The 230,686-nt window shown below is 43.6% G+C and carries 198 protein-coding genes (2 of these 198 only partly in view); 135 read left to right on the forward strand and 63 right to left on the reverse strand.

The window, feature by feature from the left end; all coding sequences use genetic code 11:
- The 8 genes from CLV51_RS10465 to CLV51_RS10500 form a co-directional block, all read left to right on the forward strand.
- Nucleotides 1-443, forward strand: partial view of a PKD domain-containing protein gene (locus CLV51_RS10465; RefSeq protein WP_106527979.1) — the final stretch only. It extends 3,691 nt beyond the left edge of the window; only the last 443 of its 4,134 coding nucleotides appear in the window; the start codon falls outside the window, past its left edge; it ends in the stop codon at nucleotides 441-443.
- Nucleotides 444-474: 31 nt separating this feature from the next.
- Nucleotides 475-1,479 carry a PorP/SprF family type IX secretion system membrane protein gene (locus CLV51_RS10470; RefSeq protein WP_106527980.1) on the forward strand — a complete coding sequence of 335 codons (1,005 nt, stop codon included), beginning with the start codon at nucleotides 475-477 and terminating at the stop codon, nucleotides 1,477-1,479.
- A 27-nt stretch (nucleotides 1,480-1,506) separates the two neighbouring features.
- On the forward strand, nucleotides 1,507-3,504 hold the full coding sequence (locus CLV51_RS10475; RefSeq protein ID WP_106527981.1) for an OmpA family protein: 1,998 nt from the start codon (nucleotides 1,507-1,509) through the stop codon (nucleotides 3,502-3,504).
- A gap of 32 nt (nucleotides 3,505-3,536) precedes the next feature.
- On the forward strand, nucleotides 3,537-4,565 hold the full coding sequence (locus CLV51_RS10480) for a PorP/SprF family type IX secretion system membrane protein (RefSeq protein WP_106527982.1): 1,029 nt from the start codon (nucleotides 3,537-3,539) through the stop codon (nucleotides 4,563-4,565).
- 72 nt (nucleotides 4,566-4,637) lie between these two features.
- Complete coding sequence (locus CLV51_RS10485; RefSeq protein WP_106527983.1) at nucleotides 4,638-5,225, forward strand: hypothetical protein; 588 nt, start codon at nucleotides 4,638-4,640, stop codon at nucleotides 5,223-5,225.
- A gap of 103 nt (nucleotides 5,226-5,328) precedes the next feature.
- Nucleotides 5,329-5,907, forward strand: coding sequence for an RNA polymerase sigma factor (locus CLV51_RS10490; protein WP_106527984.1), 579 nt, complete (start codon nucleotides 5,329-5,331; stop codon nucleotides 5,905-5,907).
- Nucleotides 5,908-5,990: 83 nt separating this feature from the next.
- Nucleotides 5,991-6,947: a Fic family protein gene (locus CLV51_RS10495; RefSeq protein WP_106527985.1), complete on the forward strand. Its 957-nt coding sequence runs from the start codon at nucleotides 5,991-5,993 to the stop codon at nucleotides 6,945-6,947.
- A 21-nt stretch (nucleotides 6,948-6,968) separates the two neighbouring features.
- Nucleotides 6,969-7,547, forward strand: a complete 579-nt coding sequence (locus tag CLV51_RS10500; RefSeq protein ID WP_106527986.1) for a Crp/Fnr family transcriptional regulator — start codon at nucleotides 6,969-6,971, stop codon at nucleotides 7,545-7,547.
- Nucleotides 7,548-7,651: 104 nt separating this feature from the next.
- On the opposite strand, the gene CLV51_RS10505 is transcribed toward CLV51_RS10500, so the two are convergent.
- The 9 genes from CLV51_RS10505 to CLV51_RS10545 form a co-directional block, all read right to left on the reverse strand.
- A complete protein-coding gene (locus CLV51_RS10505; protein WP_106527987.1) occupies nucleotides 7,652-7,975 on the reverse strand; it encodes an RNA polymerase sigma factor in 324 nt (107 codons plus the stop codon).
- Between the two features lie 159 nt (nucleotides 7,976-8,134).
- A complete protein-coding gene (locus CLV51_RS10510) occupies nucleotides 8,135-8,986 on the reverse strand; it encodes a leucine-rich repeat domain-containing protein (RefSeq protein ID WP_106527988.1) in 852 nt (283 codons plus the stop codon).
- 3 nt (nucleotides 8,987-8,989) lie between these two features.
- Nucleotides 8,990-9,838, reverse strand: a complete 849-nt coding sequence (locus CLV51_RS10515; protein ID WP_106527989.1) for a hypothetical protein — start codon at nucleotides 9,836-9,838, stop codon at nucleotides 8,990-8,992.
- A gap of 19 nt (nucleotides 9,839-9,857) precedes the next feature.
- Nucleotides 9,858-13,988 carry an RHS repeat-associated core domain-containing protein gene (locus CLV51_RS10520; RefSeq protein WP_106527990.1) on the reverse strand — a complete coding sequence of 1,377 codons (4,131 nt, stop codon included), beginning with the start codon at nucleotides 13,986-13,988 and terminating at the stop codon, nucleotides 9,858-9,860.
- Nucleotides 13,989-14,116: 128 nt separating this feature from the next.
- A complete protein-coding gene (locus CLV51_RS10525) occupies nucleotides 14,117-14,452 on the reverse strand; it encodes a hypothetical protein (protein ID WP_106527991.1) in 336 nt (111 codons plus the stop codon).
- A complete protein-coding gene (locus tag CLV51_RS10530; protein WP_106527992.1) occupies nucleotides 14,440-18,489 on the reverse strand; it encodes an RHS repeat-associated core domain-containing protein in 4,050 nt (1,349 codons plus the stop codon). Before CLV51_RS10530 ends, CLV51_RS10525 begins: the two co-directional genes overlap by 13 nt.
- Before the next feature lie 188 nt (nucleotides 18,490-18,677).
- Entirely contained in the window at nucleotides 18,678-19,625 is a 948-nt protein-coding gene (locus CLV51_RS10535) for a hypothetical protein (RefSeq protein ID WP_106527993.1), read from the reverse strand.
- Between the two features lie 6 nt (nucleotides 19,626-19,631).
- Complete coding sequence (locus CLV51_RS10540) at nucleotides 19,632-20,276, reverse strand: hypothetical protein (protein WP_106527994.1); 645 nt, start codon at nucleotides 20,274-20,276, stop codon at nucleotides 19,632-19,634.
- 210 nt (nucleotides 20,277-20,486) lie between these two features.
- Nucleotides 20,487-20,843 carry a hypothetical protein gene (locus CLV51_RS10545; RefSeq protein WP_106527995.1) on the reverse strand — a complete coding sequence of 119 codons (357 nt, stop codon included), beginning with the start codon at nucleotides 20,841-20,843 and terminating at the stop codon, nucleotides 20,487-20,489.
- Nucleotides 20,844-21,188: 345 nt separating this feature from the next.
- Between CLV51_RS10545 and CLV51_RS10550 the strand changes: the two genes are divergently transcribed.
- Nucleotides 21,189-21,527 (forward strand): helix-turn-helix domain-containing protein, encoded by a 339-nt coding sequence (locus tag CLV51_RS10550; protein WP_106527996.1) that lies wholly within the window; start codon nucleotides 21,189-21,191, stop codon nucleotides 21,525-21,527.
- 17 nt (nucleotides 21,528-21,544) lie between these two features.
- Here the strand turns inward: CLV51_RS10550 and CLV51_RS10555 are convergent, their stop codons facing one another.
- From CLV51_RS10555 to CLV51_RS10565, 3 genes are read right to left on the reverse strand one after another with little or no spacing between them, the layout of a single operon-like run.
- Nucleotides 21,545-22,297 carry an SOS response-associated peptidase gene (locus CLV51_RS10555; RefSeq protein ID WP_106527997.1) on the reverse strand — a complete coding sequence of 251 codons (753 nt, stop codon included), beginning with the start codon at nucleotides 22,295-22,297 and terminating at the stop codon, nucleotides 21,545-21,547.
- A gap of 6 nt (nucleotides 22,298-22,303) precedes the next feature.
- Entirely contained in the window at nucleotides 22,304-22,798 is a 495-nt protein-coding gene (locus tag CLV51_RS10560; RefSeq protein ID WP_106527998.1) for a hypothetical protein, read from the reverse strand.
- Nucleotides 22,799-22,812: 14 nt separating this feature from the next.
- Nucleotides 22,813-23,232: a LexA family protein gene (locus CLV51_RS10565; RefSeq protein ID WP_245898677.1), complete on the reverse strand. Its 420-nt coding sequence runs from the start codon at nucleotides 23,230-23,232 to the stop codon at nucleotides 22,813-22,815.
- 577 nt (nucleotides 23,233-23,809) lie between these two features.
- On the opposite strand from CLV51_RS10565, the gene CLV51_RS10570 reads away from it, so the two are divergent.
- The 21 genes from CLV51_RS10570 (at nucleotide 23,810) to CLV51_RS10670 (ending at nucleotide 44,071) form a co-directional block, all read left to right on the forward strand.
- Complete coding sequence (locus CLV51_RS10570; protein ID WP_106527999.1) at nucleotides 23,810-24,136, forward strand: hypothetical protein; 327 nt, start codon at nucleotides 23,810-23,812, stop codon at nucleotides 24,134-24,136.
- Nucleotides 24,137-24,396: 260 nt separating this feature from the next.
- Nucleotides 24,397-25,251, forward strand: a complete 855-nt coding sequence (gene hisG / locus CLV51_RS10575; protein ID WP_106528000.1) for an ATP phosphoribosyltransferase — start codon at nucleotides 24,397-24,399, stop codon at nucleotides 25,249-25,251.
- A 14-nt stretch (nucleotides 25,252-25,265) separates the two neighbouring features.
- Nucleotides 25,266-26,543 (forward strand): histidinol dehydrogenase, encoded by a 1,278-nt coding sequence (gene hisD / locus CLV51_RS10580; protein WP_106528001.1) that lies wholly within the window; start codon nucleotides 25,266-25,268, stop codon nucleotides 26,541-26,543.
- A 20-nt stretch (nucleotides 26,544-26,563) separates the two neighbouring features.
- A complete protein-coding gene (gene hisC, locus CLV51_RS10585) occupies nucleotides 26,564-27,637 on the forward strand; it encodes a histidinol-phosphate transaminase (RefSeq protein WP_106528002.1) in 1,074 nt (357 codons plus the stop codon).
- Nucleotides 27,634-28,770: a bifunctional histidinol-phosphatase/imidazoleglycerol-phosphate dehydratase HisB gene (gene hisB / locus CLV51_RS10590; protein WP_106528003.1), complete on the forward strand. Its 1,137-nt coding sequence runs from the start codon at nucleotides 27,634-27,636 to the stop codon at nucleotides 28,768-28,770. Before hisC ends, hisB begins: the two co-directional genes overlap by 4 nt.
- 243 nt (nucleotides 28,771-29,013) lie before the next feature.
- Entirely contained in the window at nucleotides 29,014-30,423 is a 1,410-nt protein-coding gene (locus tag CLV51_RS10595; protein ID WP_106528004.1) for an anthranilate synthase component I family protein, read from the forward strand.
- A gap of 1 nt (nucleotide 30,424) precedes the next feature.
- The gene (locus CLV51_RS10600) at nucleotides 30,425-30,994 is read left to right on the forward strand and encodes an anthranilate synthase component II (RefSeq protein WP_106528005.1); all 570 of its coding nucleotides are present in this window, start codon (nucleotides 30,425-30,427) and stop codon (nucleotides 30,992-30,994) included.
- Nucleotides 30,995-31,089: 95 nt separating this feature from the next.
- The gene (gene trpD, locus CLV51_RS10605) at nucleotides 31,090-32,085 is read left to right on the forward strand and encodes an anthranilate phosphoribosyltransferase (RefSeq protein ID WP_106528006.1); all 996 of its coding nucleotides are present in this window, start codon (nucleotides 31,090-31,092) and stop codon (nucleotides 32,083-32,085) included.
- Nucleotides 32,086-32,101: 16 nt separating this feature from the next.
- A complete protein-coding gene (gene trpC / locus CLV51_RS10610; protein WP_106528007.1) occupies nucleotides 32,102-32,905 on the forward strand; it encodes an indole-3-glycerol phosphate synthase TrpC in 804 nt (267 codons plus the stop codon).
- 5 nt (nucleotides 32,906-32,910) lie between these two features.
- The gene (locus tag CLV51_RS10615; protein ID WP_106528008.1) at nucleotides 32,911-33,546 is read left to right on the forward strand and encodes a phosphoribosylanthranilate isomerase; all 636 of its coding nucleotides are present in this window, start codon (nucleotides 32,911-32,913) and stop codon (nucleotides 33,544-33,546) included.
- A gap of 6 nt (nucleotides 33,547-33,552) precedes the next feature.
- Nucleotides 33,553-34,761: a tryptophan synthase subunit beta gene (gene trpB / locus CLV51_RS10620; protein ID WP_106528009.1), complete on the forward strand. Its 1,209-nt coding sequence runs from the start codon at nucleotides 33,553-33,555 to the stop codon at nucleotides 34,759-34,761.
- 8 nt (nucleotides 34,762-34,769) lie between these two features.
- Nucleotides 34,770-35,546: a tryptophan synthase subunit alpha gene (trpA, locus tag CLV51_RS10625; RefSeq protein ID WP_106528010.1), complete on the forward strand. Its 777-nt coding sequence runs from the start codon at nucleotides 34,770-34,772 to the stop codon at nucleotides 35,544-35,546.
- 1 nt (nucleotide 35,547) lies between these two features.
- A complete protein-coding gene (gene hisH / locus CLV51_RS10630) occupies nucleotides 35,548-36,141 on the forward strand; it encodes an imidazole glycerol phosphate synthase subunit HisH (protein WP_106528011.1) in 594 nt (197 codons plus the stop codon).
- A gap of 1 nt (nucleotide 36,142) precedes the next feature.
- Nucleotides 36,143-37,288 (forward strand): 1-(5-phosphoribosyl)-5-[(5-phosphoribosylamino)methylideneamino]imidazole-4-carboxamide isomerase, encoded by a 1,146-nt coding sequence (hisA, locus tag CLV51_RS10635; protein ID WP_106528012.1) that lies wholly within the window; start codon nucleotides 36,143-36,145, stop codon nucleotides 37,286-37,288.
- An 11-nt stretch (nucleotides 37,289-37,299) separates the two neighbouring features.
- Complete coding sequence (gene hisF / locus CLV51_RS10640) at nucleotides 37,300-38,055, forward strand: imidazole glycerol phosphate synthase subunit HisF (protein WP_106528013.1); 756 nt, start codon at nucleotides 37,300-37,302, stop codon at nucleotides 38,053-38,055.
- Nucleotides 38,056-38,076: 21 nt separating this feature from the next.
- Complete coding sequence (gene hisIE / locus CLV51_RS10645) at nucleotides 38,077-38,670, forward strand: bifunctional phosphoribosyl-AMP cyclohydrolase/phosphoribosyl-ATP diphosphatase HisIE (protein ID WP_106528014.1); 594 nt, start codon at nucleotides 38,077-38,079, stop codon at nucleotides 38,668-38,670.
- Between the two features lie 269 nt (nucleotides 38,671-38,939).
- Nucleotides 38,940-40,022 carry a TlpA disulfide reductase family protein gene (locus CLV51_RS10650; RefSeq protein WP_106528015.1) on the forward strand — a complete coding sequence of 361 codons (1,083 nt, stop codon included), beginning with the start codon at nucleotides 38,940-38,942 and terminating at the stop codon, nucleotides 40,020-40,022.
- A 72-nt stretch (nucleotides 40,023-40,094) separates the two neighbouring features.
- On the forward strand, nucleotides 40,095-41,234 hold the full coding sequence (locus CLV51_RS10655) for an AhpC/TSA family protein (RefSeq protein WP_106528016.1): 1,140 nt from the start codon (nucleotides 40,095-40,097) through the stop codon (nucleotides 41,232-41,234).
- A 166-nt stretch (nucleotides 41,235-41,400) separates the two neighbouring features.
- On the forward strand, nucleotides 41,401-41,760 hold the full coding sequence (locus CLV51_RS10660) for a BlaI/MecI/CopY family transcriptional regulator (RefSeq protein WP_106528017.1): 360 nt from the start codon (nucleotides 41,401-41,403) through the stop codon (nucleotides 41,758-41,760).
- A 14-nt stretch (nucleotides 41,761-41,774) separates the two neighbouring features.
- Nucleotides 41,775-43,436 carry a M56 family metallopeptidase gene (locus tag CLV51_RS29785; protein WP_146151266.1) on the forward strand — a complete coding sequence of 554 codons (1,662 nt, stop codon included), beginning with the start codon at nucleotides 41,775-41,777 and terminating at the stop codon, nucleotides 43,434-43,436.
- Between the two features lie 125 nt (nucleotides 43,437-43,561).
- Complete coding sequence (locus CLV51_RS10670; RefSeq protein WP_106528018.1) at nucleotides 43,562-44,071, forward strand: DsbA family protein; 510 nt, start codon at nucleotides 43,562-43,564, stop codon at nucleotides 44,069-44,071.
- Here CLV51_RS10670 and CLV51_RS10675 read toward each other — a convergent pair.
- Complete coding sequence (locus CLV51_RS10675; protein ID WP_106528019.1) at nucleotides 44,054-45,127, reverse strand: formylglycine-generating enzyme family protein; 1,074 nt, start codon at nucleotides 45,125-45,127, stop codon at nucleotides 44,054-44,056. The genes CLV51_RS10670 and CLV51_RS10675 overlap by 18 nt on opposite strands.
- 220 nt (nucleotides 45,128-45,347) lie before the next feature.
- Between CLV51_RS10675 and CLV51_RS10680 the strand changes: the two genes are divergently transcribed.
- Entirely contained in the window at nucleotides 45,348-46,712 is a 1,365-nt protein-coding gene (locus CLV51_RS10680) for a GH1 family beta-glucosidase (RefSeq protein WP_106528798.1), read from the forward strand.
- Nucleotides 46,713-46,883: 171 nt separating this feature from the next.
- Here the strand turns inward: CLV51_RS10680 and bamG are convergent, their stop codons facing one another.
- Together bamG and CLV51_RS10690 are read right to left on the reverse strand one after the other, a co-directional pair.
- Nucleotides 46,884-48,113: a BamG family beta-barrel-assembly machinery protein gene (bamG, locus tag CLV51_RS10685; RefSeq protein WP_106528020.1), complete on the reverse strand. Its 1,230-nt coding sequence runs from the start codon at nucleotides 48,111-48,113 to the stop codon at nucleotides 46,884-46,886.
- A 9-nt stretch (nucleotides 48,114-48,122) separates the two neighbouring features.
- Complete coding sequence (locus tag CLV51_RS10690) at nucleotides 48,123-49,454, reverse strand: DUF4270 family protein (RefSeq protein ID WP_106528021.1); 1,332 nt, start codon at nucleotides 49,452-49,454, stop codon at nucleotides 48,123-48,125.
- Between the two features lie 247 nt (nucleotides 49,455-49,701).
- Here CLV51_RS10690 and CLV51_RS10695 point away from each other — a divergent pair, with 247 nt between their 5' ends.
- The 5 genes from CLV51_RS10695 to CLV51_RS10715 all read left to right on the forward strand — a co-directional run bounded on the left by CLV51_RS10695 (nucleotide 49,702) and on the right by CLV51_RS10715 (nucleotide 54,563).
- Complete coding sequence (locus CLV51_RS10695; protein ID WP_158266971.1) at nucleotides 49,702-50,703, forward strand: Kelch repeat-containing protein; 1,002 nt, start codon at nucleotides 49,702-49,704, stop codon at nucleotides 50,701-50,703.
- Nucleotides 50,696-51,043, forward strand: coding sequence for a DUF4907 domain-containing protein (locus tag CLV51_RS10700; RefSeq protein ID WP_158266972.1), 348 nt, complete (start codon nucleotides 50,696-50,698; stop codon nucleotides 51,041-51,043). The genes CLV51_RS10695 and CLV51_RS10700 overlap by 8 nt, the downstream gene beginning before the upstream one ends.
- 429 nt (nucleotides 51,044-51,472) lie before the next feature.
- Nucleotides 51,473-52,522, forward strand: a complete 1,050-nt coding sequence (locus tag CLV51_RS10705) for a sensor histidine kinase (protein ID WP_158266973.1) — start codon at nucleotides 51,473-51,475, stop codon at nucleotides 52,520-52,522.
- Nucleotides 52,519-53,250, forward strand: coding sequence for a LytR/AlgR family response regulator transcription factor (locus CLV51_RS10710; RefSeq protein ID WP_106528025.1), 732 nt, complete (start codon nucleotides 52,519-52,521; stop codon nucleotides 53,248-53,250). The genes CLV51_RS10705 and CLV51_RS10710 overlap by 4 nt, the downstream gene beginning before the upstream one ends.
- 185 nt (nucleotides 53,251-53,435) lie before the next feature.
- Nucleotides 53,436-54,563: a cysteine desulfurase family protein gene (locus tag CLV51_RS10715; RefSeq protein ID WP_106528026.1), complete on the forward strand. Its 1,128-nt coding sequence runs from the start codon at nucleotides 53,436-53,438 to the stop codon at nucleotides 54,561-54,563.
- A 130-nt stretch (nucleotides 54,564-54,693) separates the two neighbouring features.
- Here the strand turns inward: CLV51_RS10715 and glmM are convergent, their stop codons facing one another.
- Nucleotides 54,694-56,076 (reverse strand): phosphoglucosamine mutase, encoded by a 1,383-nt coding sequence (glmM, locus tag CLV51_RS10720; RefSeq protein ID WP_106528027.1) that lies wholly within the window; start codon nucleotides 56,074-56,076, stop codon nucleotides 54,694-54,696.
- A 177-nt stretch (nucleotides 56,077-56,253) separates the two neighbouring features.
- Between glmM and CLV51_RS10725 the strand changes: the two genes are divergently transcribed.
- The 30 genes from CLV51_RS10725 (at nucleotide 56,254) to flxY (ending at nucleotide 87,888) form a co-directional block, all read left to right on the forward strand.
- Nucleotides 56,254-58,272, forward strand: a complete 2,019-nt coding sequence (locus CLV51_RS10725) for an LTA synthase family protein (protein ID WP_106528028.1) — start codon at nucleotides 56,254-56,256, stop codon at nucleotides 58,270-58,272.
- Nucleotides 58,273-58,382: 110 nt separating this feature from the next.
- Nucleotides 58,383-59,126 (forward strand): class I SAM-dependent methyltransferase, encoded by a 744-nt coding sequence (locus CLV51_RS10730; RefSeq protein WP_106528029.1) that lies wholly within the window; start codon nucleotides 58,383-58,385, stop codon nucleotides 59,124-59,126.
- A gap of 2 nt (nucleotides 59,127-59,128) precedes the next feature.
- The gene (locus CLV51_RS10735; RefSeq protein ID WP_106528030.1) at nucleotides 59,129-59,707 is read left to right on the forward strand and encodes a phosphatase PAP2 family protein; all 579 of its coding nucleotides are present in this window, start codon (nucleotides 59,129-59,131) and stop codon (nucleotides 59,705-59,707) included.
- A complete protein-coding gene (locus CLV51_RS10740; RefSeq protein WP_106528031.1) occupies nucleotides 59,704-60,435 on the forward strand; it encodes a ZIP family metal transporter in 732 nt (243 codons plus the stop codon). Before CLV51_RS10735 ends, CLV51_RS10740 begins: the two co-directional genes overlap by 4 nt.
- Before the next feature lie 23 nt (nucleotides 60,436-60,458).
- Nucleotides 60,459-61,748 carry a hemolysin family protein gene (locus tag CLV51_RS10745; protein WP_106528032.1) on the forward strand — a complete coding sequence of 430 codons (1,290 nt, stop codon included), beginning with the start codon at nucleotides 60,459-60,461 and terminating at the stop codon, nucleotides 61,746-61,748.
- Between the two features lie 147 nt (nucleotides 61,749-61,895).
- Nucleotides 61,896-63,431 (forward strand): flexirubin biosynthesis tyrosine ammonia-lyase FlxA, encoded by a 1,536-nt coding sequence (gene flxA, locus CLV51_RS10750; RefSeq protein ID WP_106528033.1) that lies wholly within the window; start codon nucleotides 61,896-61,898, stop codon nucleotides 63,429-63,431.
- Nucleotides 63,432-63,467: 36 nt separating this feature from the next.
- Entirely contained in the window at nucleotides 63,468-64,196 is a 729-nt protein-coding gene (flxB, locus tag CLV51_RS10755) for a flexirubin biosynthesis SDR family reductase FlxB (RefSeq protein ID WP_106528034.1), read from the forward strand.
- A gap of 23 nt (nucleotides 64,197-64,219) precedes the next feature.
- Nucleotides 64,220-65,446 carry a beta-ketoacyl-[acyl-carrier-protein] synthase family protein gene (locus tag CLV51_RS10760; protein ID WP_106528035.1) on the forward strand — a complete coding sequence of 409 codons (1,227 nt, stop codon included), beginning with the start codon at nucleotides 64,220-64,222 and terminating at the stop codon, nucleotides 65,444-65,446.
- A gap of 189 nt (nucleotides 65,447-65,635) precedes the next feature.
- Nucleotides 65,636-65,893, forward strand: coding sequence for an acyl carrier protein (locus tag CLV51_RS10765; protein WP_106528036.1), 258 nt, complete (start codon nucleotides 65,636-65,638; stop codon nucleotides 65,891-65,893).
- Entirely contained in the window at nucleotides 65,893-66,768 is an 876-nt protein-coding gene (locus CLV51_RS10770; protein ID WP_106528037.1) for a lysophospholipid acyltransferase family protein, read from the forward strand. The genes CLV51_RS10765 and CLV51_RS10770 overlap by 1 nt, the downstream gene beginning before the upstream one ends.
- Nucleotides 66,769-66,844: 76 nt before the next feature.
- Entirely contained in the window at nucleotides 66,845-67,270 is a 426-nt protein-coding gene (locus CLV51_RS10775) for a hotdog family protein (RefSeq protein WP_106528038.1), read from the forward strand.
- Between the two features lie 4 nt (nucleotides 67,271-67,274).
- Nucleotides 67,275-68,027: a hypothetical protein gene (locus CLV51_RS10780; RefSeq protein WP_106528039.1), complete on the forward strand. Its 753-nt coding sequence runs from the start codon at nucleotides 67,275-67,277 to the stop codon at nucleotides 68,025-68,027.
- 19 nt (nucleotides 68,028-68,046) lie between these two features.
- Complete coding sequence (locus CLV51_RS10785; protein WP_106528040.1) at nucleotides 68,047-68,466, forward strand: acyl-CoA thioesterase; 420 nt, start codon at nucleotides 68,047-68,049, stop codon at nucleotides 68,464-68,466.
- A gap of 11 nt (nucleotides 68,467-68,477) precedes the next feature.
- Nucleotides 68,478-69,626, forward strand: a complete 1,149-nt coding sequence (locus CLV51_RS10790) for a beta-ketoacyl-[acyl-carrier-protein] synthase family protein (protein ID WP_106528041.1) — start codon at nucleotides 68,478-68,480, stop codon at nucleotides 69,624-69,626.
- A gap of 121 nt (nucleotides 69,627-69,747) precedes the next feature.
- A complete protein-coding gene (locus tag CLV51_RS10795) occupies nucleotides 69,748-70,809 on the forward strand; it encodes a methyltransferase (RefSeq protein WP_245898678.1) in 1,062 nt (353 codons plus the stop codon).
- Nucleotides 70,810-70,896: 87 nt separating this feature from the next.
- Entirely contained in the window at nucleotides 70,897-72,153 is a 1,257-nt protein-coding gene (locus CLV51_RS10800; protein WP_106528043.1) for an NAD(P)/FAD-dependent oxidoreductase, read from the forward strand.
- Entirely contained in the window at nucleotides 72,146-72,769 is a 624-nt protein-coding gene (locus tag CLV51_RS10805) for a beta-ketoacyl-[acyl-carrier-protein] synthase family protein (RefSeq protein WP_106528044.1), read from the forward strand. The genes CLV51_RS10800 and CLV51_RS10805 overlap by 8 nt, the downstream gene beginning before the upstream one ends.
- A 33-nt stretch (nucleotides 72,770-72,802) precedes the next feature.
- Nucleotides 72,803-73,069 carry a phosphopantetheine-binding protein gene (locus tag CLV51_RS10810; RefSeq protein ID WP_211301983.1) on the forward strand — a complete coding sequence of 89 codons (267 nt, stop codon included), beginning with the start codon at nucleotides 72,803-72,805 and terminating at the stop codon, nucleotides 73,067-73,069.
- Nucleotides 73,066-74,259 carry a beta-ketoacyl-[acyl-carrier-protein] synthase family protein gene (locus CLV51_RS10815; RefSeq protein WP_106528046.1) on the forward strand — a complete coding sequence of 398 codons (1,194 nt, stop codon included), beginning with the start codon at nucleotides 73,066-73,068 and terminating at the stop codon, nucleotides 74,257-74,259. Before CLV51_RS10810 ends, CLV51_RS10815 begins: the two co-directional genes overlap by 4 nt.
- 10 nt (nucleotides 74,260-74,269) lie before the next feature.
- Nucleotides 74,270-75,334: a beta-ketoacyl synthase N-terminal-like domain-containing protein gene (locus CLV51_RS10820; RefSeq protein WP_106528047.1), complete on the forward strand. Its 1,065-nt coding sequence runs from the start codon at nucleotides 74,270-74,272 to the stop codon at nucleotides 75,332-75,334.
- A complete protein-coding gene (locus tag CLV51_RS10825) occupies nucleotides 75,328-76,107 on the forward strand; it encodes a polysaccharide deacetylase family protein (RefSeq protein ID WP_106528048.1) in 780 nt (259 codons plus the stop codon). The genes CLV51_RS10820 and CLV51_RS10825 overlap by 7 nt, the downstream gene beginning before the upstream one ends.
- Nucleotides 76,100-76,732, forward strand: a complete 633-nt coding sequence (gene lolA2 / locus CLV51_RS10830) for a flexirubin biosynthesis/transport protein LolA2 (protein WP_106528049.1) — start codon at nucleotides 76,100-76,102, stop codon at nucleotides 76,730-76,732. Before CLV51_RS10825 ends, lolA2 begins: the two co-directional genes overlap by 8 nt.
- On the forward strand, nucleotides 76,710-77,336 hold the full coding sequence (gene lolB2 / locus CLV51_RS10835; RefSeq protein ID WP_483862460.1) for a flexirubin biosynthesis protein LolB2: 627 nt from the start codon (nucleotides 76,710-76,712) through the stop codon (nucleotides 77,334-77,336). Before lolA2 ends, lolB2 begins: the two co-directional genes overlap by 23 nt.
- A 16-nt stretch (nucleotides 77,337-77,352) precedes the next feature.
- Nucleotides 77,353-77,712: an ApeI family dehydratase gene (locus tag CLV51_RS10840; RefSeq protein WP_106528051.1), complete on the forward strand. Its 360-nt coding sequence runs from the start codon at nucleotides 77,353-77,355 to the stop codon at nucleotides 77,710-77,712.
- The gene (locus CLV51_RS10845) at nucleotides 77,713-78,900 is read left to right on the forward strand and encodes a DUF2062 domain-containing protein (protein WP_106528052.1); all 1,188 of its coding nucleotides are present in this window, start codon (nucleotides 77,713-77,715) and stop codon (nucleotides 78,898-78,900) included. It abuts the gene before it with no gap.
- Nucleotides 78,901-79,004: 104 nt separating this feature from the next.
- Nucleotides 79,005-82,880 carry a trifunctional MMPL family transporter/lysophospholipid acyltransferase/class I SAM-dependent methyltransferase gene (locus tag CLV51_RS10850; protein WP_106528053.1) on the forward strand — a complete coding sequence of 1,292 codons (3,876 nt, stop codon included), beginning with the start codon at nucleotides 79,005-79,007 and terminating at the stop codon, nucleotides 82,878-82,880.
- Nucleotides 82,867-84,384, forward strand: coding sequence for a phytoene desaturase family protein (locus tag CLV51_RS10855; RefSeq protein WP_106528054.1), 1,518 nt, complete (start codon nucleotides 82,867-82,869; stop codon nucleotides 84,382-84,384). Before CLV51_RS10850 ends, CLV51_RS10855 begins: the two co-directional genes overlap by 14 nt.
- 2 nt (nucleotides 84,385-84,386) lie before the next feature.
- Nucleotides 84,387-86,072: a C45 family autoproteolytic acyltransferase/hydrolase gene (locus CLV51_RS10860; RefSeq protein ID WP_245898679.1), complete on the forward strand. Its 1,686-nt coding sequence runs from the start codon at nucleotides 84,387-84,389 to the stop codon at nucleotides 86,070-86,072.
- An 18-nt stretch (nucleotides 86,073-86,090) separates the two neighbouring features.
- Nucleotides 86,091-86,468 (forward strand): holo-ACP synthase, encoded by a 378-nt coding sequence (locus tag CLV51_RS10865; RefSeq protein WP_106528056.1) that lies wholly within the window; start codon nucleotides 86,091-86,093, stop codon nucleotides 86,466-86,468.
- Nucleotides 86,469-86,595: 127 nt separating this feature from the next.
- Complete coding sequence (gene flxY / locus CLV51_RS10870) at nucleotides 86,596-87,888, forward strand: flexirubin biosynthesis putative acyl-CoA ligase FlxY (protein ID WP_106528057.1); 1,293 nt, start codon at nucleotides 86,596-86,598, stop codon at nucleotides 87,886-87,888.
- A gap of 109 nt (nucleotides 87,889-87,997) precedes the next feature.
- Here the strand turns inward: flxY and CLV51_RS10875 are convergent, their stop codons facing one another.
- From CLV51_RS10875 to CLV51_RS10885, 3 genes are all read right to left on the reverse strand, one after another.
- Nucleotides 87,998-88,366: a helix-turn-helix domain-containing protein gene (locus CLV51_RS10875; RefSeq protein ID WP_158266974.1), complete on the reverse strand. Its 369-nt coding sequence runs from the start codon at nucleotides 88,364-88,366 to the stop codon at nucleotides 87,998-88,000.
- A 69-nt stretch (nucleotides 88,367-88,435) separates the two neighbouring features.
- The gene (locus tag CLV51_RS10880; RefSeq protein ID WP_106528059.1) at nucleotides 88,436-88,729 is read right to left on the reverse strand and encodes a type II toxin-antitoxin system HigB family toxin; all 294 of its coding nucleotides are present in this window, start codon (nucleotides 88,727-88,729) and stop codon (nucleotides 88,436-88,438) included.
- A 148-nt stretch (nucleotides 88,730-88,877) separates the two neighbouring features.
- Nucleotides 88,878-89,366, reverse strand: a complete 489-nt coding sequence (locus tag CLV51_RS10885) for a DUF6702 family protein (RefSeq protein ID WP_106528060.1) — start codon at nucleotides 89,364-89,366, stop codon at nucleotides 88,878-88,880.
- A 68-nt stretch (nucleotides 89,367-89,434) separates the two neighbouring features.
- Between CLV51_RS10885 and CLV51_RS10890 the strand changes: the two genes are divergently transcribed.
- From CLV51_RS10890 to CLV51_RS10900, 3 genes are all read left to right on the forward strand, one after another.
- Complete coding sequence (locus CLV51_RS10890) at nucleotides 89,435-90,013, forward strand: HupE/UreJ family protein (protein WP_106528061.1); 579 nt, start codon at nucleotides 89,435-89,437, stop codon at nucleotides 90,011-90,013.
- Nucleotides 90,014-90,119: 106 nt separating this feature from the next.
- Nucleotides 90,120-92,444: a M1 family metallopeptidase gene (locus CLV51_RS10895; RefSeq protein WP_106528062.1), complete on the forward strand. Its 2,325-nt coding sequence runs from the start codon at nucleotides 90,120-90,122 to the stop codon at nucleotides 92,442-92,444.
- A 73-nt stretch (nucleotides 92,445-92,517) separates the two neighbouring features.
- Nucleotides 92,518-93,327, forward strand: coding sequence for an alpha/beta hydrolase (locus tag CLV51_RS10900; protein WP_106528799.1), 810 nt, complete (start codon nucleotides 92,518-92,520; stop codon nucleotides 93,325-93,327).
- 169 nt (nucleotides 93,328-93,496) lie between these two features.
- Here CLV51_RS10900 and CLV51_RS10905 read toward each other — a convergent pair whose 3' ends face one another.
- The 9 genes from CLV51_RS10905 to CLV51_RS10945 form a co-directional block, all read right to left on the reverse strand.
- Nucleotides 93,497-95,050 carry a SusD/RagB family nutrient-binding outer membrane lipoprotein gene (locus CLV51_RS10905; protein WP_106528063.1) on the reverse strand — a complete coding sequence of 518 codons (1,554 nt, stop codon included), beginning with the start codon at nucleotides 95,048-95,050 and terminating at the stop codon, nucleotides 93,497-93,499.
- A 31-nt stretch (nucleotides 95,051-95,081) separates the two neighbouring features.
- Nucleotides 95,082-98,207 (reverse strand): SusC/RagA family TonB-linked outer membrane protein, encoded by a 3,126-nt coding sequence (locus CLV51_RS10910; protein WP_106528064.1) that lies wholly within the window; start codon nucleotides 98,205-98,207, stop codon nucleotides 95,082-95,084.
- Nucleotides 98,208-98,574: 367 nt separating this feature from the next.
- Complete coding sequence (locus tag CLV51_RS10915) at nucleotides 98,575-100,179, reverse strand: SusD/RagB family nutrient-binding outer membrane lipoprotein (RefSeq protein ID WP_106528065.1); 1,605 nt, start codon at nucleotides 100,177-100,179, stop codon at nucleotides 98,575-98,577.
- Between the two features lie 30 nt (nucleotides 100,180-100,209).
- Nucleotides 100,210-103,362, reverse strand: a complete 3,153-nt coding sequence (locus tag CLV51_RS10920; protein ID WP_106528066.1) for a SusC/RagA family TonB-linked outer membrane protein — start codon at nucleotides 103,360-103,362, stop codon at nucleotides 100,210-100,212.
- Nucleotides 103,363-103,802: 440 nt separating this feature from the next.
- Nucleotides 103,803-105,380: a SusD/RagB family nutrient-binding outer membrane lipoprotein gene (locus CLV51_RS10925; protein WP_106528067.1), complete on the reverse strand. Its 1,578-nt coding sequence runs from the start codon at nucleotides 105,378-105,380 to the stop codon at nucleotides 103,803-103,805.
- Between the two features lie 11 nt (nucleotides 105,381-105,391).
- Entirely contained in the window at nucleotides 105,392-108,877 is a 3,486-nt protein-coding gene (locus CLV51_RS10930) for a SusC/RagA family TonB-linked outer membrane protein (protein ID WP_106528068.1), read from the reverse strand.
- A gap of 5 nt (nucleotides 108,878-108,882) precedes the next feature.
- Nucleotides 108,883-109,914, reverse strand: a complete 1,032-nt coding sequence (locus CLV51_RS10935) for a FecR family protein (RefSeq protein WP_106528069.1) — start codon at nucleotides 109,912-109,914, stop codon at nucleotides 108,883-108,885.
- Nucleotides 109,915-109,985: 71 nt separating this feature from the next.
- Entirely contained in the window at nucleotides 109,986-110,582 is a 597-nt protein-coding gene (locus tag CLV51_RS10940; RefSeq protein ID WP_106528070.1) for an RNA polymerase sigma factor, read from the reverse strand.
- A gap of 232 nt (nucleotides 110,583-110,814) precedes the next feature.
- Nucleotides 110,815-111,690, reverse strand: coding sequence for an AraC family transcriptional regulator (locus CLV51_RS10945; protein ID WP_106528071.1), 876 nt, complete (start codon nucleotides 111,688-111,690; stop codon nucleotides 110,815-110,817).
- Between the two features lie 314 nt (nucleotides 111,691-112,004).
- On the opposite strand from CLV51_RS10945, the gene CLV51_RS10950 reads away from it, so the two are divergent.
- The 4 genes from CLV51_RS10950 (at nucleotide 112,005) to CLV51_RS10965 (ending at nucleotide 119,173) form a co-directional block, all read left to right on the forward strand.
- A complete protein-coding gene (locus CLV51_RS10950; RefSeq protein ID WP_106528072.1) occupies nucleotides 112,005-113,024 on the forward strand; it encodes a LacI family DNA-binding transcriptional regulator in 1,020 nt (339 codons plus the stop codon).
- A gap of 114 nt (nucleotides 113,025-113,138) precedes the next feature.
- On the forward strand, nucleotides 113,139-113,864 hold the full coding sequence (locus tag CLV51_RS10955; RefSeq protein ID WP_106528073.1) for a hypothetical protein: 726 nt from the start codon (nucleotides 113,139-113,141) through the stop codon (nucleotides 113,862-113,864).
- A gap of 409 nt (nucleotides 113,865-114,273) precedes the next feature.
- Nucleotides 114,274-117,555, forward strand: coding sequence for a SusC/RagA family TonB-linked outer membrane protein (locus tag CLV51_RS10960; protein WP_106528074.1), 3,282 nt, complete (start codon nucleotides 114,274-114,276; stop codon nucleotides 117,553-117,555).
- A gap of 37 nt (nucleotides 117,556-117,592) precedes the next feature.
- Entirely contained in the window at nucleotides 117,593-119,173 is a 1,581-nt protein-coding gene (locus CLV51_RS10965; protein WP_106528075.1) for a SusD/RagB family nutrient-binding outer membrane lipoprotein, read from the forward strand.
- Nucleotides 119,174-119,253: 80 nt separating this feature from the next.
- Here the strand turns inward: CLV51_RS10965 and mutS are convergent, their stop codons facing one another.
- On the reverse strand, nucleotides 119,254-121,863 hold the full coding sequence (gene mutS / locus CLV51_RS10970) for a DNA mismatch repair protein MutS (protein ID WP_106528076.1): 2,610 nt from the start codon (nucleotides 121,861-121,863) through the stop codon (nucleotides 119,254-119,256).
- Between the two features lie 46 nt (nucleotides 121,864-121,909).
- On the opposite strand from mutS, the gene CLV51_RS10975 reads away from it, so the two are divergent.
- From CLV51_RS10975 to CLV51_RS11015, 9 genes are all read left to right on the forward strand, one after another.
- On the forward strand, nucleotides 121,910-122,452 hold the full coding sequence (locus CLV51_RS10975; RefSeq protein WP_342748465.1) for an RNA methyltransferase: 543 nt from the start codon (nucleotides 121,910-121,912) through the stop codon (nucleotides 122,450-122,452).
- Nucleotides 122,453-122,520: 68 nt separating this feature from the next.
- Complete coding sequence (locus tag CLV51_RS10980; protein WP_106528077.1) at nucleotides 122,521-123,387, forward strand: UbiA-like polyprenyltransferase; 867 nt, start codon at nucleotides 122,521-122,523, stop codon at nucleotides 123,385-123,387.
- Nucleotides 123,388-123,405: 18 nt separating this feature from the next.
- Nucleotides 123,406-123,819 carry a Holliday junction resolvase RuvX gene (ruvX, locus tag CLV51_RS10985; protein WP_106528078.1) on the forward strand — a complete coding sequence of 138 codons (414 nt, stop codon included), beginning with the start codon at nucleotides 123,406-123,408 and terminating at the stop codon, nucleotides 123,817-123,819.
- A gap of 102 nt (nucleotides 123,820-123,921) precedes the next feature.
- Nucleotides 123,922-124,500, forward strand: coding sequence for a peptide deformylase (gene def / locus CLV51_RS10990; protein ID WP_106528079.1), 579 nt, complete (start codon nucleotides 123,922-123,924; stop codon nucleotides 124,498-124,500).
- 72 nt (nucleotides 124,501-124,572) lie between these two features.
- Complete coding sequence (locus tag CLV51_RS10995) at nucleotides 124,573-125,124, forward strand: RNA polymerase sigma factor (protein WP_106528080.1); 552 nt, start codon at nucleotides 124,573-124,575, stop codon at nucleotides 125,122-125,124.
- Between the two features lie 60 nt (nucleotides 125,125-125,184).
- Entirely contained in the window at nucleotides 125,185-126,006 is an 822-nt protein-coding gene (locus tag CLV51_RS11000; RefSeq protein ID WP_146151268.1) for an anti-sigma factor, read from the forward strand.
- A gap of 200 nt (nucleotides 126,007-126,206) precedes the next feature.
- On the forward strand, nucleotides 126,207-126,755 hold the full coding sequence (locus tag CLV51_RS11005) for an RNA polymerase sigma factor (protein ID WP_106528082.1): 549 nt from the start codon (nucleotides 126,207-126,209) through the stop codon (nucleotides 126,753-126,755).
- A 60-nt stretch (nucleotides 126,756-126,815) separates the two neighbouring features.
- Nucleotides 126,816-127,625: an anti-sigma factor gene (locus CLV51_RS11010; RefSeq protein WP_146151269.1), complete on the forward strand. Its 810-nt coding sequence runs from the start codon at nucleotides 126,816-126,818 to the stop codon at nucleotides 127,623-127,625.
- A gap of 158 nt (nucleotides 127,626-127,783) precedes the next feature.
- A complete protein-coding gene (locus tag CLV51_RS11015) occupies nucleotides 127,784-128,734 on the forward strand; it encodes a LolA-like protein (RefSeq protein ID WP_106528084.1) in 951 nt (316 codons plus the stop codon).
- Here the strand turns inward: CLV51_RS11015 and CLV51_RS11020 are convergent, their stop codons facing one another.
- Nucleotides 128,735-130,414 (reverse strand): T9SS type B sorting domain-containing protein, encoded by a 1,680-nt coding sequence (locus tag CLV51_RS11020; protein ID WP_106528085.1) that lies wholly within the window; start codon nucleotides 130,412-130,414, stop codon nucleotides 128,735-128,737. It abuts the gene before it with no gap.
- 138 nt (nucleotides 130,415-130,552) lie between these two features.
- On the reverse strand, nucleotides 130,553-131,623 hold the full coding sequence (locus CLV51_RS11025) for an RluA family pseudouridine synthase (protein ID WP_106528086.1): 1,071 nt from the start codon (nucleotides 131,621-131,623) through the stop codon (nucleotides 130,553-130,555).
- A gap of 151 nt (nucleotides 131,624-131,774) precedes the next feature.
- Between CLV51_RS11025 and lipB the strand changes: the two genes are divergently transcribed.
- The gene (gene lipB, locus CLV51_RS11030) at nucleotides 131,775-132,500 is read left to right on the forward strand and encodes a lipoyl(octanoyl) transferase LipB (RefSeq protein WP_106528087.1); all 726 of its coding nucleotides are present in this window, start codon (nucleotides 131,775-131,777) and stop codon (nucleotides 132,498-132,500) included.
- Here lipB and CLV51_RS11035 read toward each other — a convergent pair.
- The 3 genes from CLV51_RS11035 to CLV51_RS11045 form a co-directional block, all read right to left on the reverse strand.
- Nucleotides 132,475-133,200 (reverse strand): hypothetical protein, encoded by a 726-nt coding sequence (locus CLV51_RS11035; protein WP_146151270.1) that lies wholly within the window; start codon nucleotides 133,198-133,200, stop codon nucleotides 132,475-132,477. The genes lipB and CLV51_RS11035 overlap by 26 nt on opposite strands.
- A gap of 67 nt (nucleotides 133,201-133,267) precedes the next feature.
- A complete protein-coding gene (locus CLV51_RS11040) occupies nucleotides 133,268-134,161 on the reverse strand; it encodes a 1-aminocyclopropane-1-carboxylate deaminase/D-cysteine desulfhydrase (protein WP_106528089.1) in 894 nt (297 codons plus the stop codon).
- Between the two features lie 64 nt (nucleotides 134,162-134,225).
- Nucleotides 134,226-135,569, reverse strand: coding sequence for an alpha-L-fucosidase (locus CLV51_RS11045; RefSeq protein WP_245898680.1), 1,344 nt, complete (start codon nucleotides 135,567-135,569; stop codon nucleotides 134,226-134,228).
- A gap of 127 nt (nucleotides 135,570-135,696) precedes the next feature.
- Between CLV51_RS11045 and CLV51_RS11050 the strand changes: the two genes are divergently transcribed.
- The 8 genes from CLV51_RS11050 to ilvA all read left to right on the forward strand — a co-directional run bounded on the left by CLV51_RS11050 (nucleotide 135,697) and on the right by ilvA (nucleotide 146,103).
- A complete protein-coding gene (locus CLV51_RS11050; protein ID WP_106528091.1) occupies nucleotides 135,697-136,599 on the forward strand; it encodes a nucleotidyltransferase family protein in 903 nt (300 codons plus the stop codon).
- Entirely contained in the window at nucleotides 136,590-137,681 is a 1,092-nt protein-coding gene (locus CLV51_RS11055) for a phosphotransferase enzyme family protein (RefSeq protein WP_106528092.1), read from the forward strand. Before CLV51_RS11050 ends, CLV51_RS11055 begins: the two co-directional genes overlap by 10 nt.
- 710 nt (nucleotides 137,682-138,391) lie before the next feature.
- Entirely contained in the window at nucleotides 138,392-139,294 is a 903-nt protein-coding gene (locus CLV51_RS11065) for a branched-chain amino acid transaminase (RefSeq protein ID WP_106528094.1), read from the forward strand.
- A 257-nt stretch (nucleotides 139,295-139,551) separates the two neighbouring features.
- Nucleotides 139,552-141,231 (forward strand): dihydroxy-acid dehydratase, encoded by a 1,680-nt coding sequence (ilvD, locus tag CLV51_RS11070; RefSeq protein WP_106528095.1) that lies wholly within the window; start codon nucleotides 139,552-139,554, stop codon nucleotides 141,229-141,231.
- Complete coding sequence (gene ilvB / locus CLV51_RS11075; protein WP_106528096.1) at nucleotides 141,197-142,945, forward strand: biosynthetic-type acetolactate synthase large subunit; 1,749 nt, start codon at nucleotides 141,197-141,199, stop codon at nucleotides 142,943-142,945. The genes ilvD and ilvB overlap by 35 nt, the downstream gene beginning before the upstream one ends.
- 51 nt (nucleotides 142,946-142,996) lie before the next feature.
- Entirely contained in the window at nucleotides 142,997-143,533 is a 537-nt protein-coding gene (gene ilvN / locus CLV51_RS11080; RefSeq protein ID WP_106528097.1) for an acetolactate synthase small subunit, read from the forward strand.
- Between the two features lie 103 nt (nucleotides 143,534-143,636).
- Nucleotides 143,637-144,683: a ketol-acid reductoisomerase gene (gene ilvC, locus CLV51_RS11085; protein ID WP_106528098.1), complete on the forward strand. Its 1,047-nt coding sequence runs from the start codon at nucleotides 143,637-143,639 to the stop codon at nucleotides 144,681-144,683.
- A 163-nt stretch (nucleotides 144,684-144,846) separates the two neighbouring features.
- A complete protein-coding gene (gene ilvA / locus CLV51_RS11090; RefSeq protein ID WP_106528099.1) occupies nucleotides 144,847-146,103 on the forward strand; it encodes a threonine ammonia-lyase IlvA in 1,257 nt (418 codons plus the stop codon).
- Nucleotides 146,104-146,558: 455 nt separating this feature from the next.
- Here the strand turns inward: ilvA and CLV51_RS11095 are convergent, their stop codons facing one another.
- Complete coding sequence (locus tag CLV51_RS11095) at nucleotides 146,559-147,611, reverse strand: NAD(P)-dependent alcohol dehydrogenase (protein WP_106528801.1); 1,053 nt, start codon at nucleotides 147,609-147,611, stop codon at nucleotides 146,559-146,561.
- A gap of 166 nt (nucleotides 147,612-147,777) precedes the next feature.
- Between CLV51_RS11095 and CLV51_RS11100 the strand changes: the two genes are divergently transcribed.
- Nucleotides 147,778-148,917, forward strand: coding sequence for an NAD(P)/FAD-dependent oxidoreductase (locus CLV51_RS11100; protein ID WP_106528100.1), 1,140 nt, complete (start codon nucleotides 147,778-147,780; stop codon nucleotides 148,915-148,917).
- On the opposite strand, the gene CLV51_RS11105 is transcribed toward CLV51_RS11100, so the two are convergent.
- Nucleotides 148,914-149,963, reverse strand: coding sequence for a DUF481 domain-containing protein (locus tag CLV51_RS11105; protein ID WP_106528101.1), 1,050 nt, complete (start codon nucleotides 149,961-149,963; stop codon nucleotides 148,914-148,916). The two genes, CLV51_RS11100 and CLV51_RS11105, sit on opposite strands and share 4 nt — an antisense overlap.
- Nucleotides 149,964-150,081: 118 nt before the next feature.
- On the opposite strand from CLV51_RS11105, the gene CLV51_RS11110 reads away from it, so the two are divergent.
- From CLV51_RS11110 to CLV51_RS11135, 6 genes are all read left to right on the forward strand, one after another.
- On the forward strand, nucleotides 150,082-152,466 hold the full coding sequence (locus tag CLV51_RS11110) for a glycoside hydrolase family 95 protein (protein WP_106528102.1): 2,385 nt from the start codon (nucleotides 150,082-150,084) through the stop codon (nucleotides 152,464-152,466).
- 222 nt (nucleotides 152,467-152,688) lie between these two features.
- Nucleotides 152,689-154,374 (forward strand): sodium/sugar symporter, encoded by a 1,686-nt coding sequence (locus tag CLV51_RS11115; protein WP_106528103.1) that lies wholly within the window; start codon nucleotides 152,689-152,691, stop codon nucleotides 154,372-154,374.
- 112 nt (nucleotides 154,375-154,486) lie between these two features.
- Nucleotides 154,487-155,965: a xylulokinase gene (locus CLV51_RS11120; protein WP_106528104.1), complete on the forward strand. Its 1,479-nt coding sequence runs from the start codon at nucleotides 154,487-154,489 to the stop codon at nucleotides 155,963-155,965.
- 39 nt (nucleotides 155,966-156,004) lie between these two features.
- Nucleotides 156,005-157,333 carry a xylose isomerase gene (xylA, locus tag CLV51_RS11125; protein ID WP_106528105.1) on the forward strand — a complete coding sequence of 443 codons (1,329 nt, stop codon included), beginning with the start codon at nucleotides 156,005-156,007 and terminating at the stop codon, nucleotides 157,331-157,333.
- Nucleotides 157,334-157,596: 263 nt separating this feature from the next.
- The gene (locus tag CLV51_RS11130) at nucleotides 157,597-158,547 is read left to right on the forward strand and encodes an aldose 1-epimerase (protein ID WP_106528106.1); all 951 of its coding nucleotides are present in this window, start codon (nucleotides 157,597-157,599) and stop codon (nucleotides 158,545-158,547) included.
- 188 nt (nucleotides 158,548-158,735) lie between these two features.
- Nucleotides 158,736-159,455 carry a carboxypeptidase-like regulatory domain-containing protein gene (locus tag CLV51_RS11135; protein WP_106528107.1) on the forward strand — a complete coding sequence of 240 codons (720 nt, stop codon included), beginning with the start codon at nucleotides 158,736-158,738 and terminating at the stop codon, nucleotides 159,453-159,455.
- A 202-nt stretch (nucleotides 159,456-159,657) separates the two neighbouring features.
- Here CLV51_RS11135 and CLV51_RS11140 read toward each other — a convergent pair whose 3' ends face one another.
- A complete protein-coding gene (locus CLV51_RS11140) occupies nucleotides 159,658-160,752 on the reverse strand; it encodes a S1C family serine protease (RefSeq protein ID WP_106528108.1) in 1,095 nt (364 codons plus the stop codon).
- Nucleotides 160,753-160,765: 13 nt separating this feature from the next.
- Entirely contained in the window at nucleotides 160,766-161,341 is a 576-nt protein-coding gene (locus CLV51_RS11145; RefSeq protein ID WP_106528109.1) for an RNA polymerase sigma factor, read from the reverse strand.
- Between the two features lie 130 nt (nucleotides 161,342-161,471).
- Between CLV51_RS11145 and CLV51_RS11150 the strand changes: the two genes are divergently transcribed.
- From CLV51_RS11150 to CLV51_RS11185, 8 genes are all read left to right on the forward strand, one after another.
- Entirely contained in the window at nucleotides 161,472-161,726 is a 255-nt protein-coding gene (locus tag CLV51_RS11150; RefSeq protein WP_106528110.1) for a hypothetical protein, read from the forward strand.
- 598 nt (nucleotides 161,727-162,324) lie between these two features.
- Nucleotides 162,325-163,149: a prephenate dehydratase gene (locus CLV51_RS11155; RefSeq protein WP_106528111.1), complete on the forward strand. Its 825-nt coding sequence runs from the start codon at nucleotides 162,325-162,327 to the stop codon at nucleotides 163,147-163,149.
- Between the two features lie 8 nt (nucleotides 163,150-163,157).
- Nucleotides 163,158-164,321, forward strand: a complete 1,164-nt coding sequence (locus tag CLV51_RS11160) for a pyridoxal phosphate-dependent aminotransferase (protein ID WP_106528112.1) — start codon at nucleotides 163,158-163,160, stop codon at nucleotides 164,319-164,321.
- Nucleotides 164,318-165,160, forward strand: coding sequence for a prephenate dehydrogenase (locus tag CLV51_RS11165; protein ID WP_106528113.1), 843 nt, complete (start codon nucleotides 164,318-164,320; stop codon nucleotides 165,158-165,160). Before CLV51_RS11160 ends, CLV51_RS11165 begins: the two co-directional genes overlap by 4 nt.
- Before the next feature lie 35 nt (nucleotides 165,161-165,195).
- A complete protein-coding gene (locus CLV51_RS11170; protein WP_245898681.1) occupies nucleotides 165,196-166,299 on the forward strand; it encodes a chorismate mutase in 1,104 nt (367 codons plus the stop codon).
- 110 nt (nucleotides 166,300-166,409) lie between these two features.
- Nucleotides 166,410-167,435 carry a 3-dehydroquinate synthase gene (gene aroB / locus CLV51_RS11175; protein WP_106528114.1) on the forward strand — a complete coding sequence of 342 codons (1,026 nt, stop codon included), beginning with the start codon at nucleotides 166,410-166,412 and terminating at the stop codon, nucleotides 167,433-167,435.
- 40 nt (nucleotides 167,436-167,475) lie between these two features.
- Nucleotides 167,476-168,741, forward strand: coding sequence for a 3-phosphoshikimate 1-carboxyvinyltransferase (aroA, locus tag CLV51_RS11180; RefSeq protein ID WP_106528115.1), 1,266 nt, complete (start codon nucleotides 167,476-167,478; stop codon nucleotides 168,739-168,741).
- 92 nt (nucleotides 168,742-168,833) lie between these two features.
- Nucleotides 168,834-169,835 (forward strand): chorismate synthase, encoded by a 1,002-nt coding sequence (locus CLV51_RS11185; RefSeq protein WP_106528116.1) that lies wholly within the window; start codon nucleotides 168,834-168,836, stop codon nucleotides 169,833-169,835.
- Between the two features lie 217 nt (nucleotides 169,836-170,052).
- Here CLV51_RS11185 and bamJ read toward each other — a convergent pair whose 3' ends face one another.
- The 4 genes from bamJ to CLV51_RS11205 all read right to left on the reverse strand — a co-directional run bounded on the left by bamJ (nucleotide 170,053) and on the right by CLV51_RS11205 (nucleotide 173,909).
- Nucleotides 170,053-170,769, reverse strand: a complete 717-nt coding sequence (bamJ, locus tag CLV51_RS11190) for a BamJ family beta-barrel-assembly machinery protein (RefSeq protein ID WP_106528117.1) — start codon at nucleotides 170,767-170,769, stop codon at nucleotides 170,053-170,055.
- A 148-nt stretch (nucleotides 170,770-170,917) separates the two neighbouring features.
- Complete coding sequence (locus tag CLV51_RS11195) at nucleotides 170,918-172,810, reverse strand: CocE/NonD family hydrolase (RefSeq protein WP_106528118.1); 1,893 nt, start codon at nucleotides 172,808-172,810, stop codon at nucleotides 170,918-170,920.
- Nucleotides 172,811-172,888: 78 nt separating this feature from the next.
- The gene (locus CLV51_RS11200) at nucleotides 172,889-173,239 is read right to left on the reverse strand and encodes an MmcQ/YjbR family DNA-binding protein (RefSeq protein WP_106528119.1); all 351 of its coding nucleotides are present in this window, start codon (nucleotides 173,237-173,239) and stop codon (nucleotides 172,889-172,891) included.
- 157 nt (nucleotides 173,240-173,396) lie between these two features.
- On the reverse strand, nucleotides 173,397-173,909 hold the full coding sequence (locus CLV51_RS11205) for a hypothetical protein (protein WP_106528120.1): 513 nt from the start codon (nucleotides 173,907-173,909) through the stop codon (nucleotides 173,397-173,399).
- Between the two features lie 327 nt (nucleotides 173,910-174,236).
- Here CLV51_RS11205 and CLV51_RS11210 point away from each other — a divergent pair, with 327 nt between their 5' ends.
- Nucleotides 174,237-175,490 carry an alkaline phosphatase family protein gene (locus CLV51_RS11210; protein ID WP_106528121.1) on the forward strand — a complete coding sequence of 418 codons (1,254 nt, stop codon included), beginning with the start codon at nucleotides 174,237-174,239 and terminating at the stop codon, nucleotides 175,488-175,490.
- Nucleotides 175,491-175,612: 122 nt separating this feature from the next.
- Here the strand turns inward: CLV51_RS11210 and gcvP are convergent, their stop codons facing one another.
- The gene (gene gcvP / locus CLV51_RS11215; RefSeq protein WP_106528122.1) at nucleotides 175,613-178,480 is read right to left on the reverse strand and encodes an aminomethyl-transferring glycine dehydrogenase; all 2,868 of its coding nucleotides are present in this window, start codon (nucleotides 178,478-178,480) and stop codon (nucleotides 175,613-175,615) included.
- Nucleotides 178,481-178,643: 163 nt separating this feature from the next.
- Here gcvP and CLV51_RS11220 point away from each other — a divergent pair, with 163 nt between their 5' ends.
- Entirely contained in the window at nucleotides 178,644-179,138 is a 495-nt protein-coding gene (locus CLV51_RS11220) for a YkgJ family cysteine cluster protein (protein ID WP_106528123.1), read from the forward strand.
- Between the two features lie 78 nt (nucleotides 179,139-179,216).
- Here CLV51_RS11220 and CLV51_RS11225 read toward each other — a convergent pair whose 3' ends face one another.
- Nucleotides 179,217-180,473 carry an MFS transporter gene (locus CLV51_RS11225; RefSeq protein ID WP_106528803.1) on the reverse strand — a complete coding sequence of 419 codons (1,257 nt, stop codon included), beginning with the start codon at nucleotides 180,471-180,473 and terminating at the stop codon, nucleotides 179,217-179,219.
- A 130-nt stretch (nucleotides 180,474-180,603) separates the two neighbouring features.
- Between CLV51_RS11225 and CLV51_RS11230 the strand changes: the two genes are divergently transcribed.
- Together CLV51_RS11230 and CLV51_RS11235 are read left to right on the forward strand one after the other, a co-directional pair.
- Nucleotides 180,604-181,827, forward strand: coding sequence for a PQQ-dependent sugar dehydrogenase (locus CLV51_RS11230; protein ID WP_106528124.1), 1,224 nt, complete (start codon nucleotides 180,604-180,606; stop codon nucleotides 181,825-181,827).
- Between the two features lie 239 nt (nucleotides 181,828-182,066).
- Nucleotides 182,067-184,187: a carboxy terminal-processing peptidase gene (locus CLV51_RS11235; protein WP_106528125.1), complete on the forward strand. Its 2,121-nt coding sequence runs from the start codon at nucleotides 182,067-182,069 to the stop codon at nucleotides 184,185-184,187.
- 459 nt (nucleotides 184,188-184,646) lie between these two features.
- On the opposite strand, the gene CLV51_RS11240 is transcribed toward CLV51_RS11235, so the two are convergent.
- Nucleotides 184,647-186,260 (reverse strand): S41 family peptidase, encoded by a 1,614-nt coding sequence (locus CLV51_RS11240; protein WP_106528126.1) that lies wholly within the window; start codon nucleotides 186,258-186,260, stop codon nucleotides 184,647-184,649.
- A 215-nt stretch (nucleotides 186,261-186,475) separates the two neighbouring features.
- On the opposite strand from CLV51_RS11240, the gene CLV51_RS11245 reads away from it, so the two are divergent.
- The 8 genes from CLV51_RS11245 to CLV51_RS11280 all read left to right on the forward strand — a co-directional run bounded on the left by CLV51_RS11245 (nucleotide 186,476) and on the right by CLV51_RS11280 (nucleotide 196,290).
- Nucleotides 186,476-187,324, forward strand: coding sequence for an N-acetylglucosamine kinase (locus tag CLV51_RS11245; protein WP_106528127.1), 849 nt, complete (start codon nucleotides 186,476-186,478; stop codon nucleotides 187,322-187,324).
- A 19-nt stretch (nucleotides 187,325-187,343) separates the two neighbouring features.
- Nucleotides 187,344-188,162: an N-acetylmuramic acid 6-phosphate etherase gene (murQ, locus tag CLV51_RS11250; protein WP_106528128.1), complete on the forward strand. Its 819-nt coding sequence runs from the start codon at nucleotides 187,344-187,346 to the stop codon at nucleotides 188,160-188,162.
- A gap of 31 nt (nucleotides 188,163-188,193) precedes the next feature.
- A complete protein-coding gene (locus tag CLV51_RS11255) occupies nucleotides 188,194-188,757 on the forward strand; it encodes a hypothetical protein (RefSeq protein WP_106528129.1) in 564 nt (187 codons plus the stop codon).
- A gap of 190 nt (nucleotides 188,758-188,947) precedes the next feature.
- On the forward strand, nucleotides 188,948-189,631 hold the full coding sequence (locus CLV51_RS11260) for a succinate dehydrogenase cytochrome b subunit (protein WP_106528130.1): 684 nt from the start codon (nucleotides 188,948-188,950) through the stop codon (nucleotides 189,629-189,631).
- 19 nt (nucleotides 189,632-189,650) lie between these two features.
- Nucleotides 189,651-191,624: a fumarate reductase/succinate dehydrogenase flavoprotein subunit gene (locus tag CLV51_RS11265; protein ID WP_106528131.1), complete on the forward strand. Its 1,974-nt coding sequence runs from the start codon at nucleotides 189,651-189,653 to the stop codon at nucleotides 191,622-191,624.
- A gap of 66 nt (nucleotides 191,625-191,690) precedes the next feature.
- Nucleotides 191,691-192,455, forward strand: coding sequence for a succinate dehydrogenase/fumarate reductase iron-sulfur subunit (locus CLV51_RS11270; RefSeq protein WP_106528132.1), 765 nt, complete (start codon nucleotides 191,691-191,693; stop codon nucleotides 192,453-192,455).
- A 240-nt stretch (nucleotides 192,456-192,695) separates the two neighbouring features.
- Nucleotides 192,696-194,081, forward strand: coding sequence for a Gfo/Idh/MocA family protein (locus tag CLV51_RS11275; protein WP_106528133.1), 1,386 nt, complete (start codon nucleotides 192,696-192,698; stop codon nucleotides 194,079-194,081).
- Nucleotides 194,082-194,166: 85 nt separating this feature from the next.
- Nucleotides 194,167-196,290, forward strand: a complete 2,124-nt coding sequence (locus CLV51_RS11280) for a S9 family peptidase (RefSeq protein ID WP_106528134.1) — start codon at nucleotides 194,167-194,169, stop codon at nucleotides 196,288-196,290.
- A gap of 217 nt (nucleotides 196,291-196,507) precedes the next feature.
- On the opposite strand, the gene murI is transcribed toward CLV51_RS11280, so the two are convergent.
- Both murI and CLV51_RS11290 read right to left on the reverse strand, forming a co-directional pair.
- Nucleotides 196,508-197,326: a glutamate racemase gene (gene murI, locus CLV51_RS11285; protein WP_106528135.1), complete on the reverse strand. Its 819-nt coding sequence runs from the start codon at nucleotides 197,324-197,326 to the stop codon at nucleotides 196,508-196,510.
- A 2-nt stretch (nucleotides 197,327-197,328) separates the two neighbouring features.
- Nucleotides 197,329-197,991, reverse strand: coding sequence for a carbonic anhydrase (locus tag CLV51_RS11290; RefSeq protein ID WP_106528136.1), 663 nt, complete (start codon nucleotides 197,989-197,991; stop codon nucleotides 197,329-197,331).
- Between the two features lie 213 nt (nucleotides 197,992-198,204).
- Here CLV51_RS11290 and CLV51_RS11295 point away from each other — a divergent pair, with 213 nt between their 5' ends.
- Complete coding sequence (locus CLV51_RS11295) at nucleotides 198,205-199,848, forward strand: ABC-F family ATP-binding cassette domain-containing protein (RefSeq protein WP_106528137.1); 1,644 nt, start codon at nucleotides 198,205-198,207, stop codon at nucleotides 199,846-199,848.
- A gap of 102 nt (nucleotides 199,849-199,950) precedes the next feature.
- On the opposite strand, the gene CLV51_RS11300 is transcribed toward CLV51_RS11295, so the two are convergent.
- Nucleotides 199,951-200,346 carry a response regulator gene (locus CLV51_RS11300; protein ID WP_106528138.1) on the reverse strand — a complete coding sequence of 132 codons (396 nt, stop codon included), beginning with the start codon at nucleotides 200,344-200,346 and terminating at the stop codon, nucleotides 199,951-199,953.
- A gap of 326 nt (nucleotides 200,347-200,672) precedes the next feature.
- Nucleotides 200,673-201,635: a hypothetical protein gene (locus CLV51_RS11305; RefSeq protein ID WP_106528139.1), complete on the reverse strand. Its 963-nt coding sequence runs from the start codon at nucleotides 201,633-201,635 to the stop codon at nucleotides 200,673-200,675.
- Between the two features lie 101 nt (nucleotides 201,636-201,736).
- Between CLV51_RS11305 and CLV51_RS11310 the strand changes: the two genes are divergently transcribed.
- The 3 genes from CLV51_RS11310 (at nucleotide 201,737) to CLV51_RS11320 (ending at nucleotide 203,840) form a co-directional block, all read left to right on the forward strand.
- Complete coding sequence (locus CLV51_RS11310) at nucleotides 201,737-202,462, forward strand: ribonuclease H-like domain-containing protein (RefSeq protein ID WP_106528140.1); 726 nt, start codon at nucleotides 201,737-201,739, stop codon at nucleotides 202,460-202,462.
- A gap of 66 nt (nucleotides 202,463-202,528) precedes the next feature.
- A complete protein-coding gene (gene holA, locus CLV51_RS11315; protein WP_106528141.1) occupies nucleotides 202,529-203,524 on the forward strand; it encodes a DNA polymerase III subunit delta in 996 nt (331 codons plus the stop codon).
- A 28-nt stretch (nucleotides 203,525-203,552) separates the two neighbouring features.
- Nucleotides 203,553-203,840 carry a hypothetical protein gene (locus CLV51_RS11320; protein WP_106528142.1) on the forward strand — a complete coding sequence of 96 codons (288 nt, stop codon included), beginning with the start codon at nucleotides 203,553-203,555 and terminating at the stop codon, nucleotides 203,838-203,840.
- Between the two features lie 3 nt (nucleotides 203,841-203,843).
- On the opposite strand, the gene CLV51_RS11325 is transcribed toward CLV51_RS11320, so the two are convergent.
- Complete coding sequence (locus CLV51_RS11325; protein ID WP_106528143.1) at nucleotides 203,844-204,779, reverse strand: bifunctional riboflavin kinase/FAD synthetase; 936 nt, start codon at nucleotides 204,777-204,779, stop codon at nucleotides 203,844-203,846.
- A 137-nt stretch (nucleotides 204,780-204,916) separates the two neighbouring features.
- Here CLV51_RS11325 and CLV51_RS11330 point away from each other — a divergent pair, with 137 nt between their 5' ends.
- The gene (locus CLV51_RS11330; protein WP_106528144.1) at nucleotides 204,917-206,092 is read left to right on the forward strand and encodes an AIR synthase related protein; all 1,176 of its coding nucleotides are present in this window, start codon (nucleotides 204,917-204,919) and stop codon (nucleotides 206,090-206,092) included.
- 167 nt (nucleotides 206,093-206,259) lie between these two features.
- On the opposite strand, the gene CLV51_RS11335 is transcribed toward CLV51_RS11330, so the two are convergent.
- Together CLV51_RS11335 and CLV51_RS11340 are read right to left on the reverse strand one after the other, a co-directional pair.
- On the reverse strand, nucleotides 206,260-207,558 hold the full coding sequence (locus CLV51_RS11335) for a M56 family metallopeptidase (RefSeq protein ID WP_106528145.1): 1,299 nt from the start codon (nucleotides 207,556-207,558) through the stop codon (nucleotides 206,260-206,262).
- Nucleotides 207,555-207,926: a BlaI/MecI/CopY family transcriptional regulator gene (locus tag CLV51_RS11340; RefSeq protein ID WP_106528146.1), complete on the reverse strand. Its 372-nt coding sequence runs from the start codon at nucleotides 207,924-207,926 to the stop codon at nucleotides 207,555-207,557. Before CLV51_RS11340 ends, CLV51_RS11335 begins: the two co-directional genes overlap by 4 nt.
- Before the next feature lie 170 nt (nucleotides 207,927-208,096).
- Here CLV51_RS11340 and CLV51_RS11345 point away from each other — a divergent pair, with 170 nt between their 5' ends.
- The 3 genes from CLV51_RS11345 to CLV51_RS11355 all read left to right on the forward strand — a co-directional run bounded on the left by CLV51_RS11345 (nucleotide 208,097) and on the right by CLV51_RS11355 (nucleotide 211,725).
- A complete protein-coding gene (locus CLV51_RS11345; protein ID WP_106528147.1) occupies nucleotides 208,097-208,792 on the forward strand; it encodes a cell division ATP-binding protein FtsE in 696 nt (231 codons plus the stop codon).
- Nucleotides 208,793-208,940: 148 nt separating this feature from the next.
- A complete protein-coding gene (gene rpsO / locus CLV51_RS11350; RefSeq protein ID WP_106528148.1) occupies nucleotides 208,941-209,213 on the forward strand; it encodes a 30S ribosomal protein S15 in 273 nt (90 codons plus the stop codon).
- Nucleotides 209,214-209,337: 124 nt separating this feature from the next.
- Nucleotides 209,338-211,725: a polyribonucleotide nucleotidyltransferase gene (locus tag CLV51_RS11355; RefSeq protein ID WP_106528149.1), complete on the forward strand. Its 2,388-nt coding sequence runs from the start codon at nucleotides 209,338-209,340 to the stop codon at nucleotides 211,723-211,725.
- A gap of 103 nt (nucleotides 211,726-211,828) precedes the next feature.
- Here the strand turns inward: CLV51_RS11355 and CLV51_RS11360 are convergent, their stop codons facing one another.
- Both CLV51_RS11360 and CLV51_RS29090 read right to left on the reverse strand, forming a co-directional pair.
- Nucleotides 211,829-212,398 (reverse strand): hypothetical protein, encoded by a 570-nt coding sequence (locus CLV51_RS11360; protein ID WP_106528150.1) that lies wholly within the window; start codon nucleotides 212,396-212,398, stop codon nucleotides 211,829-211,831.
- Between the two features lie 60 nt (nucleotides 212,399-212,458).
- Nucleotides 212,459-212,629, reverse strand: coding sequence for a hypothetical protein (locus tag CLV51_RS29090; RefSeq protein ID WP_158266975.1), 171 nt, complete (start codon nucleotides 212,627-212,629; stop codon nucleotides 212,459-212,461).
- A 107-nt stretch (nucleotides 212,630-212,736) separates the two neighbouring features.
- Between CLV51_RS29090 and prmA the strand changes: the two genes are divergently transcribed.
- The 3 genes from prmA (at nucleotide 212,737) to CLV51_RS11375 (ending at nucleotide 215,234) form a co-directional block, all read left to right on the forward strand.
- On the forward strand, nucleotides 212,737-213,561 hold the full coding sequence (gene prmA, locus CLV51_RS11365) for a 50S ribosomal protein L11 methyltransferase (RefSeq protein WP_106528151.1): 825 nt from the start codon (nucleotides 212,737-212,739) through the stop codon (nucleotides 213,559-213,561).
- Between the two features lie 118 nt (nucleotides 213,562-213,679).
- Entirely contained in the window at nucleotides 213,680-214,321 is a 642-nt protein-coding gene (plsY, locus tag CLV51_RS11370; protein WP_106528152.1) for a glycerol-3-phosphate 1-O-acyltransferase PlsY, read from the forward strand.
- Nucleotides 214,322-214,427: 106 nt separating this feature from the next.
- Nucleotides 214,428-215,234 carry a M48 family metallopeptidase gene (locus CLV51_RS11375; protein WP_106528153.1) on the forward strand — a complete coding sequence of 269 codons (807 nt, stop codon included), beginning with the start codon at nucleotides 214,428-214,430 and terminating at the stop codon, nucleotides 215,232-215,234.
- A gap of 70 nt (nucleotides 215,235-215,304) precedes the next feature.
- On the opposite strand, the gene CLV51_RS11380 is transcribed toward CLV51_RS11375, so the two are convergent.
- A complete protein-coding gene (locus tag CLV51_RS11380) occupies nucleotides 215,305-216,249 on the reverse strand; it encodes a hydrogen peroxide-inducible genes activator (RefSeq protein ID WP_106528154.1) in 945 nt (314 codons plus the stop codon).
- A gap of 118 nt (nucleotides 216,250-216,367) precedes the next feature.
- A complete protein-coding gene (locus CLV51_RS11385) occupies nucleotides 216,368-217,696 on the reverse strand; it encodes a hypothetical protein (protein WP_158266976.1) in 1,329 nt (442 codons plus the stop codon).
- Nucleotides 217,697-217,882: 186 nt separating this feature from the next.
- On the opposite strand from CLV51_RS11385, the gene CLV51_RS11390 reads away from it, so the two are divergent.
- Genes CLV51_RS11390 through CLV51_RS11400 form a run of 3 tightly spaced genes read left to right on the forward strand, consistent with a single transcriptional unit; the run spans nucleotide 217,883 to nucleotide 220,264 of the window.
- Complete coding sequence (locus tag CLV51_RS11390) at nucleotides 217,883-218,620, forward strand: glycosyltransferase family 2 protein (protein WP_106528156.1); 738 nt, start codon at nucleotides 217,883-217,885, stop codon at nucleotides 218,618-218,620.
- Between the two features lie 14 nt (nucleotides 218,621-218,634).
- Entirely contained in the window at nucleotides 218,635-219,432 is a 798-nt protein-coding gene (locus tag CLV51_RS11395; RefSeq protein ID WP_106528157.1) for an O-methyltransferase, read from the forward strand.
- A gap of 37 nt (nucleotides 219,433-219,469) precedes the next feature.
- Nucleotides 219,470-220,264, forward strand: a complete 795-nt coding sequence (locus tag CLV51_RS11400; protein WP_106528158.1) for a carboxylesterase family protein — start codon at nucleotides 219,470-219,472, stop codon at nucleotides 220,262-220,264.
- A 302-nt stretch (nucleotides 220,265-220,566) separates the two neighbouring features.
- On the opposite strand, the gene hemL is transcribed toward CLV51_RS11400, so the two are convergent.
- From hemL to hemA, 7 genes are all read right to left on the reverse strand, one after another.
- Complete coding sequence (gene hemL, locus CLV51_RS11405; RefSeq protein WP_106528159.1) at nucleotides 220,567-221,853, reverse strand: glutamate-1-semialdehyde 2,1-aminomutase; 1,287 nt, start codon at nucleotides 221,851-221,853, stop codon at nucleotides 220,567-220,569.
- Nucleotides 221,854-221,890: 37 nt separating this feature from the next.
- Nucleotides 221,891-222,862 (reverse strand): porphobilinogen synthase, encoded by a 972-nt coding sequence (gene hemB, locus CLV51_RS11410; RefSeq protein ID WP_281261526.1) that lies wholly within the window; start codon nucleotides 222,860-222,862, stop codon nucleotides 221,891-221,893.
- A gap of 67 nt (nucleotides 222,863-222,929) precedes the next feature.
- Nucleotides 222,930-223,841, reverse strand: a complete 912-nt coding sequence (gene hemF, locus CLV51_RS11415) for an oxygen-dependent coproporphyrinogen oxidase (protein WP_106528161.1) — start codon at nucleotides 223,839-223,841, stop codon at nucleotides 222,930-222,932.
- A gap of 87 nt (nucleotides 223,842-223,928) precedes the next feature.
- The gene (gene hemE, locus CLV51_RS11420; protein WP_106528162.1) at nucleotides 223,929-224,957 is read right to left on the reverse strand and encodes a uroporphyrinogen decarboxylase; all 1,029 of its coding nucleotides are present in this window, start codon (nucleotides 224,955-224,957) and stop codon (nucleotides 223,929-223,931) included.
- Entirely contained in the window at nucleotides 224,954-225,673 is a 720-nt protein-coding gene (locus CLV51_RS11425; protein WP_106528163.1) for a uroporphyrinogen-III synthase, read from the reverse strand. Before CLV51_RS11425 ends, hemE begins: the two co-directional genes overlap by 4 nt.
- A complete protein-coding gene (gene hemC / locus CLV51_RS11430; RefSeq protein WP_106528164.1) occupies nucleotides 225,663-226,583 on the reverse strand; it encodes a hydroxymethylbilane synthase in 921 nt (306 codons plus the stop codon). Before hemC ends, CLV51_RS11425 begins: the two co-directional genes overlap by 11 nt.
- 4 nt (nucleotides 226,584-226,587) lie before the next feature.
- Entirely contained in the window at nucleotides 226,588-227,841 is a 1,254-nt protein-coding gene (hemA, locus tag CLV51_RS11435) for a glutamyl-tRNA reductase (protein WP_106528804.1), read from the reverse strand.
- A gap of 315 nt (nucleotides 227,842-228,156) precedes the next feature.
- Here hemA and hemH point away from each other — a divergent pair, with 315 nt between their 5' ends.
- The 3 genes in view from hemH to CLV51_RS11450 are tightly spaced (at most 60 nt apart) and all read left to right on the forward strand, a layout consistent with a single transcriptional unit that may run on beyond the window.
- Nucleotides 228,157-229,191 (forward strand): ferrochelatase, encoded by a 1,035-nt coding sequence (gene hemH / locus CLV51_RS11440; protein WP_106528165.1) that lies wholly within the window; start codon nucleotides 228,157-228,159, stop codon nucleotides 229,189-229,191.
- 17 nt (nucleotides 229,192-229,208) lie between these two features.
- The gene (gene hemG / locus CLV51_RS11445; RefSeq protein WP_106528166.1) at nucleotides 229,209-230,555 is read left to right on the forward strand and encodes a protoporphyrinogen oxidase; all 1,347 of its coding nucleotides are present in this window, start codon (nucleotides 229,209-229,211) and stop codon (nucleotides 230,553-230,555) included.
- Nucleotides 230,556-230,615: 60 nt separating this feature from the next.
- Nucleotides 230,616-230,686, forward strand: the start of a protein-coding gene (locus CLV51_RS11450) for a Re/Si-specific NAD(P)(+) transhydrogenase subunit alpha (RefSeq protein WP_106528167.1). The gene runs 1,063 nt beyond the window's last position; the window shows 71 of its 1,134 coding nt (coding positions 1-71); its start codon is at nucleotides 230,616-230,618; its stop codon lies beyond the right edge, outside the window.

Genomic DNA, 230,686 nt, shown 5'->3' on the forward strand with positions numbered 1-230,686 from the left:
CACCGGTAGCAAATGATTCCGTTAACCTCACTTTCAGGTGGGAACCTGCAGCAGATTTTCCTAATCCATCTCTGCTATCGCCGGTAATAGCGGCTATGCATGATGGCACCTATACGCTTACTGCTACCGGTAAACATAACTGTACCGCCAGTGATTTTATGACGGTGAAAGTGTTGAAACCGGTATTACCACCAAATGCTTTCTCTCCCAACGGAGATAATATCAACGATACCTGGGTCCTCAAAAATCTGAGTGACTATGCAGGTTGTACGGTGGAAGTATTTAACCGCTACGGAGAAAGAGTATTTCATTCAGTGGGCTATGATGTGCCGTGGGACGGTACTTTCAAGGGTAACCGGTTGCCCATGGCCACTTACTATTATGTCATCAGGCTCAGGAGCGGATTTGAGCCGATCACCGGTTATGTAACTATTATCAGGTAAAGTAAATCATTCACATAAAACAGGATTGTAAATGAGAACTAACATTGTAACATTATTAATATTTGTAGCCGCTACCCTGGCTGGTACCCGGCTGGTGGCACAGAGTGATCCCCATTTCTCCCAGTATTACGCATATCCGTCGTGGTTAAACCCGGCGCTCACCGGTGTATTTGATGGTGACTACCGGATAGCTGCGATCTATCGTACACAATGGGGAAATATCAGTCCATTTAAAACGTATGGGATCAGCGCAGAAATACCTACTGCCAAAAATATAAACCTCGGTGCCAGTGTACTGAATCAAACCGCTGGAGATGGTGGTTATAACTATACCACAGGTTATATAAGCGCTGCTTATACAGGTGTAAAACTGGATGCATCGCATTTTCATCAGCTGAATTTTGGATTGCAGCTGGGTTTTATTCAGCGCCGGTTTGATCCCTCCAAGCTCACTTATGGTGAGCAATGGAACCCGGTTACCGGTTATAACCCCGGTAATCCTGTGTCTGATGCGTTAACACGCACTTCTGCCGCATCTTTTGATGCAGGGGCCGGTGTTTTATATTATGATGCCACACCAGGCAAAAACTACAATATCTATGGTGGTTTTTCTGTCATGCATCTCACCAAACCACAGGATCAGTTCAGTGCAAAAGGTGATGCCCGTTTTCCAATGCGTTTCAACGTACATGGTGGCGTTAAACTAACGTTGTCGGATATACTGAGTATTACCCCCAACTTCCTGTTTATGCAGCAGGGACCTGCACAGGAAAAAATGATCGGCGCTTATGGGCAGCTGAATGCCGCTCCCGGTACAGATTTCCTGCTGGGTCTTAATTACAGGTATAAAGATGCGGTGACCACACACGCGGGATTTATCTACAAAAACATGATGCTGGGCGCCAGTTATGATATCAATACCTCTGATCTGAGTAAGATGGCACGTGGCTCCAACAGCTTCGAAATATCGCTCACATTCATAGGCCGCAGAACAGTAAGGACACCGGAAGTAGAATTTGTTTGTCCAAGATTGTAATCAACTTTTTAAAGCAACAGGTATCTCATGAAAAAAATATTTTTTACAACGGCGGTGCTGTTATCGGGCATGCTATCATACGCACAGTTTACCTATAACTACCTGAAAGCGGCCGATCAGTACTATAGCAAAGAAGACTATAATTCTGCGGCGCAGTATTATGAAAAATATCTGGGCACACGTAATAAAACAGTGAAGCCCGATACTTATAAGCCCTATGCGGCCGTATCAGTGGTAAAGAACAAGACTGTAAAAGTAAGCAGCGAACAACTGGCAGTGTACAAGCTGGCAGAGAGTTATCGCAATCTGCATAATTATCAGAAGGCAGCACCTTACTATGAAACGGTGCTGGAGATGGATAAAGCAGGCTTTCCAATGGCCGCTTATTATTATGCTGTTTCCCTGCGTGCCCTGGGTAAATACGAAGATGCTGCCAAAGCCTTCCACAATTTTGTGGAGAGCTATACCGGCAATGATCGTTTTACAGCCGCGGCCAACAGGGAGTTGCAGAACCTGGAATTTATTACGGGACAATTGAGCAGAAGGGATTTGCAGTTGTATGAAGTGCGTAAAGCCCCGGCAGCATTGAATACTACCGGTGCCAGTTATGCCCCGCTGTGGAGTAATGGTGGCACTTTAATTTTTACATCTACAAGGCCGGACAGTTCTTTTCAAAAAAATCATACGTACATCAATCGTTTGTATACAGCAGATTATGCAGATGGACAAACATCCAACATCAGACTGTTTAACCTGGATCAGCCGGAAGCCCTGCACCAGGGCGCCGCGAGCTTATCGCCGGATGGACAGCTGTTATTCCTTACACGTTGGCATATAGATCATGGTAGAAAAATATCTGCTATCTACCTGGCGCGTAAAAATGGGGATAACTGGAGTCAGCCTGTGCTGATGGATACATTAGTAAATACAGTGGGTAGTAATACACAGCAACCTTACGTGCTGCCGGATGGTCGGACATTGTTATACGCCAGCGATGGGGCCGGTGGCTATGGCGGGTTTGACCTCTGGTACGCTACGTTGGATGAAACGGGTAAACCATTGCAAAAGGCTAACCTGGGTAATGTAATTAATACAGCCGGTAATGAACAGGCACCCTTTTATCACGCTGCTACCGGCACATTGGTATTTTCTAACGATAGCAGAACGGGCATGGGCGGATATGATTTCTTTTCCAGCAAAGGAAGTATCGGCAACTGGAAAACCCCTGTGAATATGGGTTATCCGGTGAACTCTGTGAAAGATGATATCTATTTTGCCAGCAGAAGTAATAATAAAAATATCCTGGATGAAGTATTACTTGGCACAGATCGCGCTGCTGAATGTTGCCTGGAATTATTTTTTGTGCATAAGAACAGGCCTGCCAAACAACTGAGTGGTATGGTAGTATCCTGTGATAATAACACCCCGCTGGCCGATGCAGAAGTGAATATTATTGATACCGTTAATAACAAAATAGTATTCACCCACCGCACAGCAGCAGATGGTACATATGCTTTTACCGTAGATGAATTTTCTCCATTAAAGGCAGTAGCTAACGCCAACGGATACACGACCAATACACAACGTATAGACGTTCCCCTGAATGAAGATACGGCTGCTATTACAGCACCGGTGCTTTGCCTGGTGAAGGATGTTATTCCACCGGCACCTGTGATACTTGAAAACGTGTATTACGATTTCAACAAAGCTACGCTGCGGGAAGGTTCATTTGCAGCGCTCGACAAGCTGGCGCAATTGCTGACGGAGCATCCGGATATGGCCATAGAGCTGAGTGCGCATACCGATAGCAAAGGTAAGGCAGCTTTGAACCAGCGTCTTTCGGAAGCCCGTGCCAAGAGTTGTGTGGAGTACCTGGTTAGCAAAGGTATTGACCGGTCCAGGCTTACTTACATAGGGTATGGTGCAACACAGCCGGTGGCCCCGAATACGCTGGAAGATGGCAGTGATAATCCGGAAGGCAGACAGAAAAACAGGAGGACTGCATTTACTATTCTTAAAAAGTAACGGCAGTGATGTTTAACTCAAAATAGCGAGTCATGAAAAACTTTGTGCTTACAGGACTGCTTATGTTGATGGCGCATGTTGTGCATGCGCAGCAGCAACCACATTATACGCAGTATATCATGAATCCTTTTATTATCAATCCTGCACTGGCGGGTATTGAAAACTACTGGGACCTGCGGCTGAGTCACCGGCATCAGTGGGTGGGAATGAAGGGTGCGCCGGTAACTACTTACCTGACCTTACAAGGGCCATTGCGGAAATCTGATTATGCCACTGCCTCGCCAACGGGATTTGATATTCCGGGTGAGAACCCCAGGGGCAAAGCCTATTGGCAGGATTATACCACGCCGGCACCACATCCGGGTGTGGGGTTAACTATCCTGAACGACAGAACTGGGCCATTGAATCGTTTTTCCGTTACGGGCGCTTATGCACATCACATAAACCTTACGCCGAGAACGAGCATCAGCGCAGGCATTTCCGTAGGGATGCAACAGCTCACGCTGGACGCCAGCAAGGTAGAATTCTATGATCCTGCGGACCCCGTGATCAGCAATACCGGCTTGTTAAATAAATGGCGCCCCGAAGTAAATGCTGGTCTGTGGCTGTATTCCGCTGATTATTTTGTGGGGGTATCTACACTTAATATTATCCCGCAACAAATAGGTTTTGATAACGGCAAAGTAGTAGGCGACTCTGTATACCGCGGTAAGCTGATCCCGCATTTGTTTTTCACCACGGGCTACCGGTTATGGCTAAACGATGATTTGAATGTAATGCCATCTGTGATGCTGAAATTCATCACTGCCATGCCATTAAGTGTGGATGTAAATGCCAAATTCATGTACCGCGATCTCCTTTGGATGGGGGCTTCTTACCGGCTACATGATGGAGTAGCAGCCATGTTTGGTGTTAACATTAATTCCCAGATCAACATAGGTTATTCTTATGATTATACGGCATCATCGCTGAATGTTGTGAGCAAAGGATCGCACGAAATCATGATTGGTTTTTTGTTAGGCAACAAGTATAGAGATACTTGTCCACGGAACGTCTGGTAGCTTATAAATTATTCATTCTATCAATCAGTTAATAAACAAATTAAACAAACACTTAAAATCCAAATTGTCATTATGAAACAGTTTACACGTTGTATGCCCTATGTATTAATTATTGCTGTTGTTGTATTATTTGCTGCCTGCTCTAAAGATGGCGCTACAGGCCCTGCCGGAGCTGCGGGTCCTGATGGAAAACCAGGTACCACCGGTCCTAAAGGCGATTCAGGTGTACCCGGTAGTGCAAATGTTATTTATTCTGCCTGGCTGGATGTAAAGTATGCACCGGCGCAAACACGAACCAATCCAAACGGGACTATTGACACGGTATTGTATATCGCTACACTTCCTGCATTAAAACTGGATTCTGTTTTGTTGGGTAATGCAGTGGTAAATGTATTCTTCAATCTTGGAACGGCCACCGCTCCAAATGTAGTGCCATTGACCTATACAGATGAAAATGGTTTCCTCATCAGGTTTGTGGCATCACCTAAATTAATTACCCTGTTGGCAAATGCGCCTATCAATACGGTAAATACGACTGCAGGAAAACGTTACCAATACAGATATGTGATTATCCCAGGTGGTGTAACTGCCCGTTCTGCAAACAGCATTAACTGGAAAGACTACACGCAGGTAAAAACATACCTGAACTTACAAGACTAAGTTGGCTTTACACAAAGCCACCAGCATAGGAAATGCAGGGCTGCCTTATTCAGGGCGGCCCCCTTAAAAAATATTCATTGACCCAAATATACTATTGCAGTGTATGAACAAGTATAGTGATCTCACGGATCAGGAGTTGATCCGCTTGTATATTTCAGGTAATAACCCTGCTTTTACCACATTGGTACATCGCCATAAGAGAAGACTTTTTACAACAATAGTTTTGCTTGTAAGAGATCGCGCGTTGGCGGAAGACATTTTTCAGGAAGTCTTTATTAAGATTGTAAATGCCCTGCACTCCGGACGGTATACGGATAACAGCCGTTTTCTGGCATGGGCAGTACGCATTGCACACAATTCCTGTATCAGTCATTTCAGAAAAGCAAATGGCTGGTCAAAAACAGTGGTGGAGTACCATGATGAAATTGGTGATAGTATGGAAATGATGGAACATAGCGCAGAACATCACATGATCACTGCTGAAATCAACCATAAGATCGGCGATATGCTGGATCGGTTGCCCAAACTTCAGCGGGAGGCACTTATACTCCGGTATTATGCAGATTTGAGTTATAAGGAAATGGCGCAAATAGTGGGGATAAGCATAAATACAGCGTTGGGGCGGGTAAGATATGCATTAATGAATTTGAGGAAGCAGGTGGGTACGGAAACCCTGGTATAAGGCAGCCCTGCAAATAGGTAGTAATTTACTACCTTTGATAGTATCATATTATAGTATCATGATACTATCAAAATTATTGAAACATGCAGCCACCGTACAATATAACTAACAGTATTTTGGAATTAGTAGCTTCCATATCTGAAAAAACGGGCAAAATAAACGCCTCGGATCTGTATAAACCTACGGCAGCCTTAAGGAAAACAAACAGGATTAAAACAATACACTCTTCTCTTGAAATAGAGGGAAATACACTTTCTTTTGAACAGGTAACGGATATCATCAACAATAAAAGAGTGCTGGCACCACAAAAAGACATTCTTGAAGTGAAGAATGCTATAGCACTTTATGCCCGCCTGAGTGAGTTTAAGCCCAACAATCTAACATCTTTATTGAAAGCACATAAAATATTGATGGATGGTTTGGTGAATTCGCCCGGGAATATACGTACCAAAGCAGTAGGTGTGGTAAAAGGGTCAAAAGTGGCCCATTTGGCTCCTCCCGGGCAAATGGTGAAGCCTCTCATGAATAATTTGTTTGCATATCTAAAAACGTCAAAAGATCTTGCCCTGATCAAAAGTTGTGTATTCCATTATGAGCTGGAATTTATCCATCCTTTTACTGATGGGAATGGTAGAATGGGTCGGTTTTGGCAAACAGTAATATTAATGTCACAATACCCTGTGTTTGAGTTTTTACCGGTGGAAACAATTATAAAGAAGAAACAGAAGGAGTATTATAACGCATTGGGTATTTCGGATAAATCCGGTCACTCTACTGTATTTATTGAGTTTATGTTACAGGTTATTAGCGAGGGACTGGATGAATTATTGCTAAGCCAGTTAACCCCATTATCTGGTAAAGACAGGATTGAGTTGTTCAGGCGGTTTGTTAATAAAAATGCATTTACAAGAAAAGATTATCTCACAAGTTTTAATGATATTTCTTCTGCAACAGCCAGCCGTGATTTGAAAGAGGCTGTGGATAATTATATATTGAAGAAAGATGGAGATAAACGGGCAACAAGTTATAAGTTTATCTAAAAAAATAACAGTATTATCCACATGAGCCAACAACTACTTAATTCCATACAATACCTGATTAAGCTCTCAGAGCAGGAAGCAGACTTCCTGGTATCTTTATTTAAGCGGGTAACCCTTAAAAAAGGAGAGTACTTCCTGCGGGAAGGGAAAGTGTCTACGGAAGTAGCATTTATAGAAAAAGGATTGATAAGATATTTAATGAACCATAACGGAGAGGAAATCAACTATTACTTTTCAAAAGAAGATGAATGGACCGGGAATTATGAAAGCATGCTTTCCCGTAAACCTTCCACCAAAAGTATTGTGGCGTTGGAAACGACCGTTCTCTGGATTCTCTCAGCTGAAAATCTTCAAAAAATATATACTTCCATCAGGGAGGGTGACCGAATGGGAAGATTGATTATTGAAGATGTTTTTGTAAAGACAGCGCAACAACTTACTTCTTTGTATACAGGTACGCCGGAGGAAAGATACCAGGAGTTTTTTACCATATTTCAGGGTATCGAACATCGTATCCCACAGTATATGATTGCTTCTTTCATTGGAGTAAAACCGCAATCACTAAGCAGGATCAGGAGCAGATTAGCTCACAAACATTAGTTAACCCGGATGAACGAAATAGTACCCGGTAGTGCTTATTCAAATAAGTGAAGGCTGACCAGATGGCCAGCCTTCACTTATTTGAATGCGTGTATGCTTATCTGCTATTGATAATTGTAATTATCCCAATAAGGATTTTTTGCCCTTTGGTCAGCTGGCACCCAGAATATTGGTGTGGTAGTATTATTCTCTGGTGCTACTTTTTTGAAGTTATCCGGATTGTTGGTGAGTTCTATCGTAGGAGGGTGAAAATGAGCCACCTGGCTGAGTTTTTCCCGTTTCTCCCATATTCTGATAAAAATTTCCTGTACAATTTCTTCTGCAAGCGGTAATGATCCCGTAAGCCGCATCACAAAGGCACCCAGCCTGTTATGCCAGGTATAAAATAATTGGGCAAACACAGCCTCATCGCCCCGCGATACCCTCAATAGTAAATCTTGTTCACTATTTAACTGCACGGTATTTAAAATATAAAGTAAGGTGCTCCTCTCGAAGCTAATTGGTTGATGCAGCGTAAATATATGGAATGTTATCTTGATAAAAAAGAGAGAAATGCCGGACGGTTATGGCAAAGGAACAGCATTCACCTATTTTTTCAATAACTGTTTTATTTCTTCTTTCGTGTGAGAATAGTGTTTTTTACTGGGATAGAAATCTACTTCTTTTAATGATTTAGATTTTAATACAGGAGAAATATCACCATCCTTCAGATCCCAGAACTTTAATTTTTCTAATTTTTTCATAGATGGGACAAAGGAAAGCGTATGTAACTCAGAAATAAAAAGTTCTTTTATAACATCATTGTTGGCCAGAAAAGGGAAGTCCGTCAGATTTTTACACTTTTCTATCTGTAATTTATTTAATTGCGCCAATTTCCTGATAGCAGTGATATCAGTTAGTTTCGTACAGTAATTTAAGTTAACATCCTGTAAGTCGGGAGCACCTTCAATACCCGACAGACTGGTAAAACTGCCGCCACTCAGCCTGAGTTCCTTTAAGTGGGTCAACCCTGTTAATATGCTACAATCATCCTGGGATAATGCCTTGATCAAAAGATGATGCAGATGTTTCAGGGCTGCGATGTTTTGAAGATCATCGTTATAGGTGAAATACAAGGTTTCCAGTTGTGGTAATTGCGCAAAATCTATCTTAAATTTTTTGTCGTCAAAGGATAATTTTTTTAAGTGCTTTAAATTATACAGTGCGTCAAAGTCCAGTTTCTTTATTTTGAAACTATCAGATACAGATAAAGAGGTGACGAAATCTTTTCCTGAAAACGGCGACAGGTCAAGATCATAGGTCTTGCCGGCATTTGCATTCAATGTATAAATGCGGATGGCCGTATACCCTTTTTTCTGTGCATGATTAAGTCCTTCTGTGATGGATTGCGGATCTATTTCCAGTTCCTGAATATTTTCATTAAAATTATATGCCTTCATTTATCACTTAAAAAATTTCTTTAAATCCGGATAATCGCCGAACCAGAATTTTAAAGATTCCCGGTTAATGCCGTCTTTTCCTTCCCACCAATCTACAGGATAGTGCCAGTCAGAACTCCTGCTCTTGCGGGGAGTAACTCCCAGGTTAGTATATTTGTGCAAAAAACCTTTGTGCGCTGCAGTCTCTAAAATGCTACAATAGCCCAGGGTATCTATAAAAACACGTCTTTGTTCCTCCGTAGATTTAAAGTCTTTAACTGAGCGCAGGCTCTTTAGCATTTTGGTTGGAGTATCCGTATCTGCTGCATTTACAAATAATTCCAATATGGCTGAAAAGATGTCAAAATCTTTTTGTATTGGTTTTATATCGGGTAACAAATTATGTTGCTTCATGATGAAGGCATAGTCATATACATCCGTTCCAATTATCCCACCGCATAAAAACCTTACTACGTTAATCCAGCTTAGATCCACCTTTTTTTTAGCGGGGCCTGTACAAATGGCACATTGATTTAAGAGCTCGGGACTGGCAGGTGTAAAAGAATGCTCAGGCATTGTTTGCATAATAGCAAAAACTGGCAGGCCGGCGCGCCACTCCAAATGATTACTGCTTAAACTTGCTAAAAATAGGTCTGTCGCTTTTTTTTTGAAGGATGCCTTAAATTCTTTAAATAACTGTTTTACTGCCTCATCATGTGTTTGAGCTATTGGATCAAACATCAAACCGGTTTTTTGTGCATACTCAAAATCTTCCGGACTTGTTTCATTAGGCTTCAAAAGATTGTAAGACAATAATATTTTTAAAGCTTTTTTATCTATCTCAGCATTGCTGTCAATGGTTTGTTTAGTCATGCTTATTTTTTAATGATCTTTAGTGACATCCTATTTTACTATGTTCCAGTTTTTCTAAACTTGGCATTTCACTTGCTTTTTTCCCATCAAGCATTGCATCCCCTTTAGCTAAACGTTGTATGCCAAGGGCTGTTGCTTGTTTTTCTTCTGACATGCCATTAATTAAGTTACCTCTTCTTTTTTCACTACCTCTTCCTAAAAGCGTATTTTCTTCTATACCTCTTTGTTCTACACCACGAACGGCATCATAGTCTGTATTTACGGGTGTTATACGATGTAGCTCATCACCATCACCAAATCTTGCTCCATCAGTACCTTTATTATTGGAATGTCGATAGGCAACATTCGCCATTGTTTGATTATCTGATGCCCTTCCATGATAGTAAGTATTTCCATCTGAATCCTTTAAGAAATAATTCCAATCTAATCCAAAAAAGTCAATGCTAACGTTGGTATCTTTTACATAACTGTATAAATTATATACACCACTATTTAATCCAATAGGATCCTGACTGATAAATATCCCTTCCTGCGGACTATAATACCTGAACCGGTTATAATATAACCCTGTCTCCACATCTTCATATTGTCCCTGGTATCGGAATGGTACAAAATCCTTACTGCCATCCAACTTACGTACATTCCCATAAATATCCAGCTCTACACTCCATATCTTGTTGCCGCTTTCATCATAAGCTTCAGAGGGTGTTCCGAGATGATCTGTGATCACAGTATACTGTTGCTGGTTGGTTATTTTAGCTGTTAGTTTAAAAGTGTTATCCTCAAATACCCAGGTAATAAAACGCTGTGCTGGTACAGGTTCGGGATGACTTTGCTGTATTTCCCCTGACTCATTTATAAGAAATTTAGGTCTTTCTTTTTCAGGATAAGTCCATTCATGCAGGGGGGTATTACCATCCCATACAAAACGGGTTAGCTGGCTGTTGATACACTTTTCTGTTCTGCGTCCCAGGGCATCGTACTGAAATGTGATCGTTTTCTGATCCGGACGCCGTACTTCTTTTAGTAAACCATTGCTGAACCATTCGTATTCCCAGGTTTCGGGGAAAGATGACTGTGTTATTATTTTTTTAGTGAGATTTCCTTCTTCATCATAGATGAACCTTGCCTGATCTGTTTCCTGTAAACGACTACCTGCACTGTATTTACGATCCTTACGTGTTTGTGTTTTATAGAGATTACCAACTTTATCCGGTAATCTGTAATCATATTGACCATCCTCGTACTGTGCCCAGGCGAGGTTGCTAAAATCATCATGTCCGAATTTTACCATACCGCCATTAAGGCCATTTATCATTTGTTTGAGGCGGGAATTAACATCCCAGTGATATTGACGGCTACGGGTGGTTTTGCCATTGCTGGTAACAGTATGTGCGTCAGGAGTACCATTGGCTGATGAACCTGGATGGTAAGTCCAGCTGCTTTTTACGCCGTTAGATAACGTACGCTCTATTTCCAATCCTAACAGGTTGCGTTGAATGTATACTGTCCATGGATTCTCTGATCCGGCTATACTGGCTTTGATGCCAGTCAGATCGCCCATTTCATTCCACTGGGAATGAATATCGGCGCCGAGACTGCTTTGCAGTAATTTCCTGTGGCCTTCCTTATTGAACTGGCTGGTAACGGTATAGCCGTTCTGGGATTCAGTTATCACACGGCCCAATGCATCCCGTTCAATCTTAACAGTGCTGTTAAGATTGGATGCTTCCAATACTGCACCATTGCGATTATAACTGTACATTTCCCAATTGCCGTCATGATGTTCAATACGGGTTACCAGTCCATTGTTGTTATACTCAAAGCTGGTCCACTTACCGGCAGGGCGATGTACTTTTATCACCTTGCCGGCGCTATCGCGTTCGTAGTGTAGTGTGAGATTGTCAAATCGGGTTTCAGTGATGATATCGCCGTTAGCATTGCGGCTGAAGCGATACATTTCCCCATGTTCATTTACCAGGGTAGTGAGTTTTTCATCATTGTTATAGATGAAATGTGTTTTAGCGCCATTTTCCTCCCGCATTTTCATATTGCCTAGCGGAGTATAATTAAAACGTACCTGATGATGTTTATCCGTTGCTTCTACAACATCATTATAGGCATTATATTGTAGTTTTACGTGATTGCCATCAGGATGCCGTACATCTGTAACGCGTCCCAATGCATCATAACGAAAGGTCTGTTCTTCTTTCAGCGGATTGCTCAAATAGAGACACTGCCCCCAGGTATCATATTTCCAGGTAGTTTTGCCACCATCAGGGAGCGTTAGACTATTTAAATTGAAATCTTCGTCGTAGGTGAGCAGCGTTTCATTTTCCTGCTCATCTTCTATTTTGCTCAACAGATGTTGTTCATTGTAGCGGAAGATGCGTATGCTACCATCTGCTCCTGTCATTGTGTGTAAAAGTCCACTGTCTGCATGGTGAATATAAGTACGACTGTTTCCTTCTGCATCCGCAGACCTTACCAGTTTTCCGGCATCGTTATAAGAGGCACTGTTTTCTGAGCCATCTGGTAATACTACACTGGTTTGGTTTCCCATTTCATCATACGTATAGCCGGTAGCGTTACCTTCCGGATCTACCACCCGATACACTTCCATTTCTTCTGTATAGGTGAAGAACGTGGAGTTGCCCAATGGATCTTTGATTTGCGATACCACAAAATCAGGGGTATAGTAATAGGTGGTGGTATGTCCCTGTGAGTTGGTGATGCTGTTGAAACCCGCTTCCAGATGATATTCCAGGAAGCCTTCCAGCAAACCGCCGTCGCCCCGGGTGTGTGTGCATCTGTTTTTTTTGTCATATTCCCAATAGAAAGCCTGACCGTTGCGGTCTGTTTTCTTTACCATGAGATGATCACGGTATTGGATATACGTAGTTTGTTCCAGTGCATCTGTTATTTCACATAGGTCCCCTGCATCATTATAAGTGTAGCTTACCAGCAAACGTTGCTCGCCGCGATGCTGTGCGGTAACACGGGTAATCTTGCCGACAGGATCGCTGTTGATAAGCAGATGCCTGCCGGCACTATCAATGATCCGAAGCAAGTGCCCGGCTGCATTGTAGTGCAAACTGATCATAAAGCCTGCTTCATCATTGATGTTGATGAGCCGGTATTGTTCGTCCTGCGGATGTTGCTTACGGAAGGTGTGGGTTAGTCTGCTGTCGTAATTAAACAGCGTGTATTCGTCGGCGTGAGTGCGGGTCAGCGACAGTTTTTCATGGCGGTTGTAGTCACTGTTACCATTGTAAGGTAATGATTCAAATACGGCGCTGCGGCCATCTCCTAATAACACAACGGTGGCATCTTCCGCAGAAAATTCCTGTACGCGCATATCAAAACTCAGGTGGGTGCCATGTCCCAGCAGTCCTTTAAACGAACTATCACTATTCCAGGAGCGCTCCCATTTCAGGGGAATAGGACTAGGAAGCTCGAAGTCGATACCATCATAAATAACAATTCCCTGTATAAGATCTACCGGCTCAAATCCTTTCTTACAAAGGTATTTGCTGAGTTTATTGCTACCTAATTTTCCTTGCAGCGCGTGATTAAATTTGGTGGCCAGTTTCTTTCCCAACTTACCGAGTCCTTTCATGGCGGCACCAAAGCCGTATGACATCAGCAGATTGAGTAAAACACCTGCCCAGTCGGGAACAAAGGGGCCGCCCACCATTACCGGCCGGCCAAAGGAAAGCGGGATGGAATAAGAGGTAGGCAGATACAGACTAGGAATAGGAATGAATTTCTTGCCTGGGGTGAGTGATAAGGGCAGTCCAATATCATTACACGTCATCAGCATATGCCCGGCAGGACTCATCAGGTTGCCTTCTACTTTTACTTTCTTACTGCCAAAAAAATTAACAGAATCATGACCTATCATAGGAGCCATCAAAAAAGGGCCGCCCATCGGTATATGGAACAGGAATACCAGTTTCCCGCTGGTATCGCTCTTACCGCGCGGTACATGATTTATCTTGGTGGTGGCGCCTATAAACGGAACATAATCCATAGGATCTACTACCAGTCCAATGTACGGATGGGGTAAGGGCACGGGAAAACCTAACAGGATAACTATATGTATATCCAGACCTATTACTGGGGTGAAATGTTTGTTACTGACTAGCATCAGATATGGTTTGGGAGCCTAACGGCCGGGTACTAACAATTACTGGAAATTATACTGTGTATAAATATAAGCATTCCTTTTAAGTGATGGAATAGTAGAAAAAATGTATGTGATAGGATGCTGTTTTTTTAGCTGCCAGCTCCTGAATCATGAGTTGAAAGAAGGGCCGCTTCACTATTTAGTATTTCGATAAGTTCATTTAGTTTTTTAGTTTTTTTAAGCCTCAAAGGAGACTCCCAATCAAAGTTTTGCACAATCGTTATTCTAAAACTTCCTTTTAAAGAGAAGGAGGGAAACCAACCTACATCAAGAAGAATATTGTTTTTGTATTCCACTTGAAGCATATCTTCTTTCAGAAGATCAATTTGTTCTTTTAACGTTTTCTCTAAATCCAATTCACTTAATTCATTATAGGTAATAACCCCGTTTTTGAAATTAATATATTGATTAATTAGGTTCGACATTTGGTTAATTTTTTAAATTCTGCTTCAGTTATTGGATGGCCATGTATTGTATTGGCACTGTGTTCAACACGGACATACTTTGTTTCTTTTCCTTCAGATGCTCCAATGATATCATCAAAAGCAGCAACCTTCCAATCTTTACCATTGGTTACCGGAGTGCCAGTCTTCCAAACACCTCTTTCAAGTGCTTCTATATTAGTTTCGGGTGTATATTTTGCAGGACCGGTTTTGGTTGATTTTACAATATCATTCCATGATTTATCTTTTTGCGGAAAATGTTTGTAACCATGAGGTGTCCAATTAGGTTCTGCCTCAAGGCCCAAAGCATCTGTCCAGGAATTTGTGTCATGAACATACCCATACATCTGCATCCCCCCATTCAACCTAATGGGATCCTGACTCACAAACACTCCTTCCTGTGGGCTATAATACCTGAACCGGTTATAATATAGCCCGGTCTCCACGTCTTCATACTGTCCCTGATATCGGAATGGCACAAAATCCTTAGGACCCTCCAACTTACGCACATTCCCATAAATATCCAACTCTGCGCTCCATACTTTGTTGCCGCTTTCATCATAAGCTTCACAGGGTGTTCCGAGATGGTCTGTGATCACAGCATATTGTTGCTGGCTGGTTATTTTTGCTGCCAGTTTAAAGGTACTATCTTCAAACACCCAGGTAACAAGACTCTCCGCTGGTATAGGTTCCGGATGGCTTTGCTGAATTTCTCCTAACTCGTTTATGAAAATTTGTGGTCTTTCTTTTTCAGGATAAGTCCATTCATGCAGGGGGGTATTACCATTCCATACAAAACGGGTTAGCTGGCCATTGATGCACTTTTCTGTTCTGCGTCCCAGGGCATCGTACTGAAAGGTGATCGTTTTCTGATCCGGACGCCGTACTTCTTTTAGTAAACCATTGCTGAACCATTCGTATTCCCAGGTTTCGGGGAAAGATGATTGTGTTATTATTTTTTTAGTGAGATTTCCTTCTTCATCATAGATGAACCTTGCCTGCTCTGTTTCCTGTAAACGACTACCTGCACTGTATTTACGATCCTTGCGTGTTTGTGTTTTATAGAGATTACCAACTTTATCCGGTAACTTGTAATCATACTGACCATCTTCGTATTGTGCCCAGGCAAGATTACCAAAATCATCATGTCCGAATTTTACCATACCGCCATTAAGGCTATTTATCATTTGTTTGAGGCGGGAATTAACATCCCAGTGATATTGACGGCTACGGGTGATTTTACCATTGCTGGTAATGGTATGTGCATCAGGAGTACCATTGGCTGATGAACCTGGATGGTAAGTCCAGCTGCTTTTTACGCCGTTAGATAGCGTGCGCTCTATTTCTAACCCTAACAGGTTGCGTTGAATGTAGGCTGTCCACGGACTCTCTGATCCTGCTGCACTGGCTTTGATGCTGGTCAGATCCCCCATTTCATTCCATTGGGTACGAATATCAGCACCGAGGCTGCTTTGCAGTAATTCCCTGTAGCCTTCCTTATTGAACTGGCTGGTAACGGTATAGCCGTTCTGGGATTCTGTTATCACACGGCCCAATACATCCCGTTCAAATTTTACAGTGCTGTTAGGATTGGATGCTTCTACCACTGTACCATTGCGATTATAACTGTACATTTCCCAATTGCCGTCATGATGATCAATACGGGTTACCAGTCCATTGTTGTTGTACTCAAAGTTGGTCCACTTACCAGCAGGACGATGTACTTTTATCACCTTGCCGGTACTATCGCGTTCGTAGTGTAGTGTAAGATTGTCAAAGCCGGTTTCGGTGATGATATCGCCGTTAGCATTGCGCCCAAAGCGATACATTTCCCCATGCTCGTTTACTAAGGTAGTGAGTTGCTCATCATTGTTATAGATGAAATGTGTTTTAGCACCATTCTCTTCCCGCAGTTTCACACTACCCAGCGGTGTATAATCATAACGTACGTGTTGGTATTTGTCTTTAGCAGTTACTACATCATCGTAGGCATTGTACTGTAATTTTACGTGGTTGCCGTCTGGTGATCGCACGTCTGTAACCCGTCCCAGTGCATCATAACGAAAAGTCTGTTCTTCTTTCAGCGGATTACTCAGATGCAGACATTGTCCCCAGGTATCATATTCCCAGGTAGTTTTGCCGCCATCGGGGAGTGTCACACTATTTAAATTGAAGTCCCCATCATAGGTAAGTAGTGTTTCATTTTCCTGCTCATCTTCTATTTTGCTCAGCAGGTGTTGTTCATTGTAGCGGAAGATGCGTATGTTGCCATCTGCTCCTGTAACAGTGTGCAGTAATCCACTATCTGCATGATAAATATAAGTACGGCTATTTCCCTCGGCATCGGCAGCTTTCACCAACCTCCCGGTTTCGTTATAGGACGCACCAATTTCAGAGCCATCAGGCAATACTACGCTGGTTTGATTTCCCATTTCATCATACGTATAGCCGGTAGCATTACCTTCCGGATCTACTACACGATATACTTCCATTTCTTCTGTATAGGTGAAGAATATGGAGTTGCCCAATGGATCTTTGATTTGTGATACTACAAAATCAGGAGTATAGTAATAGGTGGTGGTAGCCTTCTGTGAGTTAGTAATGCTATTGAAACCCGCTTCCGGATGATATTCCAGGAATCCTTCCAACAGGCCGCCATCGCCCCACGTATGTGTGCAACGATTTTTTTTGTCGTATTCCCAATGGAAGGATTGACCGTTGCGGTCTGTTTTTTTTACCATGAGATGATCACGGTATTGGATATACGTAGTTTGCTGTAGTGCATCTGTTATCCCGCATACGTCACCGGCTTCATTGTAGGCGTAGCTTACCAGCAAACGTTGTTCACCGCGGTGCTGTGCAGTAACATGGGTGATCCTGCCGGTTGTATCACTGTTGATGAGCAGGTGACGGCCAGCACTGTCAATGATCCGCAGTAAGTGTCCTGCTGCATTGTAGTGCAGACTTACCATAAAGCCAGCTTCGTCACTGATACTGATCAGGCGAAATTGCTCATCCTGTGGATGTTGCTTACAGAACGTACGTGTTAGCCTGCTGTCGTAATCAAACAGCGTGTATTCATCGATGTGAGTGCGGGTCAGCGATAGCTTTTCATGGCGGTTGTAATCACTGTTGCCATTGTAAGGTAATGATTCAAATACGGCGCTACGGCCATCTTCTAACAACACAACGGTGGCATCTTCCAAAGAGAATTCCTGTACACGCATATCAAAATTCAGGTGGGTGCCATATCCCAGCAGTCCTTTAAACGAACTATCACTATTCCAGGAGCGCTCCCATTTCAGGGGGATAGGACCAGGAAGTTCAAAGTCGGAGCCATCATATATAACAATTCCCTGTATAAGATCTACCGGTTCAAAGCCTTTCTTACAGAGGTATTTACTGAGTTTATTGCTGCCTAATTTCCCCTTCAGCGCGTGATTAAATTTGGTGGCCAGTTTCTTTCCCAACTTACCAAGTCCCTTCATGGCGGCACCAAAGCCGTATGACATCAGCAGATTGAGTAAAACACCCGCCCAGTCGGGAACAAAGGGGCCGCCCACCATTACCGGCCGGCCAAAGGAAAGCGGGATGGAATAAGAGGTAGGCAGATACAGACTAGGAATAGGAATGAATTTCTTGCCTGGCGTGAGTGATAAGGGCAGTCCAATATCATTACACGTCATCAGCATATGCCCGGCAGGACTCATTAGGTTACCTTCTACTTTTACCTTCTTACTACCAAAAAAATTAACTGAATCATGACCTATCATAGGTGCCAGCAAAAATGGCCCTCCCATTGGTATATGAAACAGAAATACCAGTTTTCCACTGGTATCACTCTTACCGCGTGGTACGTGATTTACCCTGGTGGTGGCGCCTATAAACGGAACATAGTCCATAGGATCTACTACCAGTCCAATGTACGGATGGGGTAAGGGCACGGGAAAACCTAACAGGATAACTATATGTATATCCAGACCTATTACTGGGGTGAAATGTTTGTTACTGACTAACATCAGATATGGTTTGGGAGCCTAACGGCCGGGTACTAACAATTCCGGGAAACAATACTGTGTATAAATATAAGCATTCCTTTTTAAGTGAGGCAGGACTCTTTTCAACAATTTTTTTATTCACAGTTCTAATCATTGCCAACAGCTTTTAAATACATCTTTATGTATGTCCTTCATCCCGCAACAATAATCTATGTCAGCCGGATTTCGGTACCAGGTTCAGGAACCAGGGTAGGTATCTTCCAGCGGGCTATACTATTAATACGACTGATCACTTTGTTCAGCATTCCCAGCCACTCTTTGTCTGTGAAGAAAAACCCGTAGGTGAAAATAAAAATGATTTCAAAGCCGTAAATCATCATAAATATATAGATGCCTATGTGCAGCGCTATGCCGCATATAATTACTGGTAGCCTGGTTTTCCTGAACCAAACAAGTACCGGAAAGTACATTTCTATCAATAGTGTAAAGTAGGTAGTCATGGTAACCATGTACCCGTTTTTTACCAGCCAATCGTTCCATGGCGTGCCTTTGAAACGTGCGAGGCTCATAATATAATAGGTAGCCACTCCATTAAACCATACATCTGCATGGATCTTATGGAATGCCGACCAGAAGTAAACAATACAAAAGTGTATGGTCACTGCCCGCACTGCGAGATTGGAGGCGAGGTTGGAGAGGCGCTTCATTGTTTCATTTTTTATGCTGATGGCACGTATGCTGAAATATTGATAGCTGTCGGCAAAAACCATGTATAGCATAATGAATCGCATAAAGTTATCGCCGCCATTCAGCACAATATTGCACAGGCGTTGTATAGTTTCGTAAAACAGGAATAATATCAACGCAGTGAAATGTTTACCTACACCAAAGAGGTAGCCTACAATGATGATCAGGTACAGGGTAATAAATGCCTGGTAATGTGCCCTGATGAAAAAGCTTTTGATGCCCAGCAGTTCTGTTAGTACGGTGGGAGTGGGGTGAATGAACGACTGTGGCCCGTAGAGGATGTCCAGGTAAGGCCATTGGAAGATGATATTCTTTACCAGGTGTAAACAGATGAATATCCGGAATACGGCGAGGTAAAAAGAATAGTTATTCTTTTCTTCCATGCGGATCATATTTTTATATAGTGTCATAACGCATCATTTTTGCTGGTTAAATGATAGGTAGTCGCTCATGAAAACAGCTTCTTCTTTACGTGGGGTGGTATTGATATTATTTCTTTCTGAAAAACGGGGCAGCATAATGCGGGTCATGATCAGCCGTACGTCGTTGTTAGCAGTATCTATCTCATTTTCTTTAGCTACCAGTGAGCCATAGTTGCTGAGGGTAACAAATGCAGCACTGCCTTGTATATACTTTTTAATACTCAGTTCGCCGGTGCTGTCCAGGCCTGTTTTATTTTTTAGTTTATGTTGATAGGTCAGGTTTTCGTGCAGTTCTGAAGACATATCTGATATGCCGCTTACATTGCCGGAGATCACATAATCAAGTATTTCTTCATGCCAGTTGAAAGGTGCTTTTTTTTGTTTTTGTGTAGTGATATTTTCCAGCACTTCTACAACTTTTACCTGTTTTGTTTGCTTATTTCTGAACTCATAATAGAGTCTTTCGTCAAAGTCGGGTGGGGGCGCAAAGAAGCCCCAGCGTTGGAATAACCAGAACTGAAACGTTTGACTTTGCGGATATAATTTCAGATAGATAAAATTATCCGGCATGGTGAAAACAAACGTCATCGCAAAGTAGGCGATGAATGTCACAAAGATGACAGGACGCAAGTATTTCATATTAAAAACTTTTGGGGTTATCAGGTGATGGTTATCGGGATGGTTGCCATCACGGTAGTGAGCTATCAACTTCCGGTCATCATGTCAGGCAGTATGACTATCAGATCATCCCCTTGTGCAGCAACTATCCGATAGTCCTGCCCAATGGAATGGGTATCTGGTCATCTTGTTACGTAGATCGACTGAAAGCTGATAGCTGTCACTTTGTACTTAATCGAGTCTGCTCATTTTACTATCAATTTGCTGTTGAGCATCCAGGAGTCCGGGACCGCTAATAGGAACAGGAGTATAGATGATGTCAGCTGTTGGATAATCCAGTATCGCAGTGCGTAATGCGGTAAACCGGATGATGTAAATAGTAGGCCGCACAATAAGTGTGGTAGGATATGGTGTAAGAGCGTTTGCTGCATCGGTGCCTGGTATAGCAGCCTGCAGCATGTTGGCATGGATAACTTTTCCTTTGCCTAATAATCCCGTTTTACTGGAATGTGTGAAACTTGAGAGTGTAACAACAGTTACGGCTAAACATACCACGATGGCTGTTTTAGCATTGAAGATGCTTTTCATGATTTACAATTTTTGAGGTTTATTAAATAAAAAAATCAACAATGGTATAATTGCTTGTGATGCAATCTTTGGTAATAGTATTTGTTTTGGGTAAATGTATAATGCTCCGGTTTGCTACGGGAACTGATGGGGGCAAACCGTTACCGGCTCTGACAAGTGGCTTGTATTATATTTTCAGGGTTAAGAAAAATTATTTTGATGAGAACAAAGTTGCAGATTAAATTTTTCTCCGCCTATAGCGTGGGTGTTTAATTTATTCCTAATTTTAGGGTACTGAATTGTTTGTAATTTTTCAACGTTGATTGTTTGTGGAACCAAAGTTGACCTCAAAAAAAGTTGAACCCCATGATAGCAGATATTATCAGAAAGCTGCGTATGGAACGTAATCTCACGCAGGAGTACATTGCGCATGAACTGGACATTTCGCAGAATGCCTATTGCAAAATTGAAAACGGACAGGTAAACATAACGGTTGACCGGCTGGAAAAAATTGCCGCAATTCTTGAAACGCCGTTGGCAGTGCTGTTTCAGGATGTTGATCCGCCGGTTACGGAAACCGTTGTATGGCAGGAAATGAAAAACGTAATTATTTTATTGCAGGATGAACTGCATGCCAAACAAAAAATTGTGGATGGCCTGATGGATGTTATCCATGAGCTGCATACCCGGAATTTGCATAGCTGACGCTTTAAAACAAATAGCTATACTGTCAGTGCGGGCAGGCCTTCATATTGTACCTGCGCAATCACAGCTGCATCATCCGGCTTTACTTTGCGAACAGAGTTAACAGGCCAGTAATCCAGTTGAGCGGCAGGTAATTCGTATTGCAACAACTCGCGTATATCCGTATCCGTTAGTTGTTCATTTAGCCATGCTGTTGCCAGTTCGTTAGTAAGTATCATAGGCATTCTGCCGGCATTGTCGCCGCCATTATGGATCTGCGCCATCAGCGGATTAGCGCTGCGCGTAAGCAGGGCGAAAGTAGGGATACGTTCAGGTTTATCTGCGTCCCAGGAATTGGACAGCGCCCATAATCCCGCAATAAAAAAGATGTCCTGTTCTTTGGCTTTTATATAGTAAGCTACTTTATTTTTCCATCCCGGAATTTGCCGGTATTCAAAAAAACCGGTGGCCGGAATCAGGCAGCGTTGGTGCCGGATAGCATTCCACAGTGTACCATTTTCCAGTACTTTCTCACTGCGGGCATTTAAAAACAGCTGTCGTTGCTTTTTTACTTTTTCCGCTGTATTCAACATCTTCGGAATAGGGCCCCAGGTGTACTTCTCCAGCTGCAGCCCATTGTTGTTAACAATCACCGGCCATTGCGGATAAGACATACCTATTTTATGATAAGTACTATCAAAATGGATGTCCAGGTTACCGGCAGATCTGAGTTGCGGCAGGTATTTAAAAATGCTCTCTATGCTGGTGGTAAAGGCGATATCGTAACACATAATTTGTTAATCATATTCTATATCTGATAAAGGTACTTTTATTTCTTCATGCCCGTATTTCAATGTAAAATACAGTTCGCCGTAGTGCAAAAATAGTTCAGCAGTTACTTCTTCTGAACGATCCGGTTTCCATTTGGTCTTTAGAGAAATATACCTCCTCATCGCCGGATCCATATACAAGGGTGGGTCCCATTCTTCCTGCTGCAATAATGCTGCATATACTTTATAGCCTGAAAGCTGTGCTGCTGCTACATAAAGTTTGGCTATTTCTTCTGTGTGCTGCGCCTGATAAATATATTTCCTGTGATCAAACCGGATATGCTGAAAATGCTGATTGGCTTCTCCGATATCTTTATAGGGGGTAATCAGGAATATTTCTTTTATATGCGTATCTGTATGATCTCTTCCCGCCGGATAACTCTGACGAACAAATAATGTAAAGCCATTCTCCAGCAACGCGTTTACCAGCGCGGCGGATAATAATGCCAAAGGATTGTGCATAACTGTCTGTTTCACTATTTACGCATGTCCACAATCACTGCCGTTACTACACCCCATACCTGGAAGTCTGCATCTTCTGCTATTACTATCGGTTTATAAAAGGCATTTTCCGGGTGTAATACCCAGTTACGCCCGGCTTTTACCAACCGCTTTACGGTATAGTCGCCATTTAGCGCGGCTACTATTATATCGCCCGTAGAAGGCCGGATAGAGCGGTCCACCACCGCCATACAGCCATCCGGTATATTGGCTTCAATCATACTGTCACCTTTTACCTTAACAACAAAGGTGGTGGCGGGATTAGGCTGCAGGATCCGGGAGAGATCAATTTCTTCTTCCTCGTAATCCAATGCAGGTGAGGGAAACCCTGCGGGGATGGTGGTGTTAAAGAATGGCAGGGCTATGTTCATCTCACTTAACTTCAATGCTTCCATACAACTATCGCTTTAGTGAATACTAATAATATTAGCAAAATAAAGCTAAAATTATTAGTTAAAAAAATAGATTAACAGATCATTTACAAAAGATAAAATCCGCCGGGAATGCGGGCTTTAGCTAAATAGCAGCAGATCAGTGAGATGCAGGATTTTACTGCTAAAACAGGCGCAGGAAGGTTTTTTTCAGATGAGATAAGTATGCAGTTTACTGCGGTGGATTTGCAAGTGGCGTGGTTTGTATATTTCAACGGATATAGGCGCGTTTATTTGTCGGAGGAAAAAGCACAATAGATAGCACTAATAGAAATAATTGTATACTTTAATGAGCAGTTTTTTTAATCGGTTTTTAATCCCGTTTGATATGGCAAAAGGTAGTCTTTATCTTCGCAAAGCGTTTAAAGAAATGCAAAAAGAAACTTCCCCCCAAAGCCCGCGTGGAATACATTGTTAACCCAATGTTATTCCTTATTTATTCACATTTACTTTGCATTCCCTGTTTTCTTCCTCCTGACATTTGCCGGGTATTATATACTTGTGAAAATAATTGTACACCTCAGTTAACACCCAAAATCTTATGAGCAAGCAAATCAATGCGCTGATATTCTTATGCGTGGCATGTTTTACCTTTTTCTATCCTCACGGAACTTTTGCTAAGGTGCGATCAAAAAAGATCGCTATCAATACTGAAAATGATGCGGGAATATTTGTAAACGGTAAACTGGTCAACCATACCTCCATGGAAATAAAGGTGCCCGCTTACGCACAGGTAAATATCCGCGTTGAAAAAGCGGGCTTCATTACACAGGAAAGAAACTATATCAATGATGGCACCCACGCTTTACCAGCCACAGATTATATCAAACTGGAAAAAGAGGATGCCTGTGAAAACTTCATCGCTTAAAGTCGCTTCCACTGCAAAGCAGATTAGCTAAATAAGCATTGCTTAATATTTTAATAATATCTCTTCTCAAAAAAAACCTTTGATTTATCATTTTACTTATTATTTTTGCACTCGACATTATGATTACAAACATACATATCCATCATCACCATCATTTCTTACCACACCGGTAGGCTGGGATGATTATGTGTATATTACCATATTAGATCATCATCAGGGGCTTACCGGAACGGTAAGCCCCTTTTTTATTTTTACCCAGGATGAAACTGAAAATCGCAATCCAGAAATCTGGCCGCCTGCACGATGATTCCATCAAATTACTGAAGGAATGCGGCATCGACATCAATAACGGTGTCAACAAGCTGAAAACAGAAGCCACCAACTTCCCGCTGGAAGTGTTTTTCCTGCGCGATGATGATATTCCGCAGTATATCGAAGACGGCGTAGCCGACATCGGTATCGTAGGGGAAAATGTGGTGTTGGAAAAGCAAAAACAGGTGAATATCGTACAGAAGCTGGGCTTCGGCAAATGCCGTTTGTCTATGGCTGTGGAGAAGTCTGTGGACTACACCTCTGTAAAGGACCTGCACAACAAAAGAATTGCTACCAGCTATCCGGTGATAGTGGAGGAATTCCTGCAACGCAACGGCATTAAAGCAGAGATCCATGAAATCAGTGGCTCCGTGGAAATAGCGCCTGGTATTGGCCTGGCAGATGCTATCTGCGATCTGGTGAGCAGCGGTTCTACCCTGTTTATGAATGGTCTGAAGGAAGTGGAAACGGTGCTTAAGTCGGAAGCGGTACTGGCGGCCTGCCACAACCTGAAACCGGAACAACAGATACTGCTGGATAAGCTCCTGTTCCGCATTCAGGCAGTAAAAAAGGCAAAAAATAACAAGTATATCCTGCTGAACGCACCCAATGATAAGCTGAACGAAATTATTGGTCTGCTGCCGGGCATGAAAAGCCCTACGGTACTGCCTTTGGCAGAAGCCGGCTGGAGCTCTGTTCACTCTGTATTAAATGAAAATGATTTCTGGGATATTATTGAAAGCCTGAAAGCCGCTGGTGCACAGGGAATTCTGGTAGTGCCCATCGAAAAAATGGTGATCTAAAAAACTGAGTAACGATGCAAACGATCAGATTCCCCGATAAAACTACCTGGAACACGCTGCTGCAGCGGCCAGTAATGGATACGTCCACGCTGGAACAAAAGGTGAATAACATCTTACAGGATGTTCGCTGCAACGGCGACGAGGCTATACGAAAATATGCAGCTGAATTTGATAAGGTAATGCTGACTGATTTGCAGGTGCCGGCAGCTGCTTTTGCGGAAGCAGAAGCTACGCTGGAACCCGCACTGAAAGCGGCCATACAGCAGGCGGCAAAAAATATAGAAACTTTCCACCGCGCACAACAGGAAAAGGTACAGATGATAGAAACGATGCCCGGTGTACAATGCTGGCGCAAGCCGGTAGCCATACAAAAGGTAGGCTTATACATTCCCGGTGGATCTGCTCCATTGTTTTCTACTATCCTGATGCTCGGTATACCAGCCATGATAGCGGGTTGTAAGGAGATAGTCCTGTGTACACCTTCTTTGCACCCGGCTATTCTTTACACGGCGCAACTGATCGGCATTGAAAAGGTCTTTACCATCGGTGGGGTACAAGCCATTGCGGCAATGGCTTTTGGCACGGAAACGGTGCCACAGGTATATAAGATCTTCGGCCCCGGCAATCAGTACGTTACCTGTGCCAAACAGCTGGTAAATAAGAGTGGTGTGGCTATTGATATGCCCGCCGGTCCTTCTGAAGTGGCAGTGCTGGCGGACGATACCTGCGTTCCTGATTTTGTGGCGGCAGATCTGCTCTCACAGGCAGAACACGGCCCGGATAGCCAGGTGGTACTGGTAACTACCAGTGAAAAGGTGATCACAGACGTGGAAAATGCGCTGAACGCACAGCTGGATAAGCTTCCCCGCAAGGGTATTGCCACTGCGGCACTGGAAAACAGTAAGATGATCCTGGTGAAAGATATGCAGACAGCCATTGATATGCTCAATGCCTATGCACCGGAACACTTGATTCTGGCCTGTAAAGGAGCAGAAAACCTCGCGGATAAGGTAACAGATGCCGGATCTGTTTTTATGGGCAATTACACCCCTGAAAGTGCCGGAGATTATGCATCAGGTACTAACCATACCCTGCCAACCAACGGTTACGCCCGGGCTTACAGCGGTGTGTCGCTCGACAGCTTTGTGAAAAAGATTACCTTTCAACAGATCACTCCACAAGGATTGCAAAATATCGGTGCTACCATAGAAGCCATGGCAGCGGCGGAGGGACTGGAAGCGCATAAAAATGCGGTTACTGTCAGATTACAAGCTATCTCCGCTAATAAATAACTAAATAATAAAATATTAAGATGTTTAATCTCGATACCCTCATCAGGGAAAACATAAAAAGACTGGTACCTTATTCTACCGCCAGAGATGAGTTCAAAGGGGAGGCCGCTATCTTCCTCGATGCCAATGAAAATAACTTCGGATCGCCACTACCGGTAAATTATAACCGTTACCCCGATCCGATGCAATGGAAACTCAAATATAAAATTGCCGATATTAAAGGCGTGCCACCACAAAATATTTTTGTGGGCCACGGCAGCGATGAAGCCATAGACGTGATTTACCGCTCTTTCGTAAACCCCGGTGCAGACAATGTGATCCTCTGCCCGCCTACCTATGGTATGTACGAAGTGAGTGCGCACATTAATGATGCGGTGATCCGCAAAGTGAGCCTCACAGAAGATTTTCAGCTGGATATCCCCGCACTGCAGCAGGCTATCGATGATAATACAAAACTGATCTTCATCTGCTCTCCCAACAATCCCACTGGCAACTCTATTCACAGATCGGATATAGAATTGCTGCTGAATAATTTTAACGGGATTGTAGTGATTGATGAAGCATATATCAATTTCTCCCGCCAGAAAACATTTATACAGGAACTGACAGAATACCCTAACCTGGTAGTGCTACAAACATTGTCAAAAGCATGGGGGCTGGCCGGACTCCGCATCGGGATGGCGTTTGCAAGCGAAGATATCATCCATACTTTTAATAAGGTGAAACCGCCTTATAACATCAGTCAGGCTACCAACGAACTGGCGCTGCAGGCATTGGAAAATGTAAGCCAGGTAAATGAATGGATCCGCGAAATTGTAATTGAGCGGGATCTGCTCTCCGCCGCCATGGTACAACTACCGATGGTATTACACATTTACCCCAGCGATGCCAGTTTCATCCTCGTAAAAACCACTGATGCAAAAGGCATTTACCACTATCTGACGGAACAGGGTATTGTGGTGCGCGACCGCTCTAAAGTAGAGCTGTGCATGGGCTGCTTACGCATTACCGTAGGTACTCCCGCTGAAAACCTGCGCCTGCTGGAAGTATTGAAATCTTTTAACCTGAAAACAGAAACACCCGTATCCGTATGAAACGAGTACTCTTTATAGATCGCGATGGTACTTTAATCAAAGAAGTGCCGCCCACCTATCAGATCGATAGCCTGGATAAAGTAGAGTTCTACCCCAAAGTGTTTGTGAATATGGCCAGGATAGCCGCCGAGCTGGACTATGAGCTGGTGATGATCACTAATCAGGACGGACTGGGCACCGCTTCATTCCCGGAAGATACCTTCTGGCCTGCACAAAACATGATCATGAAGGCATTCGAAAACGAAGGCGTGAAATTCGATGAGGTGTTCATTGACCGCTCGTTTCCGGCAGATAATGCACCTACCCGCAAGCCACGTACGGGCATGCTCACCAAATATCTCAGCGGCAACTACGATCTTGCCAACTCTTTTGTGATCGGCGATCGTATCACCGATGTACAGCTGGCAAAGAACCTGGGCGCTAAAGCAATCTGGATCAATGAAGGCTCCGGCCTCGGCAACGCGGAAATCAGCGATGATGTGGCTGCGCTGCAATCTGTGATAGCCCTGGAATCTACCGACTGGAACCGCATCTATGAGTTCCTGAAACTGGGGTTAAGAACGGTAACGCATATACGTAAAACCAATGAAACAGATATTAGCATTGAACTGAACCTGGATGGTACGGGTAAAGCCAATATCCACACTGGTTTGGGTTTCTTTGATCATATGCTGGATCAGATAGCCCGTCACGGCGCTATGGACCTCAATATCACGGCTAAAGGTGATTTGCATATAGATGAACACCATACGATTGAAGATACCGGTATTGCACTGGGAGAAGCCATCGCTAAGGGTTTGGGCGATAAACGCGGTATTGAAAGATACGGTTTCTGTTTACCTATGGATGATTGCCTGGCCCAGGTAGGTATCGATTTCGGTGGTCGTAACTGGCTGGTATGGGAAGCGGAGTTTAAGAGAGAGAAGATAGGGGAGATGCCCACAGAGATGTTCTACCACTTTTTTAAATCTTTTTCGGATGGCGCCAAAGCCAATCTGAATGTAAAGGCGGAAGGAGAGAATGAGCATCATAAAATAGAAGCCATCTTCAAAACGTTCGCAAAAGCCATCAAAATGGCCGTGAAAAGGAATCCGTATAACATGCAGCTGCCCAGTACCAAAGGTGTTCTTTAATTTTCTTTGAAAAAAGGAAAATATAATTTGCATTTTCTGGAAAAAAGTTTCAAATTTGTCTCGCTATGCAAAACAACATGACAAATAAATATTGGTGGTGGCACGGAATCAATCCTTGATCTGTGTTACAGTGCCATGTTTCGTCTAGAAATATATTTGGAAGGCCCGCTGTTACACAGCGGGCCTTTCGGCTTTTTAGGCCTTCCCATTCTTAAAAAATAAACCACTTTCACTCATTATATCATGCGTACCATCCAAGTAAAAACGAGATCCAAACAGATGCTGGCAGACATTTTCACGCCAGTGGGAATATATCTGCGGCTGCGCGATAAATTTCCAGGCTCTATCCTCCTCGAAAGCACTGACTATCGCGGTAGTGAAAACAGCTACTCTTATATATGTGTGAAGCCTATTGCAGGCATAGAAGTTACTTCCACTACCAACTTCGAATTCAAGTATCCCAATCTGCCGGTAGAAAAGAAGGAACTGAAAAATAAACAGAACGTACTGGATGAAATAGAAAAGTTTCTTGGTAACTTTTCCTTCACCGGCAAACATCCGGTACCATTGGCGCAAAGCCTCTTTGGGTACACCACATTTGATGCGGTACAGCTTTTTGAAACCATCACATTTGATAAGAAAAAACAAGCCGCAGAAGCGATTCCTTTAATGCGCTATCGTTACTATCAATATGTGATAGCAATTAATCACTTTAAAGATGAATTATATCTGTGCGAGAACCAGATAGAGGGCCTCGACAGTGAGTTTGAACTGCTGGAATCCCTCATCCGTCACAAAGATTCGCCCGGTTATCCGTTTACCACTGTGGGAGAAGAAACGAGCAATATGACGGATGCGGAATACATGCAGATGGTAGAAAAAGGCAAACAACATTGTTTCCGCGGAGATGTTTTCCAGGTGGTACTTTCCAGAGCTTTCCAGCAGTCTTTTACCGGTGATGAATTCAACGTATACCGCGCACTCCGCTCTATCAACCCTTCTCCTTATCTCTTCTTCTTCGATTACGGTGATTATAAGTTAATGGGATCTTCTCCTGAATCACAAATTGTGATCAGAGATGGTAAGGCTACTATACACCCAATAGCAGGTACTTTCCGTCGCACAGGCGATGATGCGCAGGATAAGCTGCTGGCAGAAAAGCTCCTGCAGGACCCGAAAGAAAATGCAGAACACGTAATGCTGGTAGATCTTGCCCGCAATGACCTCAGCAGAAATGCAAAAGAGGTGGAAGTGGCTTCCTATCGGCAGGTACAATTCTTTTCTCACGTAATACATATGGTGAGCGAAGTAGTAGGAAAAGTAGATCCTGCATTGAACCCATTCTCCTTGCTGGCGGCTACTTTCCCCGCTGGTACATTATCGGGTGCACCTAAATATCGCGCAATGGAAATCATTGATCAGTACGAACCTACTGCCCGTGGCTTCTACGGTGGTTGTATCGGCGCTGTAGGCTTCAATGGTAACTTTAACCACGCCATCATGATCCGCTCCATGCTCAGTAAAATGAATACTCTGTATTATCAGGCAGGAGCCGGTGTGGTAGCCAAATCCGTGGCTTCCTCCGAACTGGAAGAAGTAGGTAATAAACTCAATGCATTAAAACAAGCCATTCTGCTGGCACAAAAAATTTAGTATGAACATCCTCGTCTTTGATAATTACGACTCATTTACATACAACCTCGTTCATCTCGTGGAAAAGATCATCAACGGAAAAGTAACGGTGGTGCGCAATGATGAAATTCCATTGGAGAAAGTAAACGACTACGATAAAATTATTTTATCTCCCGGTCCCGGTATTCCGGAAGAAGCAGGATTATTACTGCCCCTCATTAAGGAATATGCACCCACGAAATCCATATTTGGCGTGTGTCTAGGCCAACAGGCGATCGGCCAGGCTTTTGGTGCTTCGCTCACTAACCTGAAAGAAGTATACCACGGTGTAGCTACCAATGTAAAAGTAATCGCGGAAGATGGCCGTCTCTTTAAAAATATGCCCCGCGAAATACAGGCAGGCCGCTATCATTCCTGGGTAATTGATGAATCTACCCTGCCATCAGAATTGATTATTACTGCCAAAGATGAAGATGGTTTTATCATGGCATTGCAACATAACAAGTATGATGTAAGTGGGGTACAGTTCCATCCGGAAAGTGTACTCACACCGCTGGGAGAACAGATTATGAGAAACTGGCTTAGCATGTAATGGTTAGCTATTAGCCCTTAGCGGTTTTTAAAATAATTATTATCAGGCATTAAGCTAAATACTAAAAGCTAAATGCTATCAAAAGTCCTCCAATAATGAAAAAGATTCTCAATTTTCTCTTCGAACATAAAACATTCAGCCGCGACGCTGCTAAAGAAATTCTGCTCAGCATCTCCAAAGGCATGTACAATGAAAGTGAGCTGGCCGCATTCATGACAGTTTACCTGATGCGCAGTATCACTATTGATGAACTCCTGGGCTTCCGCGATGCGCTCCTGGAGCTGTGTGTACCCGTTAATCTCAACGGTTACGATGTGCTGGATATCGTAGGTACCGGCGGCGATGCAAAAAATACCTTTAATATTTCTACCTTGTCGTGCTTTGTGGCTGCCGGCGCAGGTGCCAAAGTAGCCAAACATGGCAACTATGGCGTGTCTTCTATCAGCGGCGCTTCCAATTTAATGGAACTGGTAGGCTACAAATTTAAAAGTGAGGATGCTAAACTGAAAACAGAGCTGGAAGAGTCTGGTGTCTGTTTCCTCCATGCACCACTGTTTCACCCGGCATTGAAGCATGTTGCCGGCATCCGCCGCCAACTGGGTATCCGTACGTTCTTTAATATGTTGGGACCTTTAGTAAACCCTGCCAAGGCACAACATCAGCTGATAGGCGTGTACAGCCTGGAAATGGCAAGAGTATACAACTACCTGTTCCAGCAAACGGATAAACAGTTTGTGATTGTACACAGCCTGGATGGCTACGATGAAATATCCCTGACGGCCGATACCAAAGTGATCACCAACAAAGGGGAACAGGACTGGACACCGGAACAGCTGGGTAAACGCAAAGTACATCCGGAAGATATCTATGGCGGTAACTCAGTTGAAGAAGCCGCGAAGATTTTTCTGAAGATCTTAAAAGGAGAAGGTACCTGGGCGCAGAATTCCGTAGTTTTTGCCAACGCGGCTATGGGACTGTACAGCCTCGGAAAATACAATACGTATGATGATTGTTTCGCCGCCGCAGTAGAATCACTGGAGTCGGGAAAGGCGCATACGGCATTTAAAAATCTGATTGCGTTGCAGTCATAGTATTACAAATACGCTCATGAAGAATATTTTAGCAGAAATAGTTGCTCACAAACATATAGAAGTAGCTGCCCGTAAGCTACAACGCAGTGCGCAGGACCTGCAACAGTCGCCGGCGTTTGCCCGCGAAACCTTGTCACTGCGCAGCTTTCTGCAACAGCCGGAAAAAACAGGCATCATCGCGGAATTCAAACGCCGCTCTCCTTCAAAAGGAGTGATCAACGATGAAGTAACGGTGCAGCAGGTAACAACTGCGTATACACGTTATGGTGCTTCCGGTCTTTCAGTATTGACAGATGAAAAATATTTCGGTGGCTCCTCTGATGATCTGCAACAGGCACGCAGTTTTAACCAGATACCTATCCTTCGGAAAGATTTTGTGATAGATGAATACCAGATCCTGGAAGCAAAGGCCATCGGTGCAGATGTGATCCTGCTGATTGCAGAATGCCTGGATACTGCGGAGGTAGCACACCTGGCAGCATTTGCAGACAACCTTGGACTGGAAGTATTACTGGAAGTACACAGTGAAGCACAGCTGGAAAAAGTAACGGCACATACACACCTGGTAGGGGTGAATAACCGCGACCTGGTTACTTTCCAGGTAGACTTTAACCGCTCCTGCGAACTGGCGCCAAAGATTCCGTCCGATAAAGTGAAAGTAGCAGAAAGTGGTATCAACGACCCCGCTGCTATTGTAACGCTGAAAGCCGCAGGCTTCCAGGGTTTCCTGATAGGAGAACATTTCATGAAACAGGAAAATCCTGCCCGTGCATTCGAAAATTTTGTACAGGAATTAAACAACCTGCAGCATAAACAATAATAAATATGCGTATTAAAGTTTGCGGCATCACAAGGATAAATGATTTGCAGGCACTGGTAGATAACAGCGTTGATTATGCAGGTTTTATTTTTTATGAGAAATCACCCCGTTTTGCCGGTAACAAAATAGATGCAAGATCAGTGCGCGAAACTACTGGTATCAAAAAGGTAGGTGTGTTTGTAAATGCACCACTGGAGCTGATACAACGTACTGTCAGTGATTATGCGCTGGACCTGGTACAATTGCATGGCGATGAAACACCGGCGTTTTGTGCCACACTCCGCGAAACAATTCCGGTGATCAAAGCTTTTCGTATAGGGGATAACGTTAACTGGCAAACGGAGATGGCTCCTTACGTACCAGTAACAGATTATTTCCTCTTTGATACGGCGGTTGTAACCCTTTATGGTGGCACCGGAGAACGCTTCAACTGGGACCTGCTGGCAACATATCCATTTGATCATCCCTTTTTATTAAGTGGTGGCATCACACCGGATCAGGCAGCAGAGATCAGTGAAATGCAGCTGCCAGCAATGTTTGCGGTAGATGTAAACAGTAAGTTCGAAGACAGCCCAGGTGTGAAAAACATAGAACTGGTCGAACATTTTGTAAAACAAATTCATTCATCAATAATAAAATAAACGGTCATGGATATTGCGATTAATACCGGCAACTCCAGGTATCAGGTGGATAAGAACGGGTACTATGGCAGATTTGGTGGTGCATACGTTCCCGAAATGCTGTATCCCAATGTAGAAGAATTACAGACTAAATACCTCGGCATACTGAGTGACCCTTCTTTTCAACAGGAGTTTGAAGCATTGCTGCAAGACTATGTAGGACGCCCTTCCCCTTTATATTTTGCTAAACGTTTGTCTGAAAAATATAAAGCAAATATCTACCTCAAACGCGAAGACCTGAACCATACTGGTGCGCATAAGGTAAATAATACCATTGGCCAGATCCTGCTGGCAAAGCGCCTCGGCAAGCATCGTATTATTGCGGAAACCGGCGCAGGACAACACGGCGTGGCCACCGCTACGGTGTGCGCGCTCATGGGAATGGAATGTGTGGTGTATATGGGTAGCATCGATATCGAAAGGCAGGCGCCCAACGTAGCCCGCATGAAAATGCTGGGAGCTACCGTAATACCGGCTACCAGCGGCAGCAAAACGCTGAAAGATGCGACCAACGAAGCTATCCGCGACTGGATCAACAATCCGGTAGATACACATTATATCCTCGGTACCGCTGCAGGCCCGCATCCATACCCGGATATGGTAGCCCGCTTTCAATCGGTGATCAGCGAGGAAATAAAAAAGCAACTGCTGGCTAAAACCGGTAATGCACATCCGGATTATGTGGTGGCTTGTATTGGTGGTGGCAGTAACGCTGCCGGCGCTTTCTTCCATTACCTGGATGAAGCAGATGTAAAACTGGTGGCGGTAGAAGCCGGCGGAAAAGGTGTACACAGCGGGTTCTCTGCTGCTACCACGCAGCTGGGTACCATTGGTATCATCCACGCCAGCAAAACACTGCTTATGCAAACAAACGACGGACAGATCGTAGAGCCACATTCTATTTCAGCCGGACTGGATTATCCGGGTATTGGACCCATGCACGCTCACCTGTACGAAACAGGCCGTGCACAGTTCCTCTCTGCTACAGATGACGAAGCCCTGGCAGCCGCTTATGAGCTGAGTTTACTGGAAGGGATCATTCCTGCTATGGAATCGGCACATGCACTGGCCAAGCTGAAAGATCTGCCCCTCAACACAGATGATGTAGTAGTGGTATGCCTTTCCGGCCGCGGTGATAAAGACCTGGATACCTATATCCGTCACATGAATAAATAAAATGGATTATGCAAAATCGTATTGATCAACTGTTTGCTAAAAAGCAACACGGCGTTTTAAATATATATTGCACGGCTGGTTTTCCGCAGTTAAATGATACCCTGCCGGTAATGACTGCTTTACAACAACATGGTGCAGACCTGATAGAGTTAGGTATGCCTTTCTCTGATCCGCTGGCCGATGGCCCGGTGATACAGGATAGCAGCACCAAAGCGTTGCAGAACGGCATGAGCATTCATACCCTGTTTGAACAACTGGCAGGTTTCAGAGAGCGTATACACGTTCCCGTTATACTGATGGGCTACTTTAACCCGGTATTAACTTACGGTGTAGAAGCGTTTTGTGCGAAATGTGCTGAAACAGGTATTGATGGTATCATCGTTCCGGACTTGCCCATGGCGGAGTTTGAGGCCGATTATAAACCCATCTTCGAAAAATATAACCTGCACCTCATTTTTCTGGTAACGCCGGAAACAAGTGAAGCACGCATCCGGAAAATTGACAGCCTGAGTAAGGGCTTCCTCTATGCAGTATCTTCTTCTTCTACCACAGGTAAGGATAAGGATATGAACGATCAGCAGGCTTACTTTGAACGCCTGAAAAAATTGCAGCTCACCAATCCGGTATTAATTGGTTTTGGTATAAAAGATAAAGCTACTTTTGATACGGCAGCATCATACGCAAACGGCGCTATCATTGGTACTGCCTTTATTAAGGCGATAGAACACAGCAAGGATATTGATAAAACGGTTCAATCGTTTATTTCAGGAATAATTCAGCAATAACATGAAAACGGTTATCATAAAATATAACGCAGGAAATATTCGCTCGGTGCAGTTTGCATTAGAGCGTTTAGGCGTGGAGGGTACTGTTACAGATGATCACGATGAGATTATGTCTGCCGATAAAGTCATTTTCCCCGGCGTGGGAGAGGCCAGCACCGCTATGCAATATCTGAAGGAAAGAAAACTGGATCAGCTCATCACTAACCTGCAACAGCCTGTGCTGGGCATTTGCCTCGGCATGCAGCTGTTATGCCGTCATTCGGAAGAAAACAATACTGATTGTATGGGGGTATTTGATGTAGATGTAAAACGTTTTCAGTCGCCGGTAGAAAACCTGTTGAAAATACCACAGATAGGCTGGAATAATATCACCGGCCTGCACAGTGTAGTATTTGAGCATGTACCGGAAAACGCTTACATGTATTTTGTGCACAGCTATTACGCCGCACTGGGTGCAGATACAGTAGCTATCACCAATTACGTGATTAACTACAGTGCTGCCCTGCAGAAAGATAATTTTTATGCAGTACAGTTTCACCCGGAGAAATCAGCAGAAGCCGGCGCGCGTATTATTGAAAACTTTTTGAACTTATAAGATGAATATTCGCCCGATCAGCGCAGATGATACCCTGCAACTCCGCAGAGATGTGTTGTATCCTAATGAATCATTAGCCAGCGTTAAAGTAGATCATGATGAAGATGGCTTACACTTTGGCGTTTTTGATCAAGGCCAACTGGTAACAGTAGTTTCATTGTTCCTGAACCGTGAAACCGCACAGTTTCGCAAACTGGCTACCACACCGGCTGCACAGGGGAAAGGATATGGTAAAGCTATATTGGCGCATCTGACAAACATCTGCAAAAAAGAAAAAATAAAAGTGCTCTGGTGTAATGCCCGCGATACGGCGGTTAGCTTTTATGATAAGCTGGGCTACACAAAAAAGGGCGATTATTTTATAAAGAGCGGTATCTCCTTTGTAAGAATGGAACTGCCGCTGGATCAAACTAACATGACAACTAAACGTTTTGAAATAATACCCGCTATCGATATTATTGATGGTAAATGTGTAAGGCTCACACAGGGCGATTACAATCAGCAGAAAGTATACAATGAGCATCCGCTGGAAGTAGCTAAAGAATTTGAGGCATTGGGTGTTCGTCGTTTACACCTGGTAGACCTCGATGGCGCTAAAAAAGGTGCTGTGGTAAACTGGAAGGTACTGGAGAGTATTGTTGGGAAAACCAGCCTGGTAACTGATTTTGGTGGTGGTATTAAAACAGATAAGGACCTGGAGATCGTATTTGAATGCGGTGCTGCGCTGGCTACCATTGGTAGTGTGGCTGTAAAATCTCCGGAGTTATTTTTCAGCTGGGTGAAGCAGTACGGGGCAGATAAAATATTTTTGGGTGCCGATGTGAAAGAAGAGAAGATCGCAGTAGGCGGTTGGCTGGAAACTACGGACCTGTCTGTATTTGATTTCCTGGAAAGCAATATCGCGCAGGGTGTTACCAATATTTTTTGTACAGATATCGCTAAAGATGGACTCCTGCAAGGGCCGTCCATCGATCTCTATAAAAAAATTATAGAACGCTTCTCTGATATTAACTTTGTGGCCAGCGGGGGTGTGAGTAATATTGAAGATGTAGCGGCCTTACGGGAAATTGGCTGTAGTGGCGCTATCATCGGTAAAGCCATCTACGAAGGAAATATTTCGATGGATGAATTAAAAACATTCCTGTAAATCATTAACGCATGTTGACCAAACGCATCATACCATGTCTGGATATCAAAGACGGTCGTACCGTTAAAGGTATCAACTTTGAAAACATCCGCGATGCCGGCGATCCCATTGAACTGGGCGCTTTATATGCAGCACAGGGTGCTGATGAGCTGGTATTTCTGGATATAACGGCAACGAATGAACGAAGAAAAACACTGGCAGAACTGGTTACCCGTATTGCCCGTCATGTAAACATTCCGTTTACTGTTGGTGGGGGCATTTCTTCTGTTGAAGATGTAAATATTTTGTTGCAATCCGGTGCGGATAAAATATCTGTGAATACCGCTGCCTTCAAGGACCCTGGCCTGGTAGACATACTAGCCCGCGAGTTTGGTAGTCAGTGCGTGGTGCTGGCTATTGACACCCGTTTTGAGGGCGATGACTGGTACGTATACCTCAATGGTGGCCGTGTAAAAACGGATATCAAGGCATACGACTGGGCAAAGGAAGCGGTGAACCGTGGCGCCGGCGAAATATTGCTTACCTCCATGAATAATGATGGTACAAAAAAAGGATTTGCATTAGACATTACCGGTAAATTGTCGCAAAACCTGAATGTGCCTGTAATAGCCTCTGGTGGCGCCGGTAATATGGAACATTTTGTAGACGTATTTGAAAATGCACAGGCAGATGCAGCATTGGCTGCCAGCATTTTCCATTATAAAGAAATCGAAATACCTGCGCTCAAAACCTTTCTTTACAACAAAGGGGTGAACGTAAGATTTTAATGATATTTGAAACAAGCTAACATGCAGATAGATTTTCAGAAGTCTCCCGATGGCCTGGTACCGGCCATTATACAGGATGCGGTGACAAAAAAAGTGTTGATGCTCGGTTACATGAACCGCGAAGCGTTGGAGAAAACCATGGCAGAAAGTAAAGTGACTTTTTTCAGTCGCTCTAAAAACCGCCTGTGGACAAAAGGAGAGGAGAGTGGTAACTTCTTACTGGTGCAGGATCTGAAAGTAGATTGCGACCAGGATACCATCCTGATCCAGGCCAAACCCCTTGGCCCTGTATGTCATACCGGTGCGGATACCTGTTGGGATGAAAAAAACGTAAGCAATGATTTTCTCGCTACACTGGAAGATATTATTGCAGATCGTAAAAATAATCCTACCGATAAATCGTATACGGCCAGCCTTTTTGCACGTGGCATCAACAAAATCGCGCAAAAAGTAGGGGAAGAAGCGATAGAAGTAGTTATTGAAGCTAAAGATAGCAATGATGACCTTTTCCTCAATGAATCTGCCGACTTACTGTTTCATTACCTTATCCTCTTGCAGGCCAAGGGTTTTCAGTTAGCAGATGTTATATCGGTGTTAAAAGAAAGACATAAATAGAAGACGGGCTTCGCCCGTTTTCAGATTGTTTTGCCCAGGATTAGACTGATTGAGATGATTATGCTGATTTTATTTTTATTTATTAAGACTTGATTTTAAATAAAGAAGATCCTGATAATAAAAGAATAAAATCGTGGTAATCATCTTAATCAGTATAAATCCTGGTTAAAACAATTTAACTGCGGGCGAAGCCCGCACCCCTGCACGGCTATCTCCGTAATAAATCTCTTCGTATATTACAGCCTTCTAACTAATTAAAATAATTCGTAATGAAACAATTTTTCCTGTTAGCCGCAGGCATGCTTTTGTCAGCTGGCGTGCATGCCCAGCAGGTTTCGGGCACTATTAAGGGAGGCAACGGTAAAACAATATACTTGTTTGATGACCAGGACAATAACCCGGACGATTCAGTGCAGATAAAGAATGAGCAATTCAGTTTCAAGGTGAAGAATGGTAAAGAGCCATCCGTATACGCATTGATTTTGCAGGATGTGAATTATCCTATGTTGTTTGTAACGGGTAATGAACCTGTTCATTTTACCACTACGGCAACTACTTACCCTATAGCGTCTGCAGTAAAGGGAAATGAAAATACATTAGCGATGCAGCAGTACCAGAAAGCATTTGATCCATTGATCAAACAGGCCCAGGAACTGAATACAGAAGCCAAAGGGATTAATCCGGAAGATGAGCCGGCAAAAAATGCATTCCGCAAAAATGCAGATGCATTTAGCAAAGAAGTAGTGAAAACGGGCAAGGATTTCATGAAAACACATCCCAAAAGCATTGCCAGCATCTGGTTGCTGATGAATGAGTTGCGCGCCCGTGTAGAGCCGGAAGAGTTTCAGCAGCTGTTTTATTCGCTGGATAAATCTTTACAACAAAGCCAATACGGCGAAAGTGTAACCGCCTATATAAAAAGCTTGAAGGCAAATGGAGTGAATATTGCCGCAGATGATTTTTCCCAGCAGGATATAAAAGGCCAGCCGGTGAAGCTGTCGTCATTTCGCGGTAAGTATGTGTTGGTAGACTTCTGGGCCAGCTGGTGTGGCCCTTGTCGCCAGGAAAACCCCAACGTAGTTAAAGCGTACAACAAATACAAGGAAAAGAACTTTACCATCCTGGGTGTTTCGCTGGATGATAACCGCGATCGTTGGTTGCGTGCCATTAATCAGGATGGTCTGGCCTGGACACAGGTATCTGATCTTCGTGGCTGGGGCAATGAAGTGGCCGTACAGTATGGCATTCAGTCCATTCCTTCTAATTTCCTGGTAGACCCTCAGGGCAGGATCATTGCGCGCAATTTGCGCGGGGAAGAGCTGGAGCAGAAACTGCAGCAGCTGTTGAAATAGCCGCTTATCAAAATCAGGTTGGCATTGATCAGCCGATTTTACAAATTTGTTGTACGTAAAAATAAAAAACCAATGAAGAAAACAATGATAGGCGCCGCTATGCTTTTACCGGCAATACTGTTTGCACAGGATAAAAAAGCAGCCTCTACAGGTAAGCCTTTTACTATACAAGGTTCCGTTTCACAACAAAAGACCCCCGCAACAATATATCTCAGAATGCGTAAAGGTGGAGAGAGTGTAGTGGATAGCGCGCAGGTGAAAGATGGTAAATTTACTTTTACAGGATCATTGGAAGAGCCTAACATGGCCAGCCTGATGCTCGTACAAAAAGGTGCAGAAAAGCCAATGTCTATGGGTCGTGATATGCTGGCGGTATTCCTCGATAAGGGAACTATCAACATCAATACCACCGACTCTATCAGCAAGGCCACTGTAAGCGGTTCTAAAGCTAACGACGATTATAAAAAGCTGAATGAACAACTGAAAGATGTAAACGAGAAAGGTGCCGTATTGCAGAAAGCATACCGTGAACTTTCCAAGAATAAAGACGAAGAAGGCATCAAAAAACTGGAAGCACAATATGATTCACTGGATGTAGAAGAAAAAAAGATAGAGCATGATTTTCTGTCTAAAAATACTTCTTCCCCGATAGCCATGTTTGTATTGAACCAGGTAGCTGGTTACGACCTGAAACCTGCCGAGATAACACCTTTATTCAAAAAGCTGCATAAAGAAGCTAAAAATTCTCCATCCGGTAAAGAGTTCTCCAAACGTTTGGAGTCTGCCCGTAAAACTGCTGTAGGTCAATCTGCTATTGAGTTTTCGCAGGCAGATGCTGAGGGTAAAGATATCAGCCTTGCTTCCTTCCGCGGTAAATATGTGCTGGTAGATTTCTGGGCAAGCTGGTGTGGTCCCTGCCGTGCTGAAAACCCTAACGTGGTAAAGGCTTACGACAAGTTCAAATCAAAAGGCTTCGAAATCCTGGGCGTTTCCCTGGATGATAAAAAAGATAAGTGGCTGGCCGCAGTAGAGGCTGATAAGCTCACCTGGACGCATGTTTCTGACCTGAAGGGCTGGAAAAATGCAGCTGCTGACTTATATGGTGTGCGTGCCATCCCACAAAATGTACTGATCGATCCTAAAGGCAAGATCGTTGCTAAAAACCTCCGTGGCGAAGACCTGGTGGCTAAGCTGGAAGAAATACTGAAGTAATAAACTTTTCACGCAAAGGCGCATAAGGAAAAAAGGCGCAAAGGTTAAACATTTAACCTTTGCGCCTTTTTTCCTTATGCGCCTTTGCGTGAAAAAATAAATTTGATTATCTACGAAATGTTCGTAGATTTACGAAAGAATCGTAATTGACAAATAAACTGATGACATGGAAAAACTTACCCAGCAGGAAGAAGCTGCTATGTTGGCCATCTGGAAGGTGGGGAAAGGTTTTGTGAAAGACTTCCTGGAAGCGCATACAGCGCCGGCTCCACCATATACCACGCTGGCATCTACTATAAAAAATCTGGAGAAAAAAGGTTTTTTGGAAAGCCGTAAAGCAGGTAACGTATATGAATATACGCCACTGATAAAAGAAACTGCCTATAAGCAGAAATTCATGAACGGTTTTGTGAAAGACTATTTTGAAAACTCCTATAAAGAGTTAGTATCCTTCTTCGCTAAAGAAAAGAAGATCAGCCCCGATGAGCTGAAAGAAATCATCAAAATGATAGAACAAGGAAAATAAATTTAATCGTGGTTATGGTACCTGCTATCTTAATATATCTGTTAAAAGCAAATATCGCCCTGACGTTATTTTTTCTCGCTTATCGTTTTGGCTTACGCAGACTTACCTTTTATACACTGAACCGGACGTTTTTACTGGTTGGGATTGTTTTCTCCTCTTTGTTTCCGTTCATAGGTATTGATGCTTTTGTTAATAAGCATGAAACCCTTTCCGGTGGCGTAATGACATATGTACCTGATCTTAGTAACTGGCGGGCACCGGCACCTGTTTTCACGGTCTGGAATGTATTGGTGTATATCTTTTGGATAGGGGTATCGGTAATGGCTATACGTTTTTTTATACAGTTGTTTTCATTATGGAAGATACACAGGCAGTCCCAACGCGGCGAGGTGGCCAATATACGGGTACAACTCCTGCAACAGCCGGTGAATCCGTTCTCTTTCTTCAGACATATTTATATCAATCCTTCGCTGCACCAACCGGAAGAATTACCGGCTATCCTGCGCCATGAAATAGTACATGTGCAACAATGGCATAGTGTGGATGTGTTGCTGGGCGAGCTCAATAATATTTTTTACTGGTTTAACCCCGGGGCATGGCTCATGAAAACAGCTATCCGGGAAAACCTGGAATTCATTACAGACAGGTATCTGCTGCGTCAGGGTGTTGACAAAACAGCTTATCAGTACAATCTTATTAAAGTTAGTGGGATCCCATATGCGACGGCCATCGCAAACAATTTCAATTTCTCACATCTTAAAAACAGGATCATTATGATGAACAGTAAAAAGTCATCAGGCTATCAGCTGGTACGCTACCTCATATTGGGTGTACTGGTAGGTGGATTGGTTTTATCATTGAATTACAGCAAGGCTTCCACAGCGCTTCACTTCATACAACAGCGGGACACGGTTCCACAACCACCACCGCCTCCTCCGGCACCATTACCACCACCGCCACCACCTCCGCCGGGACACACTAAGCACCTGAAAGGTAAAGCTCCGGCTCCTCTTCCTGCTCCAACACCTCCTCCAGCACCTCCTCCAGCACCGGCACAAGCATTTGTGACGTCCTATACCACCAATGTTGATGCAGTAGTGACACCCGTTTTTGTGGTAGACGGACAAGTGATGGATAAGGAATCAATGGATGCGAACGTGTACCCTGATCAGATTGAAGCAATAAATGTAATGAAAGGCAACAGTGTAACAGATGATATGGTAGCCCAATATGGCAACAAGGCGAAGAACGGGGTAGTGTTTGTTCAATTAAAAGGAGGAGCAACCAATGGGTTTTCCGGTACCAGTAACTCTGGAAAAGGAAGTAGTACTAGTGTAGGAGGGGCTAAAACAGCATCTTTTTCTGGTGTTGCTACCAATGGCAATGGCAAAGTAAATAGTATTACCATAGTTGGGAATAAAAAGGAACCTTTTTCCGGGAAGGTATTCGTTGATGGGAAACTAATGGTCACGAAAGAAGCATTGAACATTTCGCCAGATAATATTGAATCCATTACCATATTGAAAGGGAACGCAATTACGCTTCCTGGTGGAGGTACTACAAAGGACAATGTGATGATGATTACTACTAAAAGTCCTGATGCGAAGAATAAGGATACTAAATTCCAAACAGCAACTTTACTATGTGATACGATTCATATCCAGCATGTCCGGTAAAATTTATTCCATATAAAACAAGAAGCCACGGTCCGCCACCGTGGCATTTTTGTTTTATATACAACATTATCAGGCTATAGCTGTTTATATATGGTTACCCATCCATCTGCAAAACAATTAGTATAATGGCTATACTTCTTCCTCCGGTAAACTCGCGTGATCATGTATCCGGGGTACCCAATGCTACCATAGAGCTGGTAGAATACGCCGATTTTCAGTGTCCTTACTGCCGCGAGGCCTTTTTTGTTGTAAAGCAGCTGCAGGAGCGTTTTGCCAACAGGCTTCGTTTTGTTTTCCGCAATTTTCCGCTGGCTGAAGCGCATGAATATGCGATGGATGCAGCAATGGCCGCTGAAGCAGCGGGCCGTCAGGATCGTTTCTGGGAAATGCATGACGCTATCTTTACCCGTCAGTCGGAATTAAATGATGCATTATTGCTGGGGCTGGCCGCTGATTTCCTTACTGACCTGAGTCAGTTTGCAGAAGACATGCAGGCACCTGACCTGGTTAGCAAGGTGGATGCTGATTTTGAAAGTGGGGTCCGCAGTGGCGTAAATGGCACACCCACGTTTTATCTTAACGGCAAGCGTTATAACGGCGACTATCGCGTACTATCCTCATTTATGGAGGATTGACCGTGCACAACGGAAGCCCAGATTAGATAAGCCGGATTCGGGTGTGGTCTTCATACGTGCAGATACCCGGTACCCACGGCAATATTCATCACTACACATATAGGAACCACCCCTGATCACTTTTTTAGCCGCTCCGGCATCTTCCGGATCAAAACCCTTTTCCGGACCGGCAGGATTCCTGACACCTTTTTCTCCCTCCATATAATAATTGGCATCATACCAATCTGCACACCATTCCCATACATTGCCAGACATATCATATAGCTGATAACCATTAGGGCTATACGATTTCACCGGCGCAGTACCATAAAAGCCATCTGTTTTAGTATTGTGGTAAGGGAAGTTGCCATTCCAGGTATTGGCTTTGGGTTTGCCGCTGTTCAGTGGTTCATCTCCCCATGGATATAATTTCCCGGAAAGGCCACCACGTGCTGCATATTCCCACTCTGCCTCTGTAGGGAGACGTTTACCCGCCCACGCTGCGTAAGCCTGCGCATCCAGCCAGGAAACCTGCGTAACGGGCTTGTTGCCATTGTTGGCTACAGCGCTATCCGGCCCATCCGGGTGCTTCCAGCTGGCACCGGGAACAAACCGCCACCATTGCGATACATCATTGAAAGGTACTGCGTGATCCGGTGGCGAAAACACCATCGCACCAGCAACCATCATGGCAGCCATTGCACTGCTATCCGGCTCCGGTGAGCCCGGCGGCATGCTGGCCATCAATTCTTCTTTGCTAACGGGCTTTTCAGCGGTGGTTACATATCCGGTAGCGGCCACAAAGTTGGCAAACTCCTGGTTCGTTACCTCATGTTCATCCATCCAGAAGCTGTCTACCTGCACATTATGTTTAGGATATTCATCCGCCATACCTGTTTCATCATCTGCTCCCATACTAAAAGAGCCACCGGGAATCAGCACCATCTTATTCAGTGTATCCGTTGCTGTTAGCACAGCCGGTTGTTTACCCGGCGTTTTGTTATTTCCGCCGCAGCTACTCAGGGTAACCACTCCCAGTAATATGCCTATATTTAAAATGGTTTTATACACCTTCATTGTCTTCATTTGTAAGTCTTCAAAAATAGTATTTTATAATGCATATCCTATTAACAACATAACGCTCATCCTGTTAATCATTCAAATCCTGGTAAAAATCCCGGTCAAAATCATAGTTAACAATTATATAATTACTTTTCCCCGAAAACTGTTGTAAACTGCACCCTTATTAGCAGGGTCCGGCATGGTATGCAGGCGCCCAATTTTACAGGTATTGCGTATGCAACAAGCTGCTATGCCCTTTACACGTGAAGATTTCGGGGATGATTTTCTGTGGGGTGTTACAATTTCTGCCTTTCAGAATGAAGGTGCCTCCGATTCGGATGGCAAAGGACCTTCTATTTGGGATACGTTCTCCGGACGTAAAGGAAAGATCAAAGATAAAAGCCACGCGCAGGTTGCCTGCGATTTTTACAACCGCTATACACAGGATATACTACTGGCCAAACTCCTGGGCTTTTCTGTGTTCCGTTTTTCCCTCTCCTGGTCACGTATTATGCCCAAGGGTACCGGTGCCGTAAATCAGGCCGGGCTTGACTATTACCACCGGGTAATTGATGCCTGCCTGGAATTAGGACTGGAACCCTATGTAACCTTGTATCATTGGGACTTACCGCAGGCGCTGGAACATAAGGGGGGCTGGAGTCACCGGGGAGTAATATTTGCTTTTGAAGAATTTGTACGCATATGTGCCCGCGAATATGGGAATAAGGTAAAGAACTGGATTGTATTAAATGAGCCCTTTGGCTTTACTGCACTGGGTTACATGCTGGGGGTGCATGCTCCTGGAAAGTTTGGGCTTTCTTATTTTTTACCGGCAGTACATCACGTTGTGCTGGCACAGGCAGAAGCCGGGCGTGTAATCAGGCATGAAGTGGCAGGGGCTAATATTGGTACTGCCTTGTCCTGTTCGCAGATTATTCCGTATTCCAACAGCGAATCCGATTTGCAGGCTGCCCGCCGTGCCGATGCATTGTTTAACCGGCTGTTCCTGGAACCTGCGTTGGGAATGGGTTATCCGGTACAGGATTTTCCGCTGCTCAAACGTATTGAACGCCGTTATGCCTTGTGGCGCGATTGGGACCGTCTTGCTTTTGACTTCGATTTTATTGGTGTACAGAATTATTTTCCGCTGGTAGTAAAGCACAATGCCTTTATGCCGATAGTGAAAATTTCGGAAGTGAAAGCTAAATCCAGGAATGTGCCGCTAACAGGCCTTGGATGGGAGATTAATGGCAACGGACTATACGAAATACTGAAACAATTTGCCGCTTATGATGGCGTAAAAAAACTGATCGTTACAGAAGGCGGTGCTGCCTTCCCGGATCTTCCCTCAGAAGATGGCCGCATCATTGACACTTCCCGCATTCAATATTTTCAGGAATACCTCGCAGCTGTACTCAAAGCCAAACAAACAGGCATTCCTGTAGAAGGTTATTTTGCCTGGACCCTTACCGATAACTTTGAATGGGCAGAAGGCTACCGTGCCCGGTTTGGACTGGTACATGTTAATTTTGAAACACAACAGCGAACAATCAAAGACTCTGGCTACTGGTTCCGCGAGTTATTGTCTTCTCAGGATTAGACTGATTATGCTGATTTTACTGATTTTATTTTTTGATTTTGATAGATTTAAAAAGATTAGCGGAGATTAAAGCGGGTATTATTCGCTCCAATCTCCGCTAATCTTTTTATAATCAAAAAAAATAAAATCAGTAAAATCAGCATAATCAGTCTAATCCTGAGAAAGACAGTCTTACTGCGACAAACGTTTTAAGAACCAGAGATCCCGCAAACTGAAATTAAATACCGCATTCACATAGGTTTCTTTTATTAATCCATTGCCATTTCCGCCGCGTTGTCCGCCTTCCAGGCCCAGGTAATACCGCAACTGCCCGTTCTTGCTGGGAAGGGATACGCCTAGTGTGCCGGAAATATCAGAGAGCTGGTTACCGGCAATCACCAGTGGTGATTTGTTATAGCTGAAACCTGCCTGTAATACAGCACCTTCAATCGTTTGATTATAGTATTTGCGTTTCAGCGTGTATTCAATACCGGTAGAGTAGCGCTCGCCGTCCTGGTACAGGTAATTGCTACCTTTTTCATTCAGGCTATTCCACAGTTGATGGCGATAATCCGCTACCCAGGTGATAGTGCCGTTGGTGAGGGTAAGTCCGGCGCCATATTCCGCTGGTAAGGTGAAGTAGGAAGGGTCCTGATCTTTAGTGTACAGCGATGTTTCATCCTGGTTCACAATATTTAGTTTTTCCTGCATTTTCAGCTTTGTCTGGAAGCGGTAAGTAGCACCCAGTCCCAATTGCCAGTCTTTGGATATTTTACCGGCGTATTGTGCACCTAATGTGAAATTAGGCTTAAAAGTATATTTGTTATGTTCTGTAAATAATGAATCAGAGCCTACAGATTGTGATGTTTTCAGCGGGCCGAAAAGAAAGGCAGTAGATACACCTACAGAAAAGTTTTTGCTGAGTGAAAAACCATTGGAAATATATGCCCTGTTAATTCCGCCGGTACCCGTAGTAGACGTAGTAACGGGGTTTCCTGTACCTGTAACAAATTGTTGGTTCAGTAACTTGTAATCCACTGTGCTGAAAGGCGTAATGCCTGCACTGATACCCCAGAAAGAAGCAGCTTTAAAGCCCAGTGCCAGCCGCTTGAAATTCACATCTCCGGCACTTTGTGAAATACCTCCGCCATTATAATTGATCTGTTGTGCCTTCAATGATATATCAAACATGAAGTTTTGTGTAGGGAGGGCACTGTAGGAGGCCGGGTTCAGCTCATTCAGGTAGCCGGAGTGGCGACGGCCAATGCCGGTGCTTCCCAGGCCGAAATTACGGCTGTAATCCCTTTCTTCCAGGTCACCTATGCCATAGGCGGAATAGACGGAATTAAGGCCGTGTTGTGCTTTTACGGCGGTACCGCACAACAGGAATAATATTAAGCCGGTATATAGTTTTATTCGCATGAGCATCCTTTATTTATACAACAGGTAGTATAACTGTATAGTAATTTTGTTCTTAGCATTTTTCTGATCACCTATTACCAGGCGATCCAGCGTTGTTTTACCATCAGTATTACTGGGAGTAAGCAGAAGACCACGTGAGTAATAGTCGGTAACAGTTTGTTGTTTGATGCAGTAGTTGGTGATGTCGTAAGTATAGTTGGTACGCGCATTATACAAGTTATCAACCGTCAGCTGTCCGTAGGAAAGTGTATCCGTTACGTTATTGTTGTTATCCAGTTCACATAAAGCCAGGCGCGCTGGTAAAGGGTTGTCGGTATATGTGCCACTGATGGGCTTTATAGTCATGTACACTTTCATGATCTTAAAAAACTGACCCAGAAAAGCCAGGTTCTTAATGTACGGGATATCGATGCGTGTAGCCGCTCCCGTTATAGGCTGCATAAAGGCCACATTACCGGAATTTTCAGTAGGCAATTCTTTCACAGTTCCTTTAAGCGTCTCTATCGGCGTACCGGTACGGTCTGCCAATACCCGGTTAAACTGTAAATTGGGTGCCTGCATTTTGAAATCCACATACTTTACAGTAGTAATGATTTCATTGGTATGATAATATAACCGCATCACAAGACTGGTATCCCGTGCAATAAAACCGGTAACAGCCGGGCTATTGGGGCCACCTCTTACATTTAATCCTTTAAAAAATTCGAGGAATGTATTGTTTGCTATAATATCCGGGCTTTTATCCCGCAGCATCGTAAACAGTTGATTGCCCAACACATCAGACATACTTACGGAAATCACCTTATCCGTTCTGGGACGTATAATGCCACTGAAATTCCCAATGGGAGTGCTTTCGGTAGAGAAGTTACTGTTGCTGTAGAGGTAATAAAAGTTTAATGCTGTTTGAATGGTAGAAGTTACCCGGTATACCTGGAACGACTGTGGCACGGTAGAATCACCGGACATATATCCGTTGGGATGCATGATCAGCGCCATGGAATCATACTTTGATCCAAAAGCAGGAATATCTATCGATGCAGGTTGAGCTATCTGAAAAAATGAACTGGCGGTAATCTTCCCAAACAGTGGATCCGTTTTACTTCCAGCCAGCAATACGCCTGCGTATGAAGTTGGCACAGAATCCCGTTGAATTGTTTTCATACGCACACTAAGCGTATCAGAAAGAATATAGTCGGTCTGATTATTCTCTACAATATTATTATAGGTAAAACCGGTCTTTTGACATGCTGTAAAAGCCGCAACCACTAGAAGGGCCGGGAGGTATTTGCGTACACCGCCACCTAAGCGCCTGAAAAATAAATGATACATGGTGTTGTTCATGGTGCGCAATTTTAGACAGGATCAATACTTTCAATTGGTTTAATATGCCAATAGCCAAAATTCATCGATGAAAAGCGGTATATGTTCTTTATGCTGCCAATCGTACAGGAACCCGTATTTGGGGCGAAAGATTACAACTGGTAGATGAAATAACGGTATCCGTCAGTTAAAATGGCGGGAATAGCTATTTCCTGTTTGACGGAATGCTCCTGCGGATAATTTTGGCTGCAGTAAAATGAACATGCTAATGCGATATTTAAAAGGTTATAGTTTATTATTGATGGCTTCTCTAGTAGCCTGTTCGAAGGGTTCTAACAGCCCAACCCTGGTTGGGGACTGGAATAGACTCAATCCAGCGCAGTTTGGGGGGGTAGCCAGAAGTTCAGCCGCTTCATTCGTGATTGATAATAAAGCCTATATTGGAACCGGGTACGATGGTACCAACAGGTTACAGGATTTCTGGATGTTTGATGTAGATAAAAATCAGTGGACACAAAAAGCACCTTTAACCGGTGCTGCCCGTAATGGCGCCGTAGGTATGGCTATGGCCGGCAAAGGTTATGTTGGTACTGGTTACGATGGGTTGAACAAACTGAACGACTTTTATCAATATGATCCTGTTGCCAATACATGGGTGCGCAAGGCAGATTTTGCTGGTAGTCCACGGTACGGATCGGTAAGCTTTGCTTTGAAAGATAAAGGCTATATCACCACAGGTTATGATGGTAACTGGTTAAATGACAACTGGCAATACGATCCTGCTACCAACGCATGGACACAGGCATCCAGCCTGAATAATGGAAAAAGAACGGATGCTTCTGCCTTCGTGATCGGTAACAAAGCATATGTATGTATGGGTACCGCCAATTCTACTTTCATCACCACTTTTTATTCATTTGATGGTGATACACAAAGCTGGACTACCCTGCGTCCTATCGACAATGTGTCTGATCAAAGCTACGACGATGCCTATAACTTCAAAGGCAGCGGAGCCGCATCTTTCGCTATGAGAGGTAAAGGTTATATTACTTCAGGTAGCAAAGGAAGTTTATCCAGTGCTACATGGGAATATACACCTGAAACAGACCTGTGGTTACAGAAAACAGATTTTAAAGGCGCTGCGCGTACCGGTGCAACCGGATTTACCGTAAAAGACCGTGGATTTGTAGTGCTGGGTGTTAGTTCAAGCCAGCCGTTTGATGATATGTTTGAATTTGATCCTACTGCAACGTATAATGCAAATGACTAAACGTAATATTATTATTCTTTCCGGTATTGTACTGATTGCACTTGCTTTTTTTGCAGTGCGTATCAAAAATAAAGCACCGGAAAAAAGTTCCACTACAATGATTGCCATTGCAGTGGAACCATTTGAAATCAATGGTGGGTGGGGATATAAAGTGAATATGGATGGACATACTTATATCTACCAGGATGTAATTCCAGGTGTACCCGGTAACCGTGTTTTTCAATCAAAAGAAAATGCACTGAGGGTGGGGAACGCTGTTATGGATAAACTCACACACCATAAAATTCCTGCTATATCACAGCAGGAATTGATTAACATGCAGATAGGGGAAGCGCGATAAAACATTGCGAATAGCGTAGTGCTATTTGGTGAGATATTCAGCGGAGATTTTCGCTTATATCATCTCACCAAATAGTACTGCGCCAATCGCAATTTTAACTGTATTTTAATCTCTGTTTCAATTTTAACAATCCCTTATACCCTGGTTAACAAACTTTAACACAAGGATAACCCTATCTGGTGTAAGTTTATCGCATCAAATAAAAGGATGCTAAATTTTAAACGGATTCTCAAAAATCGTCCCTTCCTCATTTCTCTTCACATGTTGGGATGGGCATGCTTTTTATTTTTCCCATTTTTCATTTACCGGATTCAGATTTTACATAAAGGGTTCTTCGTTAAAGAACTGATTGATAATCTATTTCTCATCGGTATTTTTTATCTGAATATTTATGTGCTGATCCCCCGTTTTTTTAACGGAAAAAAAATTGTGTTATACCTGTGTAGTGTTGCACTGCTCATCATCTTCATAACAGCGCAACAGGCAGCACTCGACTATTATTTCTTCAAAAATTATGCACCGCGGCCTGTTATGGCATTGCGCATGGATAAAAAATTTAACAATCCGGAAGTAACACAAGGTGGGTTTCTTCCGTTTCACCATCGTCGTCGTCACCGCATGTTCAGAATGGAAGAGGCAGAAGCGGTACCTGCATTTCCGGTGAGCGGTCCGGCAAGTATGCAGAGCGGGGATACTGTACGGGCAATTGCAGCCACACAACGGTTTACTGTGAATCCATTAATGGAAGAGGAAGGGCCAACCATCTGGGAATATTTGCTTTTCCCGGAAGTCCTGCGCCGATCGGGATTTTTTGCACTGCTCATGTTATTCATGAGCGGATTTATAAAAATTGCGCTGGAATGGTTTAAGAGTGAAAAACAACGGGAAGAGCTGAAAGTAGAGAAATTAAACGCGGAATTAAAATTTTTAAAGTCGCAGATTAATCCTCACTTCCTTTTTAACTGTCTGAATACTATTTATTCGCTGGCACATAAACAATCGGGACAAACGGAACATGCTATCCTGAAGCTCTCTACGATTATGCGCTACATGATTTATGAATCTAATGAGGCAAAAGTATTACTGACGCATGAGTTGAAATACCTGCAGGATTACATAGATATACAGCGCCTGCGTTTGCCTAATGATATTCACATTAACTATCAGGTAAACGGAGATGCAGAAAATTTACAGATAGAACCAATGCTGCTGGTACCTTTTGTAGAGAATGCTTTTAAACACGGGATCAGTTATGCCGAAGATTCCTTTATTGACATTGATATTACTATTGCTGAAAATATGGTCGGATTAAATGTTAAGAACAGCCACTTTAAAGAACGCGTTGCCGATAGAGGAGGAATAGGTCTGCAGAATGTATTAAAAAGACTGGAAATGCTTTATGCCAACGAGCATGAGATCGTTATCACGGAAACAGAGAACCAATTTATTGTTGATCTTAAAATAGTGCTGAAAAAATGATAAAGTGTATAGCAGTGGATGACGAGCCGCTGGCGCTGGAAATCATGGAAGACTATATCGGGAAAGTCCCCTTCCTGACACTTACCGGTAAGTTTGAAAACGCTGCCACAGCGTTGCGCTTTATCCAGGATGAGCCGGTAGACCTGGTTTTTCTGGACATCAAGATGCCCGATATTACTGGCATTCAGTTCCTTAAATCGCTGAAATACCCACCCCTGGTTGTTTTTACCACTGCCTACGGAGAGTACGCACTGGATGGATTTAACCTGGATGTGGTAGATTACCTGCTGAAACCGGTACCTTTTGAGCGTTTTCTGAAGGCCGCCGCTAAAGCCAGCGAAACACTGTCTGCTACCCAGCAGAAAAGTGCTAATGCCGGTAATGCCGCCCTTGCCGTAGATGCCACATGGGTAAATGACTACATCTTCATTAAAACAGAGTACAAGATCATTAAGATCAACCTGGAAGATATTCTTTTCATAGAAGCACTGAAAGACTATACGAAAATTTATACTCAAAACTTGCCTGTGCTCACTTTGCGCAGCCTCAAATCCTTCGAAACCCGCCTGCCGGCGGATAAGTTTATCCGCGTTCATCGCTCTTACCTGGTATCTCTCAACAAAATTAATTGTGTGGAGAAAAATACCGTGATGATCGCTAATCAATCTATTCCCATCAGCGATGGTTACAGGGATAGGTTCTATGATGTGATTAACAGGAATTCATAAATAAATTACGAATTGCGAATTACGAATTACGGCTTAACAGGTACATATACGCGAAAATGTTCGAATATATATACTTGTTAAGCCGTAATTCGTAATTCGCAATTCGTAATTTTTTCGGACATTTGCTTCTATTTTTAAACCACCACCACCATTAATTATTATTCTTTTATCAAAAACCACCAACATTGGAAAGAATATATTTTGACAATGCAGCCACCACAGCGCTGGACCCAGCGGTATTGGAAGCTATGCTGCCCTATATGACAGAAAAGTTTGGCAATCCTTCTTCTATTTACTCTTACGGTCGGGAATCAAGACTGGGTATCGAAAATGCACGTAAATCAGTAGCCAAAACACTGAACGCACATCCGGGAGAGATCTTCTTTACCTCCGGTGGCACAGAAAGCAGTAATACAGCCATTAATGCGGCTGTAAAGGACCTTGGATGCAAACATATCATTTCTTCCCCTATTGAGCACCATGCTACCCTGCACACAGTAGAATACCTGCATCACCACGATGGTATTGCACTTTCTTTTGTGAAAATACTGCCCAGCGGACATATTGATATGGATCACCTGCGTGAGTTGCTGACCAGTGCCAACGAGAAATGCCTGGTTACCCTCATGCATGCCAACAATGAAATTGGTAATCTGCTGGATATACAGGCAGTGGGCAATCTCTGTAAGGAATTTGATGCCATCTTCCACTCAGATACAGTACAAACTGTAGGACATTATCCGTTTGACCTGCGCAACACGCCTGTACACTTCATTACCGGTGCAGGACATAAATTCCATGGCCCTAAAGGCGTAGGAATCCTGTACATCAATGAAAATGTGAAAATAACGCCATTCATCCAGGGAGGCAGCCAGGAGCGCAATATGCGCGCCGGTACAGAAAACCTGTACGGTATCATTGGTTTTGCCAAAGCGCTGGAAATAGCTACTGCACAACATGAAGCGCATAGTACGTATATCAATGGCTTGCGTATGTATATGGCAGAACAGTTACAAAAGCATATTCCGGAAGTTGTTTTTAACGGAGATCTTTATGGTCGCAGTCTGTACACCGTATTGAACGTGGCTTTCCCTAAATCAGAGAAAAGTGAGATGATCCTGTTTAACATGGATATCAACGGTATCTGTGCTTCCGGTGGTAGTGCCTGTACATCCGGTGCTAGTGCGGGTTCTCACGTAATACGCGCCATCAATAGCAATCCTAACCTGATTGCGGTGCGCTTCTCCTTCTCTAAAAATAATACCAAAGAAGAAGTAGATAAAGCAGTAGAGAAATTAAAGGAACTGATATAAGAAGTTTTTAGCGGTTAGCTTTTAGCTTTTAGTAAAAAATGCAGCGAAGATGGAAGTATAGTACTTCTTTTCTTCGCTGCATTTTTTACTAAAAGCTAAAAGCTAAAAGCTAAAAGCTAACCGCTAAAAGCTAGTGCATAAATTCTTTAATATCCTGCATGATCCTTTTGGCAATATTGTCTGCTGTAGTTTCATTCTGACTTTCAGCATAAATGCGGATAATAGGCTCTGTATTGGATGTACGCAGATGTACCCAATCCTTGTCGAATTCTATTTTCAGACCGTCTTCTGTATTCAAAGGCTGATTTTTGTATTTGCCTTTAATTTTTTCGAAGATAGTTTTTACATCCACACCTTTATCCAGTTCTATTTTATTTTTGGAGATGAAATAGTCGGGATAGCTGTTACGTAAGGCTTTGATACTTTTTTTGCTGTGTGCCAGGTGGCTCAGGAAAAGACCAATACCAATAAGTGCATCACGACCATAGTGCAGGTCAGGAACAATGATACCGCCATTGCCTTCGCCGCCAATCACTGCATTGGTATCTTTCATCTTTTTAACCACATTCACTTCGCCAACAGCGGAAGGAGCGTACTGGCCGCCATGTTTCAGCGTTACATCTTTTAATGCCTGCGTAGATGACATGTTGGAAACGGTGTTACCTTTCCTTTTGCTTAATACGTAGTCTGCTACCGCTACCAGGGTGTATTCTTCGCCAAACATGCTGCCATCTTCGCAAACAAAGCAAAGACGATCTACATCCGGATCTACAGCAATACCCAGGTCGGCATTGGATTTATTCACCTCGTTGGAGAGGGCAGTGAGATTTTCTGCTAATGGCTCAGGATTATGGCTGAATTTACCATTCACTTCACCAAACAGTACTTCTACCTCTTCCACGCCCAGCGCTTTCAACAATGGGGGTACGAAAATAGCGCCGGTAGAATTTACCACATCTACAACTACTTTGAAATTACGCTCTCTGATAGCAGCCACATCCACCAATGGATAGTTCACTACCAGGTCTATGTGTTTCTGCAGATAGGAATCATCAACAGTGTAGGTGCCTAATTTAGTCACATCTGCAAAATTGAAATCCTCGCGTTCAGCGATGTCCAGCAGGATAGCGCCATCTTCGCCGGAAATAAATTCGCCTTTACTGTTCAACAGTTTCAGCGCATTCCATTCTTTCGGATTATGGCTGGCAGTAAGGATAATACCACCTGCAGCATTTTCCATGGTAACCGCCAACTCTACAGTAGGGGTGGTAGAAAGACCAAGGTCTACTACATCAATACCCAATCCGTTAAGAGTGGATACCACCAGGTTTTTTACCATTTCGCCGGAAATACGACCATCACGGCCGATTACCACCTTACGGTTTTCTGTTTGTTGGGTGAGCCAGGTGCCGTATGCCGCTGTGAATTTTACCACATCTAATGGAGAAAGTCCCTCACCGGGCTTACCGCCTATGGTTCCGCGTATACCGGATATTGATTTGATCAGTGCCACGAGATTCAATTTTTAAGGAAGGCAAATATAAAAAAATCCATCTCAGAATTCCTAATTATGAAAAGATGACTAATAGAGGAGATCGGGATTCCTCATAGCCTCCCTATTTTTCAATTTTCCCCATTCACTTTTCCCTATATTTGCAGCTACGCTTCAAAAAAAACAGCTATACGTTACATGCAATACTCGTGGAAGAATATACCCCGGTATATTCGTTATGTGTTTGTTCAAACGCTTTACCTCTTCCTGTTGATGGTAATGTTCAGGGCAATATTTTACCTGTTCTTCTTCAAAACTACGATCACAGATAGTGCTGCTATCACAAAGGCATGGTACCTGGGATTAAAATTTGATCTGCGTCTGGCGCTTATGCTGATTGTGCCAATAGCCGCCATAGCATTGATTTCCCGCAATAAATTTTTTACATCAAAAGCTATATGCAGGACTAATTTTATCTATTTCTTTATAGTTTACCTGCTGCTTACCTTATTATATATATTGGATCTGGGCCACTACGATTACCTGGGCCTGCGTCTGGACCCTTCTGTATTGAGGTTCCTGGCAAAAGGAGAACGTGCAGACAATGCCCGCATGGTATGGCAAAGTTATCCGGTAGTGCGTGGAGCCCTGGCTATCATCATATTCATGTTTATTGTATACCGGATTGAAAAGTCCACCTGGAAACGATTTGCATCGCAACCAGCAGTGTACCTGCGTAACTGGCCATTTACCAGTTATGTTATCGGTATGGTACTGCTGGTGGCCGGAGGTATTTACGGCAACTTCGCATATTTCCCATTAAGATGGAGTCAGGCGATGTTTACCCGCGATAACGGCGTAACCAGCCTGGGACTCAATCCCATCCTGTATTTCGTGTCCAACCTTACAGTAGAGGGCGATACATTTTACCTGGAATCAACAAAAAAATATTATCCGGCTATTGCAGAATATCTGAAAGTTGATAGTCTGCAAACAGAAAAGCTTAACTACGTACGTACTGTACCTGGTGACCCAACCAAGCCCAAATTGAATGTGGTATTGGTAATGCTGGAATCCACAGGGGCAGCCGTGACCAGTATGTATAATAACCCGATGCAGGCAACCCCGAATATGAAACGACTGGCAGACAGCGGGGTTTTGTTTAAGAACTTCTACGTTCCTGCTATCAGTACAGCCAAAACAGTATTTGGCGTTACCACCGGGTTGCCGGATATCACCACCGTGAAAACGGCAAGCCGTCACCCTAAAATGTTGGATCAACGGATTGTCATGGACCAGTTCAAAGGATATGATAAGCTGTACCTGCTTGGCGGAAACACCAACTGGGCCAATATCCGCGCGGTGTTCACCAATAATGTGGAAGGTGTCCGCATTTATGAGGAAGGAATGTACAAATCACCTAAAGCAGACGTATGGGGCGTGTCTGACTACGACCTCATTACGGAAGCCAGCGGAATACTTAAAGCCGATAATGATAAGAAACAACCTTTTGTAGCCTTCCTGCAGCTGGCTGATAATCACCCGCCTTATACTACTACCAGCGGTGCGGGCGACTTTAAAAAGATGACAGAGAAAGAGCTGGATATGAACAAATTTAAAAAGTCGGGGTTTGTATCAGTAGACCAGTTTAATGCATTGCGATACGAAGATTATAACGTAGGACATCTCATTGATATGGCCCGTAAAGATGGTTATCTTGACAATACCATCTTTGTATTTTTTGGGGATCATAACTGTGTGCTCAACCCATACAGCTTTATGCCGCTGCCGGAATATGAACTGGCTACCGGTGGTGTACATGTAACTGCTTTTATGTACAGTCCCAAACATATTGCACCACAACAGGTCACAACACCCGGAAGCTTGCTGGACGTATATCCTACCGTAGCAAAAATGGTGGGTATGCCGTATAAGAATTATACATTAGGGGTAGATCTGTTTGACAGTGCCCGGGTGAATAATAAATACGTATTTCTTAATTATGTGCGTAATCAGCTGCCTTATTATGCTATCCTGGGTGATCGTTACCTGTATGAGATATGTTTGAAAACAGATTCGGCTGCATTGTATGATTTAAAGGGAGATCCGATGAAGAATATCCGTGCACAACTGCCGGATACTGCAAAAAGCCTCGATAATTTAACACGTGGCTTTTCCGAAAGCACGCGATATTTGTTGTTTAATAATAAAAAATAGCTGTTAGCTGTTAGCATTTAGCTTTTAGCGCTTCAGTAATAAACCTTTTTCAGGAGCGCTAAAAGCTAACAGCTAAAGGCTAATAGCTAATGGTTAATGCTGCATAAATTATGGAAATAGATAAAGTCTGGTTTAAAGATTGGTTTAATTCTCCTTATTATCATTTGTTGTATAATAACCGCGATGAGCAGGAGGCAGCTGCCTTTATTGATAAGTTGCTGGCCTATCTTCAGCCTGTACCGGGTGCACTGATGCTGGATGTAGCATGTGGAAAGGGACGTCATGCCAAATACCTGGCAGATAAAGGATACGATGTAACCGGAATAGATCTTTCAATTGAAAGTATTAACACCGCCAAGAAGCTGGAAAATGAGCACCTGAGCTTTTTTCAGCATGATATGCGTTTGCCGTTCCGCGTCAATTATTTTGATATCGTTTTTAATTTCTTCACCAGTTTCGGTTACTTTGATTCTCAACGTGACAATGACAATGCTTTGCGCACCCTCAAAAATGCACTGAAGCCCGGTGGCAAGCTGGTACTGGATTACCTGAACAGCAGTTATGTAGCAACACACCTGGTGGTGGATGAAGTAAAGGAAAAAGAAAATGTAGTGTTTGATATCCGCCGGCAGCTGAAAGACAAGAAATTTATTAAAGAGATTTGTATACTGGATAAAGAAAAAATGCGCCGTGCTGCTTATACTGAAAGCGTGAATGCCTTTACCAGACATGATTTTGAGGAGATGTTTGCAAGACAGGGCCTCAAAATAACAGAAATATTCGGCGACTATCACTTTAACAGTTATGATGAACAGCGATCGCCACGTCTGATCATCATCGCTACAAAATCATAGCCATGCTTGAATCTATCCTACGTGGTGATCTCAGATTGTTTTTTCATATCAACGGCCAGTGGCATAATTCCTGGCTGGATGTGATCCTGCCGTTTCTGCGGGAGCCTTATGTGTGGGCACCGTTGTACCTTTTTCTCGGCTTATTTGTTACCATAAACTATGGCTGGAAAGGTTTCTTCTGGATACTTTTCTTTTTGCTGTGCTTTGGCGTGGCAGATCAAACCAGCCTGTTTCTGAAAGAGGCTATCGGAAGGGTGCGACCCTGTCGTGATCCGATCGTATCACATTATACACGTGTACTGGTGTCTTATTGTCCCATGAGTGGCAGCTTTACTTCCAATCATGCGGCCAATCATTTTGCGCTGGCTACATTTTGTTTCATAACTTTAAAATCAGCTTTTGGCCGGTACGCCTGGATATTTTTTGCATGGGCAGCAGTGATTGCTTATGCACAGGTATATGTAGGTGTACATTATCCGCTGGATGTGACTGGCGGTGCAATACTGGGCCTTTTAATCGGGTTGCTGAGCGGTAGTTTTTTTAAACGCCGCATAAGACTGGAGCCTGAACTTACATCATGAACTGGAACTATCTGATACTAATACTGGCAGCTACGATTGCGGGTGGGATGATCCCCATGACGGTAAAGCGTATTCACGCCAATTTTTCTATTTATCTGCTGGCCTTCACGGGTGCATTTCTTTTTGGGGTGATTATTATGCACCTCCTGCCGGAAGTGTATCACGAGCTGGGGCATCAGGCGGGTATCTATATTGTGCTGGGGTTTTTTCTACAGGTATTTCTGCAGCAGCTATCACATGGTATGGAACACGGGCATACACATATGCCAGGTGAACATCAACATAATATTGCGGTAACGCCGCTACTGCTGGGGCTTTCCATCCATGCATTTATGGAAGGCATACCTTTGGGGTTTAAATATGATGATCAATCCGCACTGCCTTCCTTAATGGTAGGCGTGGCGGCGCATAAAATTCCGGAAGCATTAACGCTCATGACTGTTATGATGCATGCACATAAGAAACGGGCTGATCTCTGGCGCATTTTGCTGGCCTTTGCCGTAGTAACCCCGATAGCCGCTATTTTGGCGGGTTGGTTGGGCAATCGTTTCGAAATTGTACAGCACTACCTGTTATACGTAGTAGCACTGGTAATAGGCGCATTCCTGCATATTTCCACTACTATTTTTTATGAAAGCGGTACAAAACATCATGAACTAAGCGGGCGGAAAGTCATAGCCATAGCAGCAGGACTGCTTTTGGCTTTTCTTACCCTGATATTTGAATAATTTTTTATTTTTAGGCTTTATATATGGAAGTCGTCATTATCCTCATCCTTATTTTACTGAATGGCCTATTCTCGATGTCGGAGATAGCATTGGTGTCAGCTCGGAAAATCCGACTGGAAAACCAGGCCAATAAAGGGGATGAAAAAGCAAAGGCAGCGTTGAAACTGGCTAATAATCCAGACACCTTCCTTTCCACAGTACAAATCGGCATTACCCTGATCGGCATCTTAACAGGGTTATATGCAGGCGAAAACATCAAGACAGATGTTGTTGCCTGGCTCAACACATTTCCTGCCCTCCAACAGTACAGCAACACCATCGCTATTGTTATTATTGTGGTTGTTATCACTTATTTTTCCATGGTGCTGGGAGAGCTGGTACCTAAACGTATTGGTATGGCCAAACCGGAAGCTATTGCCAAAAATATGGCTAAGCCCATGCATGTGCTGTCCTGGCTTACCTATCCTTTTATTTTACTGCTAACCGCCTCCACTACGGTACTGTCGAAAATACTTAATCTCCAGTCCGGCGATACACATGTAACGGAAGAAGAGATCAAAGCCATTATTAACGAAGGCACCAGCTCCGGCGCTATTGAAGAAACAGAACAGGAAATCATTGAACGCGTGTTTCATCTGGGAGACCGGAATATCACCTCGCTCATGACTTACCGCAATGATATTACCTGGCTGGATATTAATGAAGCCCCGGGCGATTATCAACAGAAGATCCATAACAGCCTGCATTCCGTATACCCGGTATGTGACGGGCAGATAGACAGCATCAAAGGTATTGTTACCATCAAAGATCTTTTTTCTGTATCCGGCAAAGCTGTTCCGCTGATAGATATTGTCAAGAAACCGCTGTTTGTGCCGGAAAATAATACAGCATACCAGGTACTCGAAAAGTTTAAGGAAACACATTTACATGCTGCCTTCATTGTGGATGAATATGGCACTTTTCTGGGCATGATCACTCTTAATGATATCTTAGAGGCTATCGTGGGAGATATGCCGGAAACTGCCGAAAGTGATGACTATGAGATGATTTTGCGCGAAGACGGCACCTGGCTGGTAGATGCACAGATTCCATTCTATGATTTCCTGGAAGAATTTGATAAAGAAGACTGGATGACAGAATTTGAGCAGGATTTTGATACCCTGGCAGGATTCATTTTGCATCACCTGGAACATATTCCGCAGACTGGTGAAAAGTTTACCTGGCGGGATTTTACATTTGAGATAGTGGATATGGATGCACACAGAATTGATAAAGTATTGGTTACACCACCAGTGCAAACGGAAGAAGAGTAGGGCTTTCCCCAAAAAACAACAAGTATAAACCGGATACGTAATTACACGCAATTCACTTAGAACGGCGGTTATTTATTTGGATATATATAGCTTTATGCTAATTTTGAGCACTTTTTTACATAAACAAATAATTTAATTTAAGATAAAATGGTTGCAATAGGAAGTAAGGCGCTGTCCCTGGATGAAGTGTACAGGATCCTTTTGGGTGGAGAAGAGCTGGTATTGGAAACCGAGGCACTAAAGCAGGTGGAAGCTAGTTTTTTATTTCTTGAAAAATTTTCTGAAAAGAAATTAATCTACGGTATCAATACGGGTTTTGGCCCTATGGCCCAATATCGTATCAGCGATGAGGATACCTTTCAGTTGCAATACAACCTTATCCGCAGTCATAGCTCCGGTGCCGGCAAATGCATGTCGCCGTTGCATACTAAAGGATTAATGATAGCCCGTTTGAGCAGTTTCATGCAGGCGCATTCCGGTATTCACCCGGAAGTAGTACACCTGTTAAAGGACCTGATCAACAAAAATGTATACCCGTGTGTGTTTGAGCATGGCGGTGTAGGCGCCAGCGGCGACCTGGTACAGCTGGCCCACCTGGCGCTGGTACTGATCGGTGAAGGAGAAGTGTGGTATGAGGGTAAATATCAGCCTACAGAAGAAGTATTTGCCAGACTGGGTCTGAAGCCGATGGGTATTCACGTAAGAGAAGGCCTGGCCGTTATTAACGGTACTTCCGCCATGACGGGCGTAGGTTTGGTAAACCTCATCGAAGCTAAAAAGCTGTTGGGTTGGTCTGTGGTACTTTCTGCCATGATCAATGAAATAGTGGAAGCATTTGATGATCATCTCTCTGCAGAACTGAATGCCGTTAAAAAGCACGAAGGACAAAATACAATAGCTGCTAAAATGCGGGAGATCCTGAAGGGTAGCAAAATGGTCCGCCATCGCCCTGATCATCTCTATAAAGAATTAGAAGAAGAAATTTTTAAAGATAAAGTACAGGAATATTATTCTCTGCGCTGCGTACCACAAATCCTTGGACCTGTGTATGATACGCTGGTACAGGCGGAAAAGCTGGTAGTACAGGAATTGAATTCTGTAAGCGATAACCCGGTAGTAGATCACCACCTGGAAAATGTGTTCCATGGCGGTAACTTCCACGGCGACTATGTTTCCCTGGAAATGGACAAGATCAAAATAGCGATCACCAAATTGTCTATGCTCTCTGAACGCCAGCTCAATTACCTGCTGAACGATAAATTAAATCATAAATTCCCTCCGTTTATGAATTTGGGAAAACTTGGCTTTAATTTTGGAATGCAGGGCGTGCAATTTACTGCTACATCTACTGTGGCCGAAAATCAGACACTTTCGTTCCCGATGTATGTACATAGTATACCGAACAACAACGATAACCAGGATATTGTGAGCATGGGTTGCAACGCCGCATTGATGACTAACAGGGTGATAGAGAATACTTTTGAAGTATTGGCCATTCAGGTAATGACCATGCTGCAGGCGGTAGACTACCTGAACTGTCAGGATCGTCTGGCGGCTTTTTCACACAAAGTATACCAGGAAGTAAGAGCGATTTTCCCTAAATTTATTGAGGACAGTCCGCGTTATAAGGACCTGCAAAAAATTAAGGAATACCTGGTTAAGAATGAACCAGTGAAGTTTTGAGTCAATTTGTAATTCTAAATTCGTAATTCATAATTCATGAAGTGTGCATTAGTAACGGGTGGATCAAGAGGAATAGGAAGGGCAGTATGTATTAAGATGGCTGAATTAGGATATCATGTACTGATCAACTATAAAGGCAATGAAGTGGCTGCACAGGAAACCCTGGCAGCTGTGAAAGCCAAAGGCAGCACCGGAGAATTGTTGCAGTTCAACGTTGGTGATGCCGCCGAAGTACAACAGGTACTGGGTGGTTGGGTAGAAAATAATAAAGAACAACAAATAGAAGTACTGGTAAATAATGCCGGCATCCGCGAGGATTCGCTGATGTTCTGGATGACTGATTCGCAGTGGAATAATGTGTTGAACATCAGTCTGAATGGATTTTACAACGTTACCAAACAGGTATTGAATAACATGTTGCTGAAGCGTTACGGACGTATCATCAACATGGTATCTTTATCAGGTATAAAAGGTTTACCTGGGCAAACCAATTACTCTGCCGCCAAAGCAGGTGTGATAGGCGCTACCAAAGCGCTGGCCCAGGAAGTTGCCAAAAGAGGAGTAACCGTAAATGCCATTGCACCCGGATTTATCAAAACAGATATGACCGCTGAACTGAATGAAAAAGAACTGGCTGCACAAGTGCCTATGAATCGCTTTGGTACACCCGAAGAGGTAGCAGAAGCGGTAGCATTCTTTACATCCAAAGCAGCAGGTTATATTACGGGAGAAGTATTAAATATTAATGGTGGACTTCACACCTAGCTGCACCTAGCTAAACGCGTTTTATGAACAGAGTAGTGATCACTGGAATGGGAATCTACTCCTGCATCGGAAAAAATATGCAGGAGGTGAGGGATTCATTATATCAAGGTAAGTCAGGAATTGTACTTGACCCTGAACGGAAAGCATTTGGCTATCGCTCCGGTTTAACAGGTTATATTGAAAGACCGGAACTGAAAGGCTTGCTGGATCGCAGGGCCAGGAATATGATGCCTGAGCAGGCGGAGTTTGCGTATATGGCTACCCGTGAGGCATTGGCGCAGGCTGGCATTACCCAGGAATATATAGATAAAACTCCCATAGGACTTTTATATGGCAATGATAGTTCCGCAAAACCAGTGGTAGAAGCTACTGATGTAATGCGGGCTAAGAAAGACACCATGCTGGTAGGTTCTGGTTCTGTATTCCAGACCATGAACTCTACAGTGAATATGAACCTGGCTACCATCTTCAAGCTCAGGGGCGTAAACTTCAGTGTGAGTGCGGCTTGCGCCAGCGGTTCCCATGCTATTGGTCTTGGCCACATGTTTATCAGGAACGGGATGCAGGACGCCGTGATTTGTGGCGGCGCACAGGAAGTGAATATATATGCCATGGGCAACTTTGATGCTATTGCGGCATTTTCTGTGAGAGAAGATGATCCTACCCGCGCTTCCAGACCCTTTGACCGTAACCGCGATGGCCTTGTGCCCAGCGGTGGCGCAGCTACCGTGATCCTGGAAAGTCTGGAGTCCGCACAACGCAGAGGCGCCACTATTTTAGGGGAAGTGCTGGGGTATGGTTTTTCTTCCAATGGCGCACATATTTCCAATCCTACAGTAGACGGACCAGTGCGTTCCCTGCAGATAGCCTTGCAGGATGCAGGTTTGCAGCCGGGAGATATTGAGTACATCAATGCACATGCTACTTCCACTGCTGCCGGTGATGCGAGCGAAGCCCGCGCCATACACGAAGTATTTGGCGCCGCTAAACCATATGTTAGTTCTACCAAGTCTATGACCGGCCACGAATGCTGGATGGCCGGTGCCAGCGAAATCGTTTATTCTATGCTCATGATGCAGAACGGTTTTATCGCGCCCAATATCAATCTGGAAAACCCGGATGATGCTGCTGCCAAACTTAATATTGTAACCAATACAATTAATAAAAATTTTAATATATTTTTGTCTAATTCCTTTGGTTTCGGCGGAACTAACTCCTCCCTCGTAGTAAAGGGCTGGGAAGGAAAATAGGATGACTGCCACACTTTAGAGAGAACGATGCGCATAAATGTTATGAAGGATAACCTATGTCCGGCAGGGGTATTGATTACTTCAAAATATTCTTAACTTTGGCACTCGGATCAGGATTGGCAGCACAGCTAAGGACACAACAAACGAATTTTAAAACGGCCTATATCTGTTATCAGATTACACACTTTTATGAATATCAAGGACATTATAACTGTTACGAACAAATTTTTGGTGGAGGAGTTTGAAGCAAACCCCGAAGAAATTAAACCGGAAGCGAATCTTAAATCCACATTGGATCTGGATAGTTTGGACTATATCGACATGGTGGTGGTAATAGAAGATAACTTCGGATTTAAGGTTAAACCGGAGGATTTCCAGGCTATTATTAGCTTTCAGGATTTCTATGATTACGTAAGTGCTCGTGTTCAACAAAAAGAATTGGTATAATGCCTTCCTGGCAAGGAAAGTCAAAAGGAAGTAAGTTTGGATATAGCTGTTTTGTGTTCCTGCTCCATCACGGAGGTGTTTTCCCGGCTTATGTACTATTGAGGTTTGTGGCTTTCTATTTTTTCGCATTCTCCTGGAGTTCCTCAAAACCCATCTATCATTATTTCCGTACTAAAGTAGGCTACGGCAGGTGGCGCTCATTGCTTAACTTGTATCGTAATTATCATGTGTTTGGTCAGACGTTGATTGACAAAGTAGTTGTCATGGCGGATATGGCAAATAAATTTACTTTTGAATTTGACGGAGAACATCATCTGCAGGAAATGATTGATGGCGGACGTGGCGGGATCTTACTCAGTGCCCATCTTGGTAACTGGGAGGTAGCCGGTCATCTGTTCAAACGCCTGAATACCCGCGTCAACATTGTGATGTTTGATGGTGAACACCAACGTATTAAAGACTATCTGTCTGGTATCACCGGCGACAGGAATATGAATATCATTGTCATCAAAGATGATCTGTCACATATTTATGCTATTAATGAAGCGTTAAGCAACAAGGAACTGGTGTGTATGCATGCAGACCGCTTTTTACCCGATAATAAAACGATTACAGCCCCTTTTTTGGGTCAGGATGCCCGTTTCCCCATGGGACCATTTTTGCTGGCAGCTACTTTCCGGGTACCGGTTTCTGTAGTATTTGCTTTTAAGGAATCGTCCACACACTATCATTTTTATGCTACCCCACCAAGGCTGTACCACGGGCGTCGGAATGAAGGAGTGGAAACTGCGCTGCATGATTTTGTGCACCAGCTGGAAAAGAAAGTTCACAGATATCCGGCACAATGGTTTAATTATTACGATTTTTGGGAATAATCCGTGTTTTTACTGTTATTTTTTTCGTATAATTCTATTTACTTCGTGTTTTATTTTTTACTAATAACTTGTGCAGATGTTTATTCATACAGATGATATTACCGCATACATACCACAACGCACGCCCATTGTAATGATCAGTGGCATACTGGAAGTGGATGGACCTAAAACCCGCACGGGGTTTAATATTGCTGCAGATAATATTTTTGTGGAAAATGGCGTGCTCACCGCACCCGGCCTGATGGAAAACATCGCACAAACAGCTGCTGCCAGAATTGGTTACATTTCCAAGCAGGAGAATACACCGGTACCCCTGGGATTTATCGGTGCCGTAAAGGATCTGGAGATCTTTGAACTGCCACCGGCAGGACAAATGATCGAAACCACTACGGAAATAGGCAGCGAAGTATTTAATGCCACAATGGTAACTGGTAAAGTGATGTGGGACGGTCGCATAATGGCACAATGTGAAATGAAAATCTTCATCAATCCCCAATTATAACAATATGAACTACCGTAAATTTTTAGCAATTCCTGTAATGGTATTCAGCATGTGGACTTCCGCTGCACATGCACAGAAACTTAAAAATTTTCTGGACAACAAAGATTCTTCTTTTACCTGGCTGGGCGTGGATTTTACCCAGGCACGCCTGATCGGTGATGCCGCAGCCAAAACAGACGCGATTGTAGACCATGAGTTTACCGCTCTTAACCAGGTAATTGTAAACGAACAGAAGAAATATGATGTACCAGGCGCATTTCATCGTGAAAAATACAATACCAGTATTGGCCTGGTGAATAAACGCAATGAAGCCATCAATAAAGATGCATTGAAATCTGACGAATCCGCCGATTTCGAACGCCTGAAACCGGAAGATATTACCAAAGTGGTAAAATCTTACGATTTTTCCGGAAAACATGGTATCGGGGTATTACTGGTAATGGAAGGCATGAGCAAAACAGCAAAAAGTGCTTCCATGTACGTAACCGTGATAGACATGGACCGGAAAAATGTACTGATGACAGAACGTTATATCGGCAAGGGACAAAAATGGAGTTTCGCATGGCGCAACTATTGGCTCGCTACCATTAAAAGCGTGCTGGAAGATGTAAGCGATGATTACAAGAAATTAAAAGAAAAATATGCCGGCACTACTGATCCGGAAGAAGAAAAGCCGGTAGTGGCACCAGCTTCAAAGAAAGATGCTAAAACAGGTGTGGCTGCAAAAGAAACAAAGAAACCCAAAAAGAAAGGATAGCAAATATAAATAACAATAGATGGCGCTGACAGAATGCACTAACATACTGGTAAAGTTTAATGAGGCTGATTCGCTGGGAATAGTATGGCACGGGCATTATGTGCGGTATTTTGAAGACGGAAGAGAAGCTTTCGGCGAAAAGTACGGGCTACGTTACCTCGATATTTTTAAACATGGATATACTGTTCCTGTTGTAAATGTACAATGCGATTACAAACGTTCTTTGCGTTATGGTGATCGGGTTGTTGTGGAAACAAGATATGTTGATAACATGGCCGCCAAATTAAAATTCGAATACACACTCACAAATCCGGCTACGGGTGAAGTAATAGCAACAGGTTCTACTGTTCAGGTTTTCCTGGATAAGGAAACGGCTTCGTTACAAATCATTATGCCAACATTTTTCAGTGAGTGGAAAAAACAGCACGGATTGGTTTAACAAAGGGTATTATGCAACAGGTGTATGTAGTAGCAGATAATATTGTGGGGCCACTAGGCAGTACTACCCGGGAAAATTTTGACCAGGTGCTGCAAGGCAATAGTGGCATTGGGCTACAGGAGAATGGGGCTTACGCAGCTGCACCGTTTTACGGGGCTATGATGCTACCCGGACAACTGGATACCTGTACAGCCGGTTATAACGTAGAAGGCTACACGCAGTTTGAAAAATTGCTGGTGGCATCTATACAAAATGCATTGCAGCAAACGGATATCAAACTTACAGATACCCGCACAGGTTTGATTATATCTACTACCAAAGGAAATATAGAATTGCTGGAGCAACAGCCTGAAGGCGCTGTTCCGCCACTGGAAAATATGCAGTTGTTTGCTACTGCAAAAAAAATAGCGGCGCATTTTAATGGGATCAACCAGCCGCTGGTTATCAGCAGTGCCTGTATATCAGGCTTGCTGGCCATTTTAACAGGAAAGCGGTTAATTGAATCCGGTAAATACGATCACGTAGTGGTAACTGGCGCAGATGTGCTCACCCGCTTTGTACTGTCCGGCTTTCAGTCGTTTCAGGCAGTGAGTGCGGTGCCCTGCAAACCGTTCGACGCCAACCGCACCGGGGTTACGCTTGGTGAAGGCGCTGCCACTGTTATACTCAGCAACACCAAAGCAGGTGCTGCTTTTGTATTGGGCGCAGGTGCCGTGAGTAATGATGCTAACCATATTTCCGGCCCTTCCCGCACAGGCGAAGAGCTGGCTGCTGCTATGCAGCTGGCTTTGACAGGAAGCGGATTAACGCCGGAGGATATTGGTTTTGTATCAGCACATGGAACTGCCACCCTGTATAACGACGAAATGGAAGCCAAAGCCCTGCACCATGCAGGATTAGCCAACATACCTGTAAACAGCTTAAAAGGATATTACGGCCACACACTTGGCGCTGCCGGTCTGATTGAGGCTATCATCAGCATGCAAGCCATGAAAGCAGGTGTGGTACTGCCTACAAAAGGATATGAAACACCCGGTGTAAGTATGCCTGTGAATGTTAATAATGTTTTATTGCAGAAAAAATCCACACACTTTCTGAAAACAGTTTCAGGATTCGGAGGATGCAATGCAGCCATGATATTTAGTCTTTTTCAGGATTAGACTGATTTTACTGATTATGCTGATTTTATTTTAAAAAGTATAATCGTGGTAATCAGTAAAATCAACCTAATCAGGAGAAAGAAAAATTGCAACAATTAATTAAGTAAAATAAATCATTGTCGTGTTTAATAAAGAAACAAAAACAGCATTAGAGGCGAAAGAAGCCGCATTGCGTCTTGCGTTTGCTCCTGTTGCCTTTCAGGCTACCAGGGCGTTGCGTGACATGGGCATTTTAACTGCGGTGAGCAACAGTCGCGCTGCAGGTATTACCATCGAAGAAGTGATGGAACAAACGAAAATGTCGCGCTATGCAGTGAGAGTATTGCTGGAAGCAGGTTTGGGCATGGAGTTAGTGATCGTGAACGATAAAAAGTATACGCTTACTAAAACCGGCTACTTTATTTTACATGATCAGCTTACCCGCATTAACATGGACTTTTCGCAGGATATCTGTTATAAAGGCATGAATCATTTGCAGGAAAGCCTGACAGAAGGCAAGCCGGCCGGCTTGCAGGAACTGGGCCCATGGGATACTATCTATCCGGGCTTATCCTTGCTGCCACCGGCAGTAGGTAAAAGCTGGTTCGACTTTGATCACTATTATTCTGATCTTGCTACGCCTGCAGCACTGGATATTGTTTTTGAAAACAAACCTAAAAGACTGTTGGATATTGGCGGCAATACCGGCAAATGGGCACTGGCATGTACCGCTAAAGATCCGGATGTAGAAGTTACTATTTTTGATTTACCCGGACAAGCAGGACTGGCACAACAAAAAATGAAAGATGCGGGTGTAGAAAGCCGCGTGCACTTTCATATTGCCAACATCCTCCACGAAGAACTGCCCTTCCCTAAAGGCTTTGATGCCATCTGGATGAGCCAGTTCCTGGATTGTTTTTCAGAAGCAGAAATAGTATCTATCCTGAAACGTTGCCGCGAAGCGCTCAATGAAGACGGTACGGTATATATACTGGAACCCTTCTGGAACCGCCAGCAGTTTAAATCTGCGGCTTTCTGCCTGCAGCAGACATCCCTGTATTTTACAGCGATGGCTAATGGCAACAGCCAGATGTATCACACCGATGATTTCTTCCAGTGTATTGACGATGCGGGCTTGAAAATTACGGAGGAGAACAACCAGATGGGCATGAATTACACGTTGCTGAAATGTAAGAAGAAATAACGCTATAACTGGTAGACAGCTGCATCACACGGCAGCTGTCTATCAACACAAATTACCCTTATCTCCAAAAACTTAATTATCCTCCGTATGAAAACTGAGCAAGTAGATGTGTTAGTAATTGGTGCGGGGCCAGCCGGAACGGTTGCTGCGTCCATTATCCATCAGGCCGGATACAAAGTGAAGGTGGTGGAAAAACAAAAATTTCCCCGTTTCGTTATTGGCGAAAGTCTGTTACCACGTAGTATGGAAGCCCTGGAAGAAGCAGGATTTATTGATGCGATCAAAGCAAAAAGTTTTCAACAGAAATACGGAGCCAAGTTCGTGAAAGGAGATGCTACCTGCGATTTTACTTTCCAGGAGCAGTTTACACCAGGATGGACATGGACCTGGCAGGTTACCCGCGCAGATTTTGATAAAACACTGGCCGATACTGTAGAAAGTATGGGAGTACCGGTGGCTTATGAAACAACGGTGACGGATATACGTTTTAATGGATCTGATTCTGTTACCACAGTAGAAGATAAAGACGGACAACAATCCCTTATTGAGGCCCGGTTTATAGTAGATGGCAGCGGTTACGGCAGGGTAATTCCAAAGCTGTTTAACCTGGAGAAAAACTCTAACCTGCAACCCCGTAAGGCATTATTTGCCCATACCATAGATGAGCGCCGTTCTATGGCGGATGAGCCTAACCGCATCACCGCTGTTGTACATAAAAAAGGTGTTTGGATCTGGATTATCCCGTTTGCTACAGGTGTAACTTCCCTGGGATTTGTGGGAGATCCGGAGTTTTTTGAAGAATATCCCGGTACCGATGAGGAGAAATACCGCGCGTTACTGGAAGCAGAACCCTATACGAGGGAGCGTTTCCGCGATGTGAAACTGGCTTTTGAACCAAGGATATTGCAGTCGTGGTCCGCTACTACCGATAAATTTTATGGAGATGGATTTGTGCTCACGGGCAACGTAACAGAATTTCTGGACCCTATTTTCTCTTCTGGCGTAACTTTGGCCTGCGTTTCTGCACAAACAGCGGCAAAGCTGGTGATCAGAAAGCTCAAAGGAGAAGCCGTAGACTGGGAAAAAGAGTACATGGAGCCGACTATGCAGGGCGTAAACACCTTCCGTACTTACGTAATGGCATGGTATGAAGGCACCCTGGATACGATTTTCTTTACAAAAGATGCAGATCCGTTGATTAAAGGCCAGATTTGTTCCGTACTGGCTGGTTATGTGTGGGATATGAGTAATCCGTTTGTGAAAAATCATGATACCGCATTAAAACGACTGGCCAGGACTATTGAATTAACAGAAAAATTAAAAAGTAGTTCAGAGATTGAATAGCGCGTCAGCATATATTACCGGGAGTTGTATCATTCGCCATAACCGTATTTATTTAAACGGAGCATTGTTGTGGGAAGCAGATCAGGAGTTGGAGTTGCAGGAGTTCCTGCGAGCGGGCTACGACCGCTTCTCAGGACAGTATCCGAAATTTCATAAAATGGATGCGCTCAGCAAGCTTGGCTGGCTGGCCGCGGAAGTGTTATTGAAAGATGCAGGGGTGAAGTTGCTGCCACCTGAAAAGGTGGGCATGGTATTGTCTAACCGCAGCGCCAGCCTGGACACTGATCTTCGCTATTACAGCACGGTAAAGGATATTGCCAGTCCGGCATTGTTTGTATACACGCTGGCAAATATTGTAATGGGCGAAATATGTATCCGGCATGGTTTTAAAGGGGAGAATACTTTTTTTGTATCAGATACCTTTGACACGGAACTGATGAGTACTTATCCGGCGCAATTGCTGGCCGTTACGCCTTTACAGGCTTGTTTGTGCGGTTGGGTAGAAGTGATGGAGCAACAATATGAAGTAGCCTTGTTTCTGATAGAAAATAAACAAAGTGAGATGGGACAGCCCTTAACAGGAGCGGCTTTATCATCTCTTTATCAACCGGAATAAAAATCATAGTTAATAACTTTAATCAAATTTACAGTGGAAAAGTTGATGGCGGATCTGAAAGCGCAGATCATAGAACAATTGAATTTACAAGAAGTAGCACCCGAAAGCATTGGCAACGATCAGTCTTTGTTTTCCAAAGAAGGATTGGGACTCGATTCTATCGATGCGCTGGAATTGATTGTATTGCTGCAGCAGCATTATAATCTCCGCATTGCCAACCCTGAACAAGGTCCGCAAATATTTCAGTCTGTTCGCACCATGGCAACATACATTACAGCTAATCAAACTGTGCAGGCATGAGTGAAAAGGTGTGGATAGCAGGAGGTGGCGTTATCAGCGGGATAGGCCTGAACTTACAGGCCTGTTTGCAGGCGTTCCGGCATATGCAGCCTGGAATGACTGCCATGCAGCACCTGTCTTCTGTTCATCGCAATACTTTTCCGGTAGCAGAAGTGAAGGCAGACAACGCCACACTGGCTGATATGGCGCGTATGCCTGAAAATATCAGCAGAACAGCGTTGCTCAGCATGATTGCTGCCCGCGAAGCCTGGCAGTCCACCGGTTTGGGGGATGTATCCAACTACCGGGTAGGATTTGTTTCCGGCAATACCGTGGGTGGTATGGATAAAACGGAAGACTTTTTCGCGGAATTCCTTGCAGATCCGCGCAAAGGAAGATTACAACAGGTACTGCACCACGAATGTGGCAGCATTACCGAGCTGGTGGCCGATGCTATGGGTATCCGGCACCACGTATCCACTATCAGCACGGCCTGCTCTTCTGCAGCCAATGCGCTGATGTATGGCTCCCGCCTGATCCGCAATAACATTGTGGACGTGGTGATTGCCGGTGGTACAGATGCACTGACACGCTTTACACTGAATGGTTTTAATACATTGATGATCCTGGATCAGCAGGCCTGCCGGCCTTTTGATGATACCCGTACCGGGCTTAATCTGGGTGAAGGCGCAGGTTATGTGGTACTGGTGTCTGATAGCCTGGCAGCGCAATTGCAGCCCTGGTGCCGTTTGAGCGGCTTTGCCAATGCCAACGATGCCTACCACCAAACGGCTTCATCGCCGGAAGGCACCGGTAACTACCTGGCCATGAAAGGCGCACTGGATATGAGCGGACTGCAGCCAGCACAAATTGCTTATATCAATTTGCATGGCACCGGCACACAAAATAATGATGTATCCGAAGGGATAGCCATCAACCGGTTGTTTGCACCACATTTTCCACCGATGAGTTCTACCAAGTCATTCACCGGTCATACATTGGGTGCCAGCGGAGGAATAGAGGCCGTATTTTCGGCTTTATCGGTAAAAGAAGGGATCATATATCCCAACGCACGTTTTGAACATCAGATGAAGGAATTACCGTTTGCACCGGCTACGGCGTATACAGAAGGCAATGAGTTACTGCACGTAATGTCCAACTCATTTGGTTTTGGCGGCAATTGTTCCAGCCTGGTGTTTTCTAAAGCATAAACAGCATTACATGAACATCTACATAAATGGTACCGGTTGTATATCTCCGCAGGAAACTGCGCAGGGAGGCCCTTTGCTGGCTACTCTCAGGGAATACGACCAGGTACGACTGACCAACGTAGATCCGGATTATAAACAATGGGTCGATGTGAAGCAGATCCGCCGGATGAGCCGCGTGGTAAAAATGGGTGTAGGCGCGGCTAACCTGAGCCTGGAAGAAGCCGGCATCACGCAGCCGGATGCGATTATCACCGGCACCGCCTATGGCTGCCTGGATGATACAGGTGTTTTTCTCTCTAAAATGGTGAACCAGCAGGAGGAAATGCTTACGCCTACTGCGTTTATACAGAGTACACACAACACTGTAGCAGGACAAATAGCCCTGTTGCTGGGCTGTAACGGATATAATAATACGTTTGTGCATCGTGGTTTTTCTTTCGAAAACTCGTTGCTGGATGCCATCATGATATTAAAGGAAGGCTCCGCCAAACATATACTGGCTGGTGGTTTGGACGAAATAACCAACCATAGTCATCAGCTGCTGACCCGTTTCGGCATCTATAAAAAGACGCCGGTAAAAACCATGGAGCTGCTGAATAGCCCAACCAGAGGCACTATAGCAGGAGAAGGTGCTTCATTCTTTCTCCTCAGTCCGGAAATAAGCCCGGGCACCGTGGCAACGTTAACCGGTCTGAGTACGCTGTACAAGCCACTTTGGGAAGGTGAAGTGATTGGGCATATCATGAAATTTCTGGAAGATAATAATTGTACACCAGCAGATATTGACCTGATTGTGACCGGCAGAAACGGTGATATAGACCAGGATGAAATATATGAAGAAGTAGCAGCAGCATTGTTTCCGGATCATGCAGAAGCATGCTTCAAACATCTTTGTGGCGAATATCCTACTGCTGCGGCTTTTGGCATGTGGATGGCAAACGCGGTGATAGCAGAACAACAGGTACCGGAAGCGGCTGTATTTTATGGCAAAGCACCGGAAAAAATTAAGAAAGTATTATTGTATAACCATCATCAGGGTACACACCATTCCCTGATATTATTGAGTGCATGCTAAATAACAGGGTAATAAATATAATTGTCATTATCTGTATCCTGGTACTGTTTGGCCTGGATAAAATGGCTGGTTATAACATACCACTCTGGGCATATCTTTTACCGGGATTATTTTTTCTTCCGCTCATCATTTGGGGCGTAATGAACATTGGTTCCGGCTTTTTTATAAAGGTGACATGTTATGCCAATACAACAGAAAAAGTAGTGGCGCTATCTTTTGATGATGGCCCGCAACCCGCATACACACCGGAAATACTGGATATCCTGAAAAAAACGCAGGTGCCGGCTGTTTTCTTTTGCATCGGTAAAAATATTGAAGGAAATGAAAACTTACTGAAACGCATACACGAAGAAGGGCATGTAATAGGTAACCATACTTATTCACATCATTTCTGGTTTGATATGAAACCATCCGGGAAAATGCTGGAAGATATGCAGGAGATGGACACGTTTGCGATAGATGTTACAGGACTACAGCCAAGGTTATTTCGTCCGCCTTATGGCGTAACAAACCCTAACCTGGCAAGGGCTATAAAAGCAGGTGATTATCTGCCGGTAGGCTGGAACATCCGCTCACTGGATACAGTGGCAAAAGATGAAAATAAACTGCTGGATAAGATTATAAATGAATTAAAACCCGGCGCCGTTATTTTATTGCATGATACTTGTAAAATAACCGCCGATATATTGCCACAGCTAATTACAGCCATCCGTCAGCAAGGCTACCGGTTGGAAAGAATTGATAAAATGTTAAAGTTACCCGCATATGCGTAAATGGATAATAGTATTAATTTGCTGTGTTGTTAGTCTGCAAATACAGGCACAGACGGGCTTTAAGCCGGTGGCTGATATGACCCCGCTAAAGCAGCAGTTTGCAAAAGCCGCACAAAATACACAGAGTATTCAATGTGATTTTGTACAGGAAAAGAACCTGAGTATGTTGTCTGATAAGATAGTATCTAAAGGTAAATTCTGGTTTAAGAAAGATAATAAAGTGCGGATGGAATATCAGCAGCCATCTTACTACCTGTTGATCATCAACGGAAAAGATATCCGTATTAAAGATGCGCAAAAGGAAAATAAAGTATCTGGTAAGAGCAATAAATTGTTTGAGCAGGTTAACAAAATTACGGTTGACTGTGTACGTGGTACGGTGCTGGACAATACAGACTTCACCACTAAAGCCACAGAAAATGCACAGTATTACCGGTTGGAAATGGTGCCTGTGAACAAGGTGATGAAAGAATATTTTAAGACAATTGTACTGCTGGTAGATAAACAGGATTATTCTGTGTCAAAAATTACCATGGAAGAATTGTCCGGAGATGATACTACCATCAGCTTTTTACATAAACAATTGAATTCAAACATCCCGGATGCGGTATTTTCGGCTAAGTAGCATTTTGTGTATCACCTTGCTGATGGCGGGTTGTACATCGGTGTACAAAGGATTAAAACGTACCGGTGGTGATGTGAATTGTATCCGGCAGTTTAGTCCGCAGTTCCGGACTACCTTGTACAGCACGCAGGTGAATATATTAAAACACCACCTGAGTGGTTTGCTGTTTTTTAAACAAATGCCCGACAGCAGCCTCCGCGTAGTGTTTGCCAACGAGATGGGATTTAAGTTCTTTGATTTTGAATTTGATAAACAAGGCAATTTTACCAAACATTACCTGCTTGCCAAAATGGACAAGAAGGCGGTGGTGAAAACGCTGCGGCAGGACTTTGCACTGGTGCTGTTGCATCCCGACCTGCAACAGGCACATATTGCTACGTATAGCCATTACCGTTATACGGTAGTGCCTACAGAAAAAGGCAATAACTATTATATCACGGACACTGCCTGCACACAGTTGGTAAGGATTGAAAAATCGTCTAAACGTAAGCCGGTAGTGAAAGTATGGATGGAACACTATAACAATGGCATACCGGATACCATCAGTATTCAACATCAGAATTTTAATTTCAATATCTCCCTGCAAAGGGTAGAGAAAAAATAAAGACAATTTAAAGTATATGTTAGCAGGTAACTTCTACAATATAACGCAGCAGGCACAGGAACCCGGACAGGTGACCGCCACTATTGAGCTGAATGCTGCACATCCTATATTCCAGGGCCATTTTCCGGAACAACAGGTAGTGCCCGGCGTATGCATGATGCAAACCATCACCGAAATACTGGAGAGCGCTGTTCAGAAAAAAATGTTGCTGCAAAAAGCCAGCATCATGAAGTTCCTGAATATGATAGACCCGGTAAAACAACCGTTGGTAGACGTAACTGTAACATACAAGGAAGAAGAAGCTGGATTAAAAGTAACAGCAATGCTGAAGCGGGAAGACAAAACATTTATGAAGTTTCAGGGCATATTTAAGTAAGTGGCTAACCAGACAACACATAACGAACATTTTGAGCGTCACCGCGCAGCGGTACTCATTCCTACGTACAATAACGCCGCTACACTGGGCGCTGTACTCACGGACGCACTGAGTTTTACCAAACACGTTATCGTGGTAAATGACGGTGCTACCGATGAAACACTGGCCGTACTGGATCAGTTTCCGGATCTGCAACGTGTTTCGTATAGCCCTAACCGTGGTAAAGGCATTGCATTGCGCCGCGGCTTTGCTTATGCGCTCACACAGGGATACGACTACGTGATTACGATGGACGCAGACGGACAGCACTTTGCAGCCGATTTGCCTTCCATGCTGGAACAGGTAGAAGCTAACCCCGGCGCATTAATCATTGGCGCACGTAACCTGCATCAGGAAAACATGCCCGGCAAAAGCACTTCCGCCAACAAGGTATCTAACTTCTGGTTTCATGTAACAACAGGATTAAAAGGCCCGGATACACAATCCGGATACCGCTTGTATCCATTGTTCCGCATGCGTAAAATGCGTTTTCTCTGTACTAAATACGAGTTTGAAATTGAAGTATTGGTGCGCAGTTCCTGGAGAGGAATTAAGGTAGACTGGACACCGGTAAAGGTGTACTATCCGCCACCGGAAGAGCGGGTATCGCATTTCCGCCCGGTACCTGATGTTACGCGCATTACCATATTGAATATAGTACTGGTATTTATTACTTTCTTATATATCAAGCCACGGGATCTGATACGTTTTCTGCTGAAAGGAGAGAACTGGAAAAAGATGTGGAAAGAAGAAGTACTGAAATCAGATGAGTCGAATGTGAGAAAGGCCGCCTCTATTGGGTTTGGTATATTCATGGGGATTATACCTATCTGGGGCTTCCAGTTATTGGTAGCTATACTGTTATCGATTAAGCTGAAATTAAATAAAGCGCTGGTATTACTTTCTGCACACGTAAGTACACCGCCGCTCACGCCATTTGTGCTATTCGCAAGTTTCCTCGCAGGACGTTTGTGGATGGGGCAAACAGCGAAGGACCTGATCTTTACAAATGGAATTACATTTGAAACGATAAAGGAAAATATGTTGCAATACGTGTATGGCAGTATCACACTGGCCATACTGGGTGGTTTGCTGACATGGGGAGTAAGTTTTGTATTGCTAACAGTTTTTAGAAGACAAAAGAAGTAATTACGAATTGCGAATTACGGAGTTATGGGAAGATTAATATTATCTCCCCGGTTATCTCCTTACTAATCCGTAATTCGCAATTCGTAATTCGTAATTGAATTTATATGGATCATCTTTTTGTAGCCATCTATAATTTTTTTGAGAGACATAAAGTCTGGCTTTGGTGCTGCACTATTGCCAGTTTTTTGTTGGTGGGGTTTTTTGCTGCGCAGATAAAGCTGGAAGAAGATATCACCAAAATATTACCGCAGGATAAAAAACTGGATAAGCTGCAGCAGGTATTCCAGGATTCCAAATTTGCGGATAAGCTCATTATCACTATCTCCCAAAAAGATTCGCTGCAAGCCGCTGAGCCGGACAGCCTCACTGCATATGCTGCAGAACTGGCCAGCAAAGCGGGTGCACAATTATCTCCCTATATCAAACAAATCCAGGCCCAGGCAGATGATGCCATGGTGATGGGATTAATGCAGGTGATCCAACAACACCTCCCTGTTTTCCTGGAAGAAAAAGATTATAAAAAGATTGATAGTTTATTGACAGATGAACAATTACAGAAATCACTGCAATATGACTATAATACGCTGATATCACCGGCAGGACTGGTATTGAAGAAGATGATCCAGGCAGATCCTGTGGGTATTTCCTGGATTGGTGTGAAAAAACTGCAACACCTGCAGTACGATGATCAGTTTGAATTGTACGATAGTTATGTGATAACGAAAGATCATCGGAATGTGATGATCTTTATTACACCAGCTAATCCGCCGGGTGCTACAAAAATTAATACCAAATTCCTCGCAGGATTGGATCAGATAAAAGATAGTCTGGATAAGCGTTTCCCCGGCGTACAGGCATCTTACTTTGGCGGCACTGCGGTATCTGTTGGTAACGCTACACAATTAAGACAGGATACTTTTTTAACACAGGGCATTACTGTTGTATTACTGATAGTACTGATCGGTTTATTTTTCAGGAAAAAAAGATCACCGGTACTGGTGATGCTGCCGGTTGTTTTTGGTGGCCTGTTCTCACTGGCATGGATATACGTACTGAAGGGACATATATCTGTAATGGCCATGGGCGCGGGTGCTGTAGTGTTAGGTATTGCAGTAAATTATTCCCTGCATGTATTTAATCATTACCGCCACTCACACGATATACGTGAAGTGATCAGCGATCTGGCTACACCCATGACATTGGGCAGTTTTACCACCATAGGTGGTTTCCTGTGTTTGCAGTTTGTGCATTCGCCCATGTTGCACGATGTGGGCCTGTTTGCAGCACTGAGTCTTGTTGGTGCGGCGCTGTTTTCCCTGGTATTTTTACCACATTGGATGGTGATAGGCCACAGGCCACATACGATGGCTGCACACGATGAAAACTGGCTGGATAAGCTATCCGCCTACAAACCAGAGAATAACAAATACCTCGTAGGGGCGCTGTTTCTGCTTACTATCGTATTCTTCTATACTGCGGGCAATGTAACTTTTGAGAGTGATATGATGCGCATGAATTACATGACACCTAAATTGAAGGCCGCAGAAACACATCTCAATAAAATAAATTCCTACATCGCGCAATCTGTTTATGTAGTAACAGATGGCAATGACCTGGAATCCGCACTGGAGCATGGAGAGCGACTGATGCCGGTGATTCAGCAGTTGCAGGATAAAGGCATTGTAAAAAAGTATGCCGGCGTACAGGCGTTACTGTTATCCAACAAAGAACAGCAGGCACGCATAGATCGCTGGAGTCATTACTGGACTGCCGGTAAAAAACAACAGTTACTTACTTACCTGCGCTTACATGGCTCTGCCGTGGGTTTCAGCGCTTCTGCATTTAATTCTTTTGAGCAGTTGTTAACGAAAGATTATCAACAACTATCGCCGGATGCCTTGCAGGTATTGCGTAACGGCAACCTTGGCGATTTTATTATTCAAAAGAACGGGACTACTTCATTGGTCACCCTCCTGAAAGTAGATCCTGCGCATAAACAAGCCGTATACGATGCGCTGGAAACACAGCCCAATACTACAGTGCTGGACAAACAATATGCGGCTAACCGGTTAGTAGAAGTCATCAAAGATGAGTTTAACAGTATCGCCTGGATGACCTCACTATTGGTGTTCTTTGCCCTGTTGCTGTCCTATGGCCGTATTGAGCTGGCACTCATTACCTTTATTCCGATGGCGGTGAGCTGGGTGTGGATACTGGGTATTATGGGCATGTTCGGTATTAAGTTCAATATTGTAAATATTATCCTCTCTACTTTCATTTTTGGATTGGGAGATGATTACAGCATATTTATGATGGACGGGCTGTTGCAGGAATATAAGACAGGTAAGAAAACATTGTCATCTTTCAAATCATCTATCTTCCTGTCTGCTATTACCACCATTATCGGATTGGGTGTATTGATCTTTGCAGAGCATCCATCACTGAAATCTATTGCACTGATCTCTATTATTGGTATTGGTACAGTGGTGTTGATTTCGCAGGTAATGATTCCATTCCTGTTTAACCTGCTGATCACTAACCGTGTTGCGAAAGGCTTTGCACCGTGGACTTTCAAAGGATGGACACTCTCCGTATTTTCCTTTTTGTATTTCACGATTGGTTGCCTGGTGCTGACAGCTATTGGTACGCTACTGATCCGCTGGAACCCTTTCAATAAAGAGAAAGGTAAATTGTTATACCATCGTATTCTTTCCAGTTATACCCATAGCGTATTGTACATCATGCGCAATGTGAAAAAACGTATCATTAATCCGGATAACGAGCAACTGCAAAAGCCGGCTGTGATTATCAGTAATCACCAGTCGTTTTTGGATATCCTTGTATCTACCATGTCGCATCCAAAGGTGATACTGCTCACAAACCAGTGGGTGTGGCGCTCACCGGTATTTGGCGCAGTGGTACGTTTGGCCGACTATTATCCTGTAGCTGATGGGGCAGAAGGAGCCATTGAGAAATTGCGCGCGCGTGTAGAAGAAGGGTATTCCATAGTGGTATATCCGGAAGGTACCCGCTCTAAAGACCTTCAGATAGGGCGTTTCCATAAAGGTGCTTTTTATATTGCAGAACAACTGGGACTGGATATTTTACCGATGGTGATTCACGGTACCGCCTATACGATGAGTAAAGGTGATTTTCTGTTGAAAGACGGCACCGTTACTGTAAAGTATTTGCCGCGTATTACGCCCGGCGATACAGCATGGGGAGATAATTACAGCACCCGTACAAAAACAATCAGCCGGTATTTCAAACGGAATTATGCGTTGCTGAGAGAAGAAACGGAAGTGCCGAAGTATTTCAGGGAGCAGCTAAAATATAATTTTATTTATAAAGGCCCGGTGCTGGAATGGTATATGCGCGTGAAAACGCAAATGGAAAACAATTACCAGTTGTTCCATGAGCTGTTACCCAAAACAGGAAATATCCTGGATATTGGCTGTGGCTATGGGTTTATGGACTATATGCTCAGTTATGCTGCACCTGACCGGTTTATCACAGGTATTGATTATGATGAAGAGAAGATAGCTACTGCCAACAATTGTTACAACAAACCGGAGCAACTGCAGTTTATTCATGGAGATATCACTGCTACCCCTTTCGAAAAATACGATGCCTTTATTTTAAGTGATATGTTGCATTACCTGCCGGCAAATGAGCAGGAATTACTGCTGCAGCAATGTATTGAAAGACTCACTCCCGAAGGCGTTATCATTATACGTGACGGAGATGCTGATATGGCCAAAAGACACGACCATACAAAGTTCACAGAGTTTTTGTCTACCAGGGTACTTGGGTTTAATAAAATGAAGAACAAAAAATTATCGTTCTTCTCAGCTGCACATGTGCGTGATTTGGTTAACAAGTATGGTGCTGTGGCCGAGGAAATCGATAATACCCGGTACACATCAAATGTGATATTTGTGATTAAAAAATCTCCGCAGGAAAATTATGCACAAATATGATGTGATCATAATGGGCAGCGGCCTTGGCGGCCTGGTATGCGGGGCTATCCTTAGTCAGAACGGGTACCGTGTACGCATATACGAAAAAAACCGTCAGATAGGAGGATGCCTGCAAACTTATTCCCGCGAAAAAGTCATCTTCGATTCCGGTGTGCATTACATCGGAGGATTAGCAGAAGGGGAGAATCTCTATAAAGTATTTAATTACCTCGGCATATTTGATAAACTCAGGCTGAAACGTATGGATATGGACGGTTTCGACCATATCAATTTTAGTGGAGAAGATAAAGTGTACAGGATAGCACAGGGGGAAGATAACTTTATTCGTACGCTGCTGGCAGATTTCCCCGATGAAAAAGATGCACTGTATGCTTATTGTAATAAAATTAATGAGGTATCCGGTAAGTTCCCGCTATACAATTTGCGCGTAGGCGATTATGAAGAGAAACGCAATGTACTGAATATTAATACCGCAGATTTTTTACGCAGCATTACCAACAACGAACGGCTGCAAAACGTACTGGCAGGCAATAACCTGCTGTATGCGGGTGTAGCGGAGAAAACGCCATTTTACGTACATGCGTTGGTGTTAAACAGCTATATGAAAAGCGCCTGGAAATGTGTGGATGGCGGTTCTCAGATTGGTAAACTGTTGTGGCGTAAGATCAGGGAAAACGGAGGCACTATCATTCGTAATACCCCTGTAACAAGTATCCAGGGCGTTGGTGACAGGGTAGATCATATTGTGTTGCAGGATGGCACCAAAGTACAGGGAGATTATTTTATCTCTAACCTGCATCCTGCACAAACAATGGCCATCACGCGCAGTGATACGCTGCGGAGTGCTTATCGAAATCGTGTACAGGGCCTGGAGAATGCTACCGGCGCGTTTGTGCTGAATGTGGTATTGAAACCAGGTACGTTCAAATATCTTAATCATAATTATTATTATCATGCTACGGATAATGCATGGGCTGGTATTGATTACCAGGCAGCCGAATGGCCGCAAACCTATGCCATGTATGTATCTGCCAGTTCCCGGCATGAAACCTATGCGGATAGTTTATCTGTGATGACCTACATGCGGTATGAAGAAATGCAGCCCTGGCAGCATACTTTTAATACTGTATTGCAGCCGGATAGCCGGGGTACAGACTACGAAGCGTTTAAAAATCAGAAGGCAGAGCGACTGATAGATTGTGTAGCACAACAGTTTCCTGATTTCCGGAACTGTATTCAATCTTATTATGTTGCCACTCCACTATCATACCGCGATTACATGGGTACTGGTGACGGCAGCATGTACGGGATTCAAAAAGATAGCGCAGATCCGCTAAGGACCATGATTTCGGCCCGCACCAAACTATCCAATTTGTATCTTACAGGGCAAAACCTGAACTTGCATGGAATTTTAGGAGTAACTATCAGCAGTGTGATCACGTCCGCAGAGTTGCTGGGCATGGACTTTCTGGTGGAAGCAATTAATCAGTCAATACATAAATAACAGTGGAAAAAAAGAAACGAAGCGGCTGGAGAAAATTTGGACGCATACTCATATGGATTTTTGGTAGTTTTTTACTGCTTTTCATCGCACTGGCCATATACCTGGTATCTGTAAGTCACATGACACCGCCTGTAGTTGCCAGCAACCAGGCTTTACAGCTGCAACGGCATCAGCTGGACAGCACCAGCTACACATTGGGCAACAACTGGTTTCGTAAGAGTAACAGTGGCCTTTATGAAATGTATGTAGAAGGTGCACCTTTTGAAAGAGGTGTGATTAATGGCAAATTATCCGGAGAGCTGATCCGCCGCCAGGAAGATGTTTTTGTAGCACAGTTCAGCAAGATGGTACCATCTACTTTTTACCTGCATTTTCTGAAATATTTTATCGGCTGGTTTAATCGTGATCTGAGTGATCATGTGCCGGAAGAGTTTAAAGAAGAGATTTATGGGGAGTCATTTTCTGCCTCTACCCAATATGATTATATCGGCACTAACTATGCACGTCTTATGAACTATCATGCGGCCCATGATATTGGTCATGCGCTGCAGGGTATGATGCTGGTGGGTTGTACGTCGTTTGGCACCTGGAATGATCAGTCTGCCGACAGTAATCTTATCATTGGCCGTAACTTCGACTTTTACATGGGCGATGCATTTGCGGAAGATAAAATGGTGGTGTTTTACCGCCCTGAGAAAGGTCACAACTTTATGTTTGTCACCTGGGGAGGCTTTACTGGCGTGGTATCCGGTATGAATGATAAAGGTTTAACAGTTACCATCAATGCTGCTAAAACCAGTGTGCCTACCGCTGCGGCTACTCCTGTATCGTTAGTGGCCAGGGAGATTTTACAGTATGCAAAAAATATTCCTGAAGCCTGGGCTATCGCTAAGAAACGGAAGATGTTTGTATCAGAATCATTTCTTGTAGGCTCTGCAGAAGATAATAAAGCGGTGATTATTGAAAAAACACCGGAAGGCATGGATATTTATAGTCCTTCGCAGAACTTTATTACCTGCACCAATCACTTCCAGGGCGATACCTTAGGTAACCTGGTTTCCAATAAATTACAGATCAAAGAAAGTGCTTCTGAATACCGCTATGAGCGCCTCACAGAATTGATGAAAGAAAATGGCCCGAATACTGTACAGAAAACCGTGAACATCCTGCGTGATCGTCGCGGTTTGCATGATGCCAATATTGGTATGGGTAATGAAAAAGCCATTAACCAATTAATTGCGCATCACGCTATTGTATTTGAACCTAAGAAAAAAATGGTGTGGGTATCCACTGCACCGTGGCAGCTGGGGCAGTTTGTGGCGTATGATCTGAATAAGATCTTCAGCATGCACGGACTGACAACAGATCATGAAGTGTATGACAGCGCACAAAATATTGCAGCAGATAGTTTTCTGTTATCAAAAGATTACATTGCTTTTAATAGGTACCGTCAGCTGAGAGATGAAGTTAACAGTGGAGAAACCGTTAATGTGAAGGCTTTGATCGCTGCTAATCCAGCATATTATCACGCTTATGTGCTGGCAGGTGATTATGAATTCGGACACAAAAATTTTGCACAAGCAAAGCAATATTATGAAATTGGTTTAACGAAAGTGATTGCTACCAAAGGAGAGGAGAATCATATCCGCAAACAACTGAAACAATGTATTGCTAAGCTGAAAGGATAAACCTAAAATCTGATAGCTATGATTATTGGTATAGGTACAGATATCGTAGATGTAGCACGCATTGCAGCTAAAATGGGTAAGGGAGAAGGTTTCCGTAACCTGGTGTTTACACCGTTTGAAATTATCTATTGTGAAAAACAAGCGGTGCCGTCGGAAAGTTATGCTGCCCGTTTTGCTGCCAAGGAAGCGTTGCTGAAAGCATTTGGTACCGGCTGGGGCAATGGCGGCGTAAATTTTGATGAAATTGAAATCCGCAACGACGCAGCGGGGAAGCCGGAATTGTTTTTAATTGGCAACGCAGCTGATAGGTATGAAGCACTGGGAATAAAAAAAATTTGGGTGTCATTGTCGCACGAAAAAAGTGCAGCAGTAGCCATGGTGATTATAGAAGGATAAATTTACTAATGGAAATTACGAATTACGAATGGCGAATTACGGAGTTGTGGGAAGATCAGCATTATCTCCCCGTTTATCTCCTCACTAATTCGTAATTCGCCATTCGTAATTCGTAATTCTCAAAAATATGTACATACCGGATATTGAACTACAGTCCAAAGCAGCCATCAAAGCCTTTCAGGAAAAGGAAGTGATGCGTTTGTTAGGTTATCTGCGTGAGTTTTCACCATTCTATAAAGCATGGTTTAAAAAGCATGATATACAGGCAGATAATGTTCAATCGCTGGAAGCGTTTTCGCTTATCCCACCGGTTACCAAAGAAGATTTGCAGGAACACAACTGGGAATTTTTATGTGTAGATAAAAGCAAAATAGCGGAGTATACTACTACTTCCGGTACTTTAGGCAAACCTGTGATTGTTGCCCTTACAGAAAAAGATCTCCAACGATTAACTTATAACGAATACATTTCTTTCTGTTGTGCAGATGGATCTGACAGTGATATTTATCAGCTGATGCTCACCCTGGATCGTCAGTTTATGGCGGGTATGGCGTATTATAACGGTATCCGTAAACTCGGTGCCGGCGTACTGCGCGTAGGTCCGGGTGTACCCAGCATGCAATGGGAAAACATACAGCGCATCCGGCCCACTACTATTGTTGGTGTACCATCATTTATTGTGAAGCTGATTGCTTTTGCAAAAGAGCATAACATCGATATCAACAATACTTCGGTGAAAAAAGCCGTGTGCATCGGTGAAAATATCCGTAACACGGATTTTTCATTGAATGTATTAGGTAAGAAGATCACCGAGCAATGGGATATAAAACTGTATTCTACCTACGCCTCTACAGAAATGCAGACGGCATTTACAGAATGTAAGGCAGGTAACGGCGGTCATCATCATCCCGAATTATTATATGTAGAACTGCTGGATGAAAATAATCGCCCGGTAGCACCAGGACAGGAGGGAGAGGTAACCATTACCACACTGGGCGTAGAAGGTATGCCCCTGCTACGTTATAAAACCGGTGATATTTGTCAGTATCAACAGGACGTATGCAGCTGCGGCAGACATACGCTTCGGTTATCTCCCGTAATAGGCCGTAAAAAACAGATGATCAAATACAAGGGTACCACCTTGTATCCACCTGCATTATTTGATTTGTTGAATGATATGGAAGATGTGAGAGAATTTGTGGTAGAAGTATTTTCCAATGAACTCGGCACCGATGAAATCCTGCTACATCTTTGGCCCCGTGAGGAATCCGAGGAAATGGATCGCAAAATAAAATCATACCTGCAAGCTAAGTTACGTGTGATTCCTCAAGTGCATTATTGCGGGCAACAGGAGATTATGCGGATGCAGTTTCCTGAGAATAGCCGGAAGCCGGTGAAGTTTTTGGATAACAGGAGTTAAGTTTAAATTATTGATTTTTGAATTTATTTTGATGGGGATATTTATAACTAAATTCCGGGGAAGTACTTATGTTAGTGCTTGAAGATTCTCTGAAATACGGAACTAAATATTAAACATGTTGGAGTATAAATTCCGCATCAATCTTCAATCTTCTGTAAATTTTCCTTAAAAAATCTACGTCCGGCTCCCGTTTACCATTCAATATTTGCGAAAATTTTGCCTCACCTATATCCAGCATTATTGCCATCTCTTTTTGTTTGAGCTTCATTTCAAACATTTTTAATTCTATCATGCCAGAAAGTGTGGTCGGCTTGGGTAATGGATAGCGTGCATCTTCAAAACGCTCTGCAGCAACAGAGAGGTGTTGAAGTTCTTTCAATTCTTTTGCACTAAGATTAGCTTCACCTTTTTTCATTAGAAGATGTATACGTTGCATAGCGGCAGTATACTCTTTCTCAGTTGAGATGAGTGGGTTCATTGACGTTTTCATTTTTCCAAGTATCTATCTATATGCACACATCACCCATGTGCAGATTGGGCCCTTCTTTTAAAGGTTGTCTGGGTTTACCTTATCATACTCTTTATGCGTGCCTACGAATCTGATAAATACAGTTCGAACACGAAAAACTATCCTTGCTATTAATCTATATTTATTTCCTCCGATATCAAAAACATATAATCCATTGCCTATATAGTCCACGGTATTAAAGCTTTCCTTTACATCCGAAAAATTCGACCAATCGGCTAACTTACTGATATAAAACCAGTATAATAAAGGGTCAACAGCATCTGGATGTTTTGAGGAAAACTCATTAATTGCAGTTTTCGAAATGATCACCATGACATGAGTTTACTATTCAAAAGTAGAAATTAAATTTCATTTTATGAAATTTAATTTCAAAATATGAAATGGTAAATTTGCCTTATAGCGCATTGAAATGTCAAGTTTTTTGTACCAAATACTTGACATCTAAATTACGCTTAAACCATTAAAACTCCACCACACATTCAGCTTTCGGGTTATCCAGCTTAGTACTCTTTCTTTCCCCATTCACCATCACGTGAATCATATTCGTTTGCGTGGGATGTTGTGCATACAGAATATCATTTTTTACCTGTATTTTCTTTGGCGTGGGTACATTCTCCGCTTCGAGAAAACTCCAAACGGCATCTTCTTCAATTTTATACCCGATGAAATGGAGCGGAATATTTTTGCCATCTGCAGCTATAGCGAGGTGCTGTGACAGGTAGGCAGCAATGTAACCTTCTACCTGCTTACGGTTGGCGGGGTGGGTAATATCGAAAGAGGTTTTATTTTGGGCTTTGAGTGTATTCTCCAGGTCATCGGCAAAAATGCGACAACTCACCTCCAGTTCTTTTTTACCGGCATTATGTGTTATTTCTGTTACGCTCGCATAGAAGGGGTGCAGTGCCGTAAGCCATACCGTCATCCACCATTTACATAATAATAAACCCACTTGACAAAATTTTTTTAAAAATTAACTTTAAGTTTCTATAATTACCAAAATTAGATAAAAGTAGGGCAATGGATGAGTTGTATTTTCAGCTGGGTTGGCAACATATTGTGAATTGGGATGCATATGATCATATTCTTTTCGTAATAGCCCTGAGTGCCATCTACCTACTGCGTGACTGGAAAAAAGTGTTGGTATTGGTGACTGCGTTTACGATTGGCCATTCTATCACCTTAGCATTGAGTGTATTACATATTATCCGTATACCGAGTGCACTGGTAGAATTCCTGATACCCGTGACTATCTGTGTTACAGCTATTTCTAATATTGTGAGAAGAGAAGATGAGCCGCAAAACCTGCAGCTTAATTATTTTTATGCCTTGTTTTTTGGATTGATCCATGGCCTTGGTTTCTCCAATTATCTGAAAAGTTTGCTGGGGAGTCAGGCCAACATCGTCAAACCACTCCTGGGATTCAATTTAGGGCTGGAATTCGGGCAGATCATGATCGTAATGGTAGTGTTGCTCATTTCCGGTGCTATCGTGAATATTACCAGGGTAAAACGCCGTGATTGGAATATGTTCCTGTCGTCGGCTGCATTTGGAATTGCTTTTTTAATGGTTATTCAGGGCGTGAAGGCGCTGTTTTAATTGAATACTTCAATATGAATTACGAATTACGAATTGCGAATTACGGTTATAAGCGAAGATCTCTTTGATCCGTAATTCGCAATTCGTAATTCTCTTAAATCTGTTTATGAGAAAAAACCTTTACCTGCTTGGGATCGTGTGCACCAGCGCATTGGCGCTGCATGCGCAAAATAATCCCGGCTCCAACCATGGCAACCGCTTTGAGCAACTGGGCACAATGCTGCAATCACCTAACATGTACCGCTCCGCTTCGGGCGCGCCAGGACCAAAATACTGGCAACAGCGCGCCGACTACGAAATAGCAGCGGAACTGGATGATGCGAAACAAAAACTCACCGGTGCTGAAACCATCACTTATTTCAACAATTCTCCGGACCCACTGACCTATCTGTGGCTACAGCTGGATGAAAATGAACACGATGCTAAAAGTGATAACCAAAACTTTAATGGCAGCAAGATGTCGGATAAAATGACGATGTCTATGCTCAATGGCATCATCAAAACCGATAAGGACCTGGGCGTAAAGATTGTAAAGCTCACAGATGCTGATGGCAGAGCATTGCCTTATACTATCAACCAGACCATGCTGCGCATAGATCTGCCTAAAGCCCTGATGCCGGGAGAAAAATACCGCTTCAAGGTTGACTGGTGGTATAACATTTCTAATCGTATGACGGTGGGTGGCCGCGGTGGGTATGAATATTTTCCGGAAGATCAGAACTACCTGTATACCATTACACAATGGTATCCCCGCCTGGCGGTATATTCCGATTTCCAGGGCTGGCAAAATAAACAGTTCACCGGTAGTGGCGAGTTTGCACTCACATTTGGCAATTTTCGTGTACACATGACCGTGCCTGCAGACCATGTGGTAGGCGGTACCGGCGAGTGCCAGAATTACAGGGAAATGTTGTCTCCCGCGCAGTACCAGCGCTGGCAACAGGCACAAACCAGCAAAGAACCAGTGGAGGTAGTAACCCTGGACGAAGCGAAGAAAGCCATGCAAAACAAAGTGGCCAAAACCAAAACATGGGTGTTTGAAGCCCAGAATGTACGCGACTTCGCCTGGGTATCATCCCGCCGCCTGGTATGGGATGCACTGGCTACTAATGTAGAAGGGAACAAGGTAATGGCCATGTCTTATTATGGTCCGGAAGCTTATCCGCTCTATCGCCGGTATTCTTCTAAAGTAGTGGCGCACACCGTGAAATCATATTCTAAGCATACCATCCCGTATCCTTATCCGGTAGCTATTTCCGTAGAAGCAGCCAATGGTATGGAATACCCGATGATTTGTTTCAATTACGGCCGTGCAGATAAAGACGGTACCTATTCAGAGGCTACCAAAAATGGTATGATCGGCGTAATTACCCACGAGGTAGGTCACAATTTCTTCCCGATGATCGTGAATTCCGATGAGCGTCAGTGGACCTGGATGGATGAAGGCCTGAATACTTTTTGTCAGTTTATGGCTGAACAGGAGTGGGACAGCAACTTCCCGTCGGGACGTGGCCCTGCACACAAGATCGTGGATTACATGAAAATGCCTAAGGATCAGCTGGAGCCTATCATGACCAACTCCGAGAACATTGTTCAGTTTGGTCCGAATGCTTACGCTAAGCCAGCTACAGCACTGAATATTCTGCGGGAAACAGTAATGGGTCGCGACCTGTTTGATTTTGCTTTCCGTGAATATGCACGCCGTTGGGCTTTTAAACACCCTACCCCTGCTGATTTCTTCCGCACCATGGAAGACGCTTCTGCTGTAGACCTGGATTGGTACTGGCGCGGATGGTTCTTCGGAACAGAACCGGTTGATATTGCTATCGACAGTGTGAAGTGGTACAGAATGGATGCAAAAGATCCGAATGAATCTGCAAAGGCCGCCAAGGCAGTGTATGATAAAAACATGGATCATGTAGCCAGACAAAAAAACAAAGCGGCAGGTATTAAATATGCTGTAGATCAGGATACAAGTTTGCAGGATTTCTACAGCAAATGGAACCGTTTTGAAGTAACCCAGGATGATAAAGCAGCATACGATCAGCTCCGCAACGGGTTATCTCCGGAAGAGAAAATTATGTATGATAGCAAGAAAAATTTCTACGAAATAACTTTCTCTAATAAAGGAGGCTTGGTAATGCCATTGATCATTGAATGGACATTTACAGATGGCACCAAAGAAACGGATCGTATCTCTTCTTATATCTGGCGTAAAAATGAAAACCAGGTGACTAAAGTATTTGCGAAAGACAAAGCAGTAGCAGCTGTAAAGCTGGATCCATTGCGTGAAACAGCAGATATTGATGAAAGCAATAACAGCTGGCCACGTGAGGCAGCTCCGTCTAAATTTGAGTTATTTAAAGCAACGGTAGCACCCCGTGGTGCATCCACCGGTGATAACCCTATGAGGAAAGCGCAAACAAAATAAAACGTCTTTTATATATTTATGGCGGCTATCATTTAGTATGATAGCCGCTTTTTTTATCTTTAAAACTAAAACGATGAAACTAACTGCGCCTCTCCTGTTATTGATTTTTTTTATACAATCTGCCAGGGCAGCGGATGTGGATACTATCAATATTCCCAGTGGCAGCATGCATCGTAGCTACAAATGTGTGGTTGTTACTCCTTCCGCTTACAAAAGTGGCACGCAACGTTTTCCGGTGGTATACCTGCTGCACGGCCACGGTGGTAACTATGCCAACTGGATCACCAAAGTACCGGTATTAAGAGAGCTGGCAGATGCTTACCAATGTATGATTGTATGCCCTGATGGCGGCTTCTCCAGCTGGTACATTGATAGCCCGGTGGACAGTACCATGCGTTTTGAAACATACGTAGGCAAGGAGATACCAGCCTATATTGATCAGCATTATCAAACGTTACCGGAACCGCGTTATCGCGCTATTACGGGCAATAGTATGGGCGGGCACGGGGCTTTATACCTGGCTATCCGTCACCCGGAAGTGTTTGGTGTTGCCGGTAGTATGAGCGGAGGAGTGGATATTCGTCCTTTTCCCAAAAACTGGGATATTGCAAAACGTTTGGGAGAAGCAGGTTTGCAGGGTGCTAACTGGAACGACTATACGGTTATTAACCAGGTGGATAAATTAAAACCCGGTACTTTAGCACTGATCATTGATTGTGGCGTAAAAGATTTTTTTATGGATGTTAACCGCGATCTGCATAAAAAATTATTACTCGCCGGCATTGATCATGATTATACGGAGCGTCCCGGCGAACATAACTGGGGCTACTGGGGTAATGCGATAAAATACCAGTTGTTATACTTTCATCAGTTTTTTCAATAGTCTCCAAAAAAAGAGCCGGTCTTAAACAGGACCGGCTTTTTTTTATGCTAAATGTGTCTCAATGTGACTATGAAAAATCCTATTTGTTGTTCTTAAGAGAGGCCATCGATAAGAATACTGACGGCCTTAACATGTTAAATGTGACCTATGTTGATTGTTAAGCGAAATATTATTTATCCCACCAAACGCGGGTAGTAAAGGTGTTGACGCCCTGATCGGCAATTGCTTTCTCGTAGCTTGCACCATTAGCACTTGCTTCTGTTGTAGGATACAACATCCTTCTTGGGATCTGACCTCCGTTATTGTCGCCAGGATATACTACAGGCTTTAGTTTCGGGAAATCAGTTCTTCTCCAGTTGCTCCATGCTTCATACCAGTCCAGGAAGCAGGCAGCCCAGTATTGTGTATTGATTTGCTCTAAAGCGGTAGCAGGCGCATAAGGATGTGCAGTAAGATAAGTAGCAACATCAGCATCACTTACAACAGCACTTTTATCATACTGCGCCAGTTGTTTCATAGCGCCGCTTACACCGTTTGCATAGTGTGTGCCGGCACTAGCACCTACATTCCATCCTTTTTGTGCAGCTTCTGCCAGGAGCAGTTCTGTTTGTGGATAAGTAACCAGGAAGGTAGGACCATCTGTTTTCAACCATATATTTTTCTGGATAGTAGAATAGTTGGTGATGGCGCCAGGGAAACCTGGTGCAGTTTTGATATCATTCGCTGCATTGTTTTCATCATAACCATTCGGCATACCGATCTGTTTTGAAGGAGTTTTATCTCCTGTAGAACTGATCTGTGCGAGATACTGGAGCCTTGGGTCATTATTGGACTGCAGGAAATCCACCATTGTTTTACCGAGGTAAACGTTGCCTTTTCCTACAGCATCCCATTCGCCGCTGAGGATATTACTGTTTCTGTTGATGGTATTTCTGCCACCGGAAGGATCACCAATGATGTAAGCATTATCATCGTTGGAAGCAAATGTACCACCGGCTGCTCCTTTCTCTACCCATGTCTGTGCATCTTTGGCAGATACTTTAGAGAGTCTCATGCCTAAACGTACCATTAAAGAGTAGGCAAGTTTTTTCCAGGAATTCACAGCATCAGTACCACCACGATAGACCAGGTCGCTGGCGCCAATCTGGTCCTTGGTGTTATCCAGTGCTTTGGCTGCTTCATCCAGTTCTTTCAGCATGTCTGCATAGATCACCTGTTGCTGATCATAAGCAGGAGTGGAACTAACACCTGTACCTGCTTCAAAATAAGGCACAGCACCATACAGATCTGTGAGACGCTGATAGATGAGCACACGGGCAATTCTGCCTACCTGGTAAAGGTTAGCATAATTAGGTTTGCCCTTTGTGTTATCCAGCATGTTGTCGATATACTTAATCTGGTTGCCGTAAGCCATTGTAAAATAGCTGCTGGCGAAACCATTATTGGCGCTGTATTTATCGCCGGAATACCAGCCCACAGTGGATGCCAGCTGCTGCGTCATCAAACTGCAATAGATAATGTTTACGCGCCAGGTTTCGAAGCTGAAGTCATGGTTGCCGGTATATTCCAGTTCTGCACGTGTCAGGTTGTAGATGGGAATATTGTTTTCCGGGCTAACCTTGTTGGTGTCCTTATTCAGTTCCGGGAAATTTTTTGTACAGGAGGTGAGCAGAGATGCTGCAGGAACCGCCAGTAGCATGATATATCTGGATATTGATTTCATGTTTCTTTATTTTAATGATCAGCAATCTCTCTTAGAATTTAACATTCAGGTTTAAACCAATAGAGCTGGTAGTAGGTACTACACCATATTCAAGGCCCTGCGCATTACCATTGTTGTAAGAAGATTCCGGATCGACGTTAGGTGTGTGTTTTGAAATGTAGAACAGGTTCCTTGCTACCAATGACAGACCCAAACCGGCGATCTTATTGTTGAACGCGCTGCCAGGGAAGTTATAAGTAAGACTTACAGAACGGAATTTAATGAAGTCCGCATTGTACACCTGTAATGAAGAGATGCCGCTTAATGCACCATAATAGGTTTGTGCACTCACTGTTTTAGTCACCTCTTTTCCGCTTCCATCAACACCTTTTACAGTTACACCTCCGTCTCTTCCTACTAATGTTTCTTTTTGCAGTCCCAGGGAATATGCTATGGCATTGGTACCGGAATAAAGTACTGCACCATGTTTGAAGTCAATCAGGAATGAAAGGCCGAAACGTTTGTAGTTGATTTCATTGCTCCATCCACCGGAAACAGGTGCTACACCTGTACCCATGGCAGTCAGTGCACTGGCGGCCTGTGGTAAACCATCTGCATTCAGTATGAGGTTGCCTTTGTCATCTTTCATGTAATCAAAAGCCATTACCTGTGATACTGGTAAGCCTACAACATGTTTAATAAAAGCATTACCGGTTCTGGATATATCTACCTGCATGTCCGGAATGCCTGGCGCTAAAGCTAATACCTTGTTATTGTTTTTGGTATAGTTAAAGCTGCTCGTCCAGGTGATGTTTTGGGTTTTTACCGGCACTACTGTTACCAGTAATTCGAAACCTTTATTTTCAATTTTACCTACGTTCAGTACTCTTCTTTCAAAACCTGAAGTAATAGAAATTGTACTGGCTACAATGTCGTTGAGTGTTTGTTTATTGTAAACAGCAAAATCCACAGAGATGCGGTTCTTGAGGAAACCCAGCTGCGCACCTATTTCAGATTCTTTTACTTTAAGTGGTTCCAGTTTGGCGTTAGGAATTTCTACCGGTAAGTCAGAGATCGGAGAACCATTTACGGAACCCAGTGCACTGTAATAGAAGTTGGTAGCAAAGATCTGTGCATCACCTCCTACAGAAGAGTAACCAGCCCTGATTTTACCAAAATCCAACCATGGGAGTTTCAGTGTTTCAGAGAATACATAGGAAGCATTGATGGAAGGGTAGTTATAAGAGTTGTTAGCTGTTGGCAAGGTACTGGACCAGTCGTTACGGTCAGTTAAGTTCAGGAACACGGTACTTTTATAAGACAGTTCCGCTGATCCGTATACAGAGTGTATTTCTTTAAGCGGCTGACTGATTGTTACATTCTTGTTGCTGGCAGTAGCCGGGTTGTAAACATTTTGGTAAGCTAATCCGTCTGCATTTATATCAATGCTTTTGCCTTCCTGGCGCATGAAGTTACCACCTGCAGTAAATCCAAAATTGATATCACGCGCTAATTTTTTGTTTATGCCCAACATGATATCAGTGTTCAACTCATTCATATTGCGGGTAAGATCCTGGTTGAGTTTACCGGTTGGTTTAAAAGCGGTACCGGTAGGCCAGATGCTTTGTGCATTAAACGAAAAGAAGTCGTTGGTAACACGGCCCTGTACATACAACCAGTCTAATGCCTGGTAGCGTAAGCTGGCCATACCCAATACCCTGTCTTTGTTAGTGTAGTTGGTAAATTTGGTAGCGGCAAAATATGGATTAGTGTTGTACTGGTTGTCATTAAATTCTGTTTCCTTGCCGGTGATAGGATCATAGCCGGGAGCCAGCATGTTGGCTCTCACATTCGGAGGCAGGAACATGATAGCAAAGTTACCGTTACCTGGTGCATCACTTACATTGGTACGGTTAGCTCTTTCTTTTACATAAGAGAGATTAGCCTGGCCGGACCATTTGTTATTCAGTTTGAAACCGAGGTCGATATTGGCATTGCTACGTTTGTAGTCGGCATTGGGATAAACGGACTTATTTCTCAGATCACCGAGTGATACGCGGAAGGTAGTGTTATCATTACCACCGGAAAACGCAACGGTATTAGTGATGGTAGAACCGGTTTTATAGAAGTCTTTAAAATTATGCTGACTTTGTGCAACATACGGATGCTGGCTGCCATCAAAGTAGTAAGCTGGTTTGCCGTCGAGTTTTTCTCCCCATGACTGTAAACCTGTGCTCTTGCCGGATTTTGCATCTGTAGGACGGGCTCCTTGTGTACCTTGTCCGTATACATTCTGGAAATCACGGTAATCATGTACCTGGTCCATTGAATAGTTGCTGTTCACTTCTATGCCAATACCTTTACGTGATTTACCGGATTTGGTAGTGATCAGGATTACGCCGTTGATACCTCTTTGGCCGTATAAAGCAGCAGCAGCGCCACCTTTCAGCACCGTCATATCTTCAATATCGTCCGGGTTAATGCTGGAGATACCATCACCGTAATCTGCACCGCCATACTGACCAGGATTACCCTGATTATCGTTATTCAGTGGAATACCGTTTACTACATACAGGGGCTGGTTATTGTATGATAAAGAGCTGTTACCGCGGATAGTCACCCTGGAGGATCCACCGGGGCCGGTTGCAGGCGTAGAGCTGTTTACACCGGCTACTTTACCAACCAGTGCATTTGCTACGTTGATTTCACGTGCCTGTGTGAAATCACTGCCCTTTACTTTGGTCATTGCATAACCAATACTTTTTTCTTCTTTCTTAATACCCAGTGCAGTTACTACCAGTTCATTCAGGCCGGTAGCACTTTCTTTCAGGATTACATTTACTTCATCTGAAGTACCCACTTTTACTTCCTGTACAGCGTAGCCAATAAAGCTGAAAACCAATACATCACCGGCTTTTGCGGCGACATTGAATTTTCCTTCTGAATTGGCCTGCGTGCCTTTACTGCTACCTTTAATGACAACAGTTACGCCGGGAAGAGGGTTGCCGGAGTTGTCTTTTACAGTACCATGCACTTCCCGTTGCTGAAAGTTGGAATGCCATACACTGGAATGGGCAGCTTCTGCAGCAACAGCAGCAAAAGCGTTCTCCGTCAGCATGGTGCTCAGCACCAGTCCGGTGGCAACGCATGCTTTCATGAGGCGTAGGTTTTTTTTCATACTTGCCTTTTTGAATTTTGATTGATAAAATAAATAAGAACACACTGAAGTACAAGCGGACAGCTGTGATGATAAGTGAACTATTATTTCTAAGCTAGACTCTCTTCCAGATTGAATTACAGCTAAACAAGTACCGGGATATTTTTTTGTTTATTCGTGAATATTATACAATGAGTTTTTGATTGGTCGCTTAGAAGTAGTCGTGCGATGAGAAGAGAGGTACCATCCGAAAAATAAATTTCTGTGAATTTTTTTTCAGATAGATATAGATAAGGAGCGTATAGTAACTCATGAAAATAAAAATGCCGGTCCTCAACAGGACCGGCCTCTTTTATGCACGCGATTCAAAAATAAAAATTTGAATAGACTATTTTTTCGGGTCCCACCAGAGGTGAGTACCACCTACATCTTTTGGTTCACTTAAAGTAGCAATGGCTTTCTGAACAGCAGCACCGTTAGAAGCATATTCATTGCTTGGGAAAAATACCCTGCGCACGAAATCGGTAGTACTGATAGTATTGTTACTGTTGTTTATTACAACAGGAAACAGTTTAGGATAACCGGTTCTACGGAATTCAGACCATGCTTCTTCGCCTTCCGGATACATAGCAATCCATTTCTGGGTAATGATACGTTCCAGTTTCACTTCCGTTGCAGCAGCAGCATCCCACTTAATGGTAATTGTGCTGAGATACGGAGAGCCGGTAGGAATATCATTCTGTTTGGCAGTAATTGCTTTAGGATCTAAGTAAGGCGCAGGTGTTGCAGTATTGTTGTTATAATATGTAGCTGCACTACCCAGGTTATACTGATCAAAAGATGCCTGAATACCTGACTGGTAGTTTGTTTGTGCATCACCTGCATTAGCCCAGTTACGTAATGCTGCTTCAGCTTTCAGGAACCATGCTTCAGCAGATGTCATTAACTGTATTTTGCTGGGGAAAGCGGCCAGTTTGGAGTACTTTACATACCGGTCTTTTGTATCAATATTTATCCCGTTGCGGATACCTTTATAAAGGCCGGCTACAGCAGGATCAATTGCTTTTGTATAATATTTGGGCAGGCGCGGATCATTATAACCACCCAGTATAGATTCTGCAGGCGCACCCATACGGATATCATCCCATGAACTATTTATCGTATTCAGCGGATGGGTAGTGCTGCCTATGTCTACCAGGAAATTATCTGCCGGAGTAGTTAACAAACCACCGGCATTTGCCAGTGCAGCTTCACCTTCTGTTTTTGCTTTTGTTGGATCAATGTTTACGATACGCAGAGCCAGGCGCAGGCGCAAGGTATTGGCAAACTTTAACCACTCTGCATAACTTCCGCCGTATACCAGGTCAGCCTTACCAAATAATACGCTGTGTGGATTATCCTTAATAGGCGTAAGTATATCAATCGCTGTTTTCAGGTCAGCGAAAAATCCGTAGTAAGCATCTTTCTGACTGTCAAAATCAACGGTGCCATCAGCATTAGGCTGATTATATTTTGAGTAGATAATAGGCCCGAAGATATCACTCACACGATGCATCGCCTCCACCTTTATGATCTGAGACATCGCATACGTTTCAGGGAATTTTGCTTTAGAGAAATTACCTGCTTTATAACAGGGGTTCATCACTGTATAATATGCAGTAGTCCAGGAAGCACTGATCCAGCCATCCAGCAGGTTGTAGTTCAGGTTATTGCTATTACCTCCAAATGGAGTGGCAGACATCATATAACCACTGAAAACATCTCCCAGCAGATTTTGCTGTAACTGGAAAGTTGGTACGGGTTGATATAAGTAGATACTGCGCTGTGCCTGTTGCAGCTGTGCAGCTACAATGGCAAAATCACCTTCGAGGTCTTTATCGGTAGACCCGTACGGGTTTTTATTAATGTCCTCAAACTTCTTGGTACAGCTACTAAAGCTTAGCACCGCAGCGGCCAGGACCAGACCCAGTTTTTTAAATGCTTTATAATTCATAGCTCAATTTTTTTGTTGTTCTGAATCAGATTAAAACGCACATTTCAGGTTCAAGCCAAAACTGCGGGTAGAAGGCAATCCAAATACATCCACACCTTGTACACCGTTGTCAGTACTCATACTCATTTCAGGATCGTAAGGCGCTTTTTTCGTGAAGAAGAACAGGTTACGTCCTACCAAACCAACTTTCAGATCTTTAATAACACTGGAGTGTAATGGAATAGCATAACCAATGGCCAGTTCTCTCAAACGTACGTTGGTAGCATCATACATGTAGTATTCGGTAATACCGGCACGACCGCCAACACCGCTGTAAAATGCTTCAGCAGGAAGTTTGCCTGCAAACTTTCCGCCGCTGGCTTTAGTAGCTGTAATGTCTACACCGCCGTTGTCGCGGGCATTTGCAGTGGTTTTGGATACACCATATTCATCCAGCATCGCCTGTGTGATACTCATTACTTTACCACCAAAACGTCCGTCAACCAGGATGTTTACGGTAAACTGTTTCCAGGTAAAGCTGTTATTCCAACCCAGCAGGAATTTAGGCGTAGGGTTGCCCAGGTAGCTCAGCGGACCGTCTGCAGCCATTGGCTTGCCGTTGTCGTCCACCAGGATGGTACCATCAGCTGCACGTTTGAATGCTTTGCCATAGATATCACCAAATGAGCTACCCTCATGTAATTTCAGCGCATAGTTGTTAACGTTATCTCCTTTAGGGGTGATGGTATAATCACCTCTCAGTTGTGGCGCCAGCTGTATGAGTTTATTTCTATTGTGAGTGAAGTTAAAGCTGGTTTGCCAGGTCAGATTTTTCTGTTTTATTACCTGGATGCCTAAAGTTGCTTCCAGGCCTGTGTTCTGTACGTCACCTGCGTTAACAAAAGCATTAGGGTATAAATAACCTGCAGAAATCAGGAAGTCGAAATACTGATTTTTAGTATGTGAATTATACCAGGTCACATCAAAGGTCAATCTGCTATCAAACAATCTCCATTCTGTTCCTACTTCTACGGAGGAAGTCATCTCAGGTTTCAATGGCAGTCCCAGATAAGCACCGGAAGTGTTGGAAGTCAGCGTACCGGATGTAATCAGGTTTACCGGTAATGTAGAGAAAGGAGCAACATCATTACCTACTTTAGCATAGGATGCGCGTATCTTTCCATAATCCACAAACTTAGGCATGTGGAAGATATCACTGATAATAGTATTCAAACCAGCAGAATAGTAGAGGTAACCTTTCTTTACATTAGGGGTATAAGCCAGGGTAGATGACCAGTCATTACGTGCGGTCAGATCCAGAAATACTTTTTCACTAAGGTTAACACCCACAGTTCCAAATACAGACTGCAGTTGTCTTCTCAGCCCACTTGGCGTTATTTTAGCCGCGGGACTCAGGTTAATATTACCAATATTAAACACATTTGCAAATGCCAGATCAGCATCTTTGGAATCTATGTAATTACGGTCCTGTTTCAGATCAGTGATACTGGTACCGGCAGTGAAATTGAAACCAATCTTTTGAGACAGTTTGGTATTACCTACCAGTAACAGATCTCCATAATACTGGGTACTGCTTAGATAATCATACGTGTACCGTCCGTTTGCATCTGCAATGGTGGTTTGTGTACCTGCATTTGCTTTTAATTCATATTTATCCCATGCTTTATTTACGTTACCACGAGCCTGCACACTTAACCAATCGGTAAGTTTATAACGAAGGGCCAGTGAGGTGATCAGGTTATCCTTGCGGTTTTCGGTAACGTTTCTGTTGAGTATCCAGTATGGATTCTGCTGAGAATCCTGTCCTGTCAGGCCTTTTTCTGTATTAATATTCCACCAGTCCTGTATATACATGTTACGGGAATCAGAGAAATATTCGTAGTTGTTTTTATACTGATTGAAATCCAATCCTCTTGGAAACAGGTATAAACCGGTTAGCGCATTGTAATATAAACCGGAAGTAGGACGGTTATGTGCATTTTGTGTAGTCATCTGCACATTCGCATCCAGGTTCAGTTTATCGTTTAGGAAATTGGCATTTTCTCTGAAGTTAAGGGTGTGTTGTCCGTACTTTGTAGTAGGAATAATGCCCTTGTTGCTGGTATTGGAATAGGAAAAATAGGTCTGTGCTTTTTCTGTTCCGCCGGATACATTAATGGAGTTGATCCAGGTAGTACCGTTTTGGAAGAAACTTTTCACATGATCAGGACTGCTACCTTTTGCTCCCCAGCTATACAGATTGCCTGGTGAAGATTGCAGATAAGAATATTGCAGATCCGGACGATAAGAAGGCTGATCAAGTGTGAAGTTGGAAGAGTAGGTGATTTTTGCCTGACCTGCTTTTCCTTTCCTGGTGGTGATCATGATCACACCGTTGGCAGCCTGGCTACCATACAGCGCAGATGCAGATGCTCCTTTTAATACGTTTACACTTTCAATATCATCGGGGTTGATGGTGCTTAATATATCGCCACCATCACGGCCGGCTGAGTTGCTGGAAGGACCGGCAGACTGGCCCCAAAGATCAGATGGCTGCGCACTGCTGAAATTGGCAATGGGTACACCATCAATTACATACAGTGGCTGGTTTTCACGGATGGATTTTTGTCCGCGTAAAACAACCCTGGAAGAACCACCCACACCGGAAGCACTGCGATTAATCTGCAAACCGGATACTTTACCCGATAAACTGTTAATAACATTTGTTTCTTTTACGTTGGTCAGGTCTTCACCCTTTACCTGCTGTGTGGAATAAGTGAGGTCTTTTGCTTTACGTTGAATGCCCAACGCAGTTACAACGAGCTCATTCAATCCTTTTACATTGTCTTCCAGTGTGGCGTTAATAGTAGCACCGCTGCCAACAGTTACTTCTTTTAAAGCAAAGCCTACTGAACTGAAAACAAGAATATCACCGGTATTAGCGCTGATATGATATTTACCTTCCGGATTTGTTTGTGTGCCTTTGGATGCACCTTTTATTTGTACTGTAACACCAGGCAGCAAATTACCTTTGCTGTCCTTTACGGAACCGCTGATTTCTCTTTCCTGTAAAATACTACGGAATGAAGCTGTGGGCGAATAAGCATAGCCGGCAGCCTTCACATACGCACTGTCTGCTAATATGGAAGTGAGCGCCAGACCTGTCATAGCACACACTTTCATAAGGCGTAGGTTTGTTTTCATACTTGCCTTTTTTATTGGTTAATAAATGGGATTTATATAATTGGATATAATTGAAACCATTGTTATTGCGTGCGTAGCTAATAATACCAGCTCTTTTTGCGCGTGCCATATAGAAAATAAACGTCCAATAGCATGATGTGCATCATCCTTTATCATCTTACCTTATTATTAATAGAGACGTGCTTACGTTAACCAATATACAGGACAGCGTGCAGCCCTTGTTGATGGTCGTAATATGCTATGCTGGTTGAATCCGGGCATTACATTCCTGTTGCATTTTACTTACATGGAAAAAGTGTTTTTAATAACGTTTATTTTACAGATAGCATAGTATTGGGCGCTGAAATTTTGCGCGTTACAGGAAGGAAGTCGTGCGGGAATATAAATGGTACTATTGGAGTTTAAAAAAAAGTTAATCTTTTTTAGGGAATTCGTAATTCCTATCTCATATCCCACCAAAGTGCTGTTCCGCCTGTATCAGGGCCTTTTAAGGTAGCAATGGCACGGGTTACCGCTTTAGGGTTGGTAATGAGTTCCCGCTGTGGCATAGGTAACCGGCGGATAAATTTTTCTGTGGAGATAGTACCACCGCTGTTATTAACAACCACCGGGAAGAGTTTTGGATAACCCGTACGGCGAAATTCACTCCAGGCTTCCTGTCCTTCCGGATACATGGCGATCCATTTCTGGGTAATGATACGTTCCAGTTTTTGTTGCAGGGATGCCTGCTCATCCCACTTGATAGTTATAGTACTTAAATGCGGGTCGCCTTTCGGTATGTTATTGGCTGCATTCTGCGGATCAGTATATGGATTGGGTGTATTGGTGTTATTATTCAGATAGTCGTTAACGTTAGTAATACCGTATTGCTGAAAAGAAGTACTTATACCGGTGGCATAATTGGCAGCAGCTGTACCGGCGCCCTGCCAGCCGTATAGCGCCGCTTCCGCCTTCAGGAACCAGGCCTCGGCGGCTGTCATAAATAATATATTGTTGTCAAATTTTACAAGCTGGGAAAACCCGCTGTACTCTTCCTTCGCTGTAATATCAATACCATTGCGTATGCCATGATAAACATTTGCACCACCATCTGTGGGCATAAAATAATGTGGTAGCCGCGGATCTTTATACCCCGTTAAAATAGATTCCATGGGCGCGCTCATCCGCACATCTGCCCACGTATAACACATAATATTGAGCGGATGTGTAACCGGTGCAATATTCACGGAAAAATTATCTGCTGGTTTTAACAACAAACCTAACGGATGTTTTAATGCAGCTTCACCTTCTTCTTTTGCCTTCTTAGGGTCAATGCCTGATATACGGATCGCCAGGCGCAACCGCAATGTATTGGCAAATTTCACCCATTGGGTAAAATCACCCTTGTATACAAGATCAAATGCTGCAAAGCGGTGCGGAGCATTGTTATTGACATAAGCGGTGAGTGTATCGATGGCCTCACTCAGGTCTTTGAAAAAAGCATAATAGGCATCCTGCTGTGAGTCGTAGTCTATGCTTTTATCTCCATTAATAATTCCATAATGAGTATAAATAACCGGCCCGTAAATATCACTCACGCGATGGATGGCTTCTACTTTAATAATCTGTGCCAGTGCATAAAAATCAGGATATTTCCCTTTTGCTTTTTGCTGGGTAAAGTCGCACGACTTCATCACATTAGTGTAAGCAATAAGCCAGGGTGCATTATTCCAGTTATACAGCAACCCATAATTGGTATTGTTGATATTGCCTTCAAATGGTGTAGGCGACATGGTATATCCTGAAAAGACGTCTGCATTCAGGTTTTGCTGTAATTGCGCTGTTGGTGGATCATTGTAAATAAGCAGGTTCAGCTGGGCTTCAGACAAAGGTTCTCCCAATAGCTGATAATCTGCTTTCAGCTCTTCTTCATCAAAATCGTAGGGATTTTTGTTGATCTCATCAAATCGTTTCGTGCAGCCACTTCCCAGCATAATGGCCGTAATGGCAAACAATGCGGTTTTTTTCCAACTTTTCATTTGTGAGTATTTTATAATCCTAATCTTAAATTTAAGCCCATACTGCGTACAGGCGGTAAGCCAAATACGTCTACACCCTGTAATCCATTGCCGGTACCCATTGATACTTCCGGGTCAAAGGGCGCATGTAGTTCAAAGAAGAAAAGATTCCGACCTATTAAGCCTACACGCATGTTACGTACCCACTTCCATTTCAGTGGTATACGGTAACTGATACTCAGCTCCCGTAACCGGATGTTAGTGGCATCATACATATACATTCCGCCGATGCCCGCTCTTCCGCCAATAGTAGTATAATAAGTTTGGGCATCTATTTTCCCGTTAAAAGGCGTACCATTAGCATTTACGGCATTGATGTTTACGCCGCCGTTATCACGGGCTTTTGCGCTGCCTTCACTTACGCCGTACCAATCCAGTACTGCCTGTGTTACGCTCATTACTTTTCCACCAAAACGACCATCTATCAAAAAACTCAGGGTAAAATTTTTATAATCCACACTATTATTCCATCCTAATGTGAAATCCGGATTCGGATTCCCTATTTTTTTAAACGCGCTGTGTGTTTTTAATTTGCCATTATTGTCAATGATATATGCTCCTTTATCATTCTGCTCCAGCTCTTTATTAGAGTAAATATCACCCCAGGAGCCACCCTCCTTAATGAAAGCGCCAAACATGTTTACCCCGAAATCGGTGAGTACAAACATGTTGCTGGTATCAGCGCCGGCTATGTTAGCATTGCTTAGCGAGATAACTTTGTTTTTGTTGGTAGCAAAATTGATGGTGCTGGTCCAGGTAACAGCTTTGGTACGTACAGGCATTAACGTGAGTACGGCTTCCCATCCTTCATTCTGTATATTGCCCATATTAAGATAATAGGTAGAATACCTGGAACCCAGTGGTGCCGGTACTTCCATGTATTGCTTATAGTTGTTGTTTTTGTAAAAGGTAACGTCAGCGGTTATACGATTTTTAAACATCCTGGTTTCCAGCCCTACTTCAAAAGCACGATTATCTTCCGGCTCCAGGTATACGCCCGGATAAGGGGTACGCTGGTTGAGTACTACGCGGGTTACGCCGGCAATGGTCTGCACGGTAAATGGCGATGGGCGTGAAGCATAGCTGGCAATATCGTTACCTACTTTTGCATAAGACATACGGGAGCGCAGAAAATCTATCTGCTCCGGCATTTTAAACATATCACTCCATACCGCAGAGAGTCCGGCAGAATAATAAAAATATCCTTTATGCAAGGTAGGCGTATAGGCAAAAGTGCTGGACCAGTCGTTACGTCCGGTCAGATCCAGGAACAAAAAATTCTTAAAGCCCAGTTGTGCGTTGGCAAATAATGCCTGCAGCTGTTTCTGATCCACATTATGTTGCGCATCCATAGCGGTACTCATAATATTGGAGATAGAAAATTTATTAGGATAGCTCAGGCCAGGGTCTGCATTGGGATTGGCACCATTGAAAGTACGTTCATGCGCTTTGATATCTGTGATGCTCACACCCAGATTCCCTGCCAGGTGCAGCCAGCTGTTGATTTTGCTGCTGGCATTCACCATCATATCTCCGTATAGTTGGGTATTAAATTCTTTCTCCAGGGTATAACGACCGTTAGACCCGGCGAGTACAACCTGTGTACCGGCAAATGCTTCCAGCTCATATTGATCCAGTGATTTATCAAAATTGCCACGGCCTTTCAGTGATAACCAGTTGTTGATCTGGTAGGTGAGCGCCAGTGTGGCCATTCCACGATACCGAAAATCCAGGCGGCGGTTGCGTTGCAGTGCCCACATCGGATTTTGCTGATCATCCTGTCCTATCCATTTTTTATCATTGCGGATATCCCACCAGTTTTGCATGTACAGGTTTCGATCTTTATCGTAGTATTCAAAGTTGTTTTTATAGTAGTTGAAATCCTGACCACGTGGAAATATATACAGTCCGGATATAGGACTGTAGTACAATCCGGACGAGAGGCGGTTCTCGGTATTTTGTATCATAAAAGACACATTGGCATCCATCACCAGTTTATCATTCAACAGCTTTAATGTTTCGCGGAAGTTGATCGTATGCCTGTCAAATTTATTGGTGGGGAGAATGCCTTTGTTGGTGGTATTTGCGTAGGAAAAATAACTTTGTGCTGTTTCGGTGCCGCCACTGAAGGCGATGGTGTTGGTCCAGGTGGAACCGGTATTATAAAAGTCTTTTACGTGATCAGGTGCCTGTACTGGTTTGCCCCAGCTACCCAGTGATCCGGGTTGTGGAGTCCCTACTTTATCAAGACCGGGAAGATCTGTTTGCCCATAGCGATATTGTAATTTGGGCAGGAGGGAAGGGGTTTCTATGGTATAATCGGAAGAAACATCAATTTTGCTTTTGCCGGGTTTTCCTTTTTTGGTGGTAATGAGAATAACGCCATTGGCTGCCTGGCTGCCATATAGCGCCGCTGCAGAAGCGCCTTTCAGGATACTGATACTTTCAATATCATCCGGGTTGATATTGGAAATACCATCTCCGCCATCTCTGCCGCCGGCACCAATAATATTGTTGGATTGTCCCCAAACATCCTGTGGCTGCGCCGGGGAGAAGTTCGCATATGGTACGCCATCTACAATATACAGGGGTTGATTTTCGCGGGTAGATTTGTTGCCACGTAATACTACACGAACAGAACCGCCTATACCAGAGGCATTGCGGGTGATGGTAACTCCTGCTGTTTTTCCGCTAAGGCTGTTGATTGCATTCACATCTTTTACGAGTGATAAATCGTCGCCATCCAGTTGCTGGGTGGCGTAGGGGAGTTCCTTTGCTTTTTTTTGAATGCCCAGTGCAGTAACTACAAATTCACTCAGCGCTTTCACATTTTCCTGCATGCGTACATTCACCTCATTGTTTACGCCTACGCTTACCTCGCGGTTTAAAAAACCGACAGAGCTAAAAATAAGTATATCGCCGATGCTGGCTTTAAGTGTAAAGCCAGCATCAGCGTTGGATTGTGTGCCTTTATTTGTGTTCTTGATCTGGATGGTAACCCCTGGAAGTGGCGTGCCTTTATTATCGCGTACTGTTCCTGTAATTTCTCTTTCCAGTGATACATGATTCAGCAATGCTACAGTAGGTGATTTGCCGGTGTCACTTTCTACTCCTACAATGATTTTGTTGTTAATGCGGGTAAACTTTAATCCGGTTTGTGCTGATAACGACGTTAAAACTTCATCTATTGGTGTTTTAGAGCAGTTTAGTGTCACCTTTTTTTTAAGGTTCAGATCAGTTTTGTCGTAATGAAAGTTGAGCCCTGTTTTTACCGAAATCTCGGCCATTACTTCTTCCAGGTTTTTATTTTTCACCTGGATACTAACCTCAATAACCGTTGGTGGATCGGGTGTTTGCGTGATAGCACTAGTCGTGGTGTTCAAGCTCCCCGCCAACAGTAATGTCAGCATCAACCCCATGGATACAAACCATTTCACGGGGCATGGCTTTACCCTCATATGGACTAGTTTTTATTTTCCAGATAAATAGTATCGTTTTTAATGGTATATGAAAGTGATTTGGCTAAGCAGATGATGTCCATTACTTCTTTCAGATTTTCATTCTTAAAAAATCCGTTATAGTTCCATTCTTTTTTGCTACTCTTATTAACTACAGTTACACTATAACGATTCTCTATTCCCGTCATCACTTCATTATAAGGTGCATCTCTGAATATCAGGTATCCCTGTTTCCAGCCGGTTACGTCTTCAGCTTTGCTGAAAATAGTTTTCATCATGCTGAGCGACTGGCGGTCATAACTGATTTGCTCACTGGGGAGCAGGATCAGGGAAGTTGTTTTATTGTTGGTATTATTTAGCTGATCAATTTTTACTTTGCCGCTCACCAGTGCAACGGTTACTTTATTCTCCCGGGCATAGGCCCGGATATTGAAAGAAGTGCCTAATGCGGTGGTGGCAATTTCCGCAGTACTAACCACGAAGCGTCTTGTAGGGTCAGCAGCTACGGTAAAGAAGGCTTCTCCTTCTTCCAGGAATATGGGGCGTTCCGTACCATCAAAATGTTCCGGGTAGCGTATTTTACTGCCCGCATTGAGTACGATGGAGCTACCATCTTCCAGGGCTATGTTTTCGTTGCTGCCTTTAGGCGTAGTAATTTCAACAAAACCGTCTTTTACAATACGGTGATTGGTGGCGGTATTAGTTACCTGTGCCAGCTGTTTTTCCGCAGGAAGGGTACCGGCAGAGCGATGACTATTAAACCAGAACAAACCGGCTGAAAGCAGTATTACTGCGGCTGCAGCGGACGACCAATAATACCAGCGTTGCATATTACGTACCCGTGGTGTTGGTGTTATATGTTCGTTTATTTGCATTTTTATCTCGTCTAGTTGTTGATCAAGTGCGCTATCATCCACATAGGTGGATTGATGGCGGTTGATATTCTCAAACCATTGATCTACAATATCCGCTTCCTCCGGTGAGCAAATCCCCTGATTATATCGCTCCAGCAATATTTTTATCTGTTCTGTGTCCACCTGTTAGCGTTTTATGGTGTTCTTAAGTCGTAATAACGTGGAAAAGGTACCATTACCTTACGCTGTTTTTTTTATTTCAGCATGTTGTCTGTAAGGATCAGGGATATAACTAATAATATCAAATCCGTTTTGGCATAGCTGGCCCGTAGTATCTTCAGTGCTTTAGTGATCTGGTTTTTAACCGTTTGCTGGGACAGGCCCAGGTGGGTGGAGATCTGTTCCACCGTCAGGTTTTCGAACCGGCTAAGCATAAAAATTTCTTTCATGCGTTCCGGCAGGTGGTTGATCGCTTCAAACAACTCCTGCGTTTTTGCTTTATGGTCTACTGCTTCTACCACAGAATGCGGCTGTGCATCAAAATGCTCGATCAGCTGCTGCAAATACTTGCGGTAGGTAGCATTTTTACGGTAAATGTCTATGATTTTATAACGCGCTACCTGGTACAGGTACGCTTTCAAAGATTCTTTAAGAATCAATGTGTGCCTTTTTTCCCATAAGGAAATGAAAAGGTCCTGCAGCACGTCTTTGCTAATTTCGCCCGTATCCAGTTTACTGTGTATAAATAAATACAGCAGCTTACTGTAGCGGTCGTAGATGGCATTAAAGGCGGCGCTGTCATCGCTTTTAAGCAGCGATACTAACTGGTTATCTGAATAACTGCTGTACATCCTGAATTACAGTAGTAATTAAACGTTTTGGCTGATAATTACTAAAAATGAAAGTAAGGAGAATATTTGAGATTACCGGACTTTTTGCCGTTGAGATTTTTGAAAAACATGCTAAATCGTAAAACCTGAAATGTGCTGTGGTATAACATTTTAGTGGCACAGCATGAACTGTAAGCGCAGTATATCGGAGCAAAACATAATATGCACCTGCGGCACATATTATGTTTTGTTATTACGCTTCTTTCAATCTCAATTCGTTTTTATACTCTTTCGGTGTTTTGCCTACAATTTCCTTGAAAAACCGGTTAAAGTTAGAAAGGTTTTTAAACCCGCAGGAGTAGGCTATTTCAGCGATAGACCAGTCTTCTTCGGTCAGGCGTTTACAAGCATGACCTATCCGCACTTCATTCAGGAATTGTACAAATGACTTTTTGGTGCGGTTTTTAAAGAAGCGGCAAAAGGATTGTGGCGACAGGTTAGTGATGCTGGCTACGTCTTGCAGGGATATTTCCTTGGAGAAGTTATTCATTACATATTTGAAAACTTCATCTATTTTATGGTTATCCTTTACATTATAGGCGTGCGAATACCCTGTGCTGGCCAGGTAATAGCAATCACGTGTTTCAGATAATGTTTTTAAGATGTTGAGCAGGGAGATAATTCTGTCCAGCCCTTCTTTTCTGGGAAGAGATAAAATTTCCGGTTTCAGCTTCTCATGAGTAGCGCCTGTAATCTTCATCCCGCGCTGGGCGCGATGAAAAAGTTCACTCAATGCTTTGGTTTCGGGTAAGCCGTAAAACTTCTCGCCAAAAATATCTTTCGGAAAATAGATCACAACAGATTTTGCTTTCAGGCTATCATCTCCTTTGTAGTATTCCTCCTCATTGTACCACACATGTGGTATATGTGGTCCCAGAAACACCATATCGCCTTCTTCAAAGCTCTCGATGCTATCCCCTACAATTCTCTTCCCGTGGCTTTCGGTAACGTAAACCAGTTCACACTCTGCATGAAAGTGAAATGGTGTGTTGAAATATGGATCACATCTCTCTATGATGGTGATCTGGTTATCGGCAAAAGCCCCAACTTTAATAAGGATGGGTTTCATTCATGTATTAATTTAAGCAACTATTTTACTGTAACAGTCCTATACTTTATTACCATTGCCATTATTTCCCTTTATGGGACCCTATATTGGTAGGTCATCAGTACTACCATTGTCCTATGAATGTTGCCAAATTATAAAAAATTGGTTAAAAAAATATCATTATCTGCAAAATAACCTTTTAATGTGATACAAAATGGAGCGTCCTGCCGTTAATAAGTTTTAGGTAGTTACTTGGAAAAATTAAACCAACAACGTAATTTCCAACTTCATTTTGTAATTTACGCTGGGCTAAATCGATATAGCATTTTTTTTCTATGAAAGGGATCTCTATTAAAGATATTGCAAAACAGGCAGGGGTATCTCCTACAACTGTCTCTTTTGTACTCAACGGTAAAGCAAAAGAAAAAAGGATCAGTGATCAGGTGAGCAAAAAAATTCAAAAAATTGCAGCCCGCCTGAAATACAAACCTAACCAGCTGGCCCGTGGGCTACGCACCGGCAAAACCAAAACTATTGGTCTCATTGTAGAAGATATTGCCAATAACTTCTTCGCCAGTCTTGCTAAAGTAGTGGAAGACGAAGCCGATAAATACGGATATAAAGTATTGTACGGCAGCACGGAAGATAATACGGAGAAAGCCAAAGGTTTGCTGGAAGTACTCAAATACAGACAGGTAGATGGTTACATCATCACGCCTACCAAAAACCTGGATAAAGAAATAGAACTGCTGGAAACCGCTGCCAAGCCCATTGTACTGATGGACCGCTACTTCCCGCATGTAAACAGTCATTATGTGGTGTTGGATAACTTCAAAGGTGCTTATGATGCTACCAGTCACCTGGTTAAGCAGGGATATAAAAAAATAGCCATCGTCACTATCGCTTCTGATCAAACCCAGATGAAAGACAGGCTGGATGGCTACATCGCCGCACTCAAAGATCACCAGGTGCCATTCAGTAAAACATTGGTGAAGCGCCTCCCTTTTGAACTCGACAGAGAAAAATTCAACAACGAAATAAAAAAATTCCTCACCTCCGTAAAAGGCCTGGATGCAGTTTTCTTTGCCACCAACTACCTTGGCATTTATGGTATTGAAAGCATCCGCTCCCTGGGATGGCAAATAGGCAAGGAAATAGGTTTAGTAGGTTTTGATGACCATGATCTGTTCCGCCTCCACAGCCCTTCTATCACCTGTGTATCCCAACCCATCGGAGAAATAGGGAAAAAGATTGTGGAAGTACTGATGAAAGAATTAAATCAGCCTTCTGACGTACCACAACAAATAGTTTTGCCTCCCGAACTGATCATCAGGGAGTCTTCCAAACTCGCCTGAATATAGCTTTTAGCTGTTAGCCATTAGCTTTTAGTAGAAGCCTTTCGGGTAAGGCTAAAAGCTAATGTCTAACAGCTAAGAGCTATTGCTTATATTCGTAGCAACGCTTTACTTATGAAAAAATTCATGCTGCTCCCCGTTGCTGTAGTTTTAGTAGTAAACACTTTATTTGCACAGCAAGCTACAGAAGTTAACCAGAAAATACAGATGGAAAATGCGCTGGAAAGCTTTAGTACCAGCAGATCTTACTTTATCACCAATGGATTTGGCGCACCCGGAAATACAGTGGGGACTCCTTACTTATATGCCGGTTGGAGCAATATGTGGCTTGATTCTATGGACAACAAACCGGTTAAACATTCAGTTACATACCCTGCTAATTTTGATCTGGATAAGAACATGTTGATCATTAAAAGCGGCGACAATAAGGCTTTTGCTCCGGAAACGCAGCATGTCCAGGCGTTTCATTTTCAGCAGGGAGATACCATACAATATTTTGTACGCGTGAAAATGGAGGATGCAAATAAATTCCTGCAACGATTGGCAGCAGGAAAATATACATTGGTAAAAGATGCCAAAGTCCTTTTTATGCGGGCTAATTATGAAGATAAAGGCATGGTGCAAACAGGGAAAAAGTACGACGAATATAAAAAAGAGTATACCTATTATCTGGTGAAAGATGGTGTGCCGGTAAAAATTTCATTAAAGAAGAAAAGCTTCATATCTGCACTGGGAAACGATTCCAAGGCATTAGCAGCTGCAAAAAAATTCCTCGAAACCTATAATGGCGCTTTTGATGAAGCTGCAGCCATCGAAATAACCGAAGCTTTGAACCAATAATGATGCTATTTTCATTGTAGGAGATAGTATTTTACCATTCTTAACGAGCTGTTAACGATAAATAAAAAAATTGTTAAATCTTTTTTGCACTTCTCAGAATTATCCCTAAGTTTGAAATCATTATTAAAATAGTTTAAAAACCGCGTGTGTGAAATTGAATAGTGAAGTGGTAGTTCGGTTTTTTTTTATTTTAATGTGCTAAAACGTTTTACTACTGGCCTGTAGCCACGAAGAGAAACAATGATGCCAATGGGAGGAGTTCCATTTTAAATTTTCAGAGAACGGAAACCACGTAATCACCAGTAGTAGTCCTGTGCAATGCAGGACTACAATGGTATCGGGTTTTTTATGCCGTTTTTTATGCTTATGTGTCTGATTCACTTGTCATAATTTAAACCAAAAGGAAGCTATGCGAAGATCACTTCTTCTCACCACGTTGCTTTTCTTATGCTGCTGTATTACTGCATGGGCGCAGGATAAGAAAGCTGTTACGGGAGCCGTAAAAGATGAAAAGGGAACGCTTTTACCAGGCGTTACAGTAAAAGAGAAAAACGCTGCAAATGGCGCGACAACCGGCGCCGACGGATCGTTTAAGATCCATGTAGCATCAGGTGCTACACTCGTTTTTTCCTACATCGGATTTATCAACCAGGAAGTAGCTGTAAATGGACAGTCTGCATTAAACATCGTATTAAAAGAAGACAACAAGAATCTGAATGAAGTGGTGGTAACCGCCATGGGTATTAAGAGAGAAGCCAAAGCACTGGGTTACTCTGTAAGTACTGTCAGCTCTAAGGAACTTACCGAAAGCGGAAGCACCAACTTCGCCTCCGCTTTATATGGTAAAGCAGCCGGTGTAAAAATCGTTGCTGCTCCGGGTGGTGCTGGAAGTGCTGTTTCAGTGCAGGTAAGAGGTGTATCCTCTATCGGTTTGAGCACGCAGCCACTCTATGTAGTGGATGGTGTGCCACTGAGGAACTTCAACGATTTAACCTCCGGTAGTTTCGGTACCAGCAACTCAAGAATTGAGGGTAATGGTGCACTGGATATCAACCCGGAAGACATTGAATCACTGACCATCCTGAAGGGCGCCAGTGCTTCTGCGCTGTATGGCTCTGAAGCAACAAATGGTGTGGTAGTAATTACTACCAAGAAAGGTACTAAAGGCAGAGGTTTAGGTGTGGATGTGAACTACACTTTCAACCAGGAAAAACTGGCTTCTCAACCTGATTACCAAAATGAGTACGGCCCAGGCTATGATGCAGCAACAAATTTACTGGTTGGTGCAGATTCAGATGGCTGGATAAAAAATGCTGATGGCTCCATGCGCCCTTACTACAGGGCGTATGACCAGTTTGGCCCTAAGTTCGATGGCCGTGATGTTAAATACTGGGATGGTACTACCCGCAAGTATGTGGCACAAAAAAATAATTACAAGGATTTCTTCCAGAGTGGTTATAACTCTGCTGCCAACGTAGCAATTTCAAATGCAAGCGATAAAGGTAGCTTCCGTTTTTCTTATAATCGCGTTGATTATAAGAGCATCATGCCCGGAAGTAACCTGTATAAAAATAACTTCAACTTCAACGGTACACTGAAGCTGAGCGAAAAAGTAAGTGTGGATCTCGTTTCTACTTACAACAACAGTTTCGTACATAACCGCGCGAATGTAATGAGTAACATATTTGGTTCATTTGATGGCTTCTTCAGCCGCTTTGACGATATGAATACTTTCTTTAACAAGTACCAGACTTCCAACGGTTACAAATATGTAACAGCTACTAACAACTCATATGATCAGGGTGAAAAAATGACTTATAAGTTCAGGGCAACCAACCTGATGGACTATTTGTGGAATAACCTGCGTAACAGTTATGATGAAACACAGAATCGCTTCATCAACAGTGCTACGCTGAATGTGAGCCTGCTGAATAGCCTGCGCTTCAGAGGTAGAGTAGGTGGTGATTTCACCAACGTTACTACTTCCGATATGCAACATAATACGCAGCCTGCTGCTATAGGGTATACGGGTCAATACTCTTTAAATACCAGGAACAACAGTGTTGTGTACGGAGATGCGTTATTGATATATAATCCTAAAATAACCAAAGATCTTGACCTTTCTGTAACGGGTGGTGTTACTGGTCGTAAGCAGAAATACAAGAATCAGTTTACCCAGACAAAAGACGGTTTAATAGACGAAAACTGGTTCAGTTTAATGAACTCCGCCAGTGCGTTATATGCTACCGGCGTGCGTGCAGAACAGATTGACGTGGCTGGTTTCGGTATGCTGAATCTGAGCTATAAAGGCTTCCTGTTCCTGGAAGGAACCGGTCGTTATGAATCTACTTCTACCTTACCGGTAGCCAGTAACAAATATTTCTATCCTTCAGTGAATGCAGGTTTTATACTTTCCGAAGTAGCAAAACTGCCTGCTTTCATTGACTATGCGAAGGTAAGAGCTTCTTATGGTCTGGTAGGTAACCACCCCAACCTGTATCAGTCGAATGTGGCATACAATCCGTATCTCGTTACGTTGAGCAAAAACAACGTTCCATATCAGCAGAGTAACCCTACAGAGTTTGGTAATGAACAGTTGAGATCTGAGAAGAAAAGGGAAATGGAATTTGGTTTTGAAACCAGGTTGTTTAAAAACAAGATCGGTGTAGATTTCAGTTATTATAACAACAAGGTGACGAACCAGATTCTGACAATGAGTCTTCCGGCTTCTACCGGTGCGACCTCTCAGTTAATGAATGCTGGTGACCTGAGTAACTATGGATACGAAGCTGCTATCAACGCTACTCCTATTACTACAAAAGATTTCCGTTGGACTACCCGCTTTAACTTTGCAGTGAACAGGAACAAGTTGACTGCGCTGGCAGCTGGTCAGACTACTTTAACCATGCCTGGCTATGATGGCGGTTATTTATTGATCCGTTCCCAGGTAGGTGATCCATTAGGTAATATCTACGTACACCCACGTGACAAGGATGCCAATGGTAATTACCTGGTGGGTAAGGATGGTTTGTATACTACAAATACAGGAGCATACGAGTATGCAGGAAACATTATGCCTAAAGTAGTAGGTGGCTGGTCTAACTCTGTAAGCTATAAAAACTTTACACTGGATCTTACACTGGACTACCGTTTAGGTGGTAACCTGGTATCTATTCCTTACTACTACCAGATCGGTGCAGGTATGTTTAACAGTACCCTGCAATACAGAGATGCAGCGCACGGTGGTATTGCTTACGATGCGATTGACTATGCAAACGGAAATCTTGTTGCTAATCCAAATGGTGCACACCATGATGGGGTAATCCTGCCAGGTGTAACTGCTGATGGCAAACCAAATGAGAAAGTAATTACTGCTGCTCAGCACTATATGAGTCAGTACGATTGGGAAAATAATGGTTTGTACGAAAATGCAGTATTTAAAAACAGTTATGTTAAGCTGCGTGAAGTAACACTTACTTACAACATGCCTAAGAGCATCACTGAAAAACTGCATTTCCAGGGTCTTCAGTTGTCGCTGATCGGAAGAAACCTGTTCTACATCTGGAAAACTTTACCAAAAGGCTTGGATCCGGAAGTAGCAGTAGGTTCCTCCTGGTTGAGTCAGGGTATTGATGGTGGTACTGTTGGACCAACAAGAAGCCTGGGTGCAAGCTTGCGTGCCCGTTTTTAGTAGGATACTGATTTGTAAACGAACTTAACAGATTATAATGAAACGTCTTTTAATAAATACCTCACTTCTTATCTTACTCGTTGCTTCTTTCAGCGCCTGTAAGAAACAGATTGCGGATGATTATGCAAACCCGGAATTAACTACTACCGGATCTATGAGCAAGTTGCTCAGCGGTATGTTTATAAACAAGCGTATACGCCCTTCTTATTGGGATTACGCTACTTTTATACTGCCTACCACTGCTACTTTTTCACAAACAACTGCGCTGTCACCCAGCAATAAAATGTACGTGCCTTCTCTGACTTATACAGAGAACCGCTGGGTAGATTTTTATGCCGGCTCAAAAAGTGGCGACAATGACCTGAACTATGTTGGCCCTGGTATCATGGCTAACTTCAGGGAAATGCAGAATACCTTTTCAAAACTGACACCCGCACAACGGGCAGACCAGCAGGTATACATGAACTGCGCAAAGGTGATCCTGTTTGATCAAGCCAGCCAGATGGTAGATCTCTGGGGAGATATTCCTTTCGGTCAGGCAGGTGCTCTTAATTCTGCCGATCGTACTCCTACTGCTGCTGCTTTTGATGATGCAGGTGCTATTTACGATACCCTCATTGCGGGACTGAATAACCTGAATACTTATTTTCAATCAGCTCAACTCGCAGCGGAAACCCAGGCTAGTCTCACTAAAGCAGATATCATGCTGAAAGGTGACCTGGCTGCATGGAGACGTTATACCAATTCATTGCGTCTGCGCTTATTAATGCGTACTTCCTTCGTAAAGGAAGCTAATGCAAAATCTGAGGTGACCAACATGCTGAATAACCCGGCCCAATACCCGCTGATCAGTGCCAACGCACAAAACGTACTGATTCAGATGAGCCCTACTGCGCTGAAAAGCGATATCCTGGACGCTTTAACGGGTAGCCCTTTTGCACCGGCATTCATGCTGGATACCATGATGGTAGCCAACAGCGATCCGCGTACGGAAGTGTACTGGGATAAAGGTAAAACTATGGGCATGAAAGGGTTTCCGGCCAATGGTACTACTTCTGCCTATGATGGAGGTGGTTACGCTACTTACGATTCTGCTACGTTCTTCTATAACTATAACGTACCAGGTGTAATATTTACCGCTTCAGAAGTTAGTTTCCTGAAAGCAGAAGCAGGTGAAAGATGGAATACAGGAACTCCACAGGCAGATTACGAAAATGGTATTACCCAGTCTGTTGGTTTTTACTATGGCCTCAACCAATCTGTTATATTGCGCTCTGGAAGCTGGCCTGCTTTGCCCACTCCTTCTGGTACAGACATCAGCAATTTTATTGCGAAACCAGCGATTGCCTATACCGGTACTACCCAGCAAAAACTGGCTAAGATCTGGACACAGAAATGGATGAACTTCTTCATCCTGCAGGCCGGAGAAGCCTGGACTGAGATAAGACGTACAGGTTACCCTGTGCTGCCTTTCGCTACAGCTCCTACTTCCGGCGCTGCTACACCGCCTCAGCGTTTGCTGTATCCATCTACAGAGCAGGTGTACAATCCAAACAACTATGCTAAAGTAGCTGCGAAAGATAAGAGCGATATTAAAATTTTCTGGAACGTTCGTTAAGCGTTATCAGTTAGTCTTTGTTACAATAAAAAACGTCCCGGATTATCCGGGACGTTTTTTATTGTCTTATTTTAAAGAGATTATCCTATCATATTCTTGATCTCACTTAGCTTCAGCAGCGCTTCTACCGGCGTTAACCGGTTTATATCCACCAGATCCAGTTTCTCTCTGATCTGCTTAAAGGTATCGCTGTGTGCATCAAAAATATTGAGCTGTAATTGTTGCGTAGGCGTGCTGATCTTTTTTATATTTTCCTGCAACGGGGCATCAATATGTTTTTCTTCGAGATTTGACAGTACTTCATTGGCACGGTTAATCAGCTCCGGTGGCATGCCTGCCATACGGGCCACGTGAATACCAAAGCTGTGGCGACTTCCACCCGGCGCCAGTTTACGCAGGAAAATGATTTTATTACCCGATTCCATATTGGTGATATGGAAATTTTTCACACGCCCATGTTTATTTTCCAGCTCATTCAGCTCATGATAGTGCGTGGCAAATAATGTTTTAGGTCGGTGTGGCGTCATATCATGCAGGTACTCCACAATACTCCACGCGATGGAGATACCATCGTAAGTGCTGGTACCCCGGCCTATTTCATCCAGTATAACCAAACTACGCGGTGTAATACTATTGATAATACTGGCGGTTTCATTCATTTCCACCATAAAGGTAGATTCGCCACCACTCAGGTTATCAGAGGCACCTACACGGGTAAATATCTTGTCTGTCAGGCCAATTTCCGCACTGCTGGCAGGCACAAAACTACCCATATGCGACATCAGTGTAATCAGTGCTGTTTGTCGCAACAGAGCCGATTTACCACTCATGTTGGGACCTGTAAGAATAATGATCTGCTGCGATTCTTTGTCCAGCTGCAAATCATTGGCTACATAAGTTTCACCGGGAGGTAACCCTCTTTCAATAACCGGATGCCGGCCTTCTTTGATCAGCAGATCAAAACCTGCTGTGATCAATGGTCTGCGGTATTTGAATTGTACCGCATTGTGTGCAAAACAAAGTAAACAATCTATCCGTGCAAATACCTGCGCATCTTCCTGTACCGGTTGAATAAATGATTGCAGCGCCATTACCAGTTCATCAAACAACCTGGTTTCCAGCACCTGTATCTTATCTTCCGCCCCTACAATTTTCTCTTCATATTCTTTCAGCTCCGGCGTGATGTAACGTTCTGCGTTGGCCAGTGTTTGTTTACGGAGCCAGCGTTCCGGTACTTTATTTTTATGCGTGTTGGTTACTTCCAGGTAGTACCCGAAAACGTTGTTGAAAGCGATCTTTAACGAAGGGATGCCGGTGGCTTCTGCTTCTTTTTGTTGTATCTGTAACAGGTAGTCTTTGCCTTTGGTAGCAATATTCCGCAGGTCATCCAGTTCTGCGTTGACGCCTTCTTTTATCACGCTACCCTTATTTACCAGTACTGGCGGGTTTTCCATGATTTCATTCAGGATGCGGTCCAGCAAGGGTGTACAGGGATCCAGTTTTTCGTTTAGTCGTAACAGGTAGTCGCTGTCAGTACCGGCAAGGAGTGCCTGTACTGCCTGTACCTGTTGCAGGGAACGTGCCAGCTGCATCACTTCACGCGGATTGATTTTCCGTAACGGTATTTTTGATACCAGTCTTTCGAGATCACCGGTTTGTTTCAGATGATGTACGAGTGATTTGGCGAGATCTGTTTCTTTAATGAAAAATTCTACCGTATCCAGTCTTTCATTGATGGAGGCGATATCGCGCAAAGGAAATACCATCCAGCGTTTCAGCAGGCGTGCACCCATAGGGGTAATAGTATTATCCAGCACTTTCAGGAGGGTGTGCCCGTTTTCCACGCTGCTGTTCAGCAGTTCCAGGTTACGTACTGTAAAGCGATCCATCCAGAGGAAATCATCCTGACTAATGCGCTGCATGCGTGTAATATGCTGCAGGTGCGGATGTTCGGTATCCTTGAGGTAATGCAGGGTGGCGCCGGCTGCAATAATAGCAGACGGTAAACCCTCTGTACCAAAGCCTTTCAGCGAGTGTGTCTGAAAATGTTTCAGCAGTATTTCTTCCGCATAGGTGGTGGTAAATATCCACTCATCCATGGTGTAGGTATAAAAGCGGGTACCAAAGGTGGCTTTGAAGTGTTTCTGCTGTTGTTTGGCAAACACCACTTCCGCCGGGCGGAAACTTTGCAGCAGCTTATCCACATATTCAATACTGCCTTCGGCCACAAAAAATTCTCCGGTGGAAATATCGAGAAAAGATACGCCGGTGGTATCTTCCCCAAAATGTACCGCCGCCAAAAAGTTGTTGCTGGAGTTTTCCAGCAGTTTATCATTGATAGCCACACCTGGTGTTACCATTTCAGTGACACCGCGTTTTACAATGCCTTTTACTGTTTTGGGATCTTCCAGCTGATCACATACCGCTACGCGGTAACCGGCTTTTACCAGTTTATGCAGATAAGTATCTAATGAATGGTGTGGAAATCCGGCCAGGTCTACATAGGTGGCAGAGCCATTGGCCCTTTTAGTTAATACTATGCCCAGTACTCTGGAGGCTATTACTGCATCCTCATTAAACGTTTCATAAAAGTCGCCCACCCTGAACAATAGCACGGCATCAGGGTATTTATCCTTGATAGCCTTATGTTGTTGCATGAGTGGAGTTTCCTCCGTTTTACTTTTTGCCATGGCGCAAATATATAAAACTCATCCCATCCTATTATCTTTGCAGTTGATGAGAAAATTAAGCATGGATGAACTGGGCCGTAAAACGGTGGCTGAGTTCAAGGCCGCCGACAAAACGCCTATAGTACTGGTACTCGATAATATCCGCAGCATGCACAACGTGGGCTCGGTATTCCGTACCGCAGATGCCTTTCTGTTGCAGGGCATCATCCTTTGCGGCTATACGCCGGTACCTCCGCACCGCGATATTCAGAAAACCGCATTGGGCGCTACCGAATCCGTGGAATGGCAATATTTTTCCACTACACTGGATGCTGTGAAAGAACTACAGGCCAATGGTTATAAGGTAATGACCATAGAACAGGCGGTAAACAGTCATATGCTCGATGTATTTGTTCCTCCTGCAGATCAGCCACTGGCGCTGGTTTTTGGCAATGAGGTGAGCGGGGTAGACGCGGAAGTAATGAAAATAGCAGATGGATGCATAGAGATCCCGCAATTGGGTATGAAACATTCTCTTAATATTTCTGTAAGTACGGGTATTGTGGTTTGGGATATATTTGTGAAACAGCGGTTAGCTTTTAGCCGTTAGCTATTAAATATGTTTTTTATCTAAAAGCTAAAAGCTAAAAGCCAAACGCTAAAGCTAAATCTTAATATATGATCACCACAATTAATAAGTATCTCTCGCTGGTAAAGTTTGCGCATACCATCTTCGCCATGCCTTTTGCCCTGACCGGTTTTTTTATGGCTACTACTAAAGGTGGTGGCAGTTTTAGCTGGAGTACTTTTGGTTTGGTAGTTCTATGTATGGTGTTTGCACGCAGTGCTGCCATGGCATTTAACCGCTGGCTGGATGTGGATATTGATAAACTCAATCCGCGTACAGCCAAAAGAGAAATACCCGCTGGTATCATCTCTCCCCAAAATGCATTATTCTTTATCATCGCCAACGTAGTACTGTTTGTTGCTACCACCTGGTTCATTAACCGCATTTGTTTTTTCCTGTCGCCGGTAGCTTTGCTGGTGGTGCTGGGATATAGCTATACCAAACGTTTTACGGCTTTGTGCCACCTGGTACTGGGTATTGGGTTGTCATTAGCGCCTGTTGGCGCTTACCTGGCAGTAACCGGTGAGTTTGCCGTTTTACCGGTACTGATGTCTTTCCTGGTACTTTGCTGGGTATCTGGTTTTGATATCATTTATTCTTTGCAGGATGAAGATTTCGATAAATCACAACAACTGAACTCTATTCCGGCCTGGCTGGGACTTTCAGGGGCTTTACGTTTTTCTGAACTTTTACATGTGATAACAGCCGCACTGGTGGTTACTATTGGTATAACCGGGCATTTCCACTGGGTGTTCTGGATTGGCGCAGCGGTATTTGTGGCCATGCTGGTATCACAGCACCTGCTGGTGAAACCCGGTGATCTCAGCAAAATAAATATCATGTTTATGACTACCAACGGCATTGCCAGCGTGGTATTTGCTGTATTTGCCATCACAGACATGTTCCTCTTTCAATAACAAAAAATAAACATATTCATGCCCCGCTTAATGGCAATAGATTACGGAAAAAAAAGAACAGGACTGGCTGTAACAGATCCTTTGCAGTTGATTGCCAGTGGTCTTACCACCGTTGCTACGCATGAACTGATTCCTTTTCTGAAAAAATATTTTGCTGCCGAACAGGTGGAAACAATCATCATAGGAGAGCCTAAAAACCTGGATGGTAACGCTACAGACGCCACACCACTGGTAATAGAGTGTATCCGCATCATCAAAAAAAATTTCCCGGATATCCCGGTTGTAAAAGTAGATGAACGCTTTACTTCTAAAATGGCTTTTCAAACGATGATAGACAGCGGCTTGAAGAAGAAGGACAGGCGGAATAAAGCCCTGGTGGACGAAATCAGCGCAACTATTATACTGCAGGAATATCTCCGCAATAAGATGTAAATATTTTGTTTCGACAGAATATCTGCTATTAAAACAAAATATCTAAATCTCTAAATCCGAAAATCTCTAACTTTGCGGATTAAACCAAGTAATAGATAGAACATGATTTTGCCAATAGTAGCTTACGGGCACCCGGTGTTAAGAAAAGTAGCAGAAGAGATCACCCCCGAATATCCTAACCTGAAGGAGTTGATCGCTAACATGTGGGAAACGATGTATGGTTCCAATGGTGTGGGTATTGCTGCTCCGCAGGTGAATAAGGCCATCCGCTTGTTTGTGGTTGATAGCGAACAAATTATTGACAACCTGGAAGAAGACGAAAAAAACGATTATCCCGGTGATAATGGCGTTAAAGGGGTATTTATTAATGCACAGGTAGTGGAAACCGGTGGAAAAGACTGGTCATATAACGAAGGATGCCTGAGTATCCCCAAAGTACGGGAAGATGTGAACCGCGCAGAAACCGTTACACTTAGCTATGTTGACGAAAATTTTGCCCCACAGCAAAGAACATTTACCGGTGTTACTGCCAGGGTGATCCTGCATGAATATGATCATATTGATGGAAAATTGTTCATCGATCATCTTAAGCCTTTGAAACGTAGGATGTTAAAAAGTAAGCTCGACGATATAACGAAAGGAAAGATACGGGTAGATTATAAAATGACTTTTCCTAAATAGGAAATAATTTTGTAATGTAAAGAAAACCTGTTATTTTGGTATTCATAAAACCGAACATCCATATCCTCAACCTTGGGAGCTACCTTAACATACACTGAAGTAGAATTAGTTCAAGGCCTGCAGGCCCGGGATGAAAAGGTATTTACTTATCTGTATGATCATTATTCCCCGGCATTGTATGGTGTTGCCCTGAAAGTAGTAGGGGAAGAAGCCGCTGCGGGAGATGTACTGCAGGAGGTTTTCGTTAAAATATGGCGCAATATAGATCGATATGATGCAGTAAAAGGGCGATTATTCACCTGGATGCTGAATATTACGCGCAACACAGCGATAGATAGTCTCCGTTCCAAATCTCACAAGCTGGATCAAAGGGTGCAGGATGTTACAAGTGTTTCCCTGATGTATGAACCTCAGTTGGCCGTGCACTTGTCTGTTGATCACCTGGGATTAACCAAGGTGATAGAACGTCTCCAGAAAGATCAACGAATCATTATTGATATGGCTTACTTCAAGGGACATACCCAGGAAGAAATAGCCAGGTCTCTCGAAATACCGTTGGGTACCGTGAAAACCCGTATGCGCAATGCTATTATACAATTGAGAACGCTCTTAAAACAATTGTAAAAAAAAGTGGATGTACAACGTTACATATCATCCGGAATCCTTGAAAGCTATGTATTTGGTATGTTGCCAGAAGCAGAGCTTGGAGAGATAGAAATGGCCGTATTACATTACCCCGAAATCAAAGCCGCAGTAAACTCACTGCAGCACGATAAGGAAAAATTTGTAATGCTGTATGCTACTCCTCCGCCTCCGGGAATAAAGGATCGCTTGCTGGAAATCATCCAACAGGAAAACACGCAGGAAGGAAACGACCTGCTGCCGGAAGAATTACGTACGCCCGTACCCACACCTGCAAAAGAAACACCGGTGAAGAAATTACCCGCTGCAAAAAAATCAACAGACCGCATATGGAAATATGCTACCGCAGCTATTGTGGCACTGTTGTTTGGCAGTGTAATCATGAACTTCTTTTTCTTCAATAGATCTACCGACTACAAAAGCCGCTACAGATCACTGATAGCAGCCCAGGAAAAGTTAGATGCACAGAAAGAACAGCATGCACTTACCAGTATAAAAGAGCCAACAAAAGAACCGGACCTGTTGACGGACCCCGCTTTCAAATGGATGAAAATGGACGGTGTTGGTGCATTTACAGGTAATTCGGTGAGCGTAGGCTGGAACCCCCAAACACAAGTGGTTTACCTGTTGGCACAGCTTATGCCTGTACCTCCCGCTGGTAAACAGTTTCAGCTGTGGGCGATCGTTAATAAAAAATTAGTGGATGCCGGTGTGTTTGACGGTGGAGCTGAGGTATCCCAAAAACTTCAGCAGATGAAAGCTATTGCTATTGCGCAGGGTTTTGCCGTAACACTGGAACGGAAAGGTGGTAGTACTTCTCCCACAATGAGCCAGATCTGCATGTCCGCAAAAGTAACCAGGTAGAAAGTGGCACACAATTAAGAATTTGTATATCACTGGAAATCGGTATATTGGTATTACATATTTCCTATTGAGCTATTTGTAGAAGCACACAACCGTTACCATTAATTGTGAAATTCGATGTCATTGTGGTCATATCCTCAAATGTCAGGTGATGAATCGCTATCTGAATCTAAATACCAATAAACCATAGTCAATCTGTTTTGGAACACACTGCTACATATACTGAAGCTGAGCTGGTGCAGGGCCTTAAAGCCCGTGATCAGAAAGTTTTTGGCTACTTATATGATCATTACTCACCCGCTTTATATGGTGTGATCGTGAAAGTGTTGAATGATAATAGTTCAGCCGGAGATGTATTGCAGGATGTTTTTTTAAAGATATGGCGGTACCTCGACAGTTATGATGAAAGAAAAGGACGTCTTTTTACCTGGATGCTGAATATTGCCCGCAATACTGCGATAGATATTCTCAGATCAAAATCTCATAAACTTGATCAGAAAATCCAAAACATAACCGACGCCGTACATTCCATCAACGGACCATTAGCAGTACACCAATCCACAGACTACGTGGGGTTTTCCAGGATTCTGGAGAAGCTGACAAAGGAACAACGTACCCTTATAGATCTGGCGTATTACAAAGGCTGCACCCAGGAAGAAATTTCACGGGTACTGGACATCCCTTTGGGTACCGTGAAAACGAGGATGCGTAATGCGATTATTCAATTAAGAACTATTTTAAACAAGTAAATATTTATAATTATAGTGGACGCACAACATTTCATATCGTCCGGGATTATTGAGCTGTATATGGCTGGCATCGCTACCGAAGAAGAGGTAAGGGAGCTGGAAGCAGCTATAGTACAGTTCCCGGCAGTGGCAACTGAGGTAGAATCCTATCGCCACAGTATGGAAGAGTATATCAGGATGCAGGGGTTGAATCCGGCAACGGATGTTAAAGCAAGTTTATTTAATAAAATCAATAATGAACCCAATTTGCAGGAGGGCTCACCTGTGCCCGGCCAAAACCTGCAGCAACCAAAAGTAGTGTCCATGCAAGAACAAGAAACCAAAAGTCTATCCTGGAAATGGATTGCCACTGCCGCAGCTGTATTGCTGGTCGGCAGTCTCGTTTTAAATTATGTCTTCTTTAACCGGTACAAAGAGTTCCGGGAGTACAAAGACAAATACCAGTCTTTGCTTGTATCCCAAAACTCTATTTTGTCAAAGAGCAATCTTTACAAAACCCGCTTAGAGCAAATGCAGGAATCTATGGAAATCATCCAGGATCCGCATGTATTGAAAGTGCCTTTGCCTGGTACCAAACCGTTCCCTGAAGCATTAGCGACCGTGTTCTGGAATCCGCAAAGCCAACAGGTATATCTGAAAGTTAACAAACTACCAGAACCTGCCGCCGACAAACAATACCAACTGTGGGCTATCGTAGATGGCAAACCAGTTGATATGGGCGTATTTGAAATGGGTGATACTGCAAGCCTGCTCCAGAAGATGAAAGTCATCGGAAAAGCACAAATGTTTGCGGTTACCCTGGAGAAGAAAGGTGGTGCACTGTCTCCAACAATGGAACAGATGTATGTGGCTGGGAAAATACCCGGTTGATAAAAAGTATTAATTGTCAGGCTTTCATTGTATGATGAGAGCATAACACAAAGAGCTATTGTACAGCAGATATTAGCGGATATTCCCTTTCGCTTTTATCCCTGATACAATAGCTTTTTTGCATTTCGCTAACACCTTTTTTTCCTAAATTGCGCCATATGTCACATTTTTGGAAAAGTATAGCCGGTACCGTAGTTATTTGTGTGTTGCAATGGCATCAGCTTGCAGCACAGGATACAGCCCGGTATAAAGGAATGACTGTTAATCTGGATGAAGTAATTGTAGCGGCAAAACGTATAGGCTTTGACGTTAATAGTTTTATTAAAAGAGTGGAAGAGGATACTACTTTCTATCGCGCATTTAAAAATCTCCATATCGTCGGATTTAATGCAGATAATGATATCCGCGTATTCGATAAAAAAGGTCAGGTACAGGCTTCTCTCAACAGTCAAACCCACCAGGATGTAAAGGGGAAATGCCACACCATGCAGGTGGCCAATGAAAAAGTAACGGGCGACTTCTACACCCGTAAAGGAAACTACAACTACTACACAGCTGAATTATATGCCAACCTGTTCTTTACGAAAGGAACTGTTTGTGTGGACGGTACCGGTGAGGTACCGGAAACCTCCGGTGGAAGTATGGCCAGGCACAAAGCACAACTGAAACAACTGATCTTTAATCCGGGGAAACCTGTCAGGGGCGTACCTATCGTCGGACAAAAAGTGGCTATCTTCGATAATGATGTTATCCGGTATTACGATTTTTCTATTACTGCGGAAAATTATGTAGACGGAACACCATGTTATGTATTTACCGCTAAATCCAAGCCTGGATTGAATCGTATAGATAGGGCAGATGTAGTGATTGATGAACTGATTACCTGGTTTAACAAAGATAATTTTGAAATAGTAGGCCGCAAATATGCCCTCTCCTATAAAACAATGTTATTTGATTTTAATGTGAAGATGAATGTGCAGATGACCAAAATAGATGGACTGCTCATCCCTGCACTGGTAACGTATAATGGCACCTGGAATGTACCGTTTAAAAAACGGGAAACGGCTGTCTTTATCGCCAGATTTTACAATTTTACATCCGCACAATAATTAGTAAATCGCGGTCACCATGCCTGTTTTATGCACCGGTAACTGAGTGTTTACTTCTTTGTAATCTACAATCCATACATAGGTACCAATATCTACCGGATTGCCATTAACACGGCCAGCCCAGCCTATCTGGGGATCAGTGGTGAAAAAGATCCGCTCTCCCCAACGATTATAAATACTCATCGTATACTGATAGATAGGACATCGGTAAATAGGCCGGAAGTAATCATTTTTGCCGTCTCCGTTCGGTGTAAACGCAGTAGGGAAGTATAATGCACAGGCACAATCATGATATTTTACGATGACAGAATCTGCTGTTTTACCACAACTGTTATAGGCCATAATGGAATATAATCCCGGCTGCGTTACAGTATATAACGGTATGCTGGTACTGTCCTGCCACTTGTAGATGCCGCCACCGGCGCCGGTAGGGCGCAAAATATACACTTCATTTTTACACAGCAGCGTATCCGGTCCCAGGTTTACCCGCAGGGTATCATCAAAATTTACATGGATAGTGTCCATAGATTCACAACGCCCTATTTGTGCATGCACATAATAATAACCCGGTTTGGTAACGTAATAGGTAGCCTGATCTGATCCATCCTGCCAGCGGTAAACACCATTGCCAAAATCAGCCGTGAGTACCAGGAAATTTCCTTTACATATGCTGGTATCGTTACCCAGATTGAGTTTGCGCAGACGATTATAATTTATGAAGATAGTATCTACCACACTACAGATATGGTTGATTTCCACTAATGCCCAAAGATTAGTTTGATAGTTAACAGTAACAGATGGACTATGAGAACCTGTACTCCAGGTCCAGGCAGTGGCTTCCGGTATATTGGGTGCCAGTGTAATAGATTCACCGGGGCAAAGCAATGTATCCGGCCCTAATGAAAACGGATAAGGAGGTCCGGTAAATGTAATGGTAACCTGTGCATTGATAGCTGCACACCCTTTCGGAAATACAGTTACCTTATAAGTGCCGCTTGTGGTTACTTCCTGTGTAGGCTCCGTGTTGCCGGTACTCCACATATAGGTGCAGTTTTGTGCGGTAGCATCCAACTGGATATTTTCCCCGGTGCATAAAATAAGATCTTTCCCCAGATCAATTTTAGGAACAGGTGTATAAAAAACATTGACGGAATCAGGGATGTAGCAACCATTGATCTTCACTTTATAGGTGGCAGAGGTATCTACCAATATGCTGCTGCCGGTAGAACCGTTCTGCCACAAATAGGTAGCACCGGGTATTACCGGGGCATTCAATGTCATGGTAGCGCCTTCACATAAAGTAATATTCTGCGGCCCCAGGGTAAAAATAACCGGTGACACAATGGTGATGGGTTGGATGGTAGTATCCGCTACACCATTACGCCAGGTTATCAGGGTATCGTTATAGGTACCATTGTTCTGGTAAACGTGATAGGGGTACCGGTTTTTTGAAGAATCTTTATCAGCCGACAATGGATCTCCAAAATACCATTTTACGGAATCTATACCCGCAGGCATCGTAATGGAAAAAAATATGGTATCATTTACACAGGTAGAAGAAGTGGTAAATGCCGTTGCACGCGCATTACCAGCCCTTGCTGCATGGCAAAACAGGCAGCAGACCAATATAGCCGGCAAAAGGAAAAAAAGTCGGGATGAGCTTAGGAACAGGCTTCTCATGCAATAAGATGGTAATGCCGCTAAGATAATCTAAAACATGTAGATTATTTATAATAATTACGAATTACGAATTGGGAATTACGATTATAAGCGAAGATCGCTTTGATCCGTAATTTCCAATTCGTAATTCGTAATTCTTTATTCTTCGTCCTGTAACGGTCTTGCTGCAATATATCGTTTCCACTTTTCCAGCACACCGGTAAAATCGGCTGGCATAGCGCTTTCGAAATACATCTGTTCGCGGGTGCGTGGATGTATAAAGCCCAGCTGTTGCGCATGCAGGGCATGGCGTGGCATGATACTAAAACAGTTTTCCACAAACTGTTTGTACTTTGTATATATCGTTCCCTTTACAATACGGTTACCACCATAGGTTTCATCGTTAAAGAGGGAATGTCCGATATGTTGCATATGTACACGGATCTGGTGGGTGCGACCGGTTTCCAGTCTGCATTCCACCATGGTTACATAGTTGAAACGTTCCAGCACACGGTAATGTGTAATGGCTTCTTTTCCATATTCACCATCCGGATAGGCGTCCATGATCTTACGTAACCGTTGGTGGCGGCCTACGTGGGCTACTACGGTGCCTTCATCTTCTTCAAAATCTCCCCATACCAGTGCTATATAACGGCGATGCACGGTATGATCAAAGAATTGTTTAGCCAGATCACTCATCGCCTTTTCAGACTTTGCTATCACCAGCAATCCGCTGGTATTTTTATCTATACGGTGTACCAGTCCAAAACGTGGGATCACCGGTTCTGTAGCCTGTGTTTTATCACCCAGGTACCATGATAAACCGTTTACCAGCGTGCCATCGCGGTTACCACAACCAGGATGTACTACCAGGCCGGCGGGTTTGTCGATGATCATGATATCCTCATCTTCAAATACAATATTCAGCGGTATCTCTTGTGGGATGATATCGGTATTCTCCGGATTCTTGTTGGAAAACACTACAATCCTGTCCAGCGGCCTGATCTTGTAATTGGCTTTAACAGGTTTGTCGTTAACCAACACCAGTTCACCATCCAGGGCTTGTTGTATTTTATTGCGGGTAGCGCCTTCAATCCGGTTAGTGAGGAATTTATCAATACGAATGGGCTCCTGACCTTTGTCGACCACCATATTGATCTTTTCATATAATTCCTCGCTGCCATCACCGTTTTCCAGCTCATCTTCCAGTTCCAGCAATTCTTCAGCCATTAATATAAATTTTTGCAAAGGTAAAGTTTATTTCACGCAAAGGCGCAAAGAAGCAAAGGTGCAAAGATCACATCAGAATGCTTTATAAGCATATATTCAACTAACTTTGCGTCTTTGCTTCTTTGCGCCTTTGCGTGAAATGCATTTTATCATGGAAAAAGTAAAGCAACAGATTGTCGTAAATGATCTTGGTATTATTGATTACCAGGCAGCATGGGATTACCAGGAAAAGTTGTTGAAAGAAAATGTGCAGCTGAAATCACAGGCGGCAGACCAGTGGCCCAAGCCCACTACCAACTACCTGCTTTTTTGTGAGCATCCGCCGGTGTATACGATCGGTAAAAGCGGGCATATGGAAAACCTGCTGGTATCAGAAGAAGAACTGGCAGCACGCGGAATTGGATTTGTTCCAACCAATCGCGGTGGTGATATCACTTTCCACGGGCCCGGACAAGTGGTGGGCTATGCCATTATAGATCTCGAGAATTTTTTTACAGATATAGGTAAATACCTGCGTTGTCTGGAAGAAGTAATCATTCGCACACTGGCGGAGTACGGAGTTACCGGCGATCGTTCCCAGGGCGAAACCGGCGTATGGCTGGACCCCCACGATAAAACAAAGGCCCGTAAGATATGCGCCATGGGCGTGCGTTGCAGCCGCTGGGTTACCATGCATGGCTTTGCACTGAATGTAAATACCCTCCTGGATTATTTTAATAATATCATTGCCTGTGGTATTGCCGACAAACAAGTGGCTTCCTTGGACAAGGAACTAGGCCATGCAGTAAACATGGAAGACGTAAAAGCTAAGCTAAGCAAGCATTTTGCAGCTGTGTTTGATGCGGAGATAGTTACATCTTATAGTTCAGCGGAATAAACATATTCCATTTTTCCTTGAGCTTACCATCTTCAAAGATTTCGAAGTTGAACCAACCCGCGTGCAGGAAGATGGCTTTTTCCAGGATGAGGAAAGGCGCTTTTACCCGGTCAATATCGAAAAGGAAAGCCCCGTTGGTTTCATAAAATTTTACGGAGTACTTCTTTTGTAATGCCTCCGGCAGCTTGATGTTCACATTACCATCTGCAGTGGTGTATATGTAGTTGGACGGATGCCATATCACTTTTTCCGGCTCCTTGTTTTCCTGTTCTTTGCTTCTCAATCCCTTTGCAGCATCTTTGATATCAGCATATTGTAATTTCTGATCAGCATGGATACTGCTGTCAGACAATGCCAGCACTGTTTTACTGTACATAAATCTTCCGTTGGTAAAGAGGATGAACAGTCTGTAATAGTTGGAGCCGGGTAAAGGCTTATTATCCAGGTACTTATTCCTGGTATCTGTGGGAGCGTTAGCGTAGCCTATTGTATTAAAGTTCAGCACGCTGTCAAGTGATCGCTGTATGCTCATCTCTTTCACCTGTGTGAAGCCTGAGATCCAGTCCAGCTCTATCTTACCGGTTTTAATGGATGCAGAAAAATTAGGCAATACAGGAGGAATAAAGTCCTGTGCCTTTCCTGCAAATGCTGTCAATAAAAATATTCCAATAACGAAAGATATACGCACTAACTGCTTCATACTAATAATTCCGTAAGCTCTTAAAGATGGCAAAAATACACTACCGTTCAAATATAATGAACAGTTTTTAAAAGGATAGAACGCCGGGAGTGAGGGAAAGATTGCCTTGCAGCCCTCCGGTATGTATTAATAAAATTTTGCTACCATTCGGAAAGTAGCCATGCTGCACTAATTCACTGAATGCCAGGATAAGTTTGCCCGTATAGATAATGTCGGTTGGGATACCTGTTTCCCTGTAAAAAGTATTGATAAAATCTATAAGTTGAGGAGATTTCTTCGCATAACCACCACCATGAAATTCGTGTAATATTTTCCAGTCAGCATGTTGACCAGATTTTAAGAGATCAGCTACTTCTTTTTCCAGGTAATGTGCACCTTTCAATACTGAAATGCCCACCACCTGCTGATGTGGGGCTGCACTGTTAATAAGTCCCGCCAATGTAGTACCGGTGCCTACTGCACAAAGGATATGCGTATATTCTGATGTAGGGAAGATGGAAAGAATTTCTTCACAACCTTTTGCACCAAGGGCGTTGTGGCCGCCTTCAGGGATAATGTGATAGTCTGGATAAAGCCCTTCCCGGGTTTCATGCGAGTTCCTGTTCCGGTATTCTTCCCTTGTTACGAATACTAAGTCCATACCATTTGCATCCGCCATTTTTAAGGTATGGTTCATATGTTGGTGATGTTCTTCTCCACGTATGATCCCCATACAGTTTATGCCGGCCTCTTTGCAGGCTAATGCCGTAGCTGCAATATGATTGGAATAAGCGCCGCCATATGTAATGATGCCATTATCATTATTGGCTTTCGCTGCTGCAATATTATACTTCAGTTTAAACCACTTATTTCCGGAAATTTCAGGATGTAATTTATCCAAACGCAACATGGCTGCCTGAATAGTATCAGGCAGCCAGCTGGTTTTAAAAGATGCTAAAGTGATGTTATCGTAACTAATCATCTTTATATAATAGTCTGCACCAGGATTTAACGGATTGAATGGATTACCCTGATGGGTGTTACCTTTATTCTCCCGTCAAAAACCCACCTTTCCCTCTATACAGCTTCACCGCCTTATCCAGCTTCACTTTCAGTACTGTTACATATTTGTCCTGTACATTTTCAGGTACATCTATATATACCAGTCCGGGTACGGGGCTCCAGGAAATTTTGCCTATTACTTTATGGGTGAGGGTAGCACCATTTCCTACTACACTGATGTTTTCTATTTTGTTATCCAGTCCTTTGATCACCACCTGTCCGCTGGTTTTACCAGGGAGGAACAGGTAGAGTGTACTGGAATCTTTGGAGAGGGTGGTAGGACCATAGAAGTGTCCCAGCGGAATACCGCCAATAGTATTAAAAACGGCTTCGCCATTACGTTTATTCCAGGCGCCCAGTTCTTTTAGTACGTTTACCTGTTGTTCAGGGATGGTACCATCTGCCTTAGGACCTATGTCCAGCAAGAGATTGCCGCCATTGCTCACTGCGTCTACGAAGATAGTGATGATTTCGTAGGGTGTCTTCCAGTTAGTATCCTGTGGCTGCCAGCCCCAGTTGTTGTTGATGGTCATACACAGTTCCCACCAGTGGTAATGCGGGCGGGTAACCGGGAAGTTTTGTTCCGGTGTATCGTAGTCGCCATAACCTTGTAAACGTCCATTGATAATGGTGTTGGGGTTATGGGTGGTGAGCATTTTGCGCATTTTTTCTGCTTCCCATTCCTCAGCAGAGTGTTCCCAGTCGCCATCAAACCACCACAGGTCAGGGTTGAAGCGGTTCATTACTTCGGCCATTTGTCCTTCGTAGAATTTCCGGAAGCGCTGCCATCTTGCAGGCTCGGCCTGTATATCATAGCGGCTGCTGTCTTTCAGAAACTGCGGATAGTCATTATAACTCCAGTCAATCAACGAAAAATAGGCACCACATTTGATACTATCGCGCCGCAACGCAGCATAGAGTGGGGTGAGCACATCTCTTTTAGCGGGCGTACTGTTAGCAACATTTAATTTACTGTATTTGCTTTCCCACAAAGCCACGCCGTCGTGGTGTTTGGTGGTCATTACCGCATAGCGTGCGCCGGATTGTTTAATCAGGTCGGCCCATGCCTGCGGATCGTAATTGCTTGCAGTAAAGCCTTTTAGCTGCTGCATGTAATCCGGATAGGAGATTTTTTTGTTGTGGAAAGACCAGGATTCATCAATTCCTTTTACAGAATAAATGCCCCAGTGAATGAAGATGCCGAGTTTGGCATCTGCAAACCACTGCATTTTTTCTTTGATGTCTTCAGGATTGGTCTTCTGTTGCGCGGTGGCGGTGCTAAAAAGCTGCATGGCACAAGCTCCCAGCACTAGTAGTCTCTTCATCATTCCGTTTAATTAATCATTAAAATATGTATTCTCCATAAAAAGAAAGTGTGAAAATAGTTTTAATGATTAAATTTAGCGCCGATATTTTTAGGTAAATAGTTGAAACATATAAACTAATATCAGAAAAATGCAACCTACTTTATTGATTTTGGCGGCCGGAATGGCCAGTCGATATGGCAGTTTAAAGCAAATCCAGGAATTTGGCCCCAGCGGTGAAACTATCATTGATTACTCTATTTACGACGCTATTAGCGCCGGTTTTGGAAAAATAGTGTTCATCATCCGCGAGAACTTTGCGGCTGAGTTCAAAGAAATCTTTGAACCTAAGCTCAAAGGCCGCGTGGCTGTTGATTATGTATACCAGGAAATGGATGCATTTGTGGGTGACCATGCTGTACCTGCCGACAGGAGCAAGCCATGGGGTACTGCACATGCGATCCTCTGCGCCAAAAATGCTATTAATGAACCATTTGCAGTAATCAATGCAGATGATTTCTATGGTACAAATGCTTTCGTAAAGATGGCCGCTTTCCTGAACAACGACTGTAAGTCTGATGTATACAGCGTTGTAGGCTACGAGCTGGGTAAAACCATCAGTGAGCACGGTTCTGTATCCCGCGGTGTATGCGCAGTGAATGCAGCTGGTAACCTTTCTGCTATCAACGAAAGAACCAAAATATACAAAAACAGCGAACAGATCGTTTACGAAGAAGCAGATGGCAGTACACATCCATTGTCGCCCGATACACCGGTATCAATGAACTTCTGGGGCTTTCATCCCAGCGTATTCAACCTGAGCCAGGACCTGTTCAACGAATTCCTGGATAAAAACCTCGCCAACCCTAAATCTGAATTTTTTATTCCGATTGTGGCTGATGAGTTTATCCGTCGTAATTTAGGACAGGTGAAAGTATTACCTACCAGCGCTAAATGGTTTGGTGTTACTTACAAAGAAGATGCACCAGGTGTGCAGGCCAGCTTGTCGGAGCTGGTTAAGAATGGAGAATATCCCGACAATTTATGGAAATAAGACCAAACACAAAGATCCTTCAGGCTTTTGGACTTGAGCCTGAAGGATTGCATGTCCGAAAATTTGGATCAGGACACATCAACAACACTTTTTTGCTCGAAAAAAAGCAGGACAACAGCAAATACGTTTTACAAAAAATCAATGTAAACGTATTTAAGGAACCAGGAATAATAGCTGCTAATCAAAGGATGGCAGCAGATTACCTGGCAGTACATCATCCCGGCTATCTGTTCATTACGCCGATCCCTACTATTGTCGGGGAAGAGCTTTTTGTAATGGACAACGAATACTGGCGCATGATTCCTTTCATTGCTGGTTCCGTTACGGTAGATCAGGCCGACAACCCAAAGCAGGCATTTGAAGCAGCCAAACAATTCGGCCGCCTTGCCAGTTACCTTTCGGGTATTGACCTGAAGCCGTTTAAAGCTTCAATTCCAAACTTTCACAATCTTACCTTACGCTACAGCGCTTTTCAGGAAGCTATCCGTACAGCTAAGGACGACAGGAAAGCAGCAGCAGAAGAGATGATTGAAGAATTCCTCCGCTACTCTGACATCGCAGTAACGTATGAGCAACTGAAAACAAATCCTGAATTCAGAGATCATCTCATGCACCACGATACCAAAATCAATAACGTATTGCTGAACAAGGATACTTATGAAGGTATATGTGTGTGTGACCTGGATACACTGATGCCCGGAAAAATCATCTCTGATCTTGGCGACATGATACGCACCTATGTTTGCCCGGTATCTGAAGAAGAAAGGGATTTCAGCCAGATCGTTATCCGCGAAGAATACTACGAAGCCCTCATGCAGGGGTATCTCGTGGAAGTAGGCGGTACTTTAACCAAAGTAGAAAAAGAACAACTGTTCTTTGCCGGGAAGTTCATGATCTATATGCAGGGTATCAGATTCCTCACCGATTACTTAAATGGTGATGTATACTACCCAATCAAGTACCCAACGCATAATTACGATCGCGCTAAAAACCAATTGGTCCTATTACAGCGGCTGATCGAAAAACAGGATGTATTGCAGGACATCATCGATAAGTGCCTGCATGTCAGTGAACAAGTGTAACAAGTGAACAGTAAATGAAATCATTTTTAGAACGTGAACAGTAAATGAAATGAAATCATTTGTCCCGGTGCATTACGCACCGGGATTTTTTTTTGTCTTTCTCCCGATTAGACTGATTAGTATGATTCTCCTGATTATATCTTTTGAGGATAAATATGAAAAAGTGTATTTCAGGAAGCTTATTGAGTTAGCAGTTGGTTATATTTTAAAAAGGAATAAAATCAGCATAATCATGATTAATCATAAAAATCATGTGAAAGAAAAGACAAAAAAGGCCGAAGGCCTTCTGATTCCCCGTCTTTTATACACAAAACAAGTAGGTCAATTTATAACGATAATGCGATTTGTTTAGAAAATGCCCAACTATCGACCTGTTTTTTTAAATATTTTCAAAAACACCTAATGTGATTAATTTTTCACGAAATATTGAACCGGCTGTTGGTTTTTATTTATTTCACGAATACTTTTGTATAAACACAAAAAAAATAATCTCCTCCCATGTGGGTAAATAAAGACAACATAAAACTTAATCACATAGTGCCTCAGCTCAATTGGGCTATCACGAAGGTCGTGATTATCGTCGTTGTCATTATTAGCCACCAGTATGGAGGATAGGTAAACGTGCATATAATCACAAAATATAAACGCCTTCCTCCGCAAAGAGGAAGGCTTTTTTTTGGACAATAATTCCCTGTTATAATTTCAATTTTATGTATAGCTATTACAACGACAACACTTTTCTTTACATCGACGGTGAATACCGTAAAGCTAATGCAGCTACAACTGACTTGTTCGGCCAATCTCTCCACTACGGTTACGCAGTATTTGAAGGCATCCGTGCTTACAAAACAGCTAATGGAGAAGTGAAAATTTTTAAAGCCAAAGAACACTTTGATCGCCTGAAGCGCTCGTGTGAGCTGATCCACATCCCCTACAAGTTTGATAACGAGGAGCTGACCGCTGCCTGTTACAAAATACTGGAGATGAACAACATGGAAGAAGCTTATATCAGACCGCTCGTATTCTGTCCGCCGAATATGACGCTGAAAGCGGCCTCCGAATCCCGCATCCTGATATGCGCATGGGAATGGGGAGCTTACCTCGGTGAAAAGCTGTTGCGTGTAATGACTTCCTCTTACGAGCGACCAAATCCAAAAGCATTCAAAATAGAATCGAAATCGGCCGGATTATACGTAAACTCAATACTGGCCTCGCAGGAAGCAAAAGAAAAAGGGTACGACGAAGCACTGCTACTGGATATGAATGGTTATGTTGCAGAAGGCCCCGGTGCTAATATCTTCTTCGAAAAAGACGGCAAAATATTTACTCCTCCTGCCGGTAACATCCTCCCTGGTATCACCCGCGCCACCGTTATCGAACTTTGCCACGAACTCAATATTCCCCTGGAAGAAAAACTGTTTACCATCCCTGAACTGAAAGAAGCAGAAGCTGCTTTCTTCTGCGGTACCGCTGCAGAGCTGATCGGTCTGGACTCCCTGGACGGACATTCTTTCAGCAAACCATGGGCACAATCACTCGGTAAAGTACTTCAGCAGGCATACAAAGCAAGAGTACTGGACAAATCCTTTCAACGGGAAGCACAATTAGCATAACACTTAGCTCTTAGCTCTTAGCTATTAGTTTTTAGCTAACTGCTAATTGCTAATAGCTAATTGCTCCTTTGAAGGTTGTAAATCGAAAAACTTACAATCCTTTGCAGTAAAGGCTTTGAAAGAGCAAAAGGCAGATTTGAAGACCGGTAATTTGGAAATTGTTGGTTTGAATATGCCACCACTACCGGGTAATTTGTGACGAAGTTTAAAATAGGATTACTGTAAACAGTTGGTAATCCGGGTAATAACAAAACGCAATGGAATTAAATAAATATAGCAAGACGATCACACAAGACCCTACGCAACCAGCTGCGCAGGCTCAGTTGTACGGGATAGGTTTAACGGAGGAAGATCTGAAAAAAGCACAGGTAGGTATTGTTAGCATGGGTTACGACGGTAACACCTGTAACATGCACCTGAATGATCTTGCAAAGGACGTGAAAAAAGGCGTCTGGGCAAATGACCTGGTGGGACTTATTTTTCACACTATCGGCGTCAGCGATGGTATGAGCAATGGTACGCCAGGTATGCGCTATTCTCTGGTTAGCCGTGATCTGATTGCAGATTCCATTGAAACTGTTGCAGGCGCGCAGTATTACGACGCGCTGATTACAGTACCCGGCTGCGATAAAAATATGCCTGGTTCCCTGATGGCAATGGGTCGCCTCAATCGCCCGTCTATCATGGTATACGGTGGTACTATCGCTCCCGGAAAATATAAAGGCCAGGATCTCAACATCATCTCAGCATTTGAAGCATTAGGTCAGAAAATGGCCGGAAACCTGGATGAAGGCGATTTTAAAGGCATCATACAAAACTCCTGCCCTGGTGCAGGTGCCTGTGGTGGCATGTATACCGCTAATACCATGTCTTCAGCGATTGAAGCATTAGGTATGAGCCTGCCCTACAGCTCATCCAACCCCGCTTTGAGCCAGGATAAAAAAGATGAATGCCTCGCTGCAGGCCAATACATCCGCCTGCTCCTTGAAAAAGATATTAAACCCAAAGACATCATGACCAAAGAAGCATTTGAAAATGCTATCACGGTTATTATGGCACTGGGTGGCAGCACCAACGCAGTACTGCACTTTATTGCTATTGCGAAATCAGTAGGGATCTCTGTAAGACTGGAAGATTTCCAGCGCATCAGCGATAAAACGCCGCTGATAGCAGATCTGAAGCCTAGTGGTAAATACCTCATGGAAGACCTCCACAACATAGGCGGTGTTCCGTTAGTAATGAAATACCTGCTCAAACAGGGACGCCTACACGGACATTGTATGACCGTAACCGGTAAAACAATTGCTGAAAACCTGGAAAGCATAGCAGACATAGATTTCACCACACAGGATATTATAGTACCACTGGAAAAACCATTGAAAGCAAATGGTCATATCCAGATCTTATACGGTAATCTCGCTCAACTGGGCGCTGTTGCCAAAATCACCGGTAAAGAAGGTGAAATATTCAAAGGCCCTGCACGTGTGTTTGATGGCGAATTTGAACTGATTGCAGGTATCACCTCCGGTAAAGTGAAAAAGGGAGATGTAGTGGTGATCCGCCAGGTAGGCCCTAAAGGTGCACCTGGTATGCCTGAAATGCTGAAACCTACCAGCGCCATCATGGGCGTAGGATTAGGTAAAAGCGTTGCACTCATCACCGATGGACGCTTCTCCGGTGGTACACATGGATTTGTAGTAGGTCACATTACCCCGGAAGCGTTTGAAGGCGGTAATATTGGATTGGTAAAAGACAACGACATCATCGAAATAGATGCAGTGAAAAATTTTATCAATGTGGAAGTAAGTGAAGAGGAACTGGCCGCCCGCAGGGCGCAGTGGATACAACCCGCATTGAAAGCATCCAATGGAATCTTATTTAAGTACGCAAAACTTGTAAAAAATGCAACAGAAGGATGTGTTACCGATGAAGACTGAGATAGCAGATAAACAGTTAATCGTAAAACCTGTTATAACTGGTTCAGAAGCAGTGATCCGCTCCCTGATAGCAGAAGGAGTAGACACTATATTCGGTTACCCCGGAGGGGCGATCATGCCTATTTATGATGCCCTGTACGATTTTCAGGACCAGGTACATCATATACTAGTCAGACACGAACAAGGTGCTACACACGCTGCACAAGGATATGCACGCAGCTCCGGCCGGGTAGGAGTGGCATTTGCTACTTCCGGTCCCGGCGCTACCAACCTGGTAACAGGTTTGGCAGATGCATACATGGACAGTACACCAATGGTATGCATCACCGGTCAGGTGGCTGCTGCCTTATTAGGTACAGATGCGTTTCAGGAAACAGATGTGATTGGTATCACCATGCCTATCACTAAATGGAATATACAGGTTACACGTCCGGAAGATATTCCGGATGCAATGGCCAAAGCATTTTATATCGCCCGCAGTGGCCGTCCGGGCCCGGTTTTGGTGGATATCACTAAAAATGCGCAGTTCGGCGAATTTGAATACGAGTACAAAAAATGTGAATACATCCGCAGCTATCGTCCTGTACCTGAACTCAGTAACGAAGCAGTGGCAGAAGCAGCAGCCCTGATCAATGGTGCCAAACAACCATTCATCTTATGTGGTCATGGTGTATTATTAGCAGGTGCAGAAAAAGAACTGATAGCACTGGCAGAAAAAGCACAGATCCCTGTAGCTTCCACACTGCTGGGACTTTCAGCGGTACCTGTAGATCATCCGATGTATGTGGGAATGCTGGGTATGCACGGTAACTACGGTCCTAATATACTCACCGGCGAATGCGATGTACTTATTGCTGTCGGGATGCGTTTCGATGACCGTGTAACCGGCGACGTTGGCAGCTATGCCAGCAAAGCAAAAGTTATTCACATCGAAATTGATGCAGCTGAAATTAATAAGATCATCAAAGCGGATGTAGCTGTACATGCCGATGCGAAAACCGCGCTGAAAGCACTGCTGCAACAGGTTACACCTGCTGAACATCCGGAGTGGATGGCGCAGTTCCGTGCTGCTGATAAAAAAGAGTATGATAAAGTACAACACGCTGAACTGTATCCGCAGCAAGGTGAGTTGAAGATGGCGGAAGTAATCCGCCTCATCTCTGAAAAAACAAAAGGAGAAGCAGTACTGGTAACAGATGTAGGTCAGCACCAGATGGTGGCTTCCCGTTATTATCGCTTTAAAAATCCAAATACCAACATCACCTCCGGTGGTATGGGTACTATGGGCTTCTCGCTGCCCGCAGCGATGGGCGCTAAAAAAGGCACACCTGAAAAAGAAGTGGTAGCCATCATCGGCGATGGTTGCTTCCAGATGACGCTGCAGGAACTGGCCACTATTCACCAGTCGCAGATTGGTGTGAAAATAGTGATCCTGAACAACAACTTCCTGGGCATGGTAAGACAATGGCAGCAACTGTTTTTCGACAAACGCTATTCTTCTACTGAAATGGTCAATCCCGATTTTGTACAAGTTGCCAAAGGATTTTATATCCCTGGTAAAAAAGTATCTACGCGGGAAAATATATCCGAAGCTATTGATGAAATGCTGGCACACCAGGGCGCTTATCTGCTCGAGGTAGTGGTGGAAAAAGAAGACAACGTATTTCCAATGGTGCCGGCGGGTGCTCCTATTTCCGCCATCAGACTGGAGTAACAGCGCAGATAGCAGGATTCATATTGATCATTTGTAATTCACAACAGGTATATGCAAAAAGAATATACAGTAACGGTATATACGGAAGATCGTATAGGTATCACCAACCGTATCACTATAATATTTACCCGCAGGGGCATCAACATCACCAGTTTAACCACAGCTGAAACAGAGATTCCCGGTGTGTATAAATTCATCATAACGGTAATGTCTACACGGGAAAAACTGGATAAGGTAGTAGGTCAGATCGAAAGACTGATCGAAATTCACAGGGCCTTTGTACATGAGGAAGAAGAAGTAGTTTACCAGGAACTGGCGTTGTATAAAATATCTACTAAATCATTACATACAGGAGATATTGAAAGATTGATACGCGAGAATCATGCGCGTATCCTCACCATCACTGCTGATTATTTTGTAATCGAAAAAACAGGTCACCAGCAGGAGTTGATAGATTTTATCAAAAAACTGGAACCATATGGTCTGATAGAATACTCAAAAAGCGGTCGCGTTGCCATTGTAAAATGGAGCCGTCGTTTCCATGAGCACCTGAAAGACCTGCAGGCTAAAGAAGCTGTTAGCGATTAGCTTTTAGCTTTTAGTAAGAAATTATAACTAATTACATTCATTATTCAAATCACGTCTCAGCTAATAGCTAAAAGCTAATAGCTAACAGCTAAAAAAACAACACATGGCAACCATCAATTTTGGAGGGGTACTCGAACAAGTAGTAACCAGAGAAGAATTCCCTATGGAAAAAGCAAGGGAAGTGCTGAAGAACGAAGTGATTGCAGTAATCGGTTATGGCGTACAAGGTCCTGGCCAGGCACTGAACCTGAAAGACAATGGCTTTAACGTTATTGTAGGTCAACGTAAAAATTCTAAAACCTGGGATAAAGCGGTAGCTGATGGCTGGGTTCCGGGCGAAACTTTATTCGATATCGAAGAAGCAGCACAGAAAGGTACTATCCTTCAGTTCCTCCTGTCTGATGCAGGACAAATCACCCTGTGGCCTACACTGAAACAACACCTCACTCCTGGTAAAGCACTGTACTTCTCCCATGGATTTGGTATCACGTATAAAGAGCAAACCGGTATTATTCCTCCTGCTGATGTAGACGTGATCCTGGTAGCTCCTAAAGGCTCCGGTACTTCTCTGCGCCGCCTGTTCCTGGCTGGTCAGGGTCTGAACTCCAGCTACGCTATCTTCCAGGATGCTACCGGTCGTGCACACGAACGCGTAGTAGCACTGGGTATCGGTGTTGGTTCCGGTTACCTGTTTGAAACAGATTTCAAAAAAGAAGTATTCTCTGATCTCACCGGTGAACGTGGTTCACTGATGGGTTGTATCCAGGGTATCTTCGCTGCTCAATACGAAACACTGCGTAAAAATGGTCACTCTCCTTCTGAAGCATTCAATGAAACAGTAGAAGAACTGACACAGTCGCTGATGCCACTGGTAGCAGAAAACGGTATGGACTGGATGTATGCTAACTGCTCTACTACTGCTCAGCGCGGTGCGCTGGATTGGTGGAAGAAATTCAAAGCAGCTACCCAGCCTGTATTTGATGAACTGTACGCCAGCGTTGCAGCAGGTAAAGAAGCTGCCCGTTCTATCGCTTCCAACAGCACACCTGATTACCGTGAGAAACTGAACGAAGAACTGAAAGAACTGCGCGAAAGCGAAATGTGGCAGGCAGGTGCGGCTGTACGTAAGCTGCGTCCTAACAATGCTTAATCATTTAAAAGATAATTACTGATGGCAAACCATTTTCGAATTATTGAAATTATTGATTTAGGTATCTGATTCCTGAGATAGATTTTACTCAGCAATTATATACCCGGATCTCTAATTTCGACAATTCGAAAATGGTTTGCCATTTGTACTTAAAATACATTTTATGTCTGAAGTAATGAGTAGTGTGAATTCCCTGAATATCCTTGACGCAGCGGTGAAACTGAAACCGGTAATAACCCGTACCCCGCTGATGTATAGTGCCAACCTCTCCCGGCGCTATAACTGTGACGTATATCTGAAAAGAGAGGATATGCAAATTGTACGCTCCTATAAATTACGCGGTGCATATAACCTGATCAGCAGCCTCCCGGCTGAATTGCTGGCAAAAGGCGTTACCTGCGCCAGTGCAGGCAACCATGCGCAGGGCTTTGCCTATGCATGTAAAGCAATGAACATCAAAGGCGTGGTATTCATGCCTATCATCACACCCAAACAAAAGGTGAACCAGGTGAATATGTTCGGTGGCGATAATATTGAAATCCGCCTCGTAGGCGACACCTTTGATGATTGCTCTGTAGAAGCACAGGCATTCACCATTGCCAACAGCATGACCTTCATCCCGCCGTTTGACAATCCAAAAATTATTGAAGGACAAGGCACTGTGGCCATAGAGATCCTGGAAGACCAGTCACAGGTAGACTTCCTCTTTGTACCCGTTGGTGGTGGCGGCCTCGCAGCGGGTGTTGGTACTTACTTTAAAACATACAGTCCTAAAACACGTATCATTGGCGTAGAACCGGAAGGCGCCCCCTCCATGCTCCGCGCACTGGAAAATGGCGGCCCCGTTACGCTCAACGAAATAGAACGTTTTGTAGACGGTGCTGCTGTTAAAAGAGTAGGTACACTCAACTATGAAATTTGCAAAGATGTGCTGGATAAAATGCACCTGGTACCGGAAGGTAAAGTTTGCTCCACCATCCTGAGATTATATAACGAAGACGCTATCGTGGTAGAACCCGCCGGCGCTTTATCTATCACTGCCCTGGACGATCACGCAGCAGAAATAAAAGGCAAAAAAGTAGTATGTATCATCAGCGGCAGTAACAACGACATCGACCGCATGCAGGAAATAAAAGAACGTTCACTCCTGTACGAAGGACTGAAACATTATTTTATTGTACGTTTCGCACAACGTCCCGGTGCTTTGAGAGAATTTGTAAATCATATCCTCGGGCCAACAGATGATATCACACGATTTGAATATATACAGAAACATAATAAAGAAATAGGCCCTGCATTAGTGGGCGTGGAACTCAAATTCCGCGAGGATTACGACAAACTGATCGCCAATTTCCATCAATATAATTTCCAGTTTACCGAGTTGAATAAAGATGATAATCTCTTTAGCTACCTGGTGTAATTGTTTTTCCCAGGATTAGGCTGATTATGCTGATTACCCTGATTTTTTTTTGATTTAAAAAAGATTAGCGAAGATTAAAGCGGGTATTTGTCTGAACTGTGATTTTTATGATTAATGTGATTATCCTGATTAGCGGAGATCTTAGCGGGTATTGTCTGAACCAGGATTTTTAGGATTGAATGGATTACCCTGATGGATGCCGAAGATTTTAGCGGAGATATACGTTAATATCTTCCATATAAAAAACATAACACCCATCAGGGTAATCCATTCAATCCTAAAAATCCTGGTTCAGACAATACCCGCTAAGATCTCCGCTAATCAGGATAATCACATTAATCATAAAAATCACAGTTCAGACAAATACCCGCTTTAATCTTCGCTAATCTTTTTTAAATCAAAAAAAATAAAATCAGGGTAATCAGTATAATCAGCCTAATCCTGGGAAAGACAATCTAACTCTTCTTCAGGCTAGCAATATCAATCACAAATCTGTATTTCACATCTCCCTTCAGCATTCTTTCATACGCAGTGTTGATATCTTTAATGTCAATCACTTCCACATCACTGGTGATATTATGTGCAGCACAATAATCCAGCATTTCCTGTGTTTCGCGGATACCACCAATCAATGATCCGGCAATGCTCCTGCGGCCCATAATAAGATTGAAAGCTGGTACAACAGAAGGTTCCGGAGGAACGCCCAAACAGATCATTACACCATCGAGGTTCAGCAGATTTAAGTAGGTACTGTAATCATGCGGTGCCGAAATAGTATTGATGATAAAGTCAAACTGGCTGCGTAGTCCCTTCATCCGATCAGTGTTAGTGATCAGTGCAAAGTGATGCGCACCTAATCTCCTCGCATCTGCTTCCTTGGAAGGAGAAGTGCTCAGCATGGTTACTTCCGCACCCATAGCCGCTGCCAGCTTCACGGCCATGTGACCTAAACCACCAAGACCCAGCACCGCTACTTTATGTCCTTTGCCCACTTTCCAGTGACGCAGCGGAGAATAAGTAGTAATACCTGCACACAGCAAAGGCGCTACACCTTCCAGTGGCAATTTATCAGAAACTTTCAGTGTATATTTTTCGTCTGCAACAATTTGTGTGGAGTAGCCACCATACGTAGGTGTTTTACGATCCATCTCCATACCGTTATAAGTGCTGGCACCACCGGTTACGCAGTATTGCTCTTCACCATCTTTGCACGGAGTACATTCGCGGCAGGAATCAACGAAACAGCCAATACCGGCCAGGTCACCAACTTTAAAGCGGGTTACGTGATCGCCAATTTTGGTAATACGTCCTACTATTTCATGACCCGGTACCATCGGATACATAGAATTACCCCACTCATTTCTTACCTGGTGTATATCTGAATGGCATACTCCGCAATATAAAATTTCAATCTGTACATCATGCGGACCAACTTCCCTTCGCTCAAAGCTCCATGGACCTAATGGCGAAGTAGCATCCTGTACAGCATATGCTTTTGTTGCAATCATGGTATAAAATTTTAAACCCGAAGCTACGGAATTTGTCTTTAACCGTTTTTTCGATAACTTAAACATCATAGACCGAAAATCATGGCACTTATTTAAAGGGAGAGGTGGCTATGTTACCGGTGGTTGGTGGTTTTGTAGGAACTGTGTAAATCAATAAATTGTTTTCATGCTTAGCTATTGGGAAAAACAAAGTTTGTTGCACTACGATTACATCGTGATTGGTAGCGGTATTGTTGGTTTATCCGCTGCTATCAGTGTAAAAGAAAAGGCCCCGCAAAGCCGGGTAATGGTACTCGAAAGAGAAGTGCTGCCAACCGGCGCCAGCACTAAAAATGCCGGCTTCGCCTGTATCGGCAGTCTCACGGAAATACTCTCCGATTTACAAAGCATGCCTACCGAAACGGTGCTCAACCTGGTAGCCATGCGCTCAGCCGGATTACATTTGCTCCGCCGGCGTTTGGGAGATGATAACATCGGATACCAGGAAAACGGCAGCTATGAATTAATAGGAACCAGGCAGGAATGGGCATTGCAGCAGCTGGAGGAAATCAATAAAATGATGGGCTTCCTTTTTAATAACCTGCCAGCATTTACCATTACGAATGAAAAAATAAACGACTTCGGTTTTGAAAAGAAATATGTAAAAGCCATTATCCGGAATAATTTCGAAGGGGAATTACATACCGGTAAAATGATGCGCGCCCTGATAGACCTTGCTATTGCAAAGGGCGTGGAAATCAAGACGGGGTGCCAGGTAAGCCGGGTAGATGATTTTCATACAGGCGTCAACGTTATAGTACCTAATCATACACTGAAAGAAGAAATTGTTTTCACCGCCAGCAAAGTAATGATCTGCACCAATGCATTTACGCGACAGCTGTTGCCGGAAGAGGATGTTATCCCTGGTCGCGGCCAGGTGCTGATAACCGCGCCGGTAAAGGATTTACCGTTCAAAGGCATTTTTCACCTGGAAGAAGGATATTATTATTTCCGGGAACTGAATGGCTGCGTATTGCTGGGTGGCGGCCGGCAGCTGGACTTTGCAGGTGAAACATCCACCGATTTTCATTTTAACGACCGGATACAGCATGAGCTGGAAGTATTGCTGCATACGCTTATTCTGCCGGGAAAGGCAGTTATTGTTGCCGACAGGTGGACCGGCATCATGGCCTTTGGCAAAACCAAACAACCTATTGTACGCAGCCATACAAAAAATATTATCCTGGGTGTGCGCATGGGGGGCATGGGCGTAGCTATTGGCTCAATGATCGGAGAAAAACTGGCGATTATGGCAGTTCACAGCTAAAAGCTATAACCAACACCAAATACAAAGCTGTAATCAAATTTGGTGAAAAAATTAAGCGGCGGGCGGCTATCATAACTATTGTAAAACACCAGGTTGATGCTGAACGAATCAATGATGTCGTAAGCAGCCCTCACTAAGCCTTCTCCCCGAATTCGCCCGCCCTCGTTTAGCCCGAAGAAAACACCCTGTACCAGCTGTAATCTGAAATTATTATCATTCAGTAAAAACAAATCATATTTTAAGATGAGCGGAGCTTCCAGTATACCCGTTCGTAACCTGCCCTGGAAGGCGCTTTCCTGGTTAGTCACCAATCCACCGATAATACTGGCAGTCATATTACTGCGCACAAGTAACGTGTTGCTGATTCCGGCTCCTTCCACAAACCGTTTGGCAGTACCCAGTTCCTGGTTGCGCTGATAACTAAACAAGCCCACGGCCTGCCAGGAAGGCGTGATGTAGTAGCCCGGTGTGAACCATACATATTCCCTGATCCGTTTGGTGCCGCCTTGGGTAAACCCTGTAATGCCCGTCACGCTTAATTCTGCTCCGAATGTACCATCAAAATAAGTAAGGTCATTGTAAGTATTTAATACACCCAGCTGTGCAGATTTGGTGAATACATATCCCAGGGCCAGTGTACCAGACAGGTTATTAAAAAAACCGGTATCATAAGAAGCAACCTGCGAGAGTTCCTGCAATTGAATGAGCAGGGTATCTTTCGCTGTTTGTATTTTCACCATACCGCTATCGGCTTTTCCCAATGTGCCGTAATAAACCATTTTACGAATGGTTTCTATCCGGTAAGTGTAGCTGCTGGCGGTGAGGGTACTTATTTTGTAGCGTTCTATTTCCTGGTCATTCAGGTCATCTGATGAAAAAGAGATCATTCCCTCTTTTATTTGATCCAGCTCTCCGGATAACGTTAGCCCGCTGCTGAAATACAGGGTATCGGTCGACTGGGCGCTGAGTTTGGAGCTGCATAGCAGCAACAGCACCAGGCTGGCTATAAACAAGGGCCTATAGAAAGGGAGAGTGGTCTTCTTCATTATTATCACCAAACAACCGATCGTTACAGAATGTTTTTGTAACCTTTCCTGATACTATATTCTATTACACTTGTAATCGACAAGCCGGTTTATTATATTTATCATTCATCTCCACGTTATGAAATACAGATTGCCTTTTTTCCTGTTTATGCTCACTGCTTATGCAGCTAATGCGCAACAACAGCCTTTAAAATTATGGTATAAGCAACCCGCCACTAAATGGATGGAAGCCTTGCCTGTAGGTAATGGTCGTCTGGGAGCTATGGTATATGGCCATCCGGAAGCAGAAACAATCCAGGTAAATGAACAAACGCTCTGGGGTGGTGTGAAGTATAATGATGCCAATCCCAACAGTTTGCGTGTGCTCGATTCCGTTAGAAGCCTGTTGTTTGCCGGTAAACCCGCTGCAGCGCAGGATCTGGCATCGCCAAATATGATCGCGGTTGATGGGGAAAATGCCACGAAGTTATTAGGCCACTTCCGATCTTATCAAACGCTGATGAACCTGCATATTCTTTATGGTAAGAAAACGGTGAGTGCCTACAGGCGGGAACTGGATCTTACTACAGGTATTGCTGGCAGTCAGTTTACAGCCAATAATAACACCTATACGCAGGAGGTATTTGCTACCGCGCCCGGAAATGTAATAGTGGTAAGGATAAAGTCGGGTAAGCCTCATGGGTTACAAACCACGCTCTACCTGGATCGCCCGGATACTAAAAACGCTGCCACCCTTTACAAGGATTGCAAATCCGGCGTATGGGAAGGAAATAAACTATTGCTACAAGGACAGATCATAGATAAGAATGAAGGAGAGGACCGTGGTCCGGAAGGCAGGCATATGAAATTTGCCGGCGTAGTAACCGTGCGGCAACAGGGCGGAAGCCTGCTGGCCAAAGGGGATAGCCTGGTAGTAACCGGGGCTGATGAAATAGTGCTGTTGATTGATGGCGCTACCAACTATGATTTCAGCCATCTCTCGCTGGATGAAAAAGCTGACCCAGTGCAGAAATTGCAGACAGCCATAAAAAAGTATAGCCGTATAGGTTATGACCAGCTGAAGCAGGAACATATTAAAGATCATAGTTCCTTCATGAACCGGGTAGCGTTTTCGCTCGCAGATACTACGGTTGATAAACCTACCGATGAAAGGCTTAACGCAGTAAAAAATGGGCAGTACGACGCACATCTCACGGTATTGTTATTTCAATACGGCCGCTACCTGCTGTTAGGTAGTTCCCGCAAACCCGGTGTACTGCCGGCTAACCTGCAGGGGATCTGGAATAATCATATCGATGCGCCCTGGGATGCCGACTTCCATACCAACATCAATCTGCAAATGAACTACTGGCAGGCAGAAGAAGGGAATCTGTCTGAAACCACTGCGCCATTAATAGCTTTTATGGATCATATCCGGGAACAGGGACGTATCACTGCCCGTAAAATGTACGGTGCCAGAGGTTGGGTCATGCATCATGCCACAGATGCCTTTGGTAAAACAGGATTGCAGAACGAGATGTATTACGGCACTTTTCCTATGGCTACCGCCTGGATGTGCATGCACATATGGGATCATTATGATTTCACACGGGATAAGAACTACCTGGCCAACACGGCCTATCCGATAATGCACGAACATGCCTTGTTTATTAAGGACTTCCTGGTAAAGAGCCCGGAAGGCTACCTGGTAACAGCGCCGGCTTACTCCCCGGAAAATTCCTATAAAGATCCGGCAACCGGGAAGGGCGCGTCGCTCACCTATGCACCTACCATGGATAACCAGATTATCCGGGAGTTTCTGCAACGGTATATAACGGCTGCGCATATATTAAAAAAGGATATTGCTTTTGCAGACAGCATGCAGCAGGTGATGGCGCAATTGCCGCCTACGCGCGTGGGTAAAGATGGCCGCATCCTGGAATGGATCAAAGAATATGACGAAGAGGAACCCGGTCACCGGCATATGTCGCACCTGTTCAGCTTATATCCTGGTTCACAGATCAACGCATCTACACCGGAATTATTTGCAGGCGCCCGTAAATCGTTGGAGTACCGCCTGGCACATGGCGGCGGACATACCGGCTGGAGCCGCGCCTGGATCATCAATTTTTATGCACGTTTGAAGGACGGAGAAAAGGTATATGAAAATGTACAGGCACTCTTTAAAAAATCTATCAATTCAAATTTATTCGATGATCATCCTCCATTCCAGATAGATGGTAACTTTGGCAGCGCTGCCGGCATCACGGAAGCGCTCATGCAGAGCGGGGACAATACCATTGAATTACTGCCTGCGCTGCCGGCAGCCTGGAGCCGCGGTGAAATTAAAGGTATCCGCGCAAGAGGCGGATTTGAAGTAAGTATGGCCTGGGAGAATAATCAATTGACCAAAGCCACTATCAAATCACTGACTGGTGAAAAGGTAACGGTAACGTATAAAGGAAAATCAGTGGCCATTCAACCGGCTAAAGGAGTGGAAATGAGCGTGGAGAAACAGCTTTAAACGAAAGGGCAGGTATCTTTTGTGTAAGTAAATGGTATCAAATGTTTCTTTTTTTGTTAATGCGCTATGATAAGTGATTAAAATTTATAGTTTTGATCTGCTAAAACCGCGGCACTTGTCGCGGTTTTACTTTTCCACGTTAAAATAGTATTTGTAAGCGTAATTTTTACATTTATTCAGTATATTGATCCGCAAATTTTTTTATAACCACGTTTGAACGTTATGCAAACAAAATCCTTACACATTTTTGATTACCTGGTCTTCCTGGTATATTTTGTAATAGTGGCCGGCTACGGATACTACATTTATCGCCGGAAGAAGAAGGCGACCACAGATTCAAAAGACTTTTTCCTGGCGGAGGGTTCCCTTACCTGGTGGGCTATTGGTGCATCTCTTATTGCTTCCAATATTTCTGCGGAACAGTTTATCGGGATGTCTGGAAGCGGCTTTAGTATCGGGTTGGCTATTTCTACCTATGAGTGGATGGCTGCGGCCACACTGATTGTAGTAGCGGTATTTTTCCTGCCCATTTACCTGAAAAATAAGATCTATACCATGCCCCAGTTTCTGGAGCGAAGGTATAATCAAACGGTAAGTACCATCATGGCTGTGTTCTGGCTGTTATTGTATGTGGTGGTAAACCTTACCTCTATTCTTTACCTCGGGGCATTGGCGGTATCTACTATTTCCGGTATCAACTTCTATGTATGTATGGTGATGCTGGCCTTCTTTGCCATCTTGATTACTTTAGGAGGTATGAAGGTGATCGGCTACACCGATGTAATACAGGTATTTTTCCTGATCCTCGGTGGTTTGGCTACTACTTACCTCGCATTGCAGCTGGTATCTGAGCACTTTGGCCAGACAGGTGTATTGAAAGGGTTCTCCCTGTTAACAAAACATGCCAGCGATCATTTCCATATGATCATTCAGAAGGAAAATCCAAAATACCTGGATCTGCCCGGATTGGCGGTATTGATTGGTGGTATGTGGATTGTGAACCTGAACTATTGGGGATGTAACCAGTATATTACGCAACGTGCACTGGGTGCTGATCTGAAAACAGCCCGCAGTGGTTTGCTTTTTGCCGGTTTCCTGAAATTGTTGATGCCGGTGATTGTTGTATTACCTGGTATTGCTGCTTATGTATTGTACACGCAAAATCATGGCGACTTTGCGCAATCTATGATGAAGGGTGGTGCAGTGAATGCGGATAATGCTTATCCGGTATTGTTGAACCTTTTGCCTGTTGGTCTGAAAGGATTGGCATTTGCTGCCTTAACAGCTGCGGTAGTGGCTTCTCTGGCGGGTAAAGCCAATAGTATTTCTACTATATTTTCGCTGGATATTTATAAGAAGATATATAATAAAGAAGCTGATGAGAAGAAGATCGTAAGCGTAGGTCGTATTGTGGTTGTAATCACCATGATCATCGCCATTGTGATCTCCAACTTCCTCGGAATCGATAAAAAAGGTGGCTTCCAGTTTATTCAGGAATATACCGGCTTCGTATCACCAGGTGTATTTGCCATGTTTACCCTCGGATTTTTCTGGAAACGTACTACCTCCAGCGCAGCTATGTTTGCGATGATAGGTGGTTTGTTCTTTTCTTTCTTCCTGAAATTTATACCGGCAGGGATAGACCTGCATCCATTACACGAGTTTGGTTTTTCCGCATTGAACCCCGATACTGGCTTATGGGAAATGGCTTTCATTGACCGTATGGGCATTGTATTCCTCTTGTGTGTAATTGGTATGGTGATCATCACCTTGTTAGATAAGAAGAGCGTAAACAATCCCAAAGGACTGGCTATCGACAGCAGCATGTTCAAACCCAGTACTGGCTTTACGGTTGGGGCATTGCTGATCATAGGTATCCTCATTGCTTTATACACTGTATTCTGGTAGTAAAAAGATTTTTTAGTTAGATATCTTACTTAATAAAAAGATGTTTATTGAGTAAGATATCTAAGTAACAAAATGGATAAGTAATAACTTATTATCAATAACTTTTCACGTTATGTACTTTATAGGATACGATATTGGGTCCTCTTCCATTAAGGCAGCATTGCTCAATGCCGATACCGGTGTTTGTGTAGCTACCGCTACGAGCCCCGACAAAGAAATGGTGATTGAGGTGCCTCATCCAAGCTGGGCAGAACAGGATCCGGAGAGCTGGTGGCAGGAAGTGGTTCATGCCACAGGAATTTTGCTAAATCGATTTACAGTTGATCCCACACAAATAAAAGGTATTGGTATTGCTTACCAGATGCATGGGTTGGTGTGTGTAGATAAACATCAGCAGGTGTTACGTCCCGCTATAATCTGGTGCGACAGTCGCGCGGTAGATACCGGTAATGCAGCTTTTAAAACTTTGGGAGATAAATACTGTTTATCACATCTGCTGAACTCCCCTGGTAACTTTACGGCCTCAAAGCTGCGCTGGATACAGGAGAATGAACCACATATCTACGAACGTATCCATAAAGTGATGTTGCCCGGCGATTTCATTGCCATGAAATTAACCGGCGATGCGTGTACAACAATATCCGGTCTTTCGGAAGGTACCTTCTGGGATTTCGAAGAGAGCAGCGTGTCCAAAGCATTACTGAAACATTATAATATAGACGAAAACCTGTTATCTGCTATTGTACCTACTTTTGGTGTACAGGGGCAATTAACTGCGGAAGCCGCAGCTACGCTGCAACTGGCGGCAGGTACACCAGTTACCTATCGTGCGGGTGATCAGCCTAACAATGCATTTTCTTTAAATGTGCTGCAGCCCGGCGAAGCCGCTACTACAGCAGGTACATCAGGCGTAGTATATGCTGTGCATGATAAAAATGCATTTGATCCGCAAAGCCGCATAAATACTTTTGTACATGTGAATAATGAAGACGCACGCACTAGGAACGGTGTGCTCATGTGCCTGAATGGTACCGGTATTGCGAACAGCTGGCTCAAAAATATGATGGGCGATATCACTTACCCGGAAATGAATACCCTGGCACAACAGGCGCCTATTGGAGCTGCAGGCTTACAGGCATTCCCTTTCGGCAACGGAGCAGAGCGCATCTTCGAAAATAAAAATATAGGAGCTACCTTTAATAACCTGAATTTCAATCGCCACCATCGCACGCACCTGTTGCGGGCTGTACAGGAGGGCATTGTATTCGGGCTCAACTACGGAATGGATATTATGGCGGAAATGGATCTGAACATTCATCGTGTAAGAGCTGGTCATGCTAATATGTTCCTGAGCCCTTTATTCCGGGAAGCATTTGCCAATACCGCCAATGTAGTTATAGAATTATACAACACAGATGGCGCCCAGGGCGCTGCCCGTGGAGCGGCTGTAGGTGCTGGTTATGTAGGTCTGGCAGATGCATTCCGCGGTATGGAATGTATTGCTGTAATAGAACCGGATGCTGCACTCCAATCCCGGTACCGCGATGTATATGGCAACTGGCTGAGTGGATTACGTTCTCTCTTGCACTAACGGAAACATATATACGACATTTTAAATCCACAATTTGTTATGAGTATTACATTAGGAAACAACGAGTATTTTAAAGGTATTGGTAAAATACAATTCGAAGGCGCGCAATCTGATAATCCGCTTGCTTATAAGTGGTATGATGAAAACCGCATCATTGCCGGTAAATCCATGAAGGAGCTGTTCCGCTTCGCAGTATCCTACTGGCATACATTCTGCGGCACCGGTGGCGATCCTTTTGGTCCGGGTACTAAAAAATTTCCATGGCTGGCTTCCGCAGATGCTAACCAGAGCGCTAAAGATAAGATGGACGCAGCCTTTGAGTTCATCACCAAAATGGGTCTTCCGTATTATTGTTTTCACGATATCGACCTGGTGGATGAAGGTGCAAACCTGGCAGAATACGAGAGCCGTATGCAACAGATTGTAGCATATGCCAAACAAAAGCAACAGGTCAGCGGCGTAAAGCTGTTATGGGGTACTGCCAATGTTTTCAGCAATCCCCGCTACATGAATGGAGCATCTACCAATCCTGATTTTGCAGTACTGGCATATGCCGGTGCACAGGTGAAAAATTCACTGGATGCTACTATTGCGCTGGGTGGAGAAAACTATGTATTCTGGGGTGGTCGCGAAGGTTATATGACCCTGCTGAATACAGACATGAAACGTGAACAGGAACACCTGGCCCGTTTCCTCACTATGGCCCGTGATTACGCGCGTGCACAGGGTTTCAAGGGAACGTTCTTCATTGAACCTAAACCTTGTGAACCAACCAAACATCAATACGATTTTGATAGTGCTACGGTGATCGGATTCCTTCGTCACTTTGGCTTGGATAAAGATTTTAAACTCAACATCGAAGTAAACCACGCAACACTTGCCGGACATACCTTCCAGCATGAATTACAGGTTGCTGTAGATGCGGGTATGCTGGGCAGCATGGACGCCAATCGCGGCGATGCCCAAAATGGTTGGGATACCGATCAGTTCCCGACAAACCTCAATGACCTGGTAGAAAGCATGCTCGTGATTCTCGAGGCTGGCGGATTTGCAGGCGGTGGCGTAAACTTCGATGCTAAAACACGTCGTAACTCTACTGACCTGGAAGATATCTTCCACGCACATATCGGTGGTATCGATACGTTTGCAAGAGCAGCGGTCATTGCTGAAAAGGTACTTACACAAACTCCGTATAAAAAATTCCGTCATGATCGTTATGCTTCCTTCAACGCCGGCAAAGGCCAGGAATTTGAAGCAGGCAAGCTTACACTGGAAGATCTCCGCAATTTTGCAGCAGCAAACGGAGAACCTAAACAAATCAGTGGCAGACAGGAATGGCTGGAAAACCTGATTAACGCAAGTATCTAATATATTACTGAAGGCCTCCGGCCTTTGTCTTTCCCAGGATTATACTGATTAAGATGATTTTCCTGATTTTGTCTCCCCTTAAAAGGTACACAAATATTATTTCAGTAAGACTATTGAAATAGGTTTTGAATCTATATAAGAAAAAATAAAATCAGGGTAATCATCTTAATCAGTCTAATCCTGTTAAAGAAAAGACAAAGGCCGAAGGCCTTCTTCTTTCGCTGAATTTTTCTATTTTTAGCTGCAATACAAAACATTGAACAATGAAATTTGGCATACACTCTTTTCACGAGGCAGGATTTGATATCATTGCGCTCACAGATCAGCAAACAGGCACCCAGGTAGAAATTATCCCCTCTCACGGCGCAATGCTGCACGCTTTTAAAGTAAAGCATCATCAGGAAACACTGAACCTGATAGATGGTTATAAAAGTTTGCAGGACCTGGAGGAAAATCTCCGCATCAGTTTCAAAAGTGTAAAGTTGAGTCCTTACGCATGCCGCATTAAGGATGCGCAGTATATTTGGGAAGGACAAACCTACAACATCCAAAAAACGATTGCTCCGGGAAACGCCATCCATGGCTTGTTATACGATGCCGCTTTTAGTATCACAGCACAGCAGGCAGATGAGCAGCAGGCAACTGTAACCTTGTCCTACAGCTTTAAAAAGGAAGATACCGGTTATCCTTTTACATACGATTGTATAGCGACCTATACTTTGCGTGCCAACAATGAGCTGCAGGTAAGCACTATCATTGTAAACCACAGCGCAGCCACTATTCCGCTGATGGATGGCTGGCATCCTTACTTCAGTACCGGTACACCGGTAGATGAGCTGGTGCTCACTTTTGCCTCAAAGGAAATAGTAGAGTTTGATGCAAAGCTGATTCCTACAGGAAAAGTATTGCCTTACACCGAATTTATATCCGGCAAAAAACTGGCGGGTGTAGAGCTGGACAATTCCTTTGTGCTGGACTTTACCAACCCACAGCCATTAGCCACACTCCACGATCCGAAGAAAAATATCAACATAACTTTCTATCCCGGCAATAACTATCCGATACTGCAAATATATATTCCACCACACCGCAACAGTATTGCAGTAGAGAACCTGAGTGGTGCTCCTAATGCCTTTAACAACGGGCTTGGACTGGTTCAGCTGGCCGCTGGTGAAAGCAAGACTTTTGATACCCGTATACAGGTTACCTTATAATACTTCCGGTTCCCTGAAATTAGCTTAATATAAAAATCCTTCTGTCTACGGGCAGAAGGATTTTTGTTTTTTTAACACCGGCACATTTTCTTTAATTTGTACTGCGTTAGTGATATGAACAATGTCCATACTGATATGTTTGTAAAGTAGAGGAAGGGATCCAAGCAGTTAAAATTATTAAATAGTATATGAAGGTTTTAGTACGCATCATAGCATTGGGCTGTATTTTCAGTATGGTATCCACACAGCTGTTAAAAGCACAGGTAATAGTTACAGGGATGATATCTGACAGCAACAGGCTGGTGTTGCCTTATGCAACAGTCAGCAATCTCAGTACAGGTAAACGCTCGTTATCAGATCAGGGTGGATATTATAAGATAGCCGCTTCCCGTAACGACCGGATCGCTTTTACTTTTGTAGGCTATCAGCCAGACACCATTACAGTAACGCAAACAACAGGTACACAAACCCTGAATGTTATCATGATAGCAGCAGGTAAGTTCCTGAAAGGAGTAGAAATCACTTCTCAGTATTCTCCATATCAAATCGATTCCATAGAAAGACGCCAGCAATACGGTTATATCCTTGATAAGCCAAATACACAACTGGCTGGTGGAAGCACACCTGAAGGCGCAGGTATTGTATTAAGCCCTATCACGCGTTTTTCAAAAAAGGAAAAGCAAAAGCGGCAGTTTAAGAAGAATTATGAGCAGATGGAAAGAGAGAAGTTCATCGACTCCCGCTTTACGCCACTGCTGGTAAATAAAGTAACTGGCCTCAGAGGTGATTCCCTGCAATTATTTATGCGTGATAATTACCCGGATTATGGCACCATGCGCACATTAGCTTACAACGATCTGCTGTATTGGATTACAGATAGGTACAAGGTATGGATGAATAAAAAATAAAAGGTACTGTCTTACCCAGGATTAGACTGATTATACTGATTACCCCGATTTTATTTTTTGATTATAAAAAGATTAGCGAAGATTAAAGCAGTGATAATACATGCTTCGATCTTCGCTAATCTTTTATAATCTATCAAAATCAAAAAATAAAATCGGGGTAATCAGTATAATCAGTCTAATCCTGGGTAAGACAATACCCGTTTCAATTATAGACTTTCACCATATACACAAAGTCTTCCAGTTTTTTAATCTGGTCTACTCTGTTCAGGCCATCCAGATGGCTCTTGTGGCTCCATTCTCTCCTGGTTTGTTTATCTTTCGGCATTTCATCCAGCAGGTGTTTCAGGTGGGCTGATTTTACTGCAAAAGCAATTCCATCTGAAGTTGTTTGTTTGCCGGTAACGATACCTACTACATCTCCTTTGCTGTCCAGCAGCGGCGCGCCGCTGTTGCCAGGGTTTACAGGTATAGATACCTGGTAAGCGGTAGTGTCGCCGTTGAATCCTGTTTTGGCGCTGATGTAACCTTTGCCATAAACAATTTCATCGCGGGGGAAGCCCATGGTAAATACTTCTTCGCCAAGTTTTACACTTTGTGGTTTTAAAGTGTAGGGCAGGGGTTGACTTTTAAAGGTAGAATCAGCAATTTTTAATATTGCCAGATCGCTGGAAATATCTTCAAATATGCTGACGGCCTTAAAAGCTTCACCTTTATTATTTTGTACGTATACGGAGTCTGCACCGGCTACTACATGGTAGTTGGTAACAATATAACCGTTGCCGGATACTGCGAAACCAGTTCCACCGTAGGTGCCTGGATTTGTCGGCGCTTTACTTTTTTTGTTGATATCATTAATGAGTGCGTTCTGTGAGCGTTGAATATTATTCAGTACCCTTCTTACATCCTCATATTGCGCGGTAGATTTGTTTTTGGCTACATTCTGTAAAATAGCAATGGTAGTCAGGGAAGTTACCAGCGCGATACAGGCAGCTGCAGCGAGGTTGGTAATGGTTTTGCGACGGATGGATAATCTTTTTGCGGTTTGGTTGCCTTCCTGCGCCTGTTTGCGGAGAGTAGGCAGATCCAGCTGCTGGTGGATTTTGTCCATTTGGGCCTGTAAAGCCTGTCGTTGTCCATAGTTACCCAGGTGTTGAAGGAACAACTGATGTTCTTCTACCTGTTTGTTGATCAGTGGGTTAGTATGGCGTAATTCATCGAAAGCAGTTTTTTCCTGTTCGTTCATTTCCCCTTCCAGGTAACGCTCAATTTCACGTAATAAGATCATATCTTCTTTCATGGCCGCTTACTGCTTATAGTGATGTATTATACTGATCAAAAAATAACTTCTTCAAACGCATCAGGCATTTATACTTCTGGTTCTTGGCGTTCTCTGCGTTGGTATAACCAAACTTTTCGGCTATTTCCTGCATAGATTTTTTATGCAGATAATAATCTTCCAGAATGGTCTGACAGGGCTGTCCGATGCTTCCCATCGCTCCTTCCATAATCCTGAACTGTTCATCTTTGGCTGCGTGATCGTCCAGTGCTTCCGTGGCGGGAATAATTTCTTCCAGTTCCGGTGAAAGGGCATACAGACCATAGGTCCGTTGCATTTTTTTAAGCCACAGATGCCGGCAAACCGAATAAAGGAAGGTTTTGAGCCTGCTGCTTAAAGTAAAATCGCTGTTATGCACCTTTTCATATAAGACTATAATCGCCTCCTGAAAAACATCTTTGGCATCATCTTCGGAACCATTGTGCTGAAGAATCATCCTTAATACTACCGGAAAATTCTCTGAATAAATGATTTCCAATGACTTATCATCGCCTTTTGCCAGTCCTAGCAATAATTCCCTGTCTCTTGTTATGTCTTGATTTTGCTTCACTCTTAATACAGTTATAAGGCATTTGGTAACCCAAAGTACCGAAAAAAAATATTTTTAAAATTATGGGTTACCTTTTAGGTGATCCCGGTATAAAGGTTAAATCATTCAAAACAACTTAAATAATTGTAACATGAAGAACGTAATCAAAATCGGTTTCTTAGCTCTTTCTTTTGGTCTGTTCGCAGTTGCTTGCGGTGGTGCAAAAACCGAAACTGCTACTGATTCTACTGCAACTGCTGCTGGTGCTTCTATCGATTCAGCTGCTAAATCTGCAACTGCTGTAATTGATTCTGCTAAAACTGCTGCTACTGCTGTAGTTGATTCTGCTAAAACTGCTGCTAAAACTGTAGTTGATTCTGCTAAATCTGCTGTTAAAGCTAAATAATTAACCCTCGGGTTTTTATAGATAACCGTCCGGCTAAGCCCGGACGGTTTTTTTATGTGCATATCCGTCACGAAAATACGTTTTTGAAAATTATTCAATAATTGCCATCGATTTTTAAAAAATCTGTATTTTTTGATAATAGGCCTTGGATAATTAAAATCGTGCCGTATTTTTGTTCTACACTCAAAAGGAATACAAACAATAACATGATACAACAACAAACGACTTTTGGATTTTTTGGCTTTTATTATTTCTGGTACCAGAAATAGGGAGGTCGTTTGTAAGTAACAAAATATAAAAAAAACTACAAAAAGGCCTTCCGGTAAATCGGGAGGCCTTTTTTATGCCTAACAGCAAACTCAGAAGTAACCGTACTTCTATCAACAAACAAAACAGCATATGTTGCAGCTCAACTTTAGCAATTACTTTTTTTATTATTTCTCTTACTTCTTTTATGCGAAGAAGCCGGGGACTCGTTTGCAATAACATACTTTAAGTATAAAAGTACAAAGCAAAGGGTCCCGATGACGGGGCCCTTTCTGTTTATAATAGCTAGTTGCTACAGCAACTATAAATAAATAAAATCAATCACATACACATGAAAATTGCCATACAAGGGTTTGAAGGATGTTTTCACCAGGTAGCAGCCCGCGGATTTTTCGGTAAGCACTCAGAAGTTGAATGCTGCGCCTCCTTTGCGGAACTGGTAAGGAAAGCAAAACAACAGCCCGATGTGGATGCAGGTATCATGGCCATCGAAAACTCTATCGCCGGCAGCATTTTACCTAATTACAGCCTCATCAAAAACTCAGGACTGCATATCACCGGGGAAATCTACCTGCAGATCAACCAGCACCTGATGGTACTGCCCGGGCAGACAATGGAGGATATCAGAGAGGTACATTCACATCCTATGGCATTGTTGCAGTGTATGGATTTTCTGGAACAATACCCGCATATCAAACTGGTAGAAACAGAAGATACAGCCCTCAGCGCTAAACACGTACGGCAAAAGAAATTGAAAAGTACGGCTGCCATCGCAGGCAAATTAGCAGCAGAGATCTTTGAGCTGGATATCATCGCTCCTAATATTCATACGAATAAAAATAACTATACCCGCTTCCTGGCAGTATCACGTAACAGCGTAGTTACGCCGGAAGATGCTAACAAGGCATCGGTATATTTCCAAACTACCCATGACCGTGGTAGCCTGGCTAAAGTGCTGACCAAAATTGCAGATGCAGGTATTAACTTATCCAAGCTGCAATCCTTTCCTATTCCCGCAAAAGAGTGGACGTATTACTTCCACGCGGATATGGAGTTCGACAATCCGGCGCACTTTGAAAAAGCATTAGCGAAAATAGAGCCGCTCACAGAACACCTCAAAGTGTTAGGCATTTATAAAAAAGGAAAAACACATTAATCAGTTTTATGCAGATACAGGTTGCTAAAAGATTACAAGGCACAGAAGAATACTACTTCTCCAAAAAACTGAGGGAAATAGAGGAGATGAATCAAACAGGTACCAGGGTGATTAACCTCGGTATCGGAAGTCCTGATTTACCGCCGCATCCTTCTGTAGTGGCTGCATTGCACGAAAATGCCGCGCTACCTAACACGCACGCTTACCAGGGATATAAAGGTATTCCTGCTTTGCGCAAAGCGATGGCCGACTGGTATCAACGCTATTACAATGTGACCCTTAACCCGGACACAGAAGTACTGCCGCTGATTGGTTCCAAGGAAGGTATCATGCACATTTGTATGACCTACCTCCAAACCGGCGACGAAGCATTGATTCCTAATCCCGGTTATCCTACCTATCGGTCTGCGGTAAACCTGAGCGGTGCTACTGTAGTGGATTACGACCTGGTGGAAGAAAATGGATGGCTGCCCGATCTGGATGCATTGGCGCAAAAAGACCTGAGCCGCGTAAAGCTGATGTGGGTTAATTATCCGCATATGCCTACCGGCGCTAAAGTAAACAAGGCATTTGCCAATAAACTGATTGCTTTTGCCAAACAACATAACATCCTCATCTGCCATGATAATCCTTATAGCTTTATCCTCAATGAGCAGCCGGAAAGTTTGCTGCAGTTTGAAGGAGCTAAAGATGTGGTACTGGAACTGAATTCACTCAGTAAATCTTCCAATATGGCAGGCTGGCGTATAGGCATGCTCGTTGGTAAAGCGGAGTGGATAGCGGAAGTATTACGCTTTAAAAGCAATATGGATTCCGGGATGTTTCAACCCATGCAAATGGCAGCTGTAAAGGCTTTGCAGCTGGGGAAAGAGTGGTACGACGACCTGAATAAAATTTATCGTGCACGTCGCGAAAAAGTATTTCAGATACTGGATATACTGCACTGCACCTACGATAAAAACCAGGTGGGTTTGTTCGTATGGGCAAAGATTCCGGTGTCTAACGAAAACGGCTATACGCTGACAGACGAAATACTGCAAAAAGCCCGTGTATTCATTACACCCGGAGGTATATTCGGTAGTAACGGTAACGGCTATATAAGGGTAAGCCTTTGCCAGGATGAAAAGGTTTTTCAGGAAGCGATTGACCGCATCAAAACAAACGTAAAATGATTGCAACAATAATAGGAACTGGTCTCATTGGTGGCTCGCTGGCCATTACGCTGAAGGAAAAAGGCGTGGCAGAGCGGATCATCGGGGTAGACCAGGACGAAGCACACCTGCAGCGGGCCGTAGAGCTGAACATCATCGACGAAGGCGCAACGCTGGAAGAGGCAATGCAACGCGCCGACCTAATAGTATTGGCCATCCCCGTGGATGCTGTACTAAAGGTATTGCCCGGCCTTATGGATAAAGTACGCCCTGGTCAGGTGATTATGGACGTAGGTTCTACCAAAGAAAAAATATTACAACTCGTTGCCGGTCATCCTAACCGGGGCCGCTTTGTAGCAGCCCATCCGATGGCTGGTACCGAGTATTCCGGCCCCGACGCTGCTGTACGTAACCTGTTCATGCATAAAACCATGGTATTATGCGATGTGAAAAACAGTGATGAGGATGCGCTGGAATTAGTAGAGAATATGGTAGACCAGCTGCAGATGCGCACCGTATATATGAACGCGGAAGAGCATGATCTGCACACGGCTTACGTATCTCACATCTCACATATTACCTCCTTTGCGCTGGCATTAACGGTGCTTAAAAAGGAAAAGGAATCAGGACGCATCTTTGAACTGGCCAGCGGTGGTTTTGAATCTACCGTGCGCCTGGCCAAGAGCTCGCCGGATATGTGGGTACCTATCTTCAAGCATAACCGCAACAATGTGCTGGACGTACTGGAAGAACATATCAACCAGCTACAGCAAATGAAATCGCTGTTGGAAGAAGAAGACTACGATACCTTTTACAAATTGATTCAAAAATCGAATAAAATCAGGAAGATCCTGAAGTAATTAAATTCTAATAATCTCCTTAACTTAATACTACTATGGTACAGACAATGGAACAGATATTATCCAAAACCAAATTCTCCGATCCGTCTTCCGATAAAAAGCCGTTGATCATCTCCGGCCCCTGCAGCGCAGAAACGGAAGAACAAGTATTAGCTACTGCACTGGCCCTGCAAAAAACAGGTAAAGTAGACGTGTTACGCGCCGGTATCTGGAAACCCCGCACCCGCCCGGGTTCCTTTGAAGGTATTGGTACCAAAGGTCTGGCATGGTTACAGAAAGCCCGCGAAATCACTGGTCTGCCTTTAGCCGTAGAAGTAGCTACTGCCAAACAGGTTGAAGATGCACTGCATTTTGGTGTGGATATTCTGTGGGTTGGTGCCCGTACTACAGTAAACCCTTTCTCTGTACAGGATGTAGCCGATGCACTGAAAGGTGTGGATACCACTGTATTAATTAAGAATCCTATCAATCCTGATCTGGAACTGTGGATTGGTGCGGTAGAAAGAATTCAGAAAGCAGGTGTCACCAAAGTTGGTTTGATACACCGCGGGTTCTCCAGCTATGGCAACACCCAATACCGCAATGCCCCCATGTGGCACCTGGCTATTGAGCTGAAACGCCGTATGCCTGAGTTGCCTATGATCTGTGATCCAAGCCATATTTCCGGTCGCCGCGATATTTTACAGGAAGTTTCCCAGGAAGCTATTGACCTGGATTACGATGGCCTGATGCTGGAAACACACGTTGATCCGGATAACGCCTGGAGCGATGCCAAACAACAGATCACACCGGAAAAACTGTCTGAACTGCTGGATGCTATTGTATGGAGAAGAGAACATACTGATAAAAAAGATTTCAACGCTGCACTGGAAAAACTGCGTTCGCAGATCAACCAGGTAGATGATGAAATTATGCTGTTGCTTGGCAACCGTATGAAGATTGCTGAAAAAATCGGTCTCTACAAAAAAGAAAATAACATCACCATCCTGCAAACAAACCGTTGGAATGAGATCCTGGACCGCAACATTGCAAAAGGAGAAAAACTGGGCCTGACCAAAGAATTCATCCTGAAATATTTCGATGCAGTGCACCTGGAATCCATCAACCGTCAGAACAAGGTGATGAATGAAGATAAATAAATAGCTGTTAGCTGGTAGCATTTAGCTTTTAGTGATTATATAACGTATATGACTAAACGCTAAATGCTGTCGCTGAACGCATTTACTAAAAGCTAAAAGCTAACCGCTAAATGCTAAAACAAACGCACCAATTCCAGCAACAGGCAACTACCTATTTTTTAGGAGAAAGCCTGCTGCAACTGGGCAATCACGTAGACAGGAACAGGGCCGTACTGGTAATAGATGAAAATGTGGAACGGCATCACGGTCATCATCTGCACAACTGGAAAAAAATAGTGGTACCGGCTGGTGAAGAAGTGAAGAACATGGCCACCGTTGAAAAAATCATCGACGGACTGATAGCACATGAGGCAGACCGCAAAACTACGCTGGTAGGCATTGGTGGCGGTATGATCACAGATGTGGCCGGGTTTGCTGCCAGTATTTATATGCGCGGTATTCCTTTTGGTTTTGTGCCAAGTACGTTGCTCGCGCAGGTAGATGCTTCCATTGGAGGCAAGAATGGTGTGAGCCACGGTAAACATAAAAACCTGCTGGGTACTATCCGTCAACCGGAATTCATTCTCTTCGACTATACTTTACCGCTTACAATGCCGGCAGAAGAATGGCATAATGGTTTTGCAGAGATCATCAAATACGCCTGTATCATGGATGCAGAGCTGTTTGACTACCTGGAAGCCAACAAAGAAAAAGCATTGTTGCGCGATGTGGCCATACTGGAATACCTGGTGGAGAAATCAGTAGACGCAAAAACAAAAGTGGTGCTGGAAGATGAGTTTGAGAACGGACCACGACGCTGGCTTAACTTTGGTCATACGCTTGGACATGCGGTAGAAAAGCTGGAACATATTGCACACGGCAAAGCGGTGGCAATAGGCATGATAGCCGCTACCCGTTTTTCTGAAAAGCTGATGGGATTGCCGCAGGATCAAACCCTGCGTCTGATAAAACTGATCAGCGATTACCAGTTACCGGTAGCATTTACTTCTGATAAAGAAGAAGTCTTTGATATCTTCAAACTGGATAAGAAACGTGAGAAAGATGCGATACATTTTGTGTTGCTGGAGAAGATAGGAAAGGCTACCACCATGCCCATACCTATTGCAGAACTGAAGTTGTTACTGCAGGAGTTGTAAAATTTTTTCTAAACAAATTAAAGGCGGACGAAATATACATATGCAAGTTACTGTATCACCAGCCATCATTAAAGGCACCGTTACGGCCAATCCTTCCAAGAGCGCTATGCAGCGTGCTGTGGCAGCGGCTTTGCTGGCAAAAGGGAAAAGTATTATCCGTAACCCCGGTCTGAGCAATGATTGTCTGGCAGCACTGGAAGTGGCGGAGAACCTGGGCGCTAAAATCAAGAGAGAACATGATCATTTTGAGATCACCAGCAACGGTGTACAACCGTTTTATGATGAGATCAATTGTGGCGAATCAGGATTAGGTATTCGTATGTTTACACCTATCGCTGCATTGTCTTCCCTGCCTATCACCATCGTTGGACATGGCAGCCTTACTACCCGTCCTATGAACTTCTTTGAAGAAGTGCTCCCACAGCTGGATGTGAAATGTGCTACACAGGGCGGCAAATTACCACTGCATATTGAAGGCCCTTTACAGCCTAAAAATATCACCATCGACGGCTCCCTGAGTTCCCAGTTCCTGACAGGTTTGTTGATGGCTTATGGTGCTGCTGCTGAAAATGTGACCATCACCGTAAAAGATCTTAAAAGTAAACCATACATTGCGTTAACTCTGCAACTGATGGCGCACTTTGGCGTACAGGTGGAAGAACAAAATTTTGAGCAGTTTCATTTCGGAAAAAAACAGGCATATAACGCCTGCGACTATACGGTGGAAGGAGATTGGAGTGGTGCCGCATTTTTGCTGGTAGCTGCGGCTGTAGCAGGTAAAGCAGAAGTACATCACCTGAATACTTCTTCTGCACAATCTGATACGGCTATACTGGAAGCATTGGAGAAAGCTGGTGCCCGGCTGATGTCCGGCGTATTTACGGTGAATATCGAAAAAGGTGCACTCAATGCTTTTGAAATGGATGCTACCGATTGCCCGGATTTATTTCCGCCGCTGGTAGCATTGGCTGCTAACTGCAACGGTACTACGAAAATAAAAGGTGTGAGCCGTTTGGCCCACAAAGAAAGTGATCGTGGTATAACTTTGCAGCAGGAGTTTGGTAAGATGGGTATTAAAATAGATTTGCAGGGAGATATTATGCTGGTGCACGGCGGCACCGGTATCAAAGGGGCGCAGGTACATTCACACAACGATCATCGTATTGCGATGGCTTGTGCTGTAGCTGCACTTACAGCAGACGGTCCGGTAGTGATTAAAAATGCAGAAGCCATCAATAAATCATATCCGGAATTTTACGATCATTTGCAGTTATTGGGAGGCAAGGTAGCTGTTGAAAGCGTTTAGCATTTAGCTATCAGCTTTTAATAATTCCCTTTTTATACTAATGGCTAATGGCTAACAGCTAATTGCTATTTTTCACTTTAAATCATTAGCGTGTGAACAGTTTTGGTAGAATATTCAGGGTAAATGTTTTCGGAGAGTCACATGGCGCCAGTGTTGGCGTAAATATAGACGGCATACCTGCCGGTATCCCGTTGCAACAGGAAGATTTTCTGGCGGATCTGGAGCGTCGAAAAGGCGGTTCCAGAGGTACTACACCCCGTAAGGAAGAAGATCTCCCTTTCATAAAATCAGGCGTATTTAATGATCGTACTACAGGGGCACCTATTACTATTCTCTTTGAAAATAATAATACCCGCAGTACGGATTATGAAAAGCTGCGTGAATTTCCGCGTCCCGGCCATGCTGATTTTGTAGCAACCGAAAAGTTCGGTGGCTTCGAAGATTACCGTGGTGGCGGGCATTTCAGCGGGAGACTTACCTTAAACCTGGTGGCTGCCGGCGTAATTGCGAAAAAGATTTTAGGAAAAGATATACAGGTAAATGCTACCATCACGGAAGTAGGTGGTTATGCAAATCCTGAAGAAGGACTGGAAGCGGCTATTGCTGCCAAAGATTCTGTAGGCGGTATTGTAGAATGTGTAGTGAACGGACTTCCCATTGGTTTGGGCGAGCCGTTTTTTGATTCACTGGAATCAGCACTGGCACATGCAGTATTTGCAATTCCTGCTATCAAAGGCATTGAATTCGGTTCCGGTTTTGCTGCGGCAAAAATGAAAGGACTGGAACATAACGATGCTATTATTGATAAATCCGGTAAAACGGCTACCAATCATGCTGGTGGCATAGTAGGAGGTATTTCTAATGGCAATCCGCTGGTATTTCGTATCGCTGTTAAGCCTACGTCCAGTACGCCAAAAGAACAGCAGACCCTCAATATCAAAAGCGGAGCTGTAGAAACCTTTAGTGTTAAAGGTCGCCACGACCTATGTATTGCTTTACGTGTACCCGTTGTACTGGAGGCCGTAACAGCAATGGTGCTGGCGGATTTTATACTGCTGGAACAGCGCAGGCCGCGCGTGTGGAAAGCGGAGTAGCAGCCTTCGGCTGTAGAAATTGTCTTTCTCCCGATTTTGATGATTAAGATGATTTTTCTGATTCTTTTTGTTTTATAAAAGCGAATGCCCAGCTGATAATCTCAGCTGGGCATTCGCTTTTATAAAATAATGTAATCGTCTCTCTAAAATAAAAAAACCAGAAAATCATCTTAATCATCAAAATCGGGAGAAAGACAATTTCTACAGCCGAAGGCTGTTACTTTTCTATCGCCAGCAATTCCACGTCAAACACCAGGGTGCTTCCAGGGCCGATTTTCGGACCTGCACCGCGATCGCCGTACGCAAGCTCAGATGGAACGAAAAGACGCCATTTGGAGCCTACAGGCATTAACTGCAGGGCTTCTGTCCAGCCTTTAATTACACCACTCACCGGAAAGGAGATAGGTTCGCCTCTGTCAACAGAGCTATCGAATACGGTGCCGTCAATTAAAGTACCGTGGTAATGTGTTTTTACTTTGTCGTTAATAGTTGGCTTAGGGCCTTCGCCAGCTTTCAGTATCTCATACTGTAAACCACTTGGAAGTGTTACTACACCTGGTTTTACTTTATTTTCTGCCAGGAATTTAACCCCTGCTTCGCGGTTCTTGGCAGACTTGTCAGCTTTCAGCTGCTGCAGATAATTACTTATGCTCATATCACTTTGATCTTTTGACAATGTTAAGGTTTTGTTCTTAAGCACGTCCTGTATGGCTTTGGCCAGTACAGCGGTATTTACATTTTCCAGACCCTGTGCTTTCAGGTTATCAGCGATATTCACGCCAATGCCATAGCTCACAGAATCCAGGCGTGTTTTCAGCACCGGTGCTTTTACTGCTGTTTTAACAGCCGTTGCTTTAGGCTTAGGTTTGGTTTGACTGAAACCTTGTACGGACAAGAATCCCAGCGCACCCATGAATAAGTATTTTTTGTACATAAATGTTTTGTTGTCGGAAATGTTGATTTTAATAAGGTTTTTAAAGATGTATGCAAGTTAAGCATTTAGCGATTAGTATGTAGCTTTTAGGCGTTCGCACAGGATGTTTTCCCGAATGCCTGAAAACTATACACTAATTGCTAATCCCTTATTTCACTACCGGCAGCACCACATTTGACGGATGCTGTGCATCATGGTAAATACGGATAGTTGCTTTTTTGAAATCCTTATCAGTTGCTTTATAAATATCCATAAACTGCTGTGGATTACGATCTGCCAGCGGGAACCAGCTGCTTTGCACCTGGATCATAATGCGGTGGCCTTTCTGGAAAGTATGTGCCACATCAGGCATGGTGAATTTCACAGTTGCAGGTTGATCAGGCACAAATGCTTCAGGGTGTTCAAAGCTGTTACGGAACTTACCACGCATAATTTCACCACGAACCAGCATCTGGTAGCCACCCATCGGATAAGTAGCCGACGGAACCCGGCGATGCTCGCTGGAAGCATCTTCCTCATATTTAAAATCATTCGGGAACACATCAATTACTTTCACAATGAAATCGGCATCTGTAGTGCTGGTGCTGGCAATAATATCAGCCACCACCGGACCGGCAAGAGTAATGTCGTTATTCAGTTCTTCGGTTTCAAATACCACTACATCTGGCCTGCGGGCAGCAAAGCGCTGATCATCGGTCATGTAGTTGATAGTACGGTTGAAGTGTATATCTTCTGTATAAGGAACCGGTTTGGCAGGATCACTCACGTATTCGCTGAAACTATTGGTAGTAGTAGGTTTGGTAAATGATAATTTGCCATCTTCCTGCAGATAGATAGATTCCTGCTGCATGTTTGCCGGAGGCCATTTAGGCAGCTGTTTCCATTTGTTTTCGCCGGTAAAGAAAATGGTGGCTTCTGCAATATCAGGTGCCTGTCCTTTGCTTTTCAGGTAGTAATTGAAGAAAGGGATCTCAATGTTGTTAGCATAATATTCAGAAGTATTGCTGCCAAAACGTACATTGCCTAAGTGAGTGCCATCATTGGATGCCCACTGTCCATGGTACCAGGGCCCCATTACAATGCGGTTGTTGGTTTTCGGACTTTTTTCTTCAATGGTTTTATAGGTATTCCAGGCGCCAAAACAATCTTCTGCATCAAACACACCGCCTACTTCCAGCATAGCTGGTTGTACATCTTTCAGGAAGTTACGCACATTACGTGCTTTCCACCAGCTGTCATAGGTAGGGTGGGCGTACATTTCATTCCAGAAAGCAACGCTGTCGCCAATTATTTTGGAGAAGTTTTGCAATGCACCTGTTTCCAGGTAGTATTTGTAATTATCGTGGGTATAATAATCAATTCCTTTAGGCCCTACAGTAGTAGGTTTTGGATGCGGATGATCAAAAACGGTATAAAACGAAAAGGCATCTGCAATAAAGAAGGCGCCGTTGTGATGGAAATCATCTCCTATAAACCAATCGGTAACAGGTGCCTGCGGGCTCACCGCTTTTAACGCCGGATGACCACTCAAAGCGCTCATAGTAGAGTAGAAGCCAGGATAAGAAATACCGAATATGCCTACATTACCGTTGTTGCCGGCAATATTTTTTACCATCCAGTCAATGGTATCATAGGTATCACTTGCTTCATCAATATCCTGCTTTCCTTTCTTGTCGGCATTGAAAGGACGTACATTCACAAATTTACCTTCACTCATCCAGGTACCTCTTACGTCCTGTGTCACCATAATGTAGCCTTCTTTCAGGTATTTGTTATAGTGATTACGGTAAAACGGACGAAAGACATTTTCACCATAAGGGGCGCAGGAATAAGGTGTGCGCGTCATCAGAATAGGATGTTTTTCTGACTGATCTTTGGGCAGATAGATGGATGTAAACAACTTTACACCATCACGCATAGGTATGTACACTTCTTTTTTTGTGTAATTTTCATACATCCAGAGGGAGTCCTGATTAACGGCTTTGGTTACAGCCGGTAATATAAACAGCGCGGCGCAGGCCAGCAGCAGCCATTTTCTCATAAACAGTATATTTTAGATTTAGATTGCGGCTAATGTAATAAAAAAACCGGGTACTGCGGAAGGGTATATGGGGAACGGTTATTTGCCTAGTTTTTCTCTTTCTTTTTTAGGTAAACTGGCCACTACCAGGTCGTACGATTTTTTGATCCACTCCAGCAACAGTTTATTGGGAATATTGGAATGTACATCTACCGTGTTCCAATGTTTCTTATTCATGTGATAGCCGGGTATAACACCTTCATAGCGTTCGCGCAGTTCAATCGCTTCTTCCGGATCACATTTCAGGTTAATTGTTTCAAAGTTCTCCAGGCCGCTCAGGGCAAACATTTTCCCTGATACTTTATATACAAGTGTTTCATCTCCAAAAGGAAATTCTTCTGTAACGCCGGGGAGAGAAAGGCAGTATTCCTGGAATTGAGCAAGGTGCATGATTACATCGTTTGTGGATAACAAATATAAGTAATTGCAGGTTCGGTTGGCAGACGGGCAATTGAAAGTATAGTATGTTATATATAAAACATCCGCAGCTGTTATGCACAGCTGCGGATGACAAATAAGGTAAATATTTTTTTAAACAGATAGCAGGTTATTTTTTATTAATACTGATAATCACACGGGAATAACGGGCATAGGTGATCTCTACTTCCTGACCTGCACGATATCCTTCCAGCGCACCGCGCATCCAATAAAATAAACGTTTTTTCTTATTCTCCAGCAATATCATGATGTTTGTCTGGGTATCATTATTTTCCAGGTAAACTGCTTCCATAGGCGCATTCAGTATGCCTTTCTGTAAAGCTGTCAGATCTTTTTTGATTGCCCAGTAACGTATATCAGTAACTTTTATCAATGCAAATATTAATGCTACTACAAAAGACAACAGCCATACCCAAAACCAAAAGTTCTTAAATGACATGAGTGAGTCGTCTGCATCTCCAAGTGTATTATGTGTATAAAGATATATTTGCGGTATTACAGCGGCCACCATTAACAACCCAATTCCAATTAATGCAAACTTGGTCAACTGCTGTTTGTTTTTTTTCAACGCTTCTTGTAATAGGAAATGTTCCTCAGTAGTGATAAAGGTGTAGTCGGACATAGTTTAGATGGTTTTTCAGTTAGCTAATATATAGACAAACAGTCAATTAATTAAAATTATATATATAAATTTTTGAAGAATGATTGTCATTTTACCCAATTATACCAGATTTGGATAGATGTATGATAAAATATCATTACACGTTTTGGTGTTGTATTTATTTCGTGTCAACAAAATTTAGCAAAATATTGTATGGTGCAACATGTTTTTATTAACGAATATATAATTTTTGCATGTCATCCGGAACGGAAATAGTTTTCTAATTTGCGGCCCCAATCATCTGTTATTCTTCCCCATTAATTATCCGTAAATCATAAAATAACAATAGTGAAAAGGATTTTTTTATTTGTTGTTGCCCTGTTGTTCATCAGCATCACCAACAACGCACAGGACACCGCACAATTAACGGTAGAAGGACGGAAAAATAGTGCTACACAACAATCGAAGCCTTATGTAATCATGATCTCCATTGATGGATTCAGATATGATTACGCAGAGAAATATCAGGCAAATAATCTGCTGCAATTATCCGGCGAAGGCGTACGCGCTACCGCAATGCAACCGGCCTTCCCCACGCTTACTTTTCCAAATCATTACACCATTGCTACAGGATTGTATCCTGCCCACCATGGCCTGGTAGATAACCTGTTCTATGATCGCAAACGGGATGCAGTATATAAAGTAGGTAACCGCGATGCCGTGGAAGATGGTACCTGGTATAATGGTATCCCGCTATGGGTGCTGGCTGAGAAACAACAGATGATAAGCGCCAGCTACTTCTGGGTAGGTTCTGAAAGTGCTGTTCAACAGGTAAGACCTACTTATTATTTTAAATACCAGGAGAAAACAGGTATTGACCAACGTATTCAGCAAGTGGTGAACTGGCTGAACATGCCGGAAGATCAGCGCCCGCATCTTATCACTTTTTATTTCCCGGAAGTGGATCACATGGGACATGCTTACGGACCCGATTCCGACAGCGTTCGTAACGCTGTACAGTTTGTAGATGCCAGCATCGGTAAAATGGTGGCCGCTGTAAATAAACTGAATCTCCCTGTAAACTTCATCGTAGTAGCTGATCATGGCATGATAGCAGCAGATACAGAAAAAACATTATCACTACCGGATACGCCTGTATTAAAACCGCTGAAAGTAATGCCGGGCAACGAAAAAATAATGCTCTATGGCAATAATGAACAGGAAATAAAAGCGGCTTATGATTATCTTAAACAACATGAAAATCATTATACCGCTTATCTGAAAAATGAAACACCGGAAAGATGGCACTACGGACAGGAAGATATTTACAACCGCATCGGTGATATCATCCTCCTGGCAGAACCTAACTACGCTTTTGGTGCTGCCGGAAAAGAAATGCATCCCGGTCATCATGGATATGACAACAACCTCACCAACATGAACGCTATATTCATGGCATGGGGACCAGCCTTTAAACCGCATACCCGCATGGCTACTTTCGAAAACGTACATGTGTATCCGTTAGTATCAAAAATACTGGGCCTGGATATTACGCAGCCTATAGATGGGCGTATAGAAGTGCTGGAACCAATGTTAAAATAGCTTTTAGCGCTTAGTATTTAGCTTTTAGTAAAAATGCAGCGAGGATAGAATCGATTATAATTAATAATCTACTTCTATCCTCGCTGCATTTTTACTAAAAGCTAAATACTAAACGCTAAAAGCTAAGCGCTAACACCTTCTTCTTCATATGCACTCATTGGTTCGCAGGTGCAGATCAGATTTCTGTCGCCATGCGTGTTGTTTACGCGGCTCACAGAAGGCCAGAATTTATTTGCTTTTACATATTCCAGCGGGAAAGCTGCCTGTTGACGGCCGTAAGGACGGTTCCAATCATCAGCAGTGATCACAAACTGTGTATGCGGTGCATTTTTCAGTACGTTGTTTTGTTTATCCACCTTGCCTTCTTCTACAGCACGGATCTCTTCACGGATAGCGAGTAATGCATCGCAGAAACGATCCAGTTCACCTTTATCCTCACTTTCAGTAGGCTCAATCATGATAGTGCCTGGTACCGGGAAACTCATGGTAGGAGCGTGGAAACCATAATCTATCAGGCGTTTTGCAATATCTTCGGCTTCAATACCGGCTGCTGCTTTAAACGGACGCAGATCTACGATGAACTCATGCGCGCAGGTACCATTCACACCAGTATAAAGAATATCATATGATTTTTCCAGTCTTGCCTTCATGTAGTTGGCATTCAGGATAGCATATTCAGATGCTTGTTTCACCCCATTGGAACCGAGCATGCGGATGTAAGCATAAGAAATCAGCAGAATGCTGGCAGAACCAAATGGTGCTGCAGATACAGCGTTTGATGGCTTGCCGTCATTCAGTGTTACGTGACCAGGCAGGAAAGGAGCCAGGTGTTGACGTACACAAATCGGCCCCATGCCAGGTCCACCACCACCATGAGGAATAGCAAAGGTTTTATGCAGGTTCAGGTGACATACATCAGCACCAATCAAGCCAGGAGCCGTTAAGCCTACCTGTGCGTTCATGTTGGCACCATCCATATACACCTGTCCACCATGTTCGTGGATAGTAGCACAAATTTCTTTCACACTCTCTTCATAAACACCGTAGGTAGATGGATAAGTGATCATGATACCGGCGAGGTCTTTGCTATGCGCTGCTGCTTTAGCTTTCAGATCTGCAACATCAATATATCCGTTTTCCAGTGCTTTTACTACTACTACCTTAAAGCCCGCCATTACTGCTGATGCAGGATTGGTACCGTGTGCACTGATCGGGATCAGCATTACATTGCGGTGGCCTTCACTTCTGCTTTTATGGAACGCGCGGATCACCAGTAAGCCGGCATATTCGCCTTGCGCACCACTGTTAGGCTGCAAACTGCATGCGTCAAAACCAGTGATTTTGCTGAGGTATTCTCCCAGTTCGTCAGCTATCTGTAAGTAGCCGCCTACCTGGTCTTTTGGTGCAAAAGGATGCATCTTGCTCCAGTGTGCCCAGCTTAAAGGAATCATCTCAGTAGCTGCATTCAGTTTCATGGTGCAGGAACCGAGGGAGATCATGGAAGTATTCAAAGAAAGATCTTTGTTTTCCAGCATTTTCAGATAGCGCATCATTAAAGATTCACTATGGTAACTGTTAAACACAGGGTGCAACAGGTAGGCAGAAGTACGTTGAAGTGGAGCTGCAATACCGGTAGTACCGTTGCTAACTGCAGCAACGTCTGTTTTACCTGCACCAAACACCTGCAGTATATCATTTACATCAGCAATGGTAGCAGTTTCATCGAGAGAGATACCAACATTACCATTTGCAAAATAACGGAAGTTGATACCAGCTGCTTCTGCGGTTGCTTTTACATCAACACCTTCTACAACAATGGTGTCGAAGAAGCTGTCAGCAGACAGTTTCAGACCTTTTGCCTTTAGCTTTTCAGCTAATGTTTTAGCCAGCAAAGAAATGCGGGTAGCAATATCTTTCAGTCCCTGTGGACCATGATATACAGCATACATAGCGGCCATGTTAGCCAGCAATGCCTGTGCAGTACAAATATTGGAAGTTGCTTTTTCGCGTTTGATATGCTGTTCACGGGTTTGCAGTGCCATGCGCAGTGCGCGTCCGCCCTGAGCATCGATGCTCACACCAATGATACGGCCGGGGATAGAGCGTTTGAAGTCGTCTTTCACAGCAAAGAATGCCGCGTGCGGACCACCAAAGCCCAAAGGAACACCAAAACGTTGTGCAGAACCAAAGGCTGCATCAGCGCCCAGTTCACCTGGTGAAGTTAGCAGGGTCAGTGCCAGCAGGTCTGTTGCCACACCTACAAATGCACCCACAGCGTGCACGTTGTCGATAAATGCACGATAATCAACCGCAGCACCCAGGTTATTAGGATACTGGATCAGTGCACCAAAGTAAGCTGCATCAAATTGAGCGGTTTTGTAATCGCCCACTACTACTTCAATATCCAAAGGAGTAGCACGGGTATAAATTACATCCAGCGTTTGAGGATATACATGATTGTCAACAAAAAACTTAGGCCTGGTTACATGGTCATGGTCTTTGTTCAACGCATTGAAGAACATTGTCATGGCTTCTGCTGCCGCAGTAGCTTCATCCAGCAGGGAAGCATTGGCAATAGGCAAGCCTGTCAGGTCACATACCATGGTCTGGTAGTTCAGTAAACTTTCCAGACGCCCCTGAGAAATCTCAGCCTGGTAAGGAGTGTACTGGGTATACCATCCTGGGTTTTCAAACACATTACGTAAAATAACACTGGGTGTGATGGTATCGAAATAACCCTGACCAATGTAGTTACGTAATACTTTGTTTTTCAGCGAAATTTCCTTCAGATGACGGAGATAATCACTTTCGCTGATCGCTGCTGGAATAGCCAGTGGCTGTTGCATGCGGATAGCGCCCGGAACGGTTTTGCTAATCAGCTCGTCCAGGTTGGAGGCACCGATGGTTTCGAGCATCTGGTTGGTTTCTCCTTCATTCGGCCCAATGTGACGGTGCACGAATTCATTTTGTTGAATATCAAAAAGATTCATGATGTAAGCAGGTAGTTTAAAATAGAATTCGCAAAGCTATGCAGATTTTAAGCAACCGCCAAACAGTGAGTATTGGCGGGCAGAAACAGTGATAAATGACGGATAATTAACCGGCATGTATGTCATGGTTTTGTCCAAGAACTAATTACTTATCTTTGCAGCAATGGACAAAATATTAGAAGACTGGGAACAGAAGGCCCAAGACAAGCAAAAGGTCAATAAACAGTTTCTCGCGAAGCTGCAAACCCGCCGTGGAAAGGGTGTGGAGAAACTGTTACCAGAACTGCATGAAGAAGCTTTCAGTAAAATAGATTGCCTGCAATGTGGCAATTGCTGCAAAACCATCAGTCCCCGTTTCAAAGGACCAGATATCAGACGCATCTCCAAACACCTGGGCATGAAGGAAGGTGATTTCGTTGACACCTATCTCCGCATCGATAAAGAGGAAGATTATGTGTTAAAATTCACCCCATGTCCTTTCCTGGGTGCCGATAATTTCTGTGGTATCTACGATGTACGCCCCGGAGATTGTGCTAACTATCCTTATACAGATAGCTACGATTTCTTCAAGCGCCCTAAGATCACTTATGAAAACAGTACCACATGTCCGGCTGTTTATTATGTTTTAGAGAAATTGAAAGAAAAAATGGATCTATAAAAAGAGAAATTACGAATTACGGATCTCCATACAGATCTTCGCGAAGATCCGTAATTCGTAATTCGTAATTCTCTACCACTAGGGCTTTAGATCTAATTTCCGCATCGCCGGCGATATCACATAAGTAGTAACTACTACCCCCAACGTTACACAACCGCCAAATACCACAGACGTTACCAATCCCATGGCTCTTGCCATAAACCCACTTTCAAAAGCCCCCAGCTCATTGGAGGAACCAACAAACATGGAACTCACGGAGGCCACACGGCCACGCATATCATCCGGTGTTTTTAACTGCAGAATAGTCTGACGTATAATAACACTGATGCCATCCAACGCACCACTGACCAGCAACGCAGCAATGGAAAGGTAAAAACTGGTAGAAAGACCAAAAACAATAATGCATAGTCCAAACCCGAAAACAGCCGCCAGTAGCTTAATACCAGGCTTATGTACTAATGGTTTGTGTGCCAGTATAAACATGGTCACCAGCGCACCCACAGCCGGCGCAGAACGCAACAGGCCATAGCCCTGTGATCCCACATGCAGCACATCAGTAGCAAAGGCAGGTAACATGGCCACGGCGCCACCAAATAATACGGCAAACATATCCAGTGCCATAGCACCTAATACCACCTTGGTTTTCCACACAAAGCGTATGCCCTTGGTAAGCCCGTCGGCAAAGCTTTCTCCCTGTGATTTATAATATATCGGTTTGGGTTTTATCTGTATTAAACTAAATAATGGTGGAAAGAAAACAAATACCACCAGCAACATAGACCAGTGTACGCCGAACCAGTGGATCAAAAGTCCGCCCAGTGCAGGTCCTATTACACCGCCTATCTGCCACGCTGAACTACTCCAGGTAGCCGCATTGGCATATAATTCACGTGGTACCAGTAAAGACATCAGCGTGAAGTTGGCCGGACTGGTAAATGCCCGTACAATACCGCCTGAAAATACCAGTAAATAAATGAGGTTCAATACCCAGTGCCTGGAAATCCCCGCTACTGCCTGATCCCAGGTAAGCAGGAACAAACCTGCGCTGATAATAATGTAGGCAATGACGCACTTTAATAATATGCCCCGCTTCTCGCGTTTGTCTACCAGGTGTCCTGCAAATGGGGCCAGCAGCACCGCAGGGATCACTTCAGATAAACCAATCAACCCTAATGAAAAAGGATCTTTAGAGATTTCATATACCTTCCACTCTATAATGGCAAACTGCATTGCGAGCGCAAATACAATAGCAAAGCGGATAACAAGATAATATTTGAATTCCGGGAAACGTAGCGAAGCGTAAGGATCGTTCTTGGGAGATGCCGTTGTGTCCAACCTGATGTATTTTTTACGAAGGTAGCGAAAAGGTAAAAAAGAGAAAGCAAAAAGCAAAACGGGATCGGTCCGGGGCTATTAGCTTTCCTTTTTTAAGTATATTTTTATTCTGCAATAATGCTGCACTACTATGAAAATACAGGCTTTAATATACTGGGCTTTATTGCCGGTAATGAATATACAAACTGCCTGCGCAGGTAATCCGGACGGAAATAATCCTCCTGCCCGAAAAGCAAGACTGGAGCTGGTAACAGATAAGTTTATTTCTCCTGTGAATATGGCGGTACCTGGTGACGGGTCCGGCAGATTATTCTTTTGTCAGAAAGAAGGGAAAGTGTGGATCGTACAAAAAGGCGCCCTGGTAGCCCAGCCTTTCCTGGATGTAAGCAGCGATATGGTAAAGGTAAACCCGGCATACGATGAAAGAGGTTTGCTTGGAATGGCCTTCCATCCTGATTTTAAGAAGAACCGCAAATTTTATGTGTATTACAGTTCACCGGTAGAAAATCCGGTTAAGAAGGTATTGGATCACAAAAGCCGCCTGGTGGAGTTTACCGCATCGGCTACCAATCCCAATGTGGCCGATCCTGCCTCTAAAAGAATACTCATGGAAATTAATGAGCCGGAATCCAATCACAATGGTGGCCAGCTGCAGTTTGGCCCTGATGGTTATTTGTACATCGGTCTGGGTGATGGCGGCGGCGGTGGCGACAAACACGGCACTACCACCGGCAATGGCCAGGACCTGGGTACAGTATTGGGTAAAATATTGAGAATAAATGTCAACGGCACACCGTATAAGGTACCTGCAGACAATCCTTTTGTAAACAAAACAGGCGCAAAGCCTGAAATATGGGCCTATGGCTTGCGTAATCCATGGCGTTTTTCCTTTGACAGAGTAACTAAAAAACTGTTTGCAGGAGATGTAGGTCAAAATCTCTATGAAGAAGTAGATATCATTACTAAAGGTGGTAACTACGGCTGGCGCATCATGGAAGGTTACCACGATTTCAACGTACCTGCCGGTGCAGACAAATCCAAACTGATTGCACCTATTCACGAATACAACCACGATCTGGGGATCAGCATCACCGGTGGTTATGTATACCGTGGAAACGCAATACCTGCACTGAAAGGACTATACGTTTTCGGCGATTATAACGGTAAATCCTTTGTACTGGTGCCCAATGGCAAAAAATGGGACCGCGCCGATCTGGAATTATCCAACCGTCCCAATGATAACTTGCAGATACTCAGTTGGGGAGAAGATGAACAGGGAGAACTTTATATGCTCACCAGCGCCTCCACTAAAGATGGTTTTAAAGGAGCAGTATATAAATTGGTAAAAGATTAACTTTTCCCGTTTAGCACTAAATATTCCCTTGTTAAAGCCAACATTCCCTGCACTTTGTTCGTTATCAACAGATAACCCGACACCGTGCAGGGGTGCTTATGTAAGCATGTTTTTAGCCACATATCTGTCCTTGCTTCCGTTTGGCCCAATTTTTTGTTAAAAGGAAATAAATTGCACACCCGACGGGCGATTTTATTTTATATTTGATTAGACAACGTTTAAGTTCAATTGAGATACATATGAGACTGAAAGTGATTATACCGGTTTTGCTCCTCAGCATCTCCGCAGGCGTGTTAGCTTTTAATAAGCTGGGACATAACGATGACCCTCCTGGACGGTATGAAGTGATCATGAACCTGGTGGGCCAGATGCTGAAAGAAGGGCATTACCAACCCAAACCAATAGATGACAAATTCTCCACAGAAGTTTTTAATAAATACTTGCGTAGCCTGGATACGGAAAAGAAATTTTTCCTGAAAACAGATGTGGATAAACTCATGCCATTATCCACCCATATCGATGATGAGCTGAAAGGCGCTCCACTGGATTGTTTCCGCAGCATCAACACATTGATAAAACAAAGAGTGGCAGAAGCAGCAACGATCTATCCGGATATTCTTTCCAAACCGTTTGATTTTACGGTAGAAGAAAAAGTAACACTGGACCCTGAAAAAGTGGACTTTCCTGCGGATGAAAATGCGCGTAAAGAAGCATGGCGCAAAGTGCTGAAATACCGTACACTGGAAAAACTGACTGATCTGCAGGATATGCGGGAGAAAGATAAAGCCAAAGACAGCAGCAAAGTAAAAACAGATACACAACTCGAAGTAGAAGCCCGTACAAAAGTGAAACAATTGTACGATCGCTATTTCGAACGTTTGAAAAACAGACAAAACGACAACGATCGTTTCAACCTGTATGTAAATGCGATCACCACTACAATGGATCCGCATACCGACTACTTCCCGCCTGATGAAAAACGCGCATTCGAAGAACAGATGGCCGGTAAATTCTTTGGTATCGGTGCACAACTGAAAGAAGAAGGAGACAGAATTAAAGTGATCAGCATCGTTACCGGAAGCCCAAGCTGGAAACAAGGACAGCTGAAAGCAAATGACGTTATTCAGAAAGTAGCACAAGGCGATAAAGAAGCAGTAGACATTACCGGCTACCCGGTAGAAGATGCGGTAAAACTTATCCGCGGTAGTAAAGGTACACCGGTGAAACTGACCGTTAAAAGTGTAGATGGTACCGTGAAAGAGATTACTATCATCCGCGACGAAATCGTAACAGAGGAAACTTTCGCTAAATCCGCTATCATCAACGGACAACATAAAATAGGTTATATCTATCTGCCGGAATTCTACGCAGACTTCAACGACCGTAACGGCGCCCGCAGCGCGGATGACGTGGCCAAAGAAGTTGCTAAACTTAAAGCAGAAAAAGTAGAAGGTATTATCCTCGATCTCCGCTTTAATGGCGGTGGTTCCCTGCAGGATGTAGTACAGATGGCAGGCCTGTTTATTCCGGAAGGTCCTGTGGTACAGGTTCGTTCCAGAGGCGGTGATGCAGTGGTATTACGCGATCGTGATAAAAATGTACAATACGATGGCCCGCTGGCTATTATGGTAAATGAATACAGCGCTTCTGCTTCTGAAATCATGGCAGCAGCTATGCAGGATTACAAGCGTGCAGTGATCATCGGCAGCACCCAAACTTTTGGTAAGGGTACCGTTCAGCGCCTCTTTAACCTGGATGATTTCTATCCTGTAAAAGATGGTGGCAGCCTCGGTGCACTGAAACTTACCCAGCAGAAATTTTACCGTGCAGATGGTGGTTCTACGCAGCTGAAAGGAGTCGCTTCTGATATCGTATTGCCAGATCCATACTACGAAGTAGCAGAACGTAAAGACAGCGATGCATTAATATGGGATGAAATACCACGTGCTGCCTTTACTCCCTGGTACAATCCGGTGAATACAGAATCATTGAAAAGAAACAGTGAAAAGAGAATGGCTTCCAGCCCTGCTTTCAAACTGCTCAATGAAAACCTGAACACCCTGAAAAAACTGGAAAAACAGGAAACATATTCCCTGAATATGCAAACCTATAAAACAGAGCAAAAATCAAATACTACTGCCCTCAAAAAATACGATGCAGTAAACGATAAGGTGAAAGAACTCAACATCAGCAATATCAAAATTGATATGGAGAAGCTGGGTAGTGATTCATCTAAAATTGCCCGTAACAAAGACTGGATCAAGATCAGAACAAAAGATATCTACCTCGATGAAGCAGTGAACGTAATGAATGACCTGATTGTACAGTCATTACCTAAAATGCAACGTAAATCGCAGTAATCATCTTGCTCAGGATTAGACTGATTATAATGATTAGGATGATTATTTTTTGAGCGAGTATCTGAACTGTGATTTTTATGATTGATGTGATGATCCTGATGAGCGAAGATTATAGCGGGTGTTGTCTGAACTGTGATTTTTATGATTAATATGATTATCCTGATGAGTGAAGATTTTTGAGGATGATTATTTAGAGATAAGATTAAATACTTACAATTTATATAAATAAGAAACCCGTTCAGGCTTAACCTGAACGGGTTTCTTATTTATATAATATTATCAATCTCCCGGATCCATCCGGGTAATCCTTTAAATCCTTTAATCATGGTTCAAACAATACGCGCTAAGATCTTCGCTCATCAGGATAATCATATTAATCATAAAAATCACAGTTCAGATACTCGCTCAAAAAATAATCATCCTAATCATTATAATCAGTCTAATCCTGAGCAAGACAATCTATTTCAATGGTGCATCTTTTTCCACTACTTCCAGTGCCTTCTTTACCATCGGATCATCTGCATTGATCGTTTCATAGAAACCTTCCGTTCTCCATAACTGACGGGCCAGCATTGCTTTGAGGCGAACCCTGATCTCGGATTCGTCATGTGCATTCAGGCGGTCAAGACCAGGAACGCTGTCGGTTTTAGCGTAGGTTTTGAATTCGCTGATCAGCTCATTACCGGGTTGGAATTGTTTGGTAAAATCTGCTGCATTCTTATATTGTTTGAATGCATCTTTATGTGATGTATAATATTTATACGCAAAATTACCGAAGGCATTACGTGTATAGATAGCCGTTAGTGTTGGCGAAAAACGCGCCGTATCAAACGGAATGAAAATATCCGGTGTGATACCACCACCACCATATACGCGGCGGCCGGCAGCGGTTGTATAAGGTACCGTATCTGTTATTTTAATACTGTCTTTATTTACCATTTCACCATGGTGATAACGCTCTACGATATCTTCGTCATAGTCACCATGTCCTTTACCATAAGGTTTCTGGATACTTCTGCCGGAAGGAATGTAGTAGCGGGCTACTGTGAGACGCAGTGCACCACCATTATCCAGGTCGTATTGTTCCTGTACCAGGCCTTTACCAAAAGTACGGCGACCAATGATAGTACCACGATCCCAGTCCTGCACGGCACCGGCGAGAATTTCACTGGCGGAAGCAGAGCCTTCGTCTGTAAGAATAGCCAGCGCACCTTTCTCAAACATACCCGGACGTTTGGTTTTATAATCAGTCCGTGGGAAATCTTTTCCCTTGGTATATAATATCAGTTTCTGGTCATCAATCAATTCATCAGCAATGCGGGTAGCTGCATCCAGGTAGCCACCGGGGTTCTGACGCAGGTCAATAACCAGTTTCTGCATGCCTTGTCTCTCCAGTCCACGTATCGCTTTCATGAATTCATCGTAGGTGGTGGCAGAAAACTTGCTGATCTTGATATAGCCCACACCAGGAGCCGCCATATAGCTGGCGTCTACACTGTATAAAGGAATTACACCTCTTTTAATAGGGATCTGTACTTTTTTCTGTTGACGGAGAATGGTGGCATTTACCATAGATCCGGCAGGGCCGCGTAACAGTTTACGGATCTTCTCTGGTGTGATGCCATTACCTGCTACCAGGCTGTCATTCACTTTCAGGATCTTATCGCCGCTTTGTACGCCGGCTGTTTCAGACGGACCACCACTCAGGACGCTGATCACGTTTACCGTATCTGCAGTGATATTAAACTCTACACCAATACCTTCAAAGTTACCGTCCATATCTTCATTCACCTGTTGCAATTGTGCCGGTGGAATGTAGATGGAGTGCGGGTCGAGGTGGGCGAGCATCCCTTCTATCGCTTCCTGTTGTAATTCATCGGTATTCAGTGAATCTACATATTTAGCTTTGATAAGGTCCATCACTTCCTGTAACGGTCCCTTGGCGGGTTTCGTAAAAAATACAGTGGCGCCTCCATTGTTTGATCCTGGCATTTTATGCCCAAGGAACATTCCCAAGGCTAACACAACTGCAAAAAGAAGAGGCAAAAAAACATTCAGCTTCCTGTTAGACATAATTTGATTATTATCCCGCTAATTTATATGACCAATCTTTAACCATGTAATATAAGCCGCTGGCGGAAAGCGATTTGCCGCATACATGTATCATTGTCACTTAAACTTAAAGGTGGCTATTTGTTTATATGAAACCCTTTTGTTTAAATTGTGACAAAAATAGCATAAATCGGGTGCAAACTTTTAGGATTCTTTAATTTCATAAATTACAGGATATGAGCGGAAGAATAAAGCTGATAGCAGATAGTGGGTCTACAAAGACAGACTGGGGCTTGCTGGGAGCAGGTCAACCCACTATAGTGAGGACACAGGGCGTAAGTCCGTATTTTCAATCTGCGGAGCAAATTAAAGCTATCCTGGAAACAGAATTGTTACCGCAGCTGCCGGCAGATATCACCGTAGGTGAAGTTCATTTTTATGGCACAGGCTTGTCGCAGGAAAAAAATATAGCACTGGTATCAGCTGCTATAAAAGCAGTGTGGCCAGCTGCAACTGCGGAGGTTAATCATGATCTGATGGGTGCTGCACGTGCGCTTTGTGGCCATGAGCAAGGAATTGCCAGTATTTTGGGTACCGGTTCCAACTCCTGTTATTATGATGGGAAAGAGATCGTTAAAAATAATCCCGGCCTGGGTTATATCCTGGGAGATGAAGGTAGTGGCGCTTATCTTGGAAAAAAGGTATTGCAATACTATCTCTATAATACTTTTGATGAAGATTTAAAATTGCGCTTCGAGCATAAATACCATACTAATAAAGACGAGATCCTGGAGAATGTATACCGGAAACCACTGGCCAACCGCTATTTGTCAGGATTCGCAGAATTCCTGTCGGAGAACCGGCAGCATTTCCTGATCGAGAATATATTAGAAGATGGATTAAACGACTTTTTCTTTAGTCATATTTATAAATACCGTGAAAGCTGGACAACTGCCCTGCATTTCACTGGTGGCGTGGCCTGGCATTTCCAGGACATTATCAGGGAATTGTGCGACCTCTATGAATTGCCTATGGGCAAGGTGTTGCGCACGCCTATGGACGGCTTGCTGGAATATCATCGTTAATCATTTTCAACAAATAAATATGTCATTTATAAAAGTAACGGAACAGGCTTCTCACTATCGTCACCTGGAAAAGATGAGTGTGCAGGAGCTACTGACAGATATGAACAAAGAAGATCAGTCCGTTCCGTTGGCGGTGGAAAAAGCAATGCCGCAAATTGAAAAACTGGTGGCTGCCATTGCCGATAAAATGCTGGCCGGTGGCCGTTTATTCTACCTGGGAGCAGGTACCAGCGGGCGTTTAGGTATTGTGGATGCCTCTGAATGCCCACCTACTTTTGGGGTGCCACATGGATTAGTGATTGGTCTTATTGCCGGCGGTGATGCTGCTATCCGTAAGGCGGTGGAGTTTGCAGAAGATGACCGGGAGCAAGGCTGGAAAGACTTACAGGAATTTAATATTACCAATAAAGATGTGGTTGTAGGCATTGCTGCCAGCGGTACTACACCTTATGTGATAGGTGCACTGGATGAATGCCGCCGCAATGGTATCATTACCGGCAGCATCAGTTGTAATCCTGATACCCCCGTATCTGCTGCGGCAGACTTTCCCGTGGAAGTGGTGGTAGGACCGGAATTTATCACCGGCAGCACCCGCATGAAAAGCGGCACAGCACAAAAACTGGTACTGAATATGGTTTCTACTGCCGTGATGATCCAGCTGGGAAGGGTAGAAGATAATAAAATGGTAAACATGCAGCTGAGTAACGAAAAGCTGGTAGACCGCGGCGTAAAAATGCTGATGGAGAAATTATCACTCACCGATTATGAACTGGCACAACAGCTGTTATTAAAAGCCGGCAGCGTAAAAAAGGCAGTAGACGATTTTGCACAAAAATGATTTAACCCGAATTTTGCATTGAATACCAGATATGCATAACATAGAGCCCTTTTACAACTGGCGGCACTTATATACCGCTGAAGAAGATGAACTGTCGCCGTTTTACGGCAGGGAGTATAGCGAGTTTGAATATACCAACTCTGTATATAATTATTATATCCATCCGCAATGGGATGAATTTGGTTCCCGCAACCTGTACCTGAAAATACTGTTTACAGATTACCAGTTCAATTTTGCCATTATAGAATTATTGGGAGAATGGAATGATGCCATTGACAACGACATCATGACATTGAAGCGTAATATTATAGATACGCTGATCGCAGAAGGGATCACTAAATATATTCTTATTACAGAAAACGTGATGAACTTTCATTCTTCCGACGACTGCTATTATGAAGAGTGGTGGGATGATATTAAGGATGATGGCGGCTGGATAGTAAGTCTGAATATGCCGGTACAAACACGTCAGGAGTTCGAAAGAGCACGCTTAAATAATTATGTTCACCTGCTGGACGATGATAAATGGCGAACATATCAACCTTTACATTTGTATAACATGGTGGATAATATTATGTTGAAACGGTTGGAGTAGGGGCATCTGATCGTTGCAAAAGAGAAAAATTGAATGTGTGATTGTTTGATTTTCATGTTATGTTAATCGAGTAAAGAATGCCGTATAGCGGTAAAACATGAGAAATATCATTTGGTTTTTATTTTTCCTGCGTTAAATTTGCCCGACATTTCAATCATCTTTTTATACTAGGAAGCTTAGAATTTTACTTATGAAGTGGTCACAGTTCTTTAATACCTCTATCGGTAAGAAGTTATTGGTAGGTGCTACCGGCTTGTTTCTTTGCAGTTTTGTTATTGTGCACCTGGCGGGTAACTTCCAGCTGCTTTATAACGACCAAGGCAAAGCTTTTAACGCATATGCAGCGTTCATGGGTCATAACAGCCTGATTCAGTTTATTGCCTGGGGGCTCAAAATTGTGATTCTGCTCCACGCATTTATTGCTATCCAACTTACTTTCAGTAACAGGGCAGCCCGTCCGGTGAAATACGCCGTGAGTCCGGGTAATCAAACCTCCTCCTGGTTCAGCCGTCAAATGGCTATCATGGGAAGTATTCTCTTCATCTTCCTCATTATCCACCTGGCTAATTTCTGGGCAAAGTTCCACTACGGTGACATGCCTACCCAAACTTATGCTGGTTTCGAGGAACCATTAAAAGATCTTTATCGCGTATCTCAGGAAACTTTTAAACAAGGTTGGCTGGTTGCATTGTATGTAATTGGTATGATCGGTTTGTCTTTTCACCTGATCCATGGCTTTAAAAGCGCTTGCCAGACCTTTGGCTTAAATCATAAAAAATACAATGGGTTAATCAATTTTATTGGCGTATGGCTGTTTGGAATAGCTATCCCTATTGGTTTTGCCATTATTCCCGTTGTAATCTATTTCAAATAATTCTGTAAAGTAAGGATATATGTTGAACGCAAAAATTCCTGCCGGACCATTAAATTCTAAATGGGAAGACTATAAAGGACACTGTAAGCTGGTGAACCCTGCCAATAAGCGCAATCTGGAAGTGATTATAATTGGTACTGGTTTGGCTGGCGCTTCAGCAGCGGCTTCATTAGGTGAATTAGGATATAAAGTAAAAGCATTTTGCTTTCAGGATAGTCCGCGCCGTGCGCACAGTATTGCTGCCCAGGGTGGTATCAATGCGGCGAAAAATTATCAGAATGATGGTGACTCTGTTTTCCGTTTATTCTACGACACAGTAAAAGGTGGTGATTACCGCGCCCGCGAAGCTAACGTGCATCGCCTGGCAGAGGTAAGCGGCAATATTATAGACCAGTGCGTGGCACAGGGCGTTCCCTTTGCACGTGAATACGGTGGACTGTTAAGTAACCGCTCTTTTGGTGGTACACAGGTACAACGTACTTTTTATGCAGCAGGCCAAACTGGCCAGCAGCTGCTGCTCGGTGCATACTCTGCACTGGAGCGCCAGGTAGCACTGGGTAATGTGAAAATGTACAGCCGCCATGAAATGCTCGACATCGTGAAAATCGATGGTAAAGCACGCGGTATCATTGCACGTGACCTCGTTACCGGTGAACTGGAACGTCATTTTGGTCACGCTGTATTGATCTGCAGTGGTGGTTATGGTAACGTGTTCTATCTGTCTACCAATGCAATGGGTTCTAACGCAACAGCAGCATGGAAAGCAACCAAAAACGGTGCTTACTTCGCTAACCCTTGCTTCACACAGATTCACCCTACCTGTATCCCGGTTTCCGGCGATCACCAGTCAAAACTCACGCTCATGTCAGAGTCGCTGCGTAATGATGGTCGTATCTGGGTACCTAAAAAACAAAACGATACCCGTAAAGCAAGTGATATTCCGGAAGAAGAAAGAGATTATTACCTGGAAAGAAGATATCCTGCCTTCGGTAACCTCGTTCCGCGTGATGTGGCTTCGCGTGCAGCTAAGGAAAGATGCGACGCCGGTTTTGGTGTAGGTACTTCCAGACAAGCGGTATACCTCGACTTCGCAGCAGCTATTGAACGCTACGGAAGTATTGAAGTAGGTAAACGTCAGCTCACCAACGTTTCCAAAGAAGATATCATTAAACTGGGTAAAGAAGTAGTAGCCGAAAAATATGGTAACCTGTTTGACATGTACGCCAAAATCACCGGTGAAAATCCTTACGAATTACCAATGCGTATCTATCCGGCAGTACACTACACAATGGGTGGTCTGTGGGTAGATTACGAACTGAATACCACCGTTCCTGGTTTGTACTCACTGGGTGAAGCTAACTTCTCTGATCACGGCGCTAACCGTCTTGGTGCATCCGCACTGATGCAGGGCCTGGCAGATGGTTACTTCGTTCTTCCTTATACAATAGGTAATTACCTGGCAGATGAGATCCGCACCAAAGCTATTTCTACAGACCATCCTGCGTTTGTGGAAGCAGAGAAAAGTGTACAGGATATCATCAATAAGTTCATGACCACCAAAGGCACCAGGTCTGTTGATTACTTCCACAAGAAGCTCGGTAAGATCATGTGGGATAAGTGCGGTATGGCACGTAACGAAAAAGGTCTGAAAGAAGCAATTGAAGAAATCAAAGCACTGCGTGTTGAGTTCTGGAAAGAAGTACGGGTACCAGGTGAAGCAAAAGAATTTAATCCTGAACTGGAGAAAGCCGGCCGTGTGGCTGATTTCCTGGAACTGGGCGAATTAATGTGCATGGATGCCCTCAATCGTCGCGAATCATGCGGTGGCCACTTCCGGGAAGAATCTCAAACAGAAGATGGTGAAGCTAAACGTGATGATGATAACTTCAGCTATGTGGCAGCATGGGAGTACAAAGGCTATGGCCAGTACGAACTGCACAAGGAACCACTGGTGTTCGAAGAATGTAAACCTACACAACGTAGCTACAAATAATAATGGTTATTGGTTAATTGTTTAACGATTAGCCAGGATTATAAATCAAATAATTGTCCAAGGTATATGGAACATTATAACATGAACCTCACATTAAAAGTGTGGAGGCAGAAAAATAAAAACGATCAGGGTAGATTTGAAACTTTGCAGGCAAAAGATATTTCTTCTGAAATGTCATTCCTGGAAATGTTTGATGTGGTGAATGAGCAACTGATCAACGATGGAAAAGATCCGGTAGCATTTGACCATGATTGCCGCGAAGGCATCTGCGGTTCGTGTTCAATGCATATCAATGGCCGTGCACACGGTCCATGGGACGGAACAACTACCTGTCAGCTGCATATGCGCGCTTTCAATGATGGAGATACTATTACAGTAGAACCATGGAGAGCAGGTGCTTTCCCTGTAATTAAAGATCTGACAGTAGACAGAACCGCTTTTGACCGCATCATTGAAGCAGGTGGTTACATTTCCGTAAACACCGGTAATGCACAAGATGCTAACTGTTTACCGGTAGATAAGAATGATGCAGACCTGTCTTTTGCAGCAGCTTCCTGTATCGGTTGCGGCGCCTGCGTAGCAGCGTGTAAAAACTCTTCTGCTATGTTGTTCGTATCTGCTAAAGTTTCTCAGCTGGCACTGTTACCACAGGGGCATCCGGAAAAACAATCACGTGCGCTGAACATGGTAGCACAAATGGACAAAGAAGGTTTTGGTAGCTGTACCAACACCGGTGCCTGCGAAGCAGAATGTCCGAAAGAAATCTCCTTAACCAATATCGCCCGTCTCAACAGGGAGTTTATTGGTGCCGGTTTTTCTTCCGAAAAATAGTAAGTAGTTATATGACATATAAAAGTCCTCCTGGTGATAAACCAGGAGGACTTTTTCATATAAAATAAAATCAGAAAAATCAGCTGCATCAGTCTAATCGGGAGAAAGAAAATCTAAAAACGGGTGAAGCCCATCAACCATTAATATCAACCGCCTACCATTCGTAAATCCAGATTCGTAATTCGTAATTTTTTTTATTATCATGTGTTTTTTCCACGTAACCCGTTTAAAAAAAGATGTATGTCAGATCAATCACGTAGAAAATTCATTAAGCATATCGGCAGTACTGCAGCACTGCTGGGTATTGGCCAGCTGGCGGCCATGGCTAAAGAGCAGGAACATATTGAGTTGCTGCAGCCTGAAAAAAGAATCGCTGCAAATGATAAGATCCGCATTGCCTGCGTAGGCATGGGCATCATGGGCTTTGGTGACGTGCAAACAGCCATCAAAGTGCCGGGAGTAGAGTTTGTAGGTGCAGCCGATTTGTACGATGGCCACCTTACCCGTGTAAAAGAAGTATTTGGTGCACATGTATATACTACACGCGATTACCGTGAACTGTTGAAAAGAAAAGATATAGATGCCATCATTGTAGCTACGCCTGATCACTGGCATGACACTATTGCTATTGCAGCCATGGAAGCGGGTAAAGCCGTGTATTGTGAAAAACCAATGGTACAGCAGATAGAAGAAGGACATAAAGTAATTGCTGCGCAACAGCGTACCAAAGCGGTTTTCCAGGTAGGTAGCCAGCGCGTAAGCAGTATCGCATTAGCGGAGGCACGTAAACGTTATCAGGCAGGTGAAATTGGTCAGCTCAACGTGGTGGAAGCAAGAATGGATCGTCATAGTGCCCTGGGTGCCTGGCAGTATTCTATTCCGCCGGATGCATCTCCCGCTACTGTGGACTTTGATACTTTCCTGAAAGATACAGCCAAACTGCCTTTTGATCCGGTACGTTTTTTCCGTTGGCGCAATTACCAGGCTTATGGCACTGGTATTCCAGGCGATCTGTTTGTACATCTCATCTCCGGATTGCATTTCATAACCGGTTCCCTGGGACCTACCAGCATTTATGCCAGCGGTAACCTGGTACAATGGAAAGATGGCCGCGATGTGCCCGATACAGTGGTCGCCATTTTTGATTACCCGGCATCGAAAGAACATCCGGCTTTCCAGATGACACTCCGTGTAAACTTTGCAGACGGCAGTGGCGGTGGAGAATACACCCGCCTCATTGGCACCGAAGGGGTGCTGGAAATGGGCTGGAATGATTTTAAGGTAAAAAAACATAAACTCCCCGAAGCGCCCGGCTATGGCGGTTGGGATACCTATAATACTTTTCCGAAAGCACAACAGGAGCAGTTCGTAAAAAACTATGACGCTAAATATCCGGTAGGTAAAAGAACACCGATAGAAACTTCCAGCGCTTACGCGGCGCCCAAAGGGTATGACGACAGGCTGGATCATTTCACCAATTTCTTTGAATCCATGCGCACTGGTAAGCCGGTAGTAGAAGACGCAACTTTTGGTCTTCGTGCTGCAGGCCCTGCACTGGTCACCAACGAAAGTTATTTCAGCAAAAAACTGATCAACTGGGACCCGGTGAATATGAGGATCGTTTAATTACGCTACAATATAAAGCAGAGGCCAATCGTACACGGTTGGCCTCTTTTTAGTAAATTTAACTATACTATTAAAATACTAACCTATGTTAAAGAACTTCCAGGGTAATTGTTGGTTGCTTTTGGGAACAGTGTTATTGTCTTGTAATGAAAAGAAAAGTACTATGAACGATCAGACGGGCATTACGCCACCTATAGTAGAAAAGATAGCGAAAGAACTCACTATCCACGGAGATACACGCATCGATAATTATTACTGGATGAATAACCGCGAAGACCCCAAAGTGCTGGCATGGCTCAACGCGGAAAATGCTTATCTGGACACAATAATGTCACCGGAGAAAAAACAGCGTGAACACCTGTTCGATGAAATGAAATCACGCATTAAGGAAACCGATATGAGTGTTCCTTATCTCAAAAACGGATATTATTATTATATCCGCTATGAGAACGGTAAAGAATATCCTGTTTACTGCCGTAAAAAGGGCAGCCTGGAAGAAGCAGAACAGATTATCCTGAACGTAAATGAACTGGCTGCAGGCCATGCCTATTGCCATGTAGGAGGTATTAATGTGAGTCCTGATACCAAACTGCTGGCTTATGGCATAGATACAGTCAGCCGCAGAAGATATACTATTCACATCAAAAACCTGGAAACAGGCGAACTGTTAACAGATGTGATTCACGAAACGACTGCCGGCAGTACCTGGGCCAGTGATAATAAAACATTGTTCTACACAAGGAAAGATACCATTACATTACGGGCAGACCGCATCATGCGTCATGCGCTGGGTACTGCTGACGACAAGGAAGTATACCACGAAACAGATGAAACATTTAACGTAAACGTCAATAAAACAAAATCGGGTAAGTACATCGTCATCAGCAGTGAGAGCACTTTGTCATCTGAAAGCCGCATCATCGATGCTGCTAAACCCAACGACGCTTTCCGCATCTTCCAGCCGCGGGAAAAAAATATATTGTATGAAATTGATCACCGCGATGATAAATTTTATATCGTTACCAACTGGGATGCACTGAATTTTCGCATGATGGAATCTCCGCTGGATAAGACTTCCCGGCAGAACTGGAAAGAACTGATTCCTAACCGCAGTGATGTGTTGCTGGAACACCTGGAAGTGTTTAAAGATTACCTGGTGCTGGGCGAACGTAAAAACGGACTTACCCAAATCCGTGTTATCAATAGCAAAACGCAGGAAGATAAATACCTGCCATTTGCGGAACCAACATATACTGCTTCCGTTGGCAACAATCCTGAAATGGATAGCAAAGAGCTGCGGTACAACTATACTTCTATGATCACACCCAGTTCTGTGTATGATTATAACCTGGAAACAGGCAAAAGTGAGTTGAAACGGCAACAGGAAGTATTAGGTGGTTATGATCCTAAAGATTATACTACAGAAAGATTGTTTGCAACCGCCGCAGATGGTACTAAAATTCCTATTTCCATTGTGTATAAAAAAAGCTTTGAGAAAAATGGAAAGAGCCCGCTGTTGCTGTATGGATATGGTTCTTACGGTCATAGCATGGACGACTCTTTTAACTCCAATATGTTAAGCTTGCTGGATCGTGGCTTTGCATTTGCAATCGCGCATATCCGCGGTGGCCAGGAAATGGGAAGACAATGGTATGAAGATGGAAAGATGTTTAAAAAGAAAAACACCTTTACAGATTTTATCGCTTGCGGAGATTACCTGATTCATCAGCATTACACGGATACCGCACATCTTTATGCCATGGGAGGCAGTGCCGGCGGCCTGTTGATGGGTGCTATCATAAACATGCGGCCCGAATTATTTCATGGTGTAGTAGCACAGGTGCCTTTTGTAGATGTGGTTACCACCATGCTGGATGAAAGCATTCCGTTAACTACCGGTGAGTTTGATGAATGGGGAAATCCTAAGAACAAAGACGCTTACGATTACATGAAATCTTATTCCCCTTATGATAATGTAGCGCATAAAGCCTATCCTGCTTTACTGGTAACCACCGGTTTGCACGATTCACAGGTGCAATACTGGGAGCCTGCCAAATGGGTAGCTAAATTGCGCGATATGAAAACAGATCATGAGCTCTTACTTTTGCATACCGACATGTCTGCTGGTCATGGCGGGGCTTCCGGTAGGTTCAGTGCTTTGAAGGAGATCGCATTGGAATATGCGTTTCTATTGAAGTTGGAAAAGTAATTGGGGGGAAGGCCTTCGGCCTTTGTCTTTTCTTTAGCATGATTAGACTGATTAAGATGATTACCCTGATTTCATTTCTTTCTGATAATTATGCTTACCGTTTTTTATAGTACATGTAAGAAACGATAAAGACATTTTTCAGAAGAAGATAAAATCAGCATAATCATCTTAATCAGTCTAATCATGCTAAAGAAAAGACAAAGGCCGAAGGCCTTCCTTATATCATATTTATTTTTTTCGACACCACCGCTTTCCCGAAAAAAATCTCCGCCATCCGGTCAAAAATAGCCGGATCATCTGTCGTATAAAAACGTTGTTCTTTGTTTTTACTCAGCCTGGCTTCCATTTCAGGATGACGTTTGAGGTAGTCTTTCAAACTGTGTGCTACTATCTTTCCTTGTGATAGCACGGTGATACCGCCGGGTAAAAATTGTTTGATCTTTTTCATCAACAGGGGATAGTGTGTACATCCCAGTAACAGCGTATCAATGTTGGTCGATTGTGATAATATTTTACCGAGATATTCTTTTACAAAGTAGTCCGCACCGTCACTTTCATGTTCATTATTTTCTACCAGAGGCACCCACATCGGGCAGGCCAGCTGATAGGTTTTAACATGCGGAAAAAATTTGTGGATCTCTATTGGATAGGATTCGGAAGATATTGTGCCATTAGTAGCGAGGATCCCTACTTCCCCGGTTTGTGTAAGCGTGCCTACTATTTCAGATGTGGGACGTATCACACCAAGTACCCTGTTGTCGGGTGCAATGTGTGGAAGGTCTTTCTGTTGAATAGTGCGCAGCGCTTTGGCCGAAGCCGTATTACAGGCCACTATCACAAGCGGGCATCCCATGTTAAACAGCTGTTGCACACATTCCAGCGTATAGGCGTGAATGGTACCAAAGCCGCGATTGCCATAAGGTGCGCGGGCATTATCTCCCAGGTAGATATAATCGTATTGCGGCAGATCTGCCACTATTTCTTTCAGGACAGTTAATCCGCCATAGCCGGAATCAAATACACCAATGGGGCCCATAATTAATCGCTTTCTTTTTGCATCAGGCCGGAGCCTGTTAAATCGTAAATCTTCTGTATTTCATGTAGTACGCCTTCAAAATCTATTTCCAGATCTTTCAGCATACCGTTTTTCAGGTCATATACCCAGCCATGAACAGTAGGGTAGCCACGGGCTACATATGATTTCTGTACTACGGCTGTTTTAATCACGTTGATGCATTGTTCCTGTGTGTTCAGTTCTACCAGTCTGTTATAGCGTGCATGCTCGTCCGTTATCGCGTTGAGTTCATCCATATGCAAACGGTAAACGTCGCGGATGTTTCGTAGCCAGGGATTCAGGATGCCCATGTCTCTGGGTTGCATCGCAGCTTTTACGCCGCCGCAGTTGTAATGACCGCAAACGATGATATGTTTTACTTCCAGGTGTTCTACTGCGTAGTTGATAACTCCCATGACGTTGAGGTCTGTATTGGGAACAAGATTAGCAATGTTGCGGTGCACAAATACCTCACCAGCTTCCAGTCCCATAATATCATTAGTGGGAACACGACTGTCGCTGCAACCGATATAGAGATAGGCCGGTTTTTGTGAATTCGCCATTCTTTCGAAAAAATCTGCATCGGTGGCTATTTTGGAAGCTACCCAACGTCTGTTATTCTCAAATACCTGGTTATACTCCGTCATACCGTATTAATTTTTATGCGCTAAAGATACGCATAGAAAAGATAAGCGCATGCAACAGCCGGATAAGTTAATATAGCTAATGATTGCATATATAAATATTTATTTAAAAGATGATTACCATCACTCTTTCCCCCTCTATCAGATACACTTGCTTAACTTGGAAAGCCCGTATACTATTCGTACCTTTGCAGCTTCAAAATTTACATAGCCAGCATGATCAGTGTTAAAAACGTAACGCTCTCTTTCGGAAAGAGAGTATTGTTTGACGAAGTAAACCTCAATTTCACAAAAGGGAACTGTTATGGTGTGATTGGGGCCAATGGAGCAGGAAAGTCTACTTTCCTGAAGATATTGTCCGGCGAAATTGAGCCGAACAAAGGTACCGTCGAAATCACTCCGGGCGAGCGCATGAGCGTTCTGAAACAGAACCACTTTGAGTTTGATGAGGTTTCGGTACTGAATGCAGTATTGATGGGTAACAAAAAGCTTTGGGAAATAGCCAACGAAAGAGATACCATCTATGCGAAGGAAGATTTTACCGAAGAGGATGGTATGCGTGCAGGTGAACTGGAAGCAGAATATGGTGAAATGGGCGGTTATACCGCAGAGAGCGATGCAGGTGTATTGCTGGGCGATCTGGGTGTGAAGGAAGAGATGCACAGTGTACTGATGAAAGATATTACTGGTAGCCTCAAGGTGCGTGTTTTGCTGGCGCAGGCGCTATTTGGTAATCCCGATATCCTGCTGCTGGATGAGCCTACGAATGATCTCGATGTAGAAACTATTGGCTGGCTGGAAAACTTCCTGGCCGACTACCAAAATATTGTGATCGTTGTATCGCATGACCGTCACTTCCTGGATGCTGTTTGTACCCACGTAGCAGACGTTGACCGCGCCAAGATCCAGATCTTCAGCGGTAACTATACCTTCTGGTACGAATCATCCCAGTTAATGGCCCGCCAGATATCTGATAAGAACAAGAAGATGGAAGATAAGCGTAAAGACCTCATGGACTTTATCGCCCGATTCAGTGCCAACGCTTCCAAAAGTAAACAGGCTACTTCCCGTAAGAAAGCGTTGGAGAAATTGGTGGTGGAAGATATTCAGCCTTCTAACCGTAAGTATCCGGGTATCATCTTCAAGCAGCAGCGTGAAGTAGGTAACCAGATCCTGAACATAGAAAAACTGGAAAAATTAATTGATGGCCGTAAACTGTTTACAGACGTAACTTTCTCTCTCAATAAAGGAGATAAAGTAGCATTCCTGTCTAAAGATCACCTGGCCCTTACTACCTTCTTCCAGGTAATCAACGGAGAAATATCCGCCGACAGTGGCAAGTTTGAATGGGGAACTACCGTTACCAAAGCATACTTGCCAAACGATAACGCGGAGTTCTTTACAGATAAGAGCCTGAACCTGATGGATTGGTTGCGCCAGTATGTGCCTGCTCACGTAACAGACGTGGATGAGCCTTTCCTGCGTGGCTTCCTGGGTAAAATGTTATTCGGTGGTGATGAAATCATGAAGAAAACTTCCGTATTGAGCGGTGGTGAAAAAGTACGTTGCATGACCAGCCGCATGATGCTGCAGGATCCAAACGTATTGGTACTCGATGAGCCTACCAACCACCTGGATCTGGAATCTATCCAGGCATTCAACGAAAGCATGATCAACTACAAAGGTGTAGTGTTGTTTACCACGCATGACCATACCTTCATGCAATCTGTGGCTACCCGCATTATTGAAATTACACCTAAAGGAATTATCGACAGACTGACAACGTTTGATGAATACCTGGCTGATGAACGTGTGAAAGCACTGCGTGAAGAGATGTATGGGGCTGCGGTATTAGCATAAGAAAAATTGCGAATTACGTATAAAAGCGAATGATATGAGCGAAGTTTATCCGCTTACATCATTCGCTTTTATACGTAATTCGCAATTCGTAATTTGCATCAACTACAGGTATTCTGCTATCACTTTGAGTTTGTTCTTGTCCAGCGGCTTGGTAATATAAGCCATCAACTCAGGGGTATGTTGTACTTTTTGCATATCGCGAACATCCACAGAGGAAGAACACATAATAATCGGAATAGTATTTTTGAAAGATGGTTTTAATCCCCTGTATGCTTCAATAAAATCCCATCCGTTCATCCGCTGCATATTCATATCCAGAATAATAAGGGAGGGTAAGGTAGGTTGCGGAATGGAGGAAAGCTGCTCTAGCGCCTCTTCTGCACAAAGGAAAGAGGTTACTATAAAATGATCGCCTTGCTGCCCCAACATTTTTTTGATAATGAAATGAAAAATTTCATCGTCATCTACAACGTACACTATTTTATTCATGTCTTCCATGCTTCAGTTTTAATTGGGCTTCTTATCTTATCCGTTAATAGCAAAAGGCACACAAAAAGTCGATGAGTAGAAAAATCGCATTGGTTTCAACCAACCAGGGTGTTAGCGGGCCTCCGGCTATTAGTTATTATGGTGGCAAAGAACGTTAATTTAATTTTATTTTTATATATATCTTTTTGTCAATAACTAATCGTTAACAAATACAACGGGTGAAAAAAACATCAAGAAAGGGTAGGAAATGATCGGTTAAACAGCACAGATTCTCCTTTAAACAGCAAAGGCGGAACAATTGTTCCGCCTTTGCTGTTTAGATTTTTTGTTGGCAATTAAAACAGTCCGCCTTTTCTCAGCGTTACTTTTCCCTGACCTATTTTGAAACCGTTGTGATAAATTTCAACTGAATAGTCTCCGGGTTTGAAATCGGAGTTTTGTTTCCAATCCATGCTAACGGTTTGTTTCTGACCAGTTACATAAGCAACTGTTTTCTTGGCAGTGTATAATTTTTCAGTGCCATCTTCCAGTGTAAAACGACCGGACCCCAGTGCTTCTACTGCCAGTGGTGAACCATCAGGCGATGTAATAGCAACATAGATTTCTTTGTCGCCGGTTGGAGCAATACGGTTATCATCCAGATCAAATGTTACACGCATCATATCAGCGCGTTTTGCTTTGGTGGTTTCTACCTCTTTGCCGTTGTGTTTTACACGGATAGGCTGCAACTTAATGTTGGAAGCATGTAATACAGAACCCAGATCTACTTTCTTATGAAGACTATCCTTAACAGTAGATACAGAATCCCTTTCTTTACGTGCTACATCTCTTTCACCTGCCAGTACAATCTTTTCACCTTCCAGGCGCTCGATGGTTTGCGTGTAGCCTTCGATGTTAGATTTTAACTGTTCAATCAAACGGTGGGCTTCAGCCAGCTGTGCCTGTGTAGCATTTTTGTTGGTTAAGATACTGGAGATTCTGGCTTTCATATCCTGGATTTCCTTATCTTTTGTTTTCACCAGGCTGTCCATACGGGTGTTCTGAGAAATTAGATCATCCAAACGCGCATTGGCTGCATTGTATTCCTGTTGTAACGCATCGCGGGAAGATGAAATAGAATCAATCTGCGTGGTTTTTTGTGTGATTTGCTCACTGGATTTATTCTTGTCATACAACATATAAATCCAGGTACCTGCAAGCGCTGCAATTAAAATACCGTAAATTAGACCATTCCGGCTGCGCGGTTTTTCTGGTCCGGGCGATCCCGGTGCAGGGGTGTTAAAAGTGTTCTCCGTCATAGTTGTGAGTTTTATGTTTAATTGTTATATGGTTAAAAGTTGTTATTCAAAAGTAGGTAAATATTCTTATTTTATAATAGATATAAAACCGTTTTTCAATCGTGCTTCCAAAAATTGCATTAGATCAATTACTCCTGCTGGATATAGAGACAACCCCTGGTACTCAGGCGTTTGGACATTTGTCGGATGAAATGCAACTGCTCTGGCGGGAGAAAATTGCAAAAACTGCGCCAGTTTCAGAAAATGATCAGGAAGCATATGCAGACAGAGCTGGCATCTACGCCGAATTTGGTAAAATAGTGTGTATTTCCGTGGGATTCTTCCACCTGGAAAATAACCGGTACCAGCTACGGCTGAAATCGTTTTATAATGATGATGAGGAAGTTGTGTTGAACGGTTTTTTAGAATTAGTAAATAAATTTTATGTCAAATATCCCCGCTTTCAGTTTGCCGGGCATAACATCAAAGAATTTGATATTCCGTTTATTTGCAGGAGGTCTGTCATCCATCAGTTATCTTTGCCGCAGCCTTTACAGCTGCATGACTTTAAACCATGGGAAATGCCTGTGCTGGATACCCTGCATCTATGGCGTTTCGGAGATTTCAGACATTATATTTCCCTGAAACTGCTCACGGCCGTTATGGGAATTGATACACCCAAAGACGACATAGATGGTAGTATGGTAGGGAAAGTTTACTGGGAACAAAAAGACCTGGAACGCATTGCTACCTATTGCCAGAAGGATGTGCTGGCAGTGGCGCAACTGATACTGCGATTTAAACGTGTACCATTGCTGAAAGAAGACGATATAGTAATTATTAAATAAAGCATTTAGCTGTTAGCTTTTGGCATTTAGCTAACAACTAACAGCTAAACGCTAATAGCTAAAATAATGGAATACCAGGATATCATCAGAGATTGGAAACAAAACAAATTCAAGTCATTATACTGGCTGGAAGGAGACGAGGATTTTTTTATTGACCAGGTGACCAGCTATGCGGAACATGAGCTGCTACCGGAATCTGAACAAGGGTTTAATCTCACGGTGCTGTATGGTAAAGATACCGACTGGAGTACTGTTACCAATGCCTGCCGCCGCTATCCCATGTTTGCAGAAAGACAGGTAGTGTTGCTGAAAGAAGCACAAGCTATGCGCGACCTCCTTAAACTGGAAACATACATTGATAATCCGCTTTCCTCCACCGTATTTGTGGTGGCACATAAACAAGGCAAAATCGATGGCCGGAGCAAAATGGCCAAGCTGATCAAGGATAAAGGCGTACTCTTATCTACTAAAAAATTATATGATAACCAACTTCCCGCCTGGGTAGAATCTTACGTGAGCAGCCGTGGACTGGCCATCTCACAAAAGGCGGCTATTCTGCTGGTAGATCATATCGGTAATGACCTTTCACGTATTGCCAATGAAATAGATAAACTGCTGGTCAATTTGCCGGCCCAAAAGAAAATAGACGAAGGCGATATTGAAAAATATGTAGGCATCAGCAAAGAATACAATGTATTTGAATTGCAGAATGCCCTCGGACAAAAAAACACAGAGAAAGTATTTCGTATCATCACTTATTTTGCTGCCAATCCCAAAGCCGCGCCCATCCAGATGACGTTGCCGGCCCTGTATAATTTTTTCGCCAAAGTAAATCTCATCTTCAGTGTCAAAGGTGCGGAAAAGGACGTCGCTGCTGCATTGGGCGTACATCCATTCTTCGTAAAAGACTATATGAATGCTGCACGCCAGTATGGACCTGAGGGTACAGAAAAAGCGATCCTTTTATTACATCAGTATAACCTGCGGAGTATAGGCATTAACGATAGTGGTGTGGAAGACGGAGAATTGATGAAGGAACTGATGTATAAGGTAATGCACTGATGCGCATATTTCAAACTTATTGATACCTATGGCTAAAGTTTATGTTATTGTGATCCGGCAAGTCTCCCTTGTCATATTATTTTTACTGGGACTGATTTCGCTGTTCGTAGATGGGGTGTTTATATATGGTATTGCAACCGGGCAGTTTAAAGAAGGGTTTCAGTACTCCGATTTGTCCTTTGCCATTAGTTATGTATTGATAGGCGTTTTTCTGGCACTATTTACATTTTTAACCTTTTATGGTGCTTACAAATTATTAAAAGGCACCAAAAAGAAGGAAAAGAAATCCATTGAACTTTTAGGAGAAGAGTTTTAATAGTTATCTTTCTAAAATCTCCTTTGCCTGTATGGAATCTTTATCCATCTGTACAATCAGTGCATTAATATCATCAAATTTCAGATTGGACCTGATATATTCCACAAAGTATACGGTCAGTTCCTGCCCGTAAATATCTTCATTGAAATCAAATATATGCACTTCCAGACGCAGGTCTGTACCATTAAAAGTTGGGCGGAATCCAATACTCATTACAGCCGGTAATAAGTCAGGATACCCGCTCAGGCCCACCCGTACAGCGTAAATACCTTCCGCCGGGATCAGTTTCCTTTGATCTGCCAGGTGAATGTTGGCAGTGGGATACCCCAGCTGACGCCCCATCTTATCCCCGTGAACAACTGTCCCGGATAAAAAATAGGGGTAGCCCAGCAACTCATTGGCGAGCTGAATGTCGCCTTCCTGCAGGCTTTTACGGATTTTGGTAGAGCTCACCGTAAGATCATGTACCACCTGTTGTGGAATCTCTATCAGCTGAAAGCCGTATTGTTGCTGCTCTGCCTCGAGGAGTTCCAGTCCGCCTTCCCGGTTATGGCCAAAACGATGATCATAACCAATGATAATGGTATGCGGCTTGAAACGTGCTACCAGGAAGTCTTCCAGGTACCCGCGGGCAGATAGTTCAGAAAATGCTTTGGTAAAAGGTACCACCACCAGGTGATCAATGCCTGCCCGTTCGAGCAGCGCAATTTTTTCGGACAAGGTGGTCAGTAAGCGAATATTATTGGGTTTAGGCAGCAATACTTCCCGTGGGTGGGGATCAAAAGTAACGATCACGGTTTCACCGCCACCATTATTGGCAGCCTGCTCCAGTTGTTGTAAAATGAAGCGATGGCCTGCATGTACCCCGTCAAATGTGCCTATCGTAATAACAGCATTACGGAATTCCGGTAAGTGGTCTAAGTCCCTGTGAACCTGCATATAAATCAATAACTATCAAAAACGCCGTGCAAATCTAACACATTCGGCGGGCATTCTGCACGGAATCTGTTACTTTTGCTGCCTGAAGAGCATCTTTATTTAGTTATTTTTTTATTTACTTATTTATTTATTTCCCGGTGGATAATAATATTTACGCCAAGCGCGGTGTTTCGGCAGGCAAGGAAGATGTGCACAATGCCATTAAAAATATTGATAAGGGCCTTTTCCCGAAAGCATTCTGCAAAATTGTACCCGATATTTTAGGGGGCGATGAAGCGTATTGCAATATCATGCATGCGGACGGTGCGGGTACCAAATCCTCCCTGGCTTACATTTATTGGAAAGAAACCGGTGATCTGGGTGTATGGAGAGGTATTGCACAGGATGCGATCATCATGAATATGGATGATCTGCTATGTGTGGGCGCTACAGACAATATCCTGCTGTCTTCTACTATTGGCCGTAACAAACAGCTACTGCCGGGTGAAGTAATAGCGGCGATCATTAACGGAACAGAAGAAATTCTGGCGGAACTGCGCAATCATGGTATCAGCATCTATTCTACCGGCGGCGAAACCGCAGATGTAGGTGATCTGGTACGTACTATCATCGTGGATTCTACGGTTACCTGCAGAATGAAACGGGCAGATGTGATCTCTAATGATCGTATCCGGGCGGGTGATGTGGTAGTAGGACTGGCCTCTTACGGACAGGCAACCTACGAAACGGAATACAATGGTGGTATGGGTAGCAATGGCCTTACCAGTGCGCGCCATGATGTATTCAGCAAGGTGATTGCAGAAAAATATCCCGAAAGCTTTGACCCCAATATTCCTTTTGAACTGGTGTTCAGTGGTAAGAAATCATTGACAGATAAAATAGATATTCCTGGTTTTGGCGCTATGGATGCGGGTAAGCTGGTATTATCGCCTACACGTACCTATGCACCGGTGATCAAAAAAGTACTGGAGCAATTCCGTCCGCAGATACACGGTATGGTGCATTGCAGTGGTGGTGCACAAACCAAGGTGTTGCATTTTATTGAAAAACTGCATGTCATAAAAGATAACCTGTTCCCTGTTCCTCCTTTATTCAGCCTGATCCAGGAACAATCCGGCACACCCTGGAAAGAAATGTACCAGGTGTTCAATATGGGACACAGAATGGAATTATACGTACCAGAGGAGATTGCAGCAGACATTATCAGCATTTCCAAAAGCTTTAATATCGATGCACAGATCATAGGCAGGGTAGAAGCGGCAGCGGAGAAAAAAGTAACGGTGAAAGCACCGGCCGGCACTTTTGAATATTAGGATCATCTTTTTATAAGATAAAAAAATCCCACCTGGTATTAGCAGGTGGGATTTTACTTATAGGGCAGTTGTGTTATTTTGATAGCTGAAATGTAATAGGGAAAGTGTGGTGGTTCCTCTACGAAGGTGAATATTTCATCGCCGCTGGCATCATGTTTTGGATTATCCTACTCTACGGCAAAACGTATAGGGAGACTATACTGAACGGCTACGCGTTCCCCTTTTTGTGTTCCGGGGATCCAATTGGGCATGCAGTTTACCACACGAAGGGCTTCTTCGCCAAGTCCGTCACCTGGATCCTGATTGATTATTTTCACATGGCTGATCTTACCTGTCTTTTCTACTACAAACCCTACAAAAATGGTTCCGGAGGTTCTATTCTTCCGTGCCGCTTTAGGATAGTGGATACTGTGGGCAAGATAAATTACCAGCGCCTCCTCACCCCCTTTATAAGTTGGGGGCTGATCTACAACTACGAAAACTTCGTTATCCACACTGTCTTGTTTTGCGGCCGGTATGCTATCGCGTACAACTGCTTTATCCTTTTGTAGGCGTATATTACTGCTATTGGCCGAAAGCGCCCGAATGGCGGATGGGCGCTTGTCGGCCACAAAAGCAAGTGAACAAAATATGAATGCCGCAAGCGGCAGTACCAGTATCCGGCGCAAATAACTGAATCTTGGTGTGTGAAATTGTGTAAGCATAAGGATTCTTCGTTTTATAGGCGGATGAAAAAAATTGTTGGTGATACTAAATTGTTTGCTTTGGAAAGCTATCTGCAGAATGGTTTGGGCGTAACCGGCTACTTCTCCCCCGGCTGCTTTTTTATCTGCCAGAAATTCGTGTACCAGTGCCAGCTCACGTTTCATCAGGTGAAAAAAAGGATTGATCCAGCAAATGGCAGTTACTATCTCCATAAAAAGTTTATCCGTGCTATGTTTTTCCTGCAGGTGTACCAGCTCGTGCTTCAGTATCTGCTGGCCTTCCGGGCTGTTCAATGGTGTGTGCTGATCCCAGAAAATATAGGTGAAGAAGGAGAATGGTGCTGTTATTTCCTGGTTTTTCACAAACCGGTAGGGAGGCACTTCCTGTATTGTGCTGTGGCGGATGAGGCGCCTGATCTTAACAAGACTTACCAGCAGACGTATCAGCAACAGCAGGATGATGGCCATATATATAACAGTGATCACTATACGGAAATTGATCACCTGCGCAACAGGTGGTATCACTGTTTCCCGCAGGGTAATGATGCGTGCGGTATACGACAGTACTGCAGATGGTTCCGTTTGCTGAAATGGCAATGGGATCTGCAGCAGTGGCGTTAGCAGCGATACCAGTGTAATCAGTACCAGGTAGTACCGGTTCCACTGGTGGAACCGGTTATTACGTAGGGCTATAAAATAATAGCCATATAATACAGCCGAGCAAAGTATTACTTTGGATAGATAGGTGAGCAGCGCTATCATGATTTAGGCTTTTGTGTGTCTTTGATTTTTTGTACCAGTTTTTCCAGTTCTGAAATACTCAATTCTTTTTCTTTTACAAAAAAAGAAACCATGTTGCTGAAAGAGCCGTCGAAATAGCCTTTCACGATATTGTTGACAGTCTTGTGGCTGTAAGCATCTTTCGTTACTACTGCAAAATACTGGTGAGATTTGCCGTATGCTTTGAAGTCAACAAACCCTTTTTCTATCAGTATTTTTACCAGGGTAGATACCGTGTTGTAATGCGGTTTGGGCTCCGGCATAACTTCAATGATATCTTTCACAAATGCGGGCCCGGTTTCCCAGAGTGCCTGCATGATCTGTTCTTCTGCCTTGGTTAATTGCTTCATGTTTTTATTTTGTAATCCTAAGTTATAACTAATTATTTAGTTTAAAAACTATTTTTTTAGTTTTAGCAGAGATAACCGGTTGTGATTATTTTGACAGATTATCACAACGAGTTATTTTTTAATTAGTTATTTTTGTTCGCAATAGATCGTATTAAAAAAGAAAAAAGGACATGACGCCTGAGCAACCTATCATCCAATTAACTAATGCCAGTATTTACCAGGGGAATTCATTGATTTTAGCAGATGTGAATATCACGGTAAATAAGGGCGAGTTTGTATATCTCATCGGAAAAACGGGCACGGGTAAATCCAGCTTGTTGAAAACGCTGTACGGCGATTTGCCTTTAAACGACGGCACCGGGCAGGTAGTGGGTTTTGACCTGAAGAAGATGGATTGGAAAAAAGTACCTTACCTTCGCCGGAATCTGGGTGTGGTATTTCAGGACTTTCAACTGCTGACAGACCGCAATGTGCATGATAATCTGAAGTTTGCGCTGCGGGCTACCGGTTGGCAGGACAATAAGGAAATAGAAGACAAGATTGCAGATGTGCTGGATAAAGTAGGGTTGGGCACCAAGGGTTTTAAAATGCCTTATGAGTTGTCTGGCGGAGAGCAGCAGCGTGTGGATATTGCCCGCGCCATGCTTAATTCACCTAAGCTGATTTTGGCAGATGAGCCTACCGGTAACCTGGACCCTGAAACATCTGACGGTATCATGCAGTTGTTATTCCGCATCTGCAGGGAAGGTACCGCCATTGTGATGGCCACACACGATTATATTGTATTACAAAAATTCCCATCCCGTGTACTCCGTACAGAAAACGGGCATGTGGCAGATAACGCAGCAGTGAATTTTTCTTCTTAGGAGTTGTTGAGGAAGAATCCTTTACAGATGTGGATTATCCATCATTAATTATTAATTTCCGGTTAATTGGTAATTCCTATTTTTTAAACTACCTTTGCACCGGAAAAATAGCGACAAAAAACATTATTATTACTTATTATTTTTAAAGATGTCTTACTTAACTGTTGAAAAGAAAGCCAATATTTTTAAGGAATTTGGTGGAAGCGAAAAAAATACAGGCTCTTCGGAAGCACAAATTGCACTGCTGACTGAGCGTATCAACAGCATTTCCGGTCACCTGAAACAAAACAAAAAGGATTTTTCTACCCACCGTGGTTTGATGAAGATGGTTGGCCAGAGAAAGCGTTTGCTTTCCTATTTATCTAAAACCAACCTCACAGGCTACCGTGCCCTCATCGAGAAGTTAGGTATCAGGAAATAACCATGACTTAATTATAGCGCTATTCCCAACTTTTTAGGTTGGGAATAGTTTTTTTGTATGTATACCTTTTGTTGTTCTTTAGCGATCAAAAAAGAATAACTTTATTTTTAATCCTCACTTTATTATGAATCTGACACCTATTTCAGTGAAATTCGATATAGGAGACGGTCGTATGGTGACCATCGAAACCGGCAAGTTGGCCCGCCAGGCCGACGGTGCTGTTACGGTGCGTTTAGGGAATGCTATATTGCTTGCCACTGTGGTAGCAAATAAAGAACCCAAACCAGGCCAGTCATTCTTCCCGCTTACAGTTGATTATCAGGAAAAATTTGCTTCTGCCGGCCGTATACCCGGTTCCTTTTTCAAACGTGAAGGCCGGTTGTCTGATTCAGAGGTTTTAATCTCCCGCCTGATTGACCGTGCGCTCCGCCCTTTGTTTCCCGATAACTACTTATGTGAAGTACAGGTATTAGTTTCCCTGATATCTTCCGATCCTGAAGTAATGCCTGATGCACTGGCTTGTTTGGCTGCATCTGCTGCTTTGGCTGTTTCTGATGTTCCCATCCAGGAAATCATTTCAGAAGCACGTGTTGCCCGTATTGATGGCAAATACGTAATCAACCCTAACCGTACCGAGCTGGCTAAAGCTGATATGGACTTCATCATTGGTGCTACCGACAAGAACATCATGATGGTGGAAGGTGAAAGTAAAGAGTGCCAGGAAGAAGACCTGATCCTCGCAATTGAGGCAGCACACGCTGCTATCAAAGTGCAGGTGAAGGCACAGGAAGAGCTGCGTGACCTGAAAGGCGTTACCGGCAAACGTGAATACACTCAACCACATCAGAACGAAGAACTGAAAGCAAAAGTTGCTGCTTTTGCTACAGACAAAATATACAAGGTAGCTAAATCAGCTTCTGCCAAGCATGACCGCAGCGATGCGTTTACTGCTATTGGTGTGGAACTGAAAGAGCACCTGGGCGAATTGCCTGAAGAAGATCAACCGCTGGTTAAAGAATACCTGCATGATCTGGAAAAAGAAGTGATCCGTAACATGATCCTGGACGAATCTGTTCGTCTGGATGGTCGTGCACTGGATCAGGTTCGTCCGCTGGCAATGGAAACAGATATCCTGCCTTCTCCGCACGGTTCCGCCTTGTTTACCCGTGGTGAAACACAGTCCCTGACTACTGTTACACTGGGTACTCCGGAAGATGAGCTGCTGGTGGAAAGTGCTGCTGTTTCTAACTACTCTAAATTTATCCTGCACTACAATTTCCCTCCGTTCTCTACAGGCGAAGTGAAAATGATGCGCGGCCCTGGTCGTCGTGAAGTAGGACATGGTAACCTGGCTATGCGCTCTCTGAAGCAAATGATGCCGGGTAGCGACTACGCTTACACAGTGAGAGTAGTTTCCGATATCCTCGAATCTAACGGTTCTTCTTCCATGGCTACCGTTTGTGCTGGTTCACTGGCACTGATGGACGCAGGTGTACCTTTGCCTAAACACGTTTCCGGTGTGGCAATGGGGCTTATCTCCCGCGCTTCCGATGGTAAATGGGCAGTATTAACCGATATCCTCGGTGATGAAGATCACTTGGGTGATATGGATTTTAAAGTAACCGGTACACGCGATGGTATTGTTGGTATCCAGATGGATATCAAAGTAGACGGTTTAAGTATGGATGTAATGCGTTCCGCACTGGCTCAGGCCAAAAAAGGACGTCTGCACATTGTGGAAGCAATGTACGAAGCATTCCCTGCTGCCCGTCCTGAACCTAAACCACATGCACCACGCATGGAAAAAATTATCATCGACCGTGAATTTATCGGCGCGATAATCGGACCAGGTGGTAAAATTATACAGGAGATCCAACGCGAAACCGGTACTACCATCAACATCGAAGAAGTTGGTGAAACCGGTGAAGTAAGCATCTTCTCTGCACAGAAAGAAAGCCTGGATAAAGCAGTAGCATGGGTGAAAGGAATCATTGCTATACCTGAAGTAGGTGAAGTATATGAATCTGTTGTAAAATCAATCATGCCTTACGGTGCTTTTGTTGAGTTCATGCCTGGTAAACAAGGCTTGCTCCACATCTCTGAAGTTTCCTGGAAACGCCTGGAAACAATGGAAGGTGTGCTGACAGAAGGCGAAAAAGTAAAAGTAAAACTCACTGGTACCGATCCTAAAACCGGTAAGTTTAAGCTGAGCCGCAAAGTGCTGATGCCTAAACCTGAAGGTTATGTAGAAAGACCAGAGCGTGATGAGCGTGGTGGAGATGACCGTCGTGGTGGTGGTGATTTCCGTGATCGTGGCGATCGTGGTGGCGACAGGCGTGATAGCCGTGGCCCACGCGACGACAGACGCGGTGGTGACGACAGACGTGGTGGTGGAGATGACCGCCGTGGTGGTGGTGAAAGACGCGATTTTAACCGTGATAGCCGTCCCGGTGGTGATTATAACGCCCGTCCTGAAAAACCTCAGGAACCGACCTTTGATGGCGAAGAATAGTCACTGTTATAGCTAGCAGATAACTGGAATTAAATAGAAAAAGAAAGCAGTCACACCGGTGGCTGCTTTCTTTTTTGACTAAAGGCTATTGGTATTATTCAGGTTATCTTCTCGTCAGTTGCTCTACACAAAAAGTACTTTCACGAAATATTTCTTTGCCACTGTTTAATCTGAATACGCGATAATTAGTTCCGTCAATAGGTTCCGCAATCATCTTATAAGAGGGCTGAACAGCTTTATTACTCCGCTCTATTACCCTCAAAGTTCCGTTTACCAACAAACCGGGCAATATTTCTTCCACATAAGGTAACAGAATACCGCCATCTTCGGCCCATAACATATTCATCTTATCTGTACGATAGCTGAGATCTTTGTTGGTAGTATCTTCCAGGTAGCAATAGGCTTTGCGGTAATGTGCGCCCATATCTGTCGCATTCAGTTTTACAAACTGTATGTTACGGAATACCCTGTTGTTGTTTTTGCTCTGACGAAGGGTAGTATCCATGCTGACCATATAATCGAGCAGCACCTGCCGGTCGAAAATTAATACCACATTTTCAGTCTGGTACGTAATAGAGTCAGTCATAGGTTGGACTGGCTGGACTTTAATAACCTGGGCCATACCGGATAGGGATAGCGCCACGCCGGTCAGCAGGAGAAACAGTGTTTTCATAGAATATTTGATATGATTTATAAATCAAATATAATACTATTCACATTAATGTGTCATTGCTCAGGGTAATAAGGGCGGATTAGGTGGGTTTTCTGCAGTGCCAGCGGGGCTTTCCATGTTTTCAGCTGCTTTATTTTCCACTTGCTGCAGGAAATGAAGAAATTCCTGGTACAATGGATCTTTGGTAGGATCGTAAGTATTGGTGGTTGAATGCAGCTTTGGGTCAGTCATGCTTGGTATTTATATGAACAAAACGGATGTTTTCTCCGGGAATTATTATTTAATGCGTAGTACGGCTCCTTCTTGTGATAGCAGGCAATTACCTATATTTGCCACTTATGTCACACATTGCTATTACTATATTTGCAGGCGCGGAGCATACTGACCTGTTGATTGCACAACTATCTGCTATTGGTTTTGAAGGATTCGAGGAGCAGTCCGATGTGCTTATCGGCTATATCCCTGAAACCGACTTTAACGAAGCAGTATTGCAGTCAATATTGCAGCCTCACGGAATTACTTATACGAAGGAAACAATTTTGCCTGTAAACTGGAACGCAGTGTGGGAAAGTAATTTTCAGCCTGTACAGGTAGATAATTTCTGTGGCATCCGTGCTGCTTTTCATCCTCCGTTCAGCCCAGAGCCGGAATACGAGATTGTAATAACGCCTAAAATGGCTTTTGGTACAGGGCATCATGCTACTACCGCTTCCATGATAAAGTTGATGCAGGAGCTTTCTTTTACCGGTAAAAGTGTGTTCGACTTTGGTACCGGCACCGGTATACTGGCTATCCTGGCGGAAATGATGGGGGCTACTACTGTAGATGCAATTGATTATGATGAATGGGCAGTGAATAATGCACTGGAAAATATAACAGCTAACAATATGGATAAGGTAAAGGTGTGGCAGGCAGATACGCTGGATGCCATCACAGCCGGTTACGATATTGTATTAGCTAATATCAACTGCAACATATTGCTGCGTTTTATGGCAGATATGCGCCGGTTACTGCAGCCAGGAGGTAAATTGTTACTGAGTGGTATTATGCCTTCTGACGAAGCACAAATTGTAGCGGCTGCTATTCCGCAAGGTTTTGTACTGGAGAAAAAAATTGAAAAGGATAACTGGCTGGCCCTGCAATTTGAGGCAATAGCCGCATAATGTGTTAAAACTTACATATGAAAAGTGCTGATAATCCAACTTTTGTGTTACAAACTTTTCTAATATTCGCTTAATTTTAACACAGAATTCGTTATCTTAGCATTCCTAACTTATAGTGATGACAGAAATTTTATTGCTTATTTGCGCTTATCTGATAGGATCTGTTCCTACAGCTGTATGGGTAAGTAAAGGTATTTTTGGTATGGATATCAGGGAGTACGGTAGCGGCAATGCCGGTGCTACTAATACTTTCCGGGTACTGGGTCCTAAAGCCGGTACTTTTGTAATGGTGGTAGACATGCTGAAAGGTGTGTTGGCAGTGCGACTGGCTTATCTGGCGGCTTACTATCATGATCCGGAGCATCTCACCCAGCTGGTGAATCTCCAGATAGGTTTGGGCCTTGCTGCGGTAGTTGGTCATATTTTTCCTATATGGGCAAATTTCAAGGGCGGTAAAGGTATCGCCACCTTATTCGGACTGGTGCTGGCTATTCAGCCATTGGTAGCATTATGTTGTGTGGGTGTATTTTTAATGATCCTTTTTTTAACGAGATATGTTTCATTGAGTTCTATTATAGCCAGTATCGCGTTTCCGATATTGATTCTCTACATTTTTAATGAGCCGGAAATTTTTTATCGCATCTTCGCTATAGCAGTGGCATTAATGGTAGTATTAACGCACCAGAAAAACATCACGCGGTTATTGAAGGGAGTGGAAAGTAAAGTGCCGCTATTTAAGAACAGAAAAGGAAAAAACTAAATTAGCTATAAGCGAAAGCATAAAGCAAAAAGCAATGCTCATAAAATGTGCATGCTTTTTGCTTTGTGCTTTTCGCGTTTTACGCATAAATAAATTTGATTCTCCCATGAAAAAGTATGTTTTATTCTTTACTGCAGGCCTTGGATTGATGGCAGCATGTACACGTGTGCCCATTACCGGCCGTAGCCAGTTAAATCTGATGCCTGAGAGCACCATGGAATCAATGGCTGTGGAGCAGTACCGGTCGTTCTTATCCACAAACAAAGTCGTATCCCAGGGCACCAGTAGGGATGCGGATATGGTAAAGCGGGTAGGACAACGTATTGCAGCTGCTGTTACCAGGTACATGACCCAAAATAATATGGGAAGCGAGGTGGCCAGTTATAAATGGGAATTCAACCTGGTAAATAATAACGAAGTGAATGCCTGGTGCATGCCCGGTGGAAAAGTAGTTGTGTATACAGGTCTGCTGCCGGTTACACAAAACGAAACGTCGCTGGCATGTGTAATGGGTCATGAAATAGCCCATGCTATTGCCCGTCATGGTAACGAGCGCATGAGCCAGGGCTTGGTGGCACAGGGTATACAGGTAGCTGGTGCGTTGGCATTGGGTAAAAATCCTACTGCTGTAGGCATCTTTAACCAGGCTTTTGGTATAGGCGGAAACGTAGGTATGTTGGCATTTTCCCGTCAAAATGAGCTGGAAGCCGATCATCTGGGTGTGATATTCATGGCAATGGCCGGGTACAATCCACAGGAAGCTATTCCTTTCTGGCAACGTATGGCCAGCATGAGCAATGGTCAAAAGCCACCGGAATTTCTGAGCACGCACCCCAGTGATGCAACCCGCGTACAAAAATTACAACAACTGATGCCTGAGGCGATGAAGTACTATACGCCAGGCAGAGGATAGTAGATAGCTTTTAGCGGTTAGCTTTTAGCTTTTAGCAAAAAGCTAACCGCTAAAAGCTAACCGCTAAAAGCTATTCGTTAATGATCTCTATTACTTTTTTATTCTTCTGCACTTTCATTTTCTCCGGCACATGTGCCAGGATCTCTTTTTTGAAAGCTTCTATCAGCGCCTGTTTAATGAAGTGGCGATGTGTTACCAGGCTGATTTCCCGCACAGGTTCAGGCGTTTTGAAATAACGTACCATATTGAGCTGCCGGGCAGTCAGATCCTGCAGGGAGAGTTCTGGCAATATAGTATAACCCTCATTCAGGTCCACCATTCTTTTTAGTGTTTCCACGCTGCCGGTATTGTATTCCAGGTTTTTGTTGTCGCCCATGGTGAATTTATCTTTACAGATATTCAGCACCTGGTTGCGCATACAGTGTCCTTCATTGAGCAACCACACGTCTTTTATATCCAGTTCTTCCGCTTTCACTATTTTTTTCTCGTACAGCGGATTGCTTTTAGCAGTGTACACTACAAAGGATTCGTAGAATAACGGGTGTTCTTCCAGGTGTTGATTATGCAGGGGAGTGGCCAGCAGACCGCAATCCAGCAGTTCCTGCTTCAGCTGTTGCATAATTTGTTCTGTGGGATATTCCCATATTTCCAGTCTTACCTTTGGGTATTTTTTCATGAAGCCGGTAAGGATGCGGGGAAGGAGATAAGGTGCCAGTGTAGGGATGATACCTACTTTCAGATTGCCTTGCACTTCCTTTTTCTGATCTGCAATAATTTCGCGGATGCGGGCATTTTCCTTAATGATGATCCTGGCTTGCGTAATAACTGCGATGCCTATTTCTGTGGGTACTACCGGTAATTTACTACGATCAAACAGTTTAATGCCTAATTCATCCTCCAGCTTCTGTATCTGCATACTCAGTGTAGGTTGAGTAACAAAGCACTTCTCTGCTGCTACTACAAAACTTCTGTATGTCTCTACTGCAACAATATATTCCAATTGAACTGTCGTCATTTCCTCTAAATTGATCTCATAAAGGTATTGATAAAATCTATATTTACTTAAAAAGAAATTGGGGATATCGAGATATTGCTATCTCAAAATCCCCAGCTTCAAAACGTTCAGATCAACGTTAGAATATCCGGTAGCGGTATTTGATCTTTTCTGTATTGCTGTACAGTTCACGGATGTTGATAGAAGCCTGGATTTCACCAACTGCTTCTGTTTTCAGATTCCTGAACTCTGCCTGTTTGGTATCAATGATGCTCTTGTCTGCCAAACCATTGTCCTGCGCTATTTTCAGCGAATTGTTCACCTTGGTATAATAAGAATCCAGCAGGGTAAAATATTCATTGTACAGATTTTCAAATCGTTTGGTTTGCAGCACGAGATCTTCCAGTTGGTTATTTACTTCTTTCAAAGAAGAATTCTCACGCAACAGCGATTCATAATCTATACGTTTGCCTTTGGTATACTTTGCTTCCAGCTGATTAAAATAATCGATTACTTTTTCTTTCTTAAAATCAAAAAAGTACTCGTTCATCGTCTGACTTAAACTCTGGTTGCCCTTCTGTGGCGCCGGAAATTTCATGGAAGTAGCAGTGAACGAGAGGTGGTCAAACAGGTTATCCTGCAGCAGGCTTAACTGATCTTTATTAAAGTTCAGGCCGTATTCAAATTTCTGATTCGCATCATTTAATGCCGTGTAATACACTACATATTTGTTGAGCTCTTTTTCAAAATCCTGTAACGACTTCTGATTAATCTGTTTATTGTTCACACTCACACTATGCAGGAAGTTCATCACTGAATTAGCAATGGCGAGTGGTGGCGTAAGAGAGGTGAAGCTCTGGAAGATAGGACTGTTGATGATAGATTTGGTGGACTCTACAATCTTTGAATTTTTTTCTCCCTTATCTCCTTTATTTTTTAAGATGATCTTTTCTACCAGTTCTACAATCCGGTCGCTCAATGAAAAGCCCAGTGCTTTACTTTCCGGGTTATTCAGTGAGGTGATGAATACATCCAGGTTATTGGTAGTAGTACGGGATTTCAGATCGATAATTTTCTTATTGAGCAGATAGTAAGTCTCGCTGGCATTCACGATATTACTTTTAATCAATTCATATTTACTGATATTATCTATTTCCTTACCCTGCAGCAAGGCTTGTATAGCATTTGAGTTTTGTTTATCATTATCTGTGATCCGCTGCATTTCTTCCACAATTCTGCGGATAGTAGTATCCTGGGTTTTAATGGTAGGTGAGGTAGTGCTTTTCAGTTCAGGATCCTGTGCCTGTGCAGTATGGAAGGTGAGTAAAAAGATAATAGGTGCCGGTATAGCTTTGATCCATCGTGTAGACAGTATTTTTTCTGCCAGATGTACTAACGGTAATGACACACCGAGCTTTGATGACAAGCGTTTATCATGCTTCATTTCCGTTGGTAGGTGTTTTAACATATTGTTTTTTGCTTTTGTTAACAAAAATTTAAGAAAATATGATGCCAAAAACATCGTGAGGCAAAGATAAATAATTAATAACAGTTAAAATTAAATCATGATAGGTGGTGTAAAGGGGATATTCAGCAATATATTTTGAATTATCAGTAGGTGACTTACCTTTGCAGCCAAATTTAGTACACTTTCATGCTGAATAATAAAAAGATTGTGGTTGTATTACCGGCCTACAACGCGGCGCTTACGCTGGAAAAAACATACCGGGAAATTCCTTTTGACATTGTAGATGATGTAGTACTGGTAGATGATGCCAGTAAAGATGATACAATTGAAGTAGGAAGGCAATTGGGCATAAAACACCTGATCCGGCATGATGATAACAAAGGTTATGGCGGTAATCAGAAATCCTGCTACAATAAAGCGCTGGAGTTGGGTGCTGATATAGTAGTGATGCTGCATCCCGATTATCAGTATACACCCAAGCTCATTGTGGCGATGTGCAGTATTATTGCCAATGACGTATATCCGGTGGTATTTGGCTCCAGGATTCTTGGTAAGGGGGCGCTGAAAGGCGGTATGCCGATGTACAAATATATTTTTAATCGTTTCTTAACATTGACACAAAATATTTTAATTGGTCAAAAGTTGAGCGAGTACCATACAGGTTACAGAACTTTTTCTGCGGAGGTACTGCGTAACATCAACTTTATGGCCGACAATGATGATTTTGTGTTTGATAATGAAATGGTGTCACAGATATTTATGAAGGGGTATGATATTGCAGAAGTTACCTGTCCTACTAAATATTTTGATGAAGCCTCCAGCATTAACTTCAAGCGCAGCGCTATTTATGGACTGGGTGTATTGAGAGTATCCTTGCAACATCGTTTGCATATGTGGGGAATTGTAAAAGGAAAGATTTATTAAAATTCGTATAGTCAGTGAGTTTAGCGCAACAGTATAATTTAGCCAGTAAGTACCTGCGGTATTATTTTACTTCAGGTAACCGTCATGATGTACATTCTCCTTTCGTATATGCGTTGATAGACGATGTACTGCTGGATAAAAAACAACATGCCGCTTTTGGTGAAATAGAGCAGTTGCGCAAACAATTACTGCAAAGTAAGGAAACGCTACAGGTCACTGACCTGGGTGCCGGTTCCCTCATATCAGCCGGTAATGAACGTAAGGTGAGCGACATTACGCGCTATGCCGCTAAACAGCCCAAATTCGGGCAGTTGTTTTACCGGCTGATACAATACCTCCAGCCTGGCAGAATTCTCGAATTAGGTACCTCTATGGGCCTGTCTACCGCTTATATGGCGAAGGCAGCACCCAAGGCCCGGGTGTATACTATTGAAGGCTGCCCTAATATAGCTGCACATGCTGCCAAAAACTTTGCAGCATTGGGTATTAATAACATCACGCAGGTAACCGGTAATTTTGACACGGTATTGCCCGGTGTATTAAAACAAATGCAGTTGCCCGACTGGGTTTATATTGATGGTAATCACCGCAAAGAGCCTACCCTGGCTTATTTTGAACAATGCCTGCAGTTTGCAGATGAATACTCCGTCTTTATTTTTGATGATATTCACTGGACACCCGATATGGAGGCCGCCTGGCATACCATACAGGCACATCCACAGGTAACAATGACTATCGACCTGTTTTTCATAGGATTAGTATTTTTCCGCAAAGATTTTAAGACTAAACAGCACTTCACACTGAAATACTGATTTTTCGGTAGTAAATTGGGTATAAAACTATCCCGTTATGCATTACCTGAAATTTTTCATTTTGAGCTGCCTGCTGATAGCCGGTGTAGGCGCATCAGCGCAGGATCTTTCGGTCTATAGCAACGAAGCGTTTAGCCGTAAGGGAGACGTTCTTCATTATAGGTTGCTCCTGCCTGCCAACTACGATATTCAAAAAAAGTATCCGCTGATTGTTTTTTTACATGGCGCCGGTGAAAGAGGCGTCGATAACAATGCGCAGCTTTTACACGGTGGAGACATGTTCCTGCGCGATAGTATCCGTCAGAATTATCCCGCCTTTGTGCTGTTCCCGCAGTGTCCGGGCAACGAAACCTGGGCACCTATGAAAATGGTGCGCGACAGTACCGGCAAAGTTATCCGTGCTGATTTTCCCTTGAATGGTGATGCCACACCGCCTGCTGCCTTACTTACTAAATTACTGGATAGTTTGCTGACTACCGGAAAAATTGATACCAGGCGGGTATACATTGGTGGCCTGTCTCTTGGGGGTATGGGCACCTTTTATATGATCAGCATGCACCCGAAATTATTTGCCGCCGCCTTCCCTATTTGCGGAGCCGGTAACGTGGCGGAAGCAGACCGGTTTGCTAAAAAAGTGCCGATATGGATCTTCCATGGAGGTGATGACAAAATAGTGCCTGTAGAGTCTTCCAGGGCATATGATGCAAAATTAAAAGCATTGGGTGCGGAAGAAAAATATACAGAATATCCGGGCGTAGGCCATAATAGCTGGGATAACGTATTTGTAGAGCCAGGGCTGATGCCGTGGTTATTTCAACATGCGAAAAAATAATAGCGGAGGGGAAGGCCTTCGGCCTTTGTCTTTTCTTTAGCACGATTAGACTGATTTAGATGATTACCCTGATTTCATTTCTTTCTAATGATTATCCCATACTAATTTTATAAACGCATATTATTAAACGATACAGTTATCTTTTAAAAGAAAATAAAATCAGAAAAATCATCTAAATCAGTCTAATCGTGCTAAATAAAAGACAAAGGCCGAAGGCCTTCTCCCGCTATGATAAACGGTAAACAAAAAGGGTTGACCTTATAAAGATCAACCCTACCACTCCCACAGGATTTAATTGTTAACTATTTGATTGCCTGCATGGCAGATTTAGCAGTTGAAATGGTCGTATCCAGGTCTTCGGTAGTGAGTGCATTACTCATGAACCAGCTTTCGAAGGCGGATGGCGGTAAATATACACCACGTTCCAGCATAGCATGGAAGAAGCGTTTGAATAATTCATTGTTGGCAGCAGAAGCGGCAGTGAAATCCACAATAGGATATTCAGTGAAGTGTGCACTCAGCATAGATCCCATTTGATTGATACTATGTACTACACCGGCTGCGCCGAATGCTTCTTTTAAACCGTTCACCAGGTAGCTGGCTTTTTCTTCCAGCTGCTGATAAATTACCGGGTTATCGTTCAGTGTTTGCAGCAATGTATAACCGGCAATCATAGCAATAGGATTACCGCTCAATGTGCCTGCCTGGTATACTTTTCCGGCTGGAGCCAGTTGTTCCATAATTTCTTTGGGACCTGCTACAGCGCCTACCGGCATACCAGCACCAATGATTTTACCAAAGGTGACCAGATCTGCTTTAATGCCCAGTAATTCCTGCGCACCACCACGGGCCAGTCTGAAGCCTGTCATCACTTCATCAAAGATGAGCAGTATATTATTTTGATCACATATTTTACGCAAGCCTTCCAGGAAGCCCGGTTGTGGCAGGATACAGCCCATATTACCAGCAACAGGTTCTACAATGATAGCTGCAATCTGATCTTTATTATCTGCTACCAGTTGTTCTACAGCAGGTAAATTATTGTAGGGTGCAGTGAGTGTATCATCCGCTACACTGGCTGTTACACCGGGAACAGACTGAATACCTAAGGTGGCTACACCGCTGCCGGCGCTTACCAGGAAAGCATCTGCATGCCCGTGATAACAACCCTCAAATTTGATAAACTTATTGCGGCCGGTGTAACCTCTTGCCAGCCTGATGGCTGTCATACAGGCTTCTGTGCCGGAGTTTACCATGCGGATCATATCGATGTTAGGCACCATGCTTACTATCAGTTCTGCAATCTTTGTTTCCAGTTCTGTAGGTGCACCAAAAGAAGTGGAGTAGGTGGCATATTCCTGTATAGCTTTTACCACCGGCTCATATGCATGGCCGAGGATCATAGGTCCCCAGGAATTAATGTAGTCGATGTATTTATTGCCATCTACGTCATACATGTAGGCGCCCTTAGCACGTTCCATGAATACGGGCGTGCCGCCTACACTTTTAAATGCGCGTACGGGAGAGTTAACACCGCCGGGGATTACCTGCTTTGCTTTCCCGAATAACATTTCACTTTTACTGTACATCTGTTGGTGGTTTATTATTTTGATGCAAGATACTTAATTATGCATTCAGCAATTTTACGGCATCTTTCGCAAAGTAGGTAGCAATCAGATCCGCGCCTGCACGTTTAATGCTGGTCATGCTTTCCAGTATGGCCTTGTTTTCATCCAGCCATCCTCTTTCTGCTGCAGCTTTGATCATGGCATACTCGCCACTTACATGGTATGCACTAACAGGAACGGTTGTATGATCTTTTATGATACGCATAATATCAAGGTAAGCCATGGCCGGTTTTACCATTACAATATCAGCACCTTCTTCAATATCCATCAGTGTTTCCTTGATGGCTTCGCGGGAATTGGCGTAGTCCATCTGGTATGTTTTTTTATCGCCGAAGCCGGGAGCGGAATCCAGTGCATCGCGGAACGGACCGTAAAAGCAGGAAGCATATTTGGCACTATATGCCATGATACCTGTTTTATCGAAACCATTTTCTTCCAGGATGTTACGGATAGCGAGAATGCGGCCGTCCATCATATCGCTGGGGGCTACAAAGTCGGCACCTGCCTGTGCATGGCTCAAACTCATACGTGCCAGCACTTCTACGGTAGGATCATTTACTATTTCTGTACCGGAAACAATGCCATCATGACCATAAGAAGAGTACGGATCAAGTGCTACATCTGTCATGACTACCATTTCAGGAATGGCATGCTTAATGCCGCGAATAGCACGCTGCATCAGACCGTTCGGGTTAACGGCTTCGGTACCTTTATTATCTTTTACACTATCCAACGCTTTCACAAACAGCAGCACACTTTTAATACCCATGCTCCAGAGTTCTTTGGCCTCTTTAATAGTAAGGTCTAAGGAATATCTGAAATAACCTGGCATAGAGCTGATCTCTTCCTTCACATTTTCTCCTTCGGTAACAAATAATGGCGCTATGAAATCGCTTGGCCTTAATATTGTTTCCGCAACCATTGCACGAATGGCGGGAGATGTTCTTAAGATTCTGTTTCTTCTGATCATCTGTATAAAAATTTATTTTTTTCCTACCGATATAATGCGCCTGAAGGCACATATTGTGTTTTGATGTTTATTTAACCCATTGTCTTGGCTTCAGGAACTCTTCCAGTTGCGCTTCGGGGCTACCCGGTACTGTATGGAAGTCGTATTCCCAGCGGGCTACCGGAGGTAAGCTCATGAGAATGGATTCTGTACGGCCATTGGTTTTTAAACCAAAGAGGGTGCCTCTGTCGTGGATGAGGTTAAACTCTACATAACGTCCACGTCTATACGCTTGCCAGCTTCTATGGGCATCTGTATAAGGCAGATCTTTTGTTTTTTCCACAATAGGCAGATATGCCTGCAAAAACGCTTTCCCGTTGGCTTGTGAGAAATTAGATAATTGCTCCGCGCTCCTGTTTTCATCAGGACGCAGGTAATCATAAAAAATACCACCTATACCACGAGCTTCGTTGTTACGATGTTTATTGATAAAATATTCATCGCAATGTTTTTTATATGTTGGATAAAGATCTATACCAAAAGGATCGCAGGCGTCTTTAAAAGTCTGGTGAAAATGACTGCCATCTTTTTCTTCCAGGTAGTAGGGTGTAAGATCTGCACCACCACCAAACCAGCTATCCTTCAGCGCACCCGCCTCATCGTATAATTCAAAATAGCGGAAATTGGCGTGTACGGTAGGTACAAAAGGATTCACCGGATGAATCACTAATGATATACCGCATGCCATGAAGTTGCTGTTGTTTACACCAAACTGTTGTGCCATAGCTTCCGGCAATACCCCATGCACAATAGAAGTGCTCACACCACCTTTTTCAAACACATTACCATCTGCTATTACGCGCGACTTGCCACCACCGCCGCCGGGGCGTTCCCAGCGATCTTCCCGGAAGGATGCCTTACCGTCTATTTTTTCCAGGGCTGCACAGATCTCGTCCTGCAGGCCGTGAATAAATGATATGAAATCGTTTTTGATGCTCATGTTTTAGCTTTTAGGCTTTAGCTATTAGCTTTTAGCAGTTAGCATAGTCATAATTGGTCCTAACTGCTAAAAGCTAATTGCTAACAGCTATCCGTGTGCTTTAACTGTTTCTACAAATGCTTTTGCGTGATCTACGGATACATTCGGTAAAATGCCATGCCCCAGGTTAGCAATGTAACGCTGTCTGCCAAAGCCTTTCAGCATTTCTTTGACTGCCTTTTCAATTTCAGGGATAGGCGCCAGCAATTTAGCCGGATCAAAGTTACCCTGCAGGGTGATGTTATTACCGGCAAACTGGCGGGCCAGTTCAGGTTTGATGCACCAGTCGATACCCAAACCGTGTGCGCCGGTAGCGGCCATGTCTTCCAGTGCAAACCAGGCACCTTTTGCAAATACGATAGTAGGACAAACATCCTTCATCGCAGTTACTATCTGACGGATATATTGTAAAGAGAAAATTTCGAAATCCTGTGGACTGAGCAAACCACCCCACGAGTCAAATACCTGTACAGTATCGGCTCCTGCGGCTACCTGTGCTTTCAGGTAAGCAATGGTAGTATCTGTAATCATCTGCAGTAACTGGTGTGCTACAGCCGGTTGCTGATAGCAGAATGCTTTGGCTTCATCAAAAGTTTTGGAGCCTTTACCCTGTACCATATAACAAAGGAGCGTCCAGGGAGCGCCACCAAAGCCAATCAGCGGTACACGGCCATCAAGTGTTTTTTTGGTGAGCTTCAGTGCATCAAATACATAATGCAATCTTTCCTGTACATCGGGAACGCATAAACGCTGTAAGTCGTGTGCACCTTTGATAGGATCGGGGAGCAGGGGGCCTATCTTTTCTATCAGCTGTACTTCCATGCCCATGGCTTGTGGAACTACGAGAATATCAGAAAAAATAATAGCAGCGTCTACGCCTACCTGATCTACCGGCATCACGGTTATCTCTGTAGCCAGTTCGGGATTTTCGCAGCGTTCAAAAAAAGTATATTTATCGCGCAGTTTGATATAATCCGGGAGGTAGCGGCCAGCCTGGCGCATCATCCATACTGGTGTGCGGGACACCGTTTCACCTTTAAGGGCTTTCAGCAATAAGTCGTTCTTCAATGCGCTCATTCGTAGCAGTTAATGTTGTTAAAATAAAATATAGCTGTTTGCACCATGCTTTCCGGGCTGGTGCCGGTGCTTACAATAATTTTGTTGCTGGTATAATCTTTCAGTGCCACAGCGGTGGTGGTACCTATGGCAAAGCAAACGGTATTTTTATGGATGCTGTTTGCTGAAAAGAAACTCTTTGCTGCACTGGGACTGAAAAAAAGGATGCCATCGTAATCATCAGTAATAACAACCGTTATGGGTGTATTTTCGTAGATCACATATTCATTTACGATAATTCCCGCCGCCTTTAATTTTCCGGGTAGTTCGTTTCTCCGCTGGTTTCCGCAAAAAAAACTTACTTCGTGTGTGCTTTCGCGTTGTATAATTGCATCAGCCAGGTCATTTCCATAATCAGCTTCTGCCAGTATAGTACAATCCGGAAATGTTTCCAGTACTGATTGTTTGGTGTTGCCGGCAATGCAGGCAATCTGCGCGTCCGGAACGACGGTGTTGAACAGATAATTTTTGCTGAGGATCTGCACCGCATTAGCACTGGTAAATACCATTGTTTTGCTGACCGCATCATGGATTTTTTCCTGCAAACCGGGTAGCAGTAACGGCTTTATTTGTATGAACTCCTGCACATCAATATGTATACCACGTTCACCAGCAACAGCGATCAGGCTGTCTGTTACAGGTCTGGTGCATAATATGCGGTATTTATCATTTGACATTTCTGATCTGTGCTACTATTTCAGCGCCGCCTTGCGCCATGATGTCCTGTGCTGCTTCCTGTCCGAGGGCATGTGCCTTGTCCAGTGGCACTTCGCGCGTAGTGCTGAAGAACTGTGAGCCGTCCAGGCTGCAAAGTTCGCCGCTAAAGTGTACGGTATTGTTTTGTATATAAGCATACGCGCTGATAGGAGTAGTACAACCACCCATCAAAGTGCGTAAAAAATCGCGTTCTATATTTGTTGTCAGTGCTGTTTCATCGTGATTAAACAGTACACAGGCTTCTCTGCAAAAAGCATCATCTTCTCTGCAAACAACTACTATCGCGCCTTGTGCAGGTGCAGGCAGCATCCAGTCTAAATCAATGGAGTTAGCCGGGCGGATGTTGATCCTTTCCAGTCCGGCAACGGCAAAGATGGCGCCGTCCCAGTTTTCAGCAGCCAGTTTCTGTAAACGCGTATTCACATTACCGCGCAGGTTATGCAGCTGGTGATGTGGATATTTGCGCAGCCACTGGGCTTTGCGGCGTACACTGCTGGTAGCAATGTTAGCAATATAGTCTGCCTGATCAAGAAAATCAGTATTGGATTTATATACCAGCAAATCCTTTACAGGGCCACGTTGCAGTACAGCTGCGGGTACTATCTGTTTAGGTAATTGCGTGGGAACATCTTTGAGGGAATGAACGGCAACGTCTATACGATTATTGAGTAGTGCGAGGTCGAGGCTTTTGGTAAAAATGCCTTGTACACCGATTTCGTACAGTGGGGTAACCAGGTCAATATCGCCTTCACTTTTAATGGGCACCAGCTCGGTGCTGTAACCCTGCGCAGTGAGCAGATCCCTTACCTGGTGTGCCTGCCACAGTGCCAGCTGGCTTTCTCTTGTACCTATCCTGATAACTCTATCCATTTGTTTATTCCTGGTTAACTCCGGTCTCGAAAATATCGTTAATCATGGCGATGTACTGGTCACTTTTGTCAGTTTCCTTACGTACTTTACCTGCCATGAGGTTGATCATTTTTTGTATGATGCGGGAAGATACCAGCTCGATATCTTCCATTTTATAGTTGCCGCCATTCTTCTGTTGCTGTATTTCGCGCATGTGTATTTCATGCAGCTTATCTTTCACTGCTTTTAATACAACTGCGTGTTTGCGCATTTTGTACCAGTACAGGAATTCGTCCATATGTTCTTCAATGATGGCGATAGCCTTAGGAACTTCTCCCAGCCTGTTTTGCAGGGTTTCATCCTGTACTTTCGACAGCTCATCCACATTCACAAGGGTGATGTGTGCAAGATCACCAACGGCTGCTTCCACGTTGAATGGAATAGATAAGTCGATGATGAGTTTGGGTGATGAGTTGGCCAGGTGGCTTGCCAAAACTGTTGGATGTGGCGCATTAGAAGCTACGAGGATCACATCCGCCTGTTGCATTTCACTCACCATATTTTCAATGGGAGCGAACCTCAGTCCGTGCTGGTCAGCAAAATCAGCTGCTACCTGCATCGTGCGGTTAATGAGTGTTACTTCTTTTACACCCAGGTATTCGATCATGTTTTTGCAGGTATTGCGGCCTATTTTGCCAACTCCCAGCAATACGATCTTTTTATTTTTAACATCCGGGCAAATGCGTTCAAGCATGCGTACAGTGGCAAAAGCCACCGATACAGTGCCTTTGCTAAGACCGGTTTCTGTTTTAATGAGTTTGGAAACCTGTAATACACTGTTTACCAGTCTTTCCAGGAAACTGCCGAGGCATTGTTGTGCTTTGGCAAATTTTGTAGCATTGCGGATCTGGCCTATGATCTCGTAATCACCGAGAATCTGGGAGTCCAGACCTGTACCTACCTGGTATAAGTGTTTGATAGCCTCTTCGCCGGATTTGACGTAGGCTAATTCTTCCAGCTGACTTCTGTCACCGTTTGATTCCTTGCATAGCAAGTCCATAAGCTGACCAGGGTTGGCCGCAAATCCGTATACTTCCGTTCTGTTACAAGTGGAAAGTACAAAGAGATCATCTAATTGCACAGTCCTGGCGCGCTCCAGGAGTTGTTGGTATTGGGCCGGACTAATGGCGTATAATCCCCTGATAGCAGCGTCTGTTTTCTTATAGTTGATCCCAACGATATGAAAATTTGCTATTTCTTTTGAATGACTGACCTGCATGTTCTTGTATAAGCTTCCGGTTGCAAAAGTACTTTCATACGTCCCAAACAAAAGGGTTTAGGCTGTCATTAGTGTGTCATTTCTCCTACTGGTAATTATGAGCATGAAAAAATGATTTTTATCAGGTTTTACAGGAGTTGGCCGGAGATTTAGCGAATAACACGAATATACAAAATCTGACTGCAGAATCATTACAAACACATGACATAAACACGGAGATGCTTGTTAAAAGCGGCGTGCATAAAGCTTGCCGCATGATTATGAGAACTATTTGTTTCAATTTGTTCTTTACTTTTGCAACAATTTATAAAGAGCATGGTATCAAAATCTGATGTTGGAATTATATTGATGAACCTCGGGTCGCCGGATTCTACGGCTATTCCGGACGTGAAACGTTATCTGAACGAATTTCTGATGGACAAGCGGGTAATTGATTATCCGTGGTTATTACGTAAAATACTGATTGAAGGTATTATTGTACCAAAGCGTGCGGAGCAATCTGCCAGAGCGTATGCGTCTATCTGGTGGAAAGAAGGATCACCACTGGTGGTACTTACCAAACAATTACAGCTGGCTGTGCAAAATGATATGGAGATACCGGTGGAAATAGCCATGCGTTACGGTAATCCCAGCCCGGAAGTAGCTTACGAGAATTTGCTGAAGCAAAATCCTGATCTGAAAGAAGTAGTGTTGTTGCCGCTCTATCCGCATTATGCCATGTCTTCTTACGAAACAGGTTTAGTATACGCGGAGGAGATCTATAAAAAGAAGAAATATAAATTTAAGCTCTCAGTTATACCGCCATTTTATGATGAACCGGATTATATCCATGCATTAACAGAGAGTATGCGCCCATATCTGCAAAAGGAGTATGATTACATATTATTCAGTTATCATGGTTTGCCCGAAAGACATATGCGCAAAGCAGATCCTACGGGTGCGCATTGTATGAAAGTGAATGATTGTTGCCATGTGAAATCGTCTGCACATGATTTCTGTTACCGTCATCAGATCACTGTTACTTCTGAGCTGGTAGCAGAAAAGCTGGGATTGCCGAGGGAAAAATGGGGTATCTCTTTTCAGTCCAGATTGGGACGGGAAGAGTGGCTGAAGCCTTATACAGCGGGTTTGCTGGAAACATTGCCTGCGGAAGGAAAGAAAAAATTACTGATTGTGTGCCCGGCATTTGTATCTGATTGCCTGGAAACACTGGAAGAAATAGCCGTAGAAGGAAAACATTCTTTCCTCAACAGTGGTGGTGAAACCTTTACGATGATCCCTTGTCTGAATATCCATCCCCTGTGGGTAAAGGCCGTGGTGAAGTATTGTACGCAAATAATGGAACAATAACAGTTTAATTATATTGTATGCCTGAACAACCCGTAGTCATCATTGGTGCCGGTATATCCGGATTAAGTATTGCTTATGAATTGCAAAAACAGCAGGTGCCTTATCTGTTGCTGGAAGCAGGAAGCCATACAGGGGGCGTGATACAGTCCTTTCATCAGGATGGGTTTGAGTTGGATGCAGGGCCCAATACGCTCGCGGCTTCGCCGGAAGTGTTATCCTTTTTTAAAGAACTGGGACTGGAAAAAGAGATCCTGCAGGCGGCTGCCGTCAGTAAAAACCGCTTCCTGGTAAGGAATAACCAATTGCACGGTGTATCTCCGCATCCCTTTAAAATAATGGGTTCCCCTTATTTAAGCAGGGGGAGTAAATGGCGTTTATTTACGGAACGTTTCAGGAAAGCCGCACCAGCGGCGGGAGAAGAGACAGTCACTGATTTTATTACAAGAAGGTTTAATAGAGAAATAGCCAATTATGTATTTGATCCGGTATTGTCTGGTATTTATGCCGGCAACCCCGATTTGATGAGCATTGGAGAAGTATTGCCTGCATTGCCGCGCTGGGAGCGGGAATACGGGAGTGTTACCAAAGGGCTGATGAAGGATAAAGGTGCCATGGGTGGCAGAAAGATCATCAGCTTCAGAGGTGGGAGCCAGTTGCTCACCACGCGTTTACAGGAATTATTAACCACACCGGTAAGGTTTAATTGTACTGTAAACAATGTTGCTGTAGCAGAGAATGGCTATATGGTCAATTACACTGAAAATGGTGTGCAGTCGGCGTTACAAGCCAACAGGATTGTTTTTACCGCACCATCATTCAGTACCGCGGAAACAATTGCATCGCTGGATCCTGCCACCGCAGCTATGTTGAACGATGTACATTATCCGCAAATGGGCGTGCTGCACCTGGGCTTTGCTGCCAGTGCATTGCCGAAACCACTGGATGGGTTTGGGTTCCTGGTACCCAATGCGGAAAACTTACATTTTCTTGGCGCTATCTGTAATTCGGCCATTTTCTCTCATAAAGCACCTGAAGGGAAAGTGTTATTTACTGTTTTTATGGGTGGGGCCAGACAGGAAAAGCTGTTTGATACCTATGATGCTGCTGTGTTACAGCAGAAAGTGGTAGCTGAAATACAATCGTTGCTACAGTTATCGGCTCCTCCGGTGATGCAGCGATTTACCTTCTGGAACAAGGCTATTCCGCAACTGAATGTAGGACATGCTAAGTTGCGTGCCGCCGTTGCCGGCTTTGAGAAAAAATATCCAGGTTTACATGTCAGCGGTAATTACCTGCAAGGCGTAGCCATCCCGGCTCTGCTGCAACATGCCGTAACATTTGCGGCCTCGCTGAAGAAAAATTAATCAAATAAATAGCTCTTTGTTAGCGTTTTTTCTTTAAATTCCATTATAAATTTCCACCAGATGATTGCAGGAATTTTGAAAGAAAAGAACGACGAAACCAGGGTATCTCTTGTCCCTGAAATAGTAAAGCA

Origin of the sequence: Chitinophaga niastensis (assembly GCF_003014755.1) — a bacterium.
Taxonomy (GTDB): Bacteria; Bacteroidota; Bacteroidia; order Chitinophagales; family Chitinophagaceae; genus Chitinophaga; species Chitinophaga niastensis.

Coding starts and splice junctions, on each gene's coding strand:
- trpA (WP_106528010.1), top strand. CDS start 34,770: ATGCAAAATCGTATTGATCAACTGTTTGCTAAAAAGCAACACGGCGTT.
- CLV51_RS11100 (WP_106528100.1), top strand. CDS start 147,778: ATGCTTAGCTATTGGGAAAAACAAAGTTTGTTGCACTACGATTACATC.
- CLV51_RS10725 (WP_106528028.1), top strand. CDS start 56,254: ATGCAATACTCGTGGAAGAATATACCCCGGTATATTCGTTATGTGTTT.
- CLV51_RS29090 (WP_158266975.1), bottom strand. CDS start 212,629: ATGACTGACCCAAAGCTGCATTCAACCACCAATACTTACGATCCTACC.
- CLV51_RS11015 (WP_106528084.1), top strand. CDS start 127,784: ATGTCACATTTTTGGAAAAGTATAGCCGGTACCGTAGTTATTTGTGTG.
- CLV51_RS10785 (WP_106528040.1), top strand. CDS start 68,047: ATGGCGCTGACAGAATGCACTAACATACTGGTAAAGTTTAATGAGGCT.
- CLV51_RS11200 (WP_106528119.1), bottom strand. CDS start 173,239: ATGCACCTTGCTCAATTCCAGGAATACTGCCTTTCTCTCCCCGGCGTT.
- CLV51_RS11020 (WP_106528085.1), bottom strand. CDS start 130,414: ATGAGAAGCCTGTTCCTAAGCTCATCCCGACTTTTTTTCCTTTTGCCG.
- CLV51_RS11360 (WP_106528150.1), bottom strand. CDS start 212,398: ATGAAAACACTGTTTCTCCTGCTGACCGGCGTGGCGCTATCCCTATCC.
- mutS (WP_106528076.1), bottom strand. CDS start 121,863: ATGGCAAAAAGTAAAACGGAGGAAACTCCACTCATGCAACAACATAAG.
- CLV51_RS11345 (WP_106528147.1), top strand. CDS start 208,097: ATGACGCCTGAGCAACCTATCATCCAATTAACTAATGCCAGTATTTAC.
- CLV51_RS10550 (WP_106527996.1), top strand. CDS start 21,189: ATGATAGCAGATATTATCAGAAAGCTGCGTATGGAACGTAATCTCACG.
- CLV51_RS11170 (WP_245898681.1), top strand. CDS start 165,196: ATGGTACAGACAATGGAACAGATATTATCCAAAACCAAATTCTCCGAT.
- flxA (WP_106528033.1), top strand. CDS start 61,896: ATGGTTGCAATAGGAAGTAAGGCGCTGTCCCTGGATGAAGTGTACAGG.
- CLV51_RS11355 (WP_106528149.1), top strand. CDS start 209,338: ATGAATCTGACACCTATTTCAGTGAAATTCGATATAGGAGACGGTCGT.
- CLV51_RS10510 (WP_106527988.1), bottom strand. CDS start 8,986: ATGAAGGCATATAATTTTAATGAAAATATTCAGGAACTGGAAATAGAT.
- CLV51_RS11265 (WP_106528131.1), top strand. CDS start 189,651: ATGTTGAACGCAAAAATTCCTGCCGGACCATTAAATTCTAAATGGGAA.
- CLV51_RS10480 (WP_106527982.1), top strand. CDS start 3,537: ATGAAAAACTTTGTGCTTACAGGACTGCTTATGTTGATGGCGCATGTT.
- CLV51_RS10730 (WP_106528029.1), top strand. CDS start 58,383: ATGGAAATAGATAAAGTCTGGTTTAAAGATTGGTTTAATTCTCCTTAT.
- CLV51_RS11010 (WP_146151269.1), top strand. CDS start 126,816: ATGGCTGGCATCGCTACCGAAGAAGAGGTAAGGGAGCTGGAAGCAGCT.
- CLV51_RS11045 (WP_245898680.1), bottom strand. CDS start 135,569: ATGATGAAGAGACTACTAGTGCTGGGAGCTTGTGCCATGCAGCTTTTT.
- CLV51_RS10775 (WP_106528038.1), top strand. CDS start 66,845: ATGTTTATTCATACAGATGATATTACCGCATACATACCACAACGCACG.
- CLV51_RS10920 (WP_106528066.1), bottom strand. CDS start 103,362: ATGAAAACAAACCTACGCCTTATGAAAGTGTGTGCTATGACAGGTCTG.
- CLV51_RS10655 (WP_106528016.1), top strand. CDS start 40,095: ATGAAGAAAACAATGATAGGCGCCGCTATGCTTTTACCGGCAATACTG.
- CLV51_RS10555 (WP_106527997.1), bottom strand. CDS start 22,297: ATGTGTTACGATATCGCCTTTACCACCAGCATAGAGAGCATTTTTAAA.
- CLV51_RS10525 (WP_106527991.1), bottom strand. CDS start 14,452: ATGTCGAACCTAATTAATCAATATATTAATTTCAAAAACGGGGTTATT.
- CLV51_RS11260 (WP_106528130.1), top strand. CDS start 188,948: ATGAAGTGGTCACAGTTCTTTAATACCTCTATCGGTAAGAAGTTATTG.
- CLV51_RS11065 (WP_106528094.1), top strand. CDS start 138,392: ATGTATAGCTATTACAACGACAACACTTTTCTTTACATCGACGGTGAA.
- CLV51_RS10960 (WP_106528074.1), top strand. CDS start 114,274: ATGCGAAGATCACTTCTTCTCACCACGTTGCTTTTCTTATGCTGCTGT.
- trpB (WP_106528009.1), top strand. CDS start 33,553: ATGGATATTGCGATTAATACCGGCAACTCCAGGTATCAGGTGGATAAG.
- CLV51_RS10910 (WP_106528064.1), bottom strand. CDS start 98,207: ATGAAAAAAAACCTACGCCTCATGAAAGCATGCGTTGCCACCGGACTG.
- CLV51_RS10930 (WP_106528068.1), bottom strand. CDS start 108,877: ATGAGGGTAAAGCCATGCCCCGTGAAATGGTTTGTATCCATGGGGTTG.
- flxY (WP_106528057.1), top strand. CDS start 86,596: ATGTACATACCGGATATTGAACTACAGTCCAAAGCAGCCATCAAAGCC.
- CLV51_RS10560 (WP_106527998.1), bottom strand. CDS start 22,798: ATGCACAATCCTTTGGCATTATTATCCGCCGCGCTGGTAAACGCGTTG.
- CLV51_RS11255 (WP_106528129.1), top strand. CDS start 188,194: ATGCATAACATAGAGCCCTTTTACAACTGGCGGCACTTATATACCGCT.
- murQ (WP_106528128.1), top strand. CDS start 187,344: ATGTCATTTATAAAAGTAACGGAACAGGCTTCTCACTATCGTCACCTG.
- CLV51_RS10980 (WP_106528077.1), top strand. CDS start 122,521: ATGATCACCACAATTAATAAGTATCTCTCGCTGGTAAAGTTTGCGCAT.
- CLV51_RS11025 (WP_106528086.1), bottom strand. CDS start 131,623: ATGGCTGAAGAATTGCTGGAACTGGAAGATGAGCTGGAAAACGGTGAT.
- holA (WP_106528141.1), top strand. CDS start 202,529: ATGGAATACCAGGATATCATCAGAGATTGGAAACAAAACAAATTCAAG.
- CLV51_RS11340 (WP_106528146.1), bottom strand. CDS start 207,926: ATGAAGCAATTAACCAAGGCAGAAGAACAGATCATGCAGGCACTCTGG.
- CLV51_RS10695 (WP_158266971.1), top strand. CDS start 49,702: ATGCGATATTTAAAAGGTTATAGTTTATTATTGATGGCTTCTCTAGTA.
- CLV51_RS11305 (WP_106528139.1), bottom strand. CDS start 201,635: ATGACGGAGAACACTTTTAACACCCCTGCACCGGGATCGCCCGGACCA.
- CLV51_RS10880 (WP_106528059.1), bottom strand. CDS start 88,729: ATGGTGATCATTTCGAAAACTGCAATTAATGAGTTTTCCTCAAAACAT.
- CLV51_RS10615 (WP_106528008.1), top strand. CDS start 32,911: ATGCGTATTAAAGTTTGCGGCATCACAAGGATAAATGATTTGCAGGCA.
- CLV51_RS10660 (WP_106528017.1), top strand. CDS start 41,401: ATGGAAAAACTTACCCAGCAGGAAGAAGCTGCTATGTTGGCCATCTGG.
- CLV51_RS10540 (WP_106527994.1), bottom strand. CDS start 20,276: ATGAAATACTTGCGTCCTGTCATCTTTGTGACATTCATCGCCTACTTT.
- CLV51_RS10485 (WP_106527983.1), top strand. CDS start 4,638: ATGAAACAGTTTACACGTTGTATGCCCTATGTATTAATTATTGCTGTT.
- CLV51_RS11230 (WP_106528124.1), top strand. CDS start 180,604: ATGAAAATACAGGCTTTAATATACTGGGCTTTATTGCCGGTAATGAAT.
- CLV51_RS11240 (WP_106528126.1), bottom strand. CDS start 186,260: ATGTCTAACAGGAAGCTGAATGTTTTTTTGCCTCTTCTTTTTGCAGTT.
- hemF (WP_106528161.1), bottom strand. CDS start 223,841: ATGAGCATCAAAAACGATTTCATATCATTTATTCACGGCCTGCAGGAC.
- lolA2 (WP_106528049.1), top strand. CDS start 76,100: ATGCGTAAATGGATAATAGTATTAATTTGCTGTGTTGTTAGTCTGCAA.
- CLV51_RS10535 (WP_106527993.1), bottom strand. CDS start 19,625: ATGACACTATATAAAAATATGATCCGCATGGAAGAAAAGAATAACTAT.
- CLV51_RS10760 (WP_106528035.1), top strand. CDS start 64,220: ATGAACAGAGTAGTGATCACTGGAATGGGAATCTACTCCTGCATCGGA.
- ilvN (WP_106528097.1), top strand. CDS start 142,997: ATGCAAAAAGAATATACAGTAACGGTATATACGGAAGATCGTATAGGT.
- CLV51_RS11110 (WP_106528102.1), top strand. CDS start 150,082: ATGAAATACAGATTGCCTTTTTTCCTGTTTATGCTCACTGCTTATGCA.
- plsY (WP_106528152.1), top strand. CDS start 213,680: ATGACAGAAATTTTATTGCTTATTTGCGCTTATCTGATAGGATCTGTT.
- hisC (WP_106528002.1), top strand. CDS start 26,564: ATGTTTAATCTCGATACCCTCATCAGGGAAAACATAAAAAGACTGGTA.
- CLV51_RS11425 (WP_106528163.1), bottom strand. CDS start 225,673: ATGTCAAATGATAAATACCGCATATTATGCACCAGACCTGTAACAGAC.
- CLV51_RS11055 (WP_106528092.1), top strand. CDS start 136,590: ATGGAAATAAGACCAAACACAAAGATCCTTCAGGCTTTTGGACTTGAG.
- CLV51_RS10825 (WP_106528048.1), top strand. CDS start 75,328: ATGCTAAATAACAGGGTAATAAATATAATTGTCATTATCTGTATCCTG.
- ruvX (WP_106528078.1), top strand. CDS start 123,406: ATGCCCCGCTTAATGGCAATAGATTACGGAAAAAAAAGAACAGGACTG.
- CLV51_RS10765 (WP_106528036.1), top strand. CDS start 65,636: ATGAATATCAAGGACATTATAACTGTTACGAACAAATTTTTGGTGGAG.
- ilvA (WP_106528099.1), top strand. CDS start 144,847: ATGTCTGAAGTAATGAGTAGTGTGAATTCCCTGAATATCCTTGACGCA.
- CLV51_RS11035 (WP_146151270.1), bottom strand. CDS start 133,200: ATGAAGCAGTTAGTGCGTATATCTTTCGTTATTGGAATATTTTTATTG.
- CLV51_RS11095 (WP_106528801.1), bottom strand. CDS start 147,611: ATGATTGCAACAAAAGCATATGCTGTACAGGATGCTACTTCGCCATTA.
- CLV51_RS11390 (WP_106528156.1), top strand. CDS start 217,883: ATGCTGAATAATAAAAAGATTGTGGTTGTATTACCGGCCTACAACGCG.
- CLV51_RS10745 (WP_106528032.1), top strand. CDS start 60,459: ATGGAAGTCGTCATTATCCTCATCCTTATTTTACTGAATGGCCTATTC.
- CLV51_RS11335 (WP_106528145.1), bottom strand. CDS start 207,558: ATGATAGCGCTGCTCACCTATCTATCCAAAGTAATACTTTGCTCGGCT.
- CLV51_RS10915 (WP_106528065.1), bottom strand. CDS start 100,179: ATGAATTATAAAGCATTTAAAAAACTGGGTCTGGTCCTGGCCGCTGCG.
- CLV51_RS10475 (WP_106527981.1), top strand. CDS start 1,507: ATGAAAAAAATATTTTTTACAACGGCGGTGCTGTTATCGGGCATGCTA.
- CLV51_RS10470 (WP_106527980.1), top strand. CDS start 475: ATGAGAACTAACATTGTAACATTATTAATATTTGTAGCCGCTACCCTG.
- CLV51_RS11400 (WP_106528158.1), top strand. CDS start 219,470: ATGCATTACCTGAAATTTTTCATTTTGAGCTGCCTGCTGATAGCCGGT.
- CLV51_RS11165 (WP_106528113.1), top strand. CDS start 164,318: ATGATTGCAACAATAATAGGAACTGGTCTCATTGGTGGCTCGCTGGCC.
- hemB (WP_281261526.1), bottom strand. CDS start 222,862: ATGATCAGAAGAAACAGAATCTTAAGAACATCTCCCGCCATTCGTGCA.
- CLV51_RS10905 (WP_106528063.1), bottom strand. CDS start 95,050: ATGAAATCAATATCCAGATATATCATGCTACTGGCGGTTCCTGCAGCA.
- hisA (WP_106528012.1), top strand. CDS start 36,143: ATGAATATTCGCCCGATCAGCGCAGATGATACCCTGCAACTCCGCAGA.
- CLV51_RS10955 (WP_106528073.1), top strand. CDS start 113,139: ATGAAAAAATTCATGCTGCTCCCCGTTGCTGTAGTTTTAGTAGTAAAC.
- CLV51_RS10650 (WP_106528015.1), top strand. CDS start 38,940: ATGAAACAATTTTTCCTGTTAGCCGCAGGCATGCTTTTGTCAGCTGGC.
- CLV51_RS10495 (WP_106527985.1), top strand. CDS start 5,991: ATGCAGCCACCGTACAATATAACTAACAGTATTTTGGAATTAGTAGCT.
- CLV51_RS11140 (WP_106528108.1), bottom strand. CDS start 160,752: ATGAAAGAAGATATGATCTTATTACGTGAAATTGAGCGTTACCTGGAA.
- CLV51_RS10820 (WP_106528047.1), top strand. CDS start 74,270: ATGAACATCTACATAAATGGTACCGGTTGTATATCTCCGCAGGAAACT.
- def (WP_106528079.1), top strand. CDS start 123,922: ATGATTTTGCCAATAGTAGCTTACGGGCACCCGGTGTTAAGAAAAGTA.
- CLV51_RS10965 (WP_106528075.1), top strand. CDS start 117,593: ATGAAACGTCTTTTAATAAATACCTCACTTCTTATCTTACTCGTTGCT.
- CLV51_RS11120 (WP_106528104.1), top strand. CDS start 154,487: ATGTACTTTATAGGATACGATATTGGGTCCTCTTCCATTAAGGCAGCA.
- CLV51_RS11160 (WP_106528112.1), top strand. CDS start 163,158: ATGCAGATACAGGTTGCTAAAAGATTACAAGGCACAGAAGAATACTAC.
- CLV51_RS10865 (WP_106528056.1), top strand. CDS start 86,091: ATGATTATTGGTATAGGTACAGATATCGTAGATGTAGCACGCATTGCA.
- CLV51_RS11115 (WP_106528103.1), top strand. CDS start 152,689: ATGCAAACAAAATCCTTACACATTTTTGATTACCTGGTCTTCCTGGTA.
- CLV51_RS10975 (WP_342748465.1), top strand. CDS start 121,910: ATGAGAAAATTAAGCATGGATGAACTGGGCCGTAAAACGGTGGCTGAG.
- CLV51_RS11270 (WP_106528132.1), top strand. CDS start 191,691: ATGGAACATTATAACATGAACCTCACATTAAAAGTGTGGAGGCAGAAA.
- lolB2 (WP_483862460.1), top strand. CDS start 76,710: ATGCGGTATTTTCGGCTAAGTAGCATTTTGTGTATCACCTTGCTGATG.
- hisG (WP_106528000.1), top strand. CDS start 24,397: ATGAAACTGAAAATCGCAATCCAGAAATCTGGCCGCCTGCACGATGAT.
- CLV51_RS10850 (WP_106528053.1), top strand. CDS start 79,005: ATGGATCATCTTTTTGTAGCCATCTATAATTTTTTTGAGAGACATAAA.
- CLV51_RS10490 (WP_106527984.1), top strand. CDS start 5,329: ATGAACAAGTATAGTGATCTCACGGATCAGGAGTTGATCCGCTTGTAT.
- CLV51_RS10595 (WP_106528004.1), top strand. CDS start 29,014: ATGCGTACCATCCAAGTAAAAACGAGATCCAAACAGATGCTGGCAGAC.
- flxB (WP_106528034.1), top strand. CDS start 63,468: ATGAAGTGTGCATTAGTAACGGGTGGATCAAGAGGAATAGGAAGGGCA.
- hemH (WP_106528165.1), top strand. CDS start 228,157: ATGGTATCAAAATCTGATGTTGGAATTATATTGATGAACCTCGGGTCG.
- CLV51_RS11105 (WP_106528101.1), bottom strand. CDS start 149,963: ATGAAGAAGACCACTCTCCCTTTCTATAGGCCCTTGTTTATAGCCAGC.
- aroB (WP_106528114.1), top strand. CDS start 166,410: ATGCTAAAACAAACGCACCAATTCCAGCAACAGGCAACTACCTATTTT.
- CLV51_RS10565 (WP_245898677.1), bottom strand. CDS start 23,232: ATGGAAGCATTGAAGTTAAGTGAGATGAACATAGCCCTGCCATTCTTT.
- CLV51_RS11040 (WP_106528089.1), bottom strand. CDS start 134,161: ATGATTAGTTACGATAACATCACTTTAGCATCTTTTAAAACCAGCTGG.
- CLV51_RS29785 (WP_146151266.1), top strand. CDS start 41,775: ATGGTACCTGCTATCTTAATATATCTGTTAAAAGCAAATATCGCCCTG.
- CLV51_RS10675 (WP_106528019.1), bottom strand. CDS start 45,127: ATGAAGGTGTATAAAACCATTTTAAATATAGGCATATTACTGGGAGTG.
- CLV51_RS11130 (WP_106528106.1), top strand. CDS start 157,597: ATGAAATTTGGCATACACTCTTTTCACGAGGCAGGATTTGATATCATT.
- rpsO (WP_106528148.1), top strand. CDS start 208,941: ATGTCTTACTTAACTGTTGAAAAGAAAGCCAATATTTTTAAGGAATTT.
- CLV51_RS11325 (WP_106528143.1), bottom strand. CDS start 204,779: ATGCAGGTTCACAGGGACTTAGACCACTTACCGGAATTCCGTAATGCT.
- aroA (WP_106528115.1), top strand. CDS start 167,476: ATGCAAGTTACTGTATCACCAGCCATCATTAAAGGCACCGTTACGGCC.
- CLV51_RS10895 (WP_106528062.1), top strand. CDS start 90,120: ATGAGAAAAAACCTTTACCTGCTTGGGATCGTGTGCACCAGCGCATTG.
- trpC (WP_106528007.1), top strand. CDS start 32,102: ATGAAGAATATTTTAGCAGAAATAGTTGCTCACAAACATATAGAAGTA.
- CLV51_RS11220 (WP_106528123.1), top strand. CDS start 178,644: ATGGACAAAATATTAGAAGACTGGGAACAGAAGGCCCAAGACAAGCAA.
- hisD (WP_106528001.1), top strand. CDS start 25,266: ATGCAAACGATCAGATTCCCCGATAAAACTACCTGGAACACGCTGCTG.
- CLV51_RS10600 (WP_106528005.1), top strand. CDS start 30,425: ATGAACATCCTCGTCTTTGATAATTACGACTCATTTACATACAACCTC.
- CLV51_RS11320 (WP_106528142.1), top strand. CDS start 203,553: ATGGCTAAAGTTTATGTTATTGTGATCCGGCAAGTCTCCCTTGTCATA.
- trpD (WP_106528006.1), top strand. CDS start 31,090: ATGAAAAAGATTCTCAATTTTCTCTTCGAACATAAAACATTCAGCCGC.
- hemC (WP_106528164.1), bottom strand. CDS start 226,583: ATGGATAGAGTTATCAGGATAGGTACAAGAGAAAGCCAGCTGGCACTG.
- CLV51_RS10940 (WP_106528070.1), bottom strand. CDS start 110,582: ATGTACAGCAGTTATTCAGATAACCAGTTAGTATCGCTGCTTAAAAGC.
- gcvP (WP_106528122.1), bottom strand. CDS start 178,480: ATGAATCTTTTTGATATTCAACAAAATGAATTCGTGCACCGTCACATT.
- ilvB (WP_106528096.1), top strand. CDS start 141,197: ATGCAACAGAAGGATGTGTTACCGATGAAGACTGAGATAGCAGATAAA.
- CLV51_RS11155 (WP_106528111.1), top strand. CDS start 162,325: ATGAAAATTGCCATACAAGGGTTTGAAGGATGTTTTCACCAGGTAGCA.
- CLV51_RS11205 (WP_106528120.1), bottom strand. CDS start 173,909: ATGTCCGACTACACCTTTATCACTACTGAGGAACATTTCCTATTACAA.
- CLV51_RS11150 (WP_106528110.1), top strand. CDS start 161,472: ATGAAGAACGTAATCAAAATCGGTTTCTTAGCTCTTTCTTTTGGTCTG.
- hemG (WP_106528166.1), top strand. CDS start 229,209: ATGCCTGAACAACCCGTAGTCATCATTGGTGCCGGTATATCCGGATTA.
- hisB (WP_106528003.1), top strand. CDS start 27,634: ATGAAACGAGTACTCTTTATAGATCGCGATGGTACTTTAATCAAAGAA.
- CLV51_RS11245 (WP_106528127.1), top strand. CDS start 186,476: ATGAGCGGAAGAATAAAGCTGATAGCAGATAGTGGGTCTACAAAGACA.
- CLV51_RS10900 (WP_106528799.1), top strand. CDS start 92,518: ATGAAACTAACTGCGCCTCTCCTGTTATTGATTTTTTTTATACAATCT.
- CLV51_RS10770 (WP_106528037.1), top strand. CDS start 65,893: ATGCCTTCCTGGCAAGGAAAGTCAAAAGGAAGTAAGTTTGGATATAGC.
- CLV51_RS10815 (WP_106528046.1), top strand. CDS start 73,066: ATGAGTGAAAAGGTGTGGATAGCAGGAGGTGGCGTTATCAGCGGGATA.
- CLV51_RS11275 (WP_106528133.1), top strand. CDS start 192,696: ATGTCAGATCAATCACGTAGAAAATTCATTAAGCATATCGGCAGTACT.
- CLV51_RS10800 (WP_106528043.1), top strand. CDS start 70,897: ATGAAAACTGAGCAAGTAGATGTGTTAGTAATTGGTGCGGGGCCAGCC.
- CLV51_RS10780 (WP_106528039.1), top strand. CDS start 67,275: ATGAACTACCGTAAATTTTTAGCAATTCCTGTAATGGTATTCAGCATG.
- CLV51_RS10950 (WP_106528072.1), top strand. CDS start 112,005: ATGAAAGGGATCTCTATTAAAGATATTGCAAAACAGGCAGGGGTATCT.
- CLV51_RS11385 (WP_158266976.1), bottom strand. CDS start 217,696: ATGTTAAAACACCTACCAACGGAAATGAAGCATGATAAACGCTTGTCA.
- CLV51_RS10530 (WP_106527992.1), bottom strand. CDS start 18,489: ATGTTAGTCAGTAACAAACATTTCACCCCAGTAATAGGTCTGGATATA.
- bamJ (WP_106528117.1), bottom strand. CDS start 170,769: ATGTACAAAAAATACTTATTCATGGGTGCGCTGGGATTCTTGTCCGTA.
- CLV51_RS11290 (WP_106528136.1), bottom strand. CDS start 197,991: ATGACGGAGTATAACCAGGTATTTGAGAATAACAGACGTTGGGTAGCT.
- CLV51_RS11380 (WP_106528154.1), bottom strand. CDS start 216,249: ATGACGACAGTTCAATTGGAATATATTGTTGCAGTAGAGACATACAGA.
- bamG (WP_106528020.1), bottom strand. CDS start 48,113: ATGCGAATAAAACTATATACCGGCTTAATATTATTCCTGTTGTGCGGT.
- CLV51_RS10945 (WP_106528071.1), bottom strand. CDS start 111,690: ATGAAACCCATCCTTATTAAAGTTGGGGCTTTTGCCGATAACCAGATC.
- CLV51_RS10890 (WP_106528061.1), top strand. CDS start 89,435: ATGGATGAGTTGTATTTTCAGCTGGGTTGGCAACATATTGTGAATTGG.
- CLV51_RS10690 (WP_106528021.1), bottom strand. CDS start 49,454: ATGAACAACACCATGTATCATTTATTTTTCAGGCGCTTAGGTGGCGGT.
- CLV51_RS11295 (WP_106528137.1), top strand. CDS start 198,205: ATGATCAGTGTTAAAAACGTAACGCTCTCTTTCGGAAAGAGAGTATTG.
- CLV51_RS10700 (WP_158266972.1), top strand. CDS start 50,696: ATGACTAAACGTAATATTATTATTCTTTCCGGTATTGTACTGATTGCA.
- lipB (WP_106528087.1), top strand. CDS start 131,775: ATGGAAAAAGTAAAGCAACAGATTGTCGTAAATGATCTTGGTATTATT.
- prmA (WP_106528151.1), top strand. CDS start 212,737: ATGTCACACATTGCTATTACTATATTTGCAGGCGCGGAGCATACTGAC.
- hemL (WP_106528159.1), bottom strand. CDS start 221,853: ATGTACAGTAAAAGTGAAATGTTATTCGGGAAAGCAAAGCAGGTAATC.
- hisH (WP_106528011.1), top strand. CDS start 35,548: ATGAAAACGGTTATCATAAAATATAACGCAGGAAATATTCGCTCGGTG.
- hisIE (WP_106528014.1), top strand. CDS start 38,077: ATGCAGATAGATTTTCAGAAGTCTCCCGATGGCCTGGTACCGGCCATT.
- CLV51_RS10710 (WP_106528025.1), top strand. CDS start 52,519: ATGATAAAGTGTATAGCAGTGGATGACGAGCCGCTGGCGCTGGAAATC.
- CLV51_RS11195 (WP_106528118.1), bottom strand. CDS start 172,810: ATGAGAAAATGGCTGCTGCTGGCCTGCGCCGCGCTGTTTATATTACCG.
- CLV51_RS11135 (WP_106528107.1), top strand. CDS start 158,736: ATGAAGGTTTTAGTACGCATCATAGCATTGGGCTGTATTTTCAGTATG.
- CLV51_RS10670 (WP_106528018.1), top strand. CDS start 43,562: ATGGCTATACTTCTTCCTCCGGTAAACTCGCGTGATCATGTATCCGGG.
- CLV51_RS10680 (WP_106528798.1), top strand. CDS start 45,348: ATGCAACAAGCTGCTATGCCCTTTACACGTGAAGATTTCGGGGATGAT.
- CLV51_RS10520 (WP_106527990.1), bottom strand. CDS start 13,988: ATGCTAGTCAGTAACAAACATTTCACCCCAGTAATAGGTCTGGATATA.
- hisF (WP_106528013.1), top strand. CDS start 37,300: ATGTTGACCAAACGCATCATACCATGTCTGGATATCAAAGACGGTCGT.
- CLV51_RS11280 (WP_106528134.1), top strand. CDS start 194,167: ATGTTAAAGAACTTCCAGGGTAATTGTTGGTTGCTTTTGGGAACAGTG.
- CLV51_RS10925 (WP_106528067.1), bottom strand. CDS start 105,380: ATGAAAAGTTGGAAAAAAACCGCATTGTTTGCCATTACGGCCATTATG.
- CLV51_RS10735 (WP_106528030.1), top strand. CDS start 59,129: ATGCTTGAATCTATCCTACGTGGTGATCTCAGATTGTTTTTTCATATC.
- ilvD (WP_106528095.1), top strand. CDS start 139,552: ATGGAATTAAATAAATATAGCAAGACGATCACACAAGACCCTACGCAA.
- CLV51_RS10500 (WP_106527986.1), top strand. CDS start 6,969: ATGAGCCAACAACTACTTAATTCCATACAATACCTGATTAAGCTCTCA.
- ilvC (WP_106528098.1), top strand. CDS start 143,637: ATGGCAACCATCAATTTTGGAGGGGTACTCGAACAAGTAGTAACCAGA.
- CLV51_RS10840 (WP_106528051.1), top strand. CDS start 77,353: ATGTTAGCAGGTAACTTCTACAATATAACGCAGCAGGCACAGGAACCC.
- CLV51_RS11000 (WP_146151268.1), top strand. CDS start 125,185: ATGTTGCCAGAAGCAGAGCTTGGAGAGATAGAAATGGCCGTATTACAT.
- CLV51_RS11375 (WP_106528153.1), top strand. CDS start 214,428: ATGAAAAAGTATGTTTTATTCTTTACTGCAGGCCTTGGATTGATGGCA.
- murI (WP_106528135.1), bottom strand. CDS start 197,326: ATGGGCCCCATTGGTGTATTTGATTCCGGCTATGGCGGATTAACTGTC.
- hemA (WP_106528804.1), bottom strand. CDS start 227,841: ATGCAGGTCAGTCATTCAAAAGAAATAGCAAATTTTCATATCGTTGGG.
- CLV51_RS11300 (WP_106528138.1), bottom strand. CDS start 200,346: ATGGAAGACATGAATAAAATAGTGTACGTTGTAGATGACGATGAAATT.
- CLV51_RS10855 (WP_106528054.1), top strand. CDS start 82,867: ATGCACAAATATGATGTGATCATAATGGGCAGCGGCCTTGGCGGCCTG.
- CLV51_RS10875 (WP_158266974.1), bottom strand. CDS start 88,366: ATGAACCCACTCATCTCAACTGAGAAAGAGTATACTGCCGCTATGCAA.
- CLV51_RS10790 (WP_106528041.1), top strand. CDS start 68,478: ATGCAACAGGTGTATGTAGTAGCAGATAATATTGTGGGGCCACTAGGC.
- hemE (WP_106528162.1), bottom strand. CDS start 224,957: ATGAGCGCATTGAAGAACGACTTATTGCTGAAAGCCCTTAAAGGTGAA.
- xylA (WP_106528105.1), top strand. CDS start 156,005: ATGAGTATTACATTAGGAAACAACGAGTATTTTAAAGGTATTGGTAAA.
- CLV51_RS11050 (WP_106528091.1), top strand. CDS start 135,697: ATGCAACCTACTTTATTGATTTTGGCGGCCGGAATGGCCAGTCGATAT.
- CLV51_RS10740 (WP_106528031.1), top strand. CDS start 59,704: ATGAACTGGAACTATCTGATACTAATACTGGCAGCTACGATTGCGGGT.
- CLV51_RS10515 (WP_106527989.1), bottom strand. CDS start 9,838: ATGACTAAACAAACCATTGACAGCAATGCTGAGATAGATAAAAAAGCT.
- CLV51_RS10545 (WP_106527995.1), bottom strand. CDS start 20,843: ATGAAAAGCATCTTCAATGCTAAAACAGCCATCGTGGTATGTTTAGCC.
- CLV51_RS11235 (WP_106528125.1), top strand. CDS start 182,067: ATGAGACTGAAAGTGATTATACCGGTTTTGCTCCTCAGCATCTCCGCA.
- CLV51_RS10570 (WP_106527999.1), top strand. CDS start 23,810: ATGAGCAAGCAAATCAATGCGCTGATATTCTTATGCGTGGCATGTTTT.